Raw genomic sequence first — 229,897 nt, forward strand, 5'->3', positions numbered from 1 at the left:
GACACCGTATTCCTGGGCTCGTGCACCAACGCCCGCATAGAGGACCTGCGCGCCGCCGCCGAGGTGGTCAAGGGCCGCACTATCGCGGGCAACACCCGCATGCTGGTCGTGCCCAGCTCCACGTTGGTCAAGCAGCAGGCGGAGGAGGAAGGCCTGGACAAGATCTTCACGGACTTCGGCGCCGAGTGGCGCACTGCCGGGTGCTCGATGTGCCTGGGCATGAACCCGGATCAACTGAAACCGGGGGAGCGGAGTGCGTCGACAAGCAACCGCAACTTCGAGGGACGGCAAGGCCCCGGCGGGCGCACCCACCTTGTCTCCCCGCTGGTCGCTGCGGCGACCGCTGTCACCGGCCACCTCGCAAGCCCCACAGACCTGTAAAGGAGCACCCCGATGGAGAAATTCACCACCCACACCGGTGTCGCCGTGCCGCTGACGCGCTCGAACGTGGACACCGACCAGATCATTCCGGCGCGCTACCTCAAGCGCGTCTCCCGCACCGGCTTCGAGGACGGCCTGTTTTCCAACTGGCGCGAAAGCGAACCCGGGTTCGTGCTCAACCAGGACGCTTACGCCAACGGCTCCGTGTTGTTCGCAGGGCCCGATTTCGGCACCGGCTCCTCGCGCGAGCACGCCGTGTGGGCGCTGATGGACTACGGCTTCCGCGTCGTGTTCAGCCCGCGCTTCGCCGACATCTTCCGCGGCAACTCCGGCAAGGCCGGGCTGTTGGCCGCGAACCTGCCGGAAAGCGACATCGAGCTGATCTGGAAGCACTTGGAACAGCACCCGGGTGAGACCGCCACCGTGTCGCTGGAAGACCGCACGGTCACCGTCGGCGACAACACGTTCGTCTTCGAGGTGGACGACTACACCCGTTGGCGCCTCATGGAAGGCCTCGATGACATCGGGCTGACGCTTCGCGACGAAGACGCGATCGAGGCCTTCGAAGCGAAACGGCCGGCGTTCAAGCCGGCCGTGCGGTAAGCGCTAGTCCTGCGCCGCTTCCTCGTCGAGGCGCTGGGTGACCTCCGGCGCGAACTCGGTGAGGAAGTCGCGCGAGGCGGCCACCACGCCCTGGATGCCGGTGAGGATGTGGGACTCGAACTGGTTGTCCGTGTACTCCCAGTGGCCGGGCAGGCTGTAGGCCACGCCTAGGGCAGTCACCCCGCGCTCCTCGTCTTTGAGCGCGGTGACGGTGGGGTAGGCCTTGGTGTAGTTGTACTGCTCGGCCCAGTTGCGGATGTCCTCGTAGCGATCCGCGCCGATGGAATCCACCGCGACCGAAGAAATCACGTTGATGTTCGGGGCGATGTGCGCGATTTCCAGGCCGATGCGCGCGAAGCCGGTGCGGATGGCAAACTCGCTCGCCTCGTCGTACTGCCAGCCCTGCTTGGCAAAGACGTCCTTGACGCGCTGGATGGACAGGGGCTTCAGGGTGTCGTTGCTCATGGGTGTTACGCCTCCTTAGCGCCGTCGTTGAAGGATTCTTCGCGGCCCGGGAAGGTCGCGCGCAGCTCGCCGGCCACGTGGTGGATGGCGGAGAAGAAGTACTCGCACATCTCGCGCAGCTGGGAGTCGGCGAAGCCGTCGCCGGAGAAGAACGGCGCCTCCATGATCGCGATGGCGGTGCCGTCCTCGCGCTGCACCGGGTGCACGCGCACCAGCGGCAGGGTGCGGTTCATCACGTTCGCGAACTCGCGAAGCTTCTCGACGTCCTCCGGTTGATCCACAACCGCCATCCACCTAGACGTTGCCTTGAATCCCTCGCGTTCGACCTCGAAGAAGACCACCAGGCCGGGAAACGCGGTGCGGACCTCGCCGCCGTCTTCGCGGAAGTACTTCAGGTCCATGCCTTCCAGCGTGGAGGCGATGCGTTCCTGCGTCACCGGCGGGAATGCGGTGGGGGTGGGGGAAGTCATAAGTAGAATCCGTTCCTTTCTTTTTCAGCTACAGCACCGGCAGTGCGGACGGGACGTAGTCGGCTCCGGTGAGCTGGCCGCCGTGGAAGCTCAACACCCACACGGAGCCCTTCTTCGCGTGGATCTCCGTGTCGATGGGCAGAGTGCCCTGCGCAGACAGCCAGGCGATCATGCCGGGGATGACATCGCCCTGGGCGCAGACCACGGAGGTGCCGCCCTGCTCGATCACCTCGGTGAAGGCACGCTGCGCGCCGACCATGTCGGACAGCCACGCCCCGTCGCCGAAGCGCTCGTCTACGGCCACGTCGATGCCTAGCTCGTCCGCAAGCGGGGCGACGGTGGTCTGGCAGCGCTCCGGTGCGGCGGAGTAGATCCGCTCAGGAGAAAACGCGCTGAGCAGCGGGACCAGCATCTCGGACTGGCGGCGGCCCTTCTTGTCCAGCGGGCGCAAGTTGTCGTCGCCGGACCACTTCTCGCGCTCGTGCGCGTGGGCGTGGCGCACGTACAAAACGCGCGCGTCCGCCGGGGTGCCGAAGCGCTTCTGTGCCTTGCGCAGCACCTGGCGGTCCAGGTCGTAGGTCATCAGCGCGCAGGCGTCGTCGATAGACAGCCAGCGGATCTCGTCCACCTCGTCGTTGGGCTCGAACTCGCCTTCGGTGACCTCACCGGTCCAGTAGTAGACCACCTTGGTGGTCTTCTTCACCGGGTAGACGGTCTTGCCCAAAAGCTTGCCCAGGCGCACGTCGAAGCCGGTTTCTTCCTTGATCTCGCGCACCGCGGTCTGCACCAGGGACTCGTCCGGGTCCAGCTTGCCCTTGGCCAAAGACCAGTCGTCGTAGTGCGGGCGGTGGATGCACGCCACCTCCAGCGAGTCGGGGTTGTTCAGGTCGCCGCGCCACAGCACCGCTCCGGCGGCAAGCGTGGTGCGCTTGAACTCGCTTTGCGGGTGGTTGGGGATTTGCTGCAGGCGCCCGGTGAGGAACATTTCACCGCGCGTGTCCTTGTCCTGCTCGTGCAGTTGGCGGTCGTCATTTGGCATACGTTCCATTGTGTCGCAGACTCGGCGGGCGCGCTAGGTCCGGTCAGGGTCCGGGAGGGGTGGTACGTTGAAGCGGTTGAAAAACGCTGGGAGGACGCACTGATGGTCAACGTGGCAGTACTGGGCGCCGGTTCCTGGGGGACCACCCTCGCCAAGGTGTTCGCGGACGGGGGCAACCCCGTGAGCCTGTGGGCGCGGCGCGAAGAGCTCGCCCGCACAATCCAAAACACGCGGGAAAACCCCGAGTACCTGCCCGGAATCGAGCTGCCGGCGGCCATCCAGGCCACCTCGAACGCCGCCGAAGCCCTAGAGAACGCGGCGATCGCCGTCTTCGGCGTGCCCAGCCAGACCATGCGCGACAACCTCACCCGCTGGGCGCCGGACTTGCCCGGCGACGCCACCTTGGTCTCCATCTCCAAAGGCGTGGAATCCGGCACGCACATGCGCATGAGCGAGATCATCGCGGAAGTCACCGGGGCGGAAAGCGAACGCATCGCGGTGCTGTCCGGGCCGAACCTCTCGCGCGAGGTCGCCGAGGAACAGCCGGCCGCCACCGTGATCGCCTGCGCCGACGAAAACCGCGCCAAGCTCGTCCAAGCCGCGTGCGCCACCACCTACCTGCGGCCGTACACCAACACCGACGTGGTGGGCTGCGAGATCGGCGGCGCGACCAAAAACGTCATCGCACTCGCCTGCGGCATGGCGGCCGGGCAAGGCCTGGGGGACAACACCTTGGCCACCCTGATCACCCGCGGCCTGGCGGAAATCACCCGATTGGGCGCGGCGCTTGGCGCGGACGCGCGCACCTTCGCCGGCCTTGCGGGCATGGGCGATTTGGTGGCCACCTGCGCCTCGCCGCTGTCGCGCAACCGCACCTTCGGCGCCGCGCTCGGGGAAGGTGCGAGCATGGACGAGGCCCGCGCCGCCACCAAGGGCCAGGTCGCGGAGGGGGTGGTGTCCTCGCGCAGCATCTTCCAGCTCGCGGAGAAGCACTCCGTGGAGATGCCGATCACCCAGGGCGTGTACTCGGTATGCCACGAAGGCATGAAAGTCGCCGACGTCATCGCCGCGCTGATGGGTCGCAGCAAGAAAGCGGAGTAGCGCCCGGTAGGCTAGCTCCCCGTGATCCGCATAGCTGTTTTGTACGGTGGCATGTCCACCGAGCACTCGATTTCCTGCATCTCCGCCGACTCGGTCATGTCCCACATGCCCGCAGACTACGAGGTGTTTCCCATCGGCATCACGCAGGAAGGCGTGTGGGTTGAGGGTGTGACGAATCCGGCGGAGGGGGCGGAGCTTCCCGTCGTCAAGCATGGGCGCGAAGTTGCGCTCTCCTTGAACCCGCAGCGCAAGGGATTGCTTTACGATGTCACCTCCGGCGAGCCCATCACCACCGTCGATGCCGTCTTCCCGGTGCTCCACGGCAAGTATGGCGAGGACGGCACAGTCCAAGGCCTGCTCGAGCTGGCCGGGGTGCCGTACGTCGGCCCGGGCGTGCTGGCGTCCGCGTGCGGGATGGACAAGGAGTACACCAAAAAGTTGGTGGTGGCTGCCGGGATCCCGGTCACGCGCGAGGTGATCTTGGACGGCGCGCGCGAGCTCACCGAGGCAGAGCGTTCGCACCTGGGGTTGCCGGTGTTTGTGAAGCCGGCCAACGGCGGGTCCTCCATCGGCGTGTCCAAGGTGACCAGCTGGGAGGCGCTGCCGGCGGCGGTGTCGCTGGCGCTGGAGTCCGACGGCAAGGTCATCGTCGAGGCTGAGCTGGTCGGCGACGAGGTGGAAGTCGGGGTGCTGGAGCGCCCCGACGGCACCGTCGCCGCGTCCGTGCCTGCCAAGCTCAACGGCACCGAGGACTCCGCGGAGGGCTTCTACGGCTTTGAGACCAAGTACCTCGAAGAAGGTGTGACTGCCACCATCCCGGCGCCGTACTCGGACGAGCTGATCGCCCAGCTGCAGGACATGGCGGTGACCTGCTTTCGGGCGTTGGACTGCAAGTCGCTGGCGCGCGTGGACTTCTTCGTCACCGACAACGGGCCGGTGCTCAACGAGATCAACACCATGCCCGGCTTCACCGCCATCTCCATGTACCCGCAGGTGTGGGCCGCCACGGGCGTGGACTACCCGGAGCTGCTGAGCACGCTGATCCGCACCGCGCTGCGGTAGGGGGTGCGGGCCTAGGCCTGCCCGGTGTGCTCGGCGACGAGGTTGGTCAGGTTCGTGATCGCCTCGTTGCTCTCCGCCTGCGGCAGCGACGCGGCCACCTGGACGTCGCGGCCCATCGCGTACCAGGTGGAAGCGGTGGTGCCGTTGGCCAGCTTCACGTCCTCGAACCACGGCACGCCGTTGACCTGGTCCAGGCGCGCGCCCGGGCCGTAGTTCTCCGGGGCGGCGACGCCGCAGCGCAGCACGATCGCGTCTTGGCCTTCGGCGGACCAGGCCACGGTCTGCTCGCTCACGGCGTCGACGCGGGTGTAGCCGTCGGCGATGGAGTCGGGGGCCGCGGCGAGCAGGCTGTTGCAGGAAGCAGCGCCAGCGCCGCCACCAGCGGCGAGGTCCGCGAGCGGCGCGGGGTGCTGCTCAGGGGCTGGGCCGGTCAACGCGGAGGTGTCGATGCCGGCGACGGGGGCGGTGCCGTCGCGAAGCTGCTGCGTGTCGGCGGTGACGGCGAGGACGGGGGAGCGGTCCACCGTGAACCAGGTGGCAAGGGTGGATCCCGGGGTGGCGTCGTTGACGCGCAGCCAGCGCGCGCCGTCGACGTCCTCGGGCTGCGAATACGGGGTGTACTGCGCGGGCGCGTCCACGCCGCAGCGCAGGGTGATGCGCTCGGTGGAGGAGGCCTGCCACGCGGCGGCGCCTTCGGGGGCGGGCTCGGCCAGTTCGGCGCGTTTGAGGTCGGCGAGGGTGGACGGGAGGGCGTCGATAAGCGATGTGCACTCTGAGGAAGACGCCTCGGGCGCGGGAAGCTGCGTCATCGCCACCGGCTGCAACGCCACGCGGTTGAAGAACACGCGCGCGCCGACGAGCACGCCGAGCACCAGCGCCACCGCCAGCCCAAGACTGACGTAGATGGTGGTGCGGTTAAATTGAGCATCATGCGCCGTGGAACCCATGGCGGCTGAGTCTAGTGAAAGGGTGCGCGCAGACGTGATCGAGACAGACTTTCCCACCGATGGGCCGACACTGGGCGAGCTCGGCGAGCGCGAAGTCATCGCGCTGATCCGCGCCCAGGCGCCGTCCGCGCTCAACGGCGACGACGCCGCGGTGCTCACCCAAGCGGCGCCGAACTCCCGCGTGGTGGCCAGCACCGACATGCTCGTGCAGGGCCGCCACTTTACCGCCAAGACCACCACGCCCTACCTGCTGGGGCGCAAAGCGGCGCTGCAGAACTTCGCGGACATCGAGGCAATGGGCGCGCGTCCGATCGCGGCGTTGATGGCGGTCTCCGCGCACCCGGATACCCCGGCGAAAGTGCTGGAGGAGCTCGCGCGCGGGGTGGGCGACATGGCGTCGGACTACGCCTGCGAGCTCGTCGGCGGCGATGTCACGGGCGGCGACTACCTGGTCGTGTCCGTCACCGCCATGGGAGCGCTCGGCGGCAACCGCCCGCCGCTGACGCTGGACGGAGCTCGCCCGGGTCACCGCGTGATCGCGCACGGGCGCATCGGGTACTCCGCGGCGGGTCTGGCGCTGCTGCAGGCGGGCGTGGACGTCCCGGCGCAGCTCGAGCCACTGGTCGCCGCGCACCAGGTGCCGGAGCTGACCCCGGGCCGCGGCGTGGTGGCGCGCGCTGCGGGGGCGTGCTCGATGACGGATAACTCGGATGGGCTGATCCGGGACATCACCCAGCTTGCGGAGGCATCCGGAGTGGGTATCGACTTTGCGTCCAACGCTCTCGCCCCCGACCGGCTGCTGGTGGAGGCGGGCGAGCTGCTCGGCGTGGACCCGTGGGAGTGGGTGCTCGGCGGCGGCGAGGACCACACGCTCATCGGCACCATCGAAGGCTCCGCGCCGGTGGGCTTCCGCTCCATCGGTGCGGTATCCAGGAAACAAGGCGTGCGTATCGACGGCTCCGCGCCCGCCACCGACACAGGATGGGAGAGCTTCTGATGTTGCCCGTGCACGAATCCTGGCAAGCGCCGCTGGCGCCTGTGGAAGACCAGATCCACGCCATGGGCGACTTCCTGCGCGCAGAAGGCGAGTACCTGCCGCGCGGCAACGACATCCTGCGCGCGTTCGCGGACCCGTTTGAGGACGTGCGCGTGCTCATCCTGGGCCAGGATCCGTACCCGACGCCGGGGCACCCGATGGGTCTGGCGTTTTCCACCCAGCCCGGTGTCGCGGCGCCGCGTTCGCTGGTGAACATCTACAAGGAGCTTGAGGCCGATCTTGGCGTCCCGCCGCGCAAGGACGGGGACTTGAGCTCCTGGTCGAAGCAGGGGATTTTGCTGCTGAACAGGGTGCTCACCGTGCGCCCGGGCGCCCCGGCGTCGCACCGCGGCAAGGGCTGGGAGGCCGTGACGCAGGCGGCGGTTGAGGCGCTGGTGGCCCGCGGCACGCCGCTGGTGGCCATCCTGTGGGGCCGCGACGCGCAGACGGCCGCGAAGTGTCTGGGCGGCACCCCGCGCATCGAGTCGCCGCACCCCTCGCCGCTGTCCGCCTCCCGCGGTTTCTTCGGCTCCCGGCCGTTCTCGCGGGCGAATCAGGAGCTGGAGAAAATGGGTGCCCAGCCGGTCAACTGGGCACTCTAAGCAGAACCTGTAAACTCTCTCAGCATGTCTGCATCTCCGCTTTCTAACGGCGCACGCCTGCTCGCATGGTCCCGCCGCGCCTTAAGCGAGCTGGAGCGCAAGCGCGCGGAGATCAACGAGCTCAACGTGTTCCCGGTTCCGGACGGGGACACCGGCTCCAACATGGCGCACACGATGGCTGCTGCGGTCGAGGCCGCCTCGGAGCTGGAAGACGGCGCGGGCTTGACCGAGGTCGCCGAGGCGCTGGCCGTCGGCGCGGTGCGCGGTGCGCGCGGGAACTCCGGGGTCGTGCTCTCCCAGATCCTGCGTGGCCTCGCCCAGGCTGCCAGCTACGGGGCGACGGAAGGCGAGATGCTTGCCGTCGCGCTCACCAACGCCGTCGGGTTCGTGGACCGCGCTATCGCGGAGCCGGTCGAGGGCACCATCATCACGGTGCTGAGCGCCGCGGCCGACGCCGCACGACCCAACGCGCACCTCCCGCTTGCCGACGTCGCTGCCGCCGCCACCGCCGCCGCCGAAGACGCCCTGCAGCTCACGCAGAACCAGCTGCCGGCGCTGCGCGAGGCCGGAGTCGTCGACGCCGGTGGGGCGGGCCTGGTGGCGGTGCTGAACACGCTGACGGTTGAGGGGGAAGGTGAGCGGGAACCGGAGGACGTCGATAGGCAAAAGCCCGAAACCCACGGCACCCAGGGCGAGCTGGAAGTGATGTTCAGCTTCCGCGGGGACTTGGAGGCGCTGAAAGGCGAGCTGGCGGGGCTGGGCGACAGCCTGATTGTCGCGCCGCTGAACGACGGCGAGGCCACGGTGCACATCCACTCCCGCGACGCCGGCACGGTTATCGAGGCTGCATTTGCGTTAGGCGAGGTAGCTGACCTGCGCCTGGAGGTGCTCACGAGCGCCGTGGCGGCCGGCGCGCCGGAACGCCTGATCATCGCGGTGACCCCGCCGGGGTCTGTGACCAGCCTGTACGCCGCATCCGGCGCGGTGACGGTGGTGCCGGGGCCGAACGTGGCGGCGGACATGCTCGACGCAATCACCCGCTCCGGCAGCAACGAGGTGATCGTGCTGCCGAACGGGCAGCTGAGCAACAGCGAGCTCGCGGAAGTGGAGAACGCGGCGCGCGCGGTGGAGCAGTCCATCACCATCCTGCCCACGGTGCGGCTGGTCTCCGGTATCGCGGCGCTGTCCGTGCACGACCCGGCGCAGCCGTTGGCCACCGCCGCCTTCGCCATGTCCGAGGCGGCCGGCGAGATGCGCACGGCGCTCGCGTTCCGCGCCGAGAAGGGTGCGCTGACCTTGGGCGGGGCTGTTGCGAGGGGCGACGTGGTGGTCACCTCACGCGGCGAGCACATGCTCATTGCCGACGAGCCGATGGAGGCCGTGGAGCGCGCCTGCCGCCGCCTGCTCGAGCACGGCGGGGAACAGGTGAGCATCCTGTTCGACCCGAACGAGTTGCGCGCGGACGCGTTGGAGGAGCTCGCGGGCAAACTTGGTGTCGACGTGATGGTCTATCCTGCGGACGGACTGCAAGCCTGCGCGGAGATTGGGGTGGAGTAGATGCTGGGTTTCGAGGACACGCGCCCGCTCAACCTGGTCATTCCGCTGAAACAGGCCAAGGCGATAGGCAAGCACCTCGACATCCACACCTGCGGCGAGCTGCTGCGCTACTACCCGCGGCGCTACCTGCACTACGGCACCGGCGCCGACCTCGCCGGGGTGAAACCGGGCGACACGCTCAACGTCATCGGCACGGTCGTGGGCACCGAGCAGTTCACGTCCAAGAAACAGCCGAAGCGGCCCATTTACAAGGTGCACGTGGACGACGGGCGCCAGGTGTTTTTGGCCGCCTTCTTCGGCTCCCACTACGCCCAGCGCGTGCTCAAAGAAGGCCGGCGGGTGATGCTGACCGGCAAGTACGACGTGTTCCGCAACCAGCCGCAGCTGTCGCACCCGGACTTCGTGCTTCTGGACGGCCCCACGCAGGCCACCGGCGCGCTGAAACAGCTCGGCCACTTCGGCGACATCGAGCAAATCATGAGCGGGCGTGAGTGGCTGCCCATCTACCCGGCGGTGAAAAACGTCAGCACCTGGACCATCATGGGCGCGGTGCATGCGGTGCTCAAAGAACTTCCGCCTATCGACGAGCCTCTCGGCTTCACCCCAATAGGATTCTTGCCCCTGAACTCGGCTGTCCACCAGATCCACGAGCCGGGCCCGCCGGGACCCGCCCGTGCGCTGGAGCGGCTGAAGTACGACGAGGCGCTGTCCGTTGCCCTGGCCATGGGCGTGCGGCGCGCCGACGCGGAGGCCCGCAGCGCCGAAGCGCTGCCGCGGGTCGTGGGCCGCGATGAGGACCTGCTGGTGCAGCGCTTGCCGTTCCCGCTGACCTCCGGCCAGGACGAGGTGGTCGCGGAGATCACCCGCGATATGGCGCGCACCGTGCCCATGAGCCGGCTGCTGCAGGGAGAGGTCGGTTCCGGCAAGACCATTGTGGCGCTGATTGCCATGCTCCAGGCCGTGGACAACGGCGCGCAGTGCGCCTTCCTCGCGCCCACCGAAGTGCTGGTGCTGCAGCACGCCCGCTCCATGACGAAGGTGCTGATGAATGCGGGTCTGCCCACCCGCGTGGTGGCGCTGACCGGGTCCATGACGGCGGCGCAGAAGCAGGACGCGCTGCTGAAGATCGTCACCGGCGAGGCCGACATCGTGGTGGGCACCCACGCGCTGATCCAGGATGGGGTGGAGTTTTTCCGCCTCGGGCTTGTGGTGGTGGACGAGCAGCACCGCTTCGGGGTGGAGCAGCGCGACGCGTTGCGCGCCAAGGCGGGGGATGAAACCCCGCACCTGCTGGTGATGACGGCGACGCCGATCCCGCGCACCATCGCCATGACCGTCTTCGGCGACTTGACCGTGTCCACCCTGCGCGAGCTGCCCGGCGGGCGAAAACCCATCCAGTCCGCGGTGGTGCCACAGTTCAAGCCGCGCTGGGTGGCGCGCGCCTGGGAGAAGATCCGCGAGGAGGTCGCCGCCGGCCACCAGGCGTACGTGGTCTGCCCGCGCATCGACGGCGAAGGCGGCGTGCTCGAGGTCTTCGCCGAACTCGCGTCCACGGAGTTCGAGGGCTTGAACGTCGCGTTTTTGCACGGCCGGATGAAGGGCGAGGAGAAAGACACCGTCATGGCGGACTTCGCCGCCGGCGGGGTGGACGTGCTGGTGGCCACCACGGTAATCGAGGTCGGCGTGGACGTGCCCAACGCGACGGTGATGATGGTGCGCGAGTCCGAGCACTTCGGCGTCTCCCAGCTGCACCAGCTGCGCGGCCGCGTTGGCCGCGGCGGCAACCAGTCGCTGTGCCTGTTCCACACGCTGGCGAAGGAGGGGACCCCGTCGTTTGAGCGCGTGAGCCAGGTCGCGTCCACCACGGACGGCTTCGCGCTGGCGGAGCTGGACCTGCTCAACCGCCGCGAGGGCGACGTACTGGGCACCCAGCAGTCCGGCATGCACCGCACGCTGAAGCTGCTCAACCTGGTGGAGGACTTCGAGCTGGTGCGCCGCGCATACGACGACGCCGCGCGCCTGGTGGCGGACAACCTCGAGTTCGCCCGTGCCGCCACCGCGGATTTCATTCCGGAGGACTTCGAATACTTGGACAAGAGCTAGGGCGTTAGAGTTGTGGCCATGAACCGCATCATTTCCGGCGAGGCCCGCGGCCGCAAGATCAAGGTGCCGCCAGAGGGCACACGTCCCACCTCGGACCGGGCTCGCGAGGGCCTGTTTTCCTCCCTGCAGGTCCGCTTCGGGTTCGTGGACATGAACGTTCTCGACCTGTTCGCCGGCTCCGGCGCGCTGGGGTTGGAGGCTGCCTCGCGCGGCGCCGCCGAGGTGGTGCTGGTGGAAAACAACCCGGAGGCCGTGCGCGTCATCGAGTACAACGCCGGTGTGGTCGGCCACCCCAACGTGACCATCGAGCCGGTGAAAGCGTCGACCTACCTCGCCCGCGCGCCGCGCAACCACTTCGACATCGTGCTCGCGGACCCGCCGTACGAGCTCGCGGATGAAGCCGTCGCGGAGATGGTGGAGGCGCTGAAGCCAACGCTTCACGACGGCGCCGTGGTCGTCGTCGAGCGCCACCGCGAAAGCCCCGAAACGGCCTGGCCACAGGAGTTCACCCCGACCGGCCAGAAGCTGAAGAAGCGCCTGTACGGCATCGCGCGCATGGACATGGCCGTGTACACGGACCCGGAAGCAGAGGTGGAGGAATAAATGACTACCGCAGTGTGCCCAGGCTCGTTCGATCCGATCACGAACGGCCATCTGGACATTGTCACCCGCGCTTCGCGGCACTTCGACGAGGTGGTGGTCCTGGTCACCGGCAACCCGACAAAGACCTCGGGGCTGTTTTCCATCGACGAGCGCGTCGAGCTGATCCGCGAGGTGATCGCGCACCTGCCCAACGTCCGCGTGGACAGCTGGGGCGGGCTGCTTGTGGACTACACCTCCGCCCACCACATCACCGCCCTGGTTAAGGGCTTGCGTTCTTCGTTGGACTACGAGTACGAGCTGCCCATGGCGCAGATGAATCGCCGCCTGACCGGGGTGGACACTTACTTCCTGCTCACGGACGAAAAATACGGCTACATTTCGTCCTCGCTGACCAAGGAAGTAGCCAAGTACGGCGGCGACGTCACCGGCTTGGTGCCGGATTCTGTGCGCGAGGCGATGGCGGAGAAGTACCGCTAGTGCTTGTCGCTTTGGGCGTCGGCGTTGCCGTCGCGGTGGGCGCGTGCCTGCAGCGCATCTCCGGCATGGGCGTGGGGCTGATCGCCGCCCCTGTACTGTCGCTGTTGCTCGGGCCTGTCGACGGCATCCTGCTGGTCAACCTCCTCGCCGTCATCAACGCGGCGACCAACACCTGGGGCATGCGCGCAGACGTGGACTGGAAAAAGTTCGCCCCGATCGCGCTCGCGCTCGTCTTCGGCGTGGTCCCGGGGACTTGGGTGGTGGCGAACGCGCCGACCAACGTGCTGCTCGTGCTGGTCGGGGCGCTGCTGCTGCTCGCGCTCTCGGTGGTCACGCTGGGCAAGCGCTACGTGCCCCGGGTCGAAGGGGTGGTGCCAGCGGCCGCGTCCGGTGTGATCGGCGGGTTCATGAACACCCTGGCCGGGGTGGCAGGGCCTGCGATCACGGTGTACGCGGAAGCTGCCCGTTGGCCGCAGCGGGTCTACGCCGCCACGCTGCAGCCGATCTTTTTGGTTGCCGGCACGCTGTCCTTCACGGTGAAGGTGGTCGCCGGTGCCGCCGACGTGACGGGCATCGAGCCTGCGCTGTGGGTCGCCACGCTGGCCGCTTTGGCGGTAGGCATTGGCGCGGGCAAGCGGCTGGCGCCCCGGGTGCCGTCTACAACCGCGCACAAAATAGCGCTGGGTTTAGCTTTCGCCGGCGGGGTGACGGCCCTCGTGCGCGGGCTTTTGACCTAAGTTTTTGTACGAATCGACAGCTGATTTGCGTTTGCCCAGGTCAGTTTCCGACCAAATGGGCAAAATGTCGATTCGTACAAAAATGCGCGCCTAGAACAGGGTGGACACGAACGCCTTGGTGCGCTCGTGCTGCGGGTTGTCCAGCACCTGCTCCGGGGTGCCGTACTCGATGATCTGGCCGCCGTCCATGAACGCGACCTTGTCGGCCACCTCGCGGGCGAACGCCAGCTCGTGGGTCACCACCAGCATGGTCATGCCCTGCTCCGCCAGCTCGCGCATCACGCGCAGCACTTCGCCGACGAGTTCGGGGTCGAGGGCGGACGTGGGTTCGTCGAAAAGCATGAGCTTCGGATCCATGGCCACCGCGCGCGCGATGGCCACGCGCTGCTGCTGGCCGCCGGAGAGCTGGATGGGGTAGGCGTCGGCCTTGGTGCCCAGGCCGACCATCTCCAGCAGCTCCATCGCGCGGGCCTTTGCCTGGTCCGCCGGCTGGCCCTTGACGTGCACGGGGGCCTCGATGATGTTGTCCAGGACCGTGCGGTGACCGAAGAGGTTGAAGTTCTGGAACACCATGCCGATGTCGCGGCGCTGCTTGGCGGCGTCCTTCTCGCTCATCTCGTGCAGCACGCCGTCGCGATCGTGATAGCCGATCAGCTCGCCGTCGACGTAGAGGCGGCCGGCGTTTACCTTCTCCAGGTGGTTCACGCAGCGCAGCAGGGTGGACTTGCCGGAGCCGGACGGGCCGATCAGGCAGGCAACCTCACCGGGGTAGACCTCCAGGTCGATGCCCTTGAGCACGTCGAGGTTGCCGAAGGACTTCCACACGTCCACGGCCTGAATCATTGGCTTCTGTTTGACGGTCATTAGCGCTGCCCCTTCTTTTGCGGTTCTTCCACGATTTCAACGTTGTTGGGGATGGTGCCCTCGGCGTCGGCCAGGCTGGCCAGCTGGCGGGCGGTGAGCTGGCGGGTGGCACCCCGGTCGAAGTAGCGCTCCAGGTAGTGCTGCGCCACCATGAGCAGCGAGGTGATCACCAGGTACCAGGTGGCGGCGACCAAGAGCATCGGCACCGGCTCGAACAGGGCGGCGGCGATGTCCATGGAACGGCCGTAGAGCTCCAGCGAGTAGGGGATGGCCACCACGAGCGAGGAGGTCTTCAACAGTGAGATGAACTCGTTGCCGGTGGGCGGGATGATGATGCGCATGGCCTGCGGCAGCACCGTGCGTCGCATGGTCTGGCCCCAGCTCATGCCCAGCGCCTTGGAGGCCTCCACCTGGCCCTCCGGGACAGCGGAGATTCCGGAGCGGACGATCTCGGCCATGTACGCGGCCTCGTTCAGACCCAGGCCGACAACGGCGAGCGCGAAGGCCGACGAGGTGAACGGGTCCAGCGGGATCTCGGTGAAACCGAGGTTGATCGTGTCGTAGATCGCGCCGATCAGACCCCAGAACATCAGCTGGACGTAGACCGGGGTGCCGCGGAAGATCCAGAGGAAGATCCAGCCGACGGTCTTGAACACCGGGTTCGGGCTCATGCGCATCACGGCGAGCAGCACGCCGCCGACCACGCCGAGGAGCATGGCCAGCACCGTAATCGCGATGGTGTGCAGTGCCGCGGTGGCGATGCGGGTGTCCAGCAGGTAGGCGAAGTACGTGTCCCAGCCGTAGGCGTCGTTACGCGCGGCGCCGATGACGAACCAGAGCACCAGGACCACGAGTAGGGCGGCCAGCGCCCAGCGGCCCGGGTGGCGCAGCGGCTTGGCCTGGATGCGCTCGGGGCGGGTGCGCTCTTTCTGGCTCGCCGCGTACTTGGAATAGGGGGTGCTCATGCTCACTGTCCTCCCAGAGGTTGTTCGTTAATCAGGGCCTGGTCCAAAAGGCCGGTGTCGATGTTCCACTGCTTCAGAATCCGCTCGTAGTCGCCGGTGTCGATGAGGTGCTGCATCGCCGCCGCCATCGCGTCGGCCAGCGGCGAGCCCTTCGGCACCGCGAAGCCGTAGGGGGCTGCGTCGAACATCTCGCCGACCATCTCCAGCACGCCGTCGGAGCGCTCCACGGCCCAGGCAGTGACAGGGGAGTCCGCGCTGTACGCGTCGGCGCGACCCACCAGCGCCGCGAGGGCGGCGTTGTCTGCGGTGTCGAAGGCCAGCACCGTGATCGGGTCCTTGCCGGCGGCCACGCAGGCCTCGGACTTCGGGCGCACGTCGTCGGTGTCTGAAACAGTGGTGCGCTGCACCGAGACCGTCAGCCCGCAGGCGTTGCCCGGGTCCACGTCGTCGCCTGGTTGGGCGGCCCACTGCACGCCCGCGTAGAGGAAATTGACAAAGTCGAAAGACTGGCGGCGTTCCTCGTTGTCCGTGAAGCCCGACGCGCCAACGTCGAGGCTGCCCGAGGACACGGCGGGCAGGATCATGGCGAAGTCCATGTCGTCGGCCTGGAAATCCATGCCCATGACCGCTGCTGCGGCGCGGGCGAGGTCGAGTTCCACGCCGATGAGCTCGCCTTGCGAGTCTTTGAACTCGAAGGGGGCGAACGGCGGGTTCGTGCCCACGTTGAGCACGCCGTCAGCGGCGACCTCCGGCGGCACCATTGCCGCGATTTCGGGCACAGCGTCCGGGACAATCGGTTCCCAGCCGTCGGGGGTGCCGCCCTCCTCATTGGTCACGCAACCCGCGAGCAGCATCGTCGCGCTCAGACACGCGGCGACGCGCAGGGAGGTGGTGTGTTGCATACCGGCTCCAATACATGATGAATAATTACAATCCATCGTATATTACACCGGGCCGCAAATGCGTATCGACGGCCCCAGGTCACCCCTGTGGCCGTCGATAAGCAAATGCTTTTGGCTACTGCTGCGCCATGCGAATACCGCGCATAACCAGCTCAATCAGCGAGCCGATCACCAGCATCCCCAAGAACACGGGGATCAGCACCGAGGTGGCCTGGCTGGAACCTGCCGATGACTGCGCGAAATCGCCGGTGAAGAAACCGGAGGACATCATCGCGGAGCCTTGGGCCTCCTGCTTCCACAGCTCGACCGGGTTAGCGGTGTCCGGGACGGAGGAGTTGCGGGCCCACGCCTGGACGAATTCTTTGCCTTCGCCCTCTTCCATGCCGTCGGTCCACTCCAAGAACATGTCGGAAGAGGAGACCTCTTTGAGCGGGTTCTTCTCCGGGTCGATGTAGAGCGGATCGTTCTCCGGGTCCTGGTCCAGCCACTCCAGGTCCGGCGACGGGTCGCCCGGCTTCCGCGGGCCCTTCTTCTTATTGTCGGTCTTGCTGGAGGAGCCTTCCTCGCTGCTGGATGAGGTGCCCTCAGCCGAAAGTTTTTCAAACGCGTCCGCGGTGTTGCGGAGAACCTCGGCATCTTCTGCGGTGATGCCGGTGCCTTCCGGCTTGGTCTGCGAGGTGGCGGAAGGTGCGTTCAGGCCTGCAAGGACGAGTGCTCCGGCGGTGACGCCGGCGATGAGAGACTTGCGCATGGGGCGTATCTTAACCAATCCGTTAGAGAATGCGATGCAGAGTCTTTCGACCTGCGAAGAGGATCACCAGCGAGACCACGAGTGAAGCGGCGCCGAACCAGTACGGCACGCCAGCGCCCAGCGACGCGGCCAGCGGGCCGGATACAGCTGGCGCCACAGCGCCGCCGAGGAAGCGCATCCCCGAATAGCTCGACGACGCCACGTTGCGCGGCATCTCCGTCGCCTCCATGACGGCTTCAGTGAGCACGGTGTTGAAAACGCCACTGAAGAAACCCGCGAGAATGACCAGGACCACTACGACGCCCAACCGGTGAGCGCCAAAGCCGAGGCCGGCGAGAACTGCACTGAAACCGAGGAGCACGGTCACCACCACCGGAATCAGGCCGAAGGCGCGGGTCAGGCGAGGCGCGATGAACACCGAAGAGACAGCCAGCGCCAGGCCCCAGCCGAAGAAGACGTAGCCCAGCTCAGTCGCGCCGAAGTTGCGCCCGCTCAGCGCTGCAGCTTCCTCAATGGGGTAGGGCGAGTAGGCGAGCAGGGTGAAAAAACCGAAGTTGTAGAAAAACGCCACCAAACCGAGAGTGAGTAGGGCTGGGTCCTTGGCTGCTGCGAGCCCCGCCGTCAGCGCGACGGGCTCTGGTTTGCGCTGTGCCTTGGCCAGCAGCGTCGCAATCGCGATAAAGCCGGCCGCCATGAGCACTGCAGTGCCGTAGAAGGGTGCGCGCCAGCTGATCTCACCCAGCACGCCGCCGGCGAGGGGGCCGATGGCCATACCGACGCCGATCGCGGCCTCATACAGGATCACCGCCTGGCCCGCGTGCCCGGCCGCCGCGCCGACGATGGCCGCCAGCGCCGTAGAGATAAACAGTGCATTTCCTAGACCCCAGCCGGCGCGGAAGCCGATGATTGCGTCGACGGAGCCTGCGGCGCCAGAGAGCGCCGCGAACACGACGATCAGCGCTAGGCCAATCAGGAGCGTGGTCTTGACACCGATACGCGATGAGATGAACGCGCTGAAGAACATCGCCAGCGCCGTGATCAGGAGGTAGCTGGTAAACAGCAGCATCGTTTGCGTTGGCGAGGCATCCAGTTCGCGGCTGATGGCGGGAAGGATCGGGTCCACCAGCCCGATGCCCATGAACGAGACGGCGCAAGCGAAGGCTAGGGCCCATACCGCTACGGGCTGTTTCAAAATGGAATGGTTTTCCGGTGTGTGCGGCGAGTCTGTCACTCGCGACCTCCTTTACGTTGTTTCAACTCTGCGGTCAGCTCCGGCAGAAGCTCCGCCGCGCGCTTGAGCGTCGCGACGTCCTCCGGCTTCAACGGCTCGAACACAGGGGCCACCGCCTCGGCTGCTGCTGCCCTGTAGCTGCGTAGCACCTCGCGGCCGGCATCGGTGATGGTCAGCGCTGTTGCGCGGGCATCGTCGTCGGCGGTGTGTCTGGCGGCGTAACCGTCGTTCACAAGCCGCTTCATGGCCTGGCTCATGGAGGGCTGGCGGATGCCTTCCCGTGCTGCAAGCTCTCCAATCCGGAGCCCCGGCTCGCGCTCGAGTGCTGCAAGCGCGCGCATGGAGACGTTTGAAAGCTCCATGCCGGATGCCTGGTACGCGGCGCGTGTGAAATGGCTTCCGGCCGCGATGAGTTCTACAGCGAGCGCGGGGAGGTCCTCGTTGGAGTGCATAGGAGAACTATATAGGTTGCCTATGTATAGCAAAACCCCGCAGGTCAACAAGGCGTGCGGGGTGTGCTCGTGGCGGGGGAGGGGCTAGTCCTCGGCCTCTGCGTCGAGGCGGGCCTGGTCGCGCTGGCGGCGCTTCTTGCTGAATTCATGGCTGGTCACTCCGGCCACCACAGCGCCCACGACGGCACCGACGATTGCGCCGGTAGCGCCCGCGCTGTCAAAGCTGCCCGAGGGGTCGAAGCCGCCAGTGGCGATGAGTCCCACCAGCCAGACTGCACACAATGCGAAGTAGGTGATGAGTACGCCACGGGGAGTATCACGCAGGCGGATGACTGGTGTGGCGACGTAGTTGCGCATCTACTGCGAGCTCGCCGCACTGCTAATGAGCGGGATTAAAAGCACGATGGCCGACCACAGTGCCTGACGGCTAGGCAGCACCCACGCGAGGATCGCGCCGACAAGATGAGGCACCGGTTTTATTACCAAGTCGATTTCATGATCTGGCGCAGGACAGTCGTGTGGGGCTGCCACCGCAGCATTCGTGGAATAAGAGGTTGCCCTGGTGGTGATGAGAAAACGAGGCAACGCGCGCGACGGTGCCTCGTGAAAATCTAGTGGGACTCAGAGGGGCTTCGAAATTGAAAACTCGCTGTCACCGCGGGAACCAGTCGCGCCACCAAAATGCCCCGCCAACAGCATTTATGTCGGTCACGGGGTGTTACAGGGGGTTTCGGAAAACTCCTTGACCACCACTGATGTGGCCCGGTTCCATCCTTAGTTCCACGGGCTTGCGTATTCAGTTCCAAATTCATCCTAGCCAGCGCCCGAAAGTAGCCTATACGCAGCGGGAACCGAAGCGGCTCCCGCTTTGAAAAACCGCCCTGTTTAGACCACGTGTTTAGTAACGGTGTGGTGAGTATCGGGTAACGCCCGGGTGAGTATCGAGTAACACCCGGGCGTTTAGGTTGGTAGCGGGGGTTATTGGGTCAGTCGCATGTTGGTGCCTTCGAGTGTGATGATTTCGGCGCCGGCGACGAGTCGGTTGAGGATGGATTCGGCGATGACGGCATCGGGGATGGATTTGTACCACTCGTCGGGTGTGAACTGGGATGTCACGATGGTGGATCCGCGGGGTTCGCGCTCTGCGAGGATGTTGAGCAGTTGGTGTGCGGTGACGGCATCGATTGGGGTGGTCAGGAAGTCGTCGAGGACTAACACGTCTGTGTGGTGGAGGTCTTCGAGGAATGTGATGCGGGCTGGGTCGTCGTGTTTGAGCACGGCGAGGTGGTTGGCAAGTGTGTCGGTGCGGAAGAAGCGTGCGGAGTAGTCGTTTCGGCACGCCGCGGTGAGTAGTGCTTGGGCGAGGTAGGTTTTGCCGACGGAGGATTTGCCCAGGATGACAATGTTTTGTGCGCTTTGGCACCATTGGCAGTGAGCGAGTCGGGTGATTTGCTCTTTGTTGATGGTGCGGCCGGGCGTGTAGGTGATGTCTTCGATACAAGCATCGGGATTTGGCGATCGGGATGCTTTGAGCAGTTTGTTGACTCGCCTCTCACGCTTGGCCGCTACCTCTTTATCGAGTGCGTAGAGCACTTTGTCGGAGAAGCTCCAGTCGTCGAATGCGGGATCGGCGGCGATGTCGATGACGCTTTGTCCGAAGGCGGTCATGCGTAGATCGGTAAAGATCGGCAGGACTGATTCGTCGAGGAAGCGGGCGGATGATGATGCTGGTTGCGGGTGGGGCATGGGTTATGCAGATCCTTTCTTGGTGAGGTTTTCGAGGCTGAACTGGGCAGCACCACCGAGGTAGGCGCCGCGGGTGTCACGCGCTGACGGGGCAGGCGCACCGTCAGCGGGTCTGCCGGTTAATTGATCGGTTGGCAGGTCAGTGCCTGTAGGTCGTGTGGAGGTGTCTTTGCGCACGGCGGCCATCATGTTTTTCACCGCGGTATACGACACAGCACGCCTGGCGCCGTCGGTGGACACCAACCGCCTGCAGGCTTCTTCGAGGATTGGCTTGTTGGTGTGTTTGCCCATGCTGAGCACGTTGCGGCACGCTTGGTACGCCTGGGCAGGGATCGCTTTGGCTTCGATGATCTCGGCAATCACCTGGCGGGTGGCCGGCCCGATCTTGGCGGCTTCGCGCAGGAAGTACTCGCTTGTCCATAACCCACGGGTGTCACCTATGTTCGCCGGGATGTGGTCGGTGTCGGTGACATACACCCCGCGGGCACGCGCGAGTTGGTGTCTGGCCACACGCTGCCCGGCGTCGAAGACGGCGAGACTGTCACCGGTGATACGCACATCCACGGTGCGGCCCACCAGCTGGTTGGGCACCGAGTAATGCGCGTTGTGCACTCTGATGTGGAAATTAGGCGCGACTTTGGCGCGTTTCCATTCGGTACGCTGCCACGGTGTTTCAGGCAGCGCGGTGAGCACGTCGCGTTCGAACTGATCAAACAATGCGCGCCTGCTCGTCGCATTGCCGCGAAACGGCGTGGCAGCGTTGATCCCATCGACTAGGACGGTAATTTTTGCGTTGAGCTCGTCTATTCCGGCGCACTGGTGGCCATCGAGTGCGTGGATAACGTTCTGGGTGACAATCTTGACTGCAGCTTCAACGCTGGCCTTATCCTTGGGACGTTTCGCCCGAGCCGGCAACGCGGCGGTGTTGTAGTGCTCCAAAAACTCCTCGTAGGTGGAGTTGACCCGGCGATTCCTGTCCGCGGCACTGATCACATTCGAAGCCGTTGAGGCATTATCCGGCACGATGACCTCGGCAACCCCGCCGAAGTACTCGAACGCGCGGATATGGGCTGCAAGCCACGCGTCCTGGCGCTCATCCGCGCACGCGCAGGCGAACACCATGCCCGAATACGGCAGCGAGGCGACAAAGATGCTGACCTTCGAGCCTTGCCCGCCGGTGGGGTCAAACAACCGCATCTTCGTGCCTGCCCAGTCCACCTGCATCGTATGGCCTGGGGCATGGGTGATCCTGGCGGTCAGCCCGGCTGCATCAACGTGTTGAGCCACAAGTTGGCGAAACCGCTCGTAGCTGTAGTACCGCTGGCCTGTGCCCGCAGGCTGTGCGGTGTAGCGGCCCCACAGCACCTGCAGGGTCACTTTGTTGCGCCCGGTGCGCGCTTTGGCGACAGCGTCGAAATCGATCGGGACGAAATCGCCCTGAGCATGGCTGCGCCCGTCGACGAACCAGTCCGCCAGCTCATGATCCGCAACCCCACGAAGTTGCTCACGGGTTGTGATGTTGTGTTCCACCAGCGCATCGCGTGCTTTTTGCACCGTGGTGTGCGAGCACCGCAGACTCGAACAGATTTGGCGGACAGACCAGCCTTTGAGCACTTGATCCATTACCGCCCGGTAGTCAGTCACAATCAGACTCCTCTGGTAACGCCGCGTGCCCTGAAGTCACGCGGTCACCAGAATCCTCCCCCGGACTGTTACTGGATGCTCACCAATGCGTTACTCGATACTCACCACGGTGTTACTAGATACGACCGCGCAACAAACCGCCCCTCCCACTGTTGCGAAAACCAGAGTGAGACACTGCGCCGGAGCGATTTAGCGAACCGTCTTGCGACCCGCTTGCTCTGACGGAGCAACACGCCTAGTCGCAGACCTCGATCCGCCCACCCCCTGCCACTCAACCCAGAGCTTTGACCCGCTTTCTGAGTGGGTAACGTTTGTTGGCATGAAGAAGACTATTTCCGCTCTCGCCGCGGTCTCCGCAATGTTTCTCGCGTCGTGCTCCGGTACGGAAACAGACTCGTCCCAGTCACAGGAGACAGCGCAAGCCGGTTACGAGGTCGGCGACTTTTTGCTTAACGTCGTAGACGTCGCCGACCCGTCAAGCGTCACGGAAGTCGAAATGCCGGACTACGAAGGTCGCAAGCAGGTTTCCGTTACGGCAGACGTGACGAACAACTCCGAGGAAGGGGTTGACCTGGCATGCAGTACAGACCTTGAGGTCCAGATCGCGTCCAACGGCTCCGCGTGGGGCAACGTCGGCTACCTGGAGCGCGTACCCGACAACCCGCAGTGCGGTGACTTAATCGCCCCCGGCGAGACGAAGCAGATGACTTGGGTGTCGCTCATGCCTGAAGAAGCTCAGCCGACGGACTTGTTTGTCCAACTCGCTTCCGACCCAAATTTCTTCGAGGAAGTTCCGCTTCGGTAGCCGGGTCAGCGGGCGCTGCGGGGTTCCGAGTAATTCTGGACCTAGCTCACAATCAGCCAATTCCTGGCCAGATCTCGTGATCCTTACTTTCTAGTTCAACCGGATCTTTGTCTAGTAGTCACCTGGTCCGTTTGGCGAGCGCGCGCTGTGTGTCAGCAAGGTAGACGAGTTGATTGTTTTGTACCATCTCGTGGCGACTTTTTGAAGCGTTCTTCCACCCTGCATAAGCGCCAGTTATCGCCGCCACCGAGGCGGTAACTGCTGCTGCGAGGGGATTCGATAAGTCAGGCAAGCCCGCTTTTACCGCTAGATTGACAACTCTCTCGACATCTTCCGGCTGGACACCAGGAACGTAATCACCGGTTTGAGTCGCGACAAAGGTGACTCCGGGAATCGAGCCCCTTAACAGCCCGGACTTTGTTGCACGCCACGCACCTGAGAGCGAAGTGTCATCTAGCGCCTCGATAACCGTGCTTACGCGGGGTTCCACGTAGTCGTGCCAAAGATCGTCAAGTGCTTCATCGTCAACGTCTGAGCCACATCTCGGATGAAGCATCGCTTCCAATTCGACTACCGCAAGCCTGTATTCCTCCAGAGGAGCTCGAATAATCTTGCGGGCATCCAAAACATTTTCGATACTTGCGTTAGGAAATGCAGGCAGGAAAGAAATCATGGCGGTTCCGGTTTTCGTCCTTCGGATTCCCACCTGCTGGCGATTCGCTATCGGAAGGAACCGCTCTCTTTCAGCCGCAGATACTAGATTCCCCATGAGCGAGTCGAACATGATCGCACCGCCAGTCGCAACGAGTTGGCCTTGGACAACGCCAAGCATTTTGTCCACGTCGACTTCGTCTGGCCTAGTGATGACATCGGTCGCCCAGTCAGAATGAATCGTCAACGCACCGGCCGAGACGGCTTGTTCAAGTTGGTCACCACCGTGGTCCTTCCACATCTTTTCTTGCTGTTTTAAGAGCCTGTGGGCGTCCTCTCGGATGAACTTGTGGTGCCTCTCCGCTTCTCGCCTCTGTTTCCGATTCCCATTCTTACTCGCGTTTACGAAGTTTCTGAGCCAGTCGCGCTTTGCAACTCCCGTTTCGTCTAGCGTCATCTCCCGGTTATTACGCTCTGTCCAGAGAATGAACTCAGCGAGCTCGACTGGCGGCAAGCGTGTGGCATTGGCGTACCACTGAAGTTCACCTGCCGTCATCGAGTAGAGGTGAACATGGTCGCTGTATAGCAGTGCGCTTGAGGTGAGAGACACGTCTTCGGTTACGCCACCCGGTTCAAGCAAGTAGGCTTCCTGCGGGCCGGAAAGGATTGTGAGCTCGCTTCTCTTCGAATTGGTTCGACTCCCTCTCATTAATTCGTTTCCCTTCGTCGTGGCTATTCAGATTCACCTGATGTGGATAGGCAGATGCAATCTCGGCAATCTCACCCAGTTACCGACCCGAACCCCGCGCTGTCTCACGCCCCGGGATTCGACTTCCGCTTCAGGTCTTCCCACGACTCAGACGCTCGAATATCGGACTCGTAGGCAATGACGTAGCCCCACTTCTGACCGACGAAGTCCTCTTCGCCGAGCAGTTCCCGGACGAGCACTCGGGCCGCGGCTCGTTTCGCTTGTACCGTTTCGTCGTCTCGGCCCTTGTCGGACTTGCCCTCGATAATCCACATCGTGCCGTCGGAGTCCTGGGCGACGAAGTCGGGGTAGTAGGTGTCTCGAGTGGTGTACATGATCGACGCACCGTCAGTGGAGTAAAGGCGTTTCCACCATACGATGTCCGAGGTGTAGTTCAGTAGCAGCGCGAGCAGGTACTCTCCGCCCCACGAGTCGAAACTCGCTGCGGGGAACAGTCCGCGGTTCCAGCCGTCGTAGAACTCGCGGGGCTTGAACTTCGCCTGCTGGTCTTTAGAGAGTTGCTGGAGCACCTCTTTGCCAAACGGCAAGGTCACGACCTCGTCAATTGGCAGTTCGACCGGAACGATGGTCGTTTCGGTTTGCAGGCTGCTGGCGTGCTGTCGTGCCTTGTCGTTTACAAGTGCGACGAGCTCGTCTACTGCGGACTGCTTCGCTTTCTCCGTCCAGTGGTCGATACCGGCGTTCGCCATGAAGGTCGGAAGGACGTATTGCACAAGTGTGATCGCGTTCTTTTTGTCCTGGGTAACAACCCCAAGACCGAATACTCGGCGGGTAAGTTCGCCAATGACGGCGTCTTCCGCTACGGGAGCCGATTCGACTTCCGCGTCGGTGGTGCGTTTCGTGTCGAGCTTGGACTTTCGCACCACGATTTCTTCGCGCGTGAGTGCTTCTTTGGAGTCGGCGACGCGGCGGGCTGCCCGGATAATGTTCTCCTCGTCGATGTGGGTGAGAAGGAACGGCGTGGTTGATTTCGCCATGACCGTGGACGGAAACAGGAAGGTCTTTCCTGCGAAGTGTTCGTTGACCCTGATTTCCGTTGCCGGGATGTAGCCGGCGCGCTGCATGGTCTCGTTGTCACCGACTCGTCGGAATGAGACCCCTCCGGCATTACCACCAGTGACCTGGGTAGTTTCGCCGGTCTTGGTGCCGATGTCGCTCGGGCCGTCCGTCGCTTCGGCTGTCGGAGTGTCAGGCCACGCGGTTGAGCCTGAGCCCGAACTCGTTTCAGCCTCGGATGAAAGACCGTTCGGGTTTGGCTGTACCTGTCCTTCGCCCTGGCGGAAGCTTTCTTCAACGTCCATGCCGGAGATAGCGCCCTGGGCGGCATCTCCGAGACCGAAAGAACGGAGCACGTCCTCGTCCTTGAGGAGGGACTTGAACGACTTGTGGCTCAAAATGTCGAGTTGGTCCAGCTCGGCTACGCCAGTACGCGCCCCGAAGGGAAGGCGCAGGCCGCGGCCCATGGTCTGCTGGGTGAGAATGTCCGACGACATAGCGCGCAGCGCACACATCACCGCGACTCGTTTGGTGTCCCAGCCTTCTTTGAGACGGTCAACGGAAACAATGGCTCGCACCGTCGAGGCAGGGCTATCGAGTTCGTCTAATCGGCGCAGCGTGACCGCGTCATTGTGTTTGTTGTCGAACTGGAGCACCGCGTCAGGGTCGCCGAAATAGCCTGGCCCCTGGAGGATCTTGGTGACTTCTCCGGCATGCGCGACGCTTTCGCAAACGACGAACAGCAGAGGCTTCGTCCGCTTTTTCTCGCCTGCTTCTCCGGGGAAGTTCGCTTGGCCGTACGCCTCGTAGGCAGCCTCTTTGTTCCGCAACAGTGAGACCGCGTCGAGCAGTTGCCTTTCCTCGGCTGAGTCCTTGGGGTAGCCGTTCTCGCGGTAGATCAGCATCGGCGACTTCACGTAGCCGTCTTCAATCGCGCTATACAGCGGGTAGTGGAAGATGACGTGGTCCGTATCGGATGCCGAAGCGGTAAGCCCAATCGTGGCAGCGGGACGGAGATCCTTCAGCGCCTGGTTAAACGCCTTAGCCGAGGTGCCAAACAGGTGAGACTCGTCTGCGATAACCACGAGGTCGTCGAGGTTGACCAGGTAATCGTAGAGCGAGCCGGACTCTTCCTGGTGGTCGCGAATCTTGCGGCGCATACCGTCTTTGGTGTCTGCGCCTGCGTTTGCGATTTTCGGCTCGATAAGTTGCGACACGTTAAAGACGTAGACCATCGGACCGTCTGCGGCATTGCGGAAAAGCTCAGACTGGCCGGCACGCCACGCGCCGTAATTGCCAGGCGAAACCACCTGGGGAGCAGAGGAGAAGCCGTCAACGTAGCGACGCGACCCCTGGGTGAAGTTTTGGACAGTCTTGTTTTCCAATACCGTCGAGGGTGGGACGACCACCATGACGTTTTTCACCCCGAAGCGCGAGAGGTACTCAATGAGCGCGGCCATGAGGTAGGTCTTGCCCGCACCTGTGGCCATGTGCAAGACCATCGGCTCTAGCGGGTTAAAGTCGCCCGTGAGGTGGTAGATGAGCTTGCGCAGCGCACGCTTATTGGGGTCTCGTAGCTGGAACTCTGTCGCAATGCTGTCGATGAGTCCTTGGTCAAGTGCGATTGGAAGTGCCATGTCTACTTGCCCTCCTGCGTTGCCGTTGCCGAGTAGGTGAAGATGTCGTTCGGAATGTGGACAATCTGGCACGGCTTGCCCGTTGTCCTCGCGAACTGCCTGATTCCCGGTTCGAGCTCCGTTGCGGCGAGCGTGACACCTTCGCCCTCATTCAGATGGGCGAGAAGATCTTCGGCCTTGTCTTGATCGAGTCGGCCTTCGACTACTTTGAGAAACATCGAGCCTCGTTTGCCGTTGAAATGACGGTTGTCCGGGGTGAGCGAGAAGTTGAGGTTCGCTGCGACAGAGTTGACGAGCGCCGCACCGGTTGCCGCTTCGGTAAGCGTGACGAGACCCAATTCGGGGACGTAGTCGAAACACTGCGGTGCAAGGTGGGCGACAGCAAAACCGCCACCGCCGCGCCAGTTGACGACGCCTTTCTGGTTTTTAGTCTTCGTTGCAGTTTTGAGCGCCTTGACTACCGATTCGGTTTTCAATTCGGGATTCGCTGCGAGCACCTTGTTAAGAGCACTGTTGAACTTCTGGGCGTCTTCTGGCGAAAGACCGTCGGGAAGGCCTTCCTCGGTCGCGTCGACGCGCTCTGGCTTCTGAATGCTGATTCCGCCCTGGTCTTCGTTATTGATGACCTTCTCAAGGCGGGGGCGAGTGAAGCGGTTGAAGGTGTCCTCCACGAGTTCGCATGTCACCCAGCGGCGACCCATCTTCTGGGCTACCGCAGCGGTGGTTCCCGAACCGGCGAACACGTCGAGGACGACGTCTCCGGGATCGGTTGCGATGTGGATGATGCGCTCTAGGAGCCGCTCTGGTTTGGGGGTGGAGAACGCCGAAGTTCCCGGGAAGAGTGCTCGAATTTCCTTAGCCGCGGTGTCTGTATGCCCGACTTCACTGTAGGGCAGTAAGTTCGTAGCAAGCCGTCCTGAGTCTACGTCGGTTAGGTAGGTCTTCCGGCCAAACCCACCAGTACCACCTCTGGTTGGGTAAAACTGGGGCCAGTTCCCCTCCTCGTAACGTTTCTGAGCATGAACTTTGTTTCTGCTCCAATCTCGCATAACTAGTGGTGGGACGTCGGTTCTCGCCTCGACGCTAGAACCTGCGACGCGTTGCTGATTTTCGAGTTCTTTGTCAGTGATTTCTCCGCGTTCGTAGGGACCCCAACCAGAGAAGATTTCAAGCATTTTCTCTTGCGAGAATGGCCAGCATCGACCTGTGGAGGGGTAGGTCATTTCGCCTGTGATGGGGTGCTGGATGCCGTAAATCATTCCGAGATGGGTTACCGCACCCGGAGCCGATGAGTCCGCGTTCTTCCATGCCCCTCGGGTATCATTGTCCGGGTTCTTATATCGGGCGTCCATCTCCTCCGTCCGCGGCAAACGGTTCGGAAAAAACCCACCCGACTTGGAATAAACCAGGATGGTGTCAGTGACTGCGGGAATGCCCTTCGAATCGTTTCTGGGCGAGTAGGTCTTTTCCCAAACCACCTCTGCCACAAAGTTTCCACTTCCAAACACTTCGTCCATAAGCACCCGCATCCGGTGGTTTTCCACGTCATCGAGGTGGACCCAAATCGACCCGTCATCGCTAAGAAGCTTGCGTAGGTGAACCAGACGGTCACGCATCATGGTGAGCCAGACAGAGTGTTCGAGGTTGTCCTCGTAATTGGCGAAGGTTTGTGCGGTGTTAAAAGGAGGGTCGATGTAAATGCACTTCACCTTGCCGAGGTACTTCTCTCGCAACTCCGGCACGTGAGCAAGAGCTTCAAGCACGTCGCCGGACTCACCGAGGACCAGCAAATTGTCCTCGGTCGGCTCTAGGTCTGCCCGCTCCGAGTATCGAGTGTCCTCGTCCTTCGGCGACTGCTTGCCGGTGACCACTTCGTCAACAACGAGTGCCCGAGTCTCGCAGTACCGCGGGTCTTTCGGGTCAACCCACTCGTATGCGTAGCGTCCCTCTTCGCTGGGGATGAGCGCCTTGTCCTTGTTGAACCAGGTCAATTCGAGTAATTGCTTCGCGCCGGCCACCGTTTCGCTGCCTCGTTTCGTTTGTCGGGGCGTTCAAATAATTCGCACTTTATGGTAGCCGGGGCGGCGACAGGCACGGAAGAAAATACGTCCCGAGACGAACATATTTTTGGATCGCGAGTGGGGTGGGTGCGTCACCGATCGAAACGGTGTACCGGATTATTTCGGCTAAGCGGTCCAAGGCGACTCGTCGCCCCGTTAATTTTGAGCGAGGGCTCCGGAAAAAGTTTCCGAAACCCTCGAGAAAAGCGTGCCCCAGGTGAGACTCGAACTCACACTGGACGGGTTTTGAATCCGTTGCCTCTGCCAATTGGGCTACTGGGGCATCGGGCGAAAGTTTATCCCAGTGCAGCCTCCGCCACGAAATCACCTCGCTAGTGGGCGAGCCGGGCCATGTCGGGCTGCCCGCTAGACTGGCCAACCGTGAGCGATACACCCGAGAACACGAAGCGACTGTTGCTTATTGACGGCCACTCGATGGCCTTCCGCGCTTTCTACGCGCTGCCCGCGGAGAACTTCTCCACGTCGGGTGGCCAGCACACGAATGCGGTCTACGGGTTTTTATCCATGTTCGCCAACATCCTGGCGGACGAGAAGCCGACGCACGCCGCCGTCGCCTTCGACGTGGGCCGGAAGACCTTCCGCACGGAGCGTTTCCCGGAGTACAAGGCGCAGCGTGAGGCCGCGCCGCCGGAGTTCAAAGGCCAGGTGCCGATCATCGAGGACGTGCTGGGCGACCTCGGCATCACCACCTTGAGTAAGGAGAACTTCGAAGCGGACGACATCGTCGCCACGCTGGTCACCCAGGCGCGCGCTGAAGGCGACTTCGAGGTTGTGCTGGTCAGCGGCGACCGCGACTACATCCAGCTTGTGGACGGCACAACGACCCTGATGTATCCCACCCGCGGAGTGTCCACCATGACCCGGTTTACGCCCGAGGAAGTGGAGAACAAGTACGGGCTCACCCCTGCGCAGTACCCGGACTTCGCGGCGCTGCGCGGCGACCCGTCGGACAACCTGCCCAGCGTGCCGAAAGTGGGGGAGAAGACCGCCACGAAGTGGATCTCGCAGTACGGCAGTCTCGAGGGACTCATCGACAACGCCGACGAGCTCAAGGGCGTGGCCGCGAACAACTTCCGCGAGCGCATCGACCAGGTCCGGCTCAACCGCGAGCTCACGCAGATGGTCACCGACGTCGAGCTGCCGGTCGCCCCGAACGATCTGGAGCTCAAGCCGGCGGACGTCACCCAGGTTGCGGCGCGCTTCGACGACCTCGAGTTCGGCGTGAACCTGCGCGAGCGCGTCCTCGCTGCCGTGCCTACCGACGGCGCGGCGCCCGTACAAGAAACCGTCGAACTCGAAGACGTCACCATCGACGACGAGCCGCTGGACACCTGGCTTAAGCCTCGTCACGCCGACGGCCTTGCCGTCTACGTCTCGGGCAACGCTACTCCCGGGCAGGGTGATGTGGTGGCGCTGGCGATCGTCGATAAGCAAAGGCATGGCATATCCAAGCTCGCCGCTGATTTGAGCGCCGAGGAGGACGCTGCGCTCAAGCAGTGGTTGGAGTCGGACGCGCCGAAGTTCATGCACGAGGCGAAGGCGGCGTACCACATGCTGCGCGGCCGGGGCATCGAACTTGCCGGCATCGCGCACGACACCGCGATTGCCGCGTACCTGCTGCGCCCGGGCCAGCGCACGTATGCGTTGGAGGATATTTACCAGCGCCATCTGCAGCGCCAGCTCAACGTCGGCTCGGACCAGATGAGTCTGCTCGGCGACACCGCGGACGTCGACGCCGCCGCGGCGATCCTGGAGCTGTCCGCGGAGCTGACCAAGGAGCTGCGCGAGATAGATTCCTACGAGCTCTACGCAGACCTGGAGTTGCCGCTGGTCACCGTGCTCGCGGAGATGGAGCACACCGGCATCGCGGTGGACCTGGACGTGCTGGAAAACCAGCGCAAGGAGCTCACGCTCAAAGTGGAGCAGGTTGAGGAGGAGGCGCGTGCGCTTGTGGACGAGCCTTCGCTGAACCTGTCTTCCCCCAAGCAGCTGTCCGCAGTGCTCTTCGACAAACTCGAGCTGCCGAAGACGAAGAAGACCAAGACCGGGTACTCGACGGCCGCGGGCGAAATCGAAGCGCTGGCGGAGAAGAATCCGCACCCGTTCTTGGATTGCCTGCTTGCGCACCGCGAGCACCAGAAGCTCAAGTCCACCATCGAGGGGCTGATTAAGACGGTGCAGCCGGACGGTCGCATCCACACCACGTTCAACCAGACCGTGGCGTCGACAGGCCGCTTAAGCTCCGCGGAGCCGAACCTGCAGAACATCCCGGTGCGCACCGAAGCCGGCCGTGCGATCCGCTCCGCGTTCGTGGTGGGCGAGGGCTACGAGTGCCTGCTCACCGCTGACTACTCGCAGATTGAGATGCGCGTGATGGCGCACCTGAGCCAGGACGAGGGCCTGATCGAGGCGTATAGGGCAGGGGAGGACCTGCACAACTTCGTCGGCTCGCGCGTGTTCGATGTGCCCATCGACCAGGTCACACCGGAGCTGCGCCGCCGCGTCAAGGCGATGTCTTACGGCCTGGTCTACGGGCTCTCTGCGTACGGGTTGTCCAACCAGCTGTCCATCTCCGCCGGCGAGGCGAAAGACATCATGGCCAGCTACTTCGAGCGCTTCGGCGGCGTGAAGCGCTACCTGGATGAGGTGGTGGAGCAGGCGCGTCGCGACGGCTACACGTCCACCGTTTTCGGCCGCCGTCGCTACCTGCCGGAGCTCAACAGCGACAACCGCGTGGCGCGAGAGAACGCCGAGCGCGCCGCGTTGAACGCGCCGATCCAGGGCACGGCCGCCGACATCATCAAGGTGGCCATGCTGCGCGTGGACGCCGCGCTGGAAGGCAAAAAGTCCCGCGTGCTGCTCCAAGTCCACGACGAGCTCGTTGTGGAGATCGCCCCGGGCGAGCTGGACGAGGTGCGCGAGATTGTGGAGCGCGAGATGGACGGCGCCATCGAGCTGCTCGTCCCGCTGGAGGTCTCCGCCGGCACCGGCGCCAACTGGGACGCCGCCGCGCACTAGGAATCTGGCTGGAGCAACGCCGAGGCGGGTAGGAACGATATCGATTCCTACCCGCCTCGCGCACGGCACCCCGCCCACGGCCGTGACCCCTCCCGCGGAGCCTCCCCCAGCAGCTCCGAGTGCGTATTCAGTTGTGGACCTCCCCTTGGGGGAAGGGGCCGCCGGGGATGGCCTTGACCGGGCTGGGGCTTAGATTTCACCCCTGGCCAGGTCGTCCCCCGAAAGCCAAGTGCGACCTTACCGACGGGTAAGGAAACACTCAACGGTCCCACAGGAGAACTTCAGGATCGAACACTGCGTTAACTGGATCACACGGATACTTGGACGGCTGGCCAGCAATTAAAGGTGGTGGGTTACGCGCAGTTCACTTGCGCGTAACGGAGTGTTTCGCCCCCGATTTGTACCCCCGGTGTGCTAGAGCAGGTCGTTGAGGGACCGGCGCTTGTTGTCGTCCTCGGACGACTCAACTTCTTCTTGGACCGCGTCCTTGAACTCGTCCTCCTCCAGGTTCGATTCGGCGGCGAGATCCTCGACTTCCTGGCCGTCTCCGGCCTCAACTGCGTCCGCGCGGCGCTCGCCCTCGTCTTTCAGCTCGTCGCGGTGGCGCAGGTAGGTCACCGTCATCACCGCCATGACGAACAGGCCGAGGTAGCCCAGAATCGGGTACAGGCTGTTCACCAACGGCTGGAAACCGGCGAAGGAGAGCCCGAAACCGACAACGCAGGCGATGGCGTAGGTGGGGTAGAAGCGCTCCGGGTGCTTGCTGGTCAGGCGCTTCGCCAACGCGTAGAACATGCCTAGGCAGGTGTTGAAGACCATGAGGAAGATGACCCAGGTCATGATGAAGCCGAGCACCGGGTCGACGTTGTCGATCACGGCGAGCAGCGGCATGTCCGCTCCGTTGACAGACTCCACTTGAATCAGCAACGACGCCACCAGCAGCGCGAGCATGACCGCGTAGATCGCGCCGCCGAGGATCCCGCCATACCGGGTGCTCTTTGTGTCGAACTCGTCGCCGGCCATCACCAACGCCATAGACACGCCGCACAACGCGTTTAAGCCGGTGTGGTTAAGCGCGCCCAGCCACCAGAACGGGGTGCCGTCGGCGCGGGCAACCTCCTGCTGGGCGTAGTCGCCCACCTCATTCCAATTCACGTCCACCTGCGTGAACGAGTAGATGCTTCCAATCAGCACGAACACCACCAACAGTGGGGTGGCCCAGCCGATCACCGAAGACACCTTGTCTACGTCGAACCGGCCGACAATGAGCATGAGCGCGAGCATGGCCACAGCGCCGACCCAAATCGGCCATCCGAAGGATTGCTGCAGATTCGACCCGGCGCCGGCGAACATGACGAACCCGACGGAGAACATGCAGGCCACCGCGGACCAGTCCATGATGAAGGCCGCGGGCTTCGAGGCGACGTTGTAGAAGACCTCGTTATGCTCGCGCGCCAGGAAATATGAGCCGAAGGTCATGAACGCTGTCGCGGCGAACAGCATGGTCACACTGGCGAGAATGACGCCGTAGAACCCGTTGGTGCCGTAGGCGACAAAGTACTGCAGCGCCTCCATGCCGGAGGCGAAGCCGGCACCGACGACAATGCCGACAAATGATGCAGCGACTGCGAGGCTGCGTTTCCACATAAACGATTGCTCCCAAAACCGGTGGTATCTATCAGACTCCGCTTATGCTAGCGGTCGGGGCAAACCGGATGGACATCGGAAAGCGCCTGCGAATCATTTGCTCTAGCTGGGCAAAGTGTCTACACTCGTGCGGGCGTGTCTACGCGCGAGCACGGGGCCCACCGTAATAGGAGGGTGAGGCGGCCGTCGCAGCGTGAGATCGGCGCACGCGAGCCTATAGCACTCTAGCTGCAGGTTTACGTGGCTGAGAGAGACGCTTCTGTCCAAACACGATCTCCTATTTTTCGGAGCACATAGAACTTATGCGCACTTCCAACGCACCCCAGGTAGCCATCAACGACATCGGTGGCCCTGAGGAATTCCTCGCCGCAGTCGACGCGACCATCAAGTACTTCAACGATGGCGACATCGTCACCGGCACCGTGGTCAAGGTCGACCACGACGAGGTCCTGCTCGACATCGGCTACAAGACCGAGGGCATCATCCTCACCCGCGAGCTGTCCATCAAGCACGACGTCGACCCGGAAGACGTGGTCGAGGTCGGCGATGAGATCGACGCACTTGTCCTGACCAAGGAGGACAAGGAAGGTCGCCTGATGCTGTCCAAGAAGCGTGCTCAGTACGAGCGCGCTTGGGGCACCATCGAGGAGCTGCAGGCCAACGACCAGCCGGTTACCGGTACCGTCATCGAGGTCGTCAAGGGTGGCCTCATCCTCGACATCGGGCTGCGCGGCTTCCTGCCGGCATCGCTGGTCGAGATGCGCCGCGTCCGCGACCTGGATCCGTACATCGGCCAGGAGCTCGAGGCCAAGATCATCGAGCTGGACAAGCACCGCAACAACGTGGTCCTGTCCCGCCGCGCTTACCTGGAGGAGACCCAGTCCGCGGTCCGCTCTGACTTCCTGCACCAGCTGCAGAAGGGCCAGGTCCGCAAGGGCGTCGTGTCCTCCATCGTCAACTTCGGTGCGTTCGTCGATCTCGGCGGCGTCGACGGCCTGGTGCACGTCTCCGAGCTGTCCTGGAAGCACATCGACCACCCGTCCGAGGTTGTCGCAGTGGGTGACGAGGTCACCGTCGAGGTGCTCGACGTCGATCTCGACCGCGAGCGTGTCTCCCTGTCGCTGAAGGCGACCCAGGAGGATCCGTGGCGCGTCTTCGCCCGCACCCACGCTGTGGGTCAGATCGTCCCAGGCAAGGTCACCAAGCTTGTCCCGTTCGGTGCGTTCGTCCGCGTCGAGGAGGGCATCGAGGGCCTCGTCCACATCTCCGAGCTGGCTCAGCGCCACGTGGAGGTCCCGGACCAGGTTGTCAACGTCGGCGAAGAGGTCATGGTCAAGGTCATCGACATCGACCTGGACCGTCGCCGCATCTCCCTGTCCCTCAAGCAGGCTGACGAGGACTACGTCGAGGAGTTCGATCCGTCCCGCTACGGCATGGCCGACTCCTACGACGAGCAGGGCAACTACATCTTCCCGGAGGGCTTCGACCCGGAGACCAACGAGTGGATGGAAGGCTACGACGAGGCTCGTCAGGCATGGGAGGCACGCTACGCCGAGGCAGAGCGTCGCCACCAGGCCCACACCGCTCAGATCGAGCGTCACCGCGCCGCTGCCGCCGAGGCCGCGGAGCAGGAGGGCGATCAGGCCAACTACTCCTCCGAGTCTGCAGCTGCAGCTCCGGCAGCTGACCAGGCTGAGGAGAACATCGGCTCCCTGGCTTCCGACGAGCAGCTCGCGGCTCTGCGCGACAAGCTCGCTGGCAACTAAGCACTCGCAAGCTCGTGCTTAGGAAAAACTCGTAAGCACGCTGCTTAGCGACGGCGCCCCGTCCCCGACCAATCTGTCGAGGGCGGGGCGTTTTGCTATCTTCGGCCCCATGAAGAAAGTGGGCCTGACAGGCGGCATCGGCAGCGGAAAATCCACGGTGGCGCGGATGCTTGGCAGCGCTGGCTTCGCCGTGGTCGACGCCGACCAAATCGCACGCGAGATCATGGAACCCGGCTCGCCGGTGCTGAACGAGGTAGCGCGGGAGTTCGGCGCGGACCTCATCGGCGACGACGGGGCGCTCAACCGCGGGGAGCTTGCGCGCCGCGCGTTCGCCACGACGGAAGACACGCAGCGCCTCAACGCCATCACGCACCCCGCCATCCAGGCCGAGTCCGAACGCCGCTTCGCCGCCGCGGAAGAGGCGGGGGAGCAGGCCGTCATCTACGACATGCCGTTGCTCGTGGACCTCGGGCTGCACAAGGACATGGACCTCACCGTTGTCGTGGATGTGGACAAGGAGGAGAGGATCCGGAGGCTCGTCGCAAAGCGAGGGCTCGATGAGGCCGATGCGAGGGCGCGCATGGCGCAACAGATCGACGACGCCGCGCGGCTTTCGGCGGCAGACGTCGTGATCGACAACAACGGTCCCCTCGAGGCGCTGGAACCGCAGGTGGCGGCGCTTGCCGAGAGAATCAAAGGTTAGTGAACTGTACTGGCGAAATTTACCGGTGTGACACGTTTCATTTACCTTGCTGCCTTAACTTTCGGTGCATGGGAACGTGGAACACGGGGCCGTTCGACAACGACTCCGCAAATGATGCCGTGACAGCGCTGGTCAACGGCACGTTCCGCATGGACCAGTTCCGCTTCGAATGCGGTTTGGGCTCACTGGGAACGGGGGAAGCGGAATCCGTGATCGCGCTCGCCGCAGTGATCAACGGCCATCTGCCAGAGGGGCTCGAGGGCAGGATCGACTACCCGTTCACCATGGACGACAGGCAGTGGATCCGCCGCCGCGCTCAGGCGGTGATGCGCCCGGGCGGTTCCGCGCTGTATTCCATGTGGGAGGAAGCCGGCGAGCTGCAGGAGTGGCTGGAAACCTCCCGCAAGTACGCCGCTTAACGTTCGCGACTTTGCTTATCGACGAGCAATGCCTCGCCGACGCTCTTGGCGATACACTGGCCACTATGGCTTTTGCTGCTGAACATCCCGTCCTCGCGCAGTCTGGATTTCGCCCAGTGGGGGAGATTGAGCGACGCGAGAAACCCTTCGAGGTCGTCTCCGAGTTCGAACCCTCCGGCGACCAGCCCACGGCGATTGCGCAGCTGGACGAGCGTTTGAACCGAGGCGAGCGCGACGTCGTGCTCATGGGTGCCACCGGTACCGGCAAGTCCGCCACCGCCGCGTGGCTGATTGAAAAGCAGCAGCGCCCCACGCTGGTGATGGCGCCGAACAAGACGCTGGCAGCGCAGCTGGCCAACGAGCTGCGCCAGCTGCTGCCCAACAACGCGGTGGAGTACTTCGTGTCGTACTACGACTACTACCAACCGGAGGCCTACATCGCGCAGACCGACACCTACATTGAGAAGGACTCGTCCATCAACGACGACGTGGAGCGCTTGCGCCACTCCGCCACCTCCGCGCTTTTGAGCCGCCGCGACGTGGTCGTGGTGTCTTCGGTGTCCTGCATCTACGGCTTGGGCACCCCGCAGTCCTACCTGGACCGATCGATTGTGCTGCGCGTGGGCGAGGAAGTGGAGCGCGACCGTTTCCTGCGCCTTTTGGTGGACGTGCAGTACGAGCGCAACGACATCGACTTCAAGCGCGGCACCTTCCGCGTCAAGGGCGACACCGTGGACATCATCCCGGCCTACGAAGAGGTGGCCGTGCGCGTGGAGTTCTTCGGCGACGAGGTGGACTCGTTGTACTACATCCACCCGCTCACCGGCGACGTGATCAGTCAGGAAGACGAGGTGCGCATCTTCCCGGCCACCCACTACGTGGCCACGGACGAGCGCATGGAAAAGGCCATCGAGGCGATCAAGGAGGAGCTTGCGGACAGGCTCGAGGAGCTGGAGAACAAGGGCAAGCTGCTCGAGGCGCAGCGTCTGCGCATGCGCACCGAGTACGACCTGGAGATGATCCAGCAGGTCGGGTTCTGCTCCGGCATCGAGAACTACTCGCGTCACATGGACGGCCGCCCGGCGGGGTCTGCGCCGGCGACGCTGATCGACTACTTCCCGGAGGACTTCCTCACCATCATCGACGAGTCCCACGTCACCGTGCCCCAGATCGGCGGCATGTTCGAGGGCGACATGTCGCGCAAGCGCAACCTGGTGGAGTTCGGCTTCCGCCTGCCGTCCGCGGTGGACAACCGACCGCTGACCTTCGACGAGTTCGAGGCCCGCGTGGGCCAGACCGTCTACATGTCCGCCACCCCCGGCGACTACGAGCTCGAGGCCGCCCAGGGCGAGTTTGTGGAGCAGGTGATCCGCCCGACCGGTCTGGTGGACCCGAAGGTCACCGTCAAGCCCACCAAGGGCCAGATCGACGACCTGATCGACGAAATCCGCACCCGCACCGCCAAGGACGAGCGCGTCCTTGTGACAACCCTGACCAAGCGCATGGCCGAGGACCTCACGGATTACCTGCTGGACAACGGCGTCAAGGTGCGCTACCTGCACTCCGACATCGACACCCTGCAGCGCGTGGAGCTGCTGCGCCAGCTGCGCCTGGGCGAGTACGACGTGCTCGTAGGCATCAACCTGCTGCGCGAGGGACTGGACCTGCCGGAAGTCTCCCTCGTTGCGATCCTGGACGCGGACAAGGAGGGCTTCTTGCGCTCGACCAAGTCGCTGATCCAAACGATCGGCCGCGCGGCACGAAACGTCTCCGGCGAGGTGATCATGTACGCCGACCAGGTCACCGAATCCATGCAGGAGGCCATCGACGAAACCGAGCGCCGCCGCGAGAAGCAGATCGCCTACAACGAAAAACACGGCATCGACCCGCAGCCGCTGCGCAAAGCGATCGCGGACATTTTGGACCAGGTGTATGAAGACGCGGACGCGGATGCGTCGGCAAGCTTGAGCTCCGATGCGGCCGTCGCCGAACGCGCGGATGTGTCCAACATGGCCTCGGATGAGGTGCAGAAGCTTATCGACGACCTGACGGTCCAAATGCGCGACGCCGCCGGCGAACTGAAGTTTGAGCTTGCCGGAAGACTCAGAGACGAGATTGCGGATCTCAAACGAGAGCTGCGTGGTATTAAAGACACAGGGAATTAGCGAAAGGAACCTGCTTTGCACACCTACAAGTCGATCGCTGTCGGCACCGACGGCTCCGCCACCTCCATGGTCGCAGTGCGTGCCGCAGCCAGCCTCGCCCGCGTCTACGGCGCCGAGCTGACCATCATCTGCGCCCACTACACCGCGTCCGGCTCGATGCTGAACTCCACCAACGCGGAGCTGTCCCGCGTGGACATCGTCACCGCCACCAACGCGCGCGAGATTCTGCGCAAGGCGGACGAGATTGCCAAGGAGGAGCAGGCCGGCAAGGTCAACCTGGTGTCCAAGGGAGGACAGCCCGCAAACGTGCTGGTGGAGGCCGTCGGCGAGTACGGCGTTGACCTGCTCGTGGTGGGCAACAAGGGCATGCGCTCGATGGCCGGCCGCATCTTCGGCAACATCCCCGGCAACGTGGCCAAGAAGGCCCCGGTGGACGTCATGCTCGTGGATACCCGGGCAGAGGGACACGACTAAACCGCCAAGGGGTACACTAAGCACGCTAACCGCGTCGCATTTTTGAAAGGTGATTTCACATGGCCGATAACTACAAGACCATCGTCGTCGGCTCCGACGGTTCCAAGTCCTCTCTGCTGGCCGTTGAGCGCGCCGCGAAGATTGCAGCTGCGTTCGGTTCAACCCTCGTCATCGGTACCGCGTACTACGAGAACGAGGAAGAGGCCGCGAAGACGCTGCGTCAGGATTCCGTGACCATCCTGGGTGACCAGAAGGCGCTGGAGAACCTCGAGGGCGCAGCTGAGCACGCCCGCGCCGCAGGCGCACCGGACGTGCAGACCGCAACCCGCCCGGGCACCCCGGTGCAGGCGCTGATGGCCATCGTCAACGACAACAAGGCGGACCTGCTCGTGGTGGGCAACCGCGGCATCAACTCCCTGACCGGCCGCCTGCTGGGCTCCGTGCCGGCGGACGTCGCGCGTCAGTCCGACTGCGACGTCATGATCGTTCACACGGTCAACTAAGGCACTATTCGCCGACCACCGTCAGCGTCTGCGTGGCGCGGGTGACGGCGACGTAGAGGTCTTGCCACCCCTGTGGCGAGGCCTCTTTAATTTTGCTCGGCTCCACCACCACGACGTTGTCGAACTCCAGGCCCTTCATCTCGCCGACGTTGTCGGCGTCAATAACGGCGGTTAAGCCGTCGCGCTTCTCGACGAGGCTAAAGTCCTCCACGAACTGCACCGGCACGCCGGATTCGCGGATCGCCTCCGGGACGGTGGCCTCCGGGTCAATCTCGGCCAGGATCTCGGCAGCGTAGTCCGCGATCTCCTTCGGCGTGCGGTAGTTCACCGTCAGCTCGTGCAGGCGGAAACGGTTGCCCACAAAAGGCTCCAGCGCGTTGGTCCAGTCGTCGACGCCGGCGGGGGAGGACGTCTGGGCAGTGTCGCCCACGAGCGTCATCCACCGCGACGGGCAGCGGCGGAACACCATGCGCCACTCCATGGGGGACAGCTCCTGCGCTTCGTCGACAATGACGTGACCGTACGCCCACGTCTGGTCCGCGCGTGCGCGCTGCGCGGTGGAGCGGGTGTCCGTCTCCCGTTGGCGGCTGGCGAGCGTCTCCGCGTCGATGACGTCGGCTGCGGAGAGGATCTCGGCTTCGAACTGGTCGTCGTCGTTGTCCGTGGATTCAGACGAGGACAGGACGTCGAGCGCGCCCTCCGCCTCGGCGACGAGCTCGCGCCATTCCTCTTCTTCCTTCTGGCGCTGCTCCTCGGGGTCGACGGTGCCGATGAGCACGGCGAGCTCGTCCACAAGCGCGGTGTCCGCGTGGCTGAACGGGGAGCCGGGCGCGCGGTATAGGGCGTCGCGGGTGTAGTCGTCGTAGTCGTGGGCGACCTCGGCGATTGCGTCCTTGTCGGTCAGCAGCGCATCCAGCACCTCCACGGGGTCGAGCTCCGGAAAGTGCGCGTCGATGAGTTGCTCTACCTGGGGGTCGTCCGCGAGGTCGTCGTGAAGCTGGTCCACATCCGCGTCCGAGAGCAGGTTCGCCCCGCCGAGCGGGTCCTCGCCGATGCGCTTCGCCAGCGCCTCCGCCAGCAGCTGCGTCAAGTGCTCCGCGAAGTAGGCGCGCGCCTGGCTATGCGGGCGGCGTGAACGACGCGCCCTCGTGCGCGCGGCCTTGACCATCTGCGGGGTGGCATCTACCGGCACCGAATCGAAGGTGAGGCGCACAGGCGCATCCGGCAGCGTCTCGTAGGACTGCACGGCGCGCTTGAGGATGGTCACCATCTCTTCCGAGCCCTTCACCTCGCGCGTGGCGATGCTGTCTTGGCCTGTGGGGGTAAAACCAGGCACGAGCTGGTCGGCGGTAGACAGCACCACGCCCGTCTCGCCGAGCTCCGGCAGCACGCGGGAGATGTACTCGAGGAACGTGGCGTTCGGGCCGAGCACCAGCACGCCGGTGCGGGTGAGCTGCTCGCGGCACGTGTACAGCAAGTATGCGATGCGGTGCAGCGCCACCGCCGTCTTGCCGGTGCCCGGCCCACCCTGGACAACCATGACGCCGCGCGTGGCGTCGCGGATGATTTCGTCCTGCTCTCGCTGGATGGTTTCCACGATGGAGCGCATGTGGCCGGTGCGGGCCTCGTTCATCGCGCGGCGCAGCGCCGCCTCGGATCCGACACCGGCATGTGAGGTCTCCGCACCGTCGCCGGAGAGCACCTCGTCGTCCACTGCCGTGACGGTGCGGCCGCGCATGCGGATGTTGCGGCGCGTTTCTACGCCCTCCGGGTGCGCTGTGGTTGCCAGGTAGAACGGGCGGGCGAGGGGAGCGCGCCAGTCCAGCAGGAGGGTGCGGTAATTGTCCTCCCGGTCGTCGATGCCCATGCGGCCGATGTAGCGCCGCTCCAAATCGGGCCGCCCCGGCACCGGGTTCTCCGGGTCGTCGTCGGCGACGTCGATGCGGCCGAAGATCAAACCGGTCTCCGCGACGTTGAGCGCGTCCAGCTTCGCGTTGAGCCCGTGGTACTCCGTTTCGCGGCGCACTAGGGCATCCGAGTCCGGATTGTCCGGGTCCACGTCGCGCTGCACCTCTTCCAGGCGTGCTTGCGCCCGTGCCACCTCGCTATCGAGGTGCGCGAAGAGCTGATCCACGTAAGTCTGTTCTGTTTCCTGCATCCCCACAACAAACGGCCCCGGGGCAGGGAATATTCCCAGCCCCGGGGCCGCTAAGCAGTCAGAGTAGTTACGCGAACTTCTTCTGCGCCTTCTTCACCAGCTTCTGCGCCTTCTTCTCGGCCTTCTTGGCCTTGCGCTTCCACTTGAGCTTGGTGATCCAGTTCGGGTCAGCGTCCAGCTTGTCCCACGCGTCCTGCAGGGAGTCGACCGCGTTCTGCGCCTTGTCCTGAGCCTTTGCGGAGGCCTTGTTGACCTTGCGCTTCGCCTTGAACTTGTCCAGGGCGGACGGCTGCAGGTCGTCCAGCTGGCCCTGCAGATCGTCGACGATGCTGTTGACCTTGCGCTTCGCCTTGAACTGCTGGATCTTGGACGGCTTGATGTCGCCATATGCGTCCTCGGCCTTGTCGGTGGCCTTGTCCGCAGCGTCGTCCAGCCAGTCGCCTGCGTCGGAGAGGAAGCTGGACGCCTGCTTCTTTGCGTCGCCCAGCCAGTCGTTCGCAGCGTCGCTGGCCTTGTTGGCCTTCTTCTTCCAGTCGCCCTTGTTGTCGTCGACGTAATCGGTGACCTGCTCGGTCGCGTCGGAGAACCAGTCGGACGCCTTGTCCCAAGCCTTCTCGGTCTCCGACTTGGTCGGCAGCGCCTGCTTGACGTTCTTCTGCGCGGCCTGGGCAGCGTGCTGCGCGCGCCACTTCAGGTCCGGCTTGCCGTTGTTGTCCACGGTGGCCAGCAGGACACCGCCGGCCAGGCCGAGGTCCGTCAGGGCGCCGGTGCGGCGGCGTGCCTTCTCGTCGTCGTCCTCTGCCTCCCAGAACGCGTGGCGGCCCACAACGGTAGGCAGCGCGGTGGCGGCCAGCAGGGTGGCGGACAGGCGCGGGAACTTGCCGATGGCGAAGGACGCGCCAGCGCCAGCCTTGGTAGCGCCGACGATCTGCGCGGCGGTCTCCGGGCTCTTCGGCAGGAAGCCGCGGTACTCGCGCGGGGTCAGGGCGCGCAGCTTCTTCAACACGCTGTCCGCGCTGTCCTTGTGGCCAGCCGGGTTCAGCAGGGTCTCGACACCGTCGATCACGTAGACCGAAGCCAGCATCGGGCGTGCGATTTTCCGGATCATACTTTTACCCAATCCTTACTTTTTTGTAGCTGAATGTGCTCCCGCCGAGTGTAGCGATTTTGCGCCACCGCGGTGGTGGGTTTTTCGGTTACCAGCGACGATCCCACCAGTCGTCCAGGTGCGGGCGCTCCTCGCCGAGCGTGGTGGGTTTGCCGTGGCCCGGCCAAACGACGGCCTCGTCCGGGTAGACGTCGAAGACCTTCTCCTTCACGTCGTTGAAGAGGCGGACAAAGTCTCCCTCGGACTGGGTTTTGCCCAAACCGCCGGGAAACAGCGAGTCGCCGACGAACAGGTTGACCGTGCCGTCAATCTCCGCAGTCAGGCAGGCGCCGCCCGGGGTGTGGCCGCGCAGGATGGTCACGGGGAGCGTGTGGCCGGCGAACTCGATCGTGTCGCCGTCGTTGAGCTCCACATCGGCCGGGGCAGGGATCGCCGGGGCGTCCAAGAACGGCGCGTAGTGCTTCGCGCCGGTGGCTTCGAGCACTTCCTTGAGCGCCCGGGTGTGGTCGTAGTGCCGGTGCGTGGTCAGCACCGCGGTGATCTTCACGCCGGCGTCGTCGGCCATGGCCAGGAGTTCGGGGGCGTGCGAAGCTGCGTCGATAAGCAACCCCTGCCCCTCGCTGCAGAGGAGGTAGCAGTTGTTGTCCATGTCGGAGACAGAGATATGGCGAAGGGTAAGCATGCACCCAAGGCTACTCAGGAATGTTTCCCCGCAATCGCGCGTTGGTAGCGTCTTGGGAGTACTAATCGACGAAAGCGAGAGTGACGTGGCCGAAAAGCTGACAGTGCGCGGCGCGCGCGAACACAACCTCAAGGGCGTGGACATTGAGCTGCCCCGCGACAAGATGGCGGTGTTTACCGGCCTGTCCGGCTCCGGCAAGTCCTCGCTCGCCTTCGACACCATCTTCGCCGAAGGGCAGCGCCGCTACGTGGAATCGCTGTCCTCGTATGCCCGCATGTTCCTGGGGCAGATGGACAAGCCGGACGTTGACTACATCGACGGGTTGAGCCCGGCGGTGTCCATCGACCAGAAGTCCACCAACCGCAACCCGCGCTCCACCGTGGGCACCATCACGGAAATCTACGACTACCTGCGCCTCCTGTACTCGCGCGCAGGCACCCCGCACTGCCCGGTGTGCGACGCGGTGATTGAGCGCCAGACTCCGCAGCAGATCGTAGACCGCGTGCTCGAGCTGGAGGAGCGCACGAAGTTCCAGGTGCTCGCGCCGATTGTGCGCAAGCGCAAAGGCGAGTTCCAGGACTTGTTCGCCGACCTGTCGTCGCAGGGCTATTCGCGCGTGAACGTGGACGGGGAGACCTACCAGCTCTCAGACCCGCCGAAGCTGGAAAAGCAGATCAAGCACAACATCGACGTGGTGGTGGACCGCCTCACCGTCAAGGCCAGCCAGAAGCAGCGTCTTACGGATTCCGTGGAGACGGCGCTCAAGCTTGCGGACGGCCTGGTCGGCTTCGACTTTGTGGAGCTGGACGCCGACGACCCGGAGCGCGTGCAGATCTTCTCCGAGAAGATGGCCTGCCCGAACGGCCACAAGCTCAACGTGGAGGAGTACGAGCCGCGCGCGTTCTCCTTCAACTCGCCGTTCGGCGCCTGCCCGGCCTGCGACGGCCTGGGCGTGCGCAAAGAGATCGACGTGGACCTGGTCATCCCGGACCCGGACGCGCCCGCGGTGGATGCGTTCCAGCCGTGGAATTCCAGCCCGAACAAGAAGTACTTCACCAAACTCATTGAGGCGCTGGCGAAAGAGGAGAAATTCGACGCCAACGCGCCGCTGAGCTCGCTGACCAAGACGCAGCGCAAGCACCTGATCCACGGCTCGTCCACGAAAGTCAACGTGCGCTACAAGAACCGCTACGGGCGCCAGCGCTCCTACACGGCGGCCTACGAGGGCATCGTGGGCTACCTGGAGCGCAAGCTGGAGCAGACTGAGTCTGAAACGCAGAAGGAACGCCTGCTCGCGTACACCCGCGAGGTGCCGTGCCCGACGTGTGACGGTGCGCGCCTGAAGCCGGAGATCCTGGCTGTGCGCCTGGCGTCGACCACGCACGGGGAGCAGTCCATCGCGGGATTGACACAGCTGTCCATCGAGGAAGCCTCCGAGTACCTGGACAACCTGGTGCTGGGCTACCGCGAGGAAATGATCGCCGGCGCGGTGCTGCGCGAGATCCAGGCGCGCCTGCACTTCCTGTTGGACGTGGGGCTGAACTACCTCACCCTCGCCCGCTCCGCCGGCACCCTGTCCGGCGGCGAGGCGCAGCGCATCCGCCTGGCCACCCAGATCGGCTCCGGCCTGGCCGGCGTGCTCTACGTGCTGGACGAGCCGTCCATCGGCCTGCATCAGCGCGACAACCAGCGCCTGATCACCACTCTGAAGAAACTGCGCGACCTGGGCAACACCCTGGTCGTGGTGGAGCACGACGAGGACACCATCCGGGAGGCGGACTGGCTCATCGACATCGGCCCGCGCGCCGGCGAATACGGCGGGGAAGTGGTCTACCAGGGCAAGCCGGAGGGCATCCTCAAGGCCAAAGACTCGATCACGGGCGACTACCTGGCTGGCCGCAAGGTGATCGAGGTGCCGGAGCACCGGAGGGACGTCGATAAGCAACGGCAACTGAAGGTCATCGGCGCGCGCGAGAACAACCTGGACAACGTCAGCGTAAACATCCCGCTCGGCGTGCTGGTGGCCGTGACCGGCGTGTCCGGCTCCGGCAAGTCCACGCTGGTGAACCAGATTCTGGCCAAGACGCTGCAGAACCAGCTCAACGGCGCGCGCCAGGTGCCCGGCCGGGTGAAGAAGGTCGAGGGGCTCGAGTACCTGGACAAGCTCGTGCAGGTGGACCAGAGCCCGATCGGGCGCACACCGCGCTCCAACCCGGCGACCTACACCGGCGTGTTCGACAAGATCCGCAACCTGTTCGCCGAGACCCAGGAGGCGAAGGTGCGCGGCTACAAGGCCGGCCGCTTCTCCTTCAACGTCAAGGGCGGGCGCTGCGAGGCCTGCCACGGCGACGGCACCATCAAGATCGAGATGAACTTCCTGCCGGACGTGTACGTGCCGTGCGAGGTGTGCGAAGGCGCGCGCTACAACCGCGAAACGCTCGAGGTGCGCTACAAGGGCAAGAACATCGCCGAGGTGCTGGAGATGCCGATCTCCGAGGCCGCGGAATTCTTCGAGCCGATCACCTCCATCCACCGCTACCTGCAGACGCTCGTGGACGTCGGCCTCGGCTACGTCCGCCTTGGCCAGAGCGCGACCACGCTGTCCGGCGGCGAGGCGCAGCGCGTCAAGCTCGCGGCGGAGCTGCAGAAACGCTCCAACGGCCGCACGATTTACATCCTGGACGAGCCGACGACGGGCCTGCATTTCGAGGACATCCGCAAGCTCATGCTGGTGCTCAACGGCCTGGTGGAGAAGGGCAACACCGTGCTGGTCATCGAGCACAACCTCGACGTGATCAAGTCCGCGGACTGGATCGTGGACATGGGGCCCGAGGGCGGCTCCGGCGGCGGCACGGTGGTCGCGCAGGGCACGCCGGAGGACGTCGCAAAGGTGCCCGGTTCCTTCACCGGACAGTTCCTGCAGGACATTCTGGCGAAGGCCTAGGTGGGCCCTCGGCGCGCCGATTTGGTTTGTGCAGGCATGAGCATGTATATTGCTGCCTACACCGCCCAGCGCGCCCGTGTCATGCGGGTGCGGGGGCCGCAAGAGGAGTGAATCCCACCCCAAGCCGCTCGTGCAAATGAGTTGGATACGGGTCAAACGGTGCGCAAGACATAGGTGTGTCTTGGTGTGCCATGGACGAACTCCCGCCACCCCTCAGGGTGAGCGGGTTTTTCGCGTGGGATGAGTCCGATTGCGGTTCAAGTGCGGCACGCATTGTTTCTTTACGTCTCTAGGAGTTCTCATCAGCGCTGAAGCTCGGATCAATGAACGAATCCGCGTCCCTGAAGTTCGCCTCGTCGGCCCGTCCGGCGAGCAGGTGGGCATCGTCCGCACGGACGACGCCCGCAAGCTGGCGTACGAGGCGGACCTCGACCTGGTTGAGGTAGCCCCGAAGGCCAAGCCGCCCGTGGCCAAGATCATGGACTACGGCAAGTTCAAGTACGAGCAGGATCAGAAGGCCCGCGAGGCCCGCAAGAACCAGCAGCAGACCGTGGTCAAGGAACAGAAGTTCCGCCCCAAGATTGATGAGCACGACTACCAGACCAAGAAGGGCAATGTTGAGCGCTTCCTGGAGAAGGGCAACAAGGTCAAGGTCACCATCATGTTCCGCGGCCGCGAGCAGGCCCGCCCCGAGCTGGGCTACCGCCTGCTGGAGCGTCTCGCTGACGACATCGGGGAGCTCGGCGTTGTCGAGTCCCGTCCGAAGCAGGACGGCCGAAACATGACGATGGTCTTCGGACCGGCTCGCAAGGGCAAAAAGTAGTTCCAACAATCGACACTCTGAAGGGCTTTCACCATGAAGCAGAAGACCCACAAGGGCACCGCAAAGCGCATCAAGGTCAACGGCAAGGGCAAGCTGCGCCGCGAGCAGGCTGGTAAGCGCCACCTGAACGAGAAGCTCTCGTCGAAGCGCCGCCGCAAGCTGTCCGGCTCCACCGACGTTGCGAAGGCAGACGTCAAGCGCGCAAAGCGCCTCCTCGGCATGTCCTAAGCACTGCCCGATCAATCAACCGATACGAGAAAAGAAAAGGAAGTTTGACTCATGGCACGTGTGAAGCGTTCAGTCAATGCTAAGAAGAAGCGCCGCGCAATCCTCAAGTCCGCGAAGGGCTACCGCGGCCAGCGCTCCCGCCTGTACCGCAAGGCGAAGGAGCAGTGGCTGCACTCCCAGACCTACGCGTACCGCGACCGCCGCAAGCGCAAGGGTGAGTTCCGCAAGCTGTGGATCCAGCGCATCAACGCCGCTGCCCGCATGAACGACATCACCTACAACCGCCTCATCCACGGCCTGAAACTGGCCGAGGTCGAGGTCGACCGCAAGATCCTGGCCGAGCTGGCTGTCAGCGACTTCGCTGCCTTCTCCGCTCTGTGCGAGGTTGCGAAGAACGCTCTGCCGGAGGACGTCAACGCTCCGAAGGCTGCGTAAAGCACTTTCGCTTAACGACGAAGCTCCCGCCCATCCCCGAACAGTCGGGGGAGGGCGGGAGCTTTTTCGTGTGCGACACGCAAAAGGGAGCGCGCCCACCGCTGGGGTGGGCGCGCTAATCGCTGTGGTGGGGCTGTTTTAGAAGATGCCCTCGTTCTCGCGACCGAAGTCGTCGAGAGTGACATTGCGGGAGTCGACGTCCTGGTCGTTGTACTCGGAGTCGTCGCCGTCCAGACGGCCAGTCTGGGAAACGGTGATGTAGTTGGTCAGACGGCCTTCCTTGGTGTTGCCGTCGCCGAAGGAGAAGGAGACGAGGTCTGCTTCCTCACCCGGGTTGATGGGGTTGGACAGGGTGACCTCGAAGATGCGTGCCTGCTCATCCTCGTCCCAGCCCAGGTCGCGGGCGTAGCCGCCCTCGCGGGTGGTGGTGGTGATCAGACGGTCGACGCCCTCCGGTCCGTCCTCGGTGCGGACTGCGACGCGGAAGGTCACCGCCGGGAACTCGCCCCAGTAGCGCTCGTTGCCGACGTTCTTCACGCGCAGCGCAGTGGAACCGGCGAAGCCCTTCGCCTTCGCGGAGGAGACGGTGAAGTACGGCTCGAGGTCTAGGTCGTGCTCGGCCTTTTCAGCCTTGTCGTCGCCCTTGTCGTCGGTGGACTCTTCCTTCTTGTCGGAAACGGCGTCGACCTCGATGGCGCCCTCGTTCTTCTCGGCTTCCTCCTTGGCGGCCTTCTCGTTGTCGGCGGCGAGGTTGACGTCCTTGTTGCTGACGTCGGCGGTCTTGTTGTCGTCGACCTTTTCCACGTCGTCGATGTTGTCGCCCTTGTTCAGGGTGTCGACGTCCTTGTCGTACTCAGCGTTCGGCTCGTCCTTGACCTCGGTGGTCTGTGCGCCCTTGTTCGGCGCCCAGGAATCGGCCGGGGTGTCGAAGTTCTTGACGCGCACTTCGTTCTTCACCGGCATGTTGGCAACCCATGCGGTCGGGGTCGCCCAGGTGCCGTTCGGGCGGCAGCGCTGCTGGGTGCCAGTCATGGTGACGGTGCGGAAGCCGTAGGTGGCCTCACCGGTGTTGCCTGCCGGCACATCGTATGGGCCGACGGTCTGGCCGACGTTCCAGGACAGCTCAGCGGAGACGTCCCAGCCGAGCGCCTTCGCCACGGAGTAGCCGATGTTGCCCTCGATGCCGTCCTTGGAGCCGGAACCGCCCAGGTTCAGCGTCTCAGTCTTGGAGCCGTTGACGGAAGCGGAGACAGTCTGGGTGCGGGAGAGGTCCTGCTGCAGCGGGATTGCCTCGTCGGACAGGTTCGTGGTGGAGATGGTGCCCACCGGCAGGAAGTTGTCCTTCACCTTGTACACGACGGTGCGGTAGTCCTCGGTGGAGTTGCACACCGGGCGCGGGTTGAGCACGTTGGCCTTCAAGTGGTCGGAGCCGCGGTAGGTGTGGACGATCGGGAGTTTGTCGTTGTTCGCCGGGGTCTCGGGAGCGGACTCCTCGAGGGTGGTCGCGTTCGCGGGAGCGATGGCAGCGCCGGCCATCAGAGTGCCGAGAAGCGCGGTAGTGATGCGTCGGGTCTTACGGGTCATACGTTGTCCTTTCCTGTGAAGCTACCGCCAGCGTCGCTAGCAGTCGGGGTGATTGCTTACAGGGGTCAACGTAAGGACGTTGCTGTCGCATGACAAGGAAATTTTGGGGTCTCGGCACCTTCGTGTCCGATGCCGATACTTTCGTTCAGAACCGGGGAGGGGCTAGTGCACCTGCGGCCCGCGGCCGTTGAGGACAGTGACGACAAGGTCGAGGCGGGACGAGACCCCGTATGCCGAGAGCAGCTTCGAGACCATCTTCTTCACGGTGGACTCGGAGTAGTTCAGGTGCTTCGCGATGTCGGCGTTGCTCAAGCCGTCGCAAAGCAGCTCAAGGACTTTCTGCTCGGTCTCGGAAACGCCCGCAGGCACGTTGACCGCGGCCTTTGGGCGCTCGGGAGCAGGTTGCGGAGCTTGTGCGTCGCGCTGGGAGAGGTGGGGGAGCAGCTTGTTCATTGCAGCAGGCGAAATTACGGTGCCGCCTGCAACTGCTTGCCGCACCGAAAGGATGATTTCCTCGCGCGGCTGGCTCTTCAAAATGTAGCCGCGACCCCCGTGGTCGAGGATGTCGAGCATAGCAGTGTCGTTGTCCAAGGAACTGATCGCCAAAAAGGCCGGGGCGGACCCGCGGGCAGTGAGCTTGCGCAGCAGCTCCGCGCCACCCATGTGCTGCATGTAGACATCGGAGAGCACCACATCCACGTCTAATTGGGGGATGCGCTCGAGTGCTTCGGATCCGTCCGAAGCAGTTTCGACGACGGTGATCCCTTCGGCGCTGTCGAGGTAGCTTTTCAGCACCTCGCGGACGAGCGGATCATCGTCGACGAGGAAAACCCGGATTGGGTGGTCGGGTGTGGTCATCTCGGTGCGATTAGCACCACAGACGGCCGAGCAGGCCACCGCACTCGAAGGTGTCGCCGATGGCACCAGCTGCGTAGGGGGTTGCCACAGTCTGCGCTTCAGCAGATGCCGCAGGTGCGACGGCGATGAGGCCGGTTGCGACCAAGGCGGAGGCGGCGAGGCGAGCAAACTTGCGCATTTGCTTGTCCTTTCGTGAACTAAAGCTGTAAATCGCTACATCGAATTATGGGTGCATACGGTAACAGTGCGCAATTATTTCGGGCGCTTAGGGGACAAGTCGGTACGAAAGTACCCTCCGGGGTGCAGCGCCGATCTACTTTCGTTCCTTCGGGACGGTGAGGTGGTAGCGGAACGCCTCGCCGTGATAGCCCGCGTCGAGGGTGGCACCGTCCTCAGCCAACAGCGAAGCGACCTCACCAAGACCGACGCCGCTACTCATCTCGACTGCCTGTTCTTGTGGGGCACCAAAATTCTGCACCAGGATCTGCACATCGTTGTCGTCCTCGACTGCGGCGACGATGACTGGCCGGTGCTTGTCCGCGTACTTGATCACGTTGGTCTGGATCTCACGGAACGCACTTGGAGCGTGACGGAGTGCAATCGAGCTCAACCCTTCGCCGTGCATGCCACTTTCCGTGACCGTGTAGCCGTGGCTGCGCAACGTGTCCGAAAAGGATCGCAAACAGTCGTCCAATGTGGGTGTGCTCATGGTCTTGTCTTCGCTGAACTCCGCGGGATCGTCGGAACGCATAAAACGGATGAGTTGACGAACTTCCTGCATTGAACGTCGGGCGTCCTCGGCGATGAGTTTCGCCGCCTTGGCTGTCTGCTCGTCGCCCGACATCGCTAAGGCCTCGCTTCGGAGCACGACCGAAGTGAGCGAGGACGCCACGGAACCGTGCAAAGCTTTAACCGTTCGTTCGCGCTCACGCTCGAGCTCCGCCTTCAAACGATCGGCCTGACGCTCACGGGTAATGAGGAAGGCGCGGAGAATCCACCCAACTGCCCACGCAACAATGACCAGCACGAGCAGGAAAATTGCTGTAGCGAAGGAAATAGGGAGGTAGATGCCAGCTAGGAAGTCAGTCTGTGCGACGTACCATAGAAATGCCATTAGAGGCAGGCTGTAGCGAGCAGGAAGCCGCAATCCCACGACAGAGATGATCGCGAACATTCCCATGATGATGACAGCGCTCCGATACTCCGGTGCAACATTGGAAAACTGCAGCAGGAATCCGTATCCCAACCCAGCCGTGACCGGGGCGAAGAATGCGGCGACAATGAGAAATACGGCGTAGAGCGCTACCAAGAACCGAGACCACTCGACCGCGATCGGTGCCCCCGGCAGAGCTACCAGCCCGAGAGCGAAAAGAAGAGCTGCGAGCGCAAAACCAATACGCCAAGGTCGCGCCGCTGGTGAAAGAAGGCGGGCGCGCACGAGCTCCGGAAACGTAGGCACGGCCAACAGCGTAGTGCCTGCAACGTAGTCTGGAGCTATGCCATTGGATTTCCAGCAGCCGTTTACAGAGCGCACTCCGCGTGTGGTTAATGCGGGGAAGTTGAAGAGGGCGCAAGCTCGTCGTAAAGCAAAGGCCTTCCTGGCGGAAGGCGAGAACGCTGTGGAGGCCGCCGTGGCCACGGGGGCGGCGACGGACCTCTTCGTTACCGAGGCCGCAGCCGAGCGCTTCGAGGAGATCGTGCGGGCGGCGGGTTACATGGACGTGTACACGCACGCGATCACGGAAAAGGCTGCGGACTCGCTCGCGGACGCGGTGACGTCCACCGGCATTTTTGCGGTGTGCCGCCCGGTGCTGTGGACGGTGCCCAAGATTATGAAGGGCCGGCCGAGGCTGGTGGCGGTGTGCGTGGAAACTAACGACCCGGGCAACGCCGGCACGATCATCCGCATCGCGGACGCCGTTGGTGCGGACGCTGTGATTTTCGCCGGCGACACCGTGGACCCGGAGGCTCCCAAGGTGGTGCGCTCGACTGCGGGCTCGCTGTTCCACATCCCTGTGGCGCGCGACCGCGATGTCCGCCGCGTGATCAGTCAGCTCGAAGACGCTGGTCTGTCCACCTTCGCCACCACAATGAACGGCGAGGTGAACCTTGCGCAGCCGGGGGAGACGCTCGCGCAGCCGACCGCTTGGCTGTTCGGCAACGAGGCGCATGGGCTTGACGACGACATCCTGTCGGCCGCCGACCACCGCGTTTCCATCCCGATCCAGGGCAGTGCGGAGTCGCTGAACTTGGCCACAGCGGCGAGTATCTGCCTGTGGGAGTCGTCGAAGGCGCTTGCGGAGGACTAGCTTTATCGGCCGGGTTTGCAGCGCCTGCCCTCGCGCGGTCTCTGTGTCGAGCGATGGGTAAAGTGGTGGTCGCTTTTGAACCGACACCGCTGCGGACTGTATAAACAGCGCAGCGCACTTGTGGAAAGGTGCGGGTGAACACAAGCGTGGCCGACAACGCAAACCCAACTCCCGAAATTGAACTGACCGAGGACGCCCTGAACAAGGCGGCGGACGAGGCGATCGCTGCTTTTGAGGCGGCCGAGGACCTCGCTGCGCTGGAAGATGCGCACCGCGCGCACCTGGGGGAGAAGGCCCCGATCCCGCAGGCCCGCCGCGCACTTGGGACGCTGCCGAAGGATCAGCGCAAGGATGCCGGTCGGTTCGTGAACATGGCCCGCGGCCGCGCAGAAAAGGCCTACGCCCAGCTGCGCGTGCAGCGCGAAGCGGAGCACCGCGAGAAGCAGCTGCGCGAGGAGAAGGTGGACGTCACCCTGCCTACCTCCCGCACGCAGGCTGGTGCGATGCACCCGATCACCACACTGTCCGAGCACATTGCGGACATCTTCATCGGCATGGGCTGGGAGGTCGCGGAAGGACCCGAAGTTGAGGCGGAGTACTTCAATTTCGACGCGCTGAACTTCATCCCGGACCACCCGGCCCGCACGCTGCAGGACACCTTCTACATCGGCGAGGAAGGCTCCAAGCAGGTCATGCGCACCCACACTTCGCCGGTGCAGGTGCGCACCATGCTCGAGCGTGACGTGCCCATCTACATCGCGTGTCCGGGCCGTGTGTTCCGCACCGACGAGCTGGATGCTACCCACACCCCGGTGTTCCACCAGGTGGAGGGCTTGGCCGTGGACAAGGGCCTGACTATGGCGCACCTGCGCGGCACCCTCGACCACCTGGCAAAGGTGCTGTTCGGCCCGGAGACGAAGACGCGTATGCGCACGAACTACTTCCCGTTCACCGAGCCGTCCGCTGAGGTGGACGTGTGGTTCCCCAACAAGAAGGGCGGCGCGGGCTGGATCGAGTGGGGCGGCTGCGGCATGGTCAACCCGAACGTGCTGCGTGCTGTCGGCATCGACCCGGAGGTCTACTCCGGCTTCGCGTTTGGCATGGGCCTGGAGCGCACCTTGCAGTTCCGCAATGGTCTGTCGGACATGCGCGACATGGTCGAAGGCGACGTCCGTTTCACCATCCCGTTCGGCGTGCAGGCATAAAGGAGACTCTCGATAATGCTCATTTCCAAACACTGGATCGTCCGCCTGCTGCAGAACGCAGGTAACAAGGATTTCAACCCCACCGATGAGGAGCTCGACGCGGGCTTCGTGCGCGTCGGTTTCGAAACCGAGGGCTACGCGCCGCTTCCGGAGGTCACCGGCCCGCTGGTCATCGGCCGTGTGGATGAGATCGAGGAGCTCACCGGTTTTAAGAAGCCCATCCGCTACTGCCAGGTGGACGTGGGCCAGGCCAACGGCACCGGCGAGCCGCAGGGCATCATTTGCGGCGCCCGCAACTTCCAGCAGGGCGACCTGGTCGTCGTCTCGCTGCCGGGCGCGGTGCTGCCGGGCGGGTTCGAAATCTCCGCGCGCGAGACCTACGACCACATCTCCGCAGGCATGATGGCTTCCGCGGCCGAGCTCGGGCTCACCGCGAAAAGCGAGGGCATCATTACGCTTCACGACGGCTCCGCCACCCCCGGCCAGGACGCCCGCGAGATTCTGGGCTCGGACGACACCGTCTTCGATGTCAACGTCACCCCGGACCGCGGCTACGCCCTGTCCGCCCGCGGCCTGACCCGAGAGATCGCCTCCGCCTTCGACCTTGAGTTCACCGACGTGGCGCTGGATCCGGCTATCGCCGGCATCGACGTCTCCGGCGTGCCCGCTCCGGCGGGTGAGACCATCGCGGTGAGCGTGGATGAGTCCACCAAGGCCAAGCGGTTCGGCGTGCGCACTGTCGAAGGCATCGACCCGAACGCGACCGCGCCGTTTTGGATGCAGCGCGAGCTCATGCTCGCCGGCGTGCGCTCCGTCAACGCCGCAACCGACGTGACCAACTACGTCATGCTGCTGACCGGCCAGCCGATGCACGCCTTCGACGCTGACAAGATCGCCGGTGGCCTGCGCGTGCACAACGCTGCTGAAGGCGAGAAATTTGAAACGCTCGACCACGTCGAGCGCACGTTGACCGCAGAAGATGTGGTGATCAGCGACGACAACGGCATTCAGTCGCTGGCCGGCGTCATGGGCGGCACCACCTCCGAGATCTCGGACGAGACGGTCAACGTCCACTTCGAGGCCGCGACCTGGAACCCGCTGACCGTGGCGCGTACCGCGCGCCGCCTCAAGCTGAGCTCGGAAGCCTCGCGACGCTTCGAGCGCGGCGTGGACCCGCAGCTCGTGGAAAACGCCCTCGACATCGCCTGCGCGCTGCTGGTGGACATCGCCGGCGGCACGATTCATGCGGGCAGGACGCTGGTCGGTGACGTCGAAAAGCGTGATGCGATTGCGATGCGCGCGACGCGCCCGGCTGAGCTGATCGGTGTGGATTACGCACGTGAGACCGTGGTGCGGCGCCTGGAAGAGGTCGGCTGCGAGGTCGCTGGCGACGGCGAGGAGCTTGAAGTCACCCCGCCGACCTGGCGCACAGACATCACGGTGCCGGTGGAGCTGGTCGAGGAGGTCGTGCGCCTGGAGGGCCTGGACGACATTCCGTCGATCCTGCCCACGCCCCGTGGCGGCCGCGGTTTGAGCCCGCTGCAGCGACGCCGCCGTGCGGTGACCCACGCGTTGGCGTACTCCGGCTACGCGGAGATCATCCCCACGCCGTTTATCGCCAACGACACCTTCGACACCTGGGGCCTCGATGCGGACGATCCGCGCCGAAAGGCCGTCAAGGTGCAGAATCCGCTGGACGCCGACTACGGCATCCTGGGCACCACGCTGCTGCCGCCGATGCTGGAGGCCGCGGGCCGAAACGTCGCGCGCGGTCGCGGTGATGTGGCCATCTACTCCGTGGCGCAGACCTCGGAAAAGCGCGCTGACGTCTCGCCGCTGCCGGACGTGTCCGAGCGACCGGCGGACGAGGTTGTCGCAGAACTTATCGAGTCACTGCCGAAGCAGCACCTCCACGCCGCGACCGTCGCGCTGGGCAACACGGAGCTGGAAGGCCCGTGGGGCAAGGGCCGTGCCTACGAGTGGTCCGACGCTGTCGAGGCCGCCCAGCTCGTTGCTCGCGTGTGCGGCGTCGACCTGGATGTCGAGGCTGCCGAGTACCTGCCGTGGCACCCGGGCCGCTGCGCGGCGCTCAAGGTTGACGGCGAGGTTGTCGGCCACGCCGGCGAGCTGCACCCGCAAATCCTGGAGAAGCTGAACCTGCCGGCGCGCACCTGCGCGATGGAGCTCGATCTGACCGCGATCCCGCTGGCAGAGCGTCTGCCTGCGCCGCGTCTGTCCGCATTCCCGCTGCTCAACCAGGACATCGCCCTGGTCGTGGACGAGGCTGTGGCGGCCGAGGACGTGCGCCGCGTAGTCGAAGAGGGTGCGGGCGAGCTCGTCGAAGCAGTCACGCTTTTCGACGTCTACCGGTCCGACAACCTCGGCGACGGCAAGAAGTCGCTCGCGTTCGGCCTGGCGTTCCGCGCCCCGGACCGCACGCTGACCGAGGAAGAAGCCTCCGAAGCGCGCCTGAAGGCGGCCGAACTGGCCAAGGAGCGTTTCGGCGCAGAAATGCGCGGCTAAATATATTTGCGTGAATAACTTCCACGCGACTGCATAACTGTTACACTTGCGGCCATGTCAGAAGGCAAGGTTGTCAAAGTAGCGGTCGCGGGGGCCACGGGTTATGCAGGCGGTGAGATTCTCCGCCTGCTGCTGGGTCACCCGGCGTATCTCGCGGGTGAGCTGGAGATCGGCGCGCTCACCGGCGCGTCCAACGCCGGCCAGCGTGTCGGCGAGCTCATGCCGCATCTGCCGGAGCTGGCCGACCGGGTCATCGAAGAGACCACTGTCGAGGTGCTCTCCGGCCACGACGTGGTCTTTTTGGGGCTGCCGCACGGCCACTCCGCGGCCATCGGTGCCGCACTTGGCGAGGGCGTGACCGTCATCGACTGCGCCGCCGACTTCCGCCTGCGCGATGCCGAAGCGTGGCGCGCCTACTACGGCTCGGAGCACGCGGGAGCGTGGCCCTACGGGCTGCCGGAGTTACCGGGGCACCGGGAGGACGTCGCAAAGGCAACGCGCATCGCTGTTCCCGGGTGCTTTCCCACGGGTGCCACGCTCGCCGCATGGCCGGCGGTGCAGGCGGGCCTGGTCGAGCTGGATCTGACGGTGGTGGCCATTACCGGCGTGTCCGGGGCCGGCAAGAAGCCCAAGGTGGACATGCTCGGCGCGGAAACGATGGGCTCGCTGAAGGCATACAGCGTCGCCGGCGCGCACAGGCACACGCCGGAGATTGCGCAAAACCTTTCTGAGGTCACCGACGCCGAGGTCACCGTGAGTTTCTCACCGGTGCTTGCGCCGCTGCCGCGCGGCATCCTCACCACCGTTACTGCGCCACTGGCACAGGGCGCGGACGCGGAGGCGGTGCGCGCGGCATACGAAAACGCCTACGCCGCGGAGCCGTTCGTGCACCTGCTGCCTGCCGGCCAGCAGCCGCAGACGCAGCACGTGGTGGGCTCCAACATGTGCCACGTCCAGGTTGAGGTGGACCAGGCGGCGGGCAAGGTCGTGGCCACCAGCGCCATTGACAACCTGACCAAGGGTACTGGGGGAGCGGCGGTGCAGTGCATGAACCTTGCGCTTGGGTTCAACGAGGGGGCGGGTCTGTCGCGAGCCGCGGTGGCTCCGTACCCGCCGACGAGACACCCCCTACCTCTTTTCTCTGAAAGGACCCCCTCCATCATGAGCACTCTTGGAGTCACCGCACCTCAAGGCTTTTCCGCCGCCGCCACAAGCGCGGGCCTGAAAGCATCCGGCAAACCGGACATGGCCGTCGTGGTCAACGATGGCCCCGAATACACCGCGGCCGCCGTGTTCACGCGCAACAAGGTCTTCGCCGCGCCCGTGAAAGTCAGCCGCGCGGCGGTGTCCGCTGGCGAGCTGAAGGCGGTGGTGTTCAACTCCGGCAACGCCAACGCCTGTACAGGCGAGCAGGGGCTGCACGACGCGCAAACTATGCAGCGGCTCACGGCCGAAGGTGTGGGCGCAGAGCCCGCCCAGGTGGCCGTCTGCTCCACCGGCATCATCGGCGATCTGCTGCCGATGGAGAAGGTGGAAAGCGGCATCGCAGCCGTCGTCAATCAGCTCGGCGACCACGGTGCGGACGCGGCCGAGGCCATCCGCACCACCGACACCATCGCCAAGGAAGTATTGGTCAAGGGCGACGGCTGGACTATCGGCGCCATGGGCAAAGGTGCCGGCATGATGGCGCCGTCGCTGGCGACGATGCTGGTGTGCCTGACCACCGACGCCAAGGTGGAGGCCCAAGCGCTGCAGACCGCGCTGGAGCGCGCCACGGCAACCACCTTCAACACCCTGGACATCGACGGTTCCACCTCCACCAACGACACCGTCATCGCCATGGCTAGCGGCGCGAGCGGCGTGACTCCGGACCAAGACGAGCTGGACGCGGCGGTCCACGAGGCGTGCGCGCAGCTGGCGGCGATGATGCAGTCCGACGCCGAGGGCGTGACCAAGCGCGTGAGCATCACCGTCGAAGGCGCCGCGGACGACGAGCAAGCACTCAACGCTGCGCGCACCATCGGCCGCGACAGCCTGGTCAAGACCGCGATGTTCGGCTCCGACCCGAACTGGGGCCGCGTGCTCGCCGCCGTGGGCATGGCGGACGCGGAGATGGACGCGGACAACATCTCGGTGACCTTCAACGGACACACCGTCTGCGAGTATTCCGGTGCAGTGCCCGGCGCGCGGGACGTGGATCTGAGCGGGTCGGACATCGCGGTGGTGGTGGACCTGGGCACCGGCGGTGAGGGCCGCGCGACGGTGCGCACGACGGACCTGTCGCACGCCTACGTTGAGATCAACTCGGCCTACACCAGCTAGGGGGTGCGCGAGATGATGCCGAATCTGACCAACGAGCAGCGCGCCACCGTGCTGGCGGAGGCGCTGCCGTGGCTGCAGCACTACCGCGACAAGATCGTGGTGGTCAAGTACGGCGGCAACGCCATGATCGACGAGGACTTGAAGGCCGCGTTCGCCGCCGACATGGTGTTTTTGCGCACCGTGGGCGCGAAGCCTGTGGTGGTGCATGGCGGAGGGCCGCAGATCACCCAGATGCTCGGTCGCTTGGGGCTGGACGGCGGGGAGTTCATCGGCGGGTTCCGCGTGACCAGCCCGGAGATCCTGGACGTGGTGCGCATGGTGCTCTTCGGCCAGGTGGGCCGGGACCTGCTGGGCAAGATCAACTCGCACGGGCCCTACGCTGTGGGCACCTCTGGCGAGGACGCTGGGCTGTTTACCGCAAAGCAGCGCGAGGTGGTCGTGGACGGCCAGCTGCAGGACATCGGCCTGGTGGGCACAATCACGGACGTGAACCCGGAGGCGGTGATGGACATCATCGAGGCCGGCCGCATCCCGGTGGTTTCCGGCATCGCACCGAGGGAGCACGGCGAGGTGTACAACATCAACGCCGACGAGGCCGCGGGCGCGCTCGCCGCGGCAATCGGCGCAGAACGTCTCGTGGTGCTCACCAACGTCGAGGGGCTCTACACGGACTGGCCGAACAAGGACTCGCTGCTGTCCAAGATTGAGGCGGGCGAGCTGGCCAAGATGCTGCCCGGCTTGGACACCGGCATGATTCCCAAGATGGAGGCCTGCCTCACCGCGGTGCAGGGCGGGGTGAGGGCAGCGCACGTCATCGACGGTCGCGTGGCCCACTCCGTGCTGCTGGAGCTTTTGACCATGGGAGGCGTTGGCACCATGGTGCTGCCGGACGACTACGACCGCGCGCACTACCCGGATGGCACAATTTTCAGAAAGGATGACGCATGAGCGAGTTTTCTTCGCGCTGGACTTCCGCGCTTTTAGACACCTACCCCGCGCCACCGGTGGAGCTTGTCTCCGGCGAGGGCTGCACGGTCACGGACGCGGAGGGCAACACCTACATCGACATGCTCGCCGGCATCGCCGTCAACGCGCTCGGCCACGCGCATCCGGCCATTGTGGACGCGGTCAGCGCGCAGGTGGCGCGCCTGGGGCACGTGTCCAACCTCTTCGGCTCCGAGCCGGTAGTGGAGGTGGCCGAAGCACTTCGCGCCCGGGTCGGCGACGACACCGCGCGGGTGTTTTTCTGCAACTCCGGCGCCGAGGCCAACGAGGCCGCATTCAAGCTCGCACGCCTGACCGGCCGCCGCCGCATCCTCGCAGCTGAACGCGGTTTCCACGGCCGCACCATGGGCTCGCTCGCGCTGACGGGCCAGCCGGACAAGCGCGCGCCGTTCGAACCCATGCCGGCTGGCGTCGAGTTCTTCCCGTACGGCGACATCGAGGCACTCGAGGCCCTGGTGCAGCAGGACCCGGGCAACACCGCCGCGATCATCCTGGAGCCCATCCAGGGCGAAACGGGAGTCATCCCCGCACCGGAAGGTTTCCTCACAGCGGTGCGGGAACTTTGCGACGCCCACGGCATCCTCTTCGTCACCGACGAGGTCCAAACCGGCGTCGGCCGCACCGGCGACTTCTTCGCCTTCCAGCACGAAGGCATCCTGCCGGACGTGATCACCATGGCCAAGGGGCTGGGCGGGGGACTGCCCATCGGCGCGACCATCGCCCGCGGCAAGGCGGCCGAGCTGTTCACCCCGGGCTCGCACGGCACGACCTTCGGCGGCAACCCCGTCGCCTGCGCCGCCGCGGGGGCCGTGCTTGGGGCCATCGACGAGGACTTCCTCGCCGAGGTGCGCCGCAAGGGGCTGTTGCTTCGCGACGCAGCTTCGCAGATCCCCGGTGTCACCCAGGTCCGCGGGCGCGGGCTGATGCTCGGGGTGGTGCTGGATGAGGCGGTGGCGAAGCTCGTCGTCAAGCATGGGCTCGAAAAAGGCCTGATTGTGAACGCACCGGGCGAAGACGTCATCCGCCTCACGCCGCCGCTGGTGATTACCGACGATGAGATTGAAGAAGCGATGAAGCGCCTCGCCGGCGCGATTGAAGCAGCGAAAGAACGGAGCTAAACCGATGGTCAGACACTTCCTGGCAGACGACGACCTGACACCCAACGAGCAGGCCGAGGTGCTCGCACTCGCCGCGGAGCTGAAGCGGGACCCCTTCTCGCGCCGCCCGCTGGAGGGGCCGAAATCCGTCGCCGTGCTGTTCGACAAAACCTCCACCCGCACCCGCTACTCCTTCGACGCCGGCATCGCGCAGCTCGGCGGGCACGCGATTGTCACCGAAAGCGGCAACTCGCAGATGGGCACGAAGGAGAACTACCAGGACACCGGCGCGGTGCTGTCGCGGTTTGTCGAAGCGATTGTGTGGCGCACCTACGCCCACGACAACCTGCGGGAAATGGCGGAAACGGCCACCGTGCCGATCATCAACGCGCTTTCCGACGACCTGCACCCGTGCCAGATCCTCGCCGACCTGCAGACCGTGGTGGAGAACTTCTGCCCGGATGAGGGCCCGGCTGGGCTGAAGGGGCTCAAGGCCGTCTACCTGGGCGACGGCGACAACAACATGGCCAACTCCTACCTCATCGGGTTCGCCACCGCCGGCGTGGACATCACCGTCATCGCCCCGGACGGCTTCCAGCCACGCGAAGAGTTCGTCGAACGCGCACGGCGCCGCGGCGAGGAAACCGGGGCGAAAGTCACCGTGACCTCGGATATCGCGGCCGCGGAGGGTGCCAACGTGGTCATCACGGACACGTGGGTGTCCATGGGCATGGAGGAAGACGGCAAGGACCGCCGCACGCCGTTTTTGCCGTACCAGGTGGATGCTGCCCTGATGTCGCGCGCGGCGGAGGATGCAATATTCTTGCATTGCCTTCCCGCGTACCGCGGGAGCGAAGTCGCCGCGGACGTCATCGACGGGCCGCAATCGCGCGTCTTTGATGAAGCGGAAAACCGCCTGCACGCCCAAAAGGCGCTGCTGGCCTGGCTTTTGGAGCACCAAGTATGACCCAACCTGTATCCCGCACTGCGCGGCAGGCGAGAATCCTCGAGCTGCTCGAATCAACCCGCGTGTCCTCCCAGGTGCAGCTGTCCGAGCTGCTGTTGGACGAGGGCATCGACATCACCCAAGCCACCCTCTCGCGCGACCTCGACGAGCTCGGCGCGAAGAAGGTGCGCCCGCGCGCAGGCGGGCGCGCCTACTACACCGTGGGCGGCGAGGCAGATTCGCTCGAAGCGGCGCACTCCGGCCCGCGCGAGAAGCTGCGCCGCATGATCGAGGAGCTGGTGGTCTCCGTGGACTACTCCGGGCAGCTGGCCGTGGTGCGCACGCCGCCCGGGGCGGCCCAGTACTTGGCCAGCTACATCGACCGCGTGGGTCTGGACCAAGTGGTCGGTTCCATCGCCGGCGACGACACGGTGTTCGTGCTCGCCCGCGAACCGATCAGCGGCAAGGAGCTGGCGCAGCAGCTGTTCGGGCTGAAGGAAAACGTCGGCGAATAGACATCGCTGCGCCGATCGCATAATTTTACATACACTGAATAATTCTGAATCGTCCTGGAATTCGAAGGAGATCTTTCACCATGACTAACCGCGTTGTGCTCGCGTACTCGGGCGGCCTTGACACCTCTGTCGCCATCCCTTACCTCGCCGAAATGACCGGCGGCGAGGTCATCGCCGTCTCCCTGGACCTCGGGCAGGGCGGCGAGGACATGGAGTCCGTGCGTCAGCGCGCGCTGGACTGCGGCGCTGTGGAGTCCATTGTGGTGGACGCCAAGGACGAGTTCGCCGAGGAGTACTGCCTGCCCACCATCAAGGCCAACGGCATGTACCAGGGCGAGTACCCGCTGGTCTCCGCCATTTCCCGCCCGCTGATTGTCAAGCACCTGGTGGAAGCCGGTCACAAGTACGGCGGCACCCACGTCGCCCACGGCTGCACCGGCAAGGGCAACGACCAGGTCCGCTTCGAGGTCGGCTTCCTCAACCAGGACCCGGCCCTGGAAATCATCGCCCCGGCCCGCGACTACGCCTGGACCCGCGACAAGGCCATCGAGTACGCCGAGGGCAAGGACCTGCCCATCGAGCAGTCTGCCGCTTCGCCATTCTCCATCGACCAGAACGTCTGGGGCCGCGCGGTTGAGACCGGCTTCCTGGAGGACCTGTGGAACCCGCCGACAAAGGACCTCTACGCCTACACCGAGGACCCGGCCCTGGGCAACGCCCCGGACGAGGTGATCATCTCCTTCGAGGCCGGTAAGCCGGTGGCTATCGACGGCCGCAAGGTCACCGTCCTCGAGGCCATCGAGGAGATGAACCGCCGCGCCGGTGCCCAGGGCATCGGTCGCCTGGACATGGTGGAAGACCGCCTCGTGGGCATCAAGTCCCGCGAGGTCTACGAGGCCCCGGGCGCAGTGGCCCTGATCACCGCGCACAAGGCGCTTGAGGACGTCACCGTCGAGCGCGAGCTGGCCCGCTACAAGCGCGTCATCGACGCCCGCTGGTCCGAGGAGGTCTACGACGGCCTCTGGTTCGGCCCGCTGAAGCGCTCCCTGGACGCGTTCATCGAGTCCACCCAGGAGCACGTCACCGGCGACATCCGCATGGTGCTGCACGCCGGCACCGCCACCGTCAACGGCCGCCGCTCCAACCACTCCCTGTACGACTTCAACCTGGCCACCTACGACACCGGCGACACCTTCGACCAGACCCTGGCTAAGGGCTTTGTGCGCCTGCACGGCCTGTCGTCGCAAATCGCGAACAAGCGCGACAGGGCGGCTGCCGCCTCCCAGGAGAAGTAGGGATGGAACAGCACAAGACCAACGAGGGCGCGCTGTGGGGAGGCCGTTTCTCCGGCGGCCCCTCGGAGGCGATGTTCGCCCTGTCCGTGTCCACCCATTTCGACTGGGTGCTCGCACCCTACGACGTGCTCGCCTCCAAGGCGCACGCGAAGGTGCTCAACAGGGCGGGTTTGCTTAGCGACGAAGACCTCACGGTGATGCTCGACGGCCTCGACAAGCTCGGCCGCGATGTCGCCGACGGCTCGTTCGGCCCGCTGCCCACCGATGAGGACGTGCACGGCGCGATGGAGCGCGGCCTGATCGACCGCGTCGGCCCCGAGGTTGGCGGCCGCCTGCGCGCGGGCCGGTCCCGCAACGACCAGGTCGCGGCGATGTTCCGCATGTGGCTGCGCGACGCACTCCGCGGCGTGGCCCAGGACGTCTCTGACCTGATCGACGCGATTGTCCAGCAGGCCGAGGCCCACCCGGACGCGATCATGCCGGGCAAGACCCACTTCCAGGCCGCGCAGCCGATCCTGCTCGCGCACTCTCTTCTGGCGCACGCCCAGCCGCTGCTGCGCGACCTGGAGCGCATCCAGGACGCGGACAAGCGCCTGGCCGTTTCGCCGTACGGCTCCGGTGCGCTGGCGGGCTCCTCGCTGCACCTCGACCCGGAGGCGATCGCCGAGGAGCTCGGCTTCGACTCCGCCACGGACAACTCGCTCGACGGCACCGCCTCGCGCGATTTCGCCGCCGAGTCGGCGTACGTGCTGGCACAGATCGCCATCGACGTCTCCCGCTTCGCCGAGGAGATCATCGCCTGGTCCACGCCGGAGTTCGGTTACGTCACGCTGCACGACGCGTGGTCCACGGGCTCGTCGATCATGCCGCAGAAGAAGAACCCGGACGTGCCGGAGCTTGCCCGCGGCAAGGCTGGACGCTTGATTGGCAACCTCACCGGCCTGTTGGCCACGCTCAAGGCCATGCCGCTGGCGTACAACCGTGACCTCCAGGAGGACAAGGAGCCGCTGGTGGACTCGGTGACCCAGCTGTCCATCCTCTTGCCGGCGTTCACCGGCCTGGTGTCCACGCTTTCGTTCCACGAGGACCGCATGCGCGAGCTCGCCCCGGCAGGCTTCACGCTGGCAACGGATCTGGCCGAGTGGATGGTGCGCCAGGGCGTGCCGTTCCGCGAGGCCCACGAGGCCTCCGGCGCCTGCGTCCGCATCGCGGAAACCCGCGGCGTGGATTTGGTCGACCTCACGGATGAGGAACTGCAAAGCGTCGATATGCGATTGCTCCCTGAGGTCCGCGAGGTGCTCACCGTCGACGGCGCGGTGGCCTCCCGCGACACCCGCGGCGGCACCGCGCGACCGCGAGTGGAGGAGCAACGCGAGCGCGTGCGCGAGGCGAACAAGGCCGCGCGCGAGTGGGCGACAACGCCGGTGCGCGCGCAATAGTTCGTCGATTGCGGCGCGCATGTCGGCCCGGCCATTTAGCATGTGAGTTATGAGTGTGCCGAGCAGCCATGACGCCAAGCCCCGGGGACGGAAAGTCTCCGTGGTGCTTGGCGTCATTTTAGTTGGGGTGGTTATCGCCGCAGTCGCGCTGGGACGGGGGCTGTTGCCCTTCGGTGGCGGCGACAGCGACGAAGGCGGCGGGGGAGCGGCCGGCGGGTCCGGCGGGTCGGGCGGCAAGTTGACGCAGCTGCACGGCGTCATCGGATCGGAGAAGCGGGCCTACTTCGAAGATCCCGAGGTGGTGGCTCGGCTGGAGGAGTTGGGGTACAGCGTCAGCGTCACCACGGCCGGCTCGCGCCAGATTGCCACCACCACGGATATTGCGGAGCAGGACTTCGTCTTCCCTTCCTCGGCTCCGGCGACGCAGAAGGTGCGCGAGCAGGGCAGCGGCTACTCCGTGGACTTTCCGTTCTTCACGCCGATGGCGGTGGCGAGCTGGAAGCCAATCGCTGACCTGCTCGCGGCGGAAGGAGTGGTCAGCGAGCAAAACGGCGCGTACACCCTGGATGTGAACGCTTACATGGACCTGGCCCGCTCCGGAAAGCGTTGGCGGGACCTGGGCGAGGCGTACCCGTCGCCACGCAATGTGCAGATCCGCTCCACAGACATCCGCACCTCCAACTCCGCGGCGATGTACCTGTCGCTGCTGGCGTGGGAGGTGGCCGAGCGCGACCCGGAGCGCGGAGGCGACGTCGGGTACCTCATCGACGAGATCGCCCCGTTTTTCACCGCGCAAGGCTACAGCGAGGCGTCCTCGTCCGGCCCGTTCACGGACTACCTGAGCCAGGGCATCGGCGCGGCGCCCATGGTGATGGTCTACGAGGCGCAGTTCTTGGGCGAGCAGATGCGGCCGAACTCGCGCATCCGGGACGACATGTTGCTGCTGCACTTGAGCCCCACCGTGCTCGCGAACCACGGCATCGTCGGTGTCTCGGAAGGCGGCAAGGAGCTCGGGCGCCTGCTGTCGAATGATCCGCAACTGCAGCAGCTCGCCGCCCGCCACGGTTTCCGGCCCGCTAACTCCGGCAGCTTGGCCGACGAGCTCGCAGACCGCGGCCTCGACGCCCCATCCGACTACGTCAATTCCATCGACCCACCCTCCTACGACAGGCTCGAGCAGCTCATCGACGGAGTGGGACAACGCTACGCCGGAGCGCCAGCGCCGGTGAAGGAGGACGACCAGTGAAACGCCTACTCGCGGCCATCGCCGCCTTGATGTCGCTCATGCTCGCCTCGTGCGTCTCGCTCGGCGGCGATACCTCTGGCTCCGGCTCGGGTGCAGGCTCCAGGTCTGGATCTGGCGCACCGGCGGACCTGACCATCGTCGCCGCGACCGAACTGAAGGATCTGCAGGGGTTGGTCGACCAGGCGGCGAAGGAGCTCGGCTTCTCCATCGACCTGCAGTTCCCCGGCGGCACCCTCGACAACTCGCAGACGCTCAAGCGCGGCGATTTCGACGGGGAAGTGGACGCCACCTGGTTCGCCACCAACCGCTACGTCAACCTCATCGGCGCCTCCGACAAGTTGGACAGCGAGACGAAGATCGCCACCAGCCCCGTCGCATTCGGCGTGTGGGAGGACAGCGCCAAGCGCCTCGGCTGGGACACCACGCAGCCCACGTGGGCTGAGTTCGCCCAGGCCGCGGAGGCCGGCGAATTCAGCTTTGGCATGACCAATCCGCAGGCGTCCAACTCCGGGTTTTCCGCACTGGTAGCCGTGGCCACCGCGCTGGCGGACACCGGCGACGCGATCGCACCGGCCGATCTGGAGCGCGTCGGCCCGCGCCTCGAGCAGCTTTTCCAGGCACAATCCATGGTCTCCGGGTCCTCCGGGTGGCTGGCAGAGGCGTTCGCCAACGACCCCGAGCGTGCAGATGCAATCGTCAACTACGAGTCCACGCTCCACCAGATGCGTCAGCAGGGCCAGCCAATCGAGGTCGTGGTCCCGGCCGACGGCGTGATCTCCGCGGATTACCCCCTGTCCGCGCTTTCGCAGCCGGCGAATGCGGACGCGCGGGAGCGCGTCGAGAAGCTTGCGAATTGGCTCCTGGAGCACCAGCCCGACATCGCCGACACCTTCCGCAGGCCGGTGACGCAGGTGGACAACCTGCCCGCGGAGATCGCGGACCAGCAGGTCATCGAGCTGCCGTTCCCCGCGAACGAAGGCGTGGTGAACGAGCTCCTGTACGCCTACGACAACTCCTACCGCCAGCCCGGCACCACCACGTTTGTGCTGGACACCTCGGGTTCGATGGAGGGCCAACGCATCGCGTCGCTGAAAGACATCATGCATTCGCTTATCGACGGCTCCGCTTCCACCCTCACCGGCGACGTCTCCCTTCGCGACCGGGAGAACGTCACGCTGCAGTCCTTCGACAGCAGGCCGAACGACCCCGTGACGGCGCGGTTCTCCCACGAGGACCCGGCGGCGGCCGCGGAGCTGACCAACTACGTGGATGGGCTCAGTGCCAGCGGCTCCACGGCGATGTACCAGACGCTGCTTGAAGCACTGCGCGAGACGGATCCGGCCGGCGGTATCCCGTCGATAGTCCTGCTCAGCGACGGCCAAGACACCGTCGGGCCCCGCTTTTCCAAGTTCAAGGAGGAATACGAGCAGCTGCCGGCCGCACAGCGGTCCGTGCCGGTGTTTGTGATCCTCTACGGCGACGCTAGCGAGTCGGAGATGCGTGAACTGGCGGAGCTGACCGGCGGCGAAGTGTTCGACGCGCTCGGCGGCGACCTCGCGGCGGCGTTTAAGGAGATCCGTGGCTTCCAATAATGTTTCAGGCAACGCGTTCGCCCGCTACTTCGCGTCGCCGAAGAACCAGGTCGGGCTGGTGCTTGCCATCCTGGTGGTTGTTCTGCACCTGGTGGTGGGTATCGGTGTCTACTGGCCGGTGGCGGCGCTGGCGGCCTACGGGGCGGGCGCGGCGCTGACCCCCGCGCGCACACCCAAGGAGCTGCCCGTGGCGCCGGCGGAGCCCACCCCGGTGGTGCTGGAGCGGTCGCTGCAGGAGACCTCCAGGCGTTTGGGTGGCGCCCGCCCGCCGCGCCAGGTGATGGCCCAGGCACGTGCGCTCGAAGACACTGTCCGGTTTGTGCTCTCCGAGTGGGAGCATTTGGAACCTACCCCGGAGCACCGCCAGACGATTTGGAATGTGGTGAAGGTGTACTACCCGGAGGTCGTCGATACGTATCTCGATGCCCCGCAGTACCGCGACGCCTCCGCAGTGCGGGTGGTCGTGGACTCGCTGACCACGCTCACCCGCGCCGCAGGACGGGTGCGGCAGGGCATCTTGGACGACAACCTGCGGGCGATGGACTCCCAAGCGCAGTTCCTGCGGGAGGAGCTCGGGGAGTTGCCCGGACTCGACGACAGCTACCGCGGCGGCGACGGGTACGATCCGAAACCATGAGTCTGGATCCGAAGCTTCTCAGCGTCCTCGCGTGCCCCAAGGACAAGGGCCCGCTGGAGTACAACCAGGAAAAGCAGCTCCTGGTCAACGAACGCCTCGGAATTGCCTATCGCATCGACGACGGCATCCCGGTTTTGCTCATCGACGAAGCAGAGCCCTACACCCCCGCGAACTAGAAGAAAGCGACCATGACTTCCACCAACATCATTGATGAGCTGACCTGGCGAGGGCTGATCAACCAGTCCACCGACCTAGACAACCTGCGCGAAGCCGCGCAAGCGCCGATCACCCTGTACTGCGGCTTCGACCCGACCGGCCCGTCGCTGCACGCCGGCCACCTCGTGCCGCTTCTGATGCTGCGCCGCTTCCAGGAGGCCGGCCACACACCGATCGTGCTGGCCGGCGGCGCCACCGGCATGATAGGCGATCCGCGCGACGTAGGGGAGCGGTCCATGAACTCCGCGGACACCGTGAAGGATTGGGCGGAGCGCATCTCCGGCCAGCTCAAGCGCTTCGTGCACTTCGACGGCGACAACGCCGCGAAGCTGGTCAACAACAACGACTGGACCAAAGACCTCAGCGCGATCGAGTTCCTGCGCGACATCGGCAAGCACTTCTCCCTGTCCACCATGCTGGGCCGCGAGACGGTGAAGCGTCGCCTGGAAAACGACGGCATTTCTTACACCGAGTTCTCCTACATGTTGCTGCAGGCCAACGACTTTGTGCAGCTGCGCCGCGCGCACGACTGCATCCTGCAGATCGGCGGCGGTGACCAGTGGGGCAACCTTGTGGCCGGCGTGGACCTGAACCGCCGCATCGACGGCGCGCAGACCCACGCGCTGACCGTTCCGCTGGTCACCGATTCCGAGGGCAAAAAGTTTGGCAAGTCCACCGGCGGCGGGTCCCTGTGGCTCGACCCGGAGATGACCAGCCCGTACACCTGGTACCAGTACTTCGTGAACACCGCGGACGCCGACGTGATCCGCTACCTGCGGTGGTTCACCTTCCTGGACCAGGAGGAGCTCGCCCGCCTAGAGGTCGAGGTGGAGGAGCGTCCGTTCAAGCGCGAAGCGCAGCGTCGACTTGCCCAGGAAATGACCGACCTGGTCCACGGCGTAGAGGCGCGCGAGGCCGTCGAGCTCGCATCCCAGGCGCTGTTCGGCCGCGCCGAGCTTGCGGATCTGGACGAGGCGACCCTCGCCGCGTCGGTCTCCGAGACCGACGTCTTCGAGTTCTCCGGCGAGACCACCATCGTGGATCTGCTTGTCGGCGCAGGTCTCGCGGATTCCAAGGGTGCCGCCCGCCGTTCCATCAAGGAGGGCGGCGCGTACGTGAACAACGTCCGCATCGAGGACGAGTCGTGGGCACCCACCGACAACGACTTCCTCCACGGATCCTGGCTGGTGCTTCGCCGCGGCAAGAAGAACTTCGCGGGAGCGAAGCGCGTCTAGCAATCTGCTTTACGACGAGCTAACGCCCAGGCCCGGATTTACCATCTGGCCTGGGCGTTTTGTGTTGTATCTAGCTTCGTGGTTATATATCCATCCGTTGCTTCTGAGCGGTTCGGCCGCTTGGAGGGAATGGTTTAAGTGAATAGGGGTTACGTTCTGGTTAACCGGGGTTTAACGTGAGTTTGACTTTTGGTTGGTTGGTTGTGTAGCTTCTGACGAAGCCGCTTTTTCCGGCTGGGGCCGTGTTTGGTTCTGGTTGGTGGGTGTGCTGGTGTTGTTTGAGAACTCGATAGTGTGCCAATGTACTTTTGTTGCGTGGGTGTGTTTGCCTGCCTTTTTGTGCACTGTGTGGTGTGTGCCCTGTTGTGGGTGTGTGCCGGTGGTGGCGTGGTTGAATTCCAATGATGGATCGCGTCATCTGTTTGGTTCAGTGTGCGTGGGGTGTGGTTGAACATGTTTCACGTATATTTTTGGCCAGCCTCCTTTTTGCCCCGACGGGTTGGGGGTTGGTTGTTGAACCTTTGTAATTTTTGGATTTTGCCAGTCCAGCACTTTGTGTTGGTTGGTTTGTTTTTGGTTGGGTTTGGGCTTTTCACGGCCTGTTTCTGCTGAAACTGTTTTTGTGGAGAGTTTGATCCTGGCTCAGGATGAACGCTGGCGGCGTGCTTAACACATGCAAGTCGAACGGAAAGGCTCCTGCTTGCAGGGGTACTCGAGTGGCGAACGGGTGAGTAACACGTGGGTGATCTGCCCTGCACTTCGGGATAAGCCTGGGAAACTGGGTCTAATACCGGATAGGACGATGGTTTGGATGCCATTGTGGAAAGTTTTTCGGTGTGGGATGAGCTCGCGGCCTATCAGCTTGTTGGTGGGGTAATGGCCTACCAAGGCGTCGACGGGTAGCCGGCCTGAGAGGGTGTACGGCCACATTGGGACTGAGATACGGCCCAGACTCCTACGGGAGGCAGCAGTGGGGAATATTGCACAATGGGCGCAAGCCTGATGCAGCGACGCCGCGTGGGGGATGACGGCCTTCGGGTTGTAAACTCCTTTCGCTAGGGACGAAGCGTTATGTGACGGTACCTGGAGAAGAAGCACCGGCTAACTACGTGCCAGCAGCCGCGGTAATACGTAGGGTGCGAGCGTTGTCCGGAATTACTGGGCGTAAAGAGCTCGTAGGTGGTTTGGCGCGTCGTGTGTGTAAGCCCGCAGCTTAACTGCGGGACTGCAGGCGATACGGGCATAACTTGAGTGCTGTAGGGGATACTGGAATTCCTGGTGTAGCGGTGGAATGCGCAGATATCAGGAGGAACACCGATGGCGAAGGCAGGTCTCTGGGCAGTAACTGACGCTGAGGAGCGAAAGCATGGGTAGCGAACAGGATTAGATACCCTGGTAGTCCATGCCGTAAACGGTGGGCGCTAGGTGTGAGTCCCTTCCACGGGGTTCGTGCCGTAGCTAACGCATTAAGCGCCCCGCCTGGGGAGTACGGCCGCAAGGCTAAAACTCAAAGGAATTGACGGGGGCCCGCACAAGCGGCGGAGCATGTGGATTAATTCGATGCAACGCGAAGAACCTTACCTGGGCTTGACATACACCAGATCGCCGTAGAGATACGGTTTCCCTTTGTGGTTGGTGTACAGGTGGTGCATGGTTGTCGTCAGCTCGTGTCGTGAGATGTTGGGTTAAGTCCCGCAACGAGCGCAACCCTTGTCTTATGTTGCCAGCACGTTATGGTGGGGACTCGTGAGAGACTGCCGGGGTTAACTCGGAGGAAGGTGGGGATGACGTCAAATCATCATGCCCCTTATGTCCAGGGCTTCACACATGCTACAATGGTCGGTACAACGCGTCTGCGAGCCTGTGAGGGTGAGCTAATCGCTGTAAAGCCGGTCGTAGTTCGGATTGGGGTCTGCAACTCGACCCCATGAAGTCGGAGTCGCTAGTAATCGCAGATCAGCAACGCTGCGGTGAATACGTTCCCGGGCCTTGTACACACCGCCCGTCACGTCATGAAAGTTGGTAACACCCGAAGCCAGTGGCCTGTCATGGGAGCTGTCGAAGGTGGGATCGGCGATTGGGACGAAGTCGTAACAAGGTAGCCGTACCGGAAGGTGCGGCTGGATCACCTCCTTTCTAAGGAGCTTTTATTTGTGTGCCCGCAGTTGTGGGTCATTGGTTGTGTGGTTGAGTCGCCGAGTGTGCGACTGCCACGGAAGTATTTTGCCGGGTGGAGACACACCTTCAAGGTCATGGTGGCATCGTCTGGATGGTGGTGCGTCTGGCCTGTGAAGGGTTGTGCTCACATGGTGTTGGTTGGTGGTCACACCGGTTTGCGTGACAAAAGATTATGCGTTGGTGCACTGTTGGGTGTCTGGGGCAGCACAAGGTTGTTCCTGTTGGGCCCTCATGTCGGCTGGCTGCTTGGTTGTGGTTGGTTGTGTGTGGGGGTTGTGTTGTGTGAGAACTGTATAGTGGACGCGAGTATCTTTCTTTTTTGTGTTTTGGTGTTTGTACCTTGATTGTTTGTGTGTCCGTGTGTTTTGTTACGGGCGTATGGTGGATGCCTTGGCATGCTGAGCCGATGAAGGACGTGTGAGGCTGCGTTATGCCTCGGGGAGTTGCCAACAAAGCGTTGATCCGAGGATGTCCGAATGGGGAAACCCAGCACCAGTTGTGTGGTGTTACCCGCAGGTGAATACATAGTCTGTGTGGGGGTTGACGCGGGGAAGTGAAACATCTCAGTACCCGTAGGAGAAGAAAACAATTGTGATTCCGTGTGTAGTGGCGAGCGATAGCGGATGAGGCTAAACCGTGTGCGTGTGATACCTGGCAGGGGTTGCGTGTGCGGTGTTGTGGGGCGCAAATGGTGCAGGCTGTCAACTGCACGCGCAATGCGCACATATCAGCGGAAGCATCTGGGATGGTGCGCCGGAGTAGGTGAAAAGTCCTGTACGTGAAGGTGTGTGTGGTTGTGTGGTTTGTGTTTTCCCCGAGTAGCAGCGGGCTCGTGGAATCTGCTGTGAATCTGCCGGGACCACCCGGTAAGCCTAAATACTCAGTGTGACCGATAGTGAATTAAGTACCGTGAGGGAATGGTGAAAAGTACCCCGGGAGGGGAGTGAAAGAGTTCCTGAAACCATGCGCTTACAATCCGTCAGAGCACTTTTTTGTGTGTGATGGCGTGCCTTTTGAAGAATGAGCCTGCGAGTCAGCGGCATGTCGCGAGGTTAACCCGTTATGTGGGGTAGTCGTAGCGAAAGCGAATCCGAATAGGGTGTTTGTAGTGGCATGTCCTGGACCCGAAGCGGGGTGATCTACCCATGGCCAGTGTGAAGCAGCTGTAAGAGGTTGTGGAGGCGCGAACCCACTTAGGTTGAAAACTGAGGGGATGAGCTGTGGGTAGGGGTGAAAGGCCAATCAAACTCCGTGATAGCTGGTTCTCCCCGAAATGCATTTAGGTGCAGCGTGATGTGAGCTTGCCGGAGGTAGAGCTACTGGTTGGTTGAGCGGGACTATCATCTTAGCGACGTCAGCCAAACTCCGAATACCGGTTTATAGTGGTGCATTGCAGTGAGACTGTGGGGGATAAGCTTCATAGTCGAGAGGGAAACAGCCCAGATCGCCGGTTAAGGCCCCTAAGGGTGTGCTAAGTGGAAAAGGATGTGGGATCGCGAAGACAGCCAGGAGGTTGGCTTAGAAGCAGCCATCCTTGAAAGAGTGCGTAATAGCTCACTGGTCGAGTGGTTCCGCGCCGACAATGTAGTGGGGCTCAAGCACACCGCCGAAGCCGCGGCAAACATTTTTGTTTGGGTAGGGGAGCGTCGTGTGTGGGGTGAAGCCGTACCGGAAGGAGCGGTGGACTGCATGCGAGTGAGAATGCAGGCATGAGTAACGAATGGCAAGTGAGAATCTTGCCCGCCGGATGACTAAGGGTTCCTGGGTCAAGTTCGTCTTCCCAGGGTGAGTCGGGTCCTAAGGCGAGGCCGACAGGCGTAGTCGATGGTTAACGGGTTGATATTCCCGTACCCGTATATGCGCGCCCAGTATCGAAGCGGTGATACTAACCACCCTGACCCGCCGACCGTTGCCATCCTTCGGGATGGTTGGTTGGTGGTGATGCGTGGGGCCTGATCCGTTGTAGGTCAGTGATGGGGTGACGCAGTGAGGTAGCCGAGCCGCTGATTGGATTGCGGTGCAAGCGTGTGGCACGACACCACGGTAAATCCTGGTGTTTTTTGTGTGAGGCGTGATGCGTAGCCCTTGCTTGGGTGATGTTGGTGATCCTGGACTGCCGAGAAAAGCCTCTAGCGATGTGCGTATACGGCCCGTACCCATAACCGACACAGGTGGTCAGGTAGAAAATACTCAGGCGAGCGGGTGAACTGTGGTTAAGGAACTCGGCAAAATGCCCCCGTAACTTCGGGAGAAGGGGGACCCGCACTAGTCAAGCACTTCACGTGCGGCAGCTGGTGTGGGTCGCAGAGAAGAGAGGGGAGCGACTGTTTATCAAAAACACAGGTCCGTGCGAAGACGGTTAAGTTGATGTATACGGACTGACGCCTGCCCGGTGCTGGAAGGTTAAGAGGACCTGTTAGGACGTCATGTCCGAAGCGGAGAATTTAAGCCCCAGTAAACGGCGGTGGTAACTATAACCATCCTAAGGTAGCGAAATTCCTTGTCGGGTAAGTTCCGACCTGCACGAATGGCGTAACGACTCCCCTGCTGTCTCAACCACAGGCCCGGTGAAATTGCAGTACGAGTAAAGATGCTCGTTTCGCGCGGCAGGACGAAAAGACCCCGGGACCTTCACTATAGCTTGGTATTGGCATTCGGTGCGGTTTGTGTAGGATAGGTGGGAGACGTTGATGCATGCACGCTAGTGTGTGTGGAGTCGTTGTTGAAATACCACTCTGACCGTAGTGGATATCTAACCTTGGCCCATGATCTGGGTTGGGGACAGTGCCTGGTGGGTAGTTTAACTGGGGCGGTTGCCTCCCAAAATGTAACGGAGGCGCCCAAAGGTTCCCTCAGCCTGGTTGGCAATCAGGTGTTCAGAGTGTAAGTGCACAAGGGAGCTTGACTGCGAGACTGACTAGTCGAGCAGGGACGAAAGTCGGGACTAGTGATCCGGCACCTACTTGTGGATGTGGTGTCGCTCAACGGATAAAAGGTACCCCGGGGATAACAGGCTGATCTTCCCCAAGAGTCCATATCGACGGGATGGTTTGGCACCTCGATGTCGGCTCGTCGCATCCTGGGGCTGGAGTAGGTCCCAAGGGTTGGGCTGTTCGCCCATTAAAGCGGCACGCGAGCTGGGTTCAGAACGTCGTGAGACAGTTCGGTCTCTATCCGCCGCGCGCGTTGAAACTTGAAGAAGGCTGTCCCTAGTACGAGAGGACCGGGACGGACGTACCTCTAGTGTGCCAGTTGTTCCGCCAGGAGCACGGCTGGTTGGCTACGTACGGAAGGGATAACCGCTGAAAGCATCTAAGCGGGAAGCCTGTTTTAAGATGAGGTTTCATTTGAGGTTCCCAGAAGACGACTGGGTTGATAGGCCGGACCTGGAAGCACAGTAATGTGTGGAGGCGACCGGTACTAATACACCAATAAACACACGCATCGTCGCACACCAACCAAGGGTGTGAACACCGCGAAACGAACACAAACAAGCAAAACACTCGCGTCCACTGTGCAGTCACTGACACAACACACCAACCCGAAGAAGTGGTTGGCCGACAAAAATTGCATACACACGCTGAACACTCAGCGCCGTGCATACCCCCACAAGGTGTGTCGGTGGTTGATGGCGGCGGGGAAACGCCCGGTCCCATTCCGAACCCGGAAGCTAAGCCCGCCCGCGCCGATGGTACTGCCCCCGGGAGGGAGTGGGAGAGTAGGTTACCGCCGACCCAACAACTTCACACACAGCACCCGCCACAATCACCTGCTTGCGGCGGGTGCTTTTCTGCATGCTCACTACTCGGCCGGCGTAGCCACGCTGCTCGCGTGTACTCCCGCATTGCAGGCTTCCGCATTGCGGACAACCACACCCCCACCAACAATTGGTGTGCACCCACGGATTGTACGAATCAACAAAACACCCCCGCCGACGCAAAACCGACCTGGGCAAACGCGGCGGCGTCGTCGATTCGTCCACAACCGGTGCCCCGCATGGCCTCCTCGTCGCCCTCTAGCGCTTGCGGACTTCCGCATTGCGGACAACACCGAGCTCGCCAATAATGGGTACGAACCAACCAATGAACCCGGCGGGGAAGTGGCGGTCTCGTAAATTCTGACAACGGTGATCCACGACCTTGGGAAACAGCGGGCGAAAACCGTCCGGTCGTCAACTTCTACGAGACCACCCCAGCCCGCCGCCGTTGCGGATTTCCGCATTGCGGAGAACACCAGTGTCACCAACAATGGGGGCAGACCCACGAATTGTACGAATCGACAACGCGCCCCACTTGCCCGATAATCCACCTGGGGAAACGTGGACCCGCCGTCGATTCGTGCACAATCGGCACCCAAATGGGCAGGTTGATCCCAGATATTGACGCAGTGAGGCCGGACGGGGTGGGGGAAGGCGCAGGTGGTGGGAGCCAGATGTGCCCGGGTGCATGGCTTTCCTATAATGGTCGAGATTAGAAACGGAGGTCCCCAATGGCAGATGTGGACGAAGGAAGAGGGCAGGAGCGCTCTTTCGGTGACAACGGTCGCGAGGACCGCCCGCATAGGGAGCGCGGTGGTCGTGACGCCCGCAACCGCGATGGTCAGCGCGGGGCTCGCGGAAACGACTCCGATCGCGGAGAGCGCCGGGGCGAAGGGCGCCGGGGTCAAGGTCGCGGTCGGGATGGGGACCGTCGACGTGGTGAAGGCCGAGGCGAGGGCCGAGACGGACGGCGCGGCGAGCGTCGGGGCGACGGCCGCCGTGGCGAGGGTCGCGGACGCGACGGGGACCGTCGCCGGGGTCGCGGTGGTGTGCGCCACGACCGTTCCAACCCGCGCCGCGAGGGCTTCCGCGAGGACCGCATGGTGCAGAAGGAGCTGGAGCCTGATCTGCCGCAGGGCCTGGAAATCTCCGACTTGGACCCGTCGGTGCTGCAGGATTTGAAGGTGCTGTCGAAGGATAATGCGGAGCGCGTCGCAAAGCATATGCTCATGGCGACCGACCTGCTGTACGACGACCCACAGCTTGCGCTGCAGCACGCCCGCGCCGCGAAGAACCGCGCGGGACGCGTGGGCGTGGTGCGCGAAACCAACGGTGTGGTGGCGTACCACGCCGGCGAGTGGAAGGAAGCACTGTCTGAGCTTCGTGCCGCGCGCCGAATTTCCGGCGGTCCCGGTTTGCTTGCCGTGATGGCGGACGCGGAACGCGGTCTTGGGAGGCCGGAAAAGGCACTGGAGCTCGGTCGCAGCCCCGAGGCACGCGAGTTGGACGAGGAAGGCCAGATTGAGCTGGCCATCGTTCTGGCTGGTGCACGCCACGACCTTGGGCAGCACGACTCGGCGGTGGCGCAGTTGCAGCGACTGAACCCGTCGCTGGATTCCCAGGGTTTTGAACAGGCGCGGCTGAGCTACGCCTACGCAGATGCGCTCTTGGCCACCGGCGAGAAGGCGGAGGCGAAGCGGTGGTTCGAGCACGTTGCCAAGATTGACGTGGACGGCATGACCGACGCGTCCGAGCGTGTGGCGGAGCTGGGCTAGAGCGATGACGCTTGCGTCGTACCATGACGGCCTGCTGCTGGACCTCGACGGCACTGTCTGGTCTGGCGGTGTGGCGATTGAGCACGCGGTCGAGGCGATTAACGCCTCCGGGCTGCCGGCGATGTACGTGACCAACAACGCTTCGCGCAGTGCCAAGGATGTCGCGGAGATGCTCCGTGCCATTGACTTGCATGCGGGTGAGGAGGACGTGCTCACGTCCGCGATGGCGGCGGTGAACATGGCGGAGCGCTACCTCGAGAAGGGGGACGCAGTCTACGTCGTGGGTGCGCCGTCGCTGCGACAGCTGGTCCAGGACTCCGGCTACCGGGTCGTGGACAGCGCCGATGATGCGCCCAAGGTGGTGCTGCACGGCCACAACTCGGACACGGGGTGGCGCGAGCTGTCGGAGGCGGCGCTGAGCCTGCAGCGCGGGGCGAAGTACCTGGCCACGAACCTGGATACGTCGCTGCCGATGGAGCGCGGCTTGATGGTTGGCAACGGGTCCATGGTCGCGGCGGTGACCTCGGCGACCGGCGTCGTGCCTGAGGCTGCGGGCAAGCCGGAGCCGGCGATGTTCACCCAGGCGGCGAAGTCGCGGGGCATGCAGACACCGCTCGCTGTGGGCGACAGGCTGGACACCGATATTGCAGGTGGCGTCGCCGCTGGCATGCCCGCGCTGCATGTGCTGACCGGGGTTTCTGGCCCGTACGCGCTGCTGCAGGCGCCGCCCGAACACCGGCCGACGTACATCGCCGCGGACATGCGCGGACTGAGCGAGCCGACGGAGGCACTCGCCCCGGGCGCGCAGGAGGGCTTCGAGGCGCGTATCGACGGCTCCGCCATCGTCCTTTCCGGCGGCAACCCCGGCGCCTCCAGCTTGGCTGCGCTTCGGACTGCCCTCGACGTGGCGTGGCGGCAGCCCGAGCCGCCGGCCGATGTGCGCGAAGAGTCAGATGCCGCTGCGGTAGCCGTCGCGAAGTGGTGGTGACGCAGATGAGCCCTGCGCCGATTCCCCGCGACCCGCGCGCGCCCAAGGTCAGCGCCGAGGAAGTCACCGAGCGTGTCGAGTCGATTCTCGCGGAACCGACTGAAGGCCTTGCGGCAGAGGTGGACGCGCTGACCCGGGCGCACGCGGTGCTGCACGAAGCGCTGTCCGACAGATAAGCAACGAAAGGGGGCCGCTACCGTGGCACCGAAACGCACCCGGCTCGACGCGGAGCTGGTCCGCCGCAAGATTGCGCGCTCGCGCGAGCAGGCGCAGTCGTGGATCAAGGAAGGCCGCGTCCAGGTGGGTGGCTTCACGGCAACGAAGCCGGCGACGGTGGTGGAGCCGGAAGCGTCGATCAAGGTCAACACCGACGACGTGGACGATTGGGCGTCGCGTGGTGCGCACAAGCTGCTTGGCGCGCTTGAGGTGTTTGGCGGGGGCGGGCTGGTCGTCGAGAAGCGAAAGGCGTTGGACGCTGGTGCCTCGACCGGCGGGTTTACTGATGTGCTGCTGTCGCGCGGCGCGAGCGAGGTCGTCGCGGTGGACGTGGGTTACGGCCAGCTGGTGTGGCGGCTGCAGAACGACGAGCGTGTGCGCGTGCTGGACCGCACGAACATCCGCAACCTCACTCCGGAGATGATGGGCGGGCCGGCGGATCTTATGGTGGGCGACCTGTCGTTTATCTCGCTGAAACTAGTGCTGCCGGCGCTTGCGGAGTGCATGGTCGACGGCGCGGACATGCTGCCCATGGTCAAGCCACAATTCGAGGTAGGTAAGGACCGCCTCGGCAGCGGCGGCGTGGTGCGCTCGCCGGAGCTGCGCGCGGAGGTCACGCTGGACGTCGCGCGTTTTGCGCAGTCGCTGGGATTGTCCGTGCGCGGGGCGACGGCGTCCCCGCTGCCGGGTCCGAGCGGCAACGTGGAATACTTTCTGTGGCTGGTCAAAGACGGGGGTAAGCACAAGCTTGACGACGACGCACTGGCCGCGCTGGTCAACCGCGCGATCGAGGAAGGACCGAAGTAGATGGGTGAGACGACACGCCGCGAGATCCTGCTGGTGCCGCACCTGTTCAGGGCCTCCAACATTGATTCGGCGGCGCGGGCGGCGCAGCTTTTGCAGCAGGCGGGCATTGAGGTCCGTCTGCTCGAGCAGGAGCAGATGGACGTCATCGAGACCAACCCTGTGCTGTGTGGGCTGACGCGCGCGAAGGCGGACGATTCCGCTGCCGCGGGCTGCGAGTTGGTGCTTGTGCTCGGCGGTGACGGGACGTTCCTACGTGCGGCGAGCTACGCGCGGGCGCAGGACATCCCGGTCCTTGGCATCAACCTGGGTCACGTGGGCTTCCTCGCGGAAGGGGAAGCATCGAGCCTGGAAAAAGTCATCGGCCAGGTGATTGACCGTTCCTACCGCGTGGTTGAGCGCATGACGCTGGATGTGTCGGTGATCGGCGAGGGCGGGGAGGTGCTCGGCCGCAGCTGGGCGCTCAACGAGTGCAGCATTGAAAACTCCGACCGCACCCGCGTGTTGGACGCGACGCTGGAGGTGGATTTCCGGCCGGTGTCCTCCTTCGGCTGCGACGGTGTGCTTATCTCCACGCCGACAGGCTCGACAGCGTACGCGTTTTCCGCGGGCGGGCCCGTGATGTGGCCGCAGCTCGACGCGATCCTGGTGGTGCCGAATAACGCGCACGCGCTGTTTGCCAAGCCGCTGGTGGTGGCGCCGACGTCGACTGTGGCGGTGGAGTCGGAGCAGCAGACCACGCAGGCCGTGGCGGTGATGGACGGGCAGCGCCGCCTGACGGTGCCCGCCGGTTCCCGCGTGGAAGTGGCGCGGGGCGAGCGCGGGGTGCGCTGGGTACGCTTGGACGACAGGCCGTTCACGGACAGGCTCGTAGACAAATTCCAGCTCCCGGTTTCCGGGTGGCGCGGCCCGCGCGGGGCTTGAATCTGACAGGGAGGCACGTTTTTGCTCGCTGAGATTGCTATCTCCAACCTTGGTGTGATCCGCCATGCCTCGGCTGAGCTTTCGCCGGGGCTGACCGTGCTCACTGGCGAGACGGGCGCTGGTAAGACGATGGTGGTCACGGGCCTGCGCCTGCTCACCGGTGGCCGGGCGGATGCCTCACGCGTGCGCACCGGCGCGGACGGCGCGGTGGTGGAAGGCGCGTTCGGCACCGAAGAGCTGCCGGAGGAGATGCGCGAAGCCGTCGGCGCGATAGCCGCGGGCGCTGGCGCAGAAGCTGACGAAAACGGCGAGTATTTGGTCTCGCGCTCGGTGAAGGCCTCGGGGCGCTCCAGCGCGCACCTGGGCGGGCGCAAGGTGCCGGCGGCGACGCTGAGCGAGCTGGCGGGCCACCTGCTGACCATCCACGGCCAGAACGACCAGTTGCGGCTGATGGCGCCGGAACAGCAGTTGGCCGCACTTGACCGTTTCGACCCGGCTATTCAGGCCAAACTGGACGCGTACCGCGAGGCGTACACCGCGTGGCGAGCGGCGGCGAAGGATTTGAAGGAACGCACGGAAAAGCGCCTGGAGCTGGCGCAGGAGGTAGACCGCCTCCAGTTCGCCATCGACGAGATCGATGCGGTGGCCCCGCAGGCTGGCGAGGACGAGGAGCTGGTTGCCACCATCAACCGTCTCCAGGATGTGGACGCCTTGCGCGAGGCCGCCGAGACCGCGCTTATGGCTATCGACGGCGCGGACGCCGTCGGCGGTGTCGGCGGGGAAGAGGAACCCGCCTCCGACCTGATCGGCCGCGCGCAGGCGGCGCTAGAGGGAGCCAGCGACCAGGACCTGCGTGATCTGGGGGCCAGGCTGGGCGAGGTCGCCGGCGTGCTCTCGGACGTTTCCGCGGAGCTGGGCAGCTACACCGGCAGCCTGCCGTCCGACCCGGAGGAGTTGGAGCGGCTCCTGCAGCGACAGCAGGAGATCAAAGGTCTGACCCGCAAGTACGCCCCGGATGCGGCAGGGGTGGTGGCGTGGCGCGACAAAGCTGGGGCACGGTTGGCGAAGATCGATACGTCGGAGGGTGCCGTCGAAACGCTGAAGGCGAAGGTTGCCGAGCTGGAGCAGGCGATGACAAAGCACGCCGCCGCGTTGACGAAGGCGCGCACGAAGGCCGCGGGCAAGTTGGGCGAGGCGGTGACCGAGGAGCTGCACGGGCTGGCGATGCCGAAGGCGCAACTCACGGTCAACGTCGCGAAGGCGCAGTACGGCCGCGACGGGGCCGACACGGTGGAGATCCTGCTCGCGCCGAATAGCGCGCTTGAGCCGAAGCCGCTGGCCACGAGCGCGTCCGGCGGCGAGCTGTCGCGCGTGATGCTCGCGCTCGAAGTGATCCTGTCCGAATCCTCCAGCGGCGCGACGCTGGTGTTCGACGAAGTGGACGCAGGCGTGGGCGGGCGCGCGGCGGTGGAGATCGGACGGCGTCTCGCGCGGTTGGCGCGCGGCAACCAGGTCATTGTGGTCACGCACCTGCCGCAGGTCGCGGCGTATGCCGACACGCACCTGCACGTGTCCAAGGACATCGGCGACGTGGCTGTGACCTCCGGTGTTGCGGCGCTGCAACCGGAGGAGCGCATCGAGGAGCTGGCCCGAATGATGGCGGGCATGGACGATTCGGACACCGGCCGCGCCCACGCCGCGGAACTCTTCGAGCGCGCGCAGGGTGAGGTGGAGCAGTTGCGCGGATAACTCCCCGCGCGCCTCCCCGGTTCAGGCAGGTCACCGTTGCACAATGGTGCGCATGACTGCTGCACCCTCCACCCAAGACCCCACGAAGGAACCGCCCGCGGCCGAGCTGCGCGGCACCTTGCGCGACTGCACCCCGCAGGGCAAGGGCCTTGGCAGGCTCAGCGAGGGCGACATCGTGTTCGTGGACGCCCCCGACATGCAGCGCCGTTTGGCGGAGCAAATCATTGCGCGGCGCCCGGCCGCGGTGGTCAACCTCGCGCCGTACTCCACCGGCACGCTTCCCACGTTCGGGCCGCATTTGCTTCTCGACGCAGGCGTTCCGCTGTTCGAGGCGGCAGGCACAGACATGCGCGGAAAGATCCGCGACGGCAAGAAGGCCGTGGTCTCACCGACCGGCCAAATCACCGTGGGACGCAAAGTTGCCGGCCAGGCACAGCCGGTGACCCGCACCGAAGTGGACGCCACGTTCGCCCAGGCCCAACGCGGTTTGGTGGAAAACATGGAGGCCTACTTCGGCAACACCATCGAGTTCATCCACTCGGAGGCGGCACTGCTCATCGACGGCGTGGGCGCCCCGGAACTCGGCGACATCATGGCCGAGCGCAAGGTACTGGTGGTCTCGCCTGCTGCCGACACGCGTCAGCGTCTGGAGGAGCTGAAGAACTTCATGCAGGAGTACACGCCGGTGGTCATCGGCGTTGGCTCCGCGGCGGACACGCTGGCGTCCATGGGGTACGCGCCGGACGTCATCGTGGGGGACCCGAAGGACGTGGCCTCGGAGAACCTGCGCTCCGACGCGAAGGTGATCCTGCCGGCGGAGCCGGACGGATACGCGCCCGGGTTGGAGCGCATTCAGGATCTCGGAGTGGGCGCGATGACCTTCCCGGCGGCGACGGATTCGCCGACGGACCTGGCCATTTTGCTGGCCACATTCCATGACGCCGAGATGATTGTCACCGTCGGCCAGCCGGTGGAGCTGGACCGCATCTTCGCGGATTCGGCTACCACCGCGGGCACCCCGGCAACGGAACCGGCGGCGCTGCTCGCGCGCCTGAAGGCGGGGCGCAAGATCGTGGATTCCACCGTGATCACCAACCTCTATGCCGTCGAGTCCGGTGCGGGTGTGGCGTGGGCGTGGGCGATCCTCGGCGTGCTCGTTGCCGCCGCGGTGGTGATCCTGATCGCCGGCCTGGGCGGCGACGGCAACTTCGCCGACAACCTCGTAGACACCTGGAACACCATCGCGCTGACGGTGCGCGGCTGGTTCGACGGCTGGACCAGCTAGGAGGGCAGTGGCAGATGGCGAAGACTAAAGGCAGGGCCGGGCTGATTGCGGCCGGTTTGGGTTGGGGCGCAGCGCTGGGTATTGCGCTGGGCGCTCTCGTGCTGGTTCCGGCGATGCCGGGCGAGGTTGACCTCGGCTTTTCCGAATTCAAGGCCGACGCTCCGGCCAAGCCGGACGCGGACGACTCCGAACTCACTGAGGCGGAGGCACGTGCGGAAGAAGCAAACGACTTGTTGGCCCAGGAGTCCGGCTCCATCGTCTCCGGTGCCCTGAAGGACGTGCCGGTGACCATTGTGCGCACCGCCGCGGCGGACGCTGACGATGTGGAGTCCGTGCGCTGGTTGCTCAACGCCGCTGGTGCCTCCGACTCCGGCGAGCTGACCTTGACGGAGCGCTTCACCGACCAGGCGGGTGCAGACGAGCTGTCCAGCATTGTCGCCAACACGCTGCCTTCGGGCGCGAAACTGTCGGTGGAGGAACGCTCCCCAGGGCTTCATGCAGGCGAATCTCTCGCGACCGTGCTTTTCGACGACGGCACCAACGGCGAGTCCAAAACCCTGCCGGCGGACCGCACCTTGGTGCTGGACACGCTGCAGCAGGCTGGATTTATCGAGTTCAACGGTTCTATTGTGCCCGCTGGCGCAGTGGTGATTGTGGACGGGCCGTCGCGAGGCACCGACTTCGGAGCCAAGGTGTTGGGCGATTTTGCCGAGGCACTCGGCGCGGAAGGCAAGACTGCGCTTGCGTCTCAGGGCACTGAGCCGGATGCGATCGACGGGGTGAAGACTGTCGGCGGCGTGGACTACGAGGCAGGACGCATTAAGTCCGTGCTTGCAGTGTCTAGTGGTGGCGGCGAGGCCTAAGGCTCGTAGGCTGGTTGCCATGAGCCACGAATTCACTGTCACTGGGTCCGAAGTTGTCCTCGACGCGCCGATCATCGCGGTGCGCCGCGACCAGGTGGTCATGCCGGGTGGCAACGAGGCCGCGCGAGAAATTGTGGAGCACTTCGGTGCTGTCGCTGTGGTCGCGCTGGATGAACATGGCCGTGTGGCGCTGGTGGAGCAGTACCGCCACACCGTCGGCGAGCGCCTGCTGGAGCTTCCCGCCGGTCTGTTGGACATGCACGCCGAAGACGAGCTGACCTGCGCGAAGCGCGAGCTGCAGGAGGAGGCAGGCCTGGCTGCGGACGAGTGGGGCGTGCTGGTGGATCTGGTCACCTCACCGGGCTTCGCGGAGGAGGCGGTGCGGGTGTTCATCGCCCGCGGCCTGCACGAGGTGGAGCGCCCCGAGCCCGAATACGAGGAGGCCGACATGGACTTTTCGTGGGTGGACCTGGAGGATGCCGCGGATATGGCGTTGCGCGGCGAGGTGGTCAACTCCATCGCGGTCTCCGGCATCCTCGCGGCCGTGCGCCTGGTTGCGCGGGGTGATGCGCCCCGGCCTATCGACGAGCCGTTCCGCCTGCGCCCGACTTCCCTGGCCGCACGTCGCGCCAAGCACGGCGTCGTGCCGGACATGAAGCGGATCTAGCAGGTGGATGCGGAGGCGCTGGCGCAGCGTTGGCTGACCCATCTTGCCGTTGAGAGGGGAGTCTCACCCCACACGTTGAGCAACTACACCCGCGACGTGAACCGCTACACCACGTGGTTGGCGGCTGCGGGCAAGACGGATTTGCGCAAGGTCACCTCCACCGACATCGAGGCCTACGTGGCGGATCTGCGCCGCGGGGTGGACGGGGCGAAGCCTCTGGCCGCATCGTCGGCAGGGCGGGCGCTGACCGTTGCGCGCGGCCTGCACAAGTTCGGGGTGGAAGAGGGCGAGCTGCCGGCGGATGCGGCGGCAGAGGTCTCCCCGCCGCAGACCGGCGAGCGGCTCCCGGACACCTTGAGCATCGAGGAGGTGGCAAAGCTTCTCGACGCCTGCCCGACCGAGACCCCCTCCGGCCTGCGCGACAAAGCACTGCTGGAGACGCTCTACGCAACCGGCGCCCGCGTCTCCGAGGTGCTGGGTTTGAGCGTCGACGATGCAAACGCTGCTTTAGACGGCGAGTACGGCGGCGTGCTGGCGGTAACCGGTAAGGGCAATAAGCAGCGTCTGGTGCCGCTGGGGTCGAAGGCGCAGGAGGCGCTGGAGGCGTATTTGGTGCGCGGCCGGCCGGCGTTTGCCAACGGGACCTCGCACGCGCTGCTGTTGAACAAGCGAGGCGGGGCGTTGTCCCGCCAAAGCGCGTGGAATGCGATCAAGGCAGCGGCGGCACGGGCGGGCATTGAGAAGGACATCTCGCCGCACACGCTGCGCCACTCCTTTGCCACGCACCTGCTGGAGGGCGGGGCGGACGTGCGAAGCGTCCAGGAACTCCTCGGGCACGCCTCAGTGACCACCACGCAGATTTACACCCACATCACAGCCGATAACCTGCGTGAAGTTTGGCGCAGCACGCACCCGCGTGCGTAGACTCGGCTGCTTGATTGACGTACGCAATTAACGGGAGAACTAACCATGCGACCCGCATCCTCGAAAACGCACAGCACGCGCCGCGCTGCGCTGCTCGCCGTGCCCGCCGCGCTGCTTCTCGCGGCTCCGCTCGCTCCGGTGGCGAATGCGCAGCTTCCGGGCGGCATGAGCCCGGAGGAGATACAGTCCATGATCCCCGGCGAAATCTCCGTGCCAGCCGGTGAAAGCACGACCGTGGACGTGGGCGTTCCAGTGGACGTGAACTATTCCTCGGGCGGGTGGACGGTGACGTCGTCCGGCACGTCCGTGACCGTGAGCGCGCCGAACCAGCCCGGTGCGACCGCCGCCGTGCCGGCAAGCGCTGGCGGCTACTCGGCGACGGTGAACCTGGTCGCCGTCGGCGACGGCTCCGCGGATGTCGGCGGGGACTCTGGCGAGTCCGGTCAGTCTGGTCAAGGTAGTCAGTCCGGCGGCTCCGGCGGGGGAGTAGGCGGTGCCGCTGCCGGCGGCTCGGACACCCCCGAAGGTGAAGGTGCAGCTGGTAGCTCCGGTGGCGGCGCCGGGGAAGGCTCCGGCAACCAGGGTGGCGAGGCTGGCAGCGCCCCGGCAGCGGCGCACCCGTCGCGCTCCAAGGCGGAGCCCGCCGACGATGCCGCCGCGACGAAGCTGTACTTCGACGGTGAGATCCAGGACAACAAAATCGTGGTGAAGGTGCCGCTGAGCCGCGTCAAGGACCTGATGAAGTACGCCAGCTACGACACCGAGGGCGCGACCCTGCGCTACTTGGACGTCAACGGACAGGTGATTGAAGGCGTCGAGCGCAAGGTGGACAAAACCAGCCGCACGATCACCCTGACCTACCCGGAAGGCGAAACACCGGACAACCCGTTCATCATGGAAGTCGTGCGCGACGGCAAGGCGGACTTCGTCGCGGTGATCACCTCCACCAACGTGCCGGTCGAAAAAGCCGGCGACAGCAACGAGGACAACCAGTACGGCAACTACGCGAACCAGGATGGTCAAGGACGAGGCGTTGACGAAGGGTCGTCGATAAGCGATGTAGCGCCCCTCGCAATCGCTGGAGCTGCGTTGCTGGCCGCGATCGCGCTGTTGATTGTGTTCCTGCGCCGGAGGCGCAGGCGGGCGTAATGACAACGTTGTAAGATGACGGAAGTCAAGGGTTTGGACGTGATTGAGGGAAGGACCGGCCATGGCGGACGAGGCGCTGTTTGACGCTGCGGACCAGAAGACGTTTCTGACCGGGCGGCCGTGGCGTGAGTTCGCCAAGCCGAAGGAGCTGGACAAGCACGGTCCCGCAACGGTGATCTCCATGGTTAACCAGAAGGGCGGGGTGGGCAAAACTACCTCCACGATCAACCTCGGCGCGTGCCTGGCCGAGCAGGGCCGCAAGGTCCTGCTGGTGGACCTGGACCCGCAGGGCGCGCTTTCCGCTGGCCTGGGCGTGTCCTACGAGGAGGACCAGGTCACGGTTTACGACCTGCTGTTCGACAACACCGCCAGCATCCACGCCGCGATCAACACGACCAATGTCTCCGGCTTGGACGTGGTCCCCGCCAACATCGACCTGTCGGCGGCGGAGATCCAGCTGGTCAATGAGGTCGGCCGCGAGCACACCCTGGCGCGCGCGTTGCGCCCGGTGCGCAACGAGTACGACTTCATCATCCTCGACTGCGGGCCCTCCCTCGGCCTGCTCACCGTCAACGCGCTGGCGTGCTCGCACGGCGTGATCATCCCGATGGAGTGCGAGTACTTCTCCCTGCGCGGCCTGGCGCTGCTCACGGACACAGTGGAGAAGGTGCGCGACCGTATCAACTTCGACCTGGACATCGTGGGCATCCTGGTGACCATGTTTGACCGCCGCACCACCCACGCCCGCGAGGTGATGGACCGGGTGGTGGAGGTCTTCGGTGAGCGTGTCTTCGACACCGTGATCACCCGCACGGTCCGTTTCCCAGAGACGTCTGTGGCCGGCGAGCCGATCATTACCTGGGCGCCGAATTCCCAGGGCGCGGACCAGTACCGCAACCTGGCGCTCGAGGTGCTGGAGCGCACCAGCTAGTGGCAGCGGCCGCGCCCGAGCAGTACCCCCAGCCGGAGATCACCGGGTTCACCCTGGCTCTGCAGAACTTCGAGGGGCCGTTCGACCTGCTGCTCACCCTGATCCAGTCAAAGAAACTGGACGTGACAGAGGTGGCGCTGGCCGAGGTGACCGACGAGTTCATAGCCTACACGCGCGCGCTCGGAGAGACAGAAGCGTTGGATGAGGTCACCGAGTTCCTCGTCGTGGCGGCCACCCTGCTGGACTTGAAGACCGCGCGGCTGCTGCCGGGCAACGACGGCGAAAACATTGAGGACCTGGAGCTGCTGGAGGCGCGCGACCTGCTGTTCGCACGCCTGCTGCAATACCGCGCCTACCAACGCGTGGCCGACCAGTTCGCGGAGTGGCAGAAACACGCGCTGCGGCGCTACCCGCGCGCAGTGTCCATGGAACCGCGGTTTGTGGACCTGCTGCCCCCGGTAGACCTGGGGCACACCCCGGCAAGTTTTGCCGAACTGGCGGCCAGCGTGTTTCGCCCCCGCCCTCCGGAGGAGGTGCGCACCGACCACCTGCACGCGCAGGCGGTGTCCGTGCCGGAGCAGGCCGGCAAGATCTTGGAGACGCTGAAACTCGCTGGCAGCGGCTCGTGGCTCACGTTCGCGGCGCTTACACGGGACTGCACCCGCTCCATGGAGGTGGTGGGCCGCTTCCTGGCGCTGTTGGAGCTGTACAAAGCCAAAGCCGTGGAAGCGGAGCAACCCGAAGCGCTCGGGCGCCTGGACGTGTCCTGGACCGGGCTTGACGTGGACCCGGCCGTGGTCGCGGCCTCGAACTGGACGTAGGCACACAGCGGGGAGACGGCGACCGATACACTGCCGAAGCATGGATAGCTTGCCCATGGTTTCCCAGCTGCGTTCACGCATCGAGTCGGTGCTGCTGGTCATCGACGCACCCGTCGCGGTGGAGGAGCTGGCAAGTGCGCTCGGCGCCACCGACGAAGAGGTGTCCGACCAGTTGCGCGAGTTTGCCCGCGAGCTGGATGAGCGCGGCTCCGGCATCGACCTGCGTGAGACGGCGGAGGGCTGGCGTTTCTACACCCGCACCGACAACGCCGACGCGGTGGAGGCTTTCCTGCTGGACGGCACGCAAAAGAAGTTGTCGCGCGCGGCGATGGAAACCCTTGCGGTGGTGGCCTACCGCCAGCCGGTCACCCGCGCGCAGGTCGCTGGCGTGCGCGGGGTCAACGTGGACGGCGTGATGCGCACGCTCGCGCTTCGCGGTCTCATCGCGGAGGTGGACCCGGGGGAGGCCGGGGAAGAAGTCCCGGATCACGGCGCGCACCGCTACGTCACCACCGAGTTGTTCTTGGAGCTACTCGGCATCGATTCTCTCGAGCGGCTACCGGAGCTTGCGCCGCTGCTTCCGGACATCGATTCCATCGAGGATGCCTGGTAAACTCCCGGGGCATGACACCACCCGCTCGCCGAGATGGCACACCGGAAAAGCGTGGGAAGGACGATACGTTCTACATCTCCTACGCCAAGCCGGCTAAGAAACAGCATGTTCGCCTAGACAAGAGGCGCCAGAACGCCGCGAAGAACCAACCGAACCCGCTGGATGATAACTGGTGGGACGAAGACCCGGCCGCAGCGAAAGTGGCGGCCGAGGGTGTCCGCCTGCAAAAGGTGCTCGCGCAGGCGGGCGTCGCTTCCCGTCGTCACGCGGAGGCGATGATCGAGCAAGGCCGCGTCGAGGTCAACGGTGAAATCGTGACGCGCCAGGGGATGCGCGTGAACCCGAACGTGGACATCATCCGCGTCGACGGCGCCCGCATCAACGTCAATGAAGATCACGAGTACTTCGTGTTCAACAAACCGCGCGGCGTGCACTCGACCATGAAAGACGAGATGGACCGCGTCTCCGTGGGCTCTTACCTGGCCGAGCGCACCGCGTCTGGCCAGCGCCTGTTCCACGTCGGCCGCCTGGATGCGGACACAGAAGGCTTGCTGCTGCTCACCAACGACGGCGAAATGGCCAACCGCCTGACCCACCCGAAGTACGAGGTGGCCAAGACCTACTTGGCCACGGTGCTCGGCGAGGCGAACAACGCGGTGGTCAAGCAGCTCAAAGAGGGCATCGAGCTTGACGACGGCCCCGCGAAGGTGGATTACGCGCAGGTGGTGGACGTGCATAACGGCCAGTCCATCATCCGCGTGGAGCTGCACGAAGGGCGCAAACACATCGTCCGCCGCATGCTGAAGCAGGCCGGATACCCGGTGCAGCGCCTGGTGCGCACGAAGTTCCACACGGTGCAGCTCGGCGACATGAAGCCGGGCTCCATGCGCGCGCTGAACTCCTCCGAGCTGGCGTCGCTGTACAAGGCGGTGGGGATGTAAATGGCTGACACACTGTCCAACACGGCAAACGGCGGGCTCATCGTGGCTGTGGACGGGCCTTCGGGCACCGGCAAATCCACCATGTGCCGCGCGCTGGCGAAGCGCCTGGACGCGAAATACGTGGACACCGGCGCGATGTACCGCGTGGCCACCCTGGCTGTGCTGCGCGCGGGCGTGGACCCGGCGGACACGGCGAAGGTGATTGAGGCGACCGCGGACCTGCCGCTGCAGGTCTCCGACGACCCGGATTCCACCGAGGTGCTGTTTGCCGGCGAGGACGTCAAGGGAGAAATCCGCGGCGCCGAGGTGACCAAGCACGTCTCAGCCGTCTCCGCCATCCCCGAGGTGCGCGTGAACCTGGTGGAGCTGCAGCGCAAACTGGCCCGCGAGGCTGGCCGCGCGATCGTGGAAGGCCGCGACATCGGCACGGTCGTGCTGCCGGACGCTCCCGCGAAGGTGTTCATGACCGCGAGCGCCGAGGTGCGCGCGAAGCGCCGTTACGACCAGGACATCGCGGCGGGGCGCGAGGCGGACTATGACGCGGTGCTTGCGGACGTGCAGCGCCGCGACCAGGCTGATTCCTCCCGCGCGACCAGCCCGCTCAAGCCCGCCGATGACGCGGTGCTGGTGGACACCTCCGAGATGACGCCGGACGAGGTTCTGGCGGCACTGACTGAGGTCGTGGAGAGGAGCGCACGATGAGCGAGTGCAACAGCAACTCCAACGGCGAGCACCTCGAGCCGGAAACCCAGTTCATCCAGCCCGGCATCGACCGTTCCGGCTACACGGACATGGATGCGTACGTGGTTGGCGCCGACAGCGCCGAGTACTACGAGAACAAGGACTTCAACGCTGAAGAGGACCTGCAGGGCTTCGAGGACGCCGGCATTGACGAGTCCGAGTTCGGCGAAGCGGACTTTGGCGAGGGCTACGACTCCGACGACGAGCTGACCGAGGATGAGTGGGCAGAGCTCGAGGCCGAGTACGGCATCGCTCAGCCCGACGTGGTCACCGAAGCGCTGCCGACGGTCTCCATCGTTGGCCGCCCGAACGTGGGCAAGTCCTCGCTGGTGAACCGCTTCATCGGCCGCCGCGAGGCTGTGGTGGAGGACCACCCGGGTGTCACACGCGACCGCGTCAGCTACATCACCGACTGGGGCGGGCGCCGCTTCTGGGTGCAGGACACCGGCGGCTGGGACCCGGACGCGAAGGGCATCCACGCCGCGATTGCCCGCCAGGCGGAGGCCGCGATGGCCACCTCCGACGTCATCGTCATGGTGGTGGACTCGAAAACCGCCATCACTGAAACGGACGCGGTGATGGCCCGCAACCTGCAGCGCTCCGAAGTGCCGGTGATCCTGGTGGCAAACAAGTTCGAGTCCGACAGCCAGTGGGGCGACGTGGCCGAGTTTTACTCGCTCGGCTTGGGCGACCCGTGGCCGGTCTCCGCGCTGCACGGCCGCGGCGGCGCAGATGTGCTCGACGAGATCCTGCGCCTGTTCCCGGACGAGCCGCGCGTGAAGGAATCCATTACCGGCGGCCCGCGCCGCGTGGCGCTGGTGGGCCGGCCGAACGTGGGCAAGTCCAGCCTGCTGAACAAGCTGACCAGGTCCGACCGCTCCGTGGTAGACAACGTGGCCGGCACCACCGTGGACCCGGTGGACGAGCTCGTGCAGCTGGACGAGGACTTGTGGACCTTCATCGACACCGCCGGCCTGCGCAAGAAGGTGAAAAACGCCCAAGGCCACGAGTACTACGCGTCGCTTCGCACCCGCGGCACCATCGAGGCCGCCGAGGTGTGCGTCGTGCTCATCGACGCCTCGGAGGAAATCTCCGAGCAGGACCAGCGCGTGATCTCCATGGTGCTGGAGGCCGGCAAGGCCATGGTCATCTGCTTTAACAAGTGGGACCTCATGGACGAGGACCGCCGCTACGACTTCGACCGCGAGTTCGACGAGACGATGGGCCAGCTCAAGTGGGTGACCAAGCTGAACATCTCCGCCGACACCGGCCGCGGCCTGCACCGCCGGGAGCCGGCGATGAAGGAGGCGCTGGAAAACGGGGACAAGCGCATCTCCACCGGCCAGCTGAACAACGGGCTGCGCGACGCGATCGCGGCGAACCCGCCGCCGATGAAGAACAACCGCCTGCCCAAGCTACTGTTCGCCACCATGGCCAGCACCCGCCCGCCGACAATCGTGCTGTTCACCACCGGGTTCTTGGACGCCGGTTACCGCCGCTACCTAGAGCGAAAGTTCCGTGAGCAGTTCGGCTACCACGGCACCCCGGTGCGCATCGCGGTGCGCGTGCGCGAGCGCCGCGGGAAGAAGGCCTAGGGCCTATGCGGCAGCGCACGGTGGAAGTCGACGGCGTTGAGCGCAGCTACCACGTCTGCGTTCCCGCGGGTCACACCGGCGCGCTGCCGGTGATCGTCGCGCTGCACGGTAAAGGCGACAACGGCCGCGATTTCCTCGCCGGCACGGGCTTGCACCGGGCGCGCGCCATCGTCGCAGCACCCACGGGTGCGGGCCTCGCCTGGTCGCCCGCACCGTATGCGCGGACCACCTTCGACGAGGATCAAGCGTTTGTGCGTGCGCTTCTCGACGACCTCCGGTCCACCTTCGCCACCACCAACACCTACCTGGTCGGCTTTTCCAATGGCGGTGGGCTGGCAGTGCACCTGAGTCTGACCGGCCTCGAGCTCGCAGGGGTGGCCACCGTGGCCGCCGCGGTGCGCGCAACACCGGACGAGATCGCCGCCGCCCGACGACCGGTGGATTACCTGAACATCCACGGCACATTCGACGACGTGGTGCCGTTTGCCGGCGAGCAGCGCTCCCCGTACAGCGGAGCAGAAGACGACACCACTTATGGCGCACCGGAGGTGGTGGCGGCGTTTGAGCGGCGCAACGGCGGCCGCGCCCGCGCCGAGTTAATTGCGGTGGAGGGCATGGGCCACGAATGGCCCACCGGCCCGTGGGCTGCCCGGCGCGGTGTGGACGCCACTGAAGCGATCCTGGAATTCTTCGGGGTCGAGTACAGCCGCGCCGGCTAGGCGCGCTGGTAGACGAACGCGTCGGTGCGATACGGCAGCGGGATGGTGTCGCCGCGGTCGAAGCCGAGGCGCTCGTAGAGGTACCAGGTCAGGTTAGCCTCCATCTTTGCGCGGGTGCGCTGGTTCGCTTTCAACCAGTAGGAGCGGGTGGCCATGAGCTCGAAGCAGTCTTCCACGGCGATGGGGTGCAACCATTCCTGGCGCAGCTCGTTTTCCAGCTGCCAGGGGGAGGCGACCTCCGGGTAGAAGCCCTCGCGCTGCACGTCGCCGGAGTGCATGATGCGGCTGAGCCGCAATACCCAGGGGTGGCGCACGGCTAGCGTGTTCCAGCACAGTACGAGGCGGCCGCCGGGACGGATCACGCGGTCCGCCTCTCGGCTTGCGGCGTGCACATCCACCCAGTGCCAGGTTTGCGCGCACGTCAGCGCGTCGACGGAGTCGTCTGCGAGTCCGGTCGCTTCGGCGGTGGCGCGCCACACGGGTACCGCGGGCAGCACCGTGTGGAAGACCCGGGTCATGTCGTCGCTGGGGTCGCAGGCGAACACGGATCGTGAATCGTCGCAAAGCAATTGTGTGAACTTGCCGGTACCTGCACCGACGTCGCAGACGGTGCCGGGGCCGACGAGCTCTCCGAGTGCGGCTGGGTAGGTGGGGCGTGCGGCGTCGTAGCGGGTTGCGTCGCGGGTGAACGCCTCGGCCGCGCCGCTGCGGTGCGCGGAGTTTCTGAACCTCGGTCCCGCTTTCCTGCTGGGTCCTGGCTGTGTTCCGCTCGCGTGCACGATGGTCTAATCTACCTTGCGTGTTTTACCGCCCAGTGATCCGCGCCGCGGCCGCCATTGGCTTAGCCGTAACCTGCTTCACCGTCGCAGGATGCGCGGGTGACGCGGCGCGGCTGCGCACTGCGATCACCACGCAGCCGGATGCGCCCGAGGACATTGTCCGGGAGGTGGAGCCGTGGACGGATCCAGCAATTGAACGCAGGCAGACGACCTCGGCCGGGCTGAAGCGCGACTACATCCTTTCGGTGCCGCGGGGCGCGAAGCAGCGCGAACGGCTGCCGCTGATCCTAGTGTTCCACGGCTATAAGGAGGACGCGGACCGGATCATGCAGCACTCCCAGCTGGACAAAGCGGACGCCGTAGTGGCGTTCATGGACGGCGTCGGCGAAGCGTGGGCGCCCGCCCCGTACGCGGAGACAACCGGGGAGCAGGACCTCGCGTTCGTGGACGACGTGCTCTCACAGCTCGAGGGCGAGTACTCCATCGACCGCACCCGGATTTTCGCCGCCGGGTTCTCCAACGGCGGCGGGTTTGCGGCCTTTGTGGGTTGCCAACGCCCGCAGGCGTTCAGCGGCATCGCCACGGTGGCGGGCGCGTTTTACCAGCGCGTCGCAGAAGGGTGCTCGAGCATCCCGATGAAGCACGTCGACTTTCACGGCACGGCCGACCCGGTCATCTCCTACGACGGCGGCGAACGCCACGAGACGGTGTACAACTCCACACCGGAGATGCTCGAGGAGGCCGCGGTGCGCAACCACTGCGCGGTGCGCAGGGAAGACGTCGAGATGTCGCACACGGTGACAATGCTGAGCTGGGACGACTGCGACGCCGCGCTGTCGCACTACCGCATCGAGGGTGGGCCGCACGTATGGCCCGGCGGCACCTCCGACAACACAGGCCTGGTGTCCAAGGGGTTTGCCACCCGCACGCTGCTGGAATTCTTCGGCGTCGGCATGTCCTAGCCGCGCGGTGCGCCGCGGTCGAGCGCCGTCACCGCTACCATAAGGCGCGTGAGTGACGCGTCTAAGCCCCGGGTGACGGTGGTGTACAACCCCGTGAAAGTCCACCTCGAACGGCTGCGCCGGGCGGTAGAACGCTACGCCTGGGAGGGCGCGGACATCGAGTGGGCGGCAACGACCACCGAGGGACCCGGGTTTTCCCAGGCTGTCCGCGCGCTCGAGCAGGGTGCGGACTTGATCATCGCTGCCGGCGGCGACGGCACGGTGCGCATGGTCGCGCTAGCTGTGTCAGGTTCGAAGACACCGATGGCGATTGTGCCGGCGGGCACCGGCAACATGCTCGCGCGCAACCTCGGCGTGCCGCTTCTGCTAGAGGCGGCGGTGCACCGGGCGTTTTCCGGCACTGACCGGCTCATCGACCTCTGCCGCGCCGAAATGGTCTACCCGGATGGCCGCACCGAGCACTCCGGCTTCGCGGTCATGGCCGGCGTCGGCGTGGATGCGGGCATGATCCACCGCACCCGCGAGAGCCTCAAGGCCGCCGTCGGGCCGCTCGCGTACGTGCCGGCCGTGTTCCAATCGCTCGGCGGCGGCAACAGCGTGGACGTGGACATCACGCTTGATAGCGACCCATCGGTAGCCACCTCGTTGCACACCTGCATCGTCGGCAACTGCAGCGACCTGGTGGGCGGGATCCCGCTGTTGCCGGACGCGCAGCCTGACGACGGGGTACTCGACGCCGTGGTGCTGCGCGCCGAGGACGTCACCGACTGGGCGGGCATCGGCGGCAAACTCGCGCTGGACACCGTGCGCGGCGGCATTAACGCGCTGCTGCCGAGCGAGGTGCAGCCGCGCCCGCCGGCGTCCCTGCCGCCGAGCATGGAGTACCTCGAGGGACGCCGTATCACCCTGGAGTTCGCCGAGCCCGAGCAGCTTGAGCTCGACGGCGACGCCGCCGGCGCGGTCAGTGCCGTGACCTTCGACGTGATGCCGGGCACCCTGCGGATGGTGTGCTGAGCGCCGCGTGCCGTCGAGTAGCAGCGAAGGCACAATGGTGGCCATGATCTACAGCTTTGAAGGCGCAACCCCGCAGATCCACCCCTCGGCGTTTATCTCCGACGAGGCCACCATTATCGGCAACGTGACCATCGGCGAAGACGCGAACATCTGGCCCGGCGTGGTCATCCGCGGCGACGTGGGCGCGATCCGAATCGGCAACCGCGTCAACGTCCAGGACGGCTCCGTGCTGCACGTGGACACGGACGGGGAGACCGTGCTGGAAGACGACGTCACCATCGGCCACCTGGCCATGGTGCACGGCTGCCACATCGAGCCCGGCTGCCTGATCGGCATGAGCGCGACCGTGCTGTCGCGCTCGCGCGTGGGCAAAGGCAGCATCGTCGGCGGCGGGGCAGTGGTGCTCGAAGGCCAAGAGCTGCCGGAGTTCTCTCTGGCGGCCGGCGTGCCCGCCAAAGTGAAGCGCACGCTCGAGCCGGACACCTTCGAGGCCAGGTTGCGCCACGCGGCGTACTACGTGGAGCTGGGCCGGCGGGCGGCGACCGGTTTGGTGCCGGTGGAGCGAGACTCGCTCACGTAAAAGTTCACAGTGAAATCGTCGTCAAAGTCACGCAATGAGGCGTAATGTGACGAGTATGACATTCAATAACGTAACAGTACTTGGTGCAGGTGTCCTGGGCGCGCAGATCGCTTTTTGCTCCGCGTTCGCGGGTAAGAAGGTTGTGTCCTACGACATCAACGAGGAGGCCCTCGCGGCCGGCAAGAAGCGTTTCGACGCTATCGGCGAACAGATGAAGGCGGAGCTCGAGTCCGCTAACGACGAAACCATCGCGGCAGCGCACGCGAACGTGACGCAGACCTCAGATCTGAAGGAAGCGGTAGCGAACGCGGACCTAGTTATCGAGGCGATCCCGGAGAACCTCGAGCTGAAGCGCAAGGTCTGGGCTGAGGTGGGGGAGTACGCCCCGGATACCGCGGTGTTTGCCACCAACACCTCCACGCTGATGCCGAGCAAGTTCGCAGACGCGACGGGCGCGCCGGAGCGTTTCTTGGCGTTGCACTTTGCCAACCACATCTGGATCCAGAACACCGCCGAGATCATGCCGCACGAGGGCACTGACCCGAAGTATGTGGACCAGCTTGTGGAGTTTGCGGAGCAGATCAACATGGTGCCGGTCCCGCTCAAGCGCGAGCAGCCCGGCTACGTGCTGAACACCCTGCTGGTGCCGCTGCTCAGTGCCGGCATGTACCTGCTGCACCACGACATCGCTGACCCCGTCGACATCGACCGCGACTGGTGCAACTCCACCGGGTCCCCGCGCGGGCCGATTGAGATCATGGACCTCGTCGGCGTGCGCACCTTGGTCGCCGTGATCGAGTCCAACGACAACGCCCCGCAGTGGCAGAAGGACTTCGTTGAGACGACGCTGAAGCCGATGGTCGCAGAAGGTAGGACCGGCCTGGAAGCTGGGCAGGGCTTCTACACCTACGACGCGAACGGCAAGATCGTGTCCTAAGCGCGGCGCTCGCGGATAAGCTGTTGAGCTCGCTGCAGATGCTCTCCGTCAAAACCAGGCGCAACCTGTTTGTCCTCGGCGACGGCGATTTGGTTTCTGCGTGCGAGCTCTTTCCATTGCTTCACTGCGTCGACTGCGCGGCTGAGTCGCTCGATGGCTTGAGCGTCATTGAGACCAAACCAGCCCGCGGCGCCAATGAGCGTGTCTACCGAATCGTCGCCGACAACGTCCACTGAGGTGGCAAAATTGGTTTTGGTGGTGGCGGGCGTGATATCGAAAACAGGTGAGAGCTGCCACGCACCACCTACGCGAATGAATCCGTGGTTTCGCAGATGGTTATCGGTATTGCCCACCAGCAGGTTGATCGCTGCCCTGCTGAAAAGCTCGGCCGCGGAATCGCCATTGATGCTCAGCAGCCGAAGCTCCTCAGCGATCTCGACCATGGATGCACGGTCGCCGTCCGTGCGATTGAGCAGCGTCATTGCGGACATGTAGGGGATACGGGCTTCGCTTCCATCCTCGCCGTAGGCCCGGTCGAACCTTTCCAGAAGCAATACGGACCGCCCATTAATCTCCAAGAGTCTTGAACTCGGTGTGTTGATGCCCGCAAGTTCTGCGATATCCAAACAAACCTTTTCCCAGGCAACCGCGTCGATAGTGTCCGCGGATGACGAGAATTTCGCCATCATCAGCTTGCCTCCGTCATCAATGACTGTCGCTTTCGGACGGGCTCCGCCCAGAGAGGATCCGGCAACGGCGATGCGCCTCAAGGCATCCACTGCATCATCGCCTTCCTCAACGGCGCGCGAGGCACGCTCAATGTCAGCGAGGTTCACAAGTTTGGGCACCCGGCTGCTCGGCGATTGGGTCACCCCGTTCACTTCGAAGCGCAACGCTCCTAGGCGAAGGCGATCGTCGACACCGAGAAGGTAGTCGACCTCGGTCGGCTGTTCACCCCGCCGCGCAAACTGTTTTTGAATGAGCATCCGCCCCCAGCGATCCGGAGCAGAATCGGAAAGCGCGGTGGGCAGGTGCCCGCGATCAGAGAAAAGAGGCTGCTTTCCGCTGTGAAGGGGAAGCGCGGGGCTGATCGCGTACGCGCCTGGATGTTGTATCCACTCCTTTTCGTACTCGAGCGTCCCACCGTGCTGATGCGGAAAATAGGTTGCGACGGAGATCTTGCGGTCCTCGATCTCCGTCCAGATGCCTATAGACGTGGGTGCCATGGCTAAATCATCTGCTCAATCAAAGCCCGACCGCGATCATGTTCCATCGGATCAACCGCGTCTCTCACCCGGTCAAGCAGTTGAAACGCACGGCATACCCGGAGGAAGTTTTCCAGCGTCGCGCCGTGGCCTTGCTCTAGGCGACGCAACGTGGACACGCTCACGTCGGCGCGGTAGGCGGCCTGCTCGATGGTAAGGCGATTAAGGCGACGCCAGCGCTGCAGATCGTCGCCGATCTCGATAAGCCCACCTTCGACCGCACGAGGGGTCCGACGGCTACTCACTTTTGACGTATCCATGTCAATATTCTGTCATATTTGATTAGTTAATGGATGGGGCTAAGCGGTAGCACGGGTACGCGGGAGACTCCAATTCTTTCCGAAAGTAGCTACCTAGGTTTCCGCGATTTCACGAAGAATTGCGCGATTGCTGATCCAAATTGGGCTGCGGGAGTTCAGCAATCAGTCATCGTCAGGCAAATGCCAGCCATGCGCAGTGTGTTTTGGGGGTTCCACGGCTTACCGTCGTCATGCTTTTTGTGGTGTACTTCGTCGAATCGGTCTAGAAGTTCGCGCCAATCCTCACGTTCGTAGTCAACACGAACCTTTTCCCGTTCTTCGTTCCAATCCTCATCGGAGAGCGATTCAATCCATTCTTCGCTGTATTTCTTTATCCCAAACCCGAACAAGCGACTTACCTCCATTGAAACTCTTTCAAGATCGAATCTAGTCGAACGAGCCAGCTTCTCGAATGCGAAAAAAGAAACCCCCGAACCCCCAGAAGAAAACTTTGTCGGACTGACAGGATTTGAACCTGCGACCCCCACACCCCCAGTGTGGTGCGCTACCAAACTGCGCCACAGCCCGATCCGCTACCTAATCGGTAACTGCGCAAATATTACAGCACTGTCATACGGACCCAAAAACCGGCAGGTCACCAGACAGTCACTGCCGACATCCTAGGTTTAGCGGACCACGCCGTCGACGTAGACCCATCGACCGGCGCGGCGCTCGAAGCGGGAGCGTTCCCGCATGACGCCGCCGGGGTGGTGGGCGGCGAACTCGACTACGCCCTCGGCGTCGAAAGGCCCGCCGCCGGCGGTATCCAGCACCTGGAGCTGGGAAAACGGCTCGCCGGAGGGATCCACGGACAGATCCGCCGGCCGGGTCTCATCCGCCCAAGTCGATGCCACGTAGGAGCCCGCGCCGCGCACGTAGGCGGTGTAGCGCGAGCGCATCAGCGTCTCAGCGGTGGGCGCCGCGGCAGCGCCGTTGATGTAGCGCCCGCAGCACGCCTCGTACGGCAGGCCCTGCCCGCAGGGGCACACGGCCCGCACGTCCGCCCACAGCCCGGATTCAGCCATTACTTGCCCAGGCGCTCCGCGCGGTGGAGCTTGTTCTGGCGGCGTCGGCGTTCAAGCGAGGCGGTCTCCGCAGCCGTTTCAATCTCGCCCTTGGCTACGTAGCCGTCCACGGTGGAGGACGCACCCGCGGCGCGCAGGGTCTCCACCTCGTCGTCCGTCAGGTCGCCGTAGAGGGTGATCAGGCGGGTGAAGGTGCCGTCGCCGTTGTGGTTGACTTCCACGCGGACGTCGTCAAGCTGCATGCCCTTGGCGGCCTCGCGCACCGCCTGCGAGCAGCTGACGGCGAGCGCGGACATGTACAGGCCGGTGGAGGTGACGCCCTGGCCCTTGCCGCCGGTGTTCTTGGAACGGTCGGTGGTGATCGCGCGGTCGGAGGTGCGCACCACGTCGCCGTACTTCGTGCCGCGCGCGGAGTAGGACACGGCGTTGGTGTCCGTGGTCTTCGCCGGGACGAACAGCGGCTGGATGTACTGCTGCGCCCAGGAGCCGATGATGTCCGCGGCGCGATGCGCGGTGCCCTGGCGGGTGAGCAGGTGGTCCGCTTTGTCCAGCGCCATCAGGGACTTGGGGTAGCGCGCCAGGGAGAAGATGTTCTGGGCGTTGTCGATGCCGACGGTGACGTCGATAGGCGAGTGCACGACAAGCAGCGGCTTGCGCAGCTTGGGCAGGTACTCCTCCGGGTTGGTGTCGGCGAGGTCCTCGAGGAACTCGCGCGAGATGGTCAGCTCGCGGCCGCCGAGCACCACCCCGACCGAGCCGTTCGCATCCGCCTCGCCGATCGCGTGGGCGTAGTGCAGCACCGAGTGCGCCGGGTCGAAGGGTGCGCCGACGGTGGCCACCGCCTTGATCATCTTCTTCAGCTCCGGGCGGGTGGCGGCCTTTAGCGTGGCGGCGCCGCCGAGGGAGTGGCCCATGAGCAGCTGCGGGGCCTTGTAGTTCTCCTCCAGCCACAGGGCGGCGGCGACGATGTCGTCCACATTCTCGGAAAACGAGGTGTCTTTGAAATCGCCCTCGGACTGGCCCAGGCCTGGGAAGTCGAATCGCAGGGTGGCAATGCCGTGCTCAGTCAGCCGCTTGGCAATGCGGGAGGCACCGGGCGTGTGGCGGGAGCCGGCGAAGCAGTGGGCGAAAATGGCGTAGGCCTGCGCGGGTCCGTCGGGGCGGTCGATGGTCGCGGCCATCATGTGGCCTTTCGACGACGGAACTTTCACGTTCATAGACAGCATGGGTAGCCGTGTCCTCCTGCGGCTCGGCGGTTCAACGCAACGGTTACTTTCGCTGCAAGACTAATCGTCGCACCAACGGTTTGGCACGTTGGCGTTATTCTTACCTCTTATGGGCAAGTTTGACTGGTTCTGGAAGGCCATGGGCTCCACCACGGAGCGCAACAATAAGAAGTCGAAGGCCGTTGTCGCGGACGCGCATGGGCTGATCGGGGAGCTTTCGCTTCTCGACGATGCTTCGCTCGCCTCCGCAGTCGCCTCCACCGTGCGCGACGGTGCCATCGCCGACAAACCGCGTTTTTTGGCCGGGTTGTCCGTCGCCTCCCAGCGCACCCTGGGCATGACGCCGTTCGAGGTGCAGAACCAGGCTGTGCTGCGCCTGCTGGAGGGCGACGTGATCCAGATGGCCACCGGCGAGGGCAAAACGCTCGTCGGCGCGATGGCCGCCACCGGGTTCGCGTTGCAGGGCAAGCGCGTCCACCTGATCACGGTGAACAACTACTTGGCCGCGCGCGACGCGGAGTGGATGCGCCCGCTCGTGGAGTTTTTCGGGTTGACGGTGGCGGCGGTCACGGAGTCGTCGACACGCGAAGAGCGCGTGAGCGCCTACCGCAGCGACGTCATCTACGCGCCGGTGACCGAGATCGGCTTCGACCACCTGCGCGACAACCAGATCACCTCCCGCGAGCTGACCGTGCAGCCGCCTGCCGACGTCGCGCTGGTCGACGAGGCGGACAGCGTACTCGTCGACGAGGCCCTCGTGCCGCTCGTGCTCGCCGGCTCCGAGGGCTCCAAGCAGGCCACCGGCCAGATCACCGAAGCCGTGTCGAAACTGGACGAAGAGACCGACTACACCATCGACGCCGATGGGCGAAACGCCTTCCTCACCGAGGACGGCGCGGCGAAGATCGAACGGCTTTTGGGCATCGACTCGCTCTACTCGGACGAGCACATCGGCACGACTCTCGTGCGTGTGAACTTGGCGCTGCACGCGAAGGCCTTGCTGATCCGCGACGTGCACTACATCGTCGACGACGGCAAAGTCGCGCTTGTGGACGCCTCCCGCGGGCGCGTGGCGGAGCTGCAGCGCTGGCCCGACGGCCTGCAGGCCGCGGTGGAGTCCAAGGAGGGGCTGGACGTGTCCGAAGGCGGGCGCATCCTGGATTCCATCACTTTGCAGGCGCTCATGCGCCGCTACCCGCTGGTGTGCGGCATGACCGGCACCGCGGTGGAGGCGACCGACCAGTTGCGCAGCTTCTACGGCCTCCGCGTGTCTGTGATTGACCGCGCCAAGGAGCTGCAGCGCTTCGACGAGGCGGACCGGATCTACGCCACGATGGAGGAGAAGAACTCGGCGATCGTCGACGAGATCGAGCACATCAACTCCACCGGCCAGCCGGTGCTGGTGGGCACACACGACGTGGCGGAGTCCGAGGCGCTGGCGGAAGCGCTTCAGGCCCGCGGCATCGCGGTCAACGTGCTCAACGCGAAAAACGACGCGGAGGAGGCGCGCATCATCGCCGAGGCCGGCGATGTGGGACGCGTGACCGTCTCCACGCAGATGGCGGGCCGCGGCACGGATATCCGCCTCGGCGGCGCGGATGAACGCGACCACGACAAGGTGGCCTCGCTCGGCGGCCTGGCCGTGATCGGCACAGCCCGCCACCGCACCGCGCGCCTAGACAACCAGCTGCGCGGCCGCGCCGGCCGTCAGGGCGACCCGGGGCTGAGCGTGTTCTTCGTCTCCCTCGACGACGACATTGTCACCTCCGGCGGCGACGGGGAGCAGTTCTCTGCTCAGCCGGAGCCGGACGGACGCATCACGGGCAACCGCGCCCAAAGCTTCATCGAGCACTGCCAGCGCGTCACCGAAGGCCAACTCCTGGAGATCCACTCACAGACCTGGAAGTACAACAAGCTGCTGGCGGACCACCGAGACATCCTGGACGAACGGCGCGCCGCGTTGCTGGACACGGACACCGCGTGGCGCGAACTGTCGGAGCGCTCCCCGCAGCGCGCCGCCGAGCTTTCGCACCTGCCGCAGGACGTGCTCGAGCAGGCGGCCCGGGAGATCATGCTGTTCCACCTGGACGCCGAGTGGTCCGAGCACCTGGCGCTGATGGACGATGTCCGCGAGTCCATCCACTTGCGCGCCATCGCCCGCGAAACGCCGATCGACGAGTACCACCGCATCGCTGTGCGCGAGTTCAAGGACTTGGCCAACCGGGCGGTCGCCGCGGCGGTAGAAACATTCAACACCGTGGACATTGACGCCGACGGCGCGCACCTGGCGGACGCAGGCTGGAAGCGCCCGAGCGCGACGTGGACGTACATGGTGTCCGACAACCCGCTGGCGGGTTCCGGCAACTCAGTCATTTCCGGTATCGGCAACATTTTTCGCTAGGCATTATCCGGTAGCCGCCCCTCGCGGCGGGCCGGACGCTATTATGGCGAGAGATCTCAACCACGACTCGAAAGTCAGGAGTTACCCATGAGCGACAACACGCCGCAGAACCAGGTCGAAACCACCTCGGTATTCCGCGCAGACCTGCTCAAGGAGATGGAGTCCGGAGCTGCGACGTCTGCGGACTCCGCCGCCGGTGCGGACCAGCTGTCGGATGGGGAGGCACTCCTCGTAGTCAAGCGCGGCCCGAACGCGGGTGCGCGTTTCCTGCTGGACCAGGATTCCACCACTGCGGGCCGCCACCCGGAGGCCGACATCTTCCTCGACGACGTGACCGTGTCCCGTCGTCACGCAGAGTTCCGTCGCAACGAGGGCGGCTACGAGGTCGTGGACGTGGGCTCGCTCAACGGCACCTACGTCAACCGCGAGCCGCGCAACTCCCAGGAGCTGACCAACGGCGACGAAATCCAGATTGGTAAATTCCGTCTGGTCTTCATCACCGCCGGCAACTAGTTAGAGAAGAGTTCGATCACGTGAGCGCAATCCGTCAAACGGCACCAGCCGCTACCCCCGCGAAGCCGGCGAAGGCCGCCAAGGCAACCAAGACCGCGAAAACGATGTCCATCGGCGTGGTGCTTGAGCGTCTGCGCACCGAGTTCCCGGACGTGACCGTCTCCAAGATCCGCTTCCTCGAGTCCGAGGGGCTGATCACTCCGCAACGCACCGCCTCCGGCTACCGCCGCTTCACCGAGGAAGATGTGGAGCGTCTGCGCTACATCCTGGTCACCCAGCGCGACAACTACCTGCCGCTGAAGGTCATCCGCGAGCAGCTCGAGGCGATGGATTCCGGCCACGTCACCGCGATCCTTACCGCCGGCGAGTCCGAGCCGATGATTTCCCCAGAGAACTTCCGCGCGCCGTCGGCGACGCAGCTGACCGACGCGGACGTGGCCGAGCAGGCCCAGGCGGATCCGTCGACGGTGGAGGAGTACATCAAGGTCGGCCTGATCACCCCGGATGCCGCCGGGCTGTTTACCGCCGACGACGTCCGTACCGTCACCACCGCACTGTCGCTGTCCGAGTTCGGCTTCGACGCCCGCCACCTGAAGACGCTGCGCACCGCGGCGGCCCGTCAGGCCGACATGATCAACCAGGTTGCGGAGCCGGTGTCGAAGTCCGGCAAGGTCACCGCGAAGCAGAAGGCCGAGGAGATCGGCCAGCAGATGTCCGCGCTGGTCGTGTCCCTGCACGCGTCGCTGGTGAAAAACGAGCTGCGCAAGCAGCTGGGGAGCTAATGGAGGCCGTCAACCTCATCGGCGTGTTTCCGGTCGGCCCGGAAGATTTCCTCTGCGCCCTGCTGCAGCGCCCCACGAACGGCCGGTGCATTCCCGTGTGGCTGCCGCCGATGGAGGGCGCTGAGCTGGCCATGCGCCTAGACGGGTGGGCCCCGAACCGACCGCGTCCCGTCGACGCGATCGCGGAGCTTATCCGCACCTCCACTAACGGAGCGGACAGCCTTGAGCTGTCCAGTTACGTCGACGGCACCTTTATGGCCACCCTGACCATCTACGGCGGCACCGAGATTGACCTGCGGGCGTCCGACGCGCTGTTGTTGGCCGAGGAGCTGGACATGGAGCTGACTGTCGACGACACGGTCGCCGCCCAGGCCTCGGTGTTCTTGTCGCAAGAGGACGCGGAGCGCTACCTGCAGGCGGAGATCGAGATCGAAGATTTCACGGAACAGTCCGCCTCCGCCAGCGGCGACGCCCAGGCCGACGCGGACTTCGAAGCGTTGATGCGCAGCCTCGGAGTCGACAACTCGGATTTGGGGGAGGATAACCCCGAGGAGGGGTAAAACCCTCAAGTAATCCTTGAGAGTTTCGGCGTGTTACGCATGTGACTATTGACCAGCTACGTATGCTTACCCTTTAATAGTCATTAGGCTTCGAGCTAACTTTCATGGGAGTAATTACGTGAGCATCATCGAGGAAAACCAGGACGGCCTGTTCGACGCTGTGCAGGAGTCGCTTTTCGACGTCGGCCCGTCCGACGAAGTCGGCTACCGCGTGCCGATCGCCTGCCAGGTCGCCGGCATCACCTACCGCCAGCTCGACTACTGGGCACGCACCGGCCTTGTGCGCCCGTCCATCCGTGGCGCTAAGGGCTCCGGCTCTCAGCGCCTGTACTCCTTCAAGGACATCCTGGTCCTGAAGATCGTCAAGGGTCTGCTCGACACCGGTATCTCGCTGCAGAACATCCGCCTCGCAGTGGACAAGCTGCGTGACCGCGGTGTGTCCGACATCGCCGAGATCACCCTCGTCTCCGACGGCGTGACCGTCTACGAGTGCCGCTCCAACGAGGAGATCATCGACCTCCTCGGCGGCGGCCAGGGCGTGTTCGGCATCGCCGTGCCGCAGATCATGAAGGAGCTGACCGGCACCATCTCCGCGTTCCCGTCGGAGCGCGTCACCGAGGACGACGCCGACAACGTCATCGGCTTCGACGAGCTGGCGGACCGCCGCCGTCGCAAGACCTCCTAAATGAAGCGTTTAGGCCCGGGCTGGGATCACTCCCACCAGCCCGGGCCTTTTTCTATGTCCTCGCCGCACAGACCCTGGGAGGCAGAGCCTGGGATCGCTCGATTTTCGCCCGATCCCAGGCTTAGGATCCCAGGGTCTGTCGCAGGGGGGGGCTGACCGGATGCCTACAGGCCGGATGCCTGCTTCACGGCGCCGTCGATGCCGTCGGCTTGCTTCGCATCCACGGTCTTCGCGGACAGGGCCTCGACCGCCTTGTCCGCTTCGCCCTCGCCGACGCGCACGACGGTGATCTCCACCTTGTCGCCGGCCGCGCCTCGCACTGCGTCTTCGAATGCCTTGTCGTCGCCAGCATCGGCCGTGCCAGTGGTGACCAGGACGACGCGGGTTTTCGCTTCGCCAGCACCATAGGCGCCTGCGGCTGCCTCGACGGCCTGGCGGGTCTGGGGCACGCCGCCGGTGAGGAAGCGTCGCACCGCCACGGCGACGGAATCGGCGTCGGGGGAGACGCTGATGTTCTGGCGGTAGCCCACTACAACTCCTGGGTTCAGCGGGGAGGAGTAGTTCCACAGGCCGACCTGCTTGCCCTTGCCGCCGAGCTCGAGCGCGGCGTTTGCGATGGCGTCCTTCGCCGGCTGGAGGTACGGGCTCATCGCATCGGAGGTGTCTAGGAGGAACAGGGTGTTTTCGGGCTGCAGGGCGCCGGCATTGGCACCGGCGGCGTCAGCGCTTTCGCCGCCAGCAGCCTTGTCAGCGTCAGCGCCATCCTGCGCTCCGTCCTTCTTCGCGTCCGATGTGATGGCCTCGCCGCCGGCGGGCAGGGCAGCGGCCCACACCAGATCGGAGACGGCCGGCTGGTCCTTTTCGGTGCCGTCGAAACGCTCGGAGGCGAAGCGGGCGAAGTCCTGGCCCGCGCGGGCCTGGTTCTCGTCGACCTTGTCGTTCTGGTTCAGCGGGAACGCGGCGTAGACGGCGTCGGCGCCAACCGGGGTGAACTTCAGCCCTTCCGGCACGGCGTCCTCGGCGGTGGCGAGGTACTCGCCGGCATCTGCGTTGAGCTCGTCGGCGCTGCCGATGCGCTGATCGGTCAGCGCCTGCACGGCGTCGTTGTCGTTGCCTGCCACCTGCGAGGCCACCAGGGCGGAGGCGGCCGATTCCTCGGAGACGGGGAAGCGGACCTTATCCACGGTCAGGTCCTCGAGCTTGACTTCATCCTTACCGGCCACGCCGACCGCTTCGCTGTACGCGGGCTGCGCATCAGACACGGCGGGGGTGCGGCCGGCGCTTTCCAGCGACTGGTGGGTCACCGCCGTGTTCGGGGCGACGAAGACCGCGGCGTCAGCAACAGAGTCGACCAGCTGGGGCTTCACGCAATAGTCGCGGACGACGGGGGCGGAGTCACCGTAGGCGTCCACAAGCGATTGGCCCGCGCCCTTGTCGGAGGCCGCGACAGGCAGCACGAGCTCGCCCGCGACGCATTCCTCGGCCTTCGCCTCAGTGCTGCCGGCATCGTCGCCGCGGCTGGACAACCACCAGATCACGGCCGCCGCGATCAGGGCCAGCACCACCAGTAAGGCGATGAGCTCTCCGGACAGCCTGTAGTTGTTTTTGCCGCTTGCGTGCTTCGCCACCGGAATCGCCGCCTTTATCGATCGAACGAGTGAAAACCGTCTTCGAGTCTAGCCGTCATATGCGGCGTCGATGATCGCGACAAGCCGCTGCCGCAGCGGTTGTGCGCGGCGGCTGAGCTCGCGCTGGCGGGCGACGTACTCCGCCTTGCCCTCCGGTGTTTCCACCGCCACCACACCGAAACCAAGGCTCCGGCAGTCGTACGGGGAGGCCTCCATGTCCAGCCGGCGGGCGTCGGCGGCGAGTTCGAAGCAGTCCATGAGTAGCTCGCCCGGCACGAGCGGGCCGAGCTTCATCGCCCACTTGTACAGGTCCATGCTCACGTGCACGCAGCCCGCCTGGTCATTGTCCGCCTGCCCCTCGCGCGTGAGCACTGTGAGGTTCAGCGGCCGCGCCGCCGGGGTGAAAAAGCGGAAGGCGTCGAAATGCGTGCACTTGACGTTGTGCGCCTCCACCACGGCGTTCGTGCCCTCAGGCCCTAAGCGCAGCGGCAGGCTGTGGCGCGGGTTGTCGGTGCGGTACACCATCGCCCACTCGTGCATCCCGAAGCAGTCGAAGTGGGCTTCTCGCTTATCGACGGACCGAAGGATGGCCTCCGCCTCCTCCACGTCGCCTCTGCGGTGGGTGAGGAACCGTTGGACGTCGAGAAGCACAGTGCCCTTGTTGCAGACATAGTCGCGCCAGCCGGCGTGGGGGAGCGAAGCGGCGTCTTCGAGCGCGATGCCGACGCCCGGGTGCCAGCGCTTGAGATGGGCGGGGCGCTGCGGGTAGTAATCGAAGAGGAAATCCCACACCGGGTGATACTGGCCGCGTGCCCGGCGCGCCACCCTTGGCGCGGTCCAGCGTTCGGCGCGGGCGGCGTGAGCTGCGATGCGCGGCAGGTACTCCTCGGGCGTGAGCACCTGCATTACTCGCCCTCGTGGGTCCAGTCGGACACCGTGCCCACGTATTCCTCGATGAGGTCTTCCAGCGCGACCACGCCGACGAGTTTGCCGTTGTCGTGCACCTCCGCCATGTGCGCGGAACGGCGGTGCAGCATCGCGAGCGCGTCGTCCATGGACTGGGCGGCATCGACTGTAGTCAGCGGGCGGATGCGCTTGAGCGAAACCCGCGGATCGCCCTGCGGGAACTCCATCAGGTCCAGGATGTCCTTGACATGGACGTAGCCGGCGAGCGAGCTGGCGTCGATGCGGACAGGGAAGCGGGAGTAGCCGGTGTCTTGGACCGCCTGCTCGATGACGGAGAGGCGGATGCCGCGAGGGTCGTACGGGATCGTCGTGACCTGGGCCAGCGGGATCATGGCTTCCTTGAGCTGGCGGGAGTCCTGGCGCAGCGCCTTGGCCAGGCGCACGGTCTCTTCGGCGTCCAGGAGGCCCTCCTCGCGCGACTCCTGGATCATGGTGGCGAGCTGTTCCTGGTCCACGGTGGATTCGAGCTCGTCGCGCTGCTCGATGCCGAACAGCAGCAGCGTCTTGCGCGCGACCCAGTTGAGGAATTCCAGCAGCGGATGCGTGAGCTTCATCCACAGCGTCATCGCGGGGGTCAGCCACATCGCCATGCGTTCCGGGCCCGCGATGGCAATGTTTTTCGGCACCATCTCGCCGAACAAGATGTGCAGAAACGAGATGATGAGCAGGGCGAGCACGAACGCTACGGGGTGCAGCAGGTCGCCGGGCATGCCCAGGGCCTCAAACGGCGCCTCGATGTAAGTGGCGATCGCAGGCTCGGCCACCTTGCCCAGAATCAGCGACGCCACCGTGATGCCGAACTGTGCGCCGGCGAGGTAGATCGAGAGGTGTTCGGTGGCGTAGAGCACGCCCTCAGCCTTGGTTTTGCCCTGCGCAAGGAGCGACTCCAAGCGGTCCTTGCGGGAGGAGACGAGTGCGAATTCGACGGCCACGAAGAACGCGTTGGCGCCGAGCAGCGCGACGATCAGCAGTGCTGCCAACCAGATACTCACTTGGTGTCCACCGCCTCTCCAACTTCGCCTGCTTCCTCGGGCGGGACCGGGCGCAGCAGCGCGCGGTCGATGCGGCGGCCGTCCATCTCGGAGACCTGCGCCAGCCAATTGCCAGCGCCGCCGGATTGCAGCTCCTCCTGGAAATTCGCCGCGGAGGCGGTGCGCAGCACGACCTCGTCGCCGAGCTCGGGGATGCGGCCCAGCGTGGCCATAATCAGGCCGCCGAGGGTTTCGTAGGGACCGTCCACGGCGGCGAACCCGGTGCGTTCCTCCAACTCGTCGAGACGCACGAGGCCCGCAACCTCCCAGGACGTGCCAAAGCGGGTGAAGTCCTTCTCGCTTTCCTGGTCGTCGTACTCGTCGTAGACCTCACCGAGGATCTCCTCCACAAGGTCCTCGATGGTGACCAGGCCCTGGGTGCCGCCGTACTCGTCGGCCACCAGCACCACCTGAGAGCCTGCGGAGCGCACGCGGTTGAGCACCGAGTCGCCATCGAGCGTGCCCGGCACGAACGGCACCCGGCGCGCCAGGGATGCCAACTTCGTCGTGGCGCGGAACTCGTGCGGCACAGAGAAGGCATCCTTGATGTGGACCACGCCGAGGGTGTCGTCCAAGTCGCCGCGGCGCACCGGGAAGCGGGAGTGGCCAGTCTCGCGCGCGAGGGTGATCAAATCCGCGACGGTGTCGTCCGCGTCCAGTGAATCGATGGTTGAGCGCGGCGTCATCACTTCCTCAGCCGTCGTCTCGCCGAAACGCAACGAACGGTCGATCACGGCGGCAGTAGCCGCATCCAGACCGCCCGCTTCAGCGGAGTTTCGCACCATCGCGCCGAGCTCCTGGGAGGACCGGGCGGACGCGAGCTCGTCGGCAGGCTCGATGCCCATTTTGCGCACCACCCAGTTCGCGGCGGTGTTGAGAAACAGGATGAACGGCTTGGTCGCCGTGTTGAAGTAGTGCACGGGCGGCACCACCGTGCGGGCCGTGTTCAACGGGTCCGTGATGGCCACGTTTTTCGGCACCAACTCGCCGAACACCATGGACAAAAACGTCGCCACCACCAGCGCGAGGACGAGCGCGACAGTGGTGGACGCGCTTGCAGGCAGTCCGACGAGCTCGAGGACCGGGGTGAAGAATTTGCCCAGCACCGGCTCTGCGAGGAAACCGGCGGCAAGGGTGGTCACCGTGATGCCCAACTGCGCGCCGGAGAGCACGAACGAGAGGTTTGCGTGGTCGCGCGCAATCGCCCGCGCTGTGGCGTCGCCCCGCTCCTTGACGTGGGCGTCGATGGTCGAGCGTTCCAGGCCCGTCATGGCGAATTCGACCGCGACGAAAAGCCCGGTCGACGCCGTGAGCAGCACGAACGCCAGTAGGGCGAGGATGGATAAGAGTATGTCCATGGATGGTGGTCTGTGCCTTAGCGGCCGTTACTCCTTCGACTTCGGTCCGCGCGGCGGGCGCGGTTGCGGTTGTTGCTTCCGCCGCGGCTGGCATTGCGGCTCCGGTTGCCGTCTGCCTTGCGGTTGCCGGAGGCAGCGGTCCGCTTCGGCCGCTGGGGTTGGCCCGGCGGAGGAAGCGGCGTGCCTTCCGGTGTGCGTGCACCGGTGATTGTAACCAAGGAATCCGAAAGCGGAGCCACCCTGACCTCGGGCGCGTCCACGCCGGCCTTGCGCAGAAGCTGCGCGACTTCCTTGGCTTGGTCGTCCATCACGAGGGTGACCACGGTTCCGGACGTGCCGGCTCGTGCTGTGCGTCCTGCGCGGTGCAGGTACGCCTTGTGCTCCGCGGGCGGGTCCACGTGCACGACCAGGGAGACGTCGTCGACGTCGATGCCGCGGGCCGCGATGTCCGTGGCCACCAACACAGGGGTGGAGCCGTCGGCGAAGCCCTCCAGCGCTCGTGTGCGCGCGCCCTGGCCCTTGTCGCCGTGGAGGCCTTGGGCGTGGATGCCGGCGCGGCGCAGCTTTTTCACCTGGCGGTCCACGCCGTGCTTCGTGCGCATGAACATGATGGTCTTGCCCTCGCGCGCCGCGATCTGCAGCGCGATCTCGTTGCGCTCCTCGCGGCCGCCCACCATGAGGCGGTAGTGGTCCATCGTGTCTACCGCCGCCTGCACCGGGGCGGTGGAGTGGGTGACGGGGTCGTGCATGTAGCGGGCGATGAGCTTTTCCACGTCACCGTCGAGGGTGGCGGAAAACAGCAGGCGCTGACCGTCCTTCGGGGTGCGGTCCAAAAGCTTGCGCACCTGCGGCAGAAAGCCCATGTCCGCCATCTGGTCCGCCTCATCCAGGGCAGCAATTTGCACCGAATCGAAGGACAGCTTCTTCTGGTTGATCAGATCCTCGGCACGGCCGGGGGTGGCCACCAGCAGGTCCACCGGGGACGCGAGCGAGCGGATGTGGTGGTTGATGTTCACACCGCCCACAACATCGAGCACGCGCAGGCCGAGCGCGGCCGCGGGGTCCTCGAGGCGTTCGCGGATTTGCGAGGCGAGCTCGCGCGTCGGCGCCAGAACAAGGCCGCGCGGGTGGCCCGGGGTGCTCGGAGCGCCTGCGAGACGAGCCAGCATGGGCAGGCCGAACGTGAAGGTCTTGCCGGAGCCTGTCGGGCCGCGGCCCAGCACGTCCTTGCCGGCCAGCGCGTCGGGGATCGCCGCTTCCTGGATGGGGAAGGGCTCTGTGATGCCTTGCTTGCCCAGGACGTTGACAATGGCCCGGGGCAAACCGAGATCGGCGAATGTAGTCATTCAGTGCAGTCTACGCGGTCGGACGAAAGGGGAGAAGCCGAGCTAGTAGCTCAGTTCCTCGCGTTCGCCGGACCACGTGGTGTGGAACGTGCCCTCCATGTCCACGCGCTTGTAGGTGTGGGCGCCGAAGAAGTCGCGCTGGCCCTGGATCAGCGCAGCCGGCAGGCGCTGCGCGCGCAGCGAGTCGTAGTAGGACAGCGAGGATGCGAACACCGGCACCGGCAGGCCCAGCTGGGTTGCGGTGACAACCACGCGGCGCCAGGAATCGACCAGGCCCTTGTCCAGCTCGCCCTTGAAGTACGGGTCCAAAAGCAGCGACGGCAGCTCCGGGTCCTTTTCGTAGGCCTCCGTGATGCGGTCGAGGAACTTCGCGCGGATGATGCAGCCGCCGCGCCAAATGCGCGCGAGATCGCCGGGCTTGATGTCCCAGTTGTGTTCCTGGGAGCCGGCGTTGATCTCGTCAAAGCCCTGCGCGTACGCCACCAGCTTAGAGGCGTACAACGCGCGCCGCACGTCCTCAACGAACGACTGCTTATCGACGCCTTCGGCCTCCAACGTCGTCGTCTCACCCGCAGGCAGACCGACCTCCTGGGCCGCCTCGCGCTGAGCCAGCGCAGACGACAGCGCGCGGGCGAAGACGGCCTCGCCGATGGCGGTGGTGGGAACCCCGAGGTCCAGCGCTTCCTTGACCGTCCAGCGGCCGGTTCCCTTCTGGCCGGCGGCGTCCACGATGACGTCGATGAACGGTTTGCCGGTGCGCGCGTCCACCTGGCGCAGCACCTCCGCGGTGATCTCGATGAGGTAGGAGTCCAGGTCGCCCTTGTTCCACTCCGTGAAGATGTCCGCGATCTCCGCCGGCTCGAGGCCCGCCGCGTAGCGCAGCAGGTGGTAGGCCTCGCCGATGACCTGCATGTCCGCATACTCGATGCCGTTGTGCACCATCTTGACAAAGTGGCCGGCGCCGTCCGGGCCGATGTGGGTCACGCACGGGGTGCCGTCCACCTTCGCGGAGATGTCCTCCAGCAGCGGCCCGAGAGTCTCCCAGGATTCCACCGGACCGCCCGGCATGATCGACGGGCCACGCAGCGCACCCTCCTCGCCGCCGGAGATGCCGGCGCCGACGAAGTGGCGGCCAGCTGCAGCGACTTCACGTTCGCGGCGGATGGTGTCCGTGAACAGGGAATTGCCACCGTCGATGATGATGTCTCCGTCGTCCATGGCCTCCACGAGCTGCTTGATCACTGCATCTGTGGCGGCGCCGGCCTGCACCATGATCACTGCCTTGCGGGGGCGCTCGAGCGATGCGACGAAGTCCTCGATCGACTCGGAGGGGATGAAATTGCCCTCGTGGCCGAACTCTTCAACGACCGCGCGGGTCTTTTCCGGGGAGCGGTTGTAGATGGCCACGGTGTGGCCCTTGGACGCGAAATTGCGGGCCAGGTTGGAGCCCATCACCGCCATGCCGACAACACCGATTTGAGCGAGCTGGTCACCGTTGTGTTCTGCAGTCATACGCCGGATTCTACGCGGGGTGCGCCCGCTTTCGCCCGTAAGATTGGCCGGCATGGACATGGAGAAGAATCTGCGCCTGTACCGAGAGGTCATCGAGGCCCCTCTGACGGAAGAAGAGCTGTCCTACATCAATTCCGGCGAGTTTGATTTCGCCCAGACGCTGGGGTTGAAGCTGACGTACTGCTCCAAAGACCGCCTCGATGGGGCGCTGGAGGTGGAGCAGCGCCACCTGCAGCCCACCGGCATCGTCAACGGCGGACTGTACTGCGTGATCGGGGAGACGCTTGCCTCCATCGCAGCCGTGGCGGCGAGCGCGAAGCCTGCAGTAGGCATGAGCAACTACACCGACCTGCTCGGCAGCGTGCGGCTAGGCCAGACGATTCGCGCGGTGGCCGAACCCGTGCACGTCGGCAAGCGCACGCACCTGTGGCGCGTGGAGATGACAGCCGACGGCAAGCTGGCCGCCGTAACCAACCTGAAGCTGATGGTGCTGGACCGCTAGCTACAGCCAGTTGTTCTTGCGGAACCACCACCACATCGCGGAGATGGCCAAAAGCATGACCAAAAGCGCGGCGGGGTAGCCGTAGCGCGACCCAAGCTCCGGCATGTGCTCGAAGTTCATGCCGTAAATGCCCGCGATCAGCGTCGGCACCGCGGCCATGCCGACGACAGCGGAGATGGTGCGCATGTCCGAGTTCTGCTGCATGGTGATCTTGGCTACCGACGCATCGAGCAGCGACGTCAGACGCTCGTCGAAGCCGGACAGGCGGTCGCTGACGATCGTGGAGTTGTCCTGCACGTCCCGGAAGTAGGTGCGCAGGACCTTACGCATGAAGTCCTTGTTGCTGGTCAGGCCGTTACGCAGGGCAGGAGCGAGCGGATCGATTGCGTGCCGCATCTCCAAAATCTCACGCTTGTAGGTGTAGATCTTGTCGATGTTGATGGTGCGGCGGGGCGTGAACACCTCATTTTCCAACTCGTCCACGTCGTCCTCGAGCAAGTCGGCGACCTTGAGGTAGTTATCCACCAGGTAGTCCGACACCGCCCAAGCGACGGCGGTGGGGCCGAGCACGGCGAGATCTTCTTCGTCCTCAAGCTTTGGCGTGAGGTCCGGCAGGCGAGCACCGTGACGAATGGTGATGGCGAACTTTTCGCCGACGATCATCTGCACCTCGCCGGTGGAAATGATTTCGCGGGCGTCCGCGACCTCTTCATCGTCGCGGTAGGACACGGACCGCACAACCATGAACAGTTGCTCGTCGTGTCGCTCGATCTTCGGGCGCTGGTGCGCATCCACGACGTCGTCGACGACCAGGTCCTCGATGTCGAAGACCTCCGCGATCTTCTCCATCTGCTCCGTGGTCGGCTCTTTCAAGCTCAGCCACACGAAGGCGTTTTCGTAGCGCTCCACAACCTCGAGCGCGTGCGACATCCGCACATTGCCGGGCTGGCGCTTGCCGTCCACGAAGACGCGGCAGAAATCGATCTGGCGCTCGAGGGGGACCGGGATGCTGCGCGTGGGGGGCTGTACCTTCTTCGGTCGTTGACCCGGCATTGGAATACGTGGTGGCATTGCTTCAGCCCCCTTTCACTCGTGCGAGGGGCCGGTAGCAATGCAGGATCTTGGCGCTGCGGCGCAGTGGCCCCCGTGCGGCGGGAGAGTGCGCCCCTGGCGCGCTCGACAACTTAGGTAATACTACGCTGATCGCGACGGTTGTCTAGCGGGGGTGCGCCCGGGTGTCCACCCGGGCGAAAAGCCGCTAGAACACCGTCAGCCCGCGGCTGCGGAAGATGTCTCGCGCGTGCTCGACAGCCTCCGGGCTGGGGGGCTTGACGTCCGCCAGCTCATAATCCAGCCCGATCTTTTCCCACTTATCGGCGCCCATGTTGTGGAAGGGGAGCACCTCGACGCGCTCCACGGTGCCCTTCCAACGCGCGACAATGTCGGCGACGTTCCGGATGTTCTCTTCGCTGTCCGTCAGACCGGGCACCAGCACGAAGCGGATCCACACGGGCTTGCCTTTCGCATGCAACCGGTCGCCGAAGTCGATCGTCGGCTGCAGCTGGCGGGCAGTCACGTGCTCGTACGTTTCCGAATCGCCGGACTTCACGTCCAACAGGAACAGGTCGATATTGTCCAGGTCCTCGTCGGTGAGTCGCGCACCAAGAAAGCCGGACGTGTCGATCGTGGTGTGCACGCCCGCGTCGTGCACCGCCTTCAGCAGGCGGCGCGTGAACGCGATCTGGAACAGCGGCTCGCCGCCAGAGAGCGTGAGCCCGCCACCGGAAGCGCTGAAGACCGGCTTGTAGCGCAGCACGCGACGCACGACATCGTCGATACGCTCGAGCGTGCCTTCCTTCATTTCCATCGTGTCCGGATTGTGGCAGTACTTGCACCGCAGCGGGCAACCGGACAAGAAGATGGTCATCCGGGTGCCGGGGCCGTCGACAGCTGTGACCAGCTCCCACGAGTGGATGAGGCCGATTTCGCCCGTGCGGCGGGCCTCGAACAGCTCGGGGCGGGTGATCTCCAGGTCGTCGGTGGACAGTCCGCCTAAACCGGCAGCGACGCCGCGCACGCGCTCGCCCTGTTCGGGCGAAAGCGTGACGACGCCGCTAGTTCCGTCCTGGGCCATACACTAAGCGCCCTTGTGGAAGGTACGGGAAATAACGTCGCGCTGCTGCTCCTTCGTCAGCTTGACGAAGTTCACGGCGTAGCCGGAGACGCGAACGGTTAGGTTCGGGTAGTTCTCCGGGTGCTCCATTGCGTCCTCCAGCGTGGACTCGTCCAGCACGTTGATGTTTGCGTGGTACAGGCCAGAGTCCATGTGGTGAGCGGAACGGGAAGCCTTCATGGAAGCGAGGCGCTCGTCGAAAGTAGGGGTAGCCATGATGTTGTCTCCTTCAGAGTGAAAAGGTGGATGGGGAAGTCTTGGTTAGGCGGGGTTGATGACCGAGTCGGCGTTGTCCATGATGAAGCCTGCATCCAGGACACCGACCAGGTTGGTCACCTGCTCCTCCTTGTTGCGGCCCAAGCCCGTCGGAGTGATCGTGTTGGTCAGCGAGATGCCGTCCAGCGCGTCGTTGTAGTCGAGCTTGCCCACGGAGAGCATGGACGCGACCATGCCGTGGTTGTCCGCACCGTTTTCCGGGTTAGCGCCCGGTGCGAACGGGGTGCCGGCCTTGTGGCCGGACGGGAAGGAACCGGTGGCCTTGCCGTAGACCACGTTGGAGGTGATGGTCAGCACCGACTGGGTCGGGATGGCGTCGCGGTACAGCGGGATCGCCTTGATCTTCTGCATCACCGTGTGCACCACCGTGGCGGCGATGTCGTCCGCGCGGTCATCGTCGTTGCCGTAGAACGGGAACTCGCCCTCGGTGACGTAGTCGACGATCAGGCCGGTCTCGTCGCGGACCGGGGTGACCTTGGCGTACTTAATCGCCGAGAGGGAGTCCGCCACGATAGACAGGCCGGCAATGCCGCAGCCCATGGTGCGGACGATGTCGGAGTCGTGCAGCGCCATCTCGATGGACTCGTAAGCGTAGCGGTCGTGGCAGTAGTGGATGATGTTCAGCGCTTCGACGTAGGTGCCGACAACCCAGTCGAGCATCTCCTCGTACTTCTGCCAGACCTCGTCGAAGTCCAGCGGGCCGTCGCCCTGGATCGGGGTGTGGTCGCCGTCGGTGACCTGCTTGCCGCTGACCTCGTCGCGGCCGCCGTTGATGGCGTAGAGCAGAGCCTTCGCCGCGTTGACGCGGGCGCCGAAGAACTGCATCTGCTTGCCCACCTTCATCGGGGACACGCAGCAGGCGATGGCGGCGTCGTCGCCCCACTGGCCGCGGATCTGCTTGTCAGACTCGTACTGCAGAGACGAAGTCTCGATGGAGATTGCGGCGCAGAATTCCTTGTAGCCTGCCGGAAGCTCCGGGTCCCAGAAGATGGTGATGTTCGGCTCCGGCGCCGGGCCGAGGTTACGCAGCGTCTGCAGCAGGCGGAACGAGGTCTTGGTCACCTGGTGGCGGCCGTCCTCGGAGAAGCCGGCGTCGGACCAGGTTGCCCAGTACGGGTCGCCGGAGAAGATCTGGTCGTAATCCTCGGTGCGCAGGAAGCGCACGATGCGCAGCTTGATCACCAGTGCGTCGATGATCTCCTGGGCCTCAACCTCGGTCAGGGTGCCGTTGGCAAGGTCGCGCTCGAAGTATGCGTCCAGGAAGGGGGAGAGGCGGCCAATGGACATGGCGGCGCCGTCCTGGCTCTTCACGGAGGCGAGGTAGCCGAAGTAGGTCCACTGCACGGCTTCCTTCGCGTTGGTTGCCGGGCCGGAGATGTCGAAGCCGTAGTCTGCGGCCATCTTCTTCAGCTTCTTCAGCGCCTTGATCTGCTCGGCGTGCTCCTCGCGGTAGCGTGCCCAGTGCTCAGAGAAGCCCTTCTCCACGGACGCGTCCTTGGCCTGCTGCTTTTCCTCGATGAGGAAGTCCACGCCGTAGAGCGCCACTCGGCGGTAGTCGCCGATGATACGGCCGCGGCCGTAGGCATCCGGAAGACCGGTGACGATGTGGGAGGAACGGGCTGCGCGGATGCGCGGAGTGTAGATATCGAAGACAGCGTCGTTGTGGGTCTTGCGGTACTGGGTGAAGATCTTCTTCACGTCCGGGTTGACCTCTTTGCCGGCCTCCTTGATGGCCTGCTCGACCATGCGCCAGCCACCGTTGGGCATCATCGCGCGCTTGGTCGGGGTGTCCGTCTGCAGGCCGACGATGACATCGTCGTCATCCGAGATGTATCCCGGCTTGAACGCGTCGATGTCGGCGGGGGTTTCGGTGTCGACGTCGTAGACGCGGCGCTCGCGTTCGACGGCGAGGTAGTTCTTGTCCAGGTAGTCCCACAGGCGCAGCGTCTTCTCGGTGGCGCCTTCGAGGAACGAAGCATCCCCGTCGTACGGGGTGTAGTTGCGCTGGATGAAATCGCGAACGTCGATGCGTTCCATCCACGGTCCCGGCGTGAAGCCTTCCCACGCGCGGTTTTCGGTTTGCGGCTCTGTAGAAACAGTCACAGTTGCACAGTCCTTCGGTAAAGCTTATGAGGATCTCTCGCGGCTGCACTTGCCCAATCAACATGCCCATGTACTTTCAAAGCGCGGGCCGCTCACACACGATTGTAGGGGACGTGAGAACAATAAAGGTAATACGATAGGTGTGATTCTTCCCACTCGAATGGTTACGCTCTAAGCGGGACGAAAAATGGCCCCGAGCCTGGGTAAACAGGTTCGGGGCCGGGGGAGAGGCGCGGCTACAGCACGCCCGGAAAAAGGCGAGGGACTACTTCTCGTTGTCCAGTTCAGAGACCTCAAGCTGGCCCTCAGTTACCGCCAGGTTGTGGCGGGCACGGGAGAAGGCGTTGGTGGTCCACTCGGTGGCAGCCACAAGACGGTTGCGGGTGCCAGTGAGGAAGGACAGGTGCACGCCCAGCCACATCAGCCAACCGATGAAGCCGGTGATCTCCACCTTGCCCATCTTCACCACAGCGTTGAAGCGGTTGATGATGGCCATGGAGCCCTTGTCGAAGTACTCGAACGGGTCGCGGCTCTCCGGTGCGACGTCGTGCTCGACCTGCTCCTTGATGATCTTGCCGACGTACGCGCCGGACTGGATGGCCACCTGCGCCACACCCGGGAGACGGTCGCGGCTCATCATGTCGCCGACGATGAAGACGTTCGGATCGTCGCCGACAGACAGGTCGGCGTTGACCGCGACCTTGCCCGCGCGGTCTGCTTCAACGCCGAGCTGGTCTGCGACCTGCTTGCCCAGCGGGGAAGCGGCCACACCGGCGGACCAGATCTTGGTCGGGGTGCTGATGGTGGTCTCCTGCTCGGACTTCATGTCCTTGTAGGTCACGCTCTCTGCATCCACGTTGGTCACCATCGCGTTGAGGATGACGGTCACGCCGGCCTTCTCAAGCTCGCGCTGCGCCTTCTTGCCCAGGCGCTTGCCAAACGGCGGCAGCACCTGCGGAGCGCCGTCAAGGAGGTAAATCTTGGCCTGCTCGGTGCTAAAGGAGTAGCGGCCGGAGGTGAACGCGCGGTGCGCCATCTCTGCCACCTGGCCAGCCAGCTCCACACCGGTCGGGCCAGCGCCGACGATGACGAAGGTCAGCTGGCGGTCGCGCTCTTCCGGGGTCTCGGCAAGCTCGGCGCGCTCGAAGGCGGCGATGAGGCGGGCGCGGATCTCAAACGCGTGGTCCAGCGTCTTCAGGCCCGGAGCGAACTCGGCGAAGTGGTCGTTACCGAAGTAAGACTGGCCAGCGCCGGCGGCGACGATGAGCGAGTCGTAGGAGAAGGTCGATTCCTTGCCGCCCTCGACGGAGGTGACGGTCTTCGCCTTCACGTCAACCGTTTCTACGGTGCCGCGCACGACGCGGACGTTCTGCTGGTTGCTGAACATCTGGCGCACGTCGCCGGTGATCTCACCGGAGGACATCAGGCCGGTTGCCACTTGGTACAGCAGCGGCGGGAAGAGGTGGTGGTTGGTGTTATTGATCAGCGTGATGTCGACGTCTGCATCTGCGAGCTCCTTTGCCGCGTTCACGCCGCCAAAACCTGCGCCCACGATGACGACGTGGTGGCGGCTACCTTCGGGGCGGTACACCTGAGAGGCCATGAGTGATATCTCCTCGGGTCAATGACGTAATTAATCGGAACGGCATACATAGTACGCGCCCGCCAGCAAACCGCGCGGCCAGGCTCCGCCGTGGCACTCCGCATCTGAGCTGCCGGCGCAGTAGCATCCGAGGAATGTCCGAGAGCACTCCCGCGAACACCCCAGCGCACCTACAGTCGGTCGATGCAGACGCTTGGCCGGGAGTGGCTTCAGTGCCGCAGCCAGGCAGATTACGCACGAGGCTTGCGGAGGCGGGCTTTGCCCGCGCGTGCGCGAAAGCGGGACTGTCCTTCGAGGGCGACGGCGCGGATCTCACGGTTGAGCGCGCGGAGGTGTTCCAGCGCATCGCCGCGAGCGGGTGGGTCGGGCTCGCGGAGGGCTACATGGCGGGAGAGTGGTCGACCGGGGGTTCGCAGCAGCTTGTCGACGTCCTCACGGCCCTCCTGCGCACCGGCTACCTCCCGCGCACCCGTAGGGTGGACGCGGTGCGGCCCGCGACACCGGGCGAGCTGCCGCCGGACTTGGTGGCCCATTTTTCCGGAGACGGGCTGAGCGCATTTCAGGGCCATTTTTCCACCGGCGTAGCCACCACTGAGCGCATGCGGGTGAAGTCGCACACCAAAGGTGCTGGTAGAGGCCGTGAACCTCGGGATCATTTCGTCGACGTGACGGAATTCGGGTCCCCGTTAGAGTCTGACCGCGCGGACCTGAAGGACGCGCAAACCCGCAGCGTACGAGCTATTTTGGACCTTTTGGGGGCGGGTGCGGGTACGCACCTGTTGGAGTATCCGTCCGGCGGCGGAGCGGTTGCTTTCGCCGCGGCAGAACGGGGCGCGACTGTAGATGCGGTCGTGCGCGACGCCCGCCTGTATGCGGCCATGCGCGAGCAGCTCGTGCTGGCAGGCACGGACGGATCGGTCACTGTGGACCGCATCGCGGAAGGCCCGGACGCTGTGGCAAAGCAGCGCCGCGGGGTCTATGACGCAGTTGTGAGCATGGAGATGCTGGAGACGATGCCACGGCGACAGCAGCGGCAGTATCTGCTCGCTGTGGACGCGTTGCTGGGCCAGGGCGGCAGAGCCAGTCTGCAAACCGTGGTGCGCGCCAAGGCGTACAACCGGACGGCGGATCTCGCGTTGGAGTCTCTGCGGGCGTACATCTGGCCGGGGTTGCATTTCACGACGGCTGCGGAGATCGGCAAGACGGTCGACCGCGAGACGGATCTGCGCGTTGTGGCGCAGACGTCGGCGCCGGAGCATCTCGCGGCGTCGTTGCGCCTGCAGCGCATCACGTTCGACGGCAAGCTGCGCGACGCGGCGGCAGACGGCTACGACGCCGTGTTCCGCCGCCTGTGGGTGTGGCAGTTCGCGTTACGTGAAGCGATGGCGCGGCTGGGGATGATCGATCTGGCTCAGATCACGTTGGCGCGGCGGAACAGGAGAGGCCGTCGCTAGGTAGGAGTCCAGCCACCAGAACCGTACTTGACATAATGTACATTATCGGACAGTTATATACGGATAAACGGTAGAAGGGCGCCGCACGCTCCTTGCGCCTGACGCCCTTCCATATACCCCTTTTAGCGTAACGTTACGTAAACAAGCCCATCTACTTGGTCATGTTGATCCGCACGTTCACTTCGCCCTCCTCGGCGATTTTCGCCGCGACGAGCTCCGGGGTCTCCACGCCGTAATCCAGGCGGTTGATCGGAATGTCGCCGGCGACGATCAACCGGTCGCCCGAGCGCGCAACGTCGAATTCGTGCGTGATCTCATTGGTCTCGCCGTGGATTGTCAGCTCGCCGGTCAGCGCCACGGTGCCCACAGTGCCGTCGTCCGGCACGGCGGACACGTCCGCCGGCTGCGTCACCTTGAACGTCGCCTCCGGGTACTCGTCCGTGTGGAAGATTCGGCGACGCACCGACGAGTCGCGCTTGTCGCTGTCGGACGACAGGTGCTGCATGTCGACGGTGATCTCGCCGGCGGTTAGCGTGCCTTCGGCAATCGTCGCGAAGCCTGTGACCGCGCGCGTGGACGCCGATGTGCTGCGGCGCTCGCCCGGCAGTACCTCTTCAAAGGTGAAGCCGGCGGATGTGACGTTGTCGCCCGGGCGGTTGGTCACCGTCCATTCGCCGTCAAGCTCTGTGGAGGCTGCGGACACGTTGTCGGCGTCAATCCCCTCTGTCTTTACCCCGCCGCCTTTAAACAGGGTCATCAGCAGCGGAATCATCGCCACCAGCACCGCCGCGACGATGAAAATGGATACGACAACGATTAGAGTTGTGCGCGTCTTTGCGCTGGTTGCCGCGCGTTTTTCCACCTGGAAATCACCTCAGCCTTTCAAGTTGCTGGGCTAATTCTACTAATTCGTCACAAAGCGGGGCCAAATCGTCAGGCTTCGCGCCCTCCGCGGCCGCCGTGCGGATGTCCTCCGCTGCGCAGCGCAGCGCAAACAAGCGGTCGCGTATCTCGGCCACTTTGTTGCGGTTCAAAATCACCGCATCCTCGTCGACCGACGTGCCGGCTAGCATCGTGCGCTGTTCGTACGCACGCTGCTTGCACGACGGCCCGCAGTACTTCCGTTTCCTGCCGCGACCACGGTTGACGGGGATTTCCTTCCCGCACCATGCGCACACGGCTTGCTTCTTGGTAAGAGCACGTAGTTTATCCGTCACAATTATGCAGTGTATTACAACTGTCGATTACGCAAAAGTAGCCGGGAACAATTCGCGGAACTGCACCGTTATACTGGAGCGACTGAAAACAAACGGGTTGAAAAGGATGGTGAGTGCCATGGCTGATCGAGTTCTTCGCGGAAGCCGCATGGGCGCAGTCAGCTACGAAACGGACCGCGACCACGATCTCGCGCCACGCCAGATGGCGAAGTACCGCACCCCCAACGGTGAGGTGTTCGAGGTGCCGTTCGCTGACGACGCCGAAATCCCCGAGGAGTGGATGTGCAAGAACGGCCAGGTCGGCACCCTCATGGAGGGCGAAGGCGTGGAATCCAAGCCCGCCAAGCCGCCGCGCACCCACTGGGACATGCTGCGTGAACGCCGCAGCATCGAGGAGCTCGACGTCCTGCTCGAGGAGCGCCTTGAGCAGCTGCGCAAGCGCCGTCGCACCGCCGCCCGCATTGCGAAGGAACAGCAGCAGGCAAACGAGAGCTAGTTCGCTTTACGACGGCTCACGCAAGTGCCCGCCCCCGCGACACGAATTCGCGGAGGCGGGCACTTCCCTATTGTCGGCCGCTACTTCTTGCGCTTGCCGTCGAAGCCGAGCGCGTGGAGCGCCTGGCGGACGGTCTCCTCGCCCAGGTTGATGGCGTCGTTGACGCGGCGGGCGGCGTTGGACTGGACCTTGCCCAAGTTGGCGCTGTCGATCTCGTGCTTGGCCACGGAACCGAACTCGCCGAGCGCGTTGATTATCTGCTCTGGAGCGTCGGCGGCCGCGCGGCGGACGTCGGCAAGCTTCGAGTGCTCCACGGCGTAGACGAACTGGCGGACAGTCTCAGAGGTGAAGTCCTTGACGAAGGTGGCCTTGTCCGCGGCGCCCCACTTGGTCACCTCGGCCAGCGAGGCGGTGGCAAAGCTGGCGTCCAGCTTGGACTCGCCGAGCTTGCGGTCCTCAAAGGTGATCGGCACCTCGCGGATGTCGAAGCCCAGCTTGTCCACCTTGTGCGCAATCTCAACCTGGAAGATGTAGCCCTTCTTCGACAGCGAGTCCAGGTCCAGCTCCTCCAGCACCTCGCGCTTGAAGGCGCGGTAGCCGGCGGTCATGTCCGCCACGTCGGTGCCGAGGGCGACCGAGACGTACTGGTTGCCCAACTTGGACAGCAGGAACCGCTTCTTCGGCCAGTTGACCACTTCCCCGCCCTCGACGTAGCGCGAGCCGATGGCAAGATCCGCGCCGTCATCCAGCGCGTCGAGAAGCCTGTGCAGCTCCTCCGGCGCGTGGGAGCCGTCGGCGTCCATCTGCACCAGCACCTGGTAGTCGCGCTCCAGGCCCCAGTTGAAGCCGGCGCGGTAGGCGGCCAACAGGCCGTCCTTGCCAGTGCGGTGCAACACGTTGACCTCGTCGTGTGCGGCGGCGAGCTCATCGGCCTTCGCGCCGGTGCCGTCCGGCGAGTTGTCGTCCACGACGAGGATGTCCACGGCATCCTTCGTAGCCAGCACACGCTCGACAATAAGCGGGAGGTTTTCCACCTCGTTGTAGGTCGGAATGATCACCAGAGTCTGGTTGGCCACGGCGCTAATTCTCCTCGTATTTACGCTGTTGTTGTCCGGTAGGAGCATACCCCCGCCCGCTGCGGCGCGCGGACACGGATGCGGCAACCATGAGTGCCGCCCCGGCGACGACCAACAACCACTCCAAAATCTGCCCGAACCGTACTGCGGGTGTGGTGCCGGTGCGCAGCGGAAGCGTCTCCATCAAGTGCGCGGGCTCGAAGATTTCCGTCTGTTGGGACACGTGCCCGTCCGGGTGCACGATCGCCGAGACACCCGAGGTGGCGACAACCACCACTGCCCTGTCGGTTTCGATCGCGCGCATCCGGCTCATCGCCAGCTGCTGGTACGTCATGTCCGTGAAACCGAAGGTGGCGTTGTTCGTCGGCGTGGACAAGATCTGCGCGCCGTCGCGCACTGCCATGCGGTACGCCTCGTCTTCCGCCACCTCGTAGCAGGTGGCCACGCCTACTGGGATGCCGCCCATGTGCACCACGCCGTTGTCGCTTCCGGGCTTGAAGTCGCCCGCCAAGTCCACCAGGTCGGAGAAGTTGCGGAAGAAGTCCCGCATGGGCATGTACTCGCCGAACGGCTGCAGGAAGCGCTTGTCGTGGCGCTCCCCCGGCCCAGTGTCCGGATCGAAGACCACCATGGTGTTGCGGGCGCCGACGTCGTCGCGGGTGAGCGTGCCCACCAGCAGGGGCGTATCGACGCCACGCACCGCCGCGCCCACCAGCGCCTCGGCTTCTTTGTCGGCAAACGGGTTGACGTCGGAGGCGTTCTCCGGCCAGAACACCATGTCCAGCTTTTCTCCGGATTCCTTGGCCTCCTCCGCTAGGCGCAGCGTCTCGTTGACGTGGTTGCTCAGCACCGCCCGGCGTTGCTCGTTGAAGTCCAGGCCCATGCGCGGCACGTTGCCCTGCACGGCCCCCACGCGGGCCTCGTCGACGGTGGAGCTGTCCTTGCCGACGCCGAGGTTGGCGATCAGCCCGGCGGCCAACGGCAGGATGATGGCGGCGACGGCGGGGCGGCGCGACGTGGCGTCGAGAAGCGAGATGCACCCAACCGCCACGAACACTGTGGCGGCGGTGACCAGCGCGGGCCCACCCCAGGCCGATAGCGCGGCGAGCGGACCGTTGATTTGGCCCCACGCCAGGCGCACCCACGCGAACCCGCCGAAGGGCCATGAGGAGCGCACGAACTCAACCGCCAGGTAGACCAGCGGGAACGCGAACGCGCCGAAGCGCCAGCGCGCCACCAACACGCCGAAGGCGCCGGTGGCCAGAGCGTAGAGCGCCATCGTGATCGCCAGCGCGATGTACGGCATGGCGCCGACAAACTCGCCGACCCACGGCAGCAGGAACAGGTAGCAGAACAAGCCGTGGGTGAACCCGAGCAGGGCGCCGAAGCGGGCAGACGGGCGCTCCTGCGCCTCCCCCGCCATGCCCAGCGCCGCGGTGGCGCGCCTGGGCCACGGCACGAGCGTGAGCCACAGCAGCGCGATGCCGAGCACCGCGGCCCACCAGTGGCTGATCGGTTCGTACGACAGGTAAACCAGCCAGCCGGAAATGGCTGCGAGTCCGAAACGGAGAAACGCCGGCACTTAGCGCGCCCCGCCCTTGCCGCCGCCTGGGTTGTGCGGGTCCTCGGGGCTGTCCATGCGGTACCACTGCTCGAGCTCGTCGGCGTCGATGACCGGCTCCTGCGGCTGCGCGTCGCCCGGCTGGTTGAAGGAGCCGTAGCTGGTTTGGAACTGGCCCATCGGGGTGGCGTCGTACACGCGAACGCCGAGGTTCTCAACGGCGGCGCGCGCCCGCTTGGTCATGGTCTTGCGGATCACAGCGCGCGTCGGCCCGAACACCAGCGGCAGGCCGATCAGGGAGGTGACGAAGCCCGGGATGACGGAGAGCGTCCAGCCGCCGATGAGCAGTGCGGAATCTCCCGCGAGTTTGCCCACGCTGGATTGGCCGTGCGCGGCCTGCAGCAGCGAGTTGCGCAGCGCCAAGCTGGCTGCGGCGCCGCCGGCGATCATGAGCACGAAGATGGCCAAAAGCGCCCAGCCGACACCGATGGCCTTGGCCACCAGGAAGAATGCGAGCGCTTCGACGAGGAAGTATGCGAGAAGAGGAATCGGCATGGCTACGAGGGTACCTGGCCATACCGCTACCTCGGCATGTGCCTCCACACCGGCCGCGGAACGACCCGCATGATCGCGGCGAGGACAACCAGGCGCCGCGGGATCCAGACTGTGGCACTTTTGCCGCGCGCGGCGGCGTCCACCACCGCGTCCGCGACCACGTCCGGGGTCACCGACATCACTGCCGGTGTCATCCCTTCCGTCATCGAACCGATGACGAAGCCCGGGCGCGCGAGGATGAGGTTGAGCCCGGTGCCGTGCAGCCGGTCCATCAGCCCCTGGCAAAACGCGTCCAGCCCCGCCTTGGTGGAGCCGTAGACGTAGTTCGCGCGGCGCGCCCGCCACCCCGCGATGGAGGAAAACGCGTAGATCTCGCCGCGCGACATTTCGTCCGCCAGCACCGTGAGCATGCTCACCTGCGCAAGGTAGTCCACCGTGGCGATGCGGGCGGCCTCGTGCTCGTCGCGCTCGGCGAGCTCCTGGTCGCCGAGGATGCCGAACGCCACGATCGCGGTGGTCACCTCGCCTGCCTCGCGGACGATGCGCCGGTGCGACTCCAAGTCGGTGGCGTCGAAGTCGAGCGCGCGCACTGCCCTGGCACCCGCGGCGAACAAACGCTTCTCGACGTCCTCCAGTCCCCCGCTACCCCGAGCCGCCAGCACGACCTCGCGGCCCCGGCAGACGCGTGCGGCGATCTCGCCGCCGATGTCGCTGCGTGCCCCGAGTAGGAGCACCGCGCCCTGCCCGGAAGAGCGAGCCCCGGTGGCGCTAGGCATCGTCGCCGCCCAGCGTGCGGCGGGTGTGGTTGAGCGTCTCGATGCCGCTTGCGGTCATGCGCACGATGTCCTCGATGCGCATGCCCCACTTGCCCGGCACGTAGATGCCGGGCTCGATGGAAAACGCCATGCCCTCGCGCAGCACCACGTCGGAGTCGGCGATGATGAATGGCTGCTCGTGGCCGGAAAGGCCGATGCCGTGGCCGAGGCGGTGCGTGAAGTACTCGCCGTAGCCTGCGTCTGCGATCACGTCGCGGGCGGCAGCGTCGAGCTCGCCGGCGGTGATGCCCGGCTTGGCGGCTTGGCACGCGGCGTCGAATGCGCGCTCCAGCACCGCGTAGGCCTCCAGGAAGTCCTGCGGCGCCTTGGCCGCGTCGCCCACCACGTGGGTGCGGGTGCAGTCGGACTGGTAGCCGGACGGCAGCGCGCCGCCAAGATCGACCACTACCGGGTCGCCCTCCTCGAGGACGCGGTCGGAGAAATCGTGGTGCGGGTTGGAGCCGTTGGGCCCGGAGCCGACGATGACGAACTGCACGTTCGCGTGTTCTTCAAGGATCAGCGCGTGCAGCTCGTCCGCGATTTCGCGCTCTGTGCGGCCGGGCTTGAGCAGTTCGGCGGCGCGCTCGTGCACGCGGTCGATGGCTGCGCCGGCCTTCTCCAGCTCGGCGACCTCTTCGGCGTCTTTGACCATGAACAGCTCCGCCACCGCGTCTGACGCCAGCTCGGTGTCAGGCAGAAGCGTCTGCAGCGCGAAGACGTGGTCCGCGGTCAGCGACGAGCCCAGGCCTACCGCGCCGTCGCCAAGTGCGTCCGCCACCAGCTGGTACGGGTTCTCCCCGTCGCGCCAGCCGACCACCTCGACATCTGCGGCGCCGTCCAGCCCCAGCGACTGGATGTCCGTCACCGGAGCCACCACGGTGGTGCCGCCTGGCGCGATCACCAGCGCGGTGAGCCGCTCGTGCGAGGAAGTCCAGGAGCCGGTGAGGTAGGCGAACTCGGCGCCGGTGCCGATGACCAGCCCGCCCAAACCGCGCTGTTTGACCAGCTCGACGGCTTGGTTGCGGCGTTCGGTGTACACATCAGAGTCGAATGCAGTCATGTGCGCCATGGTAGATCGCTAGCATCGTTGCCGTGTTGCCTGCCCTGAACCGCTCCGTCGCCCGCCTGAGCGCACCCGGCGGCGGCTACTGCTCGGGCGCGCTCATCGCCCCCGACATCGTTCTCTCGTGCGCGCACTTCTTCCGCGAACGCCCGCACACGGGGGCGCAGGTGCGTATCGACGGCTCCGCGTTCCCCATCGACAGCCTCCACCTCGTGGCCGGCACAGATGTGGCGCTTGTTCGTCTGCCCGAGCGGGTGGATGCCACCCCGTTCGTGCTCGGGCCGTCGCCGCGCCCGCTTTCGCGCACGCTCACGCTCGGGTTCGGCGGCCAGGCGCGCAGCGTCCAAGCCCGGCCGGGTGTCTACCTGGGAACGCTGCCGGTGTCCTGGTCCAGGAAGCGCGTGACCCAAGTGCGCCCGGCTGGCCTGGTGTACGCCAACCCGCCGGCGGTGAAGGGCGATTCCGGCGGGCCCGTGCTGGCCGGCGGCAAGGTCATCGGGGTCCAGTCGCTCATTCTGGATCCGAGGGGCACCAACCTGCGCATCGCCACCGTGTCGCTGTGGCCGCGGGGGCTCATGCAGCCCCTGCGCCGGCTTTAGTTGCCGATGGCCACCACGCCGCGGCGGATCGCGTCCACTGCCCGGTTGGCGTTGTCCCGGATCTGGTCCGAGTAGCCGGTCTTTTTGATCTGCTCGAGCAAGTCGATCACCTGTCGGCACCAGCGCACGAAGTCGCCGGGGGTGAGCTCTGCGCCCGATTCCGCAGCGGCGGCCAGCGCATAACCGAGAGGTGCTCCGGCGGTCCACTGGTGGATGGACAGGCAGAACCCGGGATCCGGCAGACGGGTTGCGGGCAGGTTGTGGCGCTGCTCGTCGGAGACCAGCTCGCCGTAGATGCGCATCGTCTCGTTCATTGCGTCGGCCATGGCGTCGGTGGCGGCCTCGGGGCTGCCGCCGGTGGCGCGGCGGTTCTCAAACACGACCATGGAGGCCACGCCGGCCAACTCGGCTGGGTCCAGCTCGTCCCAAATCCCGCGCTTGAGGCACTGCGCCACCAAGAGGTCGGAGACGTTGTGGATTCGGGATAGGCGCTCGCCTTCGTCGGTGACCTGCGGTTCGCCGTCGTGAAGCTCGACGTAGTCCATTTCCGTGAGCAGGCCGATGATGCGCTCGAAGGTGCGTCCCAGCGAGTCGGTGGAGGTGTCCACGCGCCGTTCCAGCTTGGCCAGAGCGCGCTCCTCGCGCACGATCTCCTCGGCGGTGCGGGCCAGCAGCTCGCGGTCCGCCGCCGGCCAGTCGTGGACCGGGTGGTTGCGGATGGCCTCGCGCAGCGTGGTGACCTTTTTGTTCGGCCGCACCCGGGACTGCTCGCGCAGGCGCTTCGGTGCGTTGAAGCGGCCGCGGTGCAACAGGCTCGCCACCTTGCGGGCGTGACGACGCGGCTGGTCCTGCATGTGGCGCGGCACCTTGATGCGGCCCACCACCAGCGGCGGGTTCTTGAACGCCGCGGCGTCGATGCGCCCGGACCAGCCACGCTCTGTGGTCACCCAGGGGCGCGGGTCGTGCGGCTTGCCCGCGGGCTGCACCACGGCGGCGAGCTCCGGCTTACGCTTGCTCGGCAGCGCGATGACCTGGCCCACCTGCAGTGAGCCGAGGATCTTGATCGTCTCGGTGTGGCGGCTGTCCAGGTGGTCGCGCCGTGCCTGCTTCTCCTCCTCAGACAGGTCCCGGCGCAGTTGCGAGTACTCGACCAGCTCGGCGGCTGCGTCGTCGCTAGGCGGAGCGAACGCGGAGATGTCGCGCTCGAGCTTGGTGCGCAGCGAGCGCACCTTCTGCTGCAGCCGCTCGATGTCGCGCACCTCGCCGACCACGGAGCGGTCCGTCTGGAACTGGGCGAAGGACTGCTCTATCAGGCGGATCGAATCGTCGAAGCCGTTCATGGCCAGCATGTTGATGGCCATGTTGTAGCCGGGCTGGAACTGGGAGATCAGCGGGTAGGTGCGTGTGGACGCGAGCCCGGCCACCTGGTGCGGGTCCATCGCGGGCGCCCACTGCACCACGGCGTTGCCGATGTGGTCGATCCCGCGGCGTCCTGCGCGGCCGGTGAGCTGGGTGTACTGGCCCGGGGTGAGGTCCACGTGAGCCTCGCCGTTGAACTTGACCATCTTCTCCAGCACCACGGTGCGCGCCGGCATGTTGATGCCCAGCGCCAGGGTCTCGGTGGCGAAGACGACCTTGACCAGCCCGCGTACGAACAACTGCTCCACGATGTGCTTGAACGCGGGCAAAAGCCCTGCGTGGTGCGCGGCGAACCCGCGCATCCAGGCGGTGCGCACTTGGCGGAAGTTCAGCACCTCCAGGTCCTCTTCGGGGATGCCGTCCACGCCGTCGTCGATAATCTGCTCGATCTCGGCGCGCTCCTCGGGCGTGGTGAGCTCCTTGCGCGAGCGCAGGCATTGGAACAGCGCGCCGTCGCAGCCTGCGCGGGAGAAAATGAACACGATCGCCGGCAGCATGTCCTGGCCCTGGAGGGCGGAGACAACCTCGGGCCGGCCGACGGGGCGAACCTTGTCCTGGCGGCGCGAACGCCCGCTGCGGGAGCGCGAGCGAAAGCCTCTACCCTCCTCGAAGTCGCGCCGGCCCTCGTCGGAAGAGCCCGCCTCGATGCGCTCGATGGCGTGCTCGAGGCTGCGGTTGACCCGCCCGCCGGTGCCCGGCTCGAATAGCGGGAACATCTTGCGGCCGACCATCATGTACTGGCTCAGCGGCACCGGCCGGTGCTCGGAGACGATGACTTCGGTGTCGCCTCGCACCGCGTCGAGCCACTCGCCGAACTCCTCGGAGTTGGACACGGTGGCGGACAGGCCGATCAGGCTCACGGAATCGTCGAGGTTGAGGATGATCTCCTCCCACACCGCACCCCGGTCGCGGTCCGCCAGGTAGTGGATCTCGTCCATCACCACGTGCGTGAGCCGGTCCAGCTGGGGCGACTCCGCGTACAGCATGTTGCGTAAGACCTCGGTGGTCATCACCACGATCTCGGCGGAACCGTTAATGCTGGTGTCGCCGGTGAGCAGGCCCACCGCGTCCTCGCCGTGCGCTGCAACCAGGTCGTGGTACTTCTGGTTGCTCAGCGCCTTGATCGGCGTGGTGTAGAAGCACTTCGTGCCGCGGTTAAGAGCGAGCGCGACAGCGAACTCGCCGACGATGGTCTTGCCCGACCCGGTGGGCGCGCACACCAGCACGCCGCGGTCCTGCTCCACCGCCTGGCAGGCCTGGAGCTGGAAGTCGTCGAGAGCAAATGGCTTCGCCTCGGCGAATTCCCGCAGAAACGATGTACCAGGATCGGGGGAAAGCATGCCCCCTACAGTACGTCCCTGAAATCTGCTCCGCCCGCGTAGCCCCGCGGCGAGGAATTCTGCTGGCGCTCCGGCGCGCGCTGCACCGGCGCCGGGTGCGCAATCGGCTCCGCACCGATGCTGCTGGCGGGACCGACGGACGTCGGCGCCTCAATCGGGCCGGAGGCTTCCTCGTCGTCCAGATCCATCCAGTCGGGGCGCTCGCGCTTCTGCTTGCGGTCGTTCCAGCGACAGAACTGGAAGGCCATCTCCACCAGCAGACAAATGGAGATAGCCAGCGCCACCATGGAAAACGGGTCCTGGCCCGGCGTCATCACCGCAGCAAAAATGAAAATGCCCACGATGATCACGCGCCGTTTGCCTTTGACATGTTCGTAACGCAGCACACCCAACAGGTTGAGCATAATGATGATCAGTGGCACCTCGAAGCTGACGCCGAAGATGACGACGAGCGCGAGGAGGAAGTTGTAGTACTCCCCGCCTGTCAGCGCGGCGACCTGGAACTCGCTACCGATGGTCATCAGCACGTACAAACCCTGATCTAGCACAAAGTACGCCAGCAGCGCGCCGGAGACGAACAGCACCACCGCGATGGTGACGAAGCTGAACGTGTAGCGGCGCTCGTTTTTGTGCAGGCCCGGGGTGATGAAGTTCCAGATCTGCATCAGCCACACCGGTGAGGCGAGGACAAGCCCGGCGAGCGCGCCGACTTTCAGACGCAGCATGAACATCTCAAATGGGCTGGTGGCCAGCAGGCGGCACTCGCCGTCGCCGGTGAAATCCGCCCGGAGCTCGGACGGCAGGTTGCAGTAGGGGCCGCGGATGATCTCGCCCAGCGGCATCATGCGCGGCGGGGCGGCTTGGTACCAGATGAACCCGATGATGGTGCCCACCACAATGGCAGCGAGCGAAATGATGACGCGGCGGCGCAGCTCCTGGAGGTGCTCCACCAGCGACATCTCGCCGGTCGGGTTCTTCGGTCTCTTCGGCCTCTTGGGGGTTTTCGTGCGTGCCATCAGGCGGACTTAGCGCGGATTGTTCTCCGGGCGCTCCCAGAAGTCCGCCTCCTGGGCAGCGCTGCGGGTCTCCTGCGTCGGCGCGGCGTCGATTTGACGCTGCTGCGCCGGGGTTTCCGCCCCGTCTTCGTTGCGCATCTCCTTGACCTCGGACTTGAAGATGCGTGCGGAGCGACCCATGGAACGCGCTAGGTCCGGCAACTTGTTTGCGCCGAACAGCAGCAGCACGACGAAGATGACGATAATGAGCTCGGTCCATCCAATATTTGGCATGGGTTGTCCTTTCCGAAAACGGTCTAACGCGCAGATTAGTCTAACGCGTCGAGCCCGCGTTGCACGCGGGACGTGGCCTCGTCCGCGAGAGATGCGGGTTCGACGATGCGCACCCGGTCCGCCTGGCTCAGGCAGAAGCGCACCAGCCAGTCGTCGCTGCCGTAGCGCATCGTGGCGGGGATCCACTCCCTTGGCGCGCCAGCATGCTCCGGGGCATTGTCCAGCTCGATCTCCCAGTAGTCAGCCAGCCAAGTCGCGTCCGGGTGGATCAGCAACTTCGCTTGTGCTCGATCGGCCATGCCGAACGGGTCCGCTGGGTCAAAGTCAGTGTCGAAGTCGGTGGCGGCCGAGGGGGCGTCGAGAAGCTCGGCGCTTTGGATCCTGTCCAAGCGGAACGTACGCATCTCGCCGTGCTGCGCGGCGTGGAGGTAGGTCGCCCCGGATTGGTGGAACAGGCTCGCGGGGTCAATTTCGCGCTCGGTGACTGTGTCCGAAGACGCAGAGAAATACGTGATGCGCAGCTTGCGCTTGGTCGCCAGCGCTTCGGCGACGGTGCCGGCGACACCCGCCTCCCCGGTGTGTTCCGCGTCGCCGACCGCCTGCGACTTGGTCACCGCGCGGATCTTCTCGGCGGCGGTGCGCACGGCGCGGCCGTCCACGAGCCCCGGCATGGTCTCCAGGGAATCCAGCAGGATCAACAGCGCGCTGGCTTCCGCGGGCGACAGGCGCAGCGGCGTGGTCATCCCCTGGTCGTCTTTGATGTTGACGCCCTTCCAGGAGTATTCCAGGTCGATCATCTCGCCCGGTCCGGTGCCCACGCCGGAGAGGAACAGCAGCTCGAAATCGTCGCGCACCTGCATCGGGTCTGCGCCCAGGTCGCGGGCGATTTCCATCGGGGTCAGCCCCGGGTGGTTCGAGGAATAGGCCAGCAGGTTGAGCAGGCGCACGACGCGCTCTTGGCGCTTGAAGTCCACAGCCATTAGTTCTCCCCTTCCAGCGCGGTGCGCAGCAGCTTCACGACGTCCTCACGGACCTCCACTGGCTCCACCGCGAGCACGTTTCCGGCGAGGCTGGCGATGGTGCGCACGGCCCAGTCGCGGTCCACGCCGCGCAGCGTGATGGTGTCGGCGGCGGTGTCGCCTCCGTCCGCCTCCCCTTCCGTGCCGACTTTGGAGGTACGGGAGCCGCGCTGGGCGAGTTCCTCGCCGGTGCCGTGGGTGACGGTAACGGTGGCGTCGATAAGCTCGCCGCGAAGCGTTTCCTCCACCAGTGCCTGCAGGTCGCCCGCACGTTCGTGGAACGCGTCCGAGTGGCGCACTTTCTTCAGCTTGGAGATCTTTTTGAGGCGGAACACGCGCACGTCGTCGCGGTCGATGTCGTAGCCGACGAAGTAGGCGCGGTTGTTCAAGGACACCACGCCCCACGGGTCGGCGACGCGGCGCTCCGGGTCCTTGCCGGGGGCGCGGACGAAGTCGAAGGAGATGCGCTGCTTGGCCTGCACGCACTTCACGATGGCGCGCAGCGTGTCGGGGCGCAGCTGGAAGATGTCGTTGGACACGTTCATCAGCGCTGGCGCGTCCATGGAGCGCGTCGCTCCGGACGCGGCGAGCTTGGTCCAGCCGGAGCGTGCGAATTCGCCGAGCGAACCCGGCTTGCTCAGGTCCGCGGCGAGGCCCACCACGGAGGCCTCCTCGGCGGTGAGGTCCACGGCCGGCAACTCGTAGAGGTCCTTGACCACCCACACTTCGCCGTCCTGGTAGCGCGCGGGCACGCCGAGGTCGCGCAGCTCGCGCACGTCGCGCTCAATGAGGTGGGTGGCGGCGTCGCGGGTGCGGCCGCCGTAACCGTCCACGTGTTTTTGCACCCAGCTGACGTCGCGTTTTGCGGGCGAGGCCAGCAAGGCAAACGTGAGCCCGACCTGGCGCACGACCATGTCGTTGTCGTTGGCCACCGCGACCTACCCTTCTTCGGTTTCCTGCGCCCGCACCCAGCTGATCAGGTCGGCTGCGGCGTCGTCCGTGGTGGCGAACGGGTCCTGCAGCTCCACCGTGCGGGGTTCCGGGCGGTTGACCTTCAAGTGCACCCAGTCGACATTATGCGCAAGGCCACGCTCGCGCACGGCGGAAAGGAACTTCCCGCGGATGGCGGCGCGCGTCGTCGCCGGCGGGTTGTCCACCGCCTGCTCAATGGCCGCGTCCTCGATCCAGCGCGCTGCCAGCCCCTTGCGTTCCAGCACGTAGAACAAGCCGCGATCGGGGTTGATGTCGTGGTAGGTCAGGTCGATCTGGGCGAGCTTCGGGTGGTCCCAGCCGCAGCCGAGGCGGTCCTTGAACTGGGTGAGCAGCTTGCGCTTGATCACCCAGTCAATCTCCGTGTCCACGCCCGAGAAATCCTGCGTGGCAATGGCGTCGAGCACGCGGCCCCACAGGTCCACCACCCGCGCCATCTCCTCGTTCGGCGTGCCCTCGTCCGGACGCTGCTTCAGCCAGCGCTTCGCGGCTTCGAGGGTGCGCTGCTGCACCTCGAGCGCGGTAACGGTGCCGCCCGCTGCAAGGGTGAGTTCGGTGGCGCCCGTGGGGTCGGCGGCGATGTCACGGATGTGCGCGATCGGGTCCGCAAGCTCCATGTCCGGCAGGTCGAAGCCGGCCTCCAGCATCTCGATGACCAGCAGCATCGAGCCGACCTTCAGCGCGAACGTAGGCTCGGACATGTTGGAATCGCCCACGATGACGTGCATGCGGCGGAAGCGGTGTGAATCCCCGTGCGGCTCGTCGCGGGTGTTGATGATCGGCCGGGTGCGCGTGGTGGCCGAGGACACGCCCTCCCACACCTGGTCCGCGCGCTGGGAGATGACGAACTTGTCCCCCGCGATCTTTCCCGCGCCGCAGATCAGCTGGCGCGTGATCAGGAATGGCAGCAGTTGCTGGCCGAAAGATTTCAACGCGAGCTCGCGACTGATCAGGTAGTTCTCGTGCGCGCCGTAGGAGTTCCCGCGCGAATCCACGTTGTTTTTGAACAGGTAGGTCGAACCCGCGAAGCCGTCGTTACGCAGCGCCTCATCGCACTGCTGCGACAACCGGTGGAAGATCCGCTCCCCCGCCTTGTCGTAGGCCAGAAGCTGGCTCAGCGAGTCGCATTCCGCGGTCGCGTACTCCGGGTGCGAACCCACATCCAGATACAAACGCGAAGCGTTAGCGGTGAAGACGTTGGAGCTGCGGTGCCGCGCAACCACCGGGCGAAACAGGTAGCGCGCCACCTCCTCGGGCGTGAGTACCTGCCGCGAGCCGTCGTAGGCGGACACTCCGAACTCTGTTTCCACGCCCATCACGCGGCGCGGGTAGCTGGTTGCCAGCTTACTGCCCGCCCTTCTGCACGAACGACTTCACAAACTCCTCCGAGTTGGAGTCCAGCAGCGCGTCAATCTCGTCGAGCAGGTCGTCGGTGCCGGAGGTGTTGATCTGGGCCTGGCCGGCAGATTCCGCGGAGACGTCCTCGCCGTGGTTGTCCCCGCCGCCACCGGAAGCGTGTGTCTGTTGCGTAGCCATAGATGCAACCTTAGCGCTCTGGAGCCAGCCCCAGGCCGGAAAGCAGCTCGCGAGTTGTCGCAGACGTTTCAATCAGCTCGCCCACGTCCGCCCTGGTGTGGCTGCCCAGCAGGTCCAGCGGCACCCGGTAGAGCTGCCCGTCCACGGTGAACAGCATGGACTGCCAGTTCGAGGCTGTTAGGTCCTCGGCGAACTTTTCGCCCGCGCGACCCCGGAAGTACGCGCGGGTGTCCTCCGGCGGGTGGACCGCAGCTTCTGCGATCTTCTCCGCGCTGACCATCGTGCGCATCGCTCCCTTGCGCACCAGCGCGTGGTACAGGGAGCTTTCGGGGTCGATGTCCGCGTACTGCAAATCAATCGCCTGCAGCTTGGCCTGGGTCGCCCCGCGCTGCTCAAACCTGCGCACCAGCGCCCACTTCGCCGTCCAATCCAGCCGGTCGGCGGTGGACAGCGGGTCGCGCTCAAGGTCGTCGAGGACCTCGCCCCACAGTTGGAGCACTTGCTTATCGACGTCGCTCCGCCCCTCACACCTTCTCCTGTATTCACGGAGGATGGAGATCGCGGTCAACCTTTGGCCGTCGAGAAGCTCGAGCTCATGTGTGAGCGTGGGATCGTGGCTGACCGCCTTGATTTCCTCGACCGGGTTTTTCAGTCGCAGGTCCGAGAAATCCACACCGGCCTCGATGGCGTCGAGCACCAGCGAGGTCATGCCGAGTTTGAGGAAGTTGGAGAACTGGCTCATGTTCGCGTCACCCACGATGACGTGCAGGCGGCGGAAGTCCTCCTCCGGTGCGTGCGGCTCGTCGCGCGTGTTGACGATGCCGCGGTTGAGCGTGGTCTCCAGCGAAACCTCCTGCTCGAAGTAGTCCGCGCGCTGCGAGATCTGGAAGCCCGGTGTCTCCGACTCCTGGCCGATGCCCACGCGTCCCGCGCCGATGATGACCTGGCGGGTGACGAAGAACGGGATCAGCGCCTGGGTGAGGTTTTCGAAGTTGGTGTGGCGCGAGTACAGGTAATTCTCGTGGCTGCCGTAGGAGCGGCCCTTGCCGTCGACGTTGTTCTTGTAGAACTTCAGCGGCGGGCACGGTTCGTGCTTGGCCAGCACGGAAACCTGCTGCTCCCACAGCTCGCGGATGCACGCGGCGGCGTCATTGAGGACGATGTCGCCGGCGGCGTCGTAGACCATCGCGTCAAACGCGTTCGAGCACTCCGGACTGGAGTATTCCGGGTGCCCGTGGTCGACGTAGTAGCGCGCGCCATTGGTGGTGACCACGTTGGCCACCCCGATCGCGTTCGCGTCCACAACCGGCACGCTGCGGTAGCGCTGCAGGTCGAAGCCGCGGGCATCCTTCAGCGGGGCCTCCTCCGCATAGTCCCAGCGGGTGCGGGCCTGGGTGCGCAGCGCCGCGTACGCAACCACCGCGTGCGTGGAGGTGACCAGCGGGCTGATTTGCGGGTTGTCCGGGCAGGTGATGCCATACTCCGTCTCGGTTCCCAAGTAACGCGTCATAGATGTCGAGCCTACAGGCGTGTCCGTGTTTGGAAGATAATACGATCAGACGTATTTTATTTAGCTATGACTTCCGCAACACAGCCCGGTGCGGCCGCGCCGCAGACCGAGCGCAAGTTCTTCGGCCAACCCTGGGGGCTGGCCAACCTCTTCGGCATTGAACTGTGGGAGCGCTTCAGCTTCTACGGCATGCAGGCGCTGTTGGCCTACTATATGTACTACTCGACGACCGAAGGTGGCCTCGGCATCGACAAATCCACCGCGCTGAGCCTGGTCGGCGCCTATGGCGGCTTCGTGTACATGATGGCGCTCGTCGCCTCCTTCGTCGGCGACCGCCTCCTCGGCGCGGAACGCACCCTGTTCTACTCGGCAATCCTGGTCATGATCGGCCACATCGTGCTCGCTCTCGTGCCGGGCGCCGCCGGCCTGGCCATTGGTCTGGTGTGTGTGGGCATCGGCTCCGGCGGCGTGAAGACGGCGACCCAGGTGGTTCTCGGCGACCTGTACACCCGCGAGGACCCGCGCCGCGACGCAGGCTTTTCCATCTTCTACATGTCTGTCAACATCGGCGGACTGCTCGGCCCCGCGATTACGGGCCGGGTGTGGGGCATGGCCGGCTTCCACTGGGGCTTCGGCCTCGCCGCCATCGGCATGGCCATCGGTCTGGTGCAGTACACGCTCATGCGCAAGTCCACCATCGGCGCCGCCGGCTCCGAGGTGCCCAACCCGCTGCCGCGCTCGAAGTGGGCTCCGGTTGGTTTCGGTGCGCTGGCAGTCGTGGCAATCGTCGTCGGGTTGCTCACCACCGGCATTCTGCCGCTGGACATGCTGAGCTGGGTCGTTTTCGCCATCGCCCTTGCTGCGACGGTCATCCTGCTGTGGGAGATGTTCGCGTCCGACAAGGTCACCGCCCACGAGAAGTCGCGCCTGACCGGCTACATTCCGCTGCTCGCGGGCTCCGTGGCGTTTTTTGCCATCTTCCAGTCGCAGTTCACCGTGGTGGCGCTGTACACCGACCAGCGCGCGAACCTGGACTTCTTCTGGACTGAGCTCGAGCCCGCGCAGGTGCAGTCCTTCAACCCGCTGTTCATCATCATCTTCGCCCCGATCTTCGCCGCCATGTGGACGAAACTCGGCGAGCGCCAGTGGGCGTCTGCGACCAAGTTCGGCGTGGCCAACATCATCATCGGCCTGTCGCTGTTCATCTTCCTGCCGTACGTGGGCAAGGGCGAGAACTCCACCCCGCTCGCAGTGCTGGTGCTGATCCTGTTCCTGTTCACCATGGGTGAACTCCTGCTGTCGCCGGTCGGCAACTCGCTGGCCACCAAGGTCGCCCCGGTGGCGTTCAAGTCGCGCCTGTTCGCGGTGTGGCTGATGTCGGTGTCCATGGGCACCGCGCTGTCTGGCGTGCTCGGCTCGCTGTACAACCCGGACGACGCGGCCGCGGAGCGCATCTTCTTCCTCACGCTGTCCGCGATCACTATCGTGCTCGGGTTGGTCCTCATCGCGATCAGCCGTTGGGTCGTGCGCAAGTTCGGGGACGTGCGCTAGGCGGAGCTGACGTCGCAAAGCTAAAGCTCGTTACTCGCACCTCGTTATTCGCCTCTCAGAGGAGACTAATGAGGTGAGGTAACGAGCTTTACGCGTTTAATGCCCTACCAGCCGCGCTCGGCCAGGCGGTGCGGCGCCGGAAGGTCAGCGACGTTGATGCCCACCATCGCCTCGCCCAGGCCGCGGGAAGCCTCGGTGACCACTGCGATGTCGTTCCAGTTCTTCGTGGCCTTGACCACGGCCTTCGCGCGGGCCTCAGGGTTACCGGACTTGAAGATGCCGGAGCCGACGAACACACCGTCCGCGCCGAGCTCCATCATGAACGCGGCGTCCGCCGGGGTGGACACGCCGCCGGCGACCAGCAGCGGCACCGGCAACTTGCCGTTTTCCGCCACCTGCGCCACCAGCTCGTACGGCGCCTGCAGTTCTTTGGCGGCGACGTAGAGCTCGTCGCGGTTGTTGGCCCAAATGGCCTGCAGCGCTGCGATCTCACTGGTGATCTTGCGGATGTGCTTGGTGGCCTCGGAAACGTCGCCGGTGCCGGCCTCGCCCTTGGAACGGATCATGGACGCGCCCTCGTTGATGCGGCGCAGCGCCTCGCCGAGGTTGGTCGCGCCGCAGACGAACGGCACGGAAAAGCCACGCTTGTCGATGTGGTTCACGTAGTCCGCGGGGCTGAGCACCTCGGATTCATCGATGTAGTCCACACCCAGGTGCTCGAGGATCTTCGCCTCCACCGCGTGGCCGATACGCGCCTTGGCCATGACCGGGATGTCGACGGTCTCGATGATGCCCTCGATCAGGTCCGGATCCGACATGCGGGCCACGCCGCCCTGCGCGCGGATGTCGGCCGGCACGCGCTCAAGCGCCATGACGGCGGATGCGCCGGCGTCCTCGGCGATCTTGGCCTGCTCGGGCGTGACCACGTCCATGATCACGCCACCGATGAATTTCTGGTTCAGCTGTTCTACATCAGACATACCGCTTAGTCTTCCCCGGCAACTGGTAGATTCCAAGTGCCAGTTCTATTTAGTTTCTTTGGACCAGTTGATGCTGCTGCACATCTCCCGCGACCGCCCAACGCCCATCCCCGCGCAGATCGCCGCGGGCATCCGCGACGCTGTCGCCAGCGGGGCGCTCTCACCTAACGACGCCATCCCGTCCACTCGAGCCCTCGCCGAGAAGCTCGGCGTGTCCCGCGGCAGCGTGGTCACCGCGTACGACCAGCTCGAAGGTGAGGGCTACCTTCTGACCAGCCAGGGCGCCCCGACGCGGATCCACCCGGACCTCACCGTCGCGGCGCCGTTACCCCAACCCACCGCCGGCACGCCTGCCCGCACAACCCTGAAGGCCCGAATCTCGCTCAAGCCCTCGCCCGGCAGCGCGGGCACCATCCGCCCCGCAACCTGGCGTAAGGCGTGGCGCGAGGCCGCAGCGGAACCCAGCAACGCGGTGGACAAGTCCGGTGAGCCGGAGCTGCGCCACGCCGTTGCCGAGCACCTCCGCCTCGCCCGAAGCATGCGCGTGTCCCCGGACCAGATCGTGGTCACCGGCGGCTCACGCGAGGGGCTCATGTGCATCCTGACTGCTCTCGGCCCTAGCCTGCGGGTCGGCGTGGAAGACCCCGGGCACCCGGGACTGCGTCGCGTGATCCCGCTCGCCGGCCACGAGATCGTGGAATGCGCAACCGACACCGACGGCGTCGTAGTGGGCGCACTCCCCGACTCCCTCGACGCCCTACTGGTCACCCCCTCGCACCTCTACCCCTTCGGCGGCGCCATGCCCGCAGCCCGTCGTGTGGAGCTGCTCGAGTGGGCCGCGCGCACCGACACCGTGGTAATCGAAGACGACTTCAACACCGAGCTGCGCTACCGCATCTCACCGCAGCCAGCGCTGTCCTCGCTGGCCACCCGCGCGGACGTGCTCACCCTCGGCACGTTTTCCACGCTGCTCTCCCGCGAGCTCGCCGCCGGCTACGTCGTCGCCTCGCCAGCGACCGCCGAGGCTTTGCGCGAGGTCCGCAGCGTCCTCGGCATGCCGGTCTCCTCCGTCACCCAGCGGGCCATCGCGCACTTGCTTAACGACGGCGTCGCCCGCCTCGCATCCCGCGCCGTCCACCGTGGATTAGCGCAGCGACGCGAGGTCTTGAACGAGCGACTAGTCCCGCTGTTCGATGGCGCCCGACTCGCGCCCGGCGACGGCGCGGACCTCACGGTGCGCTTCAGAACCCGAGAAGAGCGGGACGAGTTTGAAACGCGTCTGCTTGAGGCCGGTATCGAATCCGGGCACGAATCCACCTTGTGGACCAACAGCGGAGACGGCTTAGTGCTGAGCTTTGCTCACCTCAACTCCGGCGATTTCGATGTTGCTGTCGACACAGTTGCGCAGACGCTCGCTACCCTGGGCCGAGCCCAGACGTGAAGCGAAAGAGGGAACGGATATGGACGAGACCAACTACCTACTGAACTCACCTGCAAATGCACGGGCGCTGCGCGAGCGTCTCGTTCGTCTTGAAGGCAACGTCGCCGAGCGCAAGGAACTCGCATCCGACGCAACAAGCTTTGCGGGTCAACACTTTGATGTCGTTGTCGTCGGAGGCGGATTCGCCGGGACCGCGGCAGCGATCAATCTCGCGCGAGCGAACAGGAAGGTATGCCTCGTGGACGCGGGAGAGCCTAGGAACCGCAACAGTGAGCACATGCATGGCGTGATCGGCCTCGACGCAGCGAATCCCTCCGCACTTCTTGCCCGCGGCCACGCCGAGTTCGTGTCGTACGGGGGTCTACTTATCGACGGACGCGTAGAAAGCCTAGAGCACATGGCCACGGGCGATTGGTCCGTGAAGCTCGCGATAGGCGAAGCTTCCACAGCTTCGCAGGTGCTGGTTGCAACCGGAATCACGGATGTGCTTCCCGACGTCCCTGGGTTGAGCGAGATGTGGGGAACCCGAGTCTTTCACTGCCCCTACTGCCACGGGCACGAAGTCAACAGCAAGAACCTCGGTGTCGTCGGAGGCAAGAATCCAGGGTTCACCACCAGGATCGCAACGTTGCTGACCAAGTGGGCGGCGAGCGTCACGCTGCACGTCAACGGGATGGACCTGAGCCCAGAACAGCGCGAACGCCTTGAACAGTGCGGGGTAGCTCTCGTCGTCGATGACGTATCGCGAGTATCGCCAGTCACTGACGACGACCACGCCGTCGAGATCACCACTGGCTCCGGGCCGATTCGCTATGAAGCCTGCTTCACTGGTCCGGAGTTCAAGCCGAACGACGAACTCCTCCGGGGAGCTGGATGCACTGTTGCAGACGGCTGGGTCGAGGTTGAGGGAGGAAAGACCTCGCAGCCTGGACTGTGGGCGGTCGGCAACGTCGTCAGCTCGCCGGATCAGGTCTCTCAAGCGCTCGGATCGGGTGCCGCCGTGGCTATCGCCATCGACCAGCATCTCTTCGACCAGCGCTAAACGAAGGTCAGCGCCGTTCCTAACCGATAACCTCCGCGGCTAAGACGCGTTTTCCGTGGCGGCCGGTGATGCGCGCCCACTCGTCCGGGTTGGCGGTGTTCGGCATGTCCTCGCTCTCGTCCTGCTCGGCGCGGACAGCCTGGCGCAGGTGCTCCTCGGTCAGACCCGCGGTAGATACGCCCGAGAGGTGGTCCTTGATCGCCAACTTCTTGGCGCGGTCCACCACGTTGGCGATCATCGCGCCGGAGACGAAGTGGTAGTAGTGCAGGGTTTCGGCGGAGCCGTCGACAAGCTCTAAGCGCACATAGGGGCGCGGGGCGAACATGGCGTCGGCGGTGGCGTCGATAAGCAGCTCGCGCGGGGACGCGAGCGGGACCTCGTCGGTGATGTAGCGCGCGAGGATGTCTTTGGCCTCGTCCTTGTTGGGGCGGGAGACGCGGATTTTGATGTCCAGGCGGCCCGGGCGCAAAATCGCCGGGTCTATGAGTTCCTCGCGGTTGGTCGCGCCGATGACGATGACGTTGGCGATGTCCTCCACGCCGTCGATTTCGGTGAGCAGCTGCGGCACCACCGTGGTCTCCATGTCGGAAGATACGCCGGAGCCGCGGGTGCGGAAGATGGACTCCATCTCGTCGAAGAAGACGATCACCGGGTTGCCTCCGGCGGCCAGTTCCCGGGCGCGCTCGAAGATCAGGCGGATGCGGCGCTCGGTTTCGCCGACGAACTTGTTTAAAAGCTCGGGGCCTTTGACGTTGATGAAGTGCGCCTGTCCCCCGTCGCCGATGCGCTGCGACAGCGAATTCGCCACCGCCTTGGCGATGAGCGTCTTGCCGCAGCCGGGCGGGCCGTACAGCAGCAGGCCCTTCGGCGGGCGTAGGTCGTAGGCCTGGTAGAGCTCCGGATGGGAAAACGGCAGCTCCACCGAATCCTGGATGGTCTCGATCTGGGAGCTCAAACCGCCGATGTCGGCGTAGGTGACATCCGGGACCTCATCCAACGACAGCTGATTGACCTCGGTTTTCGCGATGCGCTCAAACGCGTAGCCGGCAGAGGAGTTGACCAGCACCGTGTCGCCGGCGCGGGCGGATTCGCGCAGCGGCTCGGCGAGCATGACGATCGATTCAGCGCCCTGCTGGTCCGCCACAATCGCGCGGTCCCCGCCGACGCGCTCGACCATGGTGGCCAACTGCCCGGTCGGATCGAACCCGCATGTCTCCACCACGATCGTGCCTTCGCCCAGTCGCACCAGCGTGCCGGGAACAAGCTTGGATGGATCCACCAGCGGCGACACCTTCAGCCGCATCCGGCGGCCGGTGGTGTGCACCTCCGCCTCCCCGTCGCGGGGCGCGGGTGCGAGGAAAATCCCGTACGTCGATGCCGGCTCGTTGAGTTCCTCGACCTTCGCGTACAAGTCGTTGAGCTTGTCGCGGCTGACCTTCAGCAGCTCAGCGAGCTTCTCGTTGCGCGACCCGAGATCGCGGTTCTTCCGCTTGAGCTCGCGCAGCTCCGGTCCGAAAGCATCGTCGTGGATTTCAGGCATGCGTTCGAGCCTACATAGGAGCGGGAGGCTTATCGACGAGCTTTGCGCTGCGGCCGCGGCGGCGTCACCCCGTCCGCAAGCCGGCGCGTCCACACGAGGAATGCCGTGTGGGCGTTCATGCGGTGCTCCGGGCGCGTGGCAAGGCCGTCGACTTTCCACTCGCGCAGCAGGGTTTCCCACGCGCGCGGCTCGGTGAAGCACTTCGCCTCGCGGATGGCCTCCATGATGTTCATCAGCTGCGGCACGGTAGCCACGTAGGTCATGAACACGCCGCCCGGGATGAGCACGTTTTTCACGGTGTCGATGAAGTGCCACGGCTCCACCATGTCCAAAATGACGCGGTCGACCTGCCCATCCAGGTCCTCCGGGGTGACCTCGCCGAAGTCGCCGAGACGCGGGGTCCACCACTCGGGCTCGCCGCCGAAGTAGTCGGCGACGTTGTCTTTGGCGAAGGCCAGGTGGTCGTCGCGGATCTCGTAGGAGTAGACGTGGCCCTCCGGGCCCACGGCGCGCAGCAGCGACATGGTCAGCGCGCCGGAGCCTGCGCCCGCCTCGAGCACCCGCGCGCCCATGAAGATGTCGCCCTCGACCAGGATCTGGGCAGCGTCCTTCGGGTAGATCACCGCGGCGCCGCGGGGCATGGACAGCACGTGGTCCACCAGCAGGTGGCGGAAGCACAGGTAGTCGGAGCCGAGCGTCGACTTCACCACGGTGCCCTCATCGGCGCCGATGATGTCGTCGTGGCTGACTATGCCTTTGTGCGAGTGGAACTGCCCGCCCTCTTTGAGCTCGATGGTGAAGTGGCGGCGCTTCGCGTCTGTGAGCTGCACCTTGTCGCCTGGCTGGAACGGTCCCGAATACATGGCGGTAAGTATGCCCTACTGCGCGGCCGCATAAAAAGCCGTCAGCGCGCGCACGAAGTAGTCCATGTCGTCCACGCCGCACAGCTCGCGCGCCGAGTGCATGGACAACAGCGGCACGCCGACGTCCACCGTCGGCAGGCCCAGGCGTGTCGACGAAATCGGCCCGATGGTGGACCCGCACGGCACCGCATTGTTGCCCACGAACGTCTGGTGCGGCACGCCCGCCGCACGGCAGGCCAGGATCCACTCCGTCTCCGTGGCGGCGTTGGAGGCGTAACGCTGGTTCGCGTTGATCTTCAGCACCGGACCCTTGTTCACCAGCGGGTGGTGTGTGGGGTCGTGCTTGCCCGGGTAATTCGGGTGCACGGCGTGGGCCGCGTCGGCGGAGACTTGGATGGAACCCGCGATGATCTCGGCCGGGTCGCCGAAGCCTTGCGCCACCTTGGTCAGCACACGCTCCAGCAGCGGGCCTCCGGCGCCGGCGGTGGATGCGGAGCCGACCTCCTCGTGGTTGAAGGCCGCCAGCACCAGGATGTCCTCGGCGTCGTCCTTCGCCGCGAGCATCGCTTCCATGGAGGCCCACACGCTGGTGAGGTTGTCCAAGCGGCCGGCTGCCAGCAGGTCGCCGATGACCTCGCCGCGCTGGGCGTCCGCAGTGATGAGCTCGTGCGCCACCACGTCCCCGGCGCTGATGCCTGCGGACTCCGCCGCGAGCTCCAGCAGCGGGCGGTCCACGCCCAGGATGGGCTGGGTGTGCACCTGACGGTCGATCTCCGGCACGTCGCCGCGATACAGGTGAATGGCCAAATTCGGCACGCGCGCGACCGGGCCCGTGTTGACCAGGTGCTCGGTGCGGTCCGTGGTGACCACGCGGCCGGCGAACGTGAGGTCGCGGTCGAACCAGCTGGCCAGAATCGGCCCACCGTAGACCTCCACCGCAACCTGGCGGAAGCCTTCGCGCACCACGTCCGGGTCCGGCTTGGCCATCAGCCCCGGCGAATCGGTGTGGGAGCCGACCACCCGGAAACGCGGGCGGGCATTTTCGGGTACCCACCAGGCAACCACGGCGCCGTCGCGCACGATGAGGTGGCCGCCGGGGGCGTGTGCGTCGTCGTCAAGCGAAAAGCCCTCCGCCTGCAACCTTGAGGCGACGTTGCTCGCGGCGTGGAATGCGGAGGGACTCTCGGCGATGAAATCGATGAACGGCTGTGTCATGGCTCCACTCTATGATGTTGGGCACCATGTCTGATGCCAGCACTCCCCCACGCCCACTAGCCATCTCGCCCTCGCGCGCCTCCGACTACAAGCGCTGCCCGCTGCAATACCGACTGCGCGCCATCGATAGGATCCCGGAGCCGTCCTCGGAAGCGCAGGTCAAAGGCACGCTGGTGCACGCCGTGCTGGAGGAGATGTTCGCCTGGCCGCGCGAGGAGCGTACATACCCGGCGGCGGTGAAGCGGCTGAAGCCGAACTGGGAGAAGATGCGCGAAGAGGATCCCACTTGTGCGGAGCCGGTGAAGGACGAGTACCAGTTGCTTGTGGACGCCCGCACGTTGCTGCGCGGCTACTTCACCATGGAAAACCCGCTGGGCTTCGACGCGCACGCCCAAGAAATGCCAGTGGACTTCACGCTGCCGAACGGGGTGCCGGTCCGCGGATTCATCGACCGTGTGGATATCGCCCCCACCGGGGAGGTGCGCGTGGTCGACTACAAAACCGGCAAGAAGCCGCTGCCGCGCTACTCCGAAGACGCGCAGTTCCAAATGCGCTTTTACGCGCTGGTGTACTGGCGCATGTTCGGCGTTGTGCCCACGCAGCTGAAGCTGATGTATCTGAAGGTGATGGACTCGATGATCCTCGCCCCCTCGCGCGAGGAGCTGGAGTACTTCGAGCGGGACTTGGCGGAGCTGTGGTGGAAGATCGAGGCCGACGGTAAATCAGGCAACTTCCGCCCGCAGCAGTCCAAGCTGTGCGGGTGGTGCGCCTTCCAGCACCTGTGCCCGGTCTTCGGCGGCACTCCCCCAGCCTACCCCGGGTGGCCGGGGTCGCGGGCGGAGGCGCGTAGCGACGGCGGCGCCCCCGAGGCCTAGAACAGGCCGGAGACCACGCCGTCGGCGTCGACGTCGATGTTGTTGGCGGCCGGCTGCTTGGGCAGGCCCGGCATGGTCATCACGTCGCCGGTGAGCACGAGCACGAAACCGGCGCCGGTGCGCGGGACGATGTTGCGCACGTGCAGCGTGTGGCCCTCCGGTGCGCCGAGCTGGGTCGGGTCGTCCGAGAAGGAGTACTGCGTCTTGGAGATGCACACCGGCAGATTGTCAAAGCCGTTGTCTTTGAGCGTCTGCAGGTCCTTCAGCGCCGCGGCCGAGTACTGCACGTCGGCGGCGCGGTAGATCTCCTTGGCGATGGTCTCGATGGACGCCTCCACGCCTTCGGCCGGATCGTAGAGCGGGTGCGAGGTGCCCTCGGTGAGGTTGTCCAGCAGAGTCTGAGCGAGCTCGAGCGCACCGTCGCCGCCCTTGGCCCACACGTCCGCCTCAGCCAGCGCGATGCCGTTAGCCTTGGCCCAGTTCTTCAGGAAGTCCAGCTCGGCCTCGGAATCGGTGGAGAAACGGTTGAGCGCAACCACCGGGGTCACGCCGAACTTGCGCACGTTTTCCACGTGGCGCTCGAGGTTGACAATGCCCTCCTCCAGCGCGGCGACGTTCTCGTTCGAAAGCTCCGCCTTGGCCACGCCAGCGTTGTGCTTGATGGAGCGCACCGTGGCCACGATGACGGCGCCGGCGACGTCGAGCTCGCCGTAGCGTGCCTTGATGTCGAAGAACTTCTCCGCGCCCAGGTCGGAGCCGAAGCCGGCTTCCGTGAGCACGATGTCCGCGTACTGCTGGGCGGTGCGGGTGGCAATCAGGGTGTTGCAGCCGTGGGCGATGTTGGCGAACGGCCCGCCGTGGATGAACGCCGGGGTACCGCCGAGGGTCTGCACGAGGTTCGGGTTGACAGCGTCCTTGAGCAGCGCGGCCATCGCGCCCTGGGCGCCGAGGTCGCCGGCGGTGACCGGCTTCTTGTCGTAGGTCAGGCCGATGGTGATGTCGGCCAGGCGCTGCTTGAGGTCATCCAGGTCCGTGGCCAGACCCAGAATCGCCATGATCTCGGAGGCGGCGGTGATGGTGAAGCCGGTCTCCGCCGGCACACCGTGCGCCGGGCCGCCCAGGCCGGTGACCACGTTGCGCAGCGCGCGGTCGTTGACGTCCAGGCAGCGCTGCCAGGTCACCCGCCGCGGGTCGATGCCGAGGGCGTTTCCCTGGTGGATGTGGTTGTCGATGAGCGCGGCCAGCGTGTTGTTGGCGCTGGTGATCGCGTGGAAATCGCCGGTGAAGTGCAGGTTGATCTGCTCCATCGGTACCACCTGGGAGTATCCGCCGCCCGCGGCGCCGCCCTTGATGCCCATCACCGGGCCGAGCGACGGCTCGCGCAGCGCGACCATGGCGTTCTTGCCCAGCTTCGCCAGCGCGTCCGTCAGGCCGATCAGCGTGGTGGACTTGCCCTCGCCCGCAGGCGTCGGCGAGACACCGGTGACCACGACGAGCTTGCCCGGCGTGTTCCCCGGGTTCTGGGCGATGTCCACCTTGGCCATGTGCTTGCCGTACGGGATCAGCGCATCGTCGGACACACCTGCCTTCGCGGCGATCTCCGTGATTGGGGCGAGCGAGTGGGCCTGGGCAATTTCGACGTCAGTCAACGGTTGTGCAGTCATGCACCTCACACTACAACGGCGCCGATGGCATAACCCAGAATCACGCTGACAAAGATGCACACCACACCCGGAACGAGGAACGGGTGGTTAAACACATACTTGCCAATGCGGGTGGAGCCGGTGTCGTCCATCTCTACCGCGGCGAGCAGCGTCGGGTACGTCGGCAGCACGAACAGCGCGGAGACGGCCGGGAAGGCGGCGAGCGCGGTCAGCGGGCTCACGCCAATCGCCAGCGCCGCCGGGATGAGCGCCTTGGCCGTCGCGGCCTGCGAGTACAAAAGCGATGCGGCGACGAAGAGCACGACCGCGAGCAGCCACGGCTTCGCGGTGAGCACGTCGCCGGCGATGCTTTGGATGTCTTCGATGTAGTAGTTGATAAACGTCGTGCCCAGCCAGGCCACGCCGAGTACGCACACGCAGGCGGACATGCCGGAGCGGAACACCTGGGTGTTTAAGATCTCCGCCGCTGTCGTGCGCGTGACCAGCACGATGGCGGCCGCGGCGCCAAGCATGATGGCCATGATCGCTTCGTTGCGCGGGATGGTCGGGTCCGCAATCAGCCCAACCTGCTCCGAGATCAGCGTGGCGTAGACCATCACGATCACGATCGCGGCGAGGAAGATGCCCACCGAGGCCTTTGCGCCTTGGGGCGGGACGTAGTGCTCGCGCGATGCGGGCTTTGCGACGAGACCGTCGGCCACCCGCTGGCGGTAGACCGGATCATCCTCCAGCTCCGCGCCGGACTTGTTGGCAATCCACGCCATGGGGAAGATCGCGAAGAACGTCGCCGGGATCATTACCGCCAGCAGCTGGAGGTAGCCCACCCCGAGTGGCTCGAGCGCGGACGCCATGAACACCACTGCGGCGGAAATCGGCGAGGCGACGATGGCCATCTGCGAGGCAATCACCGCAGCCGACAGCGGGCGCGAGGGCCGCACCTTGCCTTCCTTTGCCACCTCGACGATGACGGGCATCGTGGAAAAGGCGGTGTGGCCGGTGCCGGCGAGCACCGTCATCAGCCAGGTGACAATCGGGGCGTAGACCGTGATGCGCTTCGGGTTGCGCCGCAGGAAGCGCTCGGCCAGGTCCACCAGGTAGTCCATGCCTCCGGCGAGCTGCATCGCGGAAATCGCGGCGATGACGCACATGATGATGCCGATGACATCGAATGGGATGGCCTCTGCACTGACCGGCATCCCGGTTGCGCCGAGCAGCAGCACCCCGAGACCGCCGGCGAAGCCGATGGCGATAGAGCCCATCCGAGCGCCCACCACAATCGCCCCAAGGAGGATGATGATGTGGACGGCGAGTAACACGGCGGGCTCCTTCAGACAGTTATTAGGTCATCCCATTATCTGTCCGAAGGAGCCCGAAATGAAAATGCAGCCGGTGTGATGTTGCCTACCCGGCTGCGCTAAGCGCTGAGCCTAGGCCTCCAGGCCCGGCTCGTCGTCGACGTAGAGCTTGCCCCGGTACTCGGGGTGCATGAGGTTTTCCTTGCTCAGCAGCTTCTTCAGGTCCTCTTCCTCGATGAGCCCCTTCTCCAGCACCAAGTCGTAGACGCTCTTGCCGGTCTCCGCCGCCTCGCGGCCGATGAGGTCGCCGTTGTGGTGGCCGATCACCGGGTTGAGGTAGGTGATAATCCCGATGGAGTTGGTCACGTACGCCTCGCACACATCTTGGTTGGCAGTGATGCCGGTGACGCACTTCTCGCGAAGGGTCTTCGCCGCGTTGGCGAGCAGACTGATGGACTCGAACAGGGACTGGCCGATCACCGGCTCCATCACGTTGAGCTGAAGCTGGCCCGCCTCGGAGGCCATGGAGATGGTCACGTCGTTGCCGAAGACCTTGAAGCAGACCTGGTTGACCACCTCGGGGATCACCGGGTTGACCTTCGCCGGCATGATCGAGGAACCCGCCTGCCGCTCCGGCAGGTTGATTTCGTTCAGACCAGCGCGCGGGCCGGAAGACAGCAGGCGCAGGTCGTTGCAGATCTTCGACAGCTTCATCGCGGCGCGCTTGATAGCGCTGTGCATCATCACGTAACCGCCGGTGTCAGAGGTCGCCTCGATCAGGTCCGGCGACGCCTGGATGTCCAGACCGGTGACCTCGCGCAGCGCGGAGACCACCTGGTCACGGTAGCCGCTCGGGGTGTTGATGCCGGTGCCGATGGCGGTGGCACCGAGGTTGACCTCCAGCAGCGAGTCGGCCGCGCCGCTGATGGTGCGCTGCTCCTCGGCGAGGTTGGCGCCGAAGGCGGTGAACTCCTGGCCCAGGGTCATCGGGACGGCGTCTTGCAGCTGAGTGCGGCCCATCTTGATGATGTCGGCGAACTCGTCGCCCTTCGCACGCAGCGCCTTCTGCAGCTCGTCGAGCTCCTCCAGCAGCCCCTGCACCGCGTAGTACACGCCGAGACGGAAACCGGTCGGGTACGCGTCGTTAGTGGACTGCGACATGTTGACGTCGTCGTTCGGGTTGATCACCGAGTAGTCGCCCTTTTCGCGGCCGATCAGTTCGAGCGCGAGGTTGGCCACCACTTCGTTGGTGTTCATGTTCAGCGATGTGCCGGCGCCGCCCTGGAAGACGTCGATCGGGAACTGGTCCATGCACACGCCCTCGTCCAGGATCTTGTCGCAGGCCGCGATGATGGCCTCGGACTTGTCCTTGGGCAGGGCGTGCAGGCGGCGGTTCGCCATCGCGGTGGCTTTCTTCACCTGCACCATGCCGCGAATGAACTCCGGTACGTCGTTGACGGTGCTGCCGGAGATCTGGAAATTATCCTTGGCGCGCTGGGCGTGGATGCCGTAGTAGACGTCGGCGGGGACCTCGGCGGTGCCGAGGAGGTCTTCTTCAGTACGAGTGCTCATGAGCGCCACTATACGTAGCAAGAAGCTTCTCGACGGGCGCTGCGTACCCCCGTTTTATGCCTGTCGAGCTGCAGAAAACCAACCGTCCACGTCATCGGCACCCGCGCCGACGAAATTGTCCGGGTCGAACTTCATCACACCCGCGGGTACCTCGCCGGCCAGGCCCAGCACCGCGCAGCCGGCGGCGGCACCTGCGGACATGCCGTGCCAAGAGTCTTCCACCACCAAGCACTCCCCCGGTTCTGCGCCCGCGCGCCGGGCTGCCTCGAGGTACATGTCCGGAGCCGGCTTGGAGCGCTTCACCTCGTCGCCGGTAATCGTGCCGGCGAAAAACTCACGGCTGATCGCGTCAATGCACGGATCCGCCACCACCCGTTCCGTGTTGGTGCAGATGAACATCGGCGTGCCCCGCCGCGCGAGCGACTCGAGCACGCCGCCGATGCCGGGGTTGAGCTCGATGCCGTCGGCGAACAGCTCCGCCATGCGGTCGAACATCCAGGTGCGGTAGCGCTCCAGGTCGCCGTCTTTAAGCTCGTAGCCCGCCCACTCGGCCACCACGCTCAAGGTGTTGGGGAAGCTGCCGCCGATGGTTCTAGCGCGCACCTCCGGGGTGAGCGGGCGGCCTAGCAGCTCGCCGAGCTCGAAGGTGGCCTTACCCCACAGCGGTTCGGTGTCGATGAGGGTGCCGTCCATGTCCCAGAGGACGGCCTTCGGCCTACTCAAGTTCCGGAAGCTCGTTGAGAGCCTCGTCCGTGGCGCCGGTGGCGGCCGCCGCACGGAACACCAAGGTCTCGATGTCGGCCTTCTCCTCCGGTTCAAGCACCGCGTTGGCGTGCTTTTCGTTGAACTCCTCGAGGTTCTCGTAGAACGGCGCCACGACCTTCACCAGCGCGTCGCCCTCAGGGTCGTCGCCAAGCAGATCGAGGGCGTCAAGGAACATCTCAAGCCGCTTCTTCAAATCCGGCAGCACCGCCGGGTCGAAAGGCTCTTCCCACAGGTCCTTGTCCTCGTCCTGCAGGTAGGAACCGGTGGCGAAGGTGTTCAGGTCGTCGATGAATTCGTCTACCTCGGGCTGAAACTGGGCCCGAATCGAGTTGTCCGCAGCTGCGCTCATGGGCCCATTGTGCGTGAGGCGCGCTAAATGCGCACCCCGAGCAGCCCGTCGAGGGCGGTGGCGATGATCTGGTTGCAGTCGCCGGCTGCGCCGTCGAGAAGCGAAAGTGCCTCCGGGGTGTTCAGATCGTCCGCAAGAATCGCGCGAAGCTTATCGACGACTTCCGTCGCCTCCGCCTCAGAAACCTCGCCGGCGAGCTGCTCGCGCCAACGCGTAAGGCGCTCCTCGGCCTCGGCCAGGATCGCGTCGGAGAAGTCCCGGTCCTCGCGGTAGTGGCCCGCAAAGACAGCCAGGCGGATCGCCGACGGGTCGTGGCCTGCCTCCGAGAGCTTGTGCACGAACACGAGGTTGCCCAGGGACTTGGACATCTTCACACCGTCGAGGGCGATCATGCCGGCGTGGACGTAGTGCCCGGCCATGCGCTCGACCTTTAGCGCGGCCTCAGCGTGGGCCGCGGAGAACTCGTGGTGCGGAAACGCCAGGTCAGACCCGCCGCCCTGGATGGCGAAGTGGCTGCCCAGGCGGTTGGTGGCAATCGCGGAGCACTCGACGTGCCAGCCCGGACGGCCCGGGCCGAACGGTGAGTCCCAGGCGGGCTCGCCCTCGCGGTGGCCGCGCCAGATCAGCGCGTCCAGCGGATCGCGCTTGCCCTCTCGATCCGGGTCGCCGCCACGTTCCGCGAAGTACTCCTCCATGGTGGCGCGGTCCAGGTTGGACTCGTAGCCGAACTGCTCGGTGGCGTCGATGGAGGCGTAAATGTCGCCCTGGTCGAGCTCGTAGGCGGCGCCGGCGTCGAGAAGCTGCTGCACCATCGCGATCACCTCGTCGACTGACTCCATCGCGCCGATGTAGTCGCGCGGCGGGATCACGGACAGGATCTCCATGTCGCTGCGGAACAGGTTGATCTGGCTGGTGCCGAGTTCGCGCCAGTCCACGCCGTCGCGCTCGGCGCGCTCGAACAGCGGGTCGTCCACGTCGGTGATGTTCTGCGCGTAGTGGACCTTGTGGCCGTTGGCGAGCAGCTGGCGCTGCGCCAGGTCGAAGGTGAGGTAGGTCGCGGCGTGGCCGAGGTGGGTGGAGTCGTACGGGGTAATGCCGCAGACGTACATCCCCACCTCCCCGTTCGCATCCGGGGTGGTGTCTACTTCCTTGACGCGCTGATCGGCGGTGTCGAAGAGCTTCAGCGGCACCGGGGTGCCAGCGACTGCGGGTACGGACGGGTCGGGCCATGCATGCATGCGGACAACCCTACAACTAGGCGGCCATCACGCCAGTGCCGAGCAGCGCCATCACGAGAAGGCCCAGCGGAATGCGGTAGGCGGCGAACCACGCGAACGAGTGGTTGGACACGAATTTCAGCAGCCAGGCAATGGAGATGTAGCCGACCACAAACCCGATGCCGGAGCCGACGAGCAGCTGCAGCCCGCTTGCCGCCTGGCCCGCCTGGGGGTCGAAGGCGTCCGGCAGCGAGAACAGCCCGGAGGCCAGTACTGCCGGGATGGCCAGCAGGAAGGAAAAACGGGTGGCAACCTCGCGGTCGAGGTTGAGGAACAAACCGCCGGAGATGGTGCCGCCGGAGCGCGACACACCCGGGATGAGCGCCAGGCACTGCCACAGGCCCATCAGAACCGCGTCTTTCATGGTCAGTTCTTCGAAGCCGCGGGTCTTTTTGCCGCGGCGCTCGGCCAGGATGAACACCAGTGAGAACAGGATCAGCACTGTGGCGGTGATCCAGAGGTTGCGGAAGTTCTCGCGGATTAAGTCCTTGAGCAGCACGCCCGCAAGACCGACGGGGATGGTGCCGGCGATGACCATCCAGCCCATGCGGTAGTCGAAACCGCGCTTGGACTTGTCCGCGAGGCCGGCGAACCAGGCGGTGAGGATGCGCCAGATGTCTTTGGCAAAGAACACCAGCACGGCCAGCTCCGTGCCCAGCTGGATCACAGCGGTGAAGCTGGCGCCGGCGTCTTCGCCCCAAAACAGTTGGGAGACGATGCGCAGGTGGCCCGAGGAAGACACGGGCAGAAACTCGGTGAGGCCCTGGACAATGGACAGGACGATCACCTGAACCCAGGACATTGTGGTGGCGGGATCAGTCATGGCGAAAGACACTACCCCGCCTACTTAGCCATCGCGGTGCGCGACGGGCGCGTTGCTAGGCTTTGACCTTGTGAATGCTCGTTTGTTTGCCCCCAGTTCCCGCCTCCGCTTTGCCGCAGTTTCCGGTGCCGTCTCGGCTGCCCTGGCGCTGAGCGCCTGCGGCGCGTCTCCTTCCGCCAAGATCGAGGAAGCCGGCGGTGAGGCGGCTGCGAACATGGGCAGCGCAGAGCCTGTGCAGTCCCCGCAGTCGTCGGACCCGGCGGGCGCGGTGGTGGACTTCGAGCCAGTGAGCGATGTGGACGTCACGAACGGCCGCATCGGCGTCCGCACGGAAAACGCGCTGACGATCGGCACGCTCGAGGAGATCCAGCAAGGCAAGGCCGCCCGCCACGAGCTGGACCAATCCTGCGGCGAGGCATCCGCCAACGCCGGCACCTTCGCGCTTGCCTGCGCGGGCGAGATCAAGCTCTTCGGCGACCGGGAGGAGACTATCGCCACGGATAAGCCGGTCACGGTGGCCACGGTGGCGTCGACAGGCGAGGTGCTCGCAGGCAGCGACACTGAGCGCAAGGTGTGGGTCTTCGACGGCGGAGAGCTGAAAGACACCATCGACGTCGCACGCGAGACCGATCAGCTCCAAGCGGTGCAGGTGGACGGCCAGCGCGACTCCGTGGTGCGAACCAACCGCTTCGACACCACCATCCAGGACATCGACTGGAACGGCTCGCGCCAAGGCGGCACCCTGCGCGTCGGCCTGGGAGTGGGCAAGGTGCGCGGCGGCGAGCACGGCCTGGTGCTGGCTGCGGATTCCACCGGCAACCAGCTCCACGTCTACACCACCGACGACATCATCCGCCTCCAGCAGTCCGCGCCGGTGCCGGAAGGACCCTGGGATGCCGCGTGGGACCCCGCGCAGCGCCTCGCATGGGTCAGCTCGCTGGCCAGCAACACCGCCACCGGCTACGACATCTCCCAGGGCATTCCGGTGAAGCGCAAGCACTTCGCCACCGTCGCAGATGCCCAGAGCATCATTACGCTTGACGACGGCACCGTGGTCGCCGCCTCCGCATCCGGCGACGGCATCCAGATCGTCTCCCCCGCCGACCAGACCGAGAGCAACTAGGAGATTCACCCGTGACGCTCTACGACCGCGCACTCAAGCTCATGTTCCTGCTGCCGCCGGAGCGCATCCACGGCATCATCAGCGGCGCCCTGCAGACGCTGCACCTGGCCACCCCTGTCAACCGTGTTATGGAAAAGGCCGTGCGCGTGCACGACCCGGTGCTGCGCCAGACCGTTTTCGGCGTGGATTTTCCCGCCCCGCTGGGGCTGGCGGCCGGCTTTGACAAGAACGCCGAGGCGATCGACGCGTGGGGCGCGATCGGTTTCGGTTACGCCGAGATGGGCACCGTGACCCCGAAGTCCCAGCCGGGCAACCCCACTCCCCGCCTGTTCCGCCTGCCGGAGGACAAGGCGATTTTGAACCGCATGGGCTTCAACAACAAGGGCGCGCTCGTGGTCGCCGACAACCTCCGCGCGCGGCGCTCCCGCGACGTGGTGGGCATCAACATCGGCAAGAACAAGACCTCCGAGGATGCCGTGGCGGACTACCGCGCCACCGCGACGCTTCTGGGCCAGCTTGCGGACTACCTGGTGGTCAACGTCTCCTCCCCCAACACGCCGGGCCTGCGCGACCTGCAGGCGGTGGAGGAACTCCGCCCGATTTTGGAAGTGGTGAAGAAGTCCACCACCACCCCGGTGCTGGTGAAAATCGCGCCGGACCTTTCCGACGAGGACGTCGACGCCGTGGCCGACCTCGCCGTGGAGCTGGACTTGGCCGGCATCGTGGCCACCAACACGACCATTTCCCGCGACGGGCTGAACACGCCGGCCTCCAAGGTGGAAAGAATGGGCGCAGGCGGCATCAGCGGCGCTCCGTTGGAGAAGCGTTCGCTCGAGGTGCTCAAGCGCCTCCACGAGCGAGTCGGCGACAAGCTGGTGCTCGTCAGCGTCGGCGGTATCTCCACGCCCGAGCAGGCGTGGGAGCGCATCGCCGCGGGCGCGAGCCTGCTGCAGGGCTACACGCCGTTCATCTACGGCGGGTTGGGCTGGATCCGCGGCATCCACCGCGGGATCGCCACGCAGATCAAAGCCCACGGCCTGGACTCGATTGAGCAGGCCGTGGGCAGCGGGCTGGAGTGGAAAGCGCTCTAAGCGTGTCCGGCTGCGCTGCGGCGCAGCACCACCGCGCAGAGTCCGGCGGCGAGCGCCCAGCCGATCAGCCAGAACGGCGTGGTGGCCATCAGCTCGGTGTCGGGCGCGATGAAGCCGAGCCCGATGAGCACCACGGCCACGATTAGCGCGCCGACCTGGGTGCGTGAGCATTCCTGCTTGGTGTTGTAGGTGGCGAAGGCGCCGACGATGGCCACCGCCGCGATGACGGAGAGCACCTGCGGGGTGACGGGGAACGCGGCGTCGCCTCGAAGCAGCGCCAGCACGGCGTAGAGCACGAGCACGAGTGCGATGCCCATGAACGCGCCGCCGACGCGGAGTTGCACTGGAACCATTCGGCGAATCTTACTGGTTTTCGTACCAGCCCCAGATGATTGCTCGGCCGAGCGAGTGGAAGTTCAGGTTGAAGCCGAGCTGGGTGGGGTTGGCAATCTCGTCTGCGGGCAGCTCCGTGTCCACCGCGTGGACGGCGAACAGGTAGCGGTGCGGGCCGTGGCCGGCCGGCGGGTTCGCACCGTAGTAGCCCTTAACCCCGCTGTCGCCGGTGAGCACCACCGCGCCGACACCGAGGTCGTCCTTCGCGCCTGCTCCGGCTGGCAGCTCGGTAACGTCCGCGGGGATGTTGAACGCGGACCAGTGCCAGAAACCAGAGGCGGTCGGCGCGTCCGGGTCGAAGCAGGTCACCGCAAAGGTCTTGGTGCCCTCCGGGGCGCCGGACCAGGAAAGCTGCGGGCTGGTGGCGTTGTCGCCGGCAAGCGTGTCGGCGAGGCGCTCGCCGTCGACGATGTCCTCGGACGTGATGTCGAAGGACGGCACGTCCGCCAGCGGGGCGTACGGGTCGGGGCCGGGGAAACGGTCGGAAACATAATTTGCAGTCATGTCCCCATTCCTACCGGAGAGTTAGTGACCGCCGCCACTCCACGCAGCGAACAGTTGCGCGTATCTCCCGTCGGCGGCGACGAGTTCGGTGTGGGTGCCGTCCTCGATGATGCGCCCGGCGTCCATGACCAGGATCCGGTCCGCGGCCGCCGCCTGGTCTAGGCGGTGCGCCACCACCAGTGCCGTGGTGTCTGCGGTGATCCGCGCGGCGGCGTCCTCCAGCGCGTTGGTGGCGTCGCTGCCAGCTTCTGCCGTCGCCTCGTCCAGGATGAGCACCTTCGGGCCTGAGAGCGCCACGCGTGCGAGCGCGAGCTGCTGCTCCACCTCCGGGGGCAGCTCCTCCGCGCCTGCGCCGACGGCGGTGTCCAGCCCCTTCGGGAACAGGCGCGCGAACTGGGTGCCTTCAGGGTCGAGCCCGACACTTGCCAGCGCCCGCAGCAGGTCCGCGTCGGTCGCATCCTGTGCGGCCATCGAGAGGTCCTCGCGCAGGGTGCCGGCGAACAGGTGGACGTCCTGGGTGAGCAGGGTGACGTTCTTGGCGGTCCACGTGTCGCTGACCTGCGAGGTATCTACTGCGCCTACCCGGATGCACCCAGACGTGGGCTCCACCAGCCCCGCAATGAGCGCGGCGAGCGTGGACTTGCCGGCGCCCGAAGTCCCCACCAGTGCGGTAGTTGTTCCCGCCTCGAGCGTGACAGAGAGGTCCTCCAGCACGTTGGCGCCGCCCGGGTAGGCAAACGAGACGTGGTCGACTTCCACGTCCACCGGCTCCGCCAGATCCTCCGGAACGGCCGTAGCTTCACGCCCGTCCGCGAGCTTGGCCAGGCTCACCGCGCGGCCCACTGCGGTGGCCGCGCTCTGCAGCTCGCCGACGAAGAACAGGGCGTTGAACACCGTGACCTCGGCGCGGATGACCATGAACACGGCGGCACTCGCCTGGCCCGGGCTGACGGCACCGGCCGTCGCGAGCCACGCGCCGACGCCAAGCGTGAGCAGCACCCACGCGGCGAAAGCGACCTGGCCGATGCCTGTGAGCCGGATGAACCAGGGCACACGGTCCATCTCCGCCTCCACCGCGCCCCACGAGGTCCGCCGCATCCGTGCCAACGCCCAGCGCTCCAAGTCGAAGGCGCGCAGCGTGGGCAGGCCCCGGACGGTATCCAGCAGCACCGCGTTGCGACGCGCCTCCGCCACGCTCACCGCGTTGGAGGCATCCGGGATGGCGCGGACCACCGCGCGGGCGAACGGGTACGTGCAGATGCAGATCAAAAGCAGGATCAAGGCGAAGCGGACGTCGATAAGCAAAAGCCCGATAAACGTGATCGGAAAGACGAACACGGTGGTGAGCACGCGCGAGCCGATGGCGGTGATGGTTTGGACGACGTCGTCGATGTCCTTGGTCATGCGTGTGATCACGTTGCCGGTGCCGAGCTCCATCACCCGCGGCACAGGTGCGCGCAGGATCGCGTCGAGGCAGCGACGGCGCAAGTCGATGGACGCGCGGGCGACCTTGAGGCCCACCACGTAGTTACCGAGGGCGCGCAGGAATATCTCGACGAGCATGCAGGCCAACGCCAGTCCAACAGTCCACACAAAGGCGCGGGTGCCGGTGCCCAGTAGCGGCACCTCGCCTCCGGTGAGCGGGTCGACGCTGCGCCCGAACAGGTTCGACTGCGTGGTGTACACGGCGACGATGAGCGCCTGGATGAGCAGCAGACCCGCCCACCAGCGTCTGTCCAGCGCGTTGGGCAGCGCCGAGAGGTACGCGAAGGTCTCCTTCACACTTGCGGGTGCGACCGCGTCTGTGCGTGCGTAATCGGGCGCCATCTACGCCACCTCCAATTCGGTTCCAGCGTGCTGCCACGCGGCGTTTCCGGTGATGACCACGGTGGTTTTGTCTGCTCTGAGCGCGGCGACGGCTGCCACGACGTCCGCCTGTGTCACGGAATCGAGCCCCGTGGTCGGGTCGTCCGGGATGAGCACCTCCGGGTCGGCGGCGAGCGCCCTGGCAAGCGCGACGCGCTGGCGCTGCCCGCCGGAAAGGTTCAGGCCGGCCTCCCCCAGCGGCGCGTCCGGCAACTCGCCTGCTTCGTTGATACCGCCGAGCCTGCGGAGGATGTCTTGGCAGTGGGCGGCGGCGAGCGCCTGCTTGACGACGTCCTCCGGCACATCCCCGCGCGGGTTCACGTTGTCTGCGATGGTGCCCTCAAACACGTTGACGGTGTGCGGCGGGAACAGCACGTCTGCGCGCTGCGCCCACGCGGCGGCGGTGGCGTAGGAACGCTCCGCCGGCTCGAGAATCCACAGCCCCGCGCCTGGGACCGGTGTGTCTGTTAGCTCGGGCCCCGCGGTGTCGTCGCCCGCGTGGTGCAGCTGCTCGATGCGCTGGCCACTCGCGACGGCCCTGCCCCACCCGCTGGCCAGGTCGCCGAACGCTAAGCCCGCCATGGTCAACGCAGGCTGCACCAACAGTGCCACGGATGTCAGCTGCCCCGGGGTGATCTCCCCGCGCAGCGTCATCCACGCGCTCAAGCCCACGATGCCAAGGTTGCACAGCCACGCCACGCAAAACCTGGCGAAACCGAGCCACACCTCCACACGCAGGTGCGTGAGCATCAAGCGCTTCGCCTTCGCCGTTTCGGCGTGAAAACGTGTTGCCACGGTTGCACCCGCGCCTAGGCCTTTGACGGTGCGAATGCCTTGCGACGCATCCGTGGCCAAGCCAGCGACATCCGCCTCCGCGGCGCGACGCTTCAACGACACCCGCGTCACCGGCCCCGCGGTCCACGCGGCGAACAGAGCGATGATCAGCGCGCTGGCCGGGATGGCCAGTGAGATCCACGGGGAGACCGACCACATCGCCACCATCGCGCAGACCGCGTAGCCGATGGCCATGAGCGGAAACGACAGCAGCTCGCGGTAGCGGCCGACGGTGTTCGCGTCCGCGTCGATGGTGTTGAGTACGGTGCCGGGGCTCATCGCTCCCGCCCCGCGGCGCAGCACGCCCGAGGACAGGTGCTGCTGCGCGTTGTGGGTCACGCGGCGCACCGAGGCTGTGGCCAGGCCGTCGCCGGTGGCCTCGCCGATGAATTGGATGATGAAGATGCCGACCAGCACCGCGAAGAGCCACCATGCGTTGAACTTTTCTTCCCCCACCAGGCCGTCCACGATCATGCCCACCACCACCGGCACAAACGCGGCGATGCCGGAGCCGATGAGGTAGCTCAGAATGTGCAGCACCAGCACGCCCGGGTAGGCGCCAACCATGTCCCTGACCACGCGGTTCCCGCTGCTCCAGCGCGCCGGGTGGAGCCGCGCCGGATCGTCCGCTGGTGGGACGGGCGGGACGAACCAGCTGTACGTCTTCATTCTGCGCGGCGGTGGGATCATTCTGGAAAATCTAGCAAATATTCAGGGTTGTACTGGCGATTTGGCGGTTCATTCGCCCCGCCCTATAGTTATGCGAGTGCCCAGCCGAGAGGCTGAAAATCACCCTAAGCCCGGGTGGCGGAATGGCAGACGCGCTAGCTTGAGGTGCTAGTGTCCTATTAACGGACGTGGGGGTTCAAGTCCCCCTCCGGGCACCACCGGAACACCCCGACGCAGATCTTGCGGCGGGGTGATTTTAATTTTTCCGCCCACAGCTACGTCCAGCCGGGCCCGTTCATCGAGCCGATCGATCCCCCACCGAAGATGCCCAGCAGCATATTGGCAAACTCACTCATCCCTGGCGTCTCCGATTCGGGTGCGGAGACCAGCCCGGGTACCGCGACTGCAGTGCTCAGTTTTGCTCATCCGGCATCATCACCTTTGTCTGTGCAGCTGGGCGACGGTTCTCGGTTCCGCGGTTGAGCACCACAATGAGCAGGAAAAACCCAACGGCGAAGGCGATTACCACTGCGGCCCAGATGTACCCGAACAGCGGGGTTTCCCAAAGCAGGTGGGCCACATGAACCATGAGTTTGTGTGGAGCAGCGACCAACACGGCGGCGAGCACCACCGCTGCTATGTACGGCCAGGGCTTGCTGGAACGCGCAGTGAGATACGCCCAGGACATGGCCAAGAAAGAGATGGCAGGTCCGTAAATCCCGATGACGATAGCGTAACCGGCAGGCTCCCCTTTCAGTATTGGGAGGATCCACGGAGACGCGACTGCCACAACGACGAACCCGCAGGACACCGCTGTGCGTACGGCGCCGCCCGTCGATGCCCGCGCAGCCGCTATGCACCCGACGACGAGCGCAGTGCCATAAAACACCAGTGACAGCACCATCGGCCCATAGGTCACCCCGATTCCAAGAAATGTCAATATCAGTGAAAGTAGAAACAGGCCGACGGACGATGCATAGCGTTGATTTGAGCTCATGAGCCCCCCTCCTCAAGTTGGTTCCAGGCTACAGCCCGATCCTCCTCAAGTTGGTTCCAGGCTACAGCCCGATGGAAGATAGCGTGGTGAATCGTTTGCGGAAGGCACCCCGGAACCGGATCGCACTCATCGTTGCGGCCGGCGCGTTGTTCGTCGCAGCATGGATGCTTCTCGACGTTCCCCCGCTTTCGACCTTGCGCACCTGGTCCGATCAGACCGGTGCCTGGTTCCCCGTCCTGTTCTGGCTGCTGTACGTGCTGATCACCCAGTTCCCCATCCCGCGGACCCTGATGACGGTTTCCGCCGGCATCCTGTTCGGCACCGCCCGTGGGATCCTCATCGCGCTGACGGCGACGACGGTCAGCGCAATCATCTCGCTACTCATCGTCCGTACGCTGCTGCGGGATTGGGTGGAGCCGCGCCTGACGCACCCGGCCGTGGAGAACATCAACCGGCGACTCGAGGAACGCGGGTGGTTGGCCATCTTGAGCTTGCGCATGATCGCGGCCGTGCCGTTTTCCATCATGAACTACGCCGCCGCGCTCACCCGCGTACCGGTGATGCCGTTCGCGTTGGCGACGTTGGTGGGTTCCGCCCCGGGCACGATCCTGGTCACCCTGTTCGGCGACACGCTCACCGGCGAGGCGGACCCGGTGTTCGTGGCCATTATGGCGGTGCTCGCCGTCGTTGGCGTCGCTGGGCTGGTGCTGGACGCTCGCATGCCGACCCGCTCACCTGATCGTCTAGCAACCACTGATCCCCGCTAGACGAACAGCCCGCTATCGACACTCGCATTCAATATCACCTGGGAAAATGTCGAGCTCAACTCCGAATCGTCTAGCAATGTTATGTCTATGGACATTTTGGACGCGGAGTCTGGTCACTTATTGGACGTGGAGTCTGGTGACTTATTGGACACGGAGTCCAATGACTTTTTGGACTCCGCCTAGTGGTGGTCTTATTGGTCGGGTTTGTGTTTTTTCGGCCGAGGTTTGGATAGGTCTGGGCGCAGTTTCGGCGGTTGCCTGTGCTTCATGCCTTCAACGAGGTTGATGTTGATCTGCCCGCCGGCCGGGCGGTGCGTCAGCCTGATCGGTAGCGGCACGCTGAACAGGAACTCACCGTCGTGGGCGGTATAGAATTCGGCGACGTTATCGGGGGTGACGACGCTGAACAGCTTGCGGCTTTTAAACCGCAGGCCGATGTAGAGGCTGTAGCCGCACACCGGGACTGTCCCGTGCCGGTTGACTTCGAGTTCTACTGGCACGTCGAAGCGGTAGTTTTCCGCGGCGTCGCGGGGATCTATGGTGGGGGCATCCGTGTGTGATGTACCTGGTGTGGTGATTGCACGAACGGTTTCGACCTTGGGCGAAGTGGCAGCTTCCCCAGGGTCGTTTTTCTTCGCTGGTGGTTGCGCCAGCGGGTTGTGTGCCAGGTTGTAGTCGACCACGCGCTGCCAGATCACATCAGGATCCAGCGGATCGGTTGGGGATTCCGCCTGCGGGAAGCTCTCCCAGGCTTGTTGCGGGGTGATGTGCATTTTGCCGACGCGCAGGCTTTGGTGATGCCGCTGGGTGTTGTAGACCTCGCGGTAGATATCAATGGCGGCTTCAAGCTCGGCGAACGTTGTGGGTGTGCGCGCATCAAGAAATTGCACCAGGGTGCGGTGCGCGCGTTCATCCTTGCCTTGGGTCGTTGGCGCAAAGCCTGCAATAGCCATTACGCCTTGTTCTGCCAGCCACACTTCTGTGGCTGATAAACGACCGCGGTGATAGGTGGCAAACGCTTCGCTGTTGTCCGACAGGATCTCTTGGGGTTTGCGGTAGCGGGCAAACGCCTCGTTGAGTGTGGTGCGTGCGTCGGAGCCGTTTTCGGGCAGCTTAAACGCTTTAGTGCCGACATCGAATCTGCTGGCGTCGTCGATGACCTGGTAGATGGTGACCTGGGTGTGAGCAACGTCGAACAGGCGGTAGACCACCGCGTCGATCTGCCACAACTCGCACACATAATCACGGGCAAAACGCTTATACGAGCTGCGGGGGCGTTTGCGAGCATTGGCGTCGACCAGCCCGGCTTTATTCAGCCACGCTGCAATCGTTGGTCGTGACGGCGTGCGATCCGGTCCGACGGTGTCGAGCAAGTGGTAGTGAATCGAGATCGGCCCGTAGTCCAACCCCTGCTGCTTGAGTGCAACGCGGGCATCGAAGACGGCCTGGCGGTCGGCATCGGTGTACTTCCGAGCTGGGTTTTTCGGGGCGGTGCTGTCCGGCAAAATACCCGCCCGGCCGTGCTTGGCGACACGATCTTTCAGGTTGTGGAACGTCTGGCGTGAGATCCCTTCTTCCTTGCAGAACTGCGTGATGGTTTTGTCGTCGCGGACAGGATCGAAATCCGCGATCTTCCTACGTAAATGCGATGAAATAGCCATCCGGCTATTCCACCGCAGTGTCCAACAAGTCATCAGACATGATGTCCAATAAGTCACCAGACTCCGCGTCCAAAAACTCACCAGACTCTGCGTCCAAAAAGTGTCAAGACATGACACGAATCGTCTAGCAAACTGAAGCAAACCGCTAGACGATCCGGCTGTAGGGCCTGGCCCCACCGTCTACGTGTCGGAGTCAAGCCCCAAGGGTAGACCGGAGTACGCTACGGCCTATGATTGCCGTGCATGCGAGGTACCGGGGCCGCGAGAAGGCCCGCGCCGCCGTGGTTGAGCGCTCCGCTGAGGCGCTCAGTGGCCTGCCCGGTGTTGCAGGCTTCGAGGTGCTCGGGGTGGAAGACATCCGCTCGAAGGTCGAGGACGCCGAAGCTGCGCTGAACCTGATCATGGCGCTGCTTTCGGACGGCAACTGGGCCATCGGGCTCGGCATCAGCGACGGCGAGGGCTCCACGCGCGACGCTTCTGCCACCGCGACGAAAGCTGTCGGAACGAGGGCGGGCCAGGTGCGGGTGATCGTCGATAGGCAACAAGCGACGACTGAGGCCGCGGACATCGCGGCGACCTTCGCGCTGATGGCGCACGTGCTGCACAAGCGCACCTACGAGGGGCGCGAGGCGACATCGCTGGTGCGGCGCGGCATGAACCAAAATGAGGCCGCCGCAACCCTGGGCATCTCCAAACAGGCGATGAGCCAGCGGTTGCAGGCGGCCGGGTGGCCCGCGGAGCAGGCCGGGTGGCAGCTAGCGCTGAATTTGATTACTCGGGCTGCTGGTCAGGGCGAGTAACGGGGCGCGAGACCGGCTCGGACACGTCAGTGTCGCGGCCGAAATCCTGCTCGAAGCCGGTGCGCTCCGGCTCGCCCGCGGTGATCTCGCGGCGGGTGGCGCCGCTGGGTTCCGGCTTGATCGAATCCTGCGCTGACCCCTGTGCCGCATCCTGGGTCGGATCCGGGTCGTCGACGTGCTTGTTGGCCACCGCGCGCGCCTCGGCGAGAGCCTTTGCCAGCTCCGGGTCGGTGGAAGTGTCGAACCAGCGGTCGGTGTTGTCCGCCTGGGCCATCTCCCGGTCGCGGTCGTTCGGGGACTCGGACTCGTAGCGGAACACGCCGTCGTCGTCCTTGTTGGCGAAGGCGCGGGCGAACTGCTGCAGGGAGTCGCCGAACTGGGACGGGATCATCCACATCGTCGCCGCGTCGTTGTTCGCGATCTTCGGCAGCTGCTCCAGGTACTGGTACGCCAGCAACTCCGGGGTCACGCCGGAAGACTTGATGGCGGCGTTGACCTTCTGGATCGCGCGGGCCTCACCCTGCGCGGCCAGGTACTTGGCGGCGCGCTCACCCTCGGCGCGCAGCATCATCGCCTGACGCTCCGCCTCAGCCGCGAGGATGGCCGCGTGCTTCTCGCCCTCCGCGGAGAGGATGCGCGCCTGCTTCTCACCCTCTGCGGTCTTGATGTCGGACTCGCGCTTACCTTCAGCAGTGAGAATCATGGCGCGCTTTTCGCGGTCCGCCTTCATCTGCATCTCCATGGACTGCTGGATGGACGGCGGCGGATCAATCGCCTTCAGCTCCACTCGGCTGATGCGAAGGCCCCACTTGGCGGTGGCCGCGTCCAGCTCGCCGCGCAGGCGGCGGTTGATGGTCTCGCGCGAGGTCAGCGTCTCCTCGAGCGTCATGCCGCCGACGACGTCGCGCAGCGTTGCCACGGAAATCTGCTCCACGCCCACGAGGTAGTTGTCCACGCCGTAGATGGCCTTGGCCGGGTCGTTGATCTGGAACGTGACCACCGTGTCGATCGCCACGGTCAGGTTGTCCTGGGTGATCACGGCCTGTGGCGGGAAGGACACCACGCGCTCACGGGTGTCCACGCGCTCGCGCACGCGGTCAATGTAGGGCACGAGGAACGTCAGCCCGCCGGACGCGGTGCGGGTGTAGCGGCCGAGGCGCTCAATAACCGCCGCTTCCCCCTGCGGGATCAGCTTGATAGACGCGGTGAGAACTGCCACCACCAGCGCGATGATGACGAAGAATGTGATAAACCCTCCCATTTAGGGCTCCTTCCACACGACAGCGACGGGGCCGTCAATATCGTAAACGGTCACGCGGGATCCCGCCGGGATGGTTTCCGCCGGGTCGAGGCCGCGGGCGGACCACAGGGAGCCGTCGAGACGCACCTGGCCGTTACCGCCCACGATGTCCTCGACGACCTCGGCCGTGCTGCCCACGAGCGCCCGCGGCGAGTCGTCCAACACCAGCGGCTTTTCCATCCGGCGGCGCAGCGGCGGGCGCAGGAAGAACCAGAACAGCGCGGACGAGGCGGCGAACACAGTGACTTCCGCCCACATGGGCACGCCTGCGAGCGCCACGAGCGCGGTGGTCAGGGCGCCCGCGCCGAGCATGAGCAGCGTCAGCTCGCCCACGGTCAGTTCCAGCAGCGCCAACAGCGCCGCGGCCAAAAACCAAAGCAAAGGTCCCACGTGTTTTACCTTACATCTGTCTAGAGGTCGTGTTTCGACAATTCGGGGTTGGTGACGAAGTCCACCAGCCGCTCAACTGCCCCGATGAGCGTGGAATCGAGGTCGCGGAAGGTGCTCACCGAGGACGACACGTGGCGCCACCCCTCCTTCGGGTCCGACCATCCGAGGCGGCGGCACACGCCCGTCTTCCAGTCCTCGCCGTAGGGCACCTCCGGCCACGCGGGGATGCCCACGCTCGCGGGCTTCACCGCCGCCCAGATGTCGATGTAGGGGTGGCCGGTGACCAGCACGTGCGGGCCGACGTGTTCCACCAGCCGGGATTCCTTCGTGCCCTCAATCAGGTGGTCCGCCAGCACCCCGATGCGCCGGCCGGGGCCGGGCTGGAACTCATGCAGTCGCTCCTGCAGGTTGTCCAGGCCCTCGAGGTACTCCACCACCACGCCTTCGACGCGTAGGTCGTGGCCCCACACCTGCTCCACAATCGCAGCGTCATGGATACCCTCGACCCAGATACGCGACGGCATGGCCACTTTCGCCTGCGCGTTCTCCACCTTGCGCGAGCCCGAGTTGGACCGCTTCGGCCCCTCGTCGCGCGGCGCGACGTAGCGGGTCAGCGTCACCCGCTGGCCTTCCACCATGAACGCGCCGGGGAGCATTTTGAACAGGCGCTGCGTGCCGTAGCGGTCCTCCAGGCGCACGAAGTCGCCGTCGTAGGTGCGCTCGAACCCGACGACGGCGCCGACAAAATCGTTGCCCACGATCTCCACGATAATGCCGGGTTCCGCCGGCATCTCCGGGTAGCTCGGGCGCTTACTACGCACGTGTCCGCTGAAAATGTCTCCGCTGTACCGGCTATCTCGCATAATGCGTCCGCATTGTATCGGCCCCGTTACACTGGCCCGGATGCACACGCGCGCCGAAGTCTATTCACCCCTGCAAAACACCGCCGTCTGGCTGGCGGCCTGGCTCTACAACGTCGAATCCGCCGACGACACCGTCGACGCGCTCACGGACCTCGGAGGCGCACATTCGTACGGCAGCCTGCCTATGGTGCATTTGCTTCACGACGTCCGCTCCGCCGCCGACCTTTCCACCCCCGGCCCCGCAGTCAGACTCGTCCTTTGGGGCCCGGGCCAGGCGCCGCGGCTTCGGGCAGGCTCGCCCGCGATGGAGGCGCTGACGCAGGCCGGGGCGCTGGTCGTGCGCGGTGCCGGCATGCACCACATCCTGGTGCCGGAGTATTCGGGCAGCGGCGTGAACTGGCGCTGGTTCGAGGACCCGGAGCCGCTGCCCGAGCCGGAGTGGCTCTCGCCTGGCGAGGCCGACCAGCTGCTGTCGCGCGCGACCGAGCAGGCGGCGGTGCTGATCGAGGCCGCAGGCGGGACCCGCAAGGAGCTGCCGAACCCGCGGCTTGCAGTGGGCACGCTCGCGGACTTCTACGACACCCCGGGCCTGCCCGCCGGCGTCACGCCGCGCGCGGCGAAACTGTTCGCGCGGGCAGACCGCGTGGCCGCGACGATTGAGACGGTGACCGACCGCCTGGGCGACCACTCCTTCGACCCCCAGCTTTTCGCCCTGTGGCGCCACGTCCGCTCCGCCCGCATGGCCGGTGTGGCCGATGCGGTGGTGGACTACCAGCGCGAGTGGTCGCGTTAGCGCTGCGGGCGCTTCGCCGGAGCGCAGCAGCCTTCCTTGCACGGCGCGCCGTTGACGGTGCAGCCCTGCACCGAGACCGAAGACAAGGTTTTAGGCTTGACATTCGCGCCAACAGCCTCGGCGATTTCGACCACCATCCCTGCGAACGCGGGCTCGAGCCCGACGGTCGGGGTACGCTCTAAGGTCACGCCCATCTCCTCGCACGCCTGCTTCAGCTCGGTGTCGAGGTCCCAGACCACCTCCATGTGGTCGGTGATGAACCCGATGGGCACGCAGATGAGGTGCTCCATGCCGTCGGCCTTGAGCTCCTGGGCGCGGTCCACCACGTCCGGTTCCAGCCACGGCGTCGCGGGGTTTCCGGAGCGCGACTGCCACACCACTTCAAAGCTGTCTACGCCTGCGTGCTTTGCGACGAGCTCCGCCGCCTCCGCAACCTGCCTCGAGTACAGGTGCTGGTCTGCCGGCCCGCCGGAGTTCTCGTCTGCTGCGGTGGGCACACTATGCGCGGTGAACAGCACGCGGGTGTCGCCGGTCGCCTTCTCTACGGCCGCGCGTAGTCCGGCGGCGACAAGCTCGACGAACGTCGGGTGCCCGTAGAACTGCCACAGCTTCGTGTAGGTGATCTCCGGCGTGACCTCTCGGATGCGCTGGATGTCCTCGTCGTACTGGCGGCAGGCGGAGTAACCGCCCCAGGCGCTGGTGGCGAAGACGAGGACGTTCCTGTGGCCGTCGTCAAGCAATTGCTTGGCTGCCTCCTCGGCGAACGGGTGCCAGTTGCGGTTGCCGAAGTAGACAGGCAGGCCGATGCCGCGCGCCGAAAGCTCGGCCTCGATGTGGGCGATGAGCTCGCGGTTCTGCGCGTTGAGGGGGCTGACACCGCCGAAGTGGAAGTAGTGCTCGCCGACCGCCGCAAGACGCTCGCGGGGGATGCCGCGGCCGCGCGTGACGTTCTCGAGAAAAGGAATAACCTCGTCCTCTCCCTCGGGGCCGCCGAAGGAAAGAACGAGGAGTGCGTCGTAGTCGTTGAGAGCCATGCCCTCGAGCTTATCCCGCTAGAGCAGGCGCACCGCGTTCGGAGCCATGCCGGACCAACGCACCGGAGCAATGGTGACGTTCTGGCCGGACTGCGGCGCCTCGATCATGGTGCCGTCGCCGAGGTAGATGGCCACGTGCTGGTTGCCGCCCGGGCCCCAGAACAGCAGGTCACCACGCTGGGCCTCGCTGGCCGGGATCTGCGTGCCACGCTGGTACTGGTAGCCGGTGTAGTGCGGCAGCGCCACGCCGGCGGCCGCGAACGCGTAGAGCACCAGGCCGGAGCAGTCGAAGCCGGACACCGAACCGCCGTTGACGCCGGTGGTCGGGCCGTTGGCGTCGCCGCCGCCCCACACGTACGGGGTGCCGATAGCGGACTGTGCACGCGCGATCACGGTCTCCACCTGGGAGGAGTTCGACACCGCGGCGACAGACTTCTGTGTCTTGGCGGAGACATCAGCAGCCGTCTCAACCTCGGGCAGCACAGTGGACAGGGAATCCGCAGAGTCCGCAGTTTCCGTGGTGTCGGAAGTCTGCTCGACCGTGCCCAGCGCACCGTTCAGCCCATCCGCGAAGGCGGTGACCAGCTCGACGGCATCCGTGTTGGAGCTGTCGAAGGAGCCGTGGTTGGCCGCCACGCCGCCGACCATCGCGATGCCGGCCGCGACGGCGCCGACCTTGGCGATCGTGTCGCTGTCCAGCGCTGGCAGGCCGGCCTGGGACGACAGCGCGGCGATGTCGCTTGCAGAGGAGGTCTGCGCAACAGTGCGCACCGCGTCCACCACGACCTCGCGGCTGGGCTCCGGGGCCTCCGGGGCGTCGTTGGACACGCGCTTGCGCACCAGGTCCACGACCTCTTCGGGCACCTCGTAGGTGGTGTCGCCCTTGGACACGGTCAAGGTGGCCGCGTACGGGTCGGCAGCGATGGCGTTGTCGGGGGCAGCTTCAGCAGCCTCGGCCGACGCAGCATTATCTGCAGACGGGGTTTCTGCGGTTTCAGCCTGCGCCGGGCGCTGCTGCTCCAGGTCCTTCTGCGCGCTATCGAGCTGGGACTGGGCGGCGTCGCGCTCAGCGACGGAGGCTTCGAGCGCGGCGCGGTTTGCGTCGAGAAGCTCGCGCGCGTTTGCCTCGGCCTGCTTCGCCTCGGCCTCGGAAGCGTCGGCGAGCTCGCTCGCCTCGCGCAGCGTGGCCTCCTCATTCGCCGCCTCGGCACGCGCCTGCTCCGCCTCGGCGAGCTTGGCGCGCTTCTCCTCCGAGCGCTGGCGCAGGAAGAACGAGCGGTCGAGCACGTCGCGCTGCGTGTCCTTGCCGCTGACGGCGACGAGCGCGTCACCCGGGCTCGCGCCGCGGTACTGCGAACGGCTCAGCTCGTCGAGCTCGGCGCGTAGGACGTCGACACGCTCCTGGGCTTCGTCGAGACGTCGCTTCGCCTCGTCCTTGCCGCGGCGGGCCTGCTCGGCCTTGACCTGCGCATCGTGCAGGTCCACCAGGGACTGGTTGACGGACTCCTGCAGGCCGCCGAGGTCGAGGTTGAGCGAGTCCACGTTAGCTTGCGCACGGGACACAGCGGTCACGAGTTCGCCCATTGCAGAGGTGGAACTCTGACCGGTGGCGGCCGGGCTGACTAGGCCCGCCGCCAAAGAAACAGTTGCGGCACACGCGGCGGCACCGAGCACATTTCGCGCACGACCAAACCGGGTGCCCCTTTGTGGATTTGCCACGAAGGTGCTCCTCACACCGCCCGTCGCGCACACTTCAGCGGCACTCGGGCGATCAAGAAAACCCGAGGCTTCAAAGCGCAGGCGAAAACCGTGACTAGCGGTTCCACGAGCGGTCTAGATGTTGACTACTGACGCGGCAGCGCGAATCCCGGCTGGCACAGCTCTGCCCTGGAACCTGGTACTCGGCGTGCTTCCCCACATGCCCGAACCTTCGCGGGCGCTTGACTAGAGCGCCCTAACGGTGCCATTGCGTTGCGTGTGACAACCATCGACCCGCGAGCCGATACGGGAACCATACGTCAAGGCAACAAACTTGTATCCCTTTCGTTACAAACAATCTCGCGAGTCAAGGCCATTCACATGATTCACACACGCCTCACCAGCGCAAACTGCAACGGCAGAGCGTTACGTGACGTTTGTCACACTGCCTGGATCACGCTCGTAAAAGTTGACCAAACTGATGAAAACGTGGAATCTGACCTGCGGGTTTCCGGGGTGCGCGTCAACTTTTGCGAGCGAGCGCGTCAAGGCAGCAAGCTTGTCGACGACTACCCGCGGCGGGCGGAGAACGCAGCCGCCGCAGCTACCGCGGCAAGGACGACGAGCACGGCCGCGACCACCAGCGGCCAGTTCAACGAGAACCCGTTGGCAGCGTCGGCGAAGGCGTGGACGCCGGCGACGTAATCCGGTTCGGCGACCATCGCCCGCTCACCGCGCTCCACCTGCGCGCGGGTCAAGGAGTCGCTCACCCCGACGGCGACCTGCGGGGTGCGCACCAGCACTGTGTCGAGACCGGTTTCGGCGGCGGCGTCCTGCGCCAAGTCGCGAAGGTCCGCGATCACCGGCGGGGTCTGCTCGAGCACGATCATCCCCGCGGGGTCGAGGCTGGCGTCGGCGAGAGCGGCTTGCAGTGCCGGACCCAGCTCCGCGTTGACCGGATTGTCGGTGCCGAACGCCACCGAGGACGAGGCGAGCTGAGAGACAAGTTCTTCCAGCGTGGCTTCGGTCTGCATCGGCCTTGCTCCTCGGGTTTCCGGGCGATCTATACGGTCGGTTTTGCAGTGTAACGGTGGGGGCCGGAGGTGCGTCGATAGGCGTAATGCGAAAACATAACGAGCGTACTGTTAATATGGGCGCGGAACTATGGAAGGTCGCTTAAACTGATGGCTTGACCATAGGGTCGCTAACCCCTGATTTGATACGACGAGAATTGGAGCTCACCGTGGCAGAAAGCAAGAACTCGTTCGGTGCCAAGAAGACGCTCGAGGTCGGCGGAAAGTCCTACGACTACTTCGCACTCGACGCCGTCGAAGGCATGGAGAAACTCCCCTACTCCCTCAAGGTGCTGGGGGAGAACCTCCTGCGCACCGAGGACGGCAAGAACGTCACCGAGGACCACATCAAGGCCATCGCGAACTGGGACCCCTCGGCAGAGCCGAGCGTGGAAATTCAGTTCACCCCGGCCCGCGTCCTCATGCAGGACTTCACCGGCGTGCCGTGCGTGGTCGACCTTGCAACCATGCGTGAGGCCGTGAGCACCCTCGGCGGCAACCCGGACCAGGTCAACCCGCTGAACCCGGCCGAGATGGTCATCGACCACTCCGTGATCATCGAGGCATTCGGCTCCGAGAACGCCATCGACAAGAACGTCGAGATCGAGTACCAGCGCAACGAGGAGCGCTACCAGTTCCTGCGCTGGGGTGCAGAGAACTTCTCCAACTTCCGCGTCGTCCCGCCGGGAACCGGCATTGTCCACCAGGTCAACATCGAGTACCTCTCCCGCGTCGTCTTCGACAACGAGGGCCTGGCCTACCCGGACACCTGCATTGGCACCGACTCCCACACCACCATGGAAAACGGCCTGGGCATCCTGGGCTGGGGCGTCGGCGGCATCGAGGCTGAGGCCGCAATGCTGGGCCAGCCGGTCTCCATGCTCATCCCGCGCGTCGTGGGCTTCAAGCTCACCGGCGAGATCCCGACCGGCGTGACCGCAACCGACGTCGTGCTCACCATCACCGAGATGCTGCGCGAGCACGGCGTTGTGCAGAAGTTCGTCGAGTTCTACGGCAACGGCGTCAAGGAAATCCCGCTGGCGAACCGCGCCACCATCGGCAACATGTCCCCGGAGTTCGGCTCCACCTGCGCGATCTTCCCGATCGACGAGGAGACCATCAACTACCTGCACCTGACCGGTCGCTCCCAGGAGGACATCGACCGTGTCGAGGCGTACGCCAAGGCGCAGGGCATGTGGCTGGAGCAGGACGCCGAGGAGGCCGAGTACTCCGAGTACCTCGAACTGGACCTGTCCACCGTCGTCCCGTCCATCGCCGGCCCGAAGCGCCCGCAGGACCGCATTCTGCTGTCCGAGTCCAAGAACACCTTCCGCAAGCAGCTGCCGGACTACAACACCGCAGGCGAGGGCACTGAAGAGCCGGTTCGCGCCGAGAAGGTCGACGCCGTCTCCTACAACGAGTCCTGGGCCGCCAACGGCGAGTCCGCCGCTGAGGGCGCAGAGGGCCGCGCTTCCAAGCCGGTCATCGTCGAGTCCCCGAAGGGCGGCGAGTACACCCTGGACCACGGCTTCGTGGCCATCGCTGCCGTGACCTCCTGCACCAACACCTCCAACCCGTCCGTCATGGTCGGCGCCGCCCTGCTGGCACGCAAGGCCGCCGAGAAGGGCCTGAAGGCCAAGCCGTGGGTCAAGACCATCATGGCTCCGGGCTCCCAGGTCGTGGACGGCTACTACGAGCGCGCTGACCTGTGGAAGGACCTGGAGGCCGTCGGCTTCTACCTCTCCGGCTTCGGCTGCGCATCCTGCATCGGCAACTCCGGCCCGCTGCCGGCCGAGGTTTCCGACGCCGTCAACGAGTTCGACCTCACCGCAACCGCCGTGCTGTCCGGCAACCGCAACTTCGAGGGCCGCATCTCCCCGGACGTGAAGATGAACTACCTCGCGTCCCCGCTGCTGGTCATCGCATACGCCATCGCCGGCACCATGGACTTCGACTTCGAGACCCAGCCGCTGGGCCAGGACACCGACGGCAACGACGTTTTCCTCAAGGACGTCTGGCCGTCCACCGAAGAGATCGAAGAGACCATCGCAGGCACCATCTCCCGCGAGATGTACGAGGCCGACTACGCCGACGTGTTCAAGGGCGACGAGCAGTGGCAGGGTCTGGACATCCCGACCGGCAAGACCTTCGACTGGAACGAGGACTCCACCTACATCCGCAAGGCGCCGTACTTCGACGGCATGCCGGAGGAGCCGGAGGCAGTCCAGGACATCGAGGGCGCACGCGTGCTGGCCAAGCTGGGCGACTCGGTGACCACCGACCACATCTCGCCGGCTTCCTCCATCAAGCCGGGCACCCCGGCCGCGAACTACCTGGACGCCAACGGTGTCGAGCGCAAGGACTACAACTCCTTCGGCTCCCGCCGCGGCAACCACGAGGTCATGGTCCGCGGCACCTTCGCCAACATCCGCCTGCGCAACCAGCTGGTGGACGAGCAGGGCGGCTACACGCGCGACTTCACCCAGGAGGGCGCACCGCAGGCCTACATCTACGACGCCGCGATGAACTACGCCGAGAAGAACATCCCGCTGGTGGTCATCGCCGGCAAGGAGTACGGCACCGGTTCCTCCCGCGACTGGGCTGCGAAGGGCACCAACCTGCTGGGCGTGAAGGCCGTCATCGCCGAGTCCTTCGAGCGCATCCACCGCTCGAACCTCATCGGCATGGGCGTGCTGCCGCTGCAGTTCCCGGAGGGCCAGTCCCACGAGTCCCTCGGCCTGGACGGCACCGAAACCTTCACCCTGACCGGCATCACCGAGTTCAACAACGGTGAGATCCCGGCGACGGTCCACGTCAAGGCTGAGAAGGACGGCGCCGACGCCGTCGAGTTCGACGCAGTGGTCCGCGTGGATACACCGGGTGAGGCGGAGTACTTCCGCCACGGCGGCATCCTGCAGTACGTGCTGCGCCAGATGGTCAAGAGCTAACAGGCTTTCGGCCGTCGTTTCAGGGGCCCCGCACGCCGCGGGGCCCCTTCCCCATTTTTCTTTCACTATCTGGAGCCCGAAGGAGCCCCCTCATGCCGATTGTCAGCGACGAAGAGCTGCAGCGCCGCCGCGGCGAGATCATCGATGCCGCACGCGCCTGCTTCGCACACTACGGCTACGAGGGGGCCACCGTGGCCCGCCTGGAAGAGGCCACCGGCAAGACCCGGGGCGCGATCTTCCACCACTTCGGCGACAAGGAAACACTGTTTCTCGCCATCGCCGAGGCGGACGCAGAAAGGCAGGCCCAGGTGGTCAGCGAACGTGGTTTGGTGGAGGTCATGCGCGGCATGCTCGTGGACCGCAGCTCCAACGACTGGTTCACCACCCGCGCCGAGATCCTGCGCAAGCTGCGCACCGACCCCGAATTCGAGGCGCGTTGGCGCGAGCACCAGGAGGTGCTTGACCGTGCGGTCCGCGAGCGCTTGGAGTCCAACAAGCAGATGCGTGACGACGTCCCCGTCGCCGTGGTCCAGACCTACCTGGAGACAGTGCTCGAGGGCTTCATCACCAAGCTCGCCTCCGGCGAGCCAGTGGAGCGGCTCGAGGAAATGCTCGACGTGGTAGAGCAGTCAGTCCGCGGGTAATTCCGAAAAATAGACTAAGCGGTATAGAATTGCCGCTATGTCAAAGCTGCTTTTCCTCTCACTTCGCAACGGCGAAATTGGGCCGGACGTCGCCCACGCCGAGTACCACGACGCCCTGCGCGCCACGGGCTTGAGCGAAGTGGACATGGAACTGCGCGTCATCGACTCCCCCGACTCCGAGCTCGGCCCCCTCGACCCCGTCAGCGGCATCATCGTCGGCGGCTGCTCGCTGAACGTGACCAACCCCGAGCGCGACGCGTGGCACAAGCGTATCGACGACATCCTGTCCGCCACCGTCGAATCGGGCAAGCCCGTCTTCTTCGTCTGCTTCGGCATCTCTTGGCTGGTGGACCACCTCGGCGGCGAGGTCGGACGCACCCACCCCGAGCCGTCCGGCCCGACCACCGTGAACGTGGTGGCCGAGGATGCGCTCGCCGGCCCCAGCGGCACGTTCACCGCGCTGACGGGGCACACCGAGAACCCGGTGCGCGTGCCAGATTCTGTCACCGTGGTGGCCACCGCGCCCGACGGGATGGTGCAGATGGTCCGCTACACCGACCGGGTGTGGGCCACCCAGTTCCACGCCGAGATGGACGCCGACGCCATGCGCACCCGCATGGACTTCTTCCACGACTACGGCTACTTCCCCGCCGAGGAGTACGCGCGCATCGTCGCCGACCTGCCCAACCACGACGTGAGCCGGGCGAACGGGCTGCTGCGCACCTTCGCCCGGCTCTGCACCGAGGGCCAGTTCGACTAGATCTCGGAGACCTTCGCCTCTCCGCCCTCGAAGTCCAGCGGGTTGCGGTCGAACGGCTCGCCGCGGCCGACCGATTCCACGATCACATCCGCCACGAGCTCGCGCGGGGTTTCCGACGAGGGGTCCCTTTGGTCGTCGAGAAGCGCGATGCCCTCCGACGGATCATCCGTGAGGCGGGTAGGGCCGAGGATCTGATACGGCAAGTCAGAGGCGAGCAGCCGCTTGTCGACGGCCTTCTTCGCCTCGACGTAGGCGTACCACGCCCCGCCGTCGTCCTCCGTGGTGGCCTCGGCGGCGCCCGCGTAGGAGACCATGACGGTAAACGGTGCGAACTCGCCGAGCTCCTCGAGCGCGTCGATCATCGCCATCGCCGCGTCGCGGTCCACGGCAAAGGTGCGCTCGGCGGAGCCGCCGCCGGCGCCCGCGGACCACACGACCACGTCGAACGGGGTGAGCAGGCGGGCCCAATCTTCCTCGTCGAGGGTGGTCAGGTCGCGGACGATGGCGGTCGCGCCGTCGTCGACAAGCTGTTGCACATGATCGGGGTTGCGCACGAGCGCGCTGACGCTGTGGCCAGCTGCGACGAGCTTGGGGACGGAATGGCGCGAGACGTTGCCGCCCGCACCGAGAACGAGAACGTGTTGAGATTGCTTAGGTGTTTCCATAACGCCCACCGTAACGCTATTTCTGCGCCTATACTTTGCGCATGCACGCAATTATTACGACCACTGGTAAGGACCGCCCCGGCGTCATCGCCGCAGTTGCTAAGACCGCCGCGGACGAGGGGCTGAACATCCTCGATGTCTCCCAGACCATCATGGACGACTACTTCACCATGATCATGCGAGTCGCGCTGCCCGATGGCGAGGTGGACATGGGCGCGCTGCAGGAGGCGTTCGACGCCGCCGGTAAGCCGCTCGGCATGGTCGTGCGCATCCAGTCCGAGGCCCTGTTCAGCGCCATCAACGACATCTAAGGGGCGGCTATGAATTTCGAGTTTTCAGACGCGCGGTTCCTCGACGTCATCCGCATGATCGAGGACTACCGCCTGGACATCCGCACCGTGACGATGGGCATTTCGCTCATCGGCTGCACCCGCCCCACGATGGAAGCCACCGCGCACGCGGTGTACGACCGCGTGATGGAACGCGCGCGTGACCTGGTGCCGGTGTGCGAGGGCATCGAGCGCGAACTGGGCATCCCGATCGTGAACAAGCGCATCTCCGTCACCCCCGTCGCGCTGGTTGCGGCGGGCGCGGACGGCAACCCGGTCGAGATTGCCCGGGCGCTGGACCGCGCGGCCGGCGAACTCGGCGTCAACTTCGTCGGCGGCTACTCCGCGCTGGTGGAAAAAGGCGGCACGACCGCTGATAAGCGCCTGATCAATTCCATTCCGGAGGCGCTAAGCGAAACCGGCAACGTGTGTAGCTCGGTCAACGTGGCGTCGTCACGCGCCGGCATCAACATGAACGCCGTGGCCAAGATGGGCGAGATTGTCAAAGAGGCCGCGGAGGCGACCGCGGACCGCTCCTCCATCGCCTGCGCCAAGCTGGTCGTCTTCGCCAACGCCGTGGGCGACAACCCGTTCATGGCCGGCGCGTTCCACGGCATTGAGGAGCCGGACACGGTGATCTCGGTCGGTGTGTCTGGTCCAGGTGTGGTGGACAACGCGATCACCCCGCTGAAGGGGGCGAGCCTGAACGAGGTCGCCGAGGAGATTAAGAAGGCCGCGTTCAAGATCACTCGCGCGGGTCAGCTCGTGGGGACGATGGCTGCGGAGCGCCTCGGCGTGCCGTTTGGCATCGTGGACCTCTCGCTCGCGCCGACGGCGGAGATGGGCGATTCTGTGGCGCACGTACTCGAGCGCATGGGCCTGGACCAGGTGGGCACGCACGGGACTACTGCTGCGTTGGCACTGCTCAACGACGCCGTGAAGAAGGGCGGCATGATGGCCTGCTCCCGCGTCGGCGGCCTGTCCGGCTCGTTCATCCCGGTCTCCGAGGACAAGGGCATGATCGACGCGGTTCATAGCGGCGCGATCTCCATGGACAAGCTCGAGGCGATGACCTCGATCTGCTCCGTGGGCTTCGACATGATCGCCATCCCCGGCGACACTTCAGCGGAGCTCATCGCAGGCATGATTGCCGACGAAGCCGCGATCGGCGTGATGAACCACAAGACCACCGCCTCGCGCCTGATCCCGGTGCCCGGGACCAAGCCCGGCGACGAGGTGAATTTCGGCGGCCTGCTCGGCTACGCACCGGTCATTCCGGTGAACACGGTGGGGAACGACGAGTTCATCCACCGCGGCGGGTTCATCCCCGCGCCGGTGCACGGGTTCAGGAACTAACGCTTCTTTCCGAACGCGAACCAGGCGACCCATCCCAGGGTGTTGACTGCGCCGATCACCGGGGTCCACAGCCACTTCGGGCCGCGCACTCGCTTTGAGTTGGTGCGCGCCAGGTCGCGCAGCGCGAAAGCCTTACCAGCGGTGTCGATGGTGGCGAGCACGCCGGCAATGGTCTTCTGGTCGGAAGAAAGGCCGTTCCAGGCGTCCTTGATGGTGTCGATGATGTCGTTGTTTCTTGCCATATTGCGAGTGTAGCGGGCTGCTTTCGGGGTCCACGCTTCGTCCGTCGATAAGCAAGATGCTCACTATAGTGGACAAACTCTTGTGCGGTTTATGTTTCGGTTTATACGTTCGCGGAAACGAAACTTCCGAACCGAAGGAGGCCGCAAATGCAACGTCGTAAAATTCTGCACATCATTACCGAACGCGTTAACTGCGAACCCCGCGGGATCACAGTCGATTCAAACACTATGCAGTTCGAGTGGATTCTCGGTGACATCATCCTTTCTGGATATATTCCATAGAATTGAATCTATTTTTTTCAGGGGTTGAGGTAAGGAACATCTCTACAAAACCAGAGCCCTGGAGCATTTCGTCCCACTCGATAGATTCTTCATTTTTACTTAAATCAGGGAATCTTCCCCAAAGACGAACAACTTTTCCTTCGTGAAGTCCAGGGTTAAAGAGATCGAAGTGGTACCAGAGCTGATTTTCGGGGGAGCCGCTGTTTCTTCCCGCTTGGATGCCGACTCCTGCTAAAATTGTTTCCTCTGGAAGTATGGTGTCTTGAAACATTTGGGTGGATATATTTTTCAAAAACTTGATTTCATCAGTCGTGATAGAAATAAATTGATTGATGACTATTCTCCTAGCGGTAGAAAGCAGTGATTATTCCGACAGGTCGGCCGTCTCCGCTCACGGGATCTACTCGCTCTGTGGCAACAACCGTCATAACTCTTCCATTGATTGGGTAAGAGCATTCTTTCTTGCCATTTCCTGCATTTAAGCCGCCTTTGCAGTCGGGGGCGTTATGTAAAACTGTGTCAATCTCTGTAGTGGCTGGAACGAAACCGCCGTGACTGTCCTTGATCTGAGAAAGCCCAAAACCAACACTGCCGGGCTCATCTCCCTGCCCTACGCGGAGTGGAAGATCCTCGCCTTTCGGGCCAATGATTGTTTGGCTAATAGTCCAGTCAATTGGCTGAGCGGCCACTGCAGTGGGGGAAACAAGTAACCCGATAAATGCCACCAAAGTGGCGGATAAAAATTTCTTTACTTTCACGGGCAACACCCTTCAAAAATATCTGGAAGATATGCGACGGGAGAGAATAAACCTTTGGCGCTGATGTTGGGGTCAAGTGAGACATGAATCAAAAAGGAAACCCTGTCTCATTAATTATGATGGTTTAGCTCTCCGTTTCCCGCAAGACCTTTTGTGAATATATAAATTAATTTATTCAGAATCGACACCTCAGATCCTTTTCGGGGGCTGGAGCAGGCACTTACTTGGGTGTTCCACTGGAACTCAACGCCATTCGGCGCGAACGTCATTGGCAAGCTTCTTGATGTCCACAGCGAAGAATATTTGACGTTGGATTACGCTCGAGGTGAGGTGACCCCGCAGGTCAGTGGGATGCCGAAGATGCGCAGCGCGCTAACCCCAGACGACGTGTATCCCTTATTCGAGCTGGTCTGGGCCAAAAATGAGCCAGACCCATACGGAGAGACGCCGAAGTTTCCGAAGCTCTCGGCGGTGCGGCTCATTTGCGAACGCAGTGGAGAGCTCGCCTCCGGCATTGACGTCTTCTACCCAGTGGGCGGTGAAGATGCCATAGAGAAGTTCCTACCCCGAGTTCGTTGGGGCCAGACAGTCGATTCACTCTTCTCCGACCTCTGGCACTTCGGAGAGCTGAACGACTTGGTGAAACCGTTTCAATGCCTGAAAATCGGAAACGAGTACGCGACTACGACACCGCCACCGCGCGAGGTTGACTGCCCGATGGTCACCGTTGATGTCCCCAACGAGTCGCTCCGGCTAAGTAAGGCCGACGGCGAGTTGCTGATGATTGTGGACCTCACCGATGAGGCCGTTGAGCGGATGTTGGCCGAATTTAGGCGGCTAGTGGACCCCTGGGCGCAGCCTCGGATGCCCGTCGGTTCTCATCCCGACTATGAGCCCTGGGCTGGCGCTGTGCCATTCTGAAAAATGTGATCCTAGTAACAGTTTTTCTCCTTATGTGTTCGATGGTGGACATAGATCCTGTTTATGTCGGGGCGGCTTGTAGGTTAATCGTAAACCCATTCGATTAGGCAACTTGAAAGGAGGGCGAAATGACCGTTGAACTGCGAAAGCACGTCGACACAATCATTCATGCCCTCCTGGCCATGAAGGACCTGTGTGCAGACCCCGATGCGGTCGAGTTCGAGGAGGTTCGGGAGGATTTCGAGCGCCTCGAAGCAATATTCAACGTGAAGGCTACGCTCGACGCGCTTTTCGCGTACGTGTGCGAGCGTGACGACGCCGGGCGCGTCGTCGGCTCAAAGCACGCCAATCAGTACCTTCAAAAGAAGCTCGGGTTGGAGCCCAAGGACGCTTACGACCGTCTCGCCCGAGGCCGGGACTACTACGGTGAGCCCGAGGTTGAAGAGGAGCAGGTCACCGACCTGTTCGATACCGATTGTGAGGAAACCCCCGCGGATCCGGCGGCGGAGGCAGAGCGGGAGGAAGCGACCCGCGAGGCTGCTCGAGCGGCTGCCCGCGAAGAGGCGCGGCGCAAGCAAGAAGAAGCCCGCCGTGCCGCCGAGCGAGTGAACGCCGAGAAACAGCGCGTGATCCGCCAAGAGCTAGACAAGCTTGTCGGGGATGCGAAGGGAGCGCGTGCCCGTCTCCAGGCGGACGCGCTCGCGGAGGCTCCTCGACGTTCCGTGAAAGATTTGCGCGCCACCGTGCGCCGCTGGGTCGAGCGCGAGAACCGCAAGCACGTCGAGCCTACGAACCCGAACGCGGGCATGGAAAACCGCGGGCTGCACATCGGCGCCCAGCGCGCAGACGGGACATGCCGGATAACTATCGATGCCGTGGCCTCTGATTCAGCGCTGTTCAAAGCGCTGAGCGATAAGGGGTTGGTGCCCAACTCGAACCTCCCCGAGGGTGTCGAGGATTACCGCACGCCGTCGCAACGCAGGTACGACCAGTTCTCCGAGGTACTCAAGCATTACGACGCCTGCGCGAAACCAACCGGCGGCGGGTGCGCATCCGTGGTTGTGTCGGTGACGCTGGACGAACTGGCGGAGGCCGGGCCGACCACCAAGTTCGCCACCAACACCGGAATCGAGCTCGACGCCTTCGACCTCGTGCGTTTGGGCATGGATGGAACGTCCGACTTCGTGCTGACTGTCGACGACGCAACGTCGTTGCCGTTGAACCTCTACCGGACGCGGCGATTGGCGTCGCTTGCGCAGCGGATCACGTTGCTGGCGGTGCAGGGCGTGTGCGCCTGGACCGGCTGCACCGCCCCGCTCACAGAGACGGAGATCCACCACATCACATCGTGGCTGCAAGGCGGCGACACCAACATCGATAACCTCACAGCGCTGTGTCGGACCCACCATCGCTGCAACAACGACTTCAAAGACCACAGAAACAACACCAGTCACATGGATGTGGACCCGGCGACGGGTCGGGCCGGGGTGAAGGAACCCGGGTGCGCAACCTTACAGTTCAACCATGCAGATGCGGCCGAGCATTCGGCGGTCAACAGGATACGAAAGAGACACCGGCAGCGGAATCGAGCAATCGTGCCCGATCCGGGTGGCGGTACGGCCTCATCAGAAACCCGAGTACCACCAGAACCGCCGGATCCACCTCCCCCACGGGAGCCGGTGGAACCCCCGCCATGGGCGAAGGGGCAAGACCCGTACCCGCCGTTCTAGATGCGCCCCGAGCAGGTCGGGAAGTTTAGGCGAGCTCGACGATCTCCATGTACTCGTCGCTCCACATGTCCTCGTCGCCTTCGGGCATGATGATGACCCGCTCCGGCTCAAGCGCGCGCACCGCGCCCGGGTCGTGGGTGACCAGGACGACGGCACCCGTGTAGGTCTTGAGCGCGTCGAGGACCTGCTCGCGGGATTGGGGGTCGAGGTTGTTGGTGGGCTCGTCGAGGAGCAGCACGTTCGCGCGCGAGGAGACGAGAGTCGCCAGCGCTAGGCGGGTCTTCTCGCCGCCCGAGAGCGTGCCCGCGGGCTGCTCCAGCTTGTCGCCCGAGAACATGAAGGCGCCGAGCAGGCCGCGCAGGTCCTGCTGGCCTGCATCGGGGCAGGCCTCGATGGTGTTCTCCCAGACGCTCTTGTCACCGTCGATGGTGTCGTGCTCCTGGGCGAAGTAGCCGATCTTCAGCCCGTGGCCCGAGACCACGCCGCCCTCGCCGTCGGTGCGCTCCACCCCGGCGAGCAGCTTGAGCAGGGTGGTCTTGCCGGCGCCGTTGGTGCCCAGCACGACCACGCGCGAGCCCTTGTCCACCGCTAGGTCGACGCCCGCGAAGACCTCGAGGGAGCCGTACATCTTGGTCAAACCCTTGCCGAACAGCGGGGTCTTGCCGCACGGCGCCGGCTCCGGGAAGGAGATGGAGGCGACCTTGTCGGCCACCCGGACCTCGTCGAGCTCCCCCATCATGCGCTCGGCGCGCGCCATCATCTGCTTCGCGGCCGAGGCCTTCGTGGCCTTCGCGCCCAACTTCGCGGCCTGCTTCTGCAGGGCTGAGGCCTTCTTCTCGGCGTTGGCGCGCTCGCGGCGGCGCCGGGCCTCGTCGAGGGCGCGGGCATCCTTGTACTTGGAAAAGCCCATGTTGTACACGTCGGCCTCGGCGCGCACCGCGTCCAAGAACCAGACCTTGTTGCACACCGCGTCGAGCAGCTCGACGTCGTGGGAGATCATGATCAGCCCGCCCTCGTGCTTGGACAGGAAGTTGCGCAGCCAGGAGATGGAATCGGCGTCGAGGTGGTTGGTCGGCTCGTCGAGAAGCAGGGTGGTCTGGGACTTGCCCGAACCTTGGCGCGAAGCGAACAGGATCTGGGCGAGCTCCACGCGGCGGCGCTGGCCGCCCGACAGGGTCTTCAGCTGCTGGTCCAGGATGCGCTCCGGCAGCCCCAGGTTGTCGCAGATCTGCGCTGCCTCCGCGTTCGCCTCGTAGCCGCCGAGCGCCTGGTAGCGCTCCTCAAGGCGGGAAAACTTCGCGATGGCCTTGTCGCGCTCCTCCCCGTCCGTCTCCTCCATCAGCTTCTGCTGCTTGGCCATCGAGCGCTGGATCTGGTCCAGGCCGCGGGCCGAGAGCACGCGGTCGCGGGCGGTCTGCTCGATGTCGCCCTCCTTGGAGTCCTGCGGGAGGTAGCCGATCTCGCCCGAGCGGGTCACCGAGCCGCCGTAGGGTTCGGTCTCCCCCGCCAGGATGCGCATCGTGGTGGTCTTGCCGGCACCGTTGCGGCCGACCAGGCCGATGCGGTCGCCGGGTTGGACGCGGAGGTGCTGGCCGGGGGCGTCGAGAAGTGTGCGCGCGCCGACGCGGACCTCGAGATCATTGGTGACAATCACGGGGAAACTGTATCAACAGCCCCCAAATCGAGATCTACTTCTTCGAGGCGGAGCGCACGACCCACCAAATGAGCGCTAACGGGAGCAAGAGCAGTCCGCCAGTGCCGAGTATGATCAGGACCTCACTGAGAGCCAAGTTCATAATAACCTCCTCGAAATGTGAATTCCCCCTCAGGGTAACAACCTGGGGGGGAATTCAAGAGGTGCTCTACACCGCGAACCCGAGGGCGCGAAGCTGCTCGCGGCCCTCTTCGGTGATGAACTGCGGGCCCCACGGCGGCATCCAGACCCAGTTGATCTCCAAGTCGTCCACTGCCGTGTTGTTCACGACCGACAGGGTGGCCTGCTCCTCGATCACGTCGGTGAGCGGGCACGCCGGCGACGTCAGCGTCATATTGATCACCGCGACGGTTTTGCCCTCGCGCTCCTCGATCCAGGTGTCGTAGACCAAGCCGAGGTCGACGACGTTGATACCCAGCTCCGGGTCGATCACGTCGTGGAGGTACTCCTCCACCTCGCCGATGAGCTTGAGCTGCTCCTCGGTCTGCTGTGGGCGCTCCGCCTGCTTGTCCGGTTCAGTCATAGCTACTCCTTCTCTTCCGGGGCGTCCGATTCTCCCAAGGCGTCCGACGTCGCCGCCTGGAACGCCTTCCACCCCAGCAGCGCACACTTCACGCGCGCCGGGAACTTGGCTACACCGGCGAACGCCACGCCGTCGCCGATCTTGGATGCATCGCCCTCGACGGTGCCACGCGAGGTGATCATCTCGTCGAAGGCGGCGAGCTTCGACATCGCCTCGTCGACAGGCAGCCCGATGACCTCCTCGGCCATCACCGAGGTGGAGGCCTGGGAAATCGAGCAGCCCTCGGCGTCGTAGGAGACGTCCTCGACAGTCGAGCCGTCCTCCGACAGGTGCACGCGCAGCGTCAGCTCGTCGCCGCACGACGGGTTGACGTGGTGCACCTCCGCCTCGTACGGCTCGCGCAGCCCCGCGTGCTGCGGGTTCTTGTAGTGGTCCAGGATGACTTCCTGGTACATGGATTCGAGGTTCATCGCGCGAAAAACTCCTTCGCTTTGCTAATCGACGACACCAAGGTATCAACCTCATCCAGCGTGTTGTACAGGTAGAAGCTCGCCCTGGACGTGGACTGCATGTCCAGGCCACGGTGCAGCGGCCACGCGCAGTGGTGGCCCGTGCGGATGGCAACGCCCTCGGAATCGAGCACCTGGCCCAGGTCGTGCGGGTGCACGCCCTCGACCGTAAAGGCGATCGCGCCGCCGCGGTTGTCGGCGGTGAGCGGGCCGGCGATCCGGAGGCCGTCGATACGCTGCATTTGCTCCAGGGCGTAGGCGGTGAGCTCGCGCTCGTGCGCGGCGATGTCTTCCATGCCGATTTCGGTGAGGAAGCGCACCGCCTCACCGAGCCCCACGACCTGCGAGGTCATCTGGGTGCCGGCCTCGAACCGCTGCGGCGCCGGCGCGTAGGTTGAGCCCTCCATGCGCACGACCTCGATCATGGAGCCGCCCGTGAGGAACGGCGGCAGCTCGTTGAGGTGCTTCGAGTACAGCGCGCCCACGCCGGACGGGCCGCACATCTTGTGCCCGGAAAACGCCGCGAAGTCGACGTCGAGGGCGTGGAAGTCCACCGGCATGTGCGGCACCGACTGGCAGGCGTCCAGCACAGTCAGGGCGCCAACCGCCTTAGCGCGGCGCACCATCTCGGCCACGTCGGCGTGCGCGCCGGTGACGTTGGACTGGTGGGTAAACGCCACCACCTTGACGGTGTCGTCGAGCTCGAGCGAATCGAGGTCGATCCGGCCGTCCTCGGTCATCGTGTACCACTTCAGCGTCGCTCCGGTGCGGCGCGCGAGCTCCTGCCACGGCACGAGGTTGGCGTGGTGCTCGAGCTCCGTGACCACGATGGTGTCGCCCTCGCCCACGGAGAACGAGCCGGCGCGGGAATCGCCCAGCACGTACGCGACCAGGTTCAGCGCCTCGGTGGCGTTCTTCGTGAACGCGATCTCGTCGCCCCTGGCGCCCACGAACGCGGCGATGGCCGAGCGTGCGGACTCGTAGGCGTCGGTGGCCTCCTCCGCCAGCTCGTAGGAGCCGCGGTGCACGGGCGCATTGCAGCCGAGCACGAAGTCGCGCTCGGCATCCCACACGCGCTGCGGACGCTGCGACGTCGCCCCCGAATCCAGGTACACCAGCGGCTTGCCGCCGCGCACGGTGCGAGACAGGATCGGGAACTCCTTGCGGATGGCTGTTACGTCGAGCGCCATTAGATGAACTTCTCGTAGCCCTCGGCCTCGAGCTGGTCGGCGAGGGATGCATCGCCGGTCTGCACGATCTTGCCGTCGGCAAAGACGTGGATGAAGTCGGGCTTGACGTAGTTCAGGATACGCTTGTAGTGCGTAATCATGAGCACGCCGCCGCCGGTCTCGTCCTGGTAGCGGTTGATGCCCTCGGAGACGATACGCAGCGCGTCGACATCCAGGCCGGAGTCGGTCTCGTCCATGACCGCGAACTTCGGCTTCATCAGCGCGAGCTGCATGACCTCGTGGCGCTTCTTCTCGCCGCCGGAAAAGCCCTCGTTGACGGAGCGCTCGGAGAAGGAGGCGTCCATCTGCAGCGCCTCGCGGGCGGCATTGAGCTCGCCGACCCACTCGCGCAGCTTCGGGGCCTCGCCGCGCACCGCGGTGACTGCGGAACGCATGAAGTTCGAGGAGGACACGCCCGGCACCTCAACCGGGTACTGCATGGCCAGGAAGAGGCCGGCGCGGGCGCGCTCGTCGATTTCCATGTCGAGGACGTTCTCGCCGTCGAGAAGCACCTCGCCCTCGGTGACCTCGTACTTCGGGTGGCCCGCCAGCGTGTAGGCCAGGGTGGACTTGCCGGAGCCGTTCGGGCCCATGATCGCGTGGGTCTCGCCGCCCTTGATGGTCAGGTTGACGCCCTTGAGGATCGGCTTCGGCTCCTGCCCTTCCTCGGTGGGCAGGACGTTGGCGTGCAGGTTCTTGATTTCCAGGGTGGACATGTATTGCTCCTTTTAGTTTTCGTTGCGCTCGAGCTCGCCGGCGACGCGGGCGATGAGTTCTTCGCGGATCGACTCGACGGGGATCTGGTTGAGGACCTCGTTGAAGAAGCCGCGGATGATCAGGCGGGTGGCGTCTTCCTCGCGGATGCCGCGGGAGCGCAGGTAGAACAGCTGGTCATCGTCGAAGCGGCCGACGGTTGCGGCGTGGCCTGCGCCGGCGATCTCGCCGGTTTCGATCTCCAGGTTCGGGATGGCGTCGGCGCGTGCGCCGTCGGTGAGCACCAGGTTGCGGTTGGTCTCGTAGGTGTCGGTGCCCTTCGCTTCGGCGCGGATGAGCACGTCGCCCACCCAGCAGGTGCGGGCTTCCGGAAGCCTGGAGGCCTTGTCGCCCTGCAGCGCGCCCTTGTACAGCACGTTGGAGCGGCAATTCGGCACCGCGTGGTCCACCAGCAGGCGGTTCTCGATGTACTGGCCCGCGTCGGCGAAGTACACGCCGGTCAGCTCGGCGTCGCCGCCCGGCGCCTCAAAGGCAAGGCGCGGGGTGATGCGGACGATCTCGCCACCGAAGGTGGCCACGTGGTGGCGCAGGGTTGCATCGCGCTTCACGACGATCGACTGCTGGCCCACATGCACCGCATCCAGTTCCCAGTCGGCGTCCACCACGGCGTTGACGCGGGAGCCCTCGCCGATGACCCAGTTGACGTTGTCGGCGTGGGTGCCGGAGCCCGCGTAGCGCACCACAACGGTGGCGGAAGAGTTCGCGCCGGTCTCGACCACGACGGTGCCAAAGGTGGTCTTGTCGGCGCCCGCGCCGGTGATGGTCACGGTGATCGGCTCGGTCAGCTCCGCGTTCGCCGGCACCGAGATCAGGGTCGCGTTCTCGGAGGAGGTCCACGCCTGGGCGGCGACACGGTCGACGGGGGCGCCGGCGGCGGTCACGCGCTCGTCGTCAAGCGAAACCTGCTCGACTGCGACCTCGCTGGGACCCTCCACCGCAATCTGCGCCTCGGCCTGCGGGGCGAACTCGCCGTTGTGCAGGCCGCGCAGGCGGCGCAGGGAGATGAAGCGCCAGACCTCGTCGCGGCCGCCCGGGACCTCGAAGTCCTCCACGTTGAAGGAGGAAAACAGGTCGCCCTTGTTGTTGTGCGTGGTGGCGTTTTTGACGGTTTCGGCCATTTAGCCCACCGATCCTTCCATTTGCAGCTCGATGAGGCGGTTCAGCTCGAGGGCGTACTCCATGGGCAGCTCCTTGGCGATCGGCTCGACGAAGCCGCGCACGATCATGGCCATGGCCTCTTCCTCGGCGATGCCGCGGGACATGAGGTAGAACAGCTGGTCCTCGGAGACCTTGGACACTTTCGCCTCGTGGCCCAGGGTCACGCGGTCGTTGCGGATGTCGTTGTACGGGTAGGTGTCCGAGCGCGAGATGTCGTCCACCAGCAGCGCGTCGCACTCCACGTTGGACGCAGAGTCGTGGGCGTTGGCGTTGATCTGCACCAGGCCGCGGTAGGCCGCGCGGCCGCCGCCGCGGGCGACGGACTTGGACACGATGGACGAGGAGGTGTGCGGCGCCATATGCGTCATCTTCGCGCCGGTGTCCTGGAACTGGCCCTCGCCAGCGAACGCAACGGAGAGCACCTCGCCGCGGGCGTGCTCGCCGGTCATCCACACGGCCGGGTACTTCATGGTCACCTTGGAGCCGATGTTGCCGTCGACCCACTCCATGGTCGCGCCCTCTTCAGCCTTCGCACGCTTGGTGACCAGGTTGTAGACGTTGCTGGACCAGTTCTGGATGGTGGTGTAGCGGCAGCGGCCGCCCTTCTTCACGATGATCTCCACCACCGCGGAGTGCAGCGAGTCCGACTTGTAGATCGGGGCGGTGCAGCCCTCGACGTAGTGCACGTAGGCGTCCTCGTCGACGATGATGAGGGTGCGCTCGAACTGGCCCATGTTCTCCGTGTTGATGCGGAAGTAGGCCTGCAGCGGGATGTCCACGTGGACCCCCGGCGGGACGTAGATGAAGGAGCCGCCGGACCACACGGCGGTGTTCAGCGCCGAGAACTTGTTGTCGCCGGCCGGGATGACGGAGCCGAAGTACTCCTTGAACAGGTCCTCGTGCTCGCGCAGGGCCGTGTCGGTGTCGACGAAGATGACGCCCTTTTCCTCCAGGTCCTCGCGGATCTGGTGGTAGACCACCTCGGACTCGTACTGCGCGGCCACACCTGCGACGAGGCGCTGCTTCTCCGCCTCCGGGATGCCCAGCTTGTCGTAGGTGTTCTTGATGTCCTCCGGCAGGTCGTCCCAGCTGGCGGCCTGCTCCTCGGTGGAGCGGACGTAATACTTGATGTTGTCGAAGTCGATGTCGGACAAGTCCGCGCCCCAGGTAGGCATCGGCTTTTTGTCGAAGATCTCCAACGCCTTCACGCGCTGGTTGAGCATCCATTCCGGCTCGTTTTTGATGCCGGAGATGTCGCGCACGACCTCTTCGTTCAGGCCGCGGCGCGCGGAGGCGCCGGCGACGTCAGAGTCGTGCCAGCCGTAGTTGTAGGCGCCGATCGACTCGATGATCTCGTCGTCGTTCATCGGCTTCTCAAGGCCTGGTGTGGGCTTCACTTCAGTCATTGTCAGCCGCTCCTTTCGTTGCTGTTCCCGCCGGGCGCGTCCGGGTGCGCGCCGCAGCAAGGGGGATGTTAGTTGTGCAGATTCCGTCGCCGTCGGAGATGAGGGCGAGCGGCTGCACATGCGTATCGACGATCCGCGCCACCGCCTCCCTTTCCGCCTCGCAGAATTCCGGGTGCGCCGCGGCGACGGCGGACACCGGGCAGTGGTGCTGGCAGATCTGGATGCCGGCGTCGGTGCGGTGGACGCTCGGGGCGTAGCCGTGCCTTTCCAGCGCGGCGGCGACGCGGCGCGCCGTCGACTCGGCATCTTCCGCCGGTTCCACGTCGCCGAGGATCTTCTCCACGCGAGCGCGGGCGAAGTCGCGCACCGCGTCTTCGCCCCCGATCTGCTGGATCAGTTCCACGGCGTCGAGCGCGAGACCGTCGTAATGCGAACCGAAGCGCTCCCGGCCCGCGGCGGTGAGCTGGAAGTGCTTGGCCGGACGGCCGCGCCCCTGCTCCTCGCCCGCGACGGCGCGCGGTGCGCAAGGCTCGGCCAGCTGCTCCTCGACGAGCTTGTCCACGTGCCTGCGCACGCCGGCCGCCGAGAGGTCGAGCTCTTCCGCGATGTCGCTGGCCGCTACCGGCCCCCGCTTGAGCAGGACCGACATCACCTGCGAGCGCGTGTCGCCGCCAGCGCGGGACGCGTCCGCAGGAGCGGGGTTGTGGGTTTCCACTGTATCCACGATGGCACCACCTTTCGCTCGATGTGGTCTGGGTCGCTGCCTTTTCACAACACTAGTGTGTTGTAAATATTCCTGCCGCACCGGGTGGGCCCGTGTCGGGGCGCGCCTTAGACTGTTCAACCGTGACTGCACCCGACCGCCCGCACGGCTCCCGACGCGCCCGCCGCGCCCCGCGCGTGAACGTGGCCAGCGAGCTGCCGCGCTTCGGGCGACCCGGGTCCCGCTCGACGCTGCTGCACGACCCGGCCTCGCCTGCGCACAGCGCACCCACAAGCGCGGCTGTGCGGGCCCGCGAGCGCGGCCGTTTCGCCGCGCTGCGCTGGGCAGGGGCCGCCGGAGCGTTCCTGATCGGTTTCGCGGGCATCGGCGGCGGCGCCCTGCCGGTGGTGGAAAACCCGTGGCAGAATTTCCCCTTCGGCGCGGAGATGGGGCGCATGATGCTCGCCTCCAACGCGCTTGTGCTCATCGGCGTCGGCGTGCTGGTGGCGGCGTGGCTGGCCATGGCCCCGTTCGTCGGGGCGTCGCCAGGCGCGGCGCGCGGGGCGCGGGTGAGCAACCCGGAGATGCTGCGCACTTTCATCGCCTGGGTGGTCCCACTTATCGCCACCGCGCCGCTTTTCACCCAGGACATCTACTCCTACCTGGCCAACGGCAGCATCGTGCGCCAGGGGCTCGACCCGTACTCCTCCGGCCCCGTCGAGCTGCTGGGGGTGGAGCACCACCTCGCCCGCTCCGTGCCGTTCATTTGGGCGCACTCGCCTAGCCCGTACGGACCGGTGGCGCTGGGGACCGCGGCGGTGATCTCGCACATCACTGGCGACTCGATCTTCTGGGGCGTGCTCGCCCACCGCGCCGTGTCTGTCGCTGGCATCCTCGCCGCGGCCTGGGCCGTGCTCGCGCTGGCGAAGCGCTGCGGTGTGACCGGCCCGGCCGCTTTGTGGCTGGGCATCCTCAACCCGTTGACGGTGCTGCACATGGTCGGCGGCATCCACAACGAGGCCATCATGATGGGCCTGCTGCTCGTCGGCCTGGAGGTGGGGCTGCGCGGCATCGACCGGCTCGAGAGCAACCGCCGCTCCGGCTGGGCGCTGCTCGCTGCCTCTGCCGCCCTGATCAGCTGCGCCGGCATGGTGAAGGTGATCGGCTTTTTGGCCCTCGGGTTCACCGGCATGGCGCTGGCCCGCCACCTGCGCACCCGCCCGCAGCGCCAGCGCAGCGGCCCCCGCGCCATCGCGACCTCCGCCGCCCTGCACGCGACCATGCTGGCGGCCACCGCCATCGCGGTCTCGCTGGCCTCCGGCATCGGCCTGGGCTGGGTCACCGGCCAAGGCGGCGCCGCCCAGATCCGCAGCTGGCTGTCTCTGACCACCGACATCGGCGTCGCCGGAGGCTTCCTCGGCATGAACCTGGGGCTCGGCGACCACACGGACGCGATGCTCAGCGTGACCCGCTGGGCGGGGCTAACGGTCGCGGCGGCGTTTGCGCTGCGCATGCTGTGGGCCACCTACCGCGGCACCATCCACCCGGTAGGCGGGCTCGGCGTGTCCACCTTCGTGCTGGTGGTGCTGTTTCCCGTCGTGCACCCCTGGTACCCGCTGTGGGCCGTGCTTCCGCTCGCGGCGTGGGCGAACCGCTTTACCTTCCGCGCCTCTGTGGCCGGGTACTCGGCGCTGGTGAGCTTCCTCGTCCTCCCTCGCGGGCTCCGTCTCCAGGCGGGCGCCGTCGCCACGATTTACGGCTCCGCCGTCGTCGGCTTCATCCTCCTGGCGGCGTGCGTAGCGCTCGCGCTTCGGGTGTGGCGGCGCAGGAGGTCTACACTCATCACCCATGAGTGATCACGCGCTGGTCGTCGAAAGCGTTATCAAGCGATTCGGCGAGAAAACGGCGGTTGACGGGCTCTCTTTCACAGCGCGGCGCGGCGAGCTGCTCGCGCTTCTGGGCCCCAACGGAGCCGGCAAAACCACCACCATCGAGATGTGCGAGGGCTTCACCAAACCCACCTCCGGGTCGATCCGGGTGCTCGGCATGGACCCGGTCGCGCATCCGCAGAAGGTGCGCGACCGCATCGGCATCATGCTCCAGGGCGGCGGCTCCTACGCCGGCGTCTCCGTCGAGGAGATGCTCAACCTCGCCGCCAGCTACAACAAGCACCCCCACGACCCGCGCTGGCTCATGGAGCTAGTCGGCCTCCAGGGAGCGGCGAAGACTACCTACCGGCGCCTCTCGGGCGGCCAGCAGCAGCGCCTGTCGCTGGCGCTGGCCCTGATCGGCCGCCCCGAGCTGATCTTCTTGGACGAGCCCACCGCGGGCCTGGACGCCCAGTCACGCATGGCGGTGTGGGACATCATCTCGGCGCTGAAGCGCGACGGGGTGAGCGTCCTGCTCACCACCCACCTCATGGACGAGGCCGAAAGCCTCGCGGACGACGTGGTCATCATCGACCACGGCACCGTCGTCGCCCAGGGCTCCCCGGAGGAGCTCACCAGCCACGAGGAGTTTCCGGTGCTTTCTTTCGACACTGCAGAGGCCTTCGAGGTGCACAAGCTTAACGACGAGCTCACGCCCGCCGGCCTCACCGTCGAGGAGATCCGGCCCCGCAGTTACCGGATCAAGGGCTCGGGCTCGCCGGAGGTCGTCGAGAAGCTGGCGCGCGAGGCCGCACGCCAAGGTGTGCTGATCCGCGAGCTGAGCGTGTCCCACCGCAACTTGGAGGACGTGTTTTTGGACATCACAGGAAGGGAGCTGAGGAGCTAATGAAAAAGCTCACCCCCGGCATTTTCGCCCCGGCGCCGCAGCGGGCGTCCTTCGGCCGGATGGCCGCGGCCCAGGGGCGCATCGAGGCGAAGCTGATGCTGCGCCACGGCGAGCAGCTCCTGGTCAACGTGCTGATCCCGGCGGCGATCCTGCTGGCGGCCCACTTCGCCCCGATTTTGGGCGACAACACCGACTCGGGTGTGCTGGTGCCCATGGTTTTCGCCGTGGCCGCCACCGGTGCGGGCTTTACCGGCCAGGCCATCGCCGTCGCCTTCGACCGCCGCTACGGGGCCTTGAAGCGCACCGGCGCGTCCGGGGTGCCGCCCTGGACCATCATCGTGGGCAAGATCCTCGGCGTGCTGGCTACGGTGGTGGTGCAGCTGGTGGTGCTCGGCGCAATCGCCCTGGCGTTGGGGTGGCGCGTGACCCCCGCCGGCGCCGCGTTCGGGCTGGCCACCCTCCTGTGTGGCGTGGCCGCGTTCACCGCGCTGGGGCTGCTGATGGGCGGCACCCTGCGCGCCGAGCTGGTGCTGGCGCTTGCGAACCTGATCTGGCTGGTGCTCATGGGCATCCTCGGCTGGGTGGGCTACTCCGGCGACATCGCGCACGCCGGGTGGTGGAACGCGGTGCCCACCGTGGCGCTGGCAGGCGCGCTGGTGCAAGCGCTGTCTTTGCAGGTCAACTGGGTGGCGTGGGCCTCACTCGCCGCCTGGGGGGTCGCCGCGGTGACCGCGGCCGTGCGCTTGTTCCGCTTTGACGGCTAGGCGCGATACACTCACCACGATCAACATCGTCCGAAAGTTGGAGAAACAGTGACCGCAACCACAGCCGAGACCCGCCCGAACTCCTGGAGGGAGGCCTGGCGCGACCCGTCACTGAAGCTGCAGCGCACCCTCGCGATGGTGCTGCTGCTGTGCCAGGGCGGCATCACCGTCACCGGCTCGCTCGTGCGCGTGACCGGCTCCGGCCTCGGCTGCGACACCTGGCCGCTGTGCCACGAGGGCTCGCTCGTGCCGGTCGCCGGCGCGGCGCCCTGGATCCACCAAGCCATCGAGTTCGGCAACCGCACCCTGACCTTCGTGGTCGCCGCGGCCGCCGGCCTCGTGCTGTACGCCGTGATCCGCGCCGGGCGCCGCAAGGACATCAAGACCCTGGCCTGGATCTCCCTGCTCGGCGTGGTCGTGCAGGCCGTCATCGGCGGCATCTCCGTGCGACTGGACCTGCGCTGGTGGTCCGTGGCGGTGCACTTCCTGCCGTCGATGGTGCTCGTATTCGTCGCTGCGATGCTCTACATGCGCATCGCCGAGCCCGACAACTCCGCCCCCACCCGCCGCTACCCCGGCTCGGCGCAGACGTGGACGCTCATCGCCGCCGCGGCGCTGTGCCTCGTGCTCATCACCGGCACCATGGTCACCGGCTCCGGCCCGCACTCGGGCGACGCGGGCGCGGGCATGGATGGCCGCCTCGAGATGGACACGCGCGTGCTCGCATACGTGCACGCGGCGTGCATGTACCTCTACCTCATCGCCACGATCATCACCACGGTGCTGCTGCGCAACTCCGGCGCGCCGGAGGACGCAAAGCGCACCGCATACGTGCTCATCGCCATGATTCTGGTGCAATGGGCCATCGGCGTGATCCAGTTCCGCATGGGGGTTCCGCGCTGGACAATCCCGGCGCATATCGCCATGTCGTCGACGGTGGTTGCATTCAGCGGGTTCCTTTTTGCACACGGGAAGCGCAGGTTGCCTACGCTCGTGTGACATGAAAGCAATCGTTGTCACATCCCACGGCGGCCCGGAAGTCCTCGAGTACAAGGACGCCGAGCCGCCACAGCCGTCTGAGGGGCAGTTGCTTGTCGACGTCACGTACGCCGGCATCAACTACATCGACACCTACTACCGCTCCGGAACCTACCCCTCCAACCCGCCGTACATCCCCGGCACGGAGGGCTGCGGCCGCGTGGTGGAAGATCCCAAGGGCGAGATCGCGCCCGGCACCCTCGTAGCCTGGCACGCCGCCCCCGGCTCCTACGCCGAGCAGGTGGCGGTGGACCGCAACCGGCTGGTCGCCGTGCCGGAGGGCGTCGATCCTGCGGTGGCGGCCTCGATGCTGCTGCAGGGCATGACCTCGCACTACCTCCTCCACGGCGTGCGCGAGACGAAGCCGGGCGACACCATGGTGGTCACCGCCGGCGCCGGCGGCGTGGGGCTGATCCTGACCCAGATGGCGGCCGCCGAGGAGGCGACCGTGTACTCGGTGGTCTCCAGCGACGAGAAAGAAAAGCTCGCCTACGAGGCGGGCGCGACCAAGGTGTTCCGCTACGGCGAGGACCTAGCCGAGCAGATCAAGGCCGAGAACGGCGGCGGCGGCGTGGACGTGGTCTACGACGGCGTCGGCCAAGACACCTTCGAGATGTGCCTCAACGTCACCCGCCCGCGCGGGCTGGTCTGCTCGTTCGGCTCCGCCTCCGGCGACGTCGAGCCGTTCAAGATCCAGGAGCTCAACGCCCACGGCGCGCTGTTTCTCACCCGCCCGTCGCTGAAGCACTACGTGGCCACGGACGACGAGTTCCTCATGCGCGCCCAGGCCGTGGCCCGGGCGGTAGAAGAGGGCACGGTGAAAATCCGCATCCACCCGCCCTACGAGCTGAAAAACGCCCGCCAGGCCCACGAGGACCTGCAGGCGCGAAAGACCACCGGCTCGGTTGTGCTGAAGGTTTAGAACAGCAGCTGGCCGACGGTCTCCCAGCCGAGCACTGCGTCGAAGGACAGGCCCAGAAACAGCGCGGCGAGGTAGTTGTTGGAGAGGATGAACAGCTTCAGCGGCTTGACGTTCTCGTCGCGCACGATGCCCTGGTGCAGCTTGGTCGCCATGACCAAGAACGCCGCACCCGAGGCGATCGCGATTACCAGGTAGATCCAGGACGCGGCCGGCACCAGCAGCAGCGAGACGGCCACGGTGAGCCAGGAGTAGATCACGATCTGGCGGGAGGTTTCTTCCGCAGTCGCCACCACCGGCAGCATGGGCACGTTGGCGCGGGCGTAGTCGTCCTTGTACTTCATGGCCAGCGCCCAGGTGTGCGGCGGGGTCCAGAAGAAGATGATCAAAAACAGCACGATGGCCTGCCACCAGTTGTCGGCGGAACCGTCGTGGACGTTGTCGCGGATCACGGCCCAGCCCACCATCACGGGCATGCAGCCGGCCGCACCGCCCCAGATCACGTTTTGCCAGGTGCGGCGCTTCAGCCACTTCGTGTAGATGAAGATGTAGAAGAAGTTGGTCAGGAGGATGAAAAACGCCGCCAGCCAGGAGTTGCACAGCACCCCGAGCCAGAGCACGGACAGCACGAGCATCACCCAGGCGAACACGGCCGCCTTCTGTTTGGTCACCGAGTGCCGCACCAGCGGACGGGCGCGGGTGCGGCCCATCTTCTGGTCGATGTCGTAGTCCGCGACCATGTTGAAGGTGTTCGCGGCCGCGGCTCCCATCCAGCCGCCGAGCAGCGTGCCCAGCACGAGCCAGAGGTGCACCTCGCCGCGGTGCGCCTGCAGCATCGCGGGGATCGCGGCGACCAAGAGAAGTTCAATGACCCTCGGCTTCGTCAACGCGAAATATGCCTTGATGGTCTCCAACAACTCTCTCCTTTTTGTACCGCCGTCGGGCGCGGGCAATCATACCTTCGGACGATGGTAGCCCCAACCAACGCGAGTCAACGAATCGAGGATGGGGTGGGACCGGAGGCGTCGATAAGCGATATGCTTTTGTGCGACCTTAAAGAAAGCGAGGACCCCATGACGCTGCCCCCGAAACTGCAGGCAATGACCGAGCGCAACTACCCGCAGGATTGGACCGAGACCGACACCCGCGCCGTTGACACGGCCAGGGTGCTCGCCGCCGACGCGGTGGAAAACTGCGGTTCCGGACACCCTGGCACCGCCATGAGCCTCGCGCCACTGGCCTACACCCTGTTCCAGCGCGTGATGGACGTGGACCCGACCGACAAGGATTGGGTGGGCCGCGACCGCTTCGTGCTGTCCAACGGCCACTCCTCGCTCACGCAGTATGTGCAGCTGTACCTCGGCGGCTTCGGCCTGGAGCTGCAGGACCTGAAGGACCTGCGCACCTGGGGTTCGAAGACCCCGGGCCACCCGGAGTACAACCACACCGAACACATCGAGATCACCACCGGCCCGCTCGGCCAGGGCCTCGCTTCCGCAGTGGGCATGGCGATGGCTTCTCGACGTGAACGTGGCCTGTTCGACCCCGACGCCCCCGCCGGCGAGTCGCCCTTCGACCACTACATCTACGTCGTCGCCGGCGACGGCTGCCTGCAGGAGGGTGTGACCGCCGAGGCGTCCTCGCTCGCCGGCACCCAGCAGCTGGGCAACCTCATCCTGTTCTGGGACGACAACCGCATCTCCATCGAGGACGACACCCAAATCGCGTTCACTGAGGACGTGCTCAAGCGTTACGACGCCTACGGCTGGCAGACGCTTACCGTCGAATCCGGCGAGGACGTCGCCGCCATCGAGGCCGCCGTGGCCGAGGCGAAGGCGGAGCCGACCAAGCCGACGATCATCCGCGTGAAAACCGTGATCGGCTACCCGGCCCCGAACCTGATGAACACCGGCGCCATCCACGGCGCGGCACTCGGCGCCGACGAGGTCGCCGCGGTCAAGGAGGCGCTCGGCTTCGACCCGGCGGTGAACTTCCCGGAAGAGGATGAGGTGATCGCTCACACCCGCAAGCTGCGCGAGCGCGCCGCAGAGAAGCGGGCCGTCTGGGACGAGAAGTTCAACGCCTGGGCCGAGGCGAACCCTGAGCGCAAGGCGCTGCTGGACCGCCTCACAGCCCGCGAGCTGCCGACGGATTGGAAGAAGGACTTCCCCACCTGGGAGCCGGACGCGAAGGGTGTGGCCACCCGCAAGGCGTCCGCGGCCGCGATCCAGGCCGCCGCGGCCGCGCTGCCTGAGCTGTGGGGCGGCTCCGCCGACCTGGCAGGGTCCAACAACACCCTGATCGAGGGCGAGAGGTCCTTCGGCCCGCGCTCCATTTCCACCGAGATGTTCTCCGCCGACCCCTACGGCCGCAACCTGCACTTCGGCATCCGCGAGCACGCCATGGGCGCGGTGATGAACGGCATCGCCCTGCACGGCGGCACCCGCGTCTACGGCGGCACCTTCCTCATCTTCTCCGAGTACCTCTACCCCGCCATCCGTGTCGCCGCCTTGTCCGGCATCGACGGCTACTACGTGTTCACCCACGACTCCATCGGGCTTGGCGAGGACGGCCCGACCCACCAGCCGGTGGAGACCCTCGCCGCCCTGCGCGCCATCCCGGATGTCGCCGTGATCCGGCCGGCGGACGCGAACGAGACCTCGGCCGCCTGGATCGCCGCGCTCGAGGCGAAGGAGCAGCCGAAGGCGCTGGCGCTGTCCCGCCAGAACCTGCCCGTGCTCGAGGGCACCAAGGAGAAGGCCTTCGACGGCGTGGCCCGCGGCGCCTACGTGCTGGTCGAAGAATCCGCCGACACCCCGGACGTGATCCTCATGGCCTCCGGCTCCGAGGTGCAGTACGCCGTCGAGGCCGCCAAGGTCCTCGAGTCCGAGGGCACCGCCACCCGCGTGGTGTCCGTGCCGTCCATGGACTGGTTCATGGAGCAGGACGATGCCTACATCGACTCCGTGCTGCCGCGCGATGTCAAGGCCCGCGTGTCCGTCGAGGCCGCGACCTCCATGCCGTGGTTCCGCTTCCTCGGCGAATACGGCCGCGCGGTGTCCCTGGAGCACTTCGGCGCCTCCGCGCCGGGTGCGGAGCTGTTCGAGCGCTTCGGCTTCACCACCGACAACGTCGTTCGCACCGGCCGCGAGACCCTCGAGTGCGTGCGCGAGGAGCGCAGCGTGGCGACGAGCGTGCGCGTCGGCGACACCGAGGCTGAGCCGACCCGCGGCGACGGAAAGTAGGGTTGCGGCATGACTGCTATCGACGATCTGTACCAGGCCGGCACCTCCACCTGGCTCGACGACCTCTCCCGCGAGCGCATCGCCACCGGCAACCTCGCCGAGGTGAAGGACGCGAAGTCCATCGTGGGTGTGACCACGAACCCGGCGATCTTCGCCGCTGCCATGGGTTCCGGCAACCACTACGACGAGCAGCTCGCCGAGCTGAAGCAGGCTGGCACCACCGCCGACGCCGCTGTCTACGCCATGAGCGTCAAGGATGTGCAGGACGCCTGCGACCTCTTCCGCGACACCTACGAGGCCACCGGCGGCAAGGACGGCCGCGTCTCCATCGAGGTGGACCCGCGCTTCGCCGCCGACGAGCAAAAGACCATCGCGCAGGCCCGCGAGCTGTGGCAGCTGGTGGACCGCGACAACCTCATGATCAAGATCCCGGCGCCCGACGAGTCGCTGCCCGCCGTCACCGCCGCACTGGCCGAGGGCATCTCCGTCAACGTCACCCTGATCTTCTCCGTGGAGCGCTACCAGCAAGTCATCGACGCCTACAAGGACGGCATCCGCAAGGCCGCCGCCAACGGCCACGATGTCAGCCGCATCCACTCGGTGGCGTCGTTCTTCGTCTCCCGCATGGACACCGAGGTGGACAAGCGCCTCGAGGCCATCGGCACCAACGAGGCGCTGGCGCTGCGCGGCAAGGCGGGCATCGCCAACGCGCGGCTGGCGTATGCGCTGTTTGAGCGCGAGTTTGGCGAAGCTGACGTCGATACGCTTCCTGCGAACGCGAACGCCCAGCGCCCCCTGTGGGCGTCGACCGGTGTGAAGAACCCGGACTACCCGGCGACGATGTACGTCACCGAGCTCGCCGGCCCGCAGACAGTGAACACGATGCCGGAGAAGACGCTCGACGCGGTGCTTCGCGACGGCGGCGTGCACGGCGACGCCCTCACCGGCACCGAAGCCGTCTCCCGCGAGACCTTCGCGGCGCTGCGGAGCGTGGGCATCGACCTCGACGACGTGGTCGCCGTGCTGGAGCGCGAAGGCGTGGAAAAGTTCGTGGACGCGTGGCAGGAGCTGCTCGATTCCATGACTGCTAGGCTCGCCTAACGTGACTTCACCGCACCAGCAGTGGACCAACCCGCTGCGCTCCCCCGCCGACAAACGCCTCCCCCAGATCGCCGGGCCCTCCGGCATGGTGATCTTCGGGGTCACCGGCGACCTCGCCCGCAAGAAGCTGCTGCCGGCGGTCTACGATTTGGCCAACCGCGGCCTTCTGCCGGGCGGGTTCACGCTGGTCGGCTACGGGCGGCGCGACTGGTCCAAGGCCGACTTCGAGGCGTACGTGCGCAAGGCTGTCGACGAAGGCGCGCGCACCGAGTTCCACGACAACGTCTGGCAACGCCTCGCCGAGGGCCTCGAGTTCGTCCAGGGCAACTTCGACGACGACGCCGCCTTCGACCGCCTCGCCGCCACCTGCAAGCGCAGCGACAAGCAGCGCGGCACCGCCGGCAACTGGGCCTACTACCTGTCCGTGCCGCCGGAGTTTTTCGCCGAGGTGGTCCACCAGCTGGACCGCTCCGGCATGGCGCACGAGGGCGAGAACCAGTGGCGCCGCGTGATCATTGAAAAGCCGTTCGGCCACGACCTCGAATCCGCGAAGGAGCTCAACGAAGTCGTCGGCGCCGTGTTCGACGAGCGGTCCGTCTTCCGCATCGACCACTACCTGGGCAAGGAGACGGTGCAGAACATCCTTGCGCTGCGCTTTTCCAACCAGATGTTCGAGCCGGTGTGGAACTCCCACTACATCGACCACGTGCAGATCACCATGGCCGAGGACATCGGCCTGGGCGGGCGCGCCAGCTACTACGACGGCATCGGCGCCGCCCGCGACGTGATCCAGAACCACCTGATCCAGCTGCTCGCCCTGGTGGCCATGGAGGAACCGACCTCGTTCTCCCCCGGCCAGCTGCGCGCCGAGAAACTCAAGGTACTGCGCGCCACCTCCGCGGTGGGTCCCTTCGGCAAAACCACCGCCCGCGGGCAGTACACCGCCGGGTGGCAGGGCTCCAAGAAGGTCGTGGGCCTGCGCGAGGAGGAAGGGTTCGACCCGAACTCCACCACCGAGACGTTCGCCGCCTGCACCCTACAGATCGATTCCCGCCGCTGGGCCGGCGTGCCGTTCTACCTGCGCACCGGCAAGCGACTGGGCCGCCGCGTCACCGAGATCGCGCTGGTGTTCAAACGCCCGCCGTACCAGCCGTTCTCCCAGGGACAGACCGACCTTTTGACCAACAACGCCGTCGTCATCCGCGTCCAGCCCGACGAGGGCGTGCTGATGCGCTTCGGCTCCAAGGTGCCCGGCCCCGGCATGGAGTTGCGCGACGTGAACATGGACTTCTCCTACTCCGAGGCGTTCACCGAGCAGTCGCCAGAGGCCTACGAGCGCCTCATCCTCGACGCTCTTTTGGATGAATCGAGCCTGTTTCCCACCAACTCCGAGGTGGAGCGCAGCTGGGAGATCCTGGACCCGGTGCTGAACTACTGGGCCGATCAAGGCAGCCCCGACGACTACGCCGCCGGCACCTGGGGGCCGGCCTCCGCCGAGCGCATGCTGTCGAAGGACGGCCGTGCCTGGCGGCGTCCATAAGCACGAAAGGCTCGAGCATGATCACCGAATTGCCGGACACCACAACCAAGGCCATCGCCGCAGAGCTCGCGCACGCGCGCGAGCGCCACTCGCTTGCCACCGGGCGCGTGCTCACCCTGCTGGTGGCTATTGACGACTCGCGCGAGGACAGCATCGACGAGACCCTTGCGACCCTGCGCGACGCCTCCTTCGAGCATCCCGCCCGCGTGCTGGTGCTCATCGCCGGCGACCCGCAAGCCGAAACCCGCCTCGACGCGCAAGTGCTGGTGGCCACCGACGCCGGCGCCTCCGAGGTGGTGGTCATGCGCCTGTACGGCGAGCTGACTGGCCACATGGGCGCGGTGGTCACGCCGCTGCTGCTGCCGGACACCCCGGTGGTGGCGTGCTGGCCGCAGAAGGCGCCGAAGCACCCGTCCGGCACGCAGCTGGGCCGCATCGCCCAGCGACGCATCACGAACCTGCGCCGCGGCACGAACGGCGTGACGCTGAAGCAGCTCACGGACGGCTACGAGCACGGCGATTCGGACATGATGTGGTCGCGCATCACGCCGTGGCGCGGCATCGTCGCCTCCGCCCTGGACCGCCACCCCGGCAAGCACGTTCATTCCGCCGAGATCGCGGGCGCCGCCGGGGACCCGAGCGTGGACCTCGCCGCCGGCTGGCTCGCCTCCAGCCTGGGCGTGGACGTGACACGGTGCGCCGGCGAGGCGGCCGGCGACTTCCCCATCGCCCGCTTGGTGCTGCACTGCGAAGGCGGCGACGTGGAGGTCGCGGTCCAGGACAGCCACACCGTACGCATCTCCGCGCCCGGCCACGCCGATTCTTTCGTGGCCATGGGCGAGCGCACCGAGGCCGAAAGCCTCGCCGAGGACCTGCGCCACCTCGGCCCCGACACCACCTACGAGCGCGCGCTGGGCGGACTTTCAGGAGTACACAATGAGCTTTAACGATCTTGCATCGCTACTCGACGCCGCGACCTCCCGGTTCACCGCCCTCATGTCAGACATCCACGCCGAGGGCCGCGCCGCACGCGTGGTGTTCACCGGCGGCACCGCCGGCATCGCCCTGCTGGAGCGCCTGGCCGACGAGGACATCGACTGGTCGCGCGTGGAGGTCTTCTTCGGCGACGAGCGCAACGTGCCCGCGGACCACCCCGACTCCAACGAGGGCCAGGCGCGGGCGGCGCTGCTGTCCAAGGTGGACATCCCGGAGGAGAACATCCACGGCTACGGCCTCGACGGCGGCCCGATGGACGCCGCGGTGCAGCGCTACCGCGAGCTCATCGGCGACGGCGGCTTCGACCTCCACCTTTTGGGCATGGGCGGCGAGGGCCACATCAACTCCCTGTTCCCCCACACCGACGCGGTGCGCGAACGCGACGCGATGGTGGTGGCGGTGACGGATTCGCCGAAGCCGCCCGCCGAGCGCGCCACCCTGACCCTGCCGGCGGTCCAGTCCGCCGACAGGGTGTGGCTGCTGGTCTCCGGCGCCGAGAAAGCGGAGGCGGCCAGCCACGCCTCCGACGGTGCCGGGGCCGCCGATGACTGGCCGGTCGCCGGCGCTATCGGGCGCAAAGAAACGGTCCTGTTCGGGTTAAGGGTCAAAAAGTGTGTCCGGAATCGCGGATTTTCACGGATTGACCTGTAGGTTTCCGGAAAGTATATGCTCCGGAAGCATATATCTAGCCCCCGACGGGAAATCCTCGGTGTGGCAGCCGTGATGTGCTATGCGCGGCGTGGTGTGGTGTCGCAATGTCGAAGAACCAACCACGCTGCCACTGCGGCGGTGAAATGAAACGCAACGGCACCACCAGCAAAGGCACCACCAGATGGCGCTGCAAACAATGCGGCGCCTCCAGCGTCAAACGTCGAAACGACATCACCAACGCGGCAGTGTTCACCCAGTTCATCGAGCATTGCACCACCGCAATATCACTCGACGACCTAGCCAAACGAAACGGTGTTAGCCGCGCCACCATGAAGCGGCGCTTCAAGTGGTGCTGGCTCGTTGATGTGCCTGACCCCACCGCCGGCCACCACAAGCGGATCTACGACCAGGTATTTCTCGATGGCACCTACACCGCCGGTGGCTGCCTGATCGTCGCGGCGACCATCGACCACGTGATCGCCTGGCACTGGTGCAAACACGAAACCACCCGCGACTACCAACTGCTGCTTGAACGCATCGAAGCCCCACTCATCGCCGTCATCGACGGCGGCCAAGGCGCATACAGCGCAATCAAAAAGTGCTGGCCGCGCTCAATGATATTTCGCAATAGCCAGCAATGAACGCTTGCATTGCGCAAGACGTTACATTATCTTCTGAAACATATAGCGCACCTTGTCCAGGCGGCTGTTTGGACGGCGGGGCTGGATGACTGGCTTGCCGACAGCGGCCTGATACCCTTTCAGTTCTGTAAGGCATACGCTCTGCCCGTTGGTGTAAAAGGCCAGATCAGTACGGTATGCCTGTATACAGCGGGCGGGAATCTCGCCAGTAAAGACAACTTCATCCTTTTTTACCTGGACCGTTTCGATGGTGGCACAGTATTTCGGTGCATCATGATAAGCCCTGGAAAGATATTCCCGGGGCGCATAGAGGGTGAAGGAGAGATAAGGTTCCAGCAGTTGCGTCCCTGATTCCTTCAATGCCTGTTCCAATACAATCGGGGCCAATGAGCGGAAGTCCGCCGGCGTGCTGACCGGACTGTAATAAAGCCCGTATTCAAAGCAAATCTTACAGTCCGTTACGTTCCAGCCGAACAAGCCCTGCTCCAGCCCGTAACGGATACCATCCCTGACAGCGTTTTGAAAACTCTGGTTCAAGTATCCCAGCGAAACCCGGCTCTCGTATTGTACACCGGAGCCAAGCGGGAGTGGTGTAACAGACAGTCCGATGGATGCCCAAAACGGGTTGGGCGGCACCTCGATATGGATGGTGTGGCTGGCTGCTTTGAGCGGCCGCTCCATATAAATGACGGTGGGTTCCTTTACCACTGTTTCAAGCTTGTATTTTTCCGACAGCAAAGCGGAAACAACCTCCAACTGCACCCGGCCCAAAAAAGAAAGAATGATCTCATGGGTGATGGAATCCACCTCGCAGCGCAAAAGCGGGTCAGTATCCGCAAGTTGCGTAAGAGCGTCCAGCAGCCGTTCTCTTTGCGCTGCCGTTTTCGGCGCAATCGACGTCCGCAGCATGGGGAGGGGGTCCTCACGCCACCTTTTACGAGGGAGCCGGGTTGGGTCCCCTAATACATCGTTTAACCTCACGCTGTCGCTGGGAAGGATAACAATTTCACCCGGATAAGCGGTGTCTGTCCGAACAATTTCCCCTTTGGATGGAATACGCATCTCTGTGATTTTCAGCTTTTCTCTCCCGGCCAGGGCCACCGTATCCCGCAGGCGCAGCGTTCCGCTGTATAGCCGTAGATAGACACGCCGCTGGCCGCAATCTGTATACTCCACCTTGAAAACGCTGCCGCATAGGGCGGCGCTCCCCTGTTCCCCAATCGGTTGGAACAGCCCTGTCACCGCATCCATCAACGGTTGAATGCCAAGGCCCTTTTTGGCGCTGCCATAATAGACCGGGAACAGGGAGGCGTCTTGAACCCGCCGCTGGTCCTCCCGCACAAGTTTTTCCCGGCTGATTGGTTCTCCTGCGATATACTTTTCCAATAATTTATCGTTATTTTCGATGACCGCATCCCATGCTTCTATGTCGGTATTTTCCTCCAGGACTATTTCCGGGGACAGCGACACCGTCTGCTTGATGATAATATCGGCGGAGAGCTTATCCCGAACAGACTGAACCACGCTCTGCAAATCAACGCCAGCCTGGTCGATCTTGTTGATAAAGATAACGGTGGGAATGTTCATTTTCCGCAGGGCATGGAACAGAATACGGGTCTGGGCCTGCACGCCATCTTTAGCGGAGATCACCAAGATGGCCCCATCTAAAACAGCCAAAGAGCGGTACACCTCCGCCAAAAAATCCATGTGGCCGGGCGTATCCACAATGTTGACTTTACATCTGTGCCACTGGAAGGAAGTGACTGTCGCTTGAATGGTAATCCCACGCTGCCGCTCCAAAAACATGGTGTCCGTCCTCGTTGTCCCTTTTTCGACGCTCCCCGGTTCTGAAATGGCTCCGCTGGCATATAGCAGGCTCTCCGTCAAGGTCGTCTTTCCAGCGTCTACATGGGCAAGAATTCCAATATTGATTATTTTCATGTGATTGTCCTCCCTTTACTGCCCCGAAGGGCATAAAAATCCCCAGCAGTAAAATACTTTTACCACTGGGGATGATAATTTGCGGACATACGCATATACAGCATACACCTGTTTGTGAGTGCTGTTTTTGGGGATATGTCAAAATTGATAAGGCAAAAGTATTCTTAAATTGGGTACAAAAACCTAAGCCCCTACAAAAGGGACTATCATAATCCTTTGTTCCCACTATTTGATTATAGTTTTATTTAAGAATACCTTGCCGCATATTTTTTACTCCTTTTCTGGAATTGAATTATTATATCACATCAGTTTTAGGAAAACAAGTATCTAAAAGAAATTTTTCTTCCCCTTATATGTAACAATCATACCGGCTTCCTAACGTTCAGAATGGTTTCTACTGTCTGCTGCGGTGTTTGGTTGGAATTGTCCAGCCAAAAGCCGATCCGTGGTGTTGTCTGCATTTTACTAAATACAAATTCAATGTATACAGAAAGAAATATATAAGGAGTGGGAGGGATTCCGCCGTAGTCGGCATTGTAGGAAAATCCAAAAGTTTAGATTTTCTCAAAATGCTTATCTTTTGGTCTTTGGTTCGGAATAGTGTAGTGCTGGCGGTCTATCTATTGTTTTCGGTTGCTTGCTTCTTTACCGTACATGAGCATTCAGTGTTGGGGATAAACACGACTGCCGCAGCATCCGGCATGACCAACTCACTATCGGAAAGCGTGGCACCGGGTGCAAGGGTGACAGTCGGCAACGCCAGCACATCGCGTGCAGAAAGCATGCTTGCACGCCGACGTTTACGAGTCCTGCCGGGGTCGGGGTTGGTGTTGTAATCGGCCCAATCCTTCTCTGGTGGCTTGGGGATCAGCGGGGGAATATCGTGTGGGGACATGGGTGCGGACCTCCTTCGGGTTCTGGCCCACAACCAGCCTGCCACCTAGGGCCGACTACGAAAATTCAACGCTGCCTCGTCCACGCCCAACGCGTGGTCCGCCGCTACACCACCACCAACCCACGCACCGATGCCGGGCGCACCATCTACCGACTTGCGCTGAAACTGACCCGGATCACCACACTGGATGAAGCCGCCGCGTGGGGGGGTTAAGGGTCAAAAAGTGTGTCCGGAATCGCGGATTTTCACGGATTGACCTGTAGGTTTCCGGAAAGTATATGCTCCGGAAGCATATATCTAGCCCCCGACGGGAAATCCTCGGTGTGGCAGCCGTGATGTGCTATGCGCGGCGTGGTGTGGTGTCGCAATGTCGAAGAACCAACCACGCTGCCACTGCGGCGGTGAAATGAAACGCAACGGCACCACCAGCAAAGGCACCACCAGATGGCGCTGCAAACAATGCGGCGCCTCCAGCGTCAAACGTCGAAACGACATCACCAACGCGGCAGTGTTCACCCAGTTCATCGAGCATTGCACCACCGCAATATCACTCGACGACCTAGCCAAACGAAACGGTGTTAGCCGCGCCACCATGAAGCGGCGCTTCAAGTGGTGCTGGCTCGTTGATGTGCCTGACCCCACCGCCGGCCACCACAAGCGGATCTACGACCAGGTATTTCTCGATGGCACCTACACCGCCGGTGGCTGCCTGATCGTCGCGGCGACCATCGACCACGTGATCGCCTGGCACTGGTGCAAACACGAAACCACCCGCGACTACCAGCTGCTGCTTGAACGCATCGAAGCCCCACTCATCGCCGTCATCGACGGCGGCCAAGGCGCATACAGCGCAATCAAAAAGTGCTGGCCGACTACGAAAATTCAACGCTGCCTCGTCCACGCCCAACGCGTGGTCCGCCGCTACACCACCACCAACCCACGCACCGATGCCGGGCGCACCATCTACCGACTTGCGCTGAAACTGACCCGGATCACCACACTGGATGAAGCCGCCGCGTGGGGTGTGCAACTGCACGAGTTTTCAACGATCTACCGGGAATGGATGAACGAGAAAACCATGATCAAAGACCCCAAAACAGGTGCATGGACCCGCGTGTGGACCCACCACAACGTGCGCAAGGCCTACAACAGCCTCAACCATCTTTGGCGGTCCGAGATGCTGTTTGTCTACCTCAACCCGCCAGCAGGAGTCCTTGCGCCCGAGCGGATCAAATCCACCACCAACAGCTTAGAAGGCGGCATCAACGCCCAGCTCAAACTGCTCGCCAGAACCCACCGCGGCAGATCAGGCGAACGACAACGCCGCATGCTGGATTGGTGGCTCTACTTAAAAACGGAACTGCCTGACGATCCAGTACGAATCGCCAGGCAGTCCGACTGGGGCCAGGGCCAACTCGCCAAAGTATCCACCCTGACCCAAACCGAGAACCAAGCCGACCACGAAACAGGATGCCCAGCCCTCTACGACAACGCTATCGACACCGACTACACCCACTCAATCGGCATTCAAAAAGGCCAAATCTAACCCCCGCGACACGCCGAGCCAGACACACATTTTGACCCTTAACCCTCCTGTTCGCCACGAAGGACGCAACAGGACCGTTCTAGTTTCGCGCGCGCAAACCGCGCGCTTAGACCGCGTAGGTCTGAATCAGGTTCAGGCCGATGATGCAGAGGATCCAGATCAGGGCCAGCAGCACGGTGACGCGGTCGAGGTTCTTCTCCACCGTGGTCGAACCGGACAGGTTGGCCTGGACGCCGCCGCCGAACAGGCTGGACAGGCCGCCACCCTTGCCCTTGTGGAGCAGGACGAAGACGGTCATGAGGATCGCGGCGATCACCAGCACAATCTCAAGGGCTAAAGCCATGTGTGCGACACCTTTCAAAATGGGCGATGGTGCAAACTCCCGATGAGCTTACACCACCGCAAAGACGAACCCATCAGCGACTTACATCACCGCGTTAGCGGCCGCCGCGGCAAGCTTGGCAAAGTCCTGCCCGTCAAGGGACGCACCGCCGACCAGGCCGCCGTCCACGTCCGGCTGGGAGATGATCTCAGCGACCGTGTCGGCCTTGACTGAGCCGCCGTAGAGGATGCGGATCGCGTCGGCGACGGAGTCGTCGCTAAGCTCGCGCACCAGCTCGCGGATGCCGTGGCAGACCTCCTGGGCATCTTCCGCTGAGGCGACCTTGCCGGTGCCGATCGCCCAGACCGGCTCGTAGGCGATGACCGCCTTGGACAGGTCCACGCCCGCGAGCGACTCGCGCGCCTGCTGCACCACGAAGGAGACGTGCTCGCCGGCCTCGCGCACCTCGAGCGGCTCGCCCACGCAGACGATTGGTGCGATGCCGTGCTCGATGGCCTTGGCGGCCTTCGCGGCGACCTGCTCGTTGGTCTCGCCGTGGTACTCGCGGCGCTCCGAGTGGCCGACGACCACCCAGGAGCACCCCAGCTTCTCCAGCATGGACGCGGAGATGTCGCCGGTGTAGGCGCCGTTGTCGTGCTCGGAGACGTCCTGGGCGCCGTAGGTGATCTTGAGCTTGTCGCCCTCCACCAGGGTCTGGATGGAGCGCAGGTCCGTGAACGGGACCGTCAGCGCGATGTCGACGTACTCGTAGCCGTCCTTCGGAAACGCGAAGGCGAGCTTTTGGGCGCTCTGGATGGCCTCGAGGTGGTCGTGGTTCATCTTCCAGTTGCCCGCAATAAGTGACGTGCGTGCCATGGGTAGCAAACCTCCTAGTTCAGTACGGAAACGCCCGGCAGTTCCTTGCCCTCGATCAGCTCGAGGGAGGCGCCGCCGCCGGTGGAGATGTGGCTGAAGCCGCCCTCGTCAAGGCCGAGGGTGCGCACCGACGCCGCGGAGTCGCCGCCGCCGACCACGGTGAAGGAGCCGTTCTCCTTCGTCGCCGCGATCATGGCTTCGGCGACGGCCTTGGTGCCGTCGGCGAAGTTCGGGAACTCGAACACACCCATCGGCCCGTTCCAGAACACGGTCTTGGAGTCCTTGATGGCCTCGGCGTAGTTCTTGGCGGTTTCGGGTCCGATGTCCAGGCCCATCCAGCCCTCCGGGATCTCGTCCAGGCCGACGATCTTCTTCTCGGTGTCCTTGTCAAACTCCGCGCCGGCAGCGACGTCCACAGGCAGCAGCAGCTTGTCGCCGAAGCGCTCAATGAGCTCCTTGCAGGTGTCCACCATGTCCTCCTGCAGCAGCGACTTCTGCACGTTGTGGCCCTGGGCGGCGAGGAAGGTGTAGCACATGCCGCCGCCGATGATGATCTTGTCGGCCTTCTCCGCCAGCGCCTCGATCACGCCCAGCTTGTCGGAGACCTTGGAGCCGCCCAGCACCACCACGTACGGGTGCTGCGGGTTGTCCTTGACAGAAGACAGGGTCTCCACCTCCTTGTCCACGAGGTAGCCGGCGTAGGCCGGGAGCTTCTTCGCCACGTCGAAGACGGAGGCCTGCGCGCGGTGCACAACGCCGAAGCCGTCGGAGACGAACGCGCCGTTGTCGGCCGCAAGCGCGGCGAGTTCCTCGGCGAAAGCGGTGCGCTCCGCTTCGTCCTTGGAGGTCTCGCGCGCGTCGAAGCGGACGTTTTCGAGCAGGAGGATCTCGCCCTCGGTCAGGCCGTTGGCGCGCTCGTGGGCGTCCTCGCCGGAGACGTCGCCGGCGAGCGGGACGAACTGGCCCAGGCGCTCAGACAGCGCCTCCGCCACCGGCGCGAGGGAGAACTTCGGGTTGACCTCGCCCTTCGGGCGGCCCAGGTGCGCCATGACGATCACCTTCGCGCCGCCGTCCAGCAGCGCCTTCAGGGTGGGCAGGGAGGCGTCGATGCGGCCGGCGTCGGTGATGTTGCCGTTGTCGTCCAGGGGGACGTTGAAGTCGGACCGGACCAGGACGTGGCGGCCGTCCACGCCTTCGTCGAGAAGCTGCTGCAAGTTCTTGGTCATAGGTATCTCCTTTGTTCTGTGAACACTCACCATCGTATGAAAAACGGGTCCGCCGTGCCGGAAGCACCGCAGACCCGCAACTCAAGCTCCTTAGAGCTTGTCCGCCACGAACTTGGTCAGGCGGATGTACTGGGAGGTGTAGGACCACTCGTTGTCGTACCACGAAATGATCTTGACCATGTTGCCGTCAATCACGCGGGTCATGCCGGCGTCGAAGATCGCGCCGTGGGAGTTGCCGATGATGTCGGAGGAGACGATCGGATCCTCGGTGTAGAGCAGCGCCTGGCCGAACTCGGCGTCCTCGGCGGCCTTCTTCACCGCTGCGTTGACCTCCTCGACCGTGGCCTCCTTGCCCAGGGTGACGGTGAGGTCGGTGGCGGAGCCGGTGATGGTGGGCACGCGCATGGCGAAGCCGTCAAGCTTACCCTCCAGGTTCGGCAGCACCAGCGCAACGGCCTTTGCGGCGCCGGTGGTGGTGGGCACGATGTTCTGGGCGGCGGCGCGGGCGCGGCGCAGGTCCTTGTGCGGCGCGTCCTGGAGGCGCTGGTCGCCGGTGTAGGCGTGCACGGTGGTCATCAGGCCGCGCTCGATGCCGAACGCCTCGTCGAGCACCTTCGCCACCGGCGCGAGAGAGTTGGTGGTGCAGGATGCGGCGGAGATGACGTCCTCGGAGCCGGTGTAGTCGGCGTGGTTGACACCCCAGACGTAGGTGCCGTCGACTTCCTTGCCCGGTGCGGAGATGATGACCTTCCTCGCGCCAGCGTCGATGTGCGCCTTGGCGTCCGGGCCCTTGCGGAAGACGCCGGTGCATTCGAGCACGATGTCCACGTCGGCGTCGCCCCAGGCGAGGTTGGCCGGGTCCTTCTCCGCGGAGACCTCGATGCGGCGGCCGTCGATGGTGATGGAGTCGTCGTCGTGCTCAATGTCGTGGTTGAACTGGCCGTACGCAGTGTCGTACTTCATCAGGTGCGCCAGGGTCTCGTTGTCGGTGAGATCGTTGATCTTCACCACTTCGAGCTCGCCCTTGTACTCGTCCTCGATGATGCGCAGCGCTGCGCGGCCGATGCGGCCGAAACCGTTGATGCCAATGCGGGTAGTCACAGTCAACACTCCTCGTGCTCGTGGTCTGTCGGTCCACCCCCGAGTGTAATGTGCAGGGCTCTCACCTGCAGAGAGCTTTTTGCTTAACGACGAAACCAGGGGTGGTAACCGCAATCAGCACCCGCCCCTGATGTTGGTTTATGCCCGTTTCCACGTCTCAGGGGGAGCCATTTCCGCCGCTTCCACCCCCGACTCCGGCCGCGCAGCACCCACTGTGAAGTATGTCACCCGTGCAGGTTTTAGGTGGTCGGGCTCCCGTGCGTGTCCTCCACGCCCAGTTCCGAGGCGCGCTTGTCTGCGAGCGAGAGCAGGCGCCGGATGCGTCCAGCCACCGCGTCCTTGGTCATCTGCGGGTCCGCCAGGCGCCCCAACTCCTCCAGGGAAGCGTGGCGGTGCTCCACGCGCAGGTAGCCGGCTTCGGCGAGGTGCTCGGGGACGTCGTCGCCGAGGATCTCCATGGCGCGCTCCACGCGGGCCGCCGCCGCGGCTGCCGCCTGCGCCGAGCGGCGGGTGTTCGCGTCGTCGAAGGTGGCGAGCCTGCTGTTGGCTTTCGCCTTCACGGCTCGGGATTCCCGTTTGGTGTCCCATTCGATGCGGGTGGCCGGCGCCCCCATGCGGCTGAGCAGGATGCCGATGGCCTCCCCGTCGCGCAGCGTCACTCGCTCGATGCCGCGGGTCTCGCGTGTCTTGGCGGTCAGCCCCAGGCGCCGGGCGAGCCCGACCAGTGCCAGCGCGGCTTCCTGGCCCGGGCAGGCGACCTCAAGGGTGGCGGTCCGGCCCGGTTCAGCCAAGCGCCCGCGCGCGAGGAAGGCCCCGCGCCACGCGGCCTCGACCCCGGCCATGTCGCCGGAAATGACCTGCCGCGGCATCCCCACGACCGGGTGGCCGGACGCGGTGACGAGCTTCAAGCGGCGGATGACGTCCGCCGCGCCGTCATCGACGCGCACCTCGTACCGCGATTCGCGGTTGCCTGAAGACGCCGGGATCAGCTCCACGCTCGCCTCCACCGCGCACAAATCGGCCACCGTGCTGGCCAGGCGCCGCGCGACCGCTTCTTCCTCAAAATCCGCGACGATGGCCACCCCGCCCTCCGCCGGCTGGATCTCCCCGCCGAACCGGATCAGCGCGGCCGCTTCCGCGGCGCGCGCCTCCAGCCCGCCGCCGGTGGCGCGCAGGAGTTCGTCCTTGACCTTGGCCGTGAGCGCCACCGGCGCCTCCCCTCGTTTACGTGTGTTGCAGCTTGGAACCGCCCAGCATTCTATCGTGCCGGGCGCAGCGCCTTGAGGGCAGATGCCAATTGCTTCGGGTCGTGGCGGTTCAGCGGTGCGCCCACGGCGTCCACCTCGCGCAGCGGGGCGAAGGCGACCTCTGCGTCCAAACGAGCGGCGGCGCGGGCGATGTTGTCGCGCTCGCCGTCGGAGGTGGCGGTGCGCTCATCGGCGAGGAAGTAGTCCACGTGCAGCTGCGGGGCGTGCTGGGAGAACACGTGGATGTGACGTTCTGTGGTGAACCCGTGGGTCTCCCCCGCCTCCGGCGAGAGGTTCAGGATCACCGCGACGGTCGCCGAGGTCTCATTGAGCGCCTGGGCGATGTCGGGCACGAGGATGTGCGGGATCACCGAGGAGAACCAGGAGCCGGGCCCGATGGTCACCATGTCCGCGTCCATGATCGCCTGCACCGCCGCCTCACTCGCGGCTGGCTGCGCCGGGGTGAGGCGCACACGCCGCACCGCCCCGGGGGTGGTGGCCACCGCCACCTGGCCGCGCACGGAGCGCAGCACGCGCGGGTCGTCGTCCAGGCCCGCCACGTCCGCTTCGATGTCCAGCGGCTGCGGGCACACCGGGATGACGCGGCCGGCGGATCCGGTCCAGGCGGCCACCTGATCCAGGGCGGCCTGGGTGTCGCCGAGGCGCTCGGCCAGCCCGGTGATCAACAGGTTGCCCAGCGCGTGGCCGGCCATCGCGCCGTGCCCGCCGAAGCGGTGCTGCAGGGTCTCTCGCCACTGCGCGCCCTCCTCCCCTTCGGCTGTCAGGGCCGCCAGCGCCATGCGCAGATCCCCGGGCGGGACGATCTCCATCTCGCGGCGCAAGCGCCCGGACGATCCACCGTCGTCCGCCACGGTGACCACTGCGTTGATCGTGGACGCGCCGGCTTCGCGCGCGGCGGTAAGCGTCTGGTACAAGCCGTGCCCTCCCCCGAGGCACGTGAACGACGTATGGCTCAATTGACCCTTCTTTCTGCTGGCCCTGCCGCCTGATTAGTGGCGTTCGAGGTCCCGGTGGATCACGTTGACATCCACGCGACCCTGCTGACGCAGACGCTTGCCGACGGCCTCCGCCACCGCCACCGAACGATGGTGGCCGCCCGTGCAGCCGATGCCTACGGTGATGAAGTCCTTGCCCTCGTGGCGGTAGCCGCCCAGGGTGCTAGAGAGCAGGTCGACGAAGTTGTCCACGTACTCGCGGGCGCCGTCCTGGCTCAACACGTAGTCAGAAACCGCCTTGTCCACGCCGCGGAACTCCCGGAGCCCCTCCACCCAGTACGGGTTTGGCAGGAAACGAACGTCCAGCACAATATCAGCGTCGCGCGGCGAGCCGTGCTTGAACCCGAAGGATTCGATGGTGACGTGTTGCCGGCCCACCGGCAGCTCGCCGACGGAAGCCTCCACCGCGCGGCGCAGGTCGTGCACCGACAGGTTGGACGTGTCGATGATGACGTCCGCGGAGGCACGCAGGTCCTCCATCTCCTCGCGCTCGTGCGCGATGCCGGACTGCAGGGTGCCGTCGCCCTGCAGCGGGTGGGTGCGGCGCACCGAGTCGAAGCGCCGGATCAGCACGTCGTCGCGCGCCTCCAGGAACAGGACGAACGGCTGGTGGCCGCGGTCCCGGATCGCCGCGATGGTCTCCATGAGGGACCCGTTGAATTTCGCCGCGCGGATGTCGGTGACCACCGCGAGGCGCTCCACCGGGGAATCGTCCGCGGCGGCCAGGTCCACCAGCTCCAGAATCAGCTGCGGCGGCAGGTTCTGGGAGACGAAAAAGCCCTTGTCCTCAAAGACCTTCGCTGCCGTGGACAGGCCGCCGCCCGACAGGCCCGTGATGATCACAGGGCGCATCGGGGTCGCGGAATCTTCCTGGGGCAATGCGTGTGCGGAGGATGTCGTGGACATAAGGAACATCCTAGACAAGGAGGGGGCGACGTGCCGTCGATTAGCAACCCGCTTCTACTGGTGCAGATGCTGGTAGATGGTCTCCGCGAGCTTCGGGCCCACACCCTTGACCTGCTGGATCTCCTCCACCGTCGCTTCCTTGATCTTCTTCACGGAGCCGAAGTGCTTAACCAGGTCCGTGCGCCGGGCCGGCCCCAGCCCCGGCACCGCGTCCAGCGCCGAGGCGCGCATCCGCTTGGAGCGCTGCTGGCGGTGGTACGTGATGGCGAACCGGTGCGCCTCGTCGCGGATCTGCTGCAGCAGGTACATGCCCTCGGAGTTGCGGGGCAGGATGATCGGCTCGTCGTCGTCCGGCACCCACACCTCCTCAAGGCGCTTGGCCAGCCCGATGAGCTGCACGTCCACGATGCCCAGCTCGTCGAACACCGCCTGCGCTGCGGTGACCTGGGGCTTGCCGCCGTCGACGATGAACAGCTGCGGCGGGTAGGCGAACCGCTTCGCCCCGGTGGACTCGTCCGCTTCGTCCTCGAAGGTCTGCTCCTCCGCGACCTCGTCCGGGTTAGCCAGCTTGTCCTCGTTGTAGCGCTTGAAGCGGCGCCGGGTCACCTCGGCGATGGAGCCGACGTCGTCGGAGCGGCCGTCGCCGGCGGCCTCCTTGATGCGGTAGCGGCGGTAGTCGTTCTTCTTGGGCAAACCGTCCTCGAACACCACCAGCGACGCCACCACGTCGGTGCCCTGGATGTGGGAAATATCGGTGCACTCGATGCGCAGCGGCGCCTCGTCCATCCCGAGGGCGTCCTGGATGTCCTGCAGCGCCTGGGAACGGGCGGTCAGGTCGCCGACGCGCTTGAGCTTGTGCTGGTGCAGCGCCTCCGAGGCGTTCTTGTGCACCGTTTCCATCAGCGCGCGCTTGTCGCCGCGCTGCGGCACGCGGATCTCCACCGGGCCGCCGCGCAGCTCCGCGAGCAGCTCGGTGACCTCTGGCAGTTCCGCCGGCAGCGTCTCCACAAGGATTTCGCGCGGCACCGGCATCGGCGCCTCCGCCTTGGCGCGGGACTCCTGGTCCACGCCGCGGCGGCGCACCTTCTGCGCCTCGATCGTGCGGTCTTCCTCCTGCTCCTGGCGGACCCGCTCCACCGCGTCGGAGTAGTACTGCACAAGGAAGTTCTGCATCAGCGTCGGCAAGGTCGGGTCTTTCTGCCCCTCTTCCAGCCGCTCGGCGGCGCCGGGCTCATCGCCGGTCTTTTCCACCACCCAGCCGCGCTGGGCCCGGATGCGCCCGTCGCGCACGTTGAAGATCTGCACCGCCGCTTCGAGCTCGTCGGTGTCGAAAGCGATGACGTCGGCGTCAGTGTTTTGCCCTAAGACGACCGTCTGGCGTTCCATGACCTTGTTCACGGCGCCCAAGTCGTCGCGAAGCCTGGCCGCCTTCTCAAACTCCAGGTTCTCACTAGCTTCCTGCATCTGTGCGGTGATGCCGCTCACGAGCTGGTCGGTACGCCCCGACATGAAGCCCAAGAAGCCCTGCACGATCTCGTCGTACTCGGCCTCGTCCACGCGCCCCACGCACGGGGCGGCGCACTTGTCGATGTAGCCGAGCAGGCACGGCCGCCCCAGCGACTCGTGGCGGTTGAACACACCGTTCGAGCAGGTCCGGATCGGAAACACGCGCGTGAGCAGGTCCAGTGTTTCGCGCACCGCCCACGCGTGAGAGTAGGGCCCGAAGTAGCGCACCCCCTTGCGCTTCGGGCCGCGGTAGAAGAACGCGCGCGGGTAGCGCTCCTTCACGCTCACCGCGAGCATGGGGTAGGTCTTGTCGTCGCGGTACATGACGTTGAACCACGGGTCGAAGCGCTTGATCCAGGTGTACTCCAGCTGCAGCGCCTCCACCTCGGAGGCCACCACAGTCCACTCCACGGACGCGCCGGTGTAGACCATCTGGCGGGTGCGCGGGTGCAGCGTGTGCGGCGGCTGGAAGTAGTTGTTCAGGCGCGCGCGCAGGCTTTTCGCCTTGCCCACGTAGATGACGCGGCCGTCGCGGTCGCGGAACTTGTACACCCCGGGGTCGGTCGGAATCGTGCCCGGCGCCGGGCGGTAGCTTTGCGGGTCCGCCAACGCTTAGTCCTGCGGCATGTACTTGGCTTCGAGCGCGCGGAAGTCATCCACGGCCTTCAAGGCGTCTTCCTTGTCACCGGACTGGATCGCCCATAGCGGCACGTACTCGAATTCCGGCAGCTCAAGGCGCGCCATGCGCGAGCCTTTGGGGAAGCTCAGCCCGTAGATCACGGCCCACGGGTAATAGCGGGTGCCGATGATGTTGCGCACCTGCACGCCGTCCTCGTTCGCGCGCACCCGCGGTCGGGTCAGCGCGATCCAGGACAGCACGGAGATGATCAGGCCGACGCCGATGAAGGCGAACTTGTCCAGGTCGGTGATGGACACGCCGGTGAATTCGGCGTCCACGGCCCAGGACATGAACACGTGCACCGCCATGACCACAACGATCCAGCCGACGGCGACCTTGCGCAGAAACTTCGAGGACAGCTCCAGCTCCCACGGTTTCGTGGTGGTGGTGGCGTGCGGGTCGAGCGCGTTGAGGTAGGCAATCTCGTCCCGGCCCGAAAGTCCCGTGGGGTTGTGCTGTTCAGCCTGATCAGCCACTGCCGTTACTCCTTACAAGCGCTCGAGCATGTTGCGTGGCAGCGTCCCAAAGGCCGCCCCACGCCCTCCGGGCTACCTTAGCCCTTCAACGGCAGAGCGCGAACTTTGCGCAGCTCCGCGGCTGTACCGGCGGCGGCGCGCATGGCCTCGGCACCCTTGTCTTCCTTGGCGTCCTCGCCACCGGCGCGCTCGTAGGCCTGGTCCTCGTCGTCGACGGTGAGCACGCCGTTGCCCACCGGAGTCTGCTCATCCAACGCCACGCGGGTCAGCCCTGCGGTCACGGAGTCGCACACGTACTGGAAGTGGGCGGTTTCGCCGCGGATGACGCAGCCGAGGGCCACCACGGCGTCGTAACGCTTAGCGCACGCCTGGACCACCACCGGCAGCTCGAGGGCGCCGGCGACGGCGTACTCCTCCACCTTCACGCCGAGCTCCCGGGCCTCATCCCGCGCGCCGGCGCGCAGCAGGTCGACGATCTTGTCGTTCCACCGGGTGTAAACCACGGCGATGGTCATGCCCTCCGCCTGTATGGAATAGTCCTCGGGTGCTCCACTCGATGCCACTTGCAGCTCCTTTTGGGTCCGTTTAGGTTGCGTACCCCGGATGGGCGTGGAGCCATTCGGCCACACCAGGTAGGTCGTGGCCCATCCGGTCGCGCTTGGTGCGCAGGTACTTGATGTTGTCGTGTGTGGGAACGATCTCGATCCTACTGCGGCGCGCCACCGCAGGGCCGTAACCCGCCAGCGCGTCGGACTTGTCCGGGTTGTTGGTGAGCAGCTCGAAGGTGCCCACCCCCAGATCCGCCAGGATCTGCCCGGCCGCGGAGTACTCCCGCGCGTCCGCCGGCAGGCCCTGCTCCAGGTTGGCGTCCACGGTGTCCAGACCCGCGTCCTGCAGCCTGTAGGCCTGCAGCTTCGCCATGAGTCCAATGCCGCGGCCCTCGTGCCCGCGCAGGTACACCACCACGCCGCGCCCCGCTTTTCGGATGCGCCGCATGGATTCGCGCAGCTGCGGGCCGCAGTCGCAGCGCGTGGAGCCGAACACGTCGCCGGTGAGGCATTCGGAGTGCACCCGCACCAGCACATCTGTTGCTTCCCGCAGCTTCTCGACGCCTCCGGCAACCAACGCCACATGCTCCACCCCGGAAACAGTGTCGCGGTAGCCCACGGCGGTGAACTCGCCGTACTCGGTGGGAAGTTTCGCCGCGGTGACGCGCTCGACGGTGCGTTCGTGATGGCGGCGGTATTCGGCCAGCTGCTCGATGGAGATCATGGGCAGCCCGTGCGTGTTGGCGAAGCGGCGCAGCTCGTCGAAACGCGCCATGTCGGTGGGGTCGTCCTCGGAGACGATCTCGCACAGCGCGCCCACCGGGGTCTTGCCCGCCAGCCGCGCCAGGTCCACGGCCGCCTCCGTGTGGCCGGGGCGTTCCAGCACGCCGCCGGCCTTGGCGCGCAGGGGCACCACGTGGCCGGGGCGGGTAAACGACGAGGCGTTGGCGGAGCCGTCTGCAAGCAAGGCGATCGTCGTCGCGCGCGAGCGCGCGGAGATGCCGGTGGTACCGGTGGCCGCGTCCACGGTGACGGCGTAGGCGGTGCCGTGCAGGTCCTGGTTGTTGGCCACCATCGGCGGCAGCTCGAGTGCGGTGGCGCGCTCATCCGGCATCGAAACACAGATGTAGCCGGAGGTGTGGCACACCATGAACGCGACGAGCTCCGGGGTGGCGTCCTCGGCGGCGAAGATGAGGTCGCCCTCGTTCTCGCGGTCCTCACTGTCCACCACAACAACGGCCTTGCCAGCGCGAATGGCGGCGATAGCCTCCTCGACCGTATTCAAGGAGTTAGGGGAAGTCATACCGTCCAAGCCTATCCCTGCACCATCTTCTCAACGTATTTGGCCACGATGTCCACCTCGAGGTTCACCGGGTCGCCTGGGGCGAGCGCGCCAGCGGTGGTCTCGCGCAACGTGGTGGGGATCAGCGAGACCTCGAAGTAGCCCTCGCCCACCGCTGAAACGGTCAACGAGGTGCCGTTGACCGCGATGGAGCCCTTCTCCACCACGTAGCGCTCAAGCTGCTTTGGCAGCGTGAAGCGCACCACCTCCCAGTGCTCCGACGGGGTGCGCGAGACCACCTCGGCCACACCGTCGACGTGGCCCTGGACGATGTGGCCGCCCATCCGCTGGCCCGCGGCAAGCGCCCGTTCCAGGTTCACCTCGGAGCCGGCCTCGTAGGTGCTGAGCCGGGAACGGTCCATGGTCTCGCGCATCACGTCCGCGGTGAAGGTGCCGTTCGCGTTGTCCACCACCGTCAGGCACACCCCGTCCACGGCAATCGAGTCGCCGGGGGCGGCGTCCTCGGTGACCTTGGGGGCGCGCACGGCGATCCGGACGGCGTCGTCAAGCAGCTTCAGCTCCTCCACCACACCGATTTCCTCAACGAGTCCCGTAAACATCTCTCTCCATTTCTATGAACACATCGCCTCCCACCGGCCGCACGAGGGTGGTGCGGAAGCGGCGGGCGTCGGCGATGGTGCCGGCGATCGCGCGGTCGAGCACCCCGCGGCCGGCGCCGAGAAGCGCGGGCGCGATGTAGGCCTGCACCGCGTCCACCAGATCCAGCTCGAGAAAGCTCGCGGCGAGCGTCGCGCCGCCTTCGACCAGCACGTCGCGCGCACCGGTTGCCCACAGCGCTTCTAATGCCTCCTCGGGTGTGGCGTACTGCTCGAAGCCCAAGCGGGTGAGGTTGCCCTCGGGCACCTCGCGCGTGCCGACGACCACGCGGCGCGGCTGGTGCCCGCGCAGCGTGCCGTCCGGGAAGCGCGCGGTCAGCGACGGGTCGTCCGCGATCGCGGTGCCGGTGCCGACGATGATGGCGTCGAGCTTCGCGCGGTCCTCGTGCGCCAGCTCGCGGGCTTCATCGCCGGTGATCCACTTGCTCGTGCCGTCCGTCGCGGCGGTGAAGCCGTCGAGCGTGGAGGCGAACTTCAGCGTCACGCTCGGACGGTTGTGGCGCACCGAGCGCAGCCACGGCTGCAACGCCGCGATCCGCACCGGCTGGAAGTCCACCTCGACGCCGTGGGAGCGCAGGTACTCGGCCCCGCCGGCGGCCGTCTCGTTCGGGTCGGCGGTGAAGTACACCACCCGTCTAATCCCCGCCTCCACCAATGCCTGCGAGCAGGGGCCGGTGCGGCCGGTGTGGTTGCACGGCTCCAGGGTCACCACGGCGGTCGCGCCCCGGGCGCGCTCGCCCGCGTCTCGCAGGGCGTTGATTTCCGCGTGCGGTCCGCCTGCGGGCGAGGTTGCGCCGGTGGCGATGAGTTCACCGGAGGCGTCGATAAGCGCGCAGCCCACCGGCGGGTTCGGCGGGGTGGTGCCGCGGACGGATTCGCCCGCCTCGATGGCGGCGGCGATGGCGCCGAGCTCCGCCGTCACCCTCGCGCGGCCTCGCGGGCGAGCTCGCGCAGGCGCTCCACCGCCTCACCCGGGTTGTCGGCGCCGAAGACCGCGGAGCCGGCCACGAACGCGTCCACGCCGGCCTCCGCAGCCTGCGCGATGGTGGCGTTTGCGATGCCGCCGTCGATGCCGATGATGGTGTCCAGGCTGGCCTCCGCGATGCGGTCGCGCAGCACCATGACCTTGCTTAAGACCTCCGGCATGAACTTCTGCCCGCCGAAGCCGGGCTCCACGCTCATGACCATGACCTGGTCGAAGTGCTCCAGATCGTCCAGGTACGGCTCAATCGCGGTGCCGGGCTTGATGGCAAAACCGGACTGCACGCCCAGCTCGCGGCACTGCCTCGCGGCCGCGACGTGGTCGACGGTGGCCTCAACGTGGAACACCAGCCGGTCGCCGCCAGCTTGGACGTAGGTTTCGAACCAGCGCTCCGGCTCCTCGATCATCAGGTGCATGTCCAGGAACTGGTCGGTCACCCCGTTTACCGCCTTTGTCACGTCCGGCCCGAAGGAGAGGTTGGGCACGAAGTGGCCGTCCATGATGTCCACGTGAATCAGGTCCGCGTTGGGAACCTTGCGCACGTCCTCGCCGAGGGCGGCGTAGTTCGCGGCCAGAATTGATGGGGCGATCTGAATCATGGGTCCTACCCTAGCTTTTTGCGCAGCACCGCGAAGAACATTGCGTCGGTGCCGTGGCGGTGCGGCCACATCTGCACGCTCGGCCCCTCGCCCACGTCCTCCATGCCGGCGGCCCACTCGCGGGCGTCGAGCTCATCCACATCGCCTTTCGCCAATTGCTTCTCGACGATCCTCCGGGTCTCCCGCACATCCGGCGAGCACGTGGAGTAGACCACCACCCCGCCCGGCTTGGCCAGGTTCACGGCGGATTGGAGCAGCTCTTCCTGCAGCTGGTTCAGCTCCGCGATGTCGCCTTCGGACTTCGTCCAGCGCGCCTCCGGGCGCCGCCGCAGCGCGCCGAGGCCAGAGCAGGGCGCGTCGACAAGGATGCGGTCGTAGCCGGGTTCGAGTTTGGAGTCGCGCCCGTCCGCGGTGTGGACCGTCACCGGCAGGCCGCGCACCGTCTTGGTGATCAGCTCCGCGCGGTGCGGGCTGACTTCGACGGCGTCGACCGTGGCGGCGTCGATAGCCGCGATGGCCCCGATGAGCGCGGCCTTGCCGCCGGGACCCGCGCAAAGGTCAAGCCAACGGCCTTGATCCTGCTCGACGGGGACCTCGGTGACGGCACGCGCGATGATCTGCGAGCCCTCGTCCTGCACCGCGGCAAGCCCCTCGCGCACCGGCTCGAGCTGGCCCGGATCCCCCTCCGGCAGGTACACCGCGTACGGCGAGTACTTGCCCTGCTCGCCGCCCGTGGACAGTGCAAGTTCTTCCGCGGAGATCTCGCCGGGGCGCGCCACCAGGTGCACGACCGGGCGGGCCGAGTCCGCCTCGAGCGCGGCTTCCAGCTCGTCGCGCTTGTCACCGAGCGCCTCCGCGAAGGAGCGCGCGATCCACTCCGGGTGGGCGTGGGTGAAGGCCAGCGCGCCCAGCTCGTTGTCCGGGGCGAGGGTGCGCAGCCACTCGTCGGCGGGCGTGCGGCCGATGGAGCGCAGCACGCCGTTCGCGAAACCTTTCGCCTTCTCATGGCCCGCAGCCTCGACGAGCCGCACCGAGGTGTCCACCGCGGCGTGGTCGCCCACCCGGGTGTAGAGCAGCTGGTAGGCGCCCAGGCGCAGCGCGGCGAGCACCTCGGGCGCGATGCGCTCGAGCTCGCGCGATGAGTTTTTCGCGATCACCGCGTCGAGTACCCCGAGGCTGCGCAGCGTGCCGTAGGCCACCTCGGTGGCAAAGGCGGCGTCGCGTCCGGTGATCTTCCGCTCGCGCAGGATGCCGGGCAGGGTGAGGTTGGCAAACGCGCCGTCGCGGGCGACGCGCAGCACCACCTCGAAGGCCGCCTCGCGCGCCGGGTCGCCGATGCTGGCCGGGCGGCCCTTCACCGTGTAGCGCTGGCGCCCGCCGCCCTGCTTGCGCGGCTGCTGCTTTGCCCTGCTGCCTTGCTGCCGGTTGCGTGCAGGTTTGTCCTCTCGACGCCCCGCGGACCGCGACCTGAAACCTCCGCTCACTCGAACACCACTCCTTCTTTCGCCTCCGGGTTGAGTCCGCGGGCCCAGTCCGCCGCATTCATCATCTTCTTGCCCGGCGGCTGGATCGTGCCCAGGCGAACGTCGCCGCCGGCGGTGCCCACGAGCACCTCGTTTTTGCCAAACGCGGCCTCGCCCGGGGCGAGCGCGCCCTCCCCGGTCGGGGTGACTGGGCCGAGCTTGAAGCGGTCGTCCCCGCGCATCGTCCACGCACCCGGGGCCGGGGTGTGGGCGCGGATGCCGCGGTCGATCACGGCGGCCGGCTGCGTCCAGTCCACCCGGGCGTCCGCCGGGGCGATCTTGTGGGCGTAGGTGCCCTCTTCCGGCTGCGGCGTCGGTGCAGCGGTACCGGCCTCGAGCGCACCCATGGTCTCAACCAGCAGGTCCGCACCCGCGTAGGCGAGGCGCTCCAGCAGCTCGCCGCTGGTTTCTGCCTCGCCGATGACGGTTTCCAGCGTGTCCAAGATGTCACCGGTGTCCAGGCCCTCGTCGATGCGGAAGGTGGTGGCTCCGGTGACCGCGTCACCGGCCGCGATCGCCGCCTGCACCGGCGCCGCCCCGCGCCACTTAGGCAGCAGCGAGAAGTGCAGGTTCACCCAGCCGTGTGCGGGGATGTCCAGCATGTCCGCCGGGATGAGGTTGCCGTAGGCCACCACCGGGATCGCGTCGGGGGCCAGCTCCTTCAGTTGGTCCCGGATGGCGTCGTCGCGCGTGAGACTCTCCGGGGTGAGCACCTCAATGCCGTGCTCGAGAGCGAGCGCCTTGACTGGCGACGGGTGCAGCGTGCGCCCACGGCCGCGGCGCGCGTCGGGGCGGGTGAGCACCGCGACGACCTCGTGGTCGGACGCGATGAGCCGCTCGAGCGCCGCAGCGGCGGGTTCGGGTGTGCCGGCGAATACGAGTCGCATACAAACGTTCTCCTTAGCTCCAGTCGGCGGCCCGGATCGCCGCCATCGCTTCCTTGCGCTGCTCCGGTGCCATCCTGCGCATGAACATCACGCCGTCCAGGTGGTCCGCCTCGTGCTGGATGCAGCGCGCCAAAAGCCCGGTGCCGCGCAGCGCGATCGGGCGGCCGAAGCAGTCCTGGCCGCGGACAATGACCGTCTTGTGGCGGGTGACCTCGCCTCGCACGTCCGGCACCGAGAGGCAGCCTTCGACGCCGGTCTGCATCTCATCGCCCAAGGGTTCCCACACGGGGTTGACGATGTGCCCGCGCATGCCCTGGCAGTCGAAGACGAAAATCCGGCGCGTAAGCCCGATCTGGTTCGCGGCCAGGCCGACTCCGCCGGCGTGGTCCATGGTTTCCAGCATGTCGGCGACCAGCCGCTCCAAGGCGGCGTCGAAAACAGTGACCTCTGCCGCAGCGGTGTTGAGCACTGGGTCGCCGAACAGGCGGATGTCGCGGATAGCCATGGGGCCAAAGTGTAGTAGCGCGACCCCGCTAGCCGATGTCCACCGGGTTGACCTGGATGCGCAGCGGCAGGTCCTGCTTCGCCGTCGTCCACGCCACCGCGCCGGCACGCAGGGCCTTGCCCAGCGCGGTGCGCCCGGCAAGCGGGGTGCGCACCAAGATCCGCTGCGCGGGCCCGAGCGCCTCCCGGTTCCACTCGCCCGGCAGCCGCACCCCGGGCGGCAGGTCCACCGGGCCGAGCAGCTCGGCGTGCTCGGGCAGCTCAGTGCGGGCGAAGAATTCCTCCAACCCGTCGCGTGGGGCGTCCACAACCGCCACGTGCACCGCCGGCGGGAAGCGGGCCTCGCGCCGCAAGGAAAGCTCCAAAGCTGCGAACCCGGGCGCGTCCCACCGGATCAGGTGCTGCACCACGGGCAGGGAGGGCTCGGCCACCACGACCACTTCCCCGCCTGCGCTGTGCGGCTGCACCAGCGTGGCCGCCCCCATCCACTTGGCAAAGGTGTCTTCCACCGCGCGCAGGTCGGGCCGCTGCATCAGCGCCCAGGCGTCCAGAAGCACCGCCGCGCCGTAGCCGCCGTCAACGTGCGGCTCCGCACCCGGCGTGGCCACCACCAGCGCCGGGCCCGCCGGCACCTGCGCGCGCACGTTGTCGCCGCCCGAGGTGATCACCTTGTACTTGGCAAAGGCGCGGCCGAGCTCCTCGGCGGTGCGCTCGGTGCCCAGCACCACCGCGCGCAGCCTGCGCGAGCCGCACGTCGGGCACACGTGCGCCGGGTCCATCCGGCCGCACCACCGGCAGGTCGGCGCCGCGGCCTCGCCGCCCGAGGGCAGCCCGAGCGGCCCGTTGCACCACCTGCACCGCGCCGGTGTGCGGCACTGCCCGCACGCCAGCGACTGGATGTAGCCGGTGCGCGGCACCTGGAACAGCACCGGGGTGCCACGCTCGAGCGCCTTCGCCGCCGCCTGGAACGCCGACGACGGCAGACGCGCCTGTTTCGCGCGCGGGTCGCGCTCCATTGCAAAGTCCGAATCCCCCGCCGCGTGGATGTACGGCGAGCGGGTGCGCAGGCTCTGTCGCGGGGCGACCAGCTCGTGCATCCACCCGGATTCCACCAGCAGCTGCGCCTCCGCGGTGCGCGCGTGCCCGCCGATGACCAGCGAGCACCCCTCCTTCGCCGCGCGGGTAGTCAGCACCTCGCGGGCGTGCACGTACGGCGCGCGCGGATCCACCAGGTTGTCGTCGCCGTCGAACATCAGCGCCGCAAAGCGCAGGTTTTTCACCGGGGCGAACGCCGCCGAGCGCGTGCCCACCACGATCCGGCCCTGCCCGTGCAGCACCGATAGGTAGCGCGAGTACCGCGCCTGCGGGCCCTGCGAGGCCGTCAGCGTAGTCACCTGGCGCGCCCCCAGGATCTCCTTCAGCGCCGCCTCGCACGCGTCCACGTCCTTCTGGTCCGGCACCACGATCAGCGCGCTCGCCCCGTCCAGCGCCACCTTCGCCGCCAGCGACGCCAGTGCCGCGGCCCAGCTGTCTCCCGGTGCGACCTGCCAGGCCGCCCGCGCAATCTTGCCGGCGACCACCGCGTCCACGAACGACTCGCCAAAGGTGTAGGCGGTCCACGCCGACAAGTCCGGCTCCCCGGCCTCCCCCAGCTCCTCCCAGGGCGTGGAAGTGTCCGTCTCCTCCGCCTTCGCGTGGCGCGCCGGGATAGCAGAACGGTAGATGTCGGACCGCACGCCTGCGTAACGGTCCGCCAGCACGTCGATAAGCTCCCGCGTCCTCGCCGGGGCCACAACCTCCGGCGAGATGACGCGCTCGATGAAGCGCAGCGACCCCTCGTGCCGCGAAGAAGATGCGCGCTCGAGCACCACGGCATCCACGAGCCGGCCCGCAAACCGCACCCGCACCCGCACCCCGGGCTGCACCGCGTCCGCCTCCTGCGAGGGCACGAGGTAGTCGAACGGCCTGTCCAGATGCGCCAGCCCGAGCATGGGCAACACGCGCGCGATTGGGGCTTCTGCGGCGGGCGTGTCAGACATGACCCCGGATTCTAAACCACCGTCCGACACCGCCTTGCCCGCGAGCGTTCCAATCCCCCAGCCCGGTCTTTTATGGAGTACTAATAAGACTGAAAGTTTTCCCCTTACGCGCGTTTGAAAGACCCCGCCACCCCATGAAACGCCTGCTCACAGCAGTCACCTCTGCCACACTCCTCGCCGCTGCAACACTGGCCCCGTCCCCCGCCTCCGCGGATGTGTCCAAGGTCACGCAGCTCGCCCTGCCGCAGGACGCAAAGATCATCTCCGGCGACAGCTTCGGCCCCATCCTCGTGCAGGGAGCTGGGTTGCCTATCGACGGCAGCTCCGCCTTCATCGCCGGCTCCTCCGACCGCGCCCGCATCGCCGTCGAGGACGGCTGGCGCCGCGCCTACAACGGTCTTCCCGGGCAGGTGAAGCAGGCCGTGCCGCCGCACCTGCGCCCGCCCGAGCCAGCGAAACCGGCCGATGTCACCGTCGCGCCCGCGCAGGAGCCCGCGCCGTCGCCGGTGCCGCCCAAGTGCTACAACTGCGTCGCCATCACCTACGACGACGGCCCGGTCCCCGGCAGCACCGAGCGCCTGCTGGACATCCTCAAGCGCAAGGGCGTGCACGCGACCTTCTTCGTGGTGGGCCGAAACGCCAACGCGAACCCGCAGGTCCTGCGGCGGATCCGCGACGAGGGCCACACCATCGGCAACCACTCTTATTCCCACCCGGACCTGGCCAGGCAGTCCGATGGCGCCATTGCCGCCCAGTTGGACGACACGGACGCCGCGCTGCAGAAGCAGGCCGGCCTCGACCCGCACTGGTT

209 protein-coding genes, 3 tRNA genes, 3 rRNA genes and 3 pseudogenes (2 of these 218 running past the window's edge) are annotated in these 229,897 nt (G+C 65.3%); 104 read left to right on the forward strand and 114 right to left on the reverse strand.

Going from position 1 to position 229,897, the window contains the following annotated elements; genetic code table 11:
* Nucleotides 1-381: the 3' portion of a 3-isopropylmalate dehydratase large subunit gene (gene leuC / locus H0193_RS01925; protein ID WP_181888317.1), read on the forward strand. The gene continues 1,041 nt to the left of window position 1, outside the view; 381 of the gene's 1,422 nt are visible here — the last part of the coding sequence; its start codon lies off the left edge, out of view; its stop codon occupies nt 379-381.
* Between the two features lie 12 nt (nt 382-393).
* On the forward strand, nt 394-984 hold the full coding sequence (leuD, locus tag H0193_RS01930) for a 3-isopropylmalate dehydratase small subunit (protein WP_181888318.1): 591 nt from the start codon (nt 394-396) through the stop codon (nt 982-984).
* 3 nt (nt 985-987) lie between these two features.
* On the opposite strand, the gene H0193_RS01935 is transcribed toward leuD, so the two are convergent.
* From H0193_RS01935 to H0193_RS01945, 3 genes are read right to left on the reverse strand one after another with little or no spacing between them, the layout of a single operon-like run.
* Nucleotides 988-1,449, reverse strand: coding sequence for a hypothetical protein (locus tag H0193_RS01935; RefSeq protein WP_181888319.1), 462 nt, complete (start codon nt 1,447-1,449; stop codon nt 988-990).
* 5 nt (nt 1,450-1,454) lie between these two features.
* Nucleotides 1,455-1,919 carry a YbjN domain-containing protein gene (locus tag H0193_RS01940; RefSeq protein WP_181888320.1) on the reverse strand — a complete coding sequence of 155 codons (465 nt, stop codon included), beginning with the start codon at nt 1,917-1,919 and terminating at the stop codon, nt 1,455-1,457.
* A 28-nt stretch (nt 1,920-1,947) separates the two neighbouring features.
* Nucleotides 1,948-2,958, reverse strand: a complete 1,011-nt coding sequence (locus H0193_RS01945) for an NUDIX hydrolase (RefSeq protein WP_181888321.1) — start codon at nt 2,956-2,958, stop codon at nt 1,948-1,950.
* Nucleotides 2,959-3,060: 102 nt separating this feature from the next.
* On the opposite strand from H0193_RS01945, the gene H0193_RS01950 reads away from it, so the two are divergent.
* Entirely contained in the window at nt 3,061-4,059 is a 999-nt protein-coding gene (locus H0193_RS01950) for an NAD(P)H-dependent glycerol-3-phosphate dehydrogenase (protein WP_181888322.1), read from the forward strand.
* A gap of 21 nt (nt 4,060-4,080) precedes the next feature.
* On the forward strand, nt 4,081-5,121 hold the full coding sequence (locus tag H0193_RS01955) for a D-alanine--D-alanine ligase (protein ID WP_181888323.1): 1,041 nt from the start codon (nt 4,081-4,083) through the stop codon (nt 5,119-5,121).
* Nucleotides 5,122-5,132: 11 nt separating this feature from the next.
* Here H0193_RS01955 and H0193_RS01960 read toward each other — a convergent pair whose 3' ends face one another.
* Nucleotides 5,133-6,068, reverse strand: a complete 936-nt coding sequence (locus H0193_RS01960; RefSeq protein WP_181888324.1) for a DUF3515 domain-containing protein — start codon at nt 6,066-6,068, stop codon at nt 5,133-5,135.
* Here H0193_RS01960 and H0193_RS01965 point away from each other — a divergent pair.
* The 7 genes from H0193_RS01965 to H0193_RS01995 are packed head-to-tail and all read left to right on the forward strand — an operon-like array spanning nt 6,067 to nt 13,183.
* On the forward strand, nt 6,067-7,065 hold the full coding sequence (locus H0193_RS01965) for a thiamine-phosphate kinase (RefSeq protein ID WP_181888325.1): 999 nt from the start codon (nt 6,067-6,069) through the stop codon (nt 7,063-7,065). The two genes, H0193_RS01960 and H0193_RS01965, sit on opposite strands and share 2 nt — an antisense overlap.
* Nucleotides 7,065-7,706, forward strand: coding sequence for a uracil-DNA glycosylase (locus H0193_RS01970; protein WP_236883399.1), 642 nt, complete (start codon nt 7,065-7,067; stop codon nt 7,704-7,706). Before H0193_RS01965 ends, H0193_RS01970 begins: the two co-directional genes overlap by 1 nt.
* Before the next feature lie 24 nt (nt 7,707-7,730).
* Nucleotides 7,731-9,263 (forward strand): DAK2 domain-containing protein, encoded by a 1,533-nt coding sequence (locus H0193_RS01975; protein ID WP_181888327.1) that lies wholly within the window; start codon nt 7,731-7,733, stop codon nt 9,261-9,263.
* Nucleotides 9,264-11,366 (forward strand): ATP-dependent DNA helicase RecG, encoded by a 2,103-nt coding sequence (locus H0193_RS01980; RefSeq protein ID WP_181888328.1) that lies wholly within the window; start codon nt 9,264-9,266, stop codon nt 11,364-11,366.
* An 18-nt stretch (nt 11,367-11,384) separates the two neighbouring features.
* Complete coding sequence (gene rsmD / locus H0193_RS01985; protein WP_181888329.1) at nt 11,385-11,969, forward strand: 16S rRNA (guanine(966)-N(2))-methyltransferase RsmD; 585 nt, start codon at nt 11,385-11,387, stop codon at nt 11,967-11,969.
* Nucleotides 11,970-12,446: a pantetheine-phosphate adenylyltransferase gene (gene coaD / locus H0193_RS01990; protein WP_181888330.1), complete on the forward strand. Its 477-nt coding sequence runs from the start codon at nt 11,970-11,972 to the stop codon at nt 12,444-12,446.
* On the forward strand, nt 12,446-13,183 hold the full coding sequence (locus H0193_RS01995) for a TSUP family transporter (protein ID WP_181888331.1): 738 nt from the start codon (nt 12,446-12,448) through the stop codon (nt 13,181-13,183). Before coaD ends, H0193_RS01995 begins: the two co-directional genes overlap by 1 nt.
* 90 nt (nt 13,184-13,273) lie before the next feature.
* On the opposite strand, the gene H0193_RS02000 is transcribed toward H0193_RS01995, so the two are convergent.
* From H0193_RS02000 to istA, 9 genes are all read right to left on the reverse strand, one after another.
* Entirely contained in the window at nt 13,274-14,047 is a 774-nt protein-coding gene (locus H0193_RS02000; RefSeq protein WP_272899111.1) for an amino acid ABC transporter ATP-binding protein, read from the reverse strand.
* Entirely contained in the window at nt 14,047-15,012 is a 966-nt protein-coding gene (locus H0193_RS02005) for an amino acid ABC transporter permease (RefSeq protein WP_181888332.1), read from the reverse strand. The genes H0193_RS02000 and H0193_RS02005 overlap by 1 nt, the downstream gene beginning before the upstream one ends.
* A gap of 2 nt (nt 15,013-15,014) precedes the next feature.
* Nucleotides 15,015-15,914, reverse strand: coding sequence for an ABC transporter substrate-binding protein (locus H0193_RS02010; protein ID WP_181888333.1), 900 nt, complete (start codon nt 15,912-15,914; stop codon nt 15,015-15,017).
* A gap of 115 nt (nt 15,915-16,029) precedes the next feature.
* The gene (locus H0193_RS02015; protein ID WP_181888334.1) at nt 16,030-16,665 is read right to left on the reverse strand and encodes a hypothetical protein; all 636 of its coding nucleotides are present in this window, start codon (nt 16,663-16,665) and stop codon (nt 16,030-16,032) included.
* Between the two features lie 22 nt (nt 16,666-16,687).
* Nucleotides 16,688-17,857: an MFS transporter gene (locus tag H0193_RS02020; protein ID WP_202032078.1), complete on the reverse strand. Its 1,170-nt coding sequence runs from the start codon at nt 17,855-17,857 to the stop codon at nt 16,688-16,690.
* A gap of 35 nt (nt 17,858-17,892) precedes the next feature.
* Complete coding sequence (locus tag H0193_RS02025; RefSeq protein WP_181888335.1) at nt 17,893-18,348, reverse strand: MarR family winged helix-turn-helix transcriptional regulator; 456 nt, start codon at nt 18,346-18,348, stop codon at nt 17,893-17,895.
* An 84-nt stretch (nt 18,349-18,432) separates the two neighbouring features.
* Entirely contained in the window at nt 18,433-18,705 is a 273-nt protein-coding gene (locus tag H0193_RS02030) for a hypothetical protein (protein WP_181888336.1), read from the reverse strand.
* Between the two features lie 621 nt (nt 18,706-19,326).
* Nucleotides 19,327-20,094, reverse strand: coding sequence for an ATP-binding protein (locus tag H0193_RS02035; RefSeq protein ID WP_202032079.1), 768 nt, complete (start codon nt 20,092-20,094; stop codon nt 19,327-19,329).
* A gap of 3 nt (nt 20,095-20,097) precedes the next feature.
* Nucleotides 20,098-21,738 (reverse strand): IS21 family transposase, encoded by a 1,641-nt coding sequence (istA, locus tag H0193_RS02040; protein WP_181888337.1) that lies wholly within the window; start codon nt 21,736-21,738, stop codon nt 20,098-20,100.
* 319 nt (nt 21,739-22,057) lie between these two features.
* Here istA and H0193_RS02045 point away from each other — a divergent pair, with 319 nt between their 5' ends.
* A complete protein-coding gene (locus H0193_RS02045; protein ID WP_181888338.1) occupies nt 22,058-22,543 on the forward strand; it encodes a DUF4352 domain-containing protein in 486 nt (161 codons plus the stop codon).
* A gap of 118 nt (nt 22,544-22,661) precedes the next feature.
* Here the strand turns inward: H0193_RS02045 and H0193_RS02050 are convergent, their stop codons facing one another.
* The 4 genes from H0193_RS02050 to H0193_RS02065 all read right to left on the reverse strand — a co-directional run bounded on the left by H0193_RS02050 (nt 22,662) and on the right by H0193_RS02065 (nt 28,939).
* Nucleotides 22,662-23,903: a hypothetical protein gene (locus H0193_RS02050; RefSeq protein ID WP_181888339.1), complete on the reverse strand. Its 1,242-nt coding sequence runs from the start codon at nt 23,901-23,903 to the stop codon at nt 22,662-22,664.
* A gap of 104 nt (nt 23,904-24,007) precedes the next feature.
* Nucleotides 24,008-26,596, reverse strand: a complete 2,589-nt coding sequence (locus tag H0193_RS02055; protein ID WP_181888340.1) for a DEAD/DEAH box helicase — start codon at nt 26,594-26,596, stop codon at nt 24,008-24,010.
* A 2-nt stretch (nt 26,597-26,598) separates the two neighbouring features.
* Nucleotides 26,599-28,614 carry a DNA methyltransferase gene (locus H0193_RS02060; RefSeq protein ID WP_181888341.1) on the reverse strand — a complete coding sequence of 672 codons (2,016 nt, stop codon included), beginning with the start codon at nt 28,612-28,614 and terminating at the stop codon, nt 26,599-26,601.
* A 251-nt stretch (nt 28,615-28,865) separates the two neighbouring features.
* Nucleotides 28,866-28,939 (reverse strand) — tRNA-Leu (locus tag H0193_RS02065).
* A 152-nt stretch (nt 28,940-29,091) separates the two neighbouring features.
* On the opposite strand from H0193_RS02065, the gene polA reads away from it, so the two are divergent.
* Nucleotides 29,092-31,695, forward strand: coding sequence for a DNA polymerase I (gene polA / locus H0193_RS02070; protein WP_236883475.1), 2,604 nt, complete (start codon nt 29,092-29,094; stop codon nt 31,693-31,695).
* Between the two features lie 414 nt (nt 31,696-32,109).
* Here polA and H0193_RS02075 read toward each other — a convergent pair whose 3' ends face one another.
* Entirely contained in the window at nt 32,110-33,342 is a 1,233-nt protein-coding gene (locus H0193_RS02075) for a YkvI family membrane protein (protein WP_181888343.1), read from the reverse strand.
* Between the two features lie 302 nt (nt 33,343-33,644).
* Between H0193_RS02075 and rpsA the strand changes: the two genes are divergently transcribed.
* The 6 genes from rpsA to H0193_RS02105 all read left to right on the forward strand — a co-directional run bounded on the left by rpsA (nt 33,645) and on the right by H0193_RS02105 (nt 39,372).
* Nucleotides 33,645-35,108 (forward strand): 30S ribosomal protein S1, encoded by a 1,464-nt coding sequence (gene rpsA / locus H0193_RS02080; protein ID WP_181888344.1) that lies wholly within the window; start codon nt 33,645-33,647, stop codon nt 35,106-35,108.
* Between the two features lie 109 nt (nt 35,109-35,217).
* Nucleotides 35,218-35,811, forward strand: a complete 594-nt coding sequence (gene coaE, locus H0193_RS02085; RefSeq protein WP_181888345.1) for a dephospho-CoA kinase — start codon at nt 35,218-35,220, stop codon at nt 35,809-35,811.
* A 68-nt stretch (nt 35,812-35,879) separates the two neighbouring features.
* Nucleotides 35,880-36,230 carry a DUF4259 domain-containing protein gene (locus H0193_RS02090; RefSeq protein WP_181888346.1) on the forward strand — a complete coding sequence of 117 codons (351 nt, stop codon included), beginning with the start codon at nt 35,880-35,882 and terminating at the stop codon, nt 36,228-36,230.
* Nucleotides 36,231-36,295: 65 nt separating this feature from the next.
* Nucleotides 36,296-38,395, forward strand: coding sequence for an excinuclease ABC subunit UvrB (gene uvrB, locus H0193_RS02095; protein ID WP_181888347.1), 2,100 nt, complete (start codon nt 36,296-36,298; stop codon nt 38,393-38,395).
* Between the two features lie 15 nt (nt 38,396-38,410).
* Nucleotides 38,411-38,869, forward strand: a complete 459-nt coding sequence (locus tag H0193_RS02100; protein ID WP_181888348.1) for a universal stress protein — start codon at nt 38,411-38,413, stop codon at nt 38,867-38,869.
* A gap of 59 nt (nt 38,870-38,928) precedes the next feature.
* On the forward strand, nt 38,929-39,372 hold the full coding sequence (locus tag H0193_RS02105; RefSeq protein WP_181888349.1) for a universal stress protein: 444 nt from the start codon (nt 38,929-38,931) through the stop codon (nt 39,370-39,372).
* A 4-nt stretch (nt 39,373-39,376) separates the two neighbouring features.
* On the opposite strand, the gene H0193_RS02110 is transcribed toward H0193_RS02105, so the two are convergent.
* From H0193_RS02110 to H0193_RS02120, 3 genes are all read right to left on the reverse strand, one after another.
* Entirely contained in the window at nt 39,377-41,530 is a 2,154-nt protein-coding gene (locus tag H0193_RS02110; RefSeq protein WP_181888350.1) for a HelD family protein, read from the reverse strand.
* A gap of 67 nt (nt 41,531-41,597) precedes the next feature.
* Nucleotides 41,598-42,638: a DoxX family protein gene (locus H0193_RS02115; protein ID WP_181888351.1), complete on the reverse strand. Its 1,041-nt coding sequence runs from the start codon at nt 42,636-42,638 to the stop codon at nt 41,598-41,600.
* 88 nt (nt 42,639-42,726) lie between these two features.
* Nucleotides 42,727-43,320: an MBL fold metallo-hydrolase gene (locus H0193_RS02120; RefSeq protein WP_181888352.1), complete on the reverse strand. Its 594-nt coding sequence runs from the start codon at nt 43,318-43,320 to the stop codon at nt 42,727-42,729.
* Nucleotides 43,321-43,405: 85 nt separating this feature from the next.
* Between H0193_RS02120 and uvrA the strand changes: the two genes are divergently transcribed.
* The 4 genes from uvrA (at nt 43,406) to rplT (ending at nt 47,750) form a co-directional block, all read left to right on the forward strand.
* Nucleotides 43,406-46,264 carry an excinuclease ABC subunit UvrA gene (uvrA, locus tag H0193_RS02125; protein ID WP_181888353.1) on the forward strand — a complete coding sequence of 953 codons (2,859 nt, stop codon included), beginning with the start codon at nt 43,406-43,408 and terminating at the stop codon, nt 46,262-46,264.
* A 250-nt stretch (nt 46,265-46,514) separates the two neighbouring features.
* Entirely contained in the window at nt 46,515-47,087 is a 573-nt protein-coding gene (gene infC / locus H0193_RS02130; protein WP_181888354.1) for a translation initiation factor IF-3, read from the forward strand.
* 33 nt (nt 47,088-47,120) lie between these two features.
* Nucleotides 47,121-47,315, forward strand: coding sequence for a 50S ribosomal protein L35 (gene rpmI / locus H0193_RS02135; protein ID WP_034999913.1), 195 nt, complete (start codon nt 47,121-47,123; stop codon nt 47,313-47,315).
* Nucleotides 47,316-47,366: 51 nt separating this feature from the next.
* The gene (gene rplT / locus H0193_RS02140) at nt 47,367-47,750 is read left to right on the forward strand and encodes a 50S ribosomal protein L20 (RefSeq protein WP_070473163.1); all 384 of its coding nucleotides are present in this window, start codon (nt 47,367-47,369) and stop codon (nt 47,748-47,750) included.
* A 138-nt stretch (nt 47,751-47,888) separates the two neighbouring features.
* Here rplT and H0193_RS02145 read toward each other — a convergent pair whose 3' ends face one another.
* From H0193_RS02145 to H0193_RS02160, 4 genes are all read right to left on the reverse strand, one after another.
* A complete protein-coding gene (locus H0193_RS02145) occupies nt 47,889-49,334 on the reverse strand; it encodes a hypothetical protein (protein WP_181888355.1) in 1,446 nt (481 codons plus the stop codon).
* Between the two features lie 162 nt (nt 49,335-49,496).
* Nucleotides 49,497-50,192: a response regulator gene (locus tag H0193_RS02150; protein WP_181888356.1), complete on the reverse strand. Its 696-nt coding sequence runs from the start codon at nt 50,190-50,192 to the stop codon at nt 49,497-49,499.
* Nucleotides 50,193-50,202: 10 nt separating this feature from the next.
* On the reverse strand, nt 50,203-50,370 hold the full coding sequence (locus H0193_RS02155; RefSeq protein ID WP_181888357.1) for a hypothetical protein: 168 nt from the start codon (nt 50,368-50,370) through the stop codon (nt 50,203-50,205).
* 135 nt (nt 50,371-50,505) lie between these two features.
* On the reverse strand, nt 50,506-51,651 hold the full coding sequence (locus H0193_RS02160) for a histidine kinase (RefSeq protein ID WP_181888358.1): 1,146 nt from the start codon (nt 51,649-51,651) through the stop codon (nt 50,506-50,508).
* A 37-nt stretch (nt 51,652-51,688) separates the two neighbouring features.
* Between H0193_RS02160 and H0193_RS02165 the strand changes: the two genes are divergently transcribed.
* The 37 genes and pseudogenes from H0193_RS02165 to H0193_RS02345 all read left to right on the forward strand — a co-directional run bounded on the left by H0193_RS02165 (nt 51,689) and on the right by H0193_RS02345 (nt 93,414).
* Entirely contained in the window at nt 51,689-52,501 is an 813-nt protein-coding gene (locus H0193_RS02165) for a TrmH family RNA methyltransferase (RefSeq protein ID WP_181888359.1), read from the forward strand.
* A gap of 134 nt (nt 52,502-52,635) precedes the next feature.
* Complete coding sequence (gene pheS, locus H0193_RS02170; protein WP_239306828.1) at nt 52,636-53,706, forward strand: phenylalanine--tRNA ligase subunit alpha; 1,071 nt, start codon at nt 52,636-52,638, stop codon at nt 53,704-53,706.
* A gap of 15 nt (nt 53,707-53,721) precedes the next feature.
* The gene (gene pheT / locus H0193_RS02175) at nt 53,722-56,229 is read left to right on the forward strand and encodes a phenylalanine--tRNA ligase subunit beta (RefSeq protein ID WP_181888360.1); all 2,508 of its coding nucleotides are present in this window, start codon (nt 53,722-53,724) and stop codon (nt 56,227-56,229) included.
* A 54-nt stretch (nt 56,230-56,283) separates the two neighbouring features.
* Nucleotides 56,284-57,336, forward strand: a pseudogene (gene argC / locus H0193_RS02180) (N-acetyl-gamma-glutamyl-phosphate reductase); the annotation flags it as partial.
* A gap of 54 nt (nt 57,337-57,390) precedes the next feature.
* Nucleotides 57,391-58,551 (forward strand): bifunctional glutamate N-acetyltransferase/amino-acid acetyltransferase ArgJ, encoded by a 1,161-nt coding sequence (gene argJ, locus H0193_RS02185; RefSeq protein ID WP_181889572.1) that lies wholly within the window; start codon nt 57,391-57,393, stop codon nt 58,549-58,551.
* 12 nt (nt 58,552-58,563) lie between these two features.
* Complete coding sequence (gene argB / locus H0193_RS02190) at nt 58,564-59,499, forward strand: acetylglutamate kinase (protein WP_181888361.1); 936 nt, start codon at nt 58,564-58,566, stop codon at nt 59,497-59,499.
* Nucleotides 59,496-60,674 carry an acetylornithine transaminase gene (locus tag H0193_RS02195; protein ID WP_181888362.1) on the forward strand — a complete coding sequence of 393 codons (1,179 nt, stop codon included), beginning with the start codon at nt 59,496-59,498 and terminating at the stop codon, nt 60,672-60,674. The genes argB and H0193_RS02195 overlap by 4 nt, the downstream gene beginning before the upstream one ends.
* A 4-nt stretch (nt 60,675-60,678) precedes the next feature.
* On the forward strand, nt 60,679-61,620 hold the full coding sequence (argF, locus tag H0193_RS02200) for an ornithine carbamoyltransferase (protein ID WP_181888363.1): 942 nt from the start codon (nt 60,679-60,681) through the stop codon (nt 61,618-61,620).
* On the forward strand, nt 61,617-62,114 hold the full coding sequence (locus tag H0193_RS02205) for an arginine repressor (protein ID WP_181888364.1): 498 nt from the start codon (nt 61,617-61,619) through the stop codon (nt 62,112-62,114). Before argF ends, H0193_RS02205 begins: the two co-directional genes overlap by 4 nt.
* 80 nt (nt 62,115-62,194) lie before the next feature.
* Nucleotides 62,195-63,409 carry an argininosuccinate synthase gene (locus tag H0193_RS02210; RefSeq protein WP_181888365.1) on the forward strand — a complete coding sequence of 405 codons (1,215 nt, stop codon included), beginning with the start codon at nt 62,195-62,197 and terminating at the stop codon, nt 63,407-63,409.
* A gap of 2 nt (nt 63,410-63,411) precedes the next feature.
* Nucleotides 63,412-64,848: an argininosuccinate lyase gene (gene argH, locus H0193_RS02215; protein WP_181888366.1), complete on the forward strand. Its 1,437-nt coding sequence runs from the start codon at nt 63,412-63,414 to the stop codon at nt 64,846-64,848.
* Between the two features lie 49 nt (nt 64,849-64,897).
* A complete protein-coding gene (locus H0193_RS02220) occupies nt 64,898-66,094 on the forward strand; it encodes a hypothetical protein (RefSeq protein WP_181888367.1) in 1,197 nt (398 codons plus the stop codon).
* A complete protein-coding gene (locus H0193_RS02225; protein WP_338026571.1) occupies nt 66,091-67,686 on the forward strand; it encodes a vWA domain-containing protein in 1,596 nt (531 codons plus the stop codon). The genes H0193_RS02220 and H0193_RS02225 overlap by 4 nt, the downstream gene beginning before the upstream one ends.
* The gene (locus H0193_RS02230; protein WP_181888368.1) at nt 67,673-68,323 is read left to right on the forward strand and encodes a hypothetical protein; all 651 of its coding nucleotides are present in this window, start codon (nt 67,673-67,675) and stop codon (nt 68,321-68,323) included. The genes H0193_RS02225 and H0193_RS02230 overlap by 14 nt, the downstream gene beginning before the upstream one ends.
* Nucleotides 68,320-68,499 carry a Trm112 family protein gene (locus H0193_RS02235; protein ID WP_181888369.1) on the forward strand — a complete coding sequence of 60 codons (180 nt, stop codon included), beginning with the start codon at nt 68,320-68,322 and terminating at the stop codon, nt 68,497-68,499. The genes H0193_RS02230 and H0193_RS02235 overlap by 4 nt, the downstream gene beginning before the upstream one ends.
* A gap of 12 nt (nt 68,500-68,511) precedes the next feature.
* Nucleotides 68,512-69,774 (forward strand): tyrosine--tRNA ligase, encoded by a 1,263-nt coding sequence (gene tyrS / locus H0193_RS02240; RefSeq protein ID WP_181888370.1) that lies wholly within the window; start codon nt 68,512-68,514, stop codon nt 69,772-69,774.
* A 619-nt stretch (nt 69,775-70,393) separates the two neighbouring features.
* Nucleotides 70,394-71,910, forward strand: a 16S ribosomal RNA gene (locus tag H0193_RS02245).
* Between the two features lie 400 nt (nt 71,911-72,310).
* A 23S ribosomal RNA gene (locus tag H0193_RS02250) occupies nt 72,311-75,397 on the forward strand.
* A gap of 172 nt (nt 75,398-75,569) precedes the next feature.
* Nucleotides 75,570-75,687: ribosomal RNA gene (rrf, locus tag H0193_RS02255) — 5S ribosomal RNA — on the forward strand.
* Together the 16S, 23S and 5S rRNA genes form the textbook arrangement of a ribosomal RNA operon.
* Before the next feature lie 1,071 nt (nt 75,688-76,758).
* Nucleotides 76,759-77,484 carry a tetratricopeptide repeat protein gene (locus H0193_RS02260; protein WP_370642053.1) on the forward strand — a complete coding sequence of 242 codons (726 nt, stop codon included), beginning with the start codon at nt 76,759-76,761 and terminating at the stop codon, nt 77,482-77,484.
* A gap of 4 nt (nt 77,485-77,488) precedes the next feature.
* Nucleotides 77,489-78,472 carry an HAD-IIA family hydrolase gene (locus H0193_RS02265; protein WP_181888372.1) on the forward strand — a complete coding sequence of 328 codons (984 nt, stop codon included), beginning with the start codon at nt 77,489-77,491 and terminating at the stop codon, nt 78,470-78,472.
* Nucleotides 78,463-78,648, forward strand: coding sequence for a hypothetical protein (locus H0193_RS02270; RefSeq protein WP_181889680.1), 186 nt, complete (start codon nt 78,463-78,465; stop codon nt 78,646-78,648). The genes H0193_RS02265 and H0193_RS02270 overlap by 10 nt, the downstream gene beginning before the upstream one ends.
* Before the next feature lie 22 nt (nt 78,649-78,670).
* Nucleotides 78,671-79,495, forward strand: coding sequence for a TlyA family rRNA (cytidine-2'-O)-methyltransferase (locus H0193_RS02275; RefSeq protein WP_181888373.1), 825 nt, complete (start codon nt 78,671-78,673; stop codon nt 79,493-79,495).
* On the forward strand, nt 79,496-80,416 hold the full coding sequence (locus H0193_RS02280; protein WP_181888374.1) for an NAD kinase: 921 nt from the start codon (nt 79,496-79,498) through the stop codon (nt 80,414-80,416).
* 21 nt (nt 80,417-80,437) lie between these two features.
* Entirely contained in the window at nt 80,438-82,165 is a 1,728-nt protein-coding gene (recN, locus tag H0193_RS02285) for a DNA repair protein RecN (protein WP_181888375.1), read from the forward strand.
* 52 nt (nt 82,166-82,217) lie between these two features.
* On the forward strand, nt 82,218-83,450 hold the full coding sequence (gene steA / locus H0193_RS02290; RefSeq protein ID WP_181888376.1) for a putative cytokinetic ring protein SteA: 1,233 nt from the start codon (nt 82,218-82,220) through the stop codon (nt 83,448-83,450).
* Between the two features lie 14 nt (nt 83,451-83,464).
* Entirely contained in the window at nt 83,465-84,313 is an 849-nt protein-coding gene (locus H0193_RS02295; protein WP_181888377.1) for a copper transporter, read from the forward strand.
* Between the two features lie 19 nt (nt 84,314-84,332).
* Complete coding sequence (locus H0193_RS02300; protein WP_181888378.1) at nt 84,333-84,980, forward strand: NUDIX domain-containing protein; 648 nt, start codon at nt 84,333-84,335, stop codon at nt 84,978-84,980.
* Nucleotides 84,981-84,983: 3 nt separating this feature from the next.
* Nucleotides 84,984-85,904: a site-specific tyrosine recombinase XerD gene (gene xerD / locus H0193_RS02305; protein WP_181888379.1), complete on the forward strand. Its 921-nt coding sequence runs from the start codon at nt 84,984-84,986 to the stop codon at nt 85,902-85,904.
* 45 nt (nt 85,905-85,949) lie between these two features.
* The gene (locus H0193_RS02310) at nt 85,950-87,053 is read left to right on the forward strand and encodes a hypothetical protein (RefSeq protein ID WP_181888380.1); all 1,104 of its coding nucleotides are present in this window, start codon (nt 85,950-85,952) and stop codon (nt 87,051-87,053) included.
* A 61-nt stretch (nt 87,054-87,114) separates the two neighbouring features.
* Nucleotides 87,115-87,984, forward strand: a complete 870-nt coding sequence (locus H0193_RS02315; protein WP_181888381.1) for a ParA family protein — start codon at nt 87,115-87,117, stop codon at nt 87,982-87,984.
* Nucleotides 87,984-88,805 (forward strand): segregation/condensation protein A, encoded by an 822-nt coding sequence (locus H0193_RS02320; RefSeq protein ID WP_181888382.1) that lies wholly within the window; start codon nt 87,984-87,986, stop codon nt 88,803-88,805. The genes H0193_RS02315 and H0193_RS02320 overlap by 1 nt, the downstream gene beginning before the upstream one ends.
* A 40-nt stretch (nt 88,806-88,845) precedes the next feature.
* The gene (scpB, locus tag H0193_RS02325; protein ID WP_181888383.1) at nt 88,846-89,418 is read left to right on the forward strand and encodes an SMC-Scp complex subunit ScpB; all 573 of its coding nucleotides are present in this window, start codon (nt 88,846-88,848) and stop codon (nt 89,416-89,418) included.
* Nucleotides 89,419-89,429: 11 nt separating this feature from the next.
* Nucleotides 89,430-90,359 (forward strand): pseudouridine synthase, encoded by a 930-nt coding sequence (locus H0193_RS02330; RefSeq protein WP_181888384.1) that lies wholly within the window; start codon nt 89,430-89,432, stop codon nt 90,357-90,359.
* Nucleotides 90,360-91,061 (forward strand): (d)CMP kinase, encoded by a 702-nt coding sequence (cmk, locus tag H0193_RS02335; RefSeq protein ID WP_181888385.1) that lies wholly within the window; start codon nt 90,360-90,362, stop codon nt 91,059-91,061.
* An 89-nt stretch (nt 91,062-91,150) separates the two neighbouring features.
* On the forward strand, nt 91,151-92,695 hold the full coding sequence (gene der / locus H0193_RS02340) for a ribosome biogenesis GTPase Der (RefSeq protein ID WP_181889574.1): 1,545 nt from the start codon (nt 91,151-91,153) through the stop codon (nt 92,693-92,695).
* A 5-nt stretch (nt 92,696-92,700) separates the two neighbouring features.
* Nucleotides 92,701-93,414: a CE1 family esterase gene (locus H0193_RS02345; RefSeq protein WP_181888386.1), complete on the forward strand. Its 714-nt coding sequence runs from the start codon at nt 92,701-92,703 to the stop codon at nt 93,412-93,414.
* Here H0193_RS02345 and H0193_RS02350 read toward each other — a convergent pair.
* Entirely contained in the window at nt 93,411-94,193 is a 783-nt protein-coding gene (locus H0193_RS02350; protein WP_181888387.1) for a methyltransferase domain-containing protein, read from the reverse strand. The genes H0193_RS02345 and H0193_RS02350 overlap by 4 nt on opposite strands.
* 20 nt (nt 94,194-94,213) lie before the next feature.
* Here H0193_RS02350 and H0193_RS02355 point away from each other — a divergent pair, with 20 nt between their 5' ends.
* The 4 genes from H0193_RS02355 to H0193_RS02370 are packed head-to-tail and all read left to right on the forward strand — an operon-like array spanning nt 94,214 to nt 97,686.
* Nucleotides 94,214-95,155, forward strand: a complete 942-nt coding sequence (locus tag H0193_RS02355; protein WP_181888388.1) for a PHB depolymerase family esterase — start codon at nt 94,214-94,216, stop codon at nt 95,153-95,155.
* A 48-nt stretch (nt 95,156-95,203) separates the two neighbouring features.
* The gene (locus H0193_RS12500) at nt 95,204-96,169 is read left to right on the forward strand and encodes a diacylglycerol kinase family protein (RefSeq protein ID WP_181888389.1); all 966 of its coding nucleotides are present in this window, start codon (nt 95,204-95,206) and stop codon (nt 96,167-96,169) included.
* A gap of 43 nt (nt 96,170-96,212) precedes the next feature.
* Nucleotides 96,213-96,749: a gamma carbonic anhydrase family protein gene (locus H0193_RS02365; protein ID WP_070474044.1), complete on the forward strand. Its 537-nt coding sequence runs from the start codon at nt 96,213-96,215 to the stop codon at nt 96,747-96,749.
* A gap of 55 nt (nt 96,750-96,804) precedes the next feature.
* Nucleotides 96,805-97,686: a 3-hydroxyacyl-CoA dehydrogenase gene (locus H0193_RS02370; RefSeq protein ID WP_181888390.1), complete on the forward strand. Its 882-nt coding sequence runs from the start codon at nt 96,805-96,807 to the stop codon at nt 97,684-97,686.
* Here H0193_RS02370 and H0193_RS02375 read toward each other — a convergent pair.
* From H0193_RS02375 to H0193_RS02400, 6 genes are all read right to left on the reverse strand, one after another.
* Nucleotides 97,683-98,912, reverse strand: a complete 1,230-nt coding sequence (locus H0193_RS02375; protein WP_181888391.1) for a type II toxin-antitoxin system HipA family toxin — start codon at nt 98,910-98,912, stop codon at nt 97,683-97,685. The genes H0193_RS02370 and H0193_RS02375 overlap by 4 nt on opposite strands.
* 2 nt (nt 98,913-98,914) lie before the next feature.
* A complete protein-coding gene (locus H0193_RS02380; RefSeq protein WP_181888392.1) occupies nt 98,915-99,211 on the reverse strand; it encodes a helix-turn-helix domain-containing protein in 297 nt (98 codons plus the stop codon).
* A 155-nt stretch (nt 99,212-99,366) separates the two neighbouring features.
* Nucleotides 99,367-99,615: a hypothetical protein gene (locus H0193_RS02385; RefSeq protein WP_181888393.1), complete on the reverse strand. Its 249-nt coding sequence runs from the start codon at nt 99,613-99,615 to the stop codon at nt 99,367-99,369.
* A gap of 89 nt (nt 99,616-99,704) precedes the next feature.
* Nucleotides 99,705-99,778 (reverse strand) — tRNA-Pro (locus H0193_RS02390).
* 98 nt (nt 99,779-99,876) lie between these two features.
* Nucleotides 99,877-100,275 (reverse strand): YchJ family protein, encoded by a 399-nt coding sequence (locus H0193_RS02395; protein WP_181888394.1) that lies wholly within the window; start codon nt 100,273-100,275, stop codon nt 99,877-99,879.
* The gene (locus H0193_RS02400) at nt 100,275-101,501 is read right to left on the reverse strand and encodes a bifunctional alpha/beta hydrolase/OsmC family protein (RefSeq protein WP_181888395.1); all 1,227 of its coding nucleotides are present in this window, start codon (nt 101,499-101,501) and stop codon (nt 100,275-100,277) included. Before H0193_RS02400 ends, H0193_RS02395 begins: the two co-directional genes overlap by 1 nt.
* A gap of 109 nt (nt 101,502-101,610) precedes the next feature.
* Between H0193_RS02400 and secA2 the strand changes: the two genes are divergently transcribed.
* From secA2 to H0193_RS02425, 5 genes are all read left to right on the forward strand, one after another.
* Nucleotides 101,611-103,902 (forward strand): accessory Sec system translocase SecA2, encoded by a 2,292-nt coding sequence (gene secA2 / locus H0193_RS02405; protein ID WP_181888396.1) that lies wholly within the window; start codon nt 101,611-101,613, stop codon nt 103,900-103,902.
* Nucleotides 103,903-103,989: 87 nt separating this feature from the next.
* Nucleotides 103,990-104,415, forward strand: coding sequence for an oxoglutarate dehydrogenase inhibitor Odhl (gene odhI, locus H0193_RS02410; protein WP_181888397.1), 426 nt, complete (start codon nt 103,990-103,992; stop codon nt 104,413-104,415).
* A 20-nt stretch (nt 104,416-104,435) separates the two neighbouring features.
* Entirely contained in the window at nt 104,436-105,197 is a 762-nt protein-coding gene (gene ftsR, locus H0193_RS02415) for a transcriptional regulator FtsR (RefSeq protein WP_392398988.1), read from the forward strand.
* Nucleotides 105,197-105,757 carry a bifunctional nuclease domain-containing protein gene (locus H0193_RS02420; protein WP_181888398.1) on the forward strand — a complete coding sequence of 187 codons (561 nt, stop codon included), beginning with the start codon at nt 105,197-105,199 and terminating at the stop codon, nt 105,755-105,757. The genes ftsR and H0193_RS02420 overlap by 1 nt, the downstream gene beginning before the upstream one ends.
* Nucleotides 105,758-105,884: 127 nt before the next feature.
* Complete coding sequence (locus H0193_RS02425; protein WP_181889576.1) at nt 105,885-106,442, forward strand: MerR family transcriptional regulator; 558 nt, start codon at nt 105,885-105,887, stop codon at nt 106,440-106,442.
* A gap of 164 nt (nt 106,443-106,606) precedes the next feature.
* Here the strand turns inward: H0193_RS02425 and H0193_RS12430 are convergent, their stop codons facing one another.
* The 6 genes from H0193_RS12430 to gndA are packed head-to-tail and all read right to left on the reverse strand — an operon-like array spanning nt 106,607 to nt 114,283.
* Complete coding sequence (locus H0193_RS12430) at nt 106,607-108,070, reverse strand: VWA domain-containing protein (protein ID WP_181888399.1); 1,464 nt, start codon at nt 108,068-108,070, stop codon at nt 106,607-106,609.
* Between the two features lie 48 nt (nt 108,071-108,118).
* Entirely contained in the window at nt 108,119-108,976 is an 858-nt protein-coding gene (locus H0193_RS02435) for a 3-methyladenine DNA glycosylase (RefSeq protein ID WP_181888400.1), read from the reverse strand.
* Nucleotides 108,976-110,028: a CNNM domain-containing protein gene (locus tag H0193_RS02440; protein WP_181888401.1), complete on the reverse strand. Its 1,053-nt coding sequence runs from the start codon at nt 110,026-110,028 to the stop codon at nt 108,976-108,978. The genes H0193_RS02435 and H0193_RS02440 overlap by 1 nt, the downstream gene beginning before the upstream one ends.
* Nucleotides 110,025-111,425: a hemolysin family protein gene (locus H0193_RS02445; protein ID WP_181888402.1), complete on the reverse strand. Its 1,401-nt coding sequence runs from the start codon at nt 111,423-111,425 to the stop codon at nt 110,025-110,027. Before H0193_RS02445 ends, H0193_RS02440 begins: the two co-directional genes overlap by 4 nt.
* A gap of 17 nt (nt 111,426-111,442) precedes the next feature.
* Nucleotides 111,443-112,771 (reverse strand): DEAD/DEAH box helicase, encoded by a 1,329-nt coding sequence (locus H0193_RS02450; RefSeq protein WP_181888403.1) that lies wholly within the window; start codon nt 112,769-112,771, stop codon nt 111,443-111,445.
* Nucleotides 112,772-112,813: 42 nt separating this feature from the next.
* A complete protein-coding gene (gene gndA, locus H0193_RS02455) occupies nt 112,814-114,283 on the reverse strand; it encodes an NADP-dependent phosphogluconate dehydrogenase (protein WP_181888404.1) in 1,470 nt (489 codons plus the stop codon).
* A gap of 52 nt (nt 114,284-114,335) precedes the next feature.
* Between gndA and H0193_RS02460 the strand changes: the two genes are divergently transcribed.
* Complete coding sequence (locus H0193_RS02460) at nt 114,336-114,785, forward strand: PaaI family thioesterase (protein ID WP_236883400.1); 450 nt, start codon at nt 114,336-114,338, stop codon at nt 114,783-114,785.
* Here H0193_RS02460 and H0193_RS02465 read toward each other — a convergent pair whose 3' ends face one another.
* From H0193_RS02465 to H0193_RS02485, 5 genes are all read right to left on the reverse strand, one after another.
* Nucleotides 114,786-115,856, reverse strand: coding sequence for a magnesium and cobalt transport protein CorA (locus H0193_RS02465; protein ID WP_181888405.1), 1,071 nt, complete (start codon nt 115,854-115,856; stop codon nt 114,786-114,788).
* A gap of 187 nt (nt 115,857-116,043) precedes the next feature.
* Entirely contained in the window at nt 116,044-116,919 is an 876-nt protein-coding gene (gene pflA, locus H0193_RS02470; protein ID WP_181888406.1) for a pyruvate formate-lyase-activating protein, read from the reverse strand.
* A 3-nt stretch (nt 116,920-116,922) separates the two neighbouring features.
* A complete protein-coding gene (grcA2, locus tag H0193_RS02475; RefSeq protein ID WP_181888407.1) occupies nt 116,923-117,174 on the reverse strand; it encodes an autonomous glycyl radical cofactor GrcA2 in 252 nt (83 codons plus the stop codon).
* Nucleotides 117,175-117,219: 45 nt separating this feature from the next.
* Entirely contained in the window at nt 117,220-119,337 is a 2,118-nt protein-coding gene (gene pflB / locus H0193_RS02480; protein WP_181888408.1) for a formate C-acetyltransferase, read from the reverse strand.
* Between the two features lie 265 nt (nt 119,338-119,602).
* Complete coding sequence (locus H0193_RS02485) at nt 119,603-120,940, reverse strand: NAD(P)/FAD-dependent oxidoreductase (RefSeq protein WP_181888409.1); 1,338 nt, start codon at nt 120,938-120,940, stop codon at nt 119,603-119,605.
* A gap of 212 nt (nt 120,941-121,152) precedes the next feature.
* Here H0193_RS02485 and H0193_RS02490 point away from each other — a divergent pair, with 212 nt between their 5' ends.
* Entirely contained in the window at nt 121,153-122,394 is a 1,242-nt protein-coding gene (locus H0193_RS02490) for an SAM-dependent methyltransferase (protein WP_239355747.1), read from the forward strand.
* A 151-nt stretch (nt 122,395-122,545) separates the two neighbouring features.
* Here the strand turns inward: H0193_RS02490 and H0193_RS02495 are convergent, their stop codons facing one another.
* Entirely contained in the window at nt 122,546-123,256 is a 711-nt protein-coding gene (locus tag H0193_RS02495) for a YceI family protein (RefSeq protein ID WP_338026572.1), read from the reverse strand.
* A 7-nt stretch (nt 123,257-123,263) separates the two neighbouring features.
* Complete coding sequence (locus H0193_RS02500) at nt 123,264-123,614, reverse strand: hypothetical protein (protein ID WP_392399129.1); 351 nt, start codon at nt 123,612-123,614, stop codon at nt 123,264-123,266.
* Nucleotides 123,615-123,729: 115 nt separating this feature from the next.
* On the opposite strand from H0193_RS02500, the gene H0193_RS02505 reads away from it, so the two are divergent.
* A complete protein-coding gene (locus H0193_RS02505; protein WP_070473852.1) occupies nt 123,730-124,107 on the forward strand; it encodes an RNA polymerase-binding protein RbpA in 378 nt (125 codons plus the stop codon).
* An 80-nt stretch (nt 124,108-124,187) separates the two neighbouring features.
* On the opposite strand, the gene H0193_RS02510 is transcribed toward H0193_RS02505, so the two are convergent.
* From H0193_RS02510 to H0193_RS02530, 5 genes are read right to left on the reverse strand one after another with little or no spacing between them, the layout of a single operon-like run.
* A complete protein-coding gene (locus H0193_RS02510; RefSeq protein WP_181888412.1) occupies nt 124,188-125,231 on the reverse strand; it encodes a polyprenol monophosphomannose synthase in 1,044 nt (347 codons plus the stop codon).
* Nucleotides 125,188-126,765, reverse strand: a complete 1,578-nt coding sequence (lnt, locus tag H0193_RS02515) for an apolipoprotein N-acyltransferase (protein WP_181888413.1) — start codon at nt 126,763-126,765, stop codon at nt 125,188-125,190. Before lnt ends, H0193_RS02510 begins: the two co-directional genes overlap by 44 nt.
* Complete coding sequence (locus H0193_RS02520; RefSeq protein ID WP_181888414.1) at nt 126,766-127,299, reverse strand: FxsA family protein; 534 nt, start codon at nt 127,297-127,299, stop codon at nt 126,766-126,768.
* Nucleotides 127,300-127,325: 26 nt separating this feature from the next.
* Nucleotides 127,326-128,075 (reverse strand): SDR family oxidoreductase, encoded by a 750-nt coding sequence (locus H0193_RS02525; protein WP_181888415.1) that lies wholly within the window; start codon nt 128,073-128,075, stop codon nt 127,326-127,328.
* Nucleotides 128,068-129,183, reverse strand: a complete 1,116-nt coding sequence (locus H0193_RS02530) for a M24 family metallopeptidase (protein WP_392398987.1) — start codon at nt 129,181-129,183, stop codon at nt 128,068-128,070. Before H0193_RS02530 ends, H0193_RS02525 begins: the two co-directional genes overlap by 8 nt.
* Nucleotides 129,184-129,206: 23 nt before the next feature.
* Here H0193_RS02530 and H0193_RS02535 point away from each other — a divergent pair, with 23 nt between their 5' ends.
* Nucleotides 129,207-129,776 carry a trypsin-like serine peptidase gene (locus H0193_RS02535; protein WP_338026574.1) on the forward strand — a complete coding sequence of 190 codons (570 nt, stop codon included), beginning with the start codon at nt 129,207-129,209 and terminating at the stop codon, nt 129,774-129,776.
* Here H0193_RS02535 and H0193_RS02540 read toward each other — a convergent pair.
* The 8 genes from H0193_RS02540 to dop are packed head-to-tail and all read right to left on the reverse strand — an operon-like array spanning nt 129,773 to nt 138,879.
* The gene (locus H0193_RS02540; RefSeq protein ID WP_181888417.1) at nt 129,773-132,535 is read right to left on the reverse strand and encodes a DEAD/DEAH box helicase; all 2,763 of its coding nucleotides are present in this window, start codon (nt 132,533-132,535) and stop codon (nt 129,773-129,775) included. The two genes, H0193_RS02535 and H0193_RS02540, sit on opposite strands and share 4 nt — an antisense overlap.
* A gap of 5 nt (nt 132,536-132,540) precedes the next feature.
* Entirely contained in the window at nt 132,541-133,551 is a 1,011-nt protein-coding gene (gene tatC / locus H0193_RS02545; RefSeq protein ID WP_236883401.1) for a twin-arginine translocase subunit TatC, read from the reverse strand.
* A 9-nt stretch (nt 133,552-133,560) separates the two neighbouring features.
* A complete protein-coding gene (tatA, locus tag H0193_RS02550) occupies nt 133,561-133,824 on the reverse strand; it encodes a Sec-independent protein translocase subunit TatA (protein WP_181888418.1) in 264 nt (87 codons plus the stop codon).
* 35 nt (nt 133,825-133,859) lie between these two features.
* Nucleotides 133,860-134,804: a helix-turn-helix transcriptional regulator gene (locus H0193_RS02555; RefSeq protein WP_181888419.1), complete on the reverse strand. Its 945-nt coding sequence runs from the start codon at nt 134,802-134,804 to the stop codon at nt 133,860-133,862.
* Complete coding sequence (locus H0193_RS02560; RefSeq protein ID WP_338026575.1) at nt 134,804-135,775, reverse strand: helix-turn-helix transcriptional regulator; 972 nt, start codon at nt 135,773-135,775, stop codon at nt 134,804-134,806. Before H0193_RS02560 ends, H0193_RS02555 begins: the two co-directional genes overlap by 1 nt.
* A gap of 6 nt (nt 135,776-135,781) precedes the next feature.
* A complete protein-coding gene (gene pafA / locus H0193_RS02565; RefSeq protein WP_181889582.1) occupies nt 135,782-137,149 on the reverse strand; it encodes a Pup--protein ligase in 1,368 nt (455 codons plus the stop codon).
* Nucleotides 137,150-137,177: 28 nt separating this feature from the next.
* Nucleotides 137,178-137,369, reverse strand: coding sequence for a ubiquitin-like protein Pup (locus H0193_RS02570; protein ID WP_181888420.1), 192 nt, complete (start codon nt 137,367-137,369; stop codon nt 137,178-137,180).
* 10 nt (nt 137,370-137,379) lie between these two features.
* On the reverse strand, nt 137,380-138,879 hold the full coding sequence (dop, locus tag H0193_RS02575) for a depupylase/deamidase Dop (protein WP_181888421.1): 1,500 nt from the start codon (nt 138,877-138,879) through the stop codon (nt 137,380-137,382).
* Between the two features lie 66 nt (nt 138,880-138,945).
* On the opposite strand from dop, the gene H0193_RS02580 reads away from it, so the two are divergent.
* A complete protein-coding gene (locus H0193_RS02580) occupies nt 138,946-140,430 on the forward strand; it encodes a peptide MFS transporter (RefSeq protein WP_181888422.1) in 1,485 nt (494 codons plus the stop codon).
* A gap of 104 nt (nt 140,431-140,534) precedes the next feature.
* On the opposite strand, the gene pdxS is transcribed toward H0193_RS02580, so the two are convergent.
* Nucleotides 140,535-141,410 (reverse strand): pyridoxal 5'-phosphate synthase lyase subunit PdxS, encoded by an 876-nt coding sequence (pdxS, locus tag H0193_RS02585; RefSeq protein ID WP_181888423.1) that lies wholly within the window; start codon nt 141,408-141,410, stop codon nt 140,535-140,537.
* A 70-nt stretch (nt 141,411-141,480) separates the two neighbouring features.
* Here pdxS and pdxR point away from each other — a divergent pair, with 70 nt between their 5' ends.
* Both pdxR and H0193_RS02595 read left to right on the forward strand, forming a co-directional pair.
* On the forward strand, nt 141,481-142,851 hold the full coding sequence (gene pdxR / locus H0193_RS02590) for a MocR-like pyridoxine biosynthesis transcription factor PdxR (protein WP_181888424.1): 1,371 nt from the start codon (nt 141,481-141,483) through the stop codon (nt 142,849-142,851).
* Nucleotides 142,852-142,870: 19 nt separating this feature from the next.
* Nucleotides 142,871-143,893 carry an NAD(P)/FAD-dependent oxidoreductase gene (locus tag H0193_RS02595; RefSeq protein ID WP_181888425.1) on the forward strand — a complete coding sequence of 341 codons (1,023 nt, stop codon included), beginning with the start codon at nt 142,871-142,873 and terminating at the stop codon, nt 143,891-143,893.
* 19 nt (nt 143,894-143,912) lie between these two features.
* Here H0193_RS02595 and arc read toward each other — a convergent pair whose 3' ends face one another.
* From arc to H0193_RS02610, 3 genes are read right to left on the reverse strand one after another with little or no spacing between them, the layout of a single operon-like run.
* The gene (gene arc / locus H0193_RS02600; protein ID WP_181888426.1) at nt 143,913-145,433 is read right to left on the reverse strand and encodes a proteasome ATPase; all 1,521 of its coding nucleotides are present in this window, start codon (nt 145,431-145,433) and stop codon (nt 143,913-143,915) included.
* Between the two features lie 29 nt (nt 145,434-145,462).
* Entirely contained in the window at nt 145,463-146,296 is an 834-nt protein-coding gene (locus tag H0193_RS02605) for a tRNA (adenine-N1)-methyltransferase (protein WP_063936707.1), read from the reverse strand.
* Between the two features lie 15 nt (nt 146,297-146,311).
* A complete protein-coding gene (locus H0193_RS02610; RefSeq protein WP_181888427.1) occupies nt 146,312-147,511 on the reverse strand; it encodes a M18 family aminopeptidase in 1,200 nt (399 codons plus the stop codon).
* 26 nt (nt 147,512-147,537) lie between these two features.
* Here H0193_RS02610 and H0193_RS02615 point away from each other — a divergent pair, with 26 nt between their 5' ends.
* The gene (locus H0193_RS02615; RefSeq protein ID WP_181888428.1) at nt 147,538-148,386 is read left to right on the forward strand and encodes a RecB family exonuclease; all 849 of its coding nucleotides are present in this window, start codon (nt 147,538-147,540) and stop codon (nt 148,384-148,386) included.
* Here H0193_RS02615 and H0193_RS02620 read toward each other — a convergent pair.
* The 7 genes from H0193_RS02620 to H0193_RS02650 form a co-directional block, all read right to left on the reverse strand.
* Nucleotides 148,383-150,050 carry a formate--tetrahydrofolate ligase gene (locus H0193_RS02620; protein WP_181888429.1) on the reverse strand — a complete coding sequence of 556 codons (1,668 nt, stop codon included), beginning with the start codon at nt 150,048-150,050 and terminating at the stop codon, nt 148,383-148,385. The genes H0193_RS02615 and H0193_RS02620 overlap by 4 nt on opposite strands.
* Before the next feature lie 5 nt (nt 150,051-150,055).
* Nucleotides 150,056-151,366, reverse strand: coding sequence for an anaerobic C4-dicarboxylate transporter family protein (locus H0193_RS02625; protein ID WP_181888430.1), 1,311 nt, complete (start codon nt 151,364-151,366; stop codon nt 150,056-150,058).
* Nucleotides 151,367-151,477: 111 nt separating this feature from the next.
* A complete protein-coding gene (gene aspA / locus H0193_RS02630) occupies nt 151,478-152,917 on the reverse strand; it encodes an aspartate ammonia-lyase (RefSeq protein WP_181888431.1) in 1,440 nt (479 codons plus the stop codon).
* A gap of 54 nt (nt 152,918-152,971) precedes the next feature.
* Entirely contained in the window at nt 152,972-153,640 is a 669-nt protein-coding gene (locus tag H0193_RS02635) for an HAD family hydrolase (protein ID WP_272899112.1), read from the reverse strand.
* On the reverse strand, nt 153,633-154,031 hold the full coding sequence (locus H0193_RS02640) for a hypothetical protein (RefSeq protein ID WP_005296305.1): 399 nt from the start codon (nt 154,029-154,031) through the stop codon (nt 153,633-153,635). Before H0193_RS02640 ends, H0193_RS02635 begins: the two co-directional genes overlap by 8 nt.
* Nucleotides 154,032-154,054: 23 nt before the next feature.
* Nucleotides 154,055-155,269: a cysteine--1-D-myo-inosityl 2-amino-2-deoxy-alpha-D-glucopyranoside ligase gene (gene mshC / locus H0193_RS02645; protein ID WP_181888432.1), complete on the reverse strand. Its 1,215-nt coding sequence runs from the start codon at nt 155,267-155,269 to the stop codon at nt 154,055-154,057.
* A 16-nt stretch (nt 155,270-155,285) separates the two neighbouring features.
* A complete protein-coding gene (locus tag H0193_RS02650; RefSeq protein ID WP_181888433.1) occupies nt 155,286-156,131 on the reverse strand; it encodes an undecaprenyl-diphosphate phosphatase in 846 nt (281 codons plus the stop codon).
* A 70-nt stretch (nt 156,132-156,201) separates the two neighbouring features.
* On the opposite strand from H0193_RS02650, the gene H0193_RS02655 reads away from it, so the two are divergent.
* Together H0193_RS02655 and H0193_RS02660 are read left to right on the forward strand one after the other, a co-directional pair.
* Nucleotides 156,202-157,254 (forward strand): YncE family protein, encoded by a 1,053-nt coding sequence (locus H0193_RS02655; protein ID WP_131771928.1) that lies wholly within the window; start codon nt 156,202-156,204, stop codon nt 157,252-157,254.
* Nucleotides 157,255-157,265: 11 nt separating this feature from the next.
* Complete coding sequence (locus H0193_RS02660) at nt 157,266-158,345, forward strand: quinone-dependent dihydroorotate dehydrogenase (protein ID WP_181888435.1); 1,080 nt, start codon at nt 157,266-157,268, stop codon at nt 158,343-158,345.
* Here H0193_RS02660 and H0193_RS02665 read toward each other — a convergent pair.
* Genes H0193_RS02665 through tetA form a run of 4 tightly spaced genes read right to left on the reverse strand, consistent with a single transcriptional unit; the run spans nt 158,342 to nt 162,632 of the window.
* Nucleotides 158,342-158,698, reverse strand: coding sequence for a hypothetical protein (locus H0193_RS02665; RefSeq protein ID WP_181888436.1), 357 nt, complete (start codon nt 158,696-158,698; stop codon nt 158,342-158,344). The genes H0193_RS02660 and H0193_RS02665 overlap by 4 nt on opposite strands.
* Nucleotides 158,699-158,708: 10 nt before the next feature.
* On the reverse strand, nt 158,709-159,242 hold the full coding sequence (locus tag H0193_RS02670; protein WP_070432493.1) for a YbhB/YbcL family Raf kinase inhibitor-like protein: 534 nt from the start codon (nt 159,240-159,242) through the stop codon (nt 158,709-158,711).
* A gap of 21 nt (nt 159,243-159,263) precedes the next feature.
* The gene (locus H0193_RS02675; RefSeq protein ID WP_181888437.1) at nt 159,264-161,069 is read right to left on the reverse strand and encodes an ABC transporter ATP-binding protein; all 1,806 of its coding nucleotides are present in this window, start codon (nt 161,067-161,069) and stop codon (nt 159,264-159,266) included.
* Entirely contained in the window at nt 161,070-162,632 is a 1,563-nt protein-coding gene (gene tetA, locus H0193_RS02680; RefSeq protein ID WP_420838841.1) for a tetracycline efflux ABC transporter TetAB subunit A, read from the reverse strand.
* Nucleotides 162,633-162,740: 108 nt separating this feature from the next.
* On the opposite strand from tetA, the gene H0193_RS02685 reads away from it, so the two are divergent.
* Nucleotides 162,741-162,829 (forward strand) — tRNA-Leu (locus tag H0193_RS02685).
* 194 nt (nt 162,830-163,023) lie between these two features.
* Here the strand turns inward: H0193_RS02685 and H0193_RS02690 are convergent.
* Nucleotides 163,024-163,608 carry a hypothetical protein gene (locus H0193_RS02690; protein ID WP_181888438.1) on the reverse strand — a complete coding sequence of 195 codons (585 nt, stop codon included), beginning with the start codon at nt 163,606-163,608 and terminating at the stop codon, nt 163,024-163,026.
* Nucleotides 163,609-163,679: 71 nt separating this feature from the next.
* On the opposite strand from H0193_RS02690, the gene H0193_RS02695 reads away from it, so the two are divergent.
* Nucleotides 163,680-164,375, forward strand: coding sequence for a TVP38/TMEM64 family protein (locus H0193_RS02695; RefSeq protein WP_181195005.1), 696 nt, complete (start codon nt 163,680-163,682; stop codon nt 164,373-164,375).
* A gap of 191 nt (nt 164,376-164,566) precedes the next feature.
* On the opposite strand, the gene H0193_RS02700 is transcribed toward H0193_RS02695, so the two are convergent.
* On the reverse strand, nt 164,567-166,036 hold the full coding sequence (locus H0193_RS02700; RefSeq protein ID WP_181888439.1) for an integrase core domain-containing protein: 1,470 nt from the start codon (nt 166,034-166,036) through the stop codon (nt 164,567-164,569).
* Nucleotides 166,037-166,266: 230 nt separating this feature from the next.
* On the opposite strand from H0193_RS02700, the gene H0193_RS02705 reads away from it, so the two are divergent.
* On the forward strand, nt 166,267-166,836 hold the full coding sequence (locus tag H0193_RS02705; protein ID WP_181888440.1) for a MarR family transcriptional regulator: 570 nt from the start codon (nt 166,267-166,269) through the stop codon (nt 166,834-166,836).
* On the opposite strand, the gene H0193_RS02710 is transcribed toward H0193_RS02705, so the two are convergent.
* From H0193_RS02710 to H0193_RS02720, 3 genes are read right to left on the reverse strand one after another with little or no spacing between them, the layout of a single operon-like run.
* The gene (locus H0193_RS02710; RefSeq protein ID WP_181888441.1) at nt 166,808-168,097 is read right to left on the reverse strand and encodes an SPFH domain-containing protein; all 1,290 of its coding nucleotides are present in this window, start codon (nt 168,095-168,097) and stop codon (nt 166,808-166,810) included. The genes H0193_RS02705 and H0193_RS02710 overlap by 29 nt on opposite strands.
* Entirely contained in the window at nt 168,098-168,526 is a 429-nt protein-coding gene (locus tag H0193_RS02715) for an NfeD family protein (protein WP_181888442.1), read from the reverse strand.
* 20 nt (nt 168,527-168,546) lie between these two features.
* Nucleotides 168,547-169,389: a DUF3097 domain-containing protein gene (locus H0193_RS02720; RefSeq protein ID WP_181888443.1), complete on the reverse strand. Its 843-nt coding sequence runs from the start codon at nt 169,387-169,389 to the stop codon at nt 168,547-168,549.
* Nucleotides 169,390-169,429: 40 nt separating this feature from the next.
* Between H0193_RS02720 and H0193_RS02725 the strand changes: the two genes are divergently transcribed.
* Nucleotides 169,430-170,182, forward strand: a complete 753-nt coding sequence (locus H0193_RS02725) for a hypothetical protein (protein ID WP_181888444.1) — start codon at nt 169,430-169,432, stop codon at nt 170,180-170,182.
* Here H0193_RS02725 and H0193_RS02730 read toward each other — a convergent pair.
* The 3 genes from H0193_RS02730 to H0193_RS02740 all read right to left on the reverse strand — a co-directional run bounded on the left by H0193_RS02730 (nt 170,179) and on the right by H0193_RS02740 (nt 173,948).
* On the reverse strand, nt 170,179-171,216 hold the full coding sequence (locus H0193_RS02730) for a ferrochelatase (protein ID WP_181888445.1): 1,038 nt from the start codon (nt 171,214-171,216) through the stop codon (nt 170,179-170,181). The two genes, H0193_RS02725 and H0193_RS02730, sit on opposite strands and share 4 nt — an antisense overlap.
* Nucleotides 171,217-171,234: 18 nt before the next feature.
* Nucleotides 171,235-172,935, reverse strand: a complete 1,701-nt coding sequence (locus H0193_RS02735; protein WP_392398982.1) for a DIP1281 family NlpC/P60 protein — start codon at nt 172,933-172,935, stop codon at nt 171,235-171,237.
* Nucleotides 172,936-173,483: 548 nt separating this feature from the next.
* Nucleotides 173,484-173,948 (reverse strand): Rv1476 family membrane protein, encoded by a 465-nt coding sequence (locus tag H0193_RS02740; protein WP_181888447.1) that lies wholly within the window; start codon nt 173,946-173,948, stop codon nt 173,484-173,486.
* A gap of 209 nt (nt 173,949-174,157) precedes the next feature.
* Here H0193_RS02740 and acnA point away from each other — a divergent pair, with 209 nt between their 5' ends.
* The 3 genes from acnA (at nt 174,158) to H0193_RS02755 (ending at nt 178,339) form a co-directional block, all read left to right on the forward strand.
* Nucleotides 174,158-176,935: an aconitate hydratase AcnA gene (acnA, locus tag H0193_RS02745; protein WP_181888448.1), complete on the forward strand. Its 2,778-nt coding sequence runs from the start codon at nt 174,158-174,160 to the stop codon at nt 176,933-176,935.
* A 92-nt stretch (nt 176,936-177,027) separates the two neighbouring features.
* Nucleotides 177,028-177,579: a TetR/AcrR family transcriptional regulator gene (locus H0193_RS02750; protein WP_181888449.1), complete on the forward strand. Its 552-nt coding sequence runs from the start codon at nt 177,028-177,030 to the stop codon at nt 177,577-177,579.
* 37 nt (nt 177,580-177,616) lie between these two features.
* A complete protein-coding gene (locus H0193_RS02755) occupies nt 177,617-178,339 on the forward strand; it encodes a glutamine amidotransferase-related protein (RefSeq protein WP_181888450.1) in 723 nt (240 codons plus the stop codon).
* Here the strand turns inward: H0193_RS02755 and H0193_RS02760 are convergent.
* Nucleotides 178,336-179,004, reverse strand: a complete 669-nt coding sequence (locus H0193_RS02760; RefSeq protein ID WP_181888451.1) for an NAD(P)H-binding protein — start codon at nt 179,002-179,004, stop codon at nt 178,336-178,338. The genes H0193_RS02755 and H0193_RS02760 overlap by 4 nt on opposite strands.
* Before the next feature lie 41 nt (nt 179,005-179,045).
* Here H0193_RS02760 and H0193_RS02765 point away from each other — a divergent pair, with 41 nt between their 5' ends.
* Entirely contained in the window at nt 179,046-179,315 is a 270-nt protein-coding gene (locus tag H0193_RS02765; protein WP_181888452.1) for an ACT domain-containing protein, read from the forward strand.
* Between the two features lie 9 nt (nt 179,316-179,324).
* Nucleotides 179,325-180,689 (forward strand): PFL family protein, encoded by a 1,365-nt coding sequence (locus H0193_RS02770; RefSeq protein WP_181888453.1) that lies wholly within the window; start codon nt 179,325-179,327, stop codon nt 180,687-180,689.
* On the opposite strand, the gene H0193_RS02775 is transcribed toward H0193_RS02770, so the two are convergent.
* The 3 genes from H0193_RS02775 to H0193_RS02785 all read right to left on the reverse strand — a co-directional run bounded on the left by H0193_RS02775 (nt 180,686) and on the right by H0193_RS02785 (nt 181,971).
* On the reverse strand, nt 180,686-180,931 hold the full coding sequence (locus H0193_RS02775; protein ID WP_181888454.1) for a PLDc N-terminal domain-containing protein: 246 nt from the start codon (nt 180,929-180,931) through the stop codon (nt 180,686-180,688). The two genes, H0193_RS02770 and H0193_RS02775, sit on opposite strands and share 4 nt — an antisense overlap.
* Nucleotides 180,932-181,187: 256 nt before the next feature.
* Nucleotides 181,188-181,484, reverse strand: a complete 297-nt coding sequence (locus tag H0193_RS02780) for a hypothetical protein (RefSeq protein WP_148363845.1) — start codon at nt 181,482-181,484, stop codon at nt 181,188-181,190.
* 73 nt (nt 181,485-181,557) lie between these two features.
* Nucleotides 181,558-181,971, reverse strand: coding sequence for a hypothetical protein (locus tag H0193_RS02785; RefSeq protein WP_181888455.1), 414 nt, complete (start codon nt 181,969-181,971; stop codon nt 181,558-181,560).
* A 228-nt stretch (nt 181,972-182,199) separates the two neighbouring features.
* Here H0193_RS02785 and H0193_RS02790 point away from each other — a divergent pair, with 228 nt between their 5' ends.
* Together H0193_RS02790 and H0193_RS02795 are read left to right on the forward strand one after the other, a co-directional pair.
* Nucleotides 182,200-182,892 carry a hypothetical protein gene (locus H0193_RS02790; RefSeq protein ID WP_181888456.1) on the forward strand — a complete coding sequence of 231 codons (693 nt, stop codon included), beginning with the start codon at nt 182,200-182,202 and terminating at the stop codon, nt 182,890-182,892.
* Nucleotides 182,893-183,020: 128 nt separating this feature from the next.
* The gene (locus H0193_RS02795; RefSeq protein WP_181888457.1) at nt 183,021-184,622 is read left to right on the forward strand and encodes an HNH endonuclease signature motif containing protein; all 1,602 of its coding nucleotides are present in this window, start codon (nt 183,021-183,023) and stop codon (nt 184,620-184,622) included.
* A gap of 25 nt (nt 184,623-184,647) precedes the next feature.
* Here the strand turns inward: H0193_RS02795 and H0193_RS02800 are convergent, their stop codons facing one another.
* From H0193_RS02800 to H0193_RS02835, 8 genes are all read right to left on the reverse strand, one after another.
* Complete coding sequence (locus H0193_RS02800; RefSeq protein ID WP_181888458.1) at nt 184,648-186,276, reverse strand: ABC-F family ATP-binding cassette domain-containing protein; 1,629 nt, start codon at nt 186,274-186,276, stop codon at nt 184,648-184,650.
* 208 nt (nt 186,277-186,484) lie between these two features.
* Entirely contained in the window at nt 186,485-186,859 is a 375-nt protein-coding gene (locus tag H0193_RS02805) for a metal-sulfur cluster assembly factor (protein ID WP_181888459.1), read from the reverse strand.
* A 2-nt stretch (nt 186,860-186,861) separates the two neighbouring features.
* A complete protein-coding gene (sufU, locus tag H0193_RS02810; protein ID WP_181888460.1) occupies nt 186,862-187,329 on the reverse strand; it encodes a Fe-S cluster assembly sulfur transfer protein SufU in 468 nt (155 codons plus the stop codon).
* Entirely contained in the window at nt 187,326-188,558 is a 1,233-nt protein-coding gene (locus H0193_RS02815) for a cysteine desulfurase (protein ID WP_181888461.1), read from the reverse strand. Before H0193_RS02815 ends, sufU begins: the two co-directional genes overlap by 4 nt.
* Complete coding sequence (gene sufC, locus H0193_RS02820) at nt 188,558-189,313, reverse strand: Fe-S cluster assembly ATPase SufC (protein WP_181888462.1); 756 nt, start codon at nt 189,311-189,313, stop codon at nt 188,558-188,560. The genes H0193_RS02815 and sufC overlap by 1 nt, the downstream gene beginning before the upstream one ends.
* Nucleotides 189,314-189,325: 12 nt before the next feature.
* Nucleotides 189,326-190,489: a Fe-S cluster assembly protein SufD gene (sufD, locus tag H0193_RS02825; protein ID WP_181888463.1), complete on the reverse strand. Its 1,164-nt coding sequence runs from the start codon at nt 190,487-190,489 to the stop codon at nt 189,326-189,328.
* On the reverse strand, nt 190,490-191,935 hold the full coding sequence (sufB, locus tag H0193_RS02830) for a Fe-S cluster assembly protein SufB (protein ID WP_269951916.1): 1,446 nt from the start codon (nt 191,933-191,935) through the stop codon (nt 190,490-190,492). It abuts the gene before it with no gap.
* The gene (locus H0193_RS02835) at nt 191,928-192,659 is read right to left on the reverse strand and encodes a helix-turn-helix transcriptional regulator (RefSeq protein WP_338026577.1); all 732 of its coding nucleotides are present in this window, start codon (nt 192,657-192,659) and stop codon (nt 191,928-191,930) included. Before H0193_RS02835 ends, sufB begins: the two co-directional genes overlap by 8 nt.
* A gap of 122 nt (nt 192,660-192,781) precedes the next feature.
* Between H0193_RS02835 and mptB the strand changes: the two genes are divergently transcribed.
* The 5 genes from mptB (at nt 192,782) to H0193_RS02860 (ending at nt 198,137) form a co-directional block, all read left to right on the forward strand.
* Complete coding sequence (gene mptB, locus H0193_RS02840; RefSeq protein WP_370642059.1) at nt 192,782-194,494, forward strand: polyprenol phosphomannose-dependent alpha 1,6 mannosyltransferase MptB; 1,713 nt, start codon at nt 192,782-192,784, stop codon at nt 194,492-194,494.
* Nucleotides 194,487-195,413, forward strand: a complete 927-nt coding sequence (locus tag H0193_RS02845; protein ID WP_181888464.1) for an ABC transporter ATP-binding protein — start codon at nt 194,487-194,489, stop codon at nt 195,411-195,413. The genes mptB and H0193_RS02845 overlap by 8 nt, the downstream gene beginning before the upstream one ends.
* Nucleotides 195,413-196,177: an ABC transporter permease gene (locus tag H0193_RS02850; RefSeq protein WP_181888465.1), complete on the forward strand. Its 765-nt coding sequence runs from the start codon at nt 195,413-195,415 to the stop codon at nt 196,175-196,177. Before H0193_RS02845 ends, H0193_RS02850 begins: the two co-directional genes overlap by 1 nt.
* 135 nt (nt 196,178-196,312) lie before the next feature.
* Nucleotides 196,313-197,176 carry a COX15/CtaA family protein gene (locus tag H0193_RS02855; RefSeq protein ID WP_181889588.1) on the forward strand — a complete coding sequence of 288 codons (864 nt, stop codon included), beginning with the start codon at nt 196,313-196,315 and terminating at the stop codon, nt 197,174-197,176.
* A 1-nt stretch (nt 197,177) separates the two neighbouring features.
* Complete coding sequence (locus H0193_RS02860) at nt 197,178-198,137, forward strand: quinone oxidoreductase family protein (RefSeq protein WP_181888466.1); 960 nt, start codon at nt 197,178-197,180, stop codon at nt 198,135-198,137.
* Here H0193_RS02860 and H0193_RS02865 read toward each other — a convergent pair.
* Nucleotides 198,134-199,051, reverse strand: coding sequence for a heme o synthase (locus tag H0193_RS02865; protein WP_255710957.1), 918 nt, complete (start codon nt 199,049-199,051; stop codon nt 198,134-198,136). The two genes, H0193_RS02860 and H0193_RS02865, sit on opposite strands and share 4 nt — an antisense overlap.
* A 156-nt stretch (nt 199,052-199,207) precedes the next feature.
* Between H0193_RS02865 and tkt the strand changes: the two genes are divergently transcribed.
* From tkt to H0193_RS02895, 6 genes and pseudogenes are all read left to right on the forward strand, one after another.
* Nucleotides 199,208-201,379, forward strand: a complete 2,172-nt coding sequence (gene tkt / locus H0193_RS02870) for a transketolase (protein WP_181888468.1) — start codon at nt 199,208-199,210, stop codon at nt 201,377-201,379.
* Nucleotides 201,380-201,388: 9 nt separating this feature from the next.
* Nucleotides 201,389-202,480: a transaldolase gene (tal, locus tag H0193_RS02875; RefSeq protein WP_181888469.1), complete on the forward strand. Its 1,092-nt coding sequence runs from the start codon at nt 201,389-201,391 to the stop codon at nt 202,478-202,480.
* Nucleotide 202,481: 1 nt separating this feature from the next.
* The gene (zwf, locus tag H0193_RS02880; protein ID WP_181888470.1) at nt 202,482-204,020 is read left to right on the forward strand and encodes a glucose-6-phosphate dehydrogenase; all 1,539 of its coding nucleotides are present in this window, start codon (nt 202,482-202,484) and stop codon (nt 204,018-204,020) included.
* A gap of 17 nt (nt 204,021-204,037) precedes the next feature.
* A complete protein-coding gene (locus H0193_RS02885; RefSeq protein WP_181888471.1) occupies nt 204,038-204,967 on the forward strand; it encodes a glucose-6-phosphate dehydrogenase assembly protein OpcA in 930 nt (309 codons plus the stop codon).
* Nucleotides 204,957-205,667 carry a 6-phosphogluconolactonase gene (pgl, locus tag H0193_RS02890; RefSeq protein ID WP_181888472.1) on the forward strand — a complete coding sequence of 237 codons (711 nt, stop codon included), beginning with the start codon at nt 204,957-204,959 and terminating at the stop codon, nt 205,665-205,667. Before H0193_RS02885 ends, pgl begins: the two co-directional genes overlap by 11 nt.
* 104 nt (nt 205,668-205,771) lie before the next feature.
* Nucleotides 205,772-206,293 (forward strand): annotated as a pseudogene (locus tag H0193_RS02895) (transposase-like zinc-binding domain-containing protein); the annotation flags it as partial.
* A gap of 36 nt (nt 206,294-206,329) precedes the next feature.
* Here H0193_RS02895 and tet(W) read toward each other — a convergent pair.
* Both tet(W) and H0193_RS02905 read right to left on the reverse strand, forming a co-directional pair.
* Complete coding sequence (gene tet(W), locus H0193_RS02900) at nt 206,330-208,249, reverse strand: tetracycline resistance ribosomal protection protein Tet(W) (RefSeq protein WP_181888473.1); 1,920 nt, start codon at nt 208,247-208,249, stop codon at nt 206,330-206,332.
* Nucleotides 208,250-208,865: 616 nt separating this feature from the next.
* Nucleotides 208,866-209,144 (reverse strand): hypothetical protein, encoded by a 279-nt coding sequence (locus H0193_RS02905; RefSeq protein ID WP_005391230.1) that lies wholly within the window; start codon nt 209,142-209,144, stop codon nt 208,866-208,868.
* Nucleotides 209,145-209,195: 51 nt separating this feature from the next.
* Here H0193_RS02905 and H0193_RS02910 point away from each other — a divergent pair.
* Nucleotides 209,196-209,351: pseudogene (locus H0193_RS02910) on the forward strand (IS1249 family transposase); the annotation flags it as partial.
* A gap of 160 nt (nt 209,352-209,511) precedes the next feature.
* The gene (locus H0193_RS02915; protein WP_181888474.1) at nt 209,512-210,690 is read left to right on the forward strand and encodes an IS256-like element IS1249 family transposase; all 1,179 of its coding nucleotides are present in this window, start codon (nt 209,512-209,514) and stop codon (nt 210,688-210,690) included.
* A 106-nt stretch (nt 210,691-210,796) separates the two neighbouring features.
* Here H0193_RS02915 and secG read toward each other — a convergent pair whose 3' ends face one another.
* The 18 genes from secG to H0193_RS03005 all read right to left on the reverse strand — a co-directional run bounded on the left by secG (nt 210,797) and on the right by H0193_RS03005 (nt 229,086).
* Nucleotides 210,797-211,033 carry a preprotein translocase subunit SecG gene (gene secG / locus H0193_RS02920; protein ID WP_070473991.1) on the reverse strand — a complete coding sequence of 79 codons (237 nt, stop codon included), beginning with the start codon at nt 211,031-211,033 and terminating at the stop codon, nt 210,797-210,799.
* An 81-nt stretch (nt 211,034-211,114) separates the two neighbouring features.
* Nucleotides 211,115-211,888 (reverse strand): triose-phosphate isomerase, encoded by a 774-nt coding sequence (tpiA, locus tag H0193_RS02925; RefSeq protein WP_181888475.1) that lies wholly within the window; start codon nt 211,886-211,888, stop codon nt 211,115-211,117.
* A 14-nt stretch (nt 211,889-211,902) separates the two neighbouring features.
* Nucleotides 211,903-213,114 (reverse strand): phosphoglycerate kinase, encoded by a 1,212-nt coding sequence (locus H0193_RS02930; protein WP_181888476.1) that lies wholly within the window; start codon nt 213,112-213,114, stop codon nt 211,903-211,905.
* Nucleotides 213,115-213,204: 90 nt separating this feature from the next.
* Nucleotides 213,205-214,215, reverse strand: coding sequence for a type I glyceraldehyde-3-phosphate dehydrogenase (gene gap / locus H0193_RS02935; RefSeq protein WP_181888477.1), 1,011 nt, complete (start codon nt 214,213-214,215; stop codon nt 213,205-213,207).
* A gap of 239 nt (nt 214,216-214,454) precedes the next feature.
* Nucleotides 214,455-215,423 carry a DNA-binding protein WhiA gene (whiA, locus tag H0193_RS02940; RefSeq protein WP_181888478.1) on the reverse strand — a complete coding sequence of 323 codons (969 nt, stop codon included), beginning with the start codon at nt 215,421-215,423 and terminating at the stop codon, nt 214,455-214,457.
* A 50-nt stretch (nt 215,424-215,473) separates the two neighbouring features.
* A complete protein-coding gene (locus H0193_RS02945; protein WP_181888479.1) occupies nt 215,474-216,439 on the reverse strand; it encodes a gluconeogenesis factor YvcK family protein in 966 nt (321 codons plus the stop codon).
* A gap of 33 nt (nt 216,440-216,472) precedes the next feature.
* Nucleotides 216,473-217,384 carry an RNase adapter RapZ gene (gene rapZ, locus H0193_RS02950; RefSeq protein WP_236883402.1) on the reverse strand — a complete coding sequence of 304 codons (912 nt, stop codon included), beginning with the start codon at nt 217,382-217,384 and terminating at the stop codon, nt 216,473-216,475.
* 54 nt (nt 217,385-217,438) lie between these two features.
* On the reverse strand, nt 217,439-219,499 hold the full coding sequence (gene uvrC / locus H0193_RS02955) for an excinuclease ABC subunit UvrC (RefSeq protein WP_181888480.1): 2,061 nt from the start codon (nt 219,497-219,499) through the stop codon (nt 217,439-217,441).
* Nucleotides 219,500-219,502: 3 nt separating this feature from the next.
* Nucleotides 219,503-220,045, reverse strand: a complete 543-nt coding sequence (locus H0193_RS02960) for a PH domain-containing protein (protein WP_181888481.1) — start codon at nt 220,043-220,045, stop codon at nt 219,503-219,505.
* Between the two features lie 77 nt (nt 220,046-220,122).
* Complete coding sequence (ribH, locus tag H0193_RS02965; RefSeq protein WP_181888482.1) at nt 220,123-220,608, reverse strand: 6,7-dimethyl-8-ribityllumazine synthase; 486 nt, start codon at nt 220,606-220,608, stop codon at nt 220,123-220,125.
* 22 nt (nt 220,609-220,630) lie between these two features.
* The gene (locus H0193_RS02970) at nt 220,631-221,896 is read right to left on the reverse strand and encodes a bifunctional 3,4-dihydroxy-2-butanone-4-phosphate synthase/GTP cyclohydrolase II (protein ID WP_181888483.1); all 1,266 of its coding nucleotides are present in this window, start codon (nt 221,894-221,896) and stop codon (nt 220,631-220,633) included.
* A gap of 11 nt (nt 221,897-221,907) precedes the next feature.
* A complete protein-coding gene (locus H0193_RS02975) occupies nt 221,908-222,495 on the reverse strand; it encodes a riboflavin synthase (protein ID WP_181888484.1) in 588 nt (195 codons plus the stop codon).
* On the reverse strand, nt 222,476-223,474 hold the full coding sequence (gene ribD / locus H0193_RS02980; RefSeq protein ID WP_338026578.1) for a bifunctional diaminohydroxyphosphoribosylaminopyrimidine deaminase/5-amino-6-(5-phosphoribosylamino)uracil reductase RibD: 999 nt from the start codon (nt 223,472-223,474) through the stop codon (nt 222,476-222,478). Before ribD ends, H0193_RS02975 begins: the two co-directional genes overlap by 20 nt.
* Nucleotides 223,471-224,133: a ribulose-phosphate 3-epimerase gene (gene rpe / locus H0193_RS02985; protein WP_181888485.1), complete on the reverse strand. Its 663-nt coding sequence runs from the start codon at nt 224,131-224,133 to the stop codon at nt 223,471-223,473. The genes ribD and rpe overlap by 4 nt, the downstream gene beginning before the upstream one ends.
* Nucleotides 224,134-224,138: 5 nt before the next feature.
* Complete coding sequence (locus H0193_RS02990) at nt 224,139-225,617, reverse strand: transcription antitermination factor NusB (protein ID WP_181888486.1); 1,479 nt, start codon at nt 225,615-225,617, stop codon at nt 224,139-224,141.
* Nucleotides 225,614-226,543, reverse strand: coding sequence for a methionyl-tRNA formyltransferase (fmt, locus tag H0193_RS02995; protein WP_181888487.1), 930 nt, complete (start codon nt 226,541-226,543; stop codon nt 225,614-225,616). Before fmt ends, H0193_RS02990 begins: the two co-directional genes overlap by 4 nt.
* Nucleotides 226,544-226,556: 13 nt before the next feature.
* Nucleotides 226,557-227,048, reverse strand: a complete 492-nt coding sequence (gene def, locus H0193_RS03000) for a peptide deformylase (protein WP_181888488.1) — start codon at nt 227,046-227,048, stop codon at nt 226,557-226,559.
* 28 nt (nt 227,049-227,076) lie between these two features.
* Nucleotides 227,077-229,086: a primosomal protein N' gene (locus H0193_RS03005; RefSeq protein WP_181888489.1), complete on the reverse strand. Its 2,010-nt coding sequence runs from the start codon at nt 229,084-229,086 to the stop codon at nt 227,077-227,079.
* Nucleotides 229,087-229,220: 134 nt separating this feature from the next.
* On the opposite strand from H0193_RS03005, the gene H0193_RS03010 reads away from it, so the two are divergent.
* Nucleotides 229,221-229,897, forward strand: the 5' portion of a protein-coding gene (locus H0193_RS03010; protein WP_181888490.1) for a polysaccharide deacetylase family protein. It continues 307 nt past the right edge of the window; 677 of the gene's 984 nt are visible here — the first part of the coding sequence; the start codon lies at nt 229,221-229,223; the stop codon falls past the right edge of the window.

This window comes from Corynebacterium haematomassiliense (genome assembly GCF_013978595.1).
Classification (GTDB): Bacteria; Actinomycetota; Actinomycetes; order Mycobacteriales; family Mycobacteriaceae; genus Corynebacterium; species Corynebacterium lehmanniae.

Excerpts from the sequence above, each read along its gene's own strand:
- leuD (WP_181888318.1), top strand. The coding sequence starts at position 394 with ATGGAGAAATTCACCACCCACACCGGTGTCGCCGTGCCGCTGACGCGC.
- H0193_RS01935 (WP_181888319.1), bottom strand. The coding sequence starts at position 1,449 with ATGAGCAACGACACCCTGAAGCCCCTGTCCATCCAGCGCGTCAAGGAC.
- H0193_RS01940 (WP_181888320.1), bottom strand. The coding sequence starts at position 1,919 with ATGACTTCCCCCACCCCCACCGCATTCCCGCCGGTGACGCAGGAACGC.
- H0193_RS01945 (WP_181888321.1), bottom strand. The coding sequence starts at position 2,958 with ATGCCAAATGACGACCGCCAACTGCACGAGCAGGACAAGGACACGCGC.
- H0193_RS01950 (WP_181888322.1), top strand. The coding sequence starts at position 3,061 with ATGGTCAACGTGGCAGTACTGGGCGCCGGTTCCTGGGGGACCACCCTC.
- H0193_RS01965 (WP_181888325.1), top strand. The coding sequence starts at position 6,067 with ATGGCGGCTGAGTCTAGTGAAAGGGTGCGCGCAGACGTGATCGAGACA.
- H0193_RS01960 (WP_181888324.1), bottom strand. The coding sequence starts at position 6,068 with ATGGGTTCCACGGCGCATGATGCTCAATTTAACCGCACCACCATCTAC.
- H0193_RS01970 (WP_236883399.1), top strand. The coding sequence starts at position 7,065 with ATGTTGCCCGTGCACGAATCCTGGCAAGCGCCGCTGGCGCCTGTGGAA.
- H0193_RS01975 (WP_181888327.1), top strand. The coding sequence starts at position 7,731 with ATGTCTGCATCTCCGCTTTCTAACGGCGCACGCCTGCTCGCATGGTCC.
- H0193_RS01980 (WP_181888328.1), top strand. The coding sequence starts at position 9,264 with ATGCTGGGTTTCGAGGACACGCGCCCGCTCAACCTGGTCATTCCGCTG.
- rsmD (WP_181888329.1), top strand. The coding sequence starts at position 11,385 with ATGAACCGCATCATTTCCGGCGAGGCCCGCGGCCGCAAGATCAAGGTG.
- coaD (WP_181888330.1), top strand. The coding sequence starts at position 11,970 with ATGACTACCGCAGTGTGCCCAGGCTCGTTCGATCCGATCACGAACGGC.
- H0193_RS02000 (WP_272899111.1), bottom strand. The coding sequence starts at position 14,047 with ATGACCGTCAAACAGAAGCCAATGATTCAGGCCGTGGACGTGTGGAAG.
- H0193_RS02005 (WP_181888332.1), bottom strand. The coding sequence starts at position 15,012 with ATGAGCACCCCCTATTCCAAGTACGCGGCGAGCCAGAAAGAGCGCACC.
- H0193_RS02010 (WP_181888333.1), bottom strand. The coding sequence starts at position 15,914 with ATGCAACACACCACCTCCCTGCGCGTCGCCGCGTGTCTGAGCGCGACG.
- H0193_RS02015 (WP_181888334.1), bottom strand. The coding sequence starts at position 16,665 with ATGCGCAAGTCTCTCATCGCCGGCGTCACCGCCGGAGCACTCGTCCTT.
- H0193_RS02025 (WP_181888335.1), bottom strand. The coding sequence starts at position 18,348 with ATGCACTCCAACGAGGACCTCCCCGCGCTCGCTGTAGAACTCATCGCG.
- H0193_RS02030 (WP_181888336.1), bottom strand. The coding sequence starts at position 18,705 with ATGCGCAACTACGTCGCCACACCAGTCATCCGCCTGCGTGATACTCCC.
- H0193_RS02035 (WP_202032079.1), bottom strand. The coding sequence starts at position 20,094 with ATGCCCCACCCGCAACCAGCATCATCATCCGCCCGCTTCCTCGACGAA.
- H0193_RS02045 (WP_181888338.1), top strand. The coding sequence starts at position 22,058 with ATGAAGAAGACTATTTCCGCTCTCGCCGCGGTCTCCGCAATGTTTCTC.
- H0193_RS02050 (WP_181888339.1), bottom strand. The coding sequence starts at position 23,903 with ATGAGAGGGAGTCGAACCAATTCGAAGAGAAGCGAGCTCACAATCCTT.
- H0193_RS02055 (WP_181888340.1), bottom strand. The coding sequence starts at position 26,596 with ATGGCACTTCCAATCGCACTTGACCAAGGACTCATCGACAGCATTGCG.
- polA (WP_236883475.1), top strand. The coding sequence starts at position 29,092 with ATGGCCTTCCGCGCTTTCTACGCGCTGCCCGCGGAGAACTTCTCCACG.
- H0193_RS02075 (WP_181888343.1), bottom strand. The coding sequence starts at position 33,342 with ATGTGGAAACGCAGCCTCGCAGTCGCTGCATCATTTGTCGGCATTGTC.
- rpsA (WP_181888344.1), top strand. The coding sequence starts at position 33,645 with ATGCGCACTTCCAACGCACCCCAGGTAGCCATCAACGACATCGGTGGC.
- coaE (WP_181888345.1), top strand. The coding sequence starts at position 35,218 with ATGAAGAAAGTGGGCCTGACAGGCGGCATCGGCAGCGGAAAATCCACG.
- H0193_RS02090 (WP_181888346.1), top strand. The coding sequence starts at position 35,880 with ATGGGAACGTGGAACACGGGGCCGTTCGACAACGACTCCGCAAATGAT.
- uvrB (WP_181888347.1), top strand. The coding sequence starts at position 36,296 with ATGGCTTTTGCTGCTGAACATCCCGTCCTCGCGCAGTCTGGATTTCGC.
- H0193_RS02105 (WP_181888349.1), top strand. The coding sequence starts at position 38,929 with ATGGCCGATAACTACAAGACCATCGTCGTCGGCTCCGACGGTTCCAAG.
- H0193_RS02110 (WP_181888350.1), bottom strand. The coding sequence starts at position 41,530 with ATGCAGGAAACAGAACAGACTTACGTGGATCAGCTCTTCGCGCACCTC.
- H0193_RS02115 (WP_181888351.1), bottom strand. The coding sequence starts at position 42,638 with ATGATCCGGAAAATCGCACGCCCGATGCTGGCTTCGGTCTACGTGATC.
- H0193_RS02120 (WP_181888352.1), bottom strand. The coding sequence starts at position 43,320 with ATGCTTACCCTTCGCCATATCTCTGTCTCCGACATGGACAACAACTGC.
- rpmI (WP_034999913.1), top strand. The coding sequence starts at position 47,121 with ATGAAGCAGAAGACCCACAAGGGCACCGCAAAGCGCATCAAGGTCAAC.
- rplT (WP_070473163.1), top strand. The coding sequence starts at position 47,367 with ATGGCACGTGTGAAGCGTTCAGTCAATGCTAAGAAGAAGCGCCGCGCA.
- H0193_RS02145 (WP_181888355.1), bottom strand. The coding sequence starts at position 49,334 with ATGACCCGTAAGACCCGACGCATCACTACCGCGCTTCTCGGCACTCTG.
- H0193_RS02150 (WP_181888356.1), bottom strand. The coding sequence starts at position 50,192 with ATGACCACACCCGACCACCCAATCCGGGTTTTCCTCGTCGACGATGAT.
- H0193_RS02155 (WP_181888357.1), bottom strand. The coding sequence starts at position 50,370 with ATGCGCAAGTTTGCTCGCCTCGCCGCCTCCGCCTTGGTCGCAACCGGC.
- H0193_RS02165 (WP_181888359.1), top strand. The coding sequence starts at position 51,689 with ATGCCATTGGATTTCCAGCAGCCGTTTACAGAGCGCACTCCGCGTGTG.
- pheT (WP_181888360.1), top strand. The coding sequence starts at position 53,722 with ATGCTCATTTCCAAACACTGGATCGTCCGCCTGCTGCAGAACGCAGGT.
- argJ (WP_181889572.1), top strand. The coding sequence starts at position 57,391 with ATGAGCACTCTTGGAGTCACCGCACCTCAAGGCTTTTCCGCCGCCGCC.
- argB (WP_181888361.1), top strand. The coding sequence starts at position 58,564 with ATGATGCCGAATCTGACCAACGAGCAGCGCGCCACCGTGCTGGCGGAG.
- H0193_RS02195 (WP_181888362.1), top strand. The coding sequence starts at position 59,496 with ATGAGCGAGTTTTCTTCGCGCTGGACTTCCGCGCTTTTAGACACCTAC.
- argF (WP_181888363.1), top strand. The coding sequence starts at position 60,679 with ATGGTCAGACACTTCCTGGCAGACGACGACCTGACACCCAACGAGCAG.
- H0193_RS02205 (WP_181888364.1), top strand. The coding sequence starts at position 61,617 with ATGACCCAACCTGTATCCCGCACTGCGCGGCAGGCGAGAATCCTCGAG.
- H0193_RS02210 (WP_181888365.1), top strand. The coding sequence starts at position 62,195 with ATGACTAACCGCGTTGTGCTCGCGTACTCGGGCGGCCTTGACACCTCT.
- argH (WP_181888366.1), top strand. The coding sequence starts at position 63,412 with ATGGAACAGCACAAGACCAACGAGGGCGCGCTGTGGGGAGGCCGTTTC.
- H0193_RS02220 (WP_181888367.1), top strand. The coding sequence starts at position 64,898 with ATGAGTGTGCCGAGCAGCCATGACGCCAAGCCCCGGGGACGGAAAGTC.
- H0193_RS02235 (WP_181888369.1), top strand. The coding sequence starts at position 68,320 with ATGAGTCTGGATCCGAAGCTTCTCAGCGTCCTCGCGTGCCCCAAGGAC.
- tyrS (WP_181888370.1), top strand. The coding sequence starts at position 68,512 with ATGACTTCCACCAACATCATTGATGAGCTGACCTGGCGAGGGCTGATC.
- H0193_RS02265 (WP_181888372.1), top strand. The coding sequence starts at position 77,489 with ATGACGCTTGCGTCGTACCATGACGGCCTGCTGCTGGACCTCGACGGC.
- H0193_RS02280 (WP_181888374.1), top strand. The coding sequence starts at position 79,496 with ATGGGTGAGACGACACGCCGCGAGATCCTGCTGGTGCCGCACCTGTTC.
- steA (WP_181888376.1), top strand. The coding sequence starts at position 82,218 with ATGACTGCTGCACCCTCCACCCAAGACCCCACGAAGGAACCGCCCGCG.
- H0193_RS02295 (WP_181888377.1), top strand. The coding sequence starts at position 83,465 with ATGGCGAAGACTAAAGGCAGGGCCGGGCTGATTGCGGCCGGTTTGGGT.
- H0193_RS02300 (WP_181888378.1), top strand. The coding sequence starts at position 84,333 with ATGAGCCACGAATTCACTGTCACTGGGTCCGAAGTTGTCCTCGACGCG.
- H0193_RS02310 (WP_181888380.1), top strand. The coding sequence starts at position 85,950 with ATGCGACCCGCATCCTCGAAAACGCACAGCACGCGCCGCGCTGCGCTG.
- H0193_RS02315 (WP_181888381.1), top strand. The coding sequence starts at position 87,115 with ATGGCGGACGAGGCGCTGTTTGACGCTGCGGACCAGAAGACGTTTCTG.
- scpB (WP_181888383.1), top strand. The coding sequence starts at position 88,846 with ATGGATAGCTTGCCCATGGTTTCCCAGCTGCGTTCACGCATCGAGTCG.
- H0193_RS02330 (WP_181888384.1), top strand. The coding sequence starts at position 89,430 with ATGACACCACCCGCTCGCCGAGATGGCACACCGGAAAAGCGTGGGAAG.
- cmk (WP_181888385.1), top strand. The coding sequence starts at position 90,360 with ATGGCTGACACACTGTCCAACACGGCAAACGGCGGGCTCATCGTGGCT.
- der (WP_181889574.1), top strand. The coding sequence starts at position 91,151 with ATGGATGCGTACGTGGTTGGCGCCGACAGCGCCGAGTACTACGAGAAC.
- H0193_RS02345 (WP_181888386.1), top strand. The coding sequence starts at position 92,701 with ATGCGGCAGCGCACGGTGGAAGTCGACGGCGTTGAGCGCAGCTACCAC.
- H0193_RS02365 (WP_070474044.1), top strand. The coding sequence starts at position 96,213 with ATGATCTACAGCTTTGAAGGCGCAACCCCGCAGATCCACCCCTCGGCG.
- H0193_RS02370 (WP_181888390.1), top strand. The coding sequence starts at position 96,805 with ATGACATTCAATAACGTAACAGTACTTGGTGCAGGTGTCCTGGGCGCG.
- H0193_RS02375 (WP_181888391.1), bottom strand. The coding sequence starts at position 98,912 with ATGGCACCCACGTCTATAGGCATCTGGACGGAGATCGAGGACCGCAAG.
- H0193_RS02380 (WP_181888392.1), bottom strand. The coding sequence starts at position 99,211 with ATGGATACGTCAAAAGTGAGTAGCCGTCGGACCCCTCGTGCGGTCGAA.
- H0193_RS02385 (WP_181888393.1), bottom strand. The coding sequence starts at position 99,615 with ATGGAGGTAAGTCGCTTGTTCGGGTTTGGGATAAAGAAATACAGCGAA.
- H0193_RS02395 (WP_181888394.1), bottom strand. The coding sequence starts at position 100,275 with ATGGCTGAATCCGGGCTGTGGGCGGACGTGCGGGCCGTGTGCCCCTGC.
- H0193_RS02400 (WP_181888395.1), bottom strand. The coding sequence starts at position 101,501 with ATGCTGTCTATGAACGTGAAAGTTCCGTCGTCGAAAGGCCACATGATG.
- secA2 (WP_181888396.1), top strand. The coding sequence starts at position 101,611 with ATGGGCAAGTTTGACTGGTTCTGGAAGGCCATGGGCTCCACCACGGAG.
- odhI (WP_181888397.1), top strand. The coding sequence starts at position 103,990 with ATGAGCGACAACACGCCGCAGAACCAGGTCGAAACCACCTCGGTATTC.
- H0193_RS02420 (WP_181888398.1), top strand. The coding sequence starts at position 105,197 with ATGGAGGCCGTCAACCTCATCGGCGTGTTTCCGGTCGGCCCGGAAGAT.
- H0193_RS02435 (WP_181888400.1), bottom strand. The coding sequence starts at position 108,976 with ATGCAGGTGCTCACGCCCGAGGAGTACCTGCCGCGCATCGCAGCTCAC.
- H0193_RS02445 (WP_181888402.1), bottom strand. The coding sequence starts at position 111,425 with ATGGACATACTCTTATCCATCCTCGCCCTACTGGCGTTCGTGCTGCTC.
- H0193_RS02450 (WP_181888403.1), bottom strand. The coding sequence starts at position 112,771 with ATGACTACATTCGCCGATCTCGGTTTGCCCCGGGCCATTGTCAACGTC.
- gndA (WP_181888404.1), bottom strand. The coding sequence starts at position 114,283 with ATGACTGCAGAACACAACGGTGACCAGCTCGCTCAAATCGGTGTTGTC.
- H0193_RS02460 (WP_236883400.1), top strand. The coding sequence starts at position 114,336 with ATGGACATGGAGAAGAATCTGCGCCTGTACCGAGAGGTCATCGAGGCC.
- H0193_RS02465 (WP_181888405.1), bottom strand. The coding sequence starts at position 115,856 with ATGCCACCACGTATTCCAATGCCGGGTCAACGACCGAAGAAGGTACAG.
- pflA (WP_181888406.1), bottom strand. The coding sequence starts at position 116,919 with ATGGCCCAGGACGGAACTAGCGGCGTCGTCACGCTTTCGCCCGAACAG.
- grcA2 (WP_181888407.1), bottom strand. The coding sequence starts at position 117,174 with ATGGCTACCCCTACTTTCGACGAGCGCCTCGCTTCCATGAAGGCTTCC.
- H0193_RS02485 (WP_181888409.1), bottom strand. The coding sequence starts at position 120,940 with ATGGCCTCTCAGGTGTACCGCCCCGAAGGTAGCCGCCACCACGTCGTC.
- H0193_RS02505 (WP_070473852.1), top strand. The coding sequence starts at position 123,730 with ATGGCTGATCGAGTTCTTCGCGGAAGCCGCATGGGCGCAGTCAGCTAC.
- H0193_RS02510 (WP_181888412.1), bottom strand. The coding sequence starts at position 125,231 with ATGCTCCTACCGGACAACAACAGCGTAAATACGAGGAGAATTAGCGCC.
- H0193_RS02520 (WP_181888414.1), bottom strand. The coding sequence starts at position 127,299 with ATGCCGATTCCTCTTCTCGCATACTTCCTCGTCGAAGCGCTCGCATTC.
- H0193_RS02525 (WP_181888415.1), bottom strand. The coding sequence starts at position 128,075 with ATGCCTAGCGCCACCGGGGCTCGCTCTTCCGGGCAGGGCGCGGTGCTC.
- H0193_RS02530 (WP_392398987.1), bottom strand. The coding sequence starts at position 129,183 with ATGGCGCACATGACTGCATTCGACTCTGATGTGTACACCGAACGCCGC.
- H0193_RS02540 (WP_181888417.1), bottom strand. The coding sequence starts at position 132,535 with ATGCTTTCCCCCGATCCTGGTACATCGTTTCTGCGGGAATTCGCCGAG.
- tatC (WP_236883401.1), bottom strand. The coding sequence starts at position 133,551 with ATGGCACGCACGAAAACCCCCAAGAGGCCGAAGAGACCGAAGAACCCG.
- tatA (WP_181888418.1), bottom strand. The coding sequence starts at position 133,824 with ATGCCAAATATTGGATGGACCGAGCTCATTATCGTCATCTTCGTCGTG.
- H0193_RS02555 (WP_181888419.1), bottom strand. The coding sequence starts at position 134,804 with ATGGCTGTGGACTTCAAGCGCCAAGAGCGCGTCGTGCGCCTGCTCAAC.
- pafA (WP_181889582.1), bottom strand. The coding sequence starts at position 137,149 with ATGGGCGTGGAAACAGAGTTCGGAGTGTCCGCCTACGACGGCTCGCGG.
- H0193_RS02570 (WP_181888420.1), bottom strand. The coding sequence starts at position 137,369 with ATGGCTACGCAACAGACACACGCTTCCGGTGGCGGCGGGGACAACCAC.
- dop (WP_181888421.1), bottom strand. The coding sequence starts at position 138,879 with ATGACGCGTTACTTGGGAACCGAGACGGAGTATGGCATCACCTGCCCG.
- H0193_RS02580 (WP_181888422.1), top strand. The coding sequence starts at position 138,946 with ATGACTTCCGCAACACAGCCCGGTGCGGCCGCGCCGCAGACCGAGCGC.
- pdxS (WP_181888423.1), bottom strand. The coding sequence starts at position 141,410 with ATGTCTGATGTAGAACAGCTGAACCAGAAATTCATCGGTGGCGTGATC.
- pdxR (WP_181888424.1), top strand. The coding sequence starts at position 141,481 with ATGCTGCTGCACATCTCCCGCGACCGCCCAACGCCCATCCCCGCGCAG.
- H0193_RS02595 (WP_181888425.1), top strand. The coding sequence starts at position 142,871 with ATGGACGAGACCAACTACCTACTGAACTCACCTGCAAATGCACGGGCG.
- arc (WP_181888426.1), bottom strand. The coding sequence starts at position 145,433 with ATGCCTGAAATCCACGACGATGCTTTCGGACCGGAGCTGCGCGAGCTC.
- H0193_RS02605 (WP_063936707.1), bottom strand. The coding sequence starts at position 146,296 with ATGTATTCGGGACCGTTCCAGCCAGGCGACAAGGTGCAGCTCACAGAC.
- H0193_RS02610 (WP_181888427.1), bottom strand. The coding sequence starts at position 147,511 with ATGACACAGCCGTTCATCGATTTCATCGCCGAGAGTCCCTCCGCATTC.
- H0193_RS02615 (WP_181888428.1), top strand. The coding sequence starts at position 147,538 with ATGTCTGATGCCAGCACTCCCCCACGCCCACTAGCCATCTCGCCCTCG.
- H0193_RS02620 (WP_181888429.1), bottom strand. The coding sequence starts at position 150,050 with ATGACTGCACAACCGTTGACTGACGTCGAAATTGCCCAGGCCCACTCG.
- aspA (WP_181888431.1), bottom strand. The coding sequence starts at position 152,917 with ATGAGCACTCGTACTGAAGAAGACCTCCTCGGCACCGCCGAGGTCCCC.
- H0193_RS02640 (WP_005296305.1), bottom strand. The coding sequence starts at position 154,031 with ATGAGCGCAGCTGCGGACAACTCGATTCGGGCCCAGTTTCAGCCCGAG.
- mshC (WP_181888432.1), bottom strand. The coding sequence starts at position 155,269 with ATGCATGCATGGCCCGACCCGTCCGTACCCGCAGTCGCTGGCACCCCG.
- H0193_RS02650 (WP_181888433.1), bottom strand. The coding sequence starts at position 156,131 with ATGACTGATCCCGCCACCACAATGTCCTGGGTTCAGGTGATCGTCCTG.
- H0193_RS02665 (WP_181888436.1), bottom strand. The coding sequence starts at position 158,698 with ATGGTTCCAGTGCAACTCCGCGTCGGCGGCGCGTTCATGGGCATCGCA.
- H0193_RS02670 (WP_070432493.1), bottom strand. The coding sequence starts at position 159,242 with ATGACTGCAAATTATGTTTCCGACCGTTTCCCCGGCCCCGACCCGTAC.
- H0193_RS02675 (WP_181888437.1), bottom strand. The coding sequence starts at position 161,069 with ATGGCGCCCGATTACGCACGCACAGACGCGGTCGCACCCGCAAGTGTG.
- tetA (WP_420838841.1), bottom strand. The coding sequence starts at position 162,632 with ATGATCCCACCGCCGCGCAGAATGAAGACGTACAGCTGGTTCGTCCCG.
- H0193_RS02690 (WP_181888438.1), bottom strand. The coding sequence starts at position 163,608 with ATGAGCTCAAATCAACGCTATGCATCGTCCGTCGGCCTGTTTCTACTT.
- H0193_RS02695 (WP_181195005.1), top strand. The coding sequence starts at position 163,680 with ATGGAAGATAGCGTGGTGAATCGTTTGCGGAAGGCACCCCGGAACCGG.
- H0193_RS02700 (WP_181888439.1), bottom strand. The coding sequence starts at position 166,036 with ATGGCTATTTCATCGCATTTACGTAGGAAGATCGCGGATTTCGATCCT.
- H0193_RS02705 (WP_181888440.1), top strand. The coding sequence starts at position 166,267 with ATGATTGCCGTGCATGCGAGGTACCGGGGCCGCGAGAAGGCCCGCGCC.
- H0193_RS02710 (WP_181888441.1), bottom strand. The coding sequence starts at position 168,097 with ATGGGAGGGTTTATCACATTCTTCGTCATCATCGCGCTGGTGGTGGCA.
- H0193_RS02720 (WP_181888443.1), bottom strand. The coding sequence starts at position 169,389 with ATGCGAGATAGCCGGTACAGCGGAGACATTTTCAGCGGACACGTGCGT.
- H0193_RS02725 (WP_181888444.1), top strand. The coding sequence starts at position 169,430 with ATGCACACGCGCGCCGAAGTCTATTCACCCCTGCAAAACACCGCCGTC.
- H0193_RS02730 (WP_181888445.1), bottom strand. The coding sequence starts at position 171,216 with ATGGCTCTCAACGACTACGACGCACTCCTCGTTCTTTCCTTCGGCGGC.
- H0193_RS02740 (WP_181888447.1), bottom strand. The coding sequence starts at position 173,948 with ATGCAGACCGAAGCCACGCTGGAAGAACTTGTCTCTCAGCTCGCCTCG.
- H0193_RS02750 (WP_181888449.1), top strand. The coding sequence starts at position 177,028 with ATGCCGATTGTCAGCGACGAAGAGCTGCAGCGCCGCCGCGGCGAGATC.
- H0193_RS02755 (WP_181888450.1), top strand. The coding sequence starts at position 177,617 with ATGTCAAAGCTGCTTTTCCTCTCACTTCGCAACGGCGAAATTGGGCCG.
- H0193_RS02760 (WP_181888451.1), bottom strand. The coding sequence starts at position 179,004 with ATGGAAACACCTAAGCAATCTCAACACGTTCTCGTTCTCGGTGCGGGC.
- H0193_RS02765 (WP_181888452.1), top strand. The coding sequence starts at position 179,046 with ATGCACGCAATTATTACGACCACTGGTAAGGACCGCCCCGGCGTCATC.
- H0193_RS02770 (WP_181888453.1), top strand. The coding sequence starts at position 179,325 with ATGAATTTCGAGTTTTCAGACGCGCGGTTCCTCGACGTCATCCGCATG.
- H0193_RS02775 (WP_181888454.1), bottom strand. The coding sequence starts at position 180,931 with ATGGCAAGAAACAACGACATCATCGACACCATCAAGGACGCCTGGAAC.
- H0193_RS02780 (WP_148363845.1), bottom strand. The coding sequence starts at position 181,484 with ATGTTTCAAGACACCATACTTCCAGAGGAAACAATTTTAGCAGGAGTC.
- H0193_RS02795 (WP_181888457.1), top strand. The coding sequence starts at position 183,021 with ATGACCGTTGAACTGCGAAAGCACGTCGACACAATCATTCATGCCCTC.
- H0193_RS02805 (WP_181888459.1), bottom strand. The coding sequence starts at position 186,859 with ATGACTGAACCGGACAAGCAGGCGGAGCGCCCACAGCAGACCGAGGAG.
- sufU (WP_181888460.1), bottom strand. The coding sequence starts at position 187,329 with ATGAACCTCGAATCCATGTACCAGGAAGTCATCCTGGACCACTACAAG.
- H0193_RS02815 (WP_181888461.1), bottom strand. The coding sequence starts at position 188,558 with ATGGCGCTCGACGTAACAGCCATCCGCAAGGAGTTCCCGATCCTGTCT.
- sufC (WP_181888462.1), bottom strand. The coding sequence starts at position 189,313 with ATGTCCACCCTGGAAATCAAGAACCTGCACGCCAACGTCCTGCCCACC.
- sufD (WP_181888463.1), bottom strand. The coding sequence starts at position 190,489 with ATGGCCGAAACCGTCAAAAACGCCACCACGCACAACAACAAGGGCGAC.
- sufB (WP_269951916.1), bottom strand. The coding sequence starts at position 191,935 with ATGACTGAAGTGAAGCCCACACCAGGCCTTGAGAAGCCGATGAACGAC.
- H0193_RS02845 (WP_181888464.1), top strand. The coding sequence starts at position 194,487 with ATGAGTGATCACGCGCTGGTCGTCGAAAGCGTTATCAAGCGATTCGGC.
- H0193_RS02850 (WP_181888465.1), top strand. The coding sequence starts at position 195,413 with ATGAAAAAGCTCACCCCCGGCATTTTCGCCCCGGCGCCGCAGCGGGCG.
- H0193_RS02855 (WP_181889588.1), top strand. The coding sequence starts at position 196,313 with ATGGTGCTGCTGCTGTGCCAGGGCGGCATCACCGTCACCGGCTCGCTC.
- H0193_RS02860 (WP_181888466.1), top strand. The coding sequence starts at position 197,178 with ATGAAAGCAATCGTTGTCACATCCCACGGCGGCCCGGAAGTCCTCGAG.
- tkt (WP_181888468.1), top strand. The coding sequence starts at position 199,208 with ATGACGCTGCCCCCGAAACTGCAGGCAATGACCGAGCGCAACTACCCG.
- tal (WP_181888469.1), top strand. The coding sequence starts at position 201,389 with ATGACTGCTATCGACGATCTGTACCAGGCCGGCACCTCCACCTGGCTC.
- H0193_RS02885 (WP_181888471.1), top strand. The coding sequence starts at position 204,038 with ATGATCACCGAATTGCCGGACACCACAACCAAGGCCATCGCCGCAGAG.
- pgl (WP_181888472.1), top strand. The coding sequence starts at position 204,957 with ATGAGCTTTAACGATCTTGCATCGCTACTCGACGCCGCGACCTCCCGG.
- H0193_RS02905 (WP_005391230.1), bottom strand. The coding sequence starts at position 209,144 with ATGTCCCCACACGATATTCCCCCGCTGATCCCCAAGCCACCAGAGAAG.
- H0193_RS02915 (WP_181888474.1), top strand. The coding sequence starts at position 209,512 with ATGTCGAAGAACCAACCACGCTGCCACTGCGGCGGTGAAATGAAACGC.
- secG (WP_070473991.1), bottom strand. The coding sequence starts at position 211,033 with ATGGCTTTAGCCCTTGAGATTGTGCTGGTGATCGCCGCGATCCTCATG.
- tpiA (WP_181888475.1), bottom strand. The coding sequence starts at position 211,888 with ATGGCACGCACGTCACTTATTGCGGGCAACTGGAAGATGAACCACGAC.
- H0193_RS02930 (WP_181888476.1), bottom strand. The coding sequence starts at position 213,114 with ATGACCAAGAACTTGCAGCAGCTTCTCGACGAAGGCGTGGACGGCCGC.
- rapZ (WP_236883402.1), bottom strand. The coding sequence starts at position 217,384 with ATGTCCACGACATCCTCCGCACACGCATTGCCCCAGGAAGATTCCGCG.
- H0193_RS02970 (WP_181888483.1), bottom strand. The coding sequence starts at position 221,896 with ATGACTTCCCCTAACTCCTTGAATACGGTCGAGGAGGCTATCGCCGCC.
- H0193_RS02975 (WP_181888484.1), bottom strand. The coding sequence starts at position 222,495 with ATGTTTACGGGACTCGTTGAGGAAATCGGTGTGGTGGAGGAGCTGAAG.
- rpe (WP_181888485.1), bottom strand. The coding sequence starts at position 224,133 with ATGATTCAGATCGCCCCATCAATTCTGGCCGCGAACTACGCCGCCCTC.
- fmt (WP_181888487.1), bottom strand. The coding sequence starts at position 226,543 with ATGCGACTCGTATTCGCCGGCACACCCGAACCCGCCGCTGCGGCGCTC.
- def (WP_181888488.1), bottom strand. The coding sequence starts at position 227,048 with ATGGCTATCCGCGACATCCGCCTGTTCGGCGACCCAGTGCTCAACACC.
- H0193_RS03005 (WP_181888489.1), bottom strand. The coding sequence starts at position 229,086 with ATGTCTGACACGCCCGCCGCAGAAGCCCCAATCGCGCGCGTGTTGCCC.